Source organism: Simplicispira lacusdiani (genome assembly GCF_003604195.1).
In the GTDB taxonomy this organism is placed as follows: Bacteria; Pseudomonadota; Gammaproteobacteria; order Burkholderiales; family Burkholderiaceae_C; genus Simplicispira; species Simplicispira lacusdiani.
On sequence record NZ_QXGR01000003.1, the window covers coordinates 56,432 to 283,994 of the forward strand.

192 protein-coding genes, 2 tRNA genes and 4 pseudogenes (1 of these 198 only partly in view) are annotated in these 227,563 nt (G+C 67.3%); 101 read left to right on the forward strand and 97 right to left on the reverse strand.

From position 1 onward, the window contains the following. The 4 genes from D8S75_RS04835 to D8S75_RS04850 all read left to right on the forward strand — a co-directional run. A protein-coding gene (locus tag D8S75_RS04835; RefSeq protein ID WP_119964827.1) for a peptidase U32 family protein crosses the window boundary here: on the forward strand, window positions 1–1,325 show its 3' portion. Its footprint begins 667 nt before the window's first position; the window shows 1,325 of its 1,992 coding nt (coding positions 668–1,992); the start codon falls outside the window, past its left edge; the stop codon is at window positions 1,323–1,325. A gap of 164 nt (window positions 1,326–1,489) precedes the next feature. Next, entirely contained in the window at window positions 1,490–4,225 is a 2,736-nt protein-coding gene (locus D8S75_RS04840) for a cation-translocating P-type ATPase (RefSeq protein ID WP_119964828.1), read from the forward strand. A 110-nt stretch (window positions 4,226–4,335) separates the two neighbouring features. Next, on the forward strand, window positions 4,336–5,619 hold the full coding sequence (locus D8S75_RS04845) for an O-acetylhomoserine aminocarboxypropyltransferase/cysteine synthase family protein (RefSeq protein WP_119964829.1): 1,284 nt from the start codon (window positions 4,336–4,338) through the stop codon (window positions 5,617–5,619). Between the two features lie 220 nt (window positions 5,620–5,839). Beyond that, window positions 5,840–6,886, forward strand: coding sequence for a metal-dependent hydrolase (locus D8S75_RS04850; protein WP_119964830.1), 1,047 nt, complete (start codon window positions 5,840–5,842; stop codon window positions 6,884–6,886). Window positions 6,887–7,036: 150 nt separating this feature from the next. Here the strand turns inward: D8S75_RS04850 and D8S75_RS04855 are convergent, their stop codons facing one another. Beyond that, window positions 7,037–7,627: an OmpW/AlkL family protein gene (locus D8S75_RS04855; RefSeq protein ID WP_119964831.1), complete on the reverse strand. Its 591-nt coding sequence runs from the start codon at window positions 7,625–7,627 to the stop codon at window positions 7,037–7,039. Between the two features lie 266 nt (window positions 7,628–7,893). Here D8S75_RS04855 and D8S75_RS04860 point away from each other — a divergent pair, with 266 nt between their 5' ends. Together D8S75_RS04860 and D8S75_RS04865 are read left to right on the forward strand one after the other, a co-directional pair. Further along, the gene (locus tag D8S75_RS04860) at window positions 7,894–8,529 is read left to right on the forward strand and encodes a TetR/AcrR family transcriptional regulator (protein ID WP_119964832.1); all 636 of its coding nucleotides are present in this window, start codon (window positions 7,894–7,896) and stop codon (window positions 8,527–8,529) included. Window positions 8,530–8,535: 6 nt separating this feature from the next. Beyond that, window positions 8,536–9,645, forward strand: coding sequence for an alkene reductase (locus D8S75_RS04865; protein ID WP_119964833.1), 1,110 nt, complete (start codon window positions 8,536–8,538; stop codon window positions 9,643–9,645). Window positions 9,646–9,823: 178 nt separating this feature from the next. On the opposite strand, the gene D8S75_RS04870 is transcribed toward D8S75_RS04865, so the two are convergent. Together D8S75_RS04870 and purL are read right to left on the reverse strand one after the other, a co-directional pair. Further along, complete coding sequence (locus tag D8S75_RS04870) at window positions 9,824–10,801, reverse strand: DUF808 domain-containing protein (RefSeq protein ID WP_119964834.1); 978 nt, start codon at window positions 10,799–10,801, stop codon at window positions 9,824–9,826. 114 nt (window positions 10,802–10,915) lie between these two features. Then, complete coding sequence (purL, locus tag D8S75_RS04875) at window positions 10,916–14,944, reverse strand: phosphoribosylformylglycinamidine synthase (RefSeq protein ID WP_119964835.1); 4,029 nt, start codon at window positions 14,942–14,944, stop codon at window positions 10,916–10,918. 143 nt (window positions 14,945–15,087) lie between these two features. Here purL and map point away from each other — a divergent pair, with 143 nt between their 5' ends. From map to D8S75_RS04890, 3 genes and pseudogenes are all read left to right on the forward strand, one after another. After that, window positions 15,088–15,903 carry a type I methionyl aminopeptidase gene (map, locus tag D8S75_RS04880; RefSeq protein ID WP_119964836.1) on the forward strand — a complete coding sequence of 272 codons (816 nt, stop codon included), beginning with the start codon at window positions 15,088–15,090 and terminating at the stop codon, window positions 15,901–15,903. Between the two features lie 42 nt (window positions 15,904–15,945). Next, window positions 15,946–18,531, forward strand: a complete 2,586-nt coding sequence (locus D8S75_RS04885; RefSeq protein WP_119964837.1) for a [protein-PII] uridylyltransferase — start codon at window positions 15,946–15,948, stop codon at window positions 18,529–18,531. A gap of 134 nt (window positions 18,532–18,665) precedes the next feature. Then, window positions 18,666–19,220 (forward strand): annotated as a pseudogene (locus D8S75_RS04890) (dihydrofolate reductase family protein); the annotation flags it as partial. 6 nt (window positions 19,221–19,226) lie between these two features. Here the strand turns inward: D8S75_RS04890 and D8S75_RS17920 are convergent. The 8 genes and pseudogenes from D8S75_RS17920 to D8S75_RS04925 all read right to left on the reverse strand — a co-directional run. Beyond that, window positions 19,227–19,277, reverse strand: a pseudogene (locus D8S75_RS17920) (hypothetical protein); the annotation flags it as partial. 24 nt (window positions 19,278–19,301) lie between these two features. Then, window positions 19,302–20,786, reverse strand: a complete 1,485-nt coding sequence (rng, locus tag D8S75_RS04895) for a ribonuclease G (protein ID WP_119964839.1) — start codon at window positions 20,784–20,786, stop codon at window positions 19,302–19,304. 13 nt (window positions 20,787–20,799) lie between these two features. After that, entirely contained in the window at window positions 20,800–21,414 is a 615-nt protein-coding gene (locus D8S75_RS04900; protein WP_119964840.1) for a Maf family protein, read from the reverse strand. A gap of 89 nt (window positions 21,415–21,503) precedes the next feature. After that, window positions 21,504–21,971 carry a 23S rRNA (pseudouridine(1915)-N(3))-methyltransferase RlmH gene (gene rlmH / locus D8S75_RS04905; protein WP_007858784.1) on the reverse strand — a complete coding sequence of 156 codons (468 nt, stop codon included), beginning with the start codon at window positions 21,969–21,971 and terminating at the stop codon, window positions 21,504–21,506. A 25-nt stretch (window positions 21,972–21,996) separates the two neighbouring features. Continuing rightward, a complete protein-coding gene (rsfS, locus tag D8S75_RS04910; protein WP_119964841.1) occupies window positions 21,997–22,734 on the reverse strand; it encodes a ribosome silencing factor in 738 nt (245 codons plus the stop codon). Window positions 22,735–22,908: 174 nt separating this feature from the next. Then, window positions 22,909–23,850, reverse strand: a complete 942-nt coding sequence (hemF, locus tag D8S75_RS04915; protein WP_119964842.1) for an oxygen-dependent coproporphyrinogen oxidase — start codon at window positions 23,848–23,850, stop codon at window positions 22,909–22,911. Next, window positions 23,847–25,130, reverse strand: a complete 1,284-nt coding sequence (purD, locus tag D8S75_RS04920) for a phosphoribosylamine--glycine ligase (protein ID WP_119964843.1) — start codon at window positions 25,128–25,130, stop codon at window positions 23,847–23,849. The genes hemF and purD overlap by 4 nt, the downstream gene beginning before the upstream one ends. Window positions 25,131–25,142: 12 nt before the next feature. After that, complete coding sequence (locus D8S75_RS04925) at window positions 25,143–25,862, reverse strand: YebC/PmpR family DNA-binding transcriptional regulator (protein ID WP_119964844.1); 720 nt, start codon at window positions 25,860–25,862, stop codon at window positions 25,143–25,145. Window positions 25,863–25,941: 79 nt separating this feature from the next. On the opposite strand from D8S75_RS04925, the gene D8S75_RS04930 reads away from it, so the two are divergent. The 5 genes from D8S75_RS04930 to D8S75_RS04950 all read left to right on the forward strand — a co-directional run bounded on the left by D8S75_RS04930 (window position 25,942) and on the right by D8S75_RS04950 (window position 31,809). After that, a complete protein-coding gene (locus D8S75_RS04930; protein WP_119964845.1) occupies window positions 25,942–27,471 on the forward strand; it encodes a helicase HerA-like domain-containing protein in 1,530 nt (509 codons plus the stop codon). 7 nt (window positions 27,472–27,478) lie between these two features. Next, window positions 27,479–28,309 carry a UCP032817 domain-containing protein gene (locus tag D8S75_RS04935; protein ID WP_119964846.1) on the forward strand — a complete coding sequence of 277 codons (831 nt, stop codon included), beginning with the start codon at window positions 27,479–27,481 and terminating at the stop codon, window positions 28,307–28,309. 139 nt (window positions 28,310–28,448) lie between these two features. Beyond that, the gene (locus D8S75_RS04940) at window positions 28,449–29,429 is read left to right on the forward strand and encodes a threo-3-hydroxy-L-aspartate ammonia-lyase (protein ID WP_119964847.1); all 981 of its coding nucleotides are present in this window, start codon (window positions 28,449–28,451) and stop codon (window positions 29,427–29,429) included. A 42-nt stretch (window positions 29,430–29,471) separates the two neighbouring features. Then, a complete protein-coding gene (upp, locus tag D8S75_RS04945) occupies window positions 29,472–30,101 on the forward strand; it encodes a uracil phosphoribosyltransferase (protein ID WP_119964848.1) in 630 nt (209 codons plus the stop codon). Window positions 30,102–30,168: 67 nt separating this feature from the next. After that, window positions 30,169–31,809 (forward strand): cytochrome D1 domain-containing protein, encoded by a 1,641-nt coding sequence (locus D8S75_RS04950; RefSeq protein ID WP_119964849.1) that lies wholly within the window; start codon window positions 30,169–30,171, stop codon window positions 31,807–31,809. A gap of 53 nt (window positions 31,810–31,862) precedes the next feature. Here D8S75_RS04950 and D8S75_RS04955 read toward each other — a convergent pair whose 3' ends face one another. The 3 genes and pseudogenes from D8S75_RS04955 to D8S75_RS04960 all read right to left on the reverse strand — a co-directional run. Beyond that, window positions 31,863–32,678, reverse strand: a complete 816-nt coding sequence (locus tag D8S75_RS04955) for a crotonase/enoyl-CoA hydratase family protein (protein WP_119965100.1) — start codon at window positions 32,676–32,678, stop codon at window positions 31,863–31,865. 79 nt (window positions 32,679–32,757) lie between these two features. After that, a complete protein-coding gene (locus D8S75_RS17700) occupies window positions 32,758–33,168 on the reverse strand; it encodes a nuclear transport factor 2 family protein (protein ID WP_269813993.1) in 411 nt (136 codons plus the stop codon). Window positions 33,169–33,225: 57 nt separating this feature from the next. Then, window positions 33,226–35,244: pseudogene (locus D8S75_RS04960) on the reverse strand (oxidoreductase); the annotation flags it as partial. A gap of 131 nt (window positions 35,245–35,375) precedes the next feature. Between D8S75_RS04960 and D8S75_RS04965 the strand changes: the two are divergent. Then, a complete protein-coding gene (locus D8S75_RS04965) occupies window positions 35,376–35,930 on the forward strand; it encodes a PadR family transcriptional regulator (protein ID WP_119964851.1) in 555 nt (184 codons plus the stop codon). A 77-nt stretch (window positions 35,931–36,007) separates the two neighbouring features. Here D8S75_RS04965 and D8S75_RS04970 read toward each other — a convergent pair whose 3' ends face one another. The 6 genes from D8S75_RS04970 to D8S75_RS17705 form a co-directional block, all read right to left on the reverse strand. After that, on the reverse strand, window positions 36,008–37,729 hold the full coding sequence (locus tag D8S75_RS04970) for a nitrite reductase (protein ID WP_119964852.1): 1,722 nt from the start codon (window positions 37,727–37,729) through the stop codon (window positions 36,008–36,010). A gap of 257 nt (window positions 37,730–37,986) precedes the next feature. Continuing rightward, window positions 37,987–38,343: a cupredoxin domain-containing protein gene (locus D8S75_RS04975; RefSeq protein WP_198673149.1), complete on the reverse strand. Its 357-nt coding sequence runs from the start codon at window positions 38,341–38,343 to the stop codon at window positions 37,987–37,989. 24 nt (window positions 38,344–38,367) lie between these two features. Beyond that, window positions 38,368–39,195 carry an ethylbenzene dehydrogenase-related protein gene (locus tag D8S75_RS04980; RefSeq protein WP_119964853.1) on the reverse strand — a complete coding sequence of 276 codons (828 nt, stop codon included), beginning with the start codon at window positions 39,193–39,195 and terminating at the stop codon, window positions 38,368–38,370. A gap of 66 nt (window positions 39,196–39,261) precedes the next feature. Next, on the reverse strand, window positions 39,262–39,855 hold the full coding sequence (locus tag D8S75_RS04985; RefSeq protein ID WP_119964854.1) for a NapC/NirT family cytochrome c: 594 nt from the start codon (window positions 39,853–39,855) through the stop codon (window positions 39,262–39,264). Window positions 39,856–39,949: 94 nt separating this feature from the next. Continuing rightward, the gene (locus D8S75_RS04990; RefSeq protein ID WP_119964855.1) at window positions 39,950–41,638 is read right to left on the reverse strand and encodes a cytochrome D1 domain-containing protein; all 1,689 of its coding nucleotides are present in this window, start codon (window positions 41,636–41,638) and stop codon (window positions 39,950–39,952) included. Window positions 41,639–41,818: 180 nt separating this feature from the next. Further along, entirely contained in the window at window positions 41,819–42,013 is a 195-nt protein-coding gene (locus D8S75_RS17705; RefSeq protein WP_232828938.1) for a hypothetical protein, read from the reverse strand. Here D8S75_RS17705 and ccmA point away from each other — a divergent pair. The 10 genes from ccmA (at window position 41,966) to D8S75_RS05040 (ending at window position 50,762) form a co-directional block, all read left to right on the forward strand. After that, window positions 41,966–42,538 (forward strand): cytochrome c biogenesis heme-transporting ATPase CcmA, encoded by a 573-nt coding sequence (ccmA, locus tag D8S75_RS04995; RefSeq protein WP_232828934.1) that lies wholly within the window; start codon window positions 41,966–41,968, stop codon window positions 42,536–42,538. The genes D8S75_RS17705 and ccmA overlap by 48 nt on opposite strands. Then, window positions 42,535–43,236 (forward strand): heme exporter protein CcmB, encoded by a 702-nt coding sequence (gene ccmB / locus D8S75_RS05000; RefSeq protein WP_119964857.1) that lies wholly within the window; start codon window positions 42,535–42,537, stop codon window positions 43,234–43,236. Before ccmA ends, ccmB begins: the two co-directional genes overlap by 4 nt. Beyond that, entirely contained in the window at window positions 43,233–43,973 is a 741-nt protein-coding gene (locus tag D8S75_RS05005; RefSeq protein ID WP_119964858.1) for a heme ABC transporter permease, read from the forward strand. Before ccmB ends, D8S75_RS05005 begins: the two co-directional genes overlap by 4 nt. Before the next feature lie 19 nt (window positions 43,974–43,992). Continuing rightward, window positions 43,993–44,139, forward strand: coding sequence for a heme exporter protein CcmD (ccmD, locus tag D8S75_RS05010; protein WP_232828910.1), 147 nt, complete (start codon window positions 43,993–43,995; stop codon window positions 44,137–44,139). Continuing rightward, entirely contained in the window at window positions 44,136–44,573 is a 438-nt protein-coding gene (gene ccmE, locus D8S75_RS05015; RefSeq protein ID WP_119964860.1) for a cytochrome c maturation protein CcmE, read from the forward strand. The genes ccmD and ccmE overlap by 4 nt, the downstream gene beginning before the upstream one ends. A gap of 2 nt (window positions 44,574–44,575) precedes the next feature. Beyond that, window positions 44,576–46,543, forward strand: coding sequence for a heme lyase CcmF/NrfE family subunit (locus D8S75_RS05020; protein ID WP_119964861.1), 1,968 nt, complete (start codon window positions 44,576–44,578; stop codon window positions 46,541–46,543). Next, on the forward strand, window positions 46,540–47,064 hold the full coding sequence (locus tag D8S75_RS05025) for a DsbE family thiol:disulfide interchange protein (protein ID WP_119964862.1): 525 nt from the start codon (window positions 46,540–46,542) through the stop codon (window positions 47,062–47,064). The genes D8S75_RS05020 and D8S75_RS05025 overlap by 4 nt, the downstream gene beginning before the upstream one ends. After that, window positions 47,061–47,528, forward strand: a complete 468-nt coding sequence (locus tag D8S75_RS05030; RefSeq protein WP_119964863.1) for a cytochrome c-type biogenesis protein — start codon at window positions 47,061–47,063, stop codon at window positions 47,526–47,528. Before D8S75_RS05025 ends, D8S75_RS05030 begins: the two co-directional genes overlap by 4 nt. Continuing rightward, window positions 47,525–48,388 carry a c-type cytochrome biogenesis protein CcmI gene (gene ccmI, locus D8S75_RS05035; RefSeq protein ID WP_119964864.1) on the forward strand — a complete coding sequence of 288 codons (864 nt, stop codon included), beginning with the start codon at window positions 47,525–47,527 and terminating at the stop codon, window positions 48,386–48,388. Before D8S75_RS05030 ends, ccmI begins: the two co-directional genes overlap by 4 nt. Window positions 48,389–48,476: 88 nt before the next feature. Then, window positions 48,477–50,762 carry a TonB-dependent hemoglobin/transferrin/lactoferrin family receptor gene (locus D8S75_RS05040; RefSeq protein ID WP_119964865.1) on the forward strand — a complete coding sequence of 762 codons (2,286 nt, stop codon included), beginning with the start codon at window positions 48,477–48,479 and terminating at the stop codon, window positions 50,760–50,762. Window positions 50,763–50,850: 88 nt separating this feature from the next. Here the strand turns inward: D8S75_RS05040 and D8S75_RS05045 are convergent, their stop codons facing one another. Further along, window positions 50,851–51,246: a VOC family protein gene (locus D8S75_RS05045; protein ID WP_119964866.1), complete on the reverse strand. Its 396-nt coding sequence runs from the start codon at window positions 51,244–51,246 to the stop codon at window positions 50,851–50,853. Between the two features lie 143 nt (window positions 51,247–51,389). Between D8S75_RS05045 and D8S75_RS05050 the strand changes: the two genes are divergently transcribed. Continuing rightward, complete coding sequence (locus D8S75_RS05050) at window positions 51,390–52,667, forward strand: amidohydrolase family protein (RefSeq protein WP_119965103.1); 1,278 nt, start codon at window positions 51,390–51,392, stop codon at window positions 52,665–52,667. A gap of 13 nt (window positions 52,668–52,680) precedes the next feature. On the opposite strand, the gene D8S75_RS05055 is transcribed toward D8S75_RS05050, so the two are convergent. Further along, entirely contained in the window at window positions 52,681–53,811 is a 1,131-nt protein-coding gene (locus tag D8S75_RS05055; RefSeq protein ID WP_119964867.1) for a GGDEF domain-containing protein, read from the reverse strand. Window positions 53,812–53,967: 156 nt separating this feature from the next. Further along, window positions 53,968–54,681, reverse strand: a complete 714-nt coding sequence (locus D8S75_RS05060) for a YebC/PmpR family DNA-binding transcriptional regulator (RefSeq protein ID WP_119964868.1) — start codon at window positions 54,679–54,681, stop codon at window positions 53,968–53,970. 174 nt (window positions 54,682–54,855) lie between these two features. Between D8S75_RS05060 and D8S75_RS05065 the strand changes: the two genes are divergently transcribed. Next, on the forward strand, window positions 54,856–56,085 hold the full coding sequence (locus D8S75_RS05065) for a spore maturation protein (protein WP_119964869.1): 1,230 nt from the start codon (window positions 54,856–54,858) through the stop codon (window positions 56,083–56,085). A gap of 64 nt (window positions 56,086–56,149) precedes the next feature. Here the strand turns inward: D8S75_RS05065 and D8S75_RS05070 are convergent, their stop codons facing one another. From D8S75_RS05070 to dnaE, 5 genes are all read right to left on the reverse strand, one after another. Next, window positions 56,150–57,478 carry a protein kinase domain-containing protein gene (locus tag D8S75_RS05070; RefSeq protein ID WP_119964870.1) on the reverse strand — a complete coding sequence of 443 codons (1,329 nt, stop codon included), beginning with the start codon at window positions 57,476–57,478 and terminating at the stop codon, window positions 56,150–56,152. Window positions 57,479–57,499: 21 nt separating this feature from the next. After that, window positions 57,500–58,942, reverse strand: coding sequence for an exodeoxyribonuclease I (gene sbcB, locus D8S75_RS05075; RefSeq protein ID WP_119964871.1), 1,443 nt, complete (start codon window positions 58,940–58,942; stop codon window positions 57,500–57,502). Between the two features lie 233 nt (window positions 58,943–59,175). Next, window positions 59,176–61,527: an ATP-dependent Clp protease ATP-binding subunit ClpA gene (clpA, locus tag D8S75_RS05080; RefSeq protein WP_119964872.1), complete on the reverse strand. Its 2,352-nt coding sequence runs from the start codon at window positions 61,525–61,527 to the stop codon at window positions 59,176–59,178. Between the two features lie 63 nt (window positions 61,528–61,590). After that, on the reverse strand, window positions 61,591–61,959 hold the full coding sequence (gene clpS, locus D8S75_RS05085; protein WP_119964873.1) for an ATP-dependent Clp protease adapter ClpS: 369 nt from the start codon (window positions 61,957–61,959) through the stop codon (window positions 61,591–61,593). Between the two features lie 81 nt (window positions 61,960–62,040). After that, the gene (gene dnaE / locus D8S75_RS05090; RefSeq protein ID WP_119964874.1) at window positions 62,041–65,577 is read right to left on the reverse strand and encodes a DNA polymerase III subunit alpha; all 3,537 of its coding nucleotides are present in this window, start codon (window positions 65,575–65,577) and stop codon (window positions 62,041–62,043) included. Window positions 65,578–65,712: 135 nt separating this feature from the next. Here dnaE and D8S75_RS05095 point away from each other — a divergent pair, with 135 nt between their 5' ends. Continuing rightward, entirely contained in the window at window positions 65,713–66,513 is an 801-nt protein-coding gene (locus D8S75_RS05095; protein ID WP_119964875.1) for an outer membrane protein assembly factor BamD, read from the forward strand. On the opposite strand, the gene yoaA is transcribed toward D8S75_RS05095, so the two are convergent. Continuing rightward, on the reverse strand, window positions 66,476–68,557 hold the full coding sequence (yoaA, locus tag D8S75_RS05100; protein ID WP_232828912.1) for a DNA repair helicase YoaA: 2,082 nt from the start codon (window positions 68,555–68,557) through the stop codon (window positions 66,476–66,478). The two genes, D8S75_RS05095 and yoaA, sit on opposite strands and share 38 nt — an antisense overlap. A 117-nt stretch (window positions 68,558–68,674) precedes the next feature. Here yoaA and D8S75_RS05105 point away from each other — a divergent pair, with 117 nt between their 5' ends. Beyond that, window positions 68,675–69,499, forward strand: coding sequence for a PP2C family protein-serine/threonine phosphatase (locus D8S75_RS05105; protein ID WP_119965105.1), 825 nt, complete (start codon window positions 68,675–68,677; stop codon window positions 69,497–69,499). Between the two features lie 134 nt (window positions 69,500–69,633). On the opposite strand, the gene D8S75_RS05110 is transcribed toward D8S75_RS05105, so the two are convergent. The 5 genes from D8S75_RS05110 to D8S75_RS05130 form a co-directional block, all read right to left on the reverse strand. Beyond that, window positions 69,634–70,263, reverse strand: a complete 630-nt coding sequence (locus D8S75_RS05110) for a hypothetical protein (RefSeq protein ID WP_119964877.1) — start codon at window positions 70,261–70,263, stop codon at window positions 69,634–69,636. Next, window positions 70,260–71,357, reverse strand: coding sequence for a cell division protein ZapE (zapE, locus tag D8S75_RS05115; protein ID WP_119964878.1), 1,098 nt, complete (start codon window positions 71,355–71,357; stop codon window positions 70,260–70,262). The genes D8S75_RS05110 and zapE overlap by 4 nt, the downstream gene beginning before the upstream one ends. Before the next feature lie 79 nt (window positions 71,358–71,436). After that, on the reverse strand, window positions 71,437–72,864 hold the full coding sequence (gene lpdA, locus D8S75_RS05120; RefSeq protein ID WP_119964879.1) for a dihydrolipoyl dehydrogenase: 1,428 nt from the start codon (window positions 72,862–72,864) through the stop codon (window positions 71,437–71,439). Window positions 72,865–72,954: 90 nt separating this feature from the next. Further along, window positions 72,955–74,220, reverse strand: coding sequence for a 2-oxoglutarate dehydrogenase complex dihydrolipoyllysine-residue succinyltransferase (odhB, locus tag D8S75_RS05125; RefSeq protein ID WP_119964880.1), 1,266 nt, complete (start codon window positions 74,218–74,220; stop codon window positions 72,955–72,957). Window positions 74,221–74,271: 51 nt separating this feature from the next. Then, complete coding sequence (locus D8S75_RS05130; protein ID WP_119964881.1) at window positions 74,272–77,148, reverse strand: 2-oxoglutarate dehydrogenase E1 component; 2,877 nt, start codon at window positions 77,146–77,148, stop codon at window positions 74,272–74,274. Window positions 77,149–77,407: 259 nt separating this feature from the next. Between D8S75_RS05130 and D8S75_RS05135 the strand changes: the two genes are divergently transcribed. Further along, window positions 77,408–78,457 (forward strand): AI-2E family transporter, encoded by a 1,050-nt coding sequence (locus D8S75_RS05135; RefSeq protein ID WP_119964882.1) that lies wholly within the window; start codon window positions 77,408–77,410, stop codon window positions 78,455–78,457. A gap of 5 nt (window positions 78,458–78,462) precedes the next feature. Here D8S75_RS05135 and D8S75_RS05140 read toward each other — a convergent pair whose 3' ends face one another. Beyond that, a complete protein-coding gene (locus tag D8S75_RS05140) occupies window positions 78,463–80,427 on the reverse strand; it encodes a sigma-54-dependent Fis family transcriptional regulator (RefSeq protein ID WP_119965107.1) in 1,965 nt (654 codons plus the stop codon). A gap of 332 nt (window positions 80,428–80,759) precedes the next feature. Here D8S75_RS05140 and adh point away from each other — a divergent pair, with 332 nt between their 5' ends. After that, entirely contained in the window at window positions 80,760–82,280 is a 1,521-nt protein-coding gene (gene adh, locus D8S75_RS05145) for an aldehyde dehydrogenase (RefSeq protein ID WP_119964883.1), read from the forward strand. Between the two features lie 78 nt (window positions 82,281–82,358). Further along, a complete protein-coding gene (locus D8S75_RS05150; protein WP_119964884.1) occupies window positions 82,359–82,736 on the forward strand; it encodes a DUF779 domain-containing protein in 378 nt (125 codons plus the stop codon). On the opposite strand, the gene def is transcribed toward D8S75_RS05150, so the two are convergent. Beyond that, window positions 82,724–83,263: a peptide deformylase gene (gene def, locus D8S75_RS05155; RefSeq protein ID WP_119964885.1), complete on the reverse strand. Its 540-nt coding sequence runs from the start codon at window positions 83,261–83,263 to the stop codon at window positions 82,724–82,726. The genes D8S75_RS05150 and def overlap by 13 nt on opposite strands. Window positions 83,264–83,443: 180 nt before the next feature. Between def and D8S75_RS05160 the strand changes: the two genes are divergently transcribed. The 6 genes from D8S75_RS05160 (at window position 83,444) to D8S75_RS05185 (ending at window position 86,636) form a co-directional block, all read left to right on the forward strand. Beyond that, entirely contained in the window at window positions 83,444–83,887 is a 444-nt protein-coding gene (locus tag D8S75_RS05160; RefSeq protein ID WP_119964886.1) for a YbaN family protein, read from the forward strand. Window positions 83,888–83,943: 56 nt separating this feature from the next. Then, a tRNA-Asn gene (locus tag D8S75_RS05165) sits at window positions 83,944–84,019 on the forward strand. Between the two features lie 58 nt (window positions 84,020–84,077). Then, a tRNA-Asn gene (locus D8S75_RS05170) sits at window positions 84,078–84,153 on the forward strand. Window positions 84,154–84,258: 105 nt separating this feature from the next. Continuing rightward, window positions 84,259–85,014: a leucyl/phenylalanyl-tRNA--protein transferase gene (gene aat, locus D8S75_RS05175; RefSeq protein ID WP_119965109.1), complete on the forward strand. Its 756-nt coding sequence runs from the start codon at window positions 84,259–84,261 to the stop codon at window positions 85,012–85,014. Further along, window positions 85,011–85,784 (forward strand): arginyltransferase, encoded by a 774-nt coding sequence (locus tag D8S75_RS05180; RefSeq protein WP_119964887.1) that lies wholly within the window; start codon window positions 85,011–85,013, stop codon window positions 85,782–85,784. The genes aat and D8S75_RS05180 overlap by 4 nt, the downstream gene beginning before the upstream one ends. A 30-nt stretch (window positions 85,785–85,814) precedes the next feature. Continuing rightward, window positions 85,815–86,636: an IclR family transcriptional regulator gene (locus D8S75_RS05185; protein WP_119964888.1), complete on the forward strand. Its 822-nt coding sequence runs from the start codon at window positions 85,815–85,817 to the stop codon at window positions 86,634–86,636. Between the two features lie 132 nt (window positions 86,637–86,768). Here the strand turns inward: D8S75_RS05185 and pbpG are convergent, their stop codons facing one another. The 6 genes from pbpG to D8S75_RS05215 form a co-directional block, all read right to left on the reverse strand. Next, window positions 86,769–87,824, reverse strand: a complete 1,056-nt coding sequence (gene pbpG, locus D8S75_RS05190) for a D-alanyl-D-alanine endopeptidase (RefSeq protein WP_370807409.1) — start codon at window positions 87,822–87,824, stop codon at window positions 86,769–86,771. A 131-nt stretch (window positions 87,825–87,955) separates the two neighbouring features. Then, on the reverse strand, window positions 87,956–89,494 hold the full coding sequence (locus D8S75_RS05195) for a 2-isopropylmalate synthase (RefSeq protein WP_119964890.1): 1,539 nt from the start codon (window positions 89,492–89,494) through the stop codon (window positions 87,956–87,958). A 219-nt stretch (window positions 89,495–89,713) separates the two neighbouring features. Then, on the reverse strand, window positions 89,714–90,547 hold the full coding sequence (gene pssA / locus D8S75_RS05200; protein ID WP_119964891.1) for a CDP-diacylglycerol--serine O-phosphatidyltransferase: 834 nt from the start codon (window positions 90,545–90,547) through the stop codon (window positions 89,714–89,716). A 173-nt stretch (window positions 90,548–90,720) separates the two neighbouring features. After that, window positions 90,721–91,737: a ketol-acid reductoisomerase gene (gene ilvC / locus D8S75_RS05205; RefSeq protein ID WP_005796248.1), complete on the reverse strand. Its 1,017-nt coding sequence runs from the start codon at window positions 91,735–91,737 to the stop codon at window positions 90,721–90,723. A 159-nt stretch (window positions 91,738–91,896) separates the two neighbouring features. Then, window positions 91,897–92,388: an acetolactate synthase small subunit gene (gene ilvN / locus D8S75_RS05210; RefSeq protein ID WP_119964892.1), complete on the reverse strand. Its 492-nt coding sequence runs from the start codon at window positions 92,386–92,388 to the stop codon at window positions 91,897–91,899. Between the two features lie 139 nt (window positions 92,389–92,527). Beyond that, window positions 92,528–94,303 (reverse strand): acetolactate synthase 3 catalytic subunit, encoded by a 1,776-nt coding sequence (locus D8S75_RS05215; protein ID WP_119964893.1) that lies wholly within the window; start codon window positions 94,301–94,303, stop codon window positions 92,528–92,530. Between the two features lie 91 nt (window positions 94,304–94,394). On the opposite strand from D8S75_RS05215, the gene D8S75_RS17855 reads away from it, so the two are divergent. From D8S75_RS17855 to D8S75_RS05245, 7 genes are all read left to right on the forward strand, one after another. After that, entirely contained in the window at window positions 94,395–94,517 is a 123-nt protein-coding gene (locus D8S75_RS17855; RefSeq protein WP_269813992.1) for a hypothetical protein, read from the forward strand. 65 nt (window positions 94,518–94,582) lie between these two features. Next, window positions 94,583–95,149 carry an RNA polymerase sigma factor gene (locus D8S75_RS05220; protein ID WP_119964894.1) on the forward strand — a complete coding sequence of 189 codons (567 nt, stop codon included), beginning with the start codon at window positions 94,583–94,585 and terminating at the stop codon, window positions 95,147–95,149. After that, complete coding sequence (locus tag D8S75_RS05225) at window positions 95,146–95,589, forward strand: DUF3619 family protein (RefSeq protein ID WP_119964895.1); 444 nt, start codon at window positions 95,146–95,148, stop codon at window positions 95,587–95,589. Before D8S75_RS05220 ends, D8S75_RS05225 begins: the two co-directional genes overlap by 4 nt. A 17-nt stretch (window positions 95,590–95,606) precedes the next feature. Beyond that, on the forward strand, window positions 95,607–96,476 hold the full coding sequence (locus tag D8S75_RS05230; protein WP_119964896.1) for a DUF3106 domain-containing protein: 870 nt from the start codon (window positions 95,607–95,609) through the stop codon (window positions 96,474–96,476). Between the two features lie 26 nt (window positions 96,477–96,502). Further along, the gene (locus D8S75_RS05235; RefSeq protein WP_119964897.1) at window positions 96,503–97,024 is read left to right on the forward strand and encodes an RDD family protein; all 522 of its coding nucleotides are present in this window, start codon (window positions 96,503–96,505) and stop codon (window positions 97,022–97,024) included. A 42-nt stretch (window positions 97,025–97,066) separates the two neighbouring features. Continuing rightward, window positions 97,067–97,465, forward strand: coding sequence for a diacylglycerol kinase (locus D8S75_RS05240; protein WP_119964898.1), 399 nt, complete (start codon window positions 97,067–97,069; stop codon window positions 97,463–97,465). After that, on the forward strand, window positions 97,458–98,051 hold the full coding sequence (locus tag D8S75_RS05245) for a TIGR00730 family Rossman fold protein (RefSeq protein WP_119964899.1): 594 nt from the start codon (window positions 97,458–97,460) through the stop codon (window positions 98,049–98,051). The genes D8S75_RS05240 and D8S75_RS05245 overlap by 8 nt, the downstream gene beginning before the upstream one ends. Before the next feature lie 33 nt (window positions 98,052–98,084). On the opposite strand, the gene D8S75_RS05250 is transcribed toward D8S75_RS05245, so the two are convergent. Together D8S75_RS05250 and D8S75_RS05255 are read right to left on the reverse strand one after the other, a co-directional pair. Further along, window positions 98,085–98,423 carry a P-II family nitrogen regulator gene (locus D8S75_RS05250; RefSeq protein ID WP_119964900.1) on the reverse strand — a complete coding sequence of 113 codons (339 nt, stop codon included), beginning with the start codon at window positions 98,421–98,423 and terminating at the stop codon, window positions 98,085–98,087. Window positions 98,424–98,472: 49 nt separating this feature from the next. Continuing rightward, the gene (locus D8S75_RS05255; protein ID WP_119964901.1) at window positions 98,473–100,131 is read right to left on the reverse strand and encodes an NAD+ synthase; all 1,659 of its coding nucleotides are present in this window, start codon (window positions 100,129–100,131) and stop codon (window positions 98,473–98,475) included. Window positions 100,132–100,199: 68 nt separating this feature from the next. On the opposite strand from D8S75_RS05255, the gene D8S75_RS05260 reads away from it, so the two are divergent. Beyond that, window positions 100,200–101,408 (forward strand): GNAT family N-acetyltransferase, encoded by a 1,209-nt coding sequence (locus D8S75_RS05260; protein WP_119964902.1) that lies wholly within the window; start codon window positions 100,200–100,202, stop codon window positions 101,406–101,408. 10 nt (window positions 101,409–101,418) lie between these two features. On the opposite strand, the gene D8S75_RS05265 is transcribed toward D8S75_RS05260, so the two are convergent. Together D8S75_RS05265 and D8S75_RS05270 are read right to left on the reverse strand one after the other, a co-directional pair. Then, entirely contained in the window at window positions 101,419–103,155 is a 1,737-nt protein-coding gene (locus D8S75_RS05265; protein WP_119964903.1) for a methyl-accepting chemotaxis protein, read from the reverse strand. A gap of 256 nt (window positions 103,156–103,411) precedes the next feature. After that, a complete protein-coding gene (locus tag D8S75_RS05270) occupies window positions 103,412–105,985 on the reverse strand; it encodes a bifunctional diguanylate cyclase/phosphodiesterase (RefSeq protein ID WP_119964904.1) in 2,574 nt (857 codons plus the stop codon). A 270-nt stretch (window positions 105,986–106,255) separates the two neighbouring features. On the opposite strand from D8S75_RS05270, the gene sufB reads away from it, so the two are divergent. From sufB to sufT, 6 genes are all read left to right on the forward strand, one after another. Further along, window positions 106,256–107,710 carry a Fe-S cluster assembly protein SufB gene (sufB, locus tag D8S75_RS05275; protein ID WP_119964905.1) on the forward strand — a complete coding sequence of 485 codons (1,455 nt, stop codon included), beginning with the start codon at window positions 106,256–106,258 and terminating at the stop codon, window positions 107,708–107,710. An 84-nt stretch (window positions 107,711–107,794) separates the two neighbouring features. Continuing rightward, window positions 107,795–108,565, forward strand: a complete 771-nt coding sequence (gene sufC / locus D8S75_RS05280) for a Fe-S cluster assembly ATPase SufC (RefSeq protein ID WP_119964906.1) — start codon at window positions 107,795–107,797, stop codon at window positions 108,563–108,565. A gap of 2 nt (window positions 108,566–108,567) precedes the next feature. Further along, window positions 108,568–109,815: a SufD family Fe-S cluster assembly protein gene (locus D8S75_RS05285; protein ID WP_119964907.1), complete on the forward strand. Its 1,248-nt coding sequence runs from the start codon at window positions 108,568–108,570 to the stop codon at window positions 109,813–109,815. Window position 109,816: 1 nt separating this feature from the next. Next, the gene (locus D8S75_RS05290; RefSeq protein ID WP_232828936.1) at window positions 109,817–111,061 is read left to right on the forward strand and encodes an aminotransferase class V-fold PLP-dependent enzyme; all 1,245 of its coding nucleotides are present in this window, start codon (window positions 109,817–109,819) and stop codon (window positions 111,059–111,061) included. 169 nt (window positions 111,062–111,230) lie between these two features. Next, a complete protein-coding gene (gene sufU / locus D8S75_RS05300) occupies window positions 111,231–111,704 on the forward strand; it encodes a Fe-S cluster assembly sulfur transfer protein SufU (protein ID WP_119964909.1) in 474 nt (157 codons plus the stop codon). Beyond that, complete coding sequence (gene sufT, locus D8S75_RS05305; RefSeq protein WP_119964910.1) at window positions 111,704–112,252, forward strand: putative Fe-S cluster assembly protein SufT; 549 nt, start codon at window positions 111,704–111,706, stop codon at window positions 112,250–112,252. Before sufU ends, sufT begins: the two co-directional genes overlap by 1 nt. A gap of 259 nt (window positions 112,253–112,511) precedes the next feature. Here sufT and D8S75_RS05315 read toward each other — a convergent pair whose 3' ends face one another. The 3 genes from D8S75_RS05315 to D8S75_RS05325 all read right to left on the reverse strand — a co-directional run bounded on the left by D8S75_RS05315 (window position 112,512) and on the right by D8S75_RS05325 (window position 115,946). After that, on the reverse strand, window positions 112,512–112,811 hold the full coding sequence (locus D8S75_RS05315; RefSeq protein ID WP_119964912.1) for a DUF2249 domain-containing protein: 300 nt from the start codon (window positions 112,809–112,811) through the stop codon (window positions 112,512–112,514). A 60-nt stretch (window positions 112,812–112,871) separates the two neighbouring features. Continuing rightward, complete coding sequence (locus D8S75_RS05320) at window positions 112,872–114,083, reverse strand: NnrS family protein (RefSeq protein ID WP_119965111.1); 1,212 nt, start codon at window positions 114,081–114,083, stop codon at window positions 112,872–112,874. A gap of 117 nt (window positions 114,084–114,200) precedes the next feature. Further along, window positions 114,201–115,946, reverse strand: coding sequence for a methyl-accepting chemotaxis protein (locus D8S75_RS05325; protein ID WP_119964913.1), 1,746 nt, complete (start codon window positions 115,944–115,946; stop codon window positions 114,201–114,203). Between the two features lie 165 nt (window positions 115,947–116,111). Here D8S75_RS05325 and D8S75_RS05330 point away from each other — a divergent pair, with 165 nt between their 5' ends. Next, entirely contained in the window at window positions 116,112–117,086 is a 975-nt protein-coding gene (locus tag D8S75_RS05330; RefSeq protein ID WP_119964914.1) for an alpha/beta fold hydrolase, read from the forward strand. Window positions 117,087–117,176: 90 nt separating this feature from the next. Here D8S75_RS05330 and ppa read toward each other — a convergent pair whose 3' ends face one another. Further along, window positions 117,177–117,713 (reverse strand): inorganic diphosphatase, encoded by a 537-nt coding sequence (gene ppa / locus D8S75_RS05335; RefSeq protein WP_119964915.1) that lies wholly within the window; start codon window positions 117,711–117,713, stop codon window positions 117,177–117,179. 222 nt (window positions 117,714–117,935) lie between these two features. On the opposite strand from ppa, the gene D8S75_RS05340 reads away from it, so the two are divergent. Together D8S75_RS05340 and D8S75_RS05345 are read left to right on the forward strand one after the other, a co-directional pair. Beyond that, window positions 117,936–120,014: a sodium-translocating pyrophosphatase gene (locus D8S75_RS05340; protein WP_119964916.1), complete on the forward strand. Its 2,079-nt coding sequence runs from the start codon at window positions 117,936–117,938 to the stop codon at window positions 120,012–120,014. Between the two features lie 180 nt (window positions 120,015–120,194). Then, entirely contained in the window at window positions 120,195–122,528 is a 2,334-nt protein-coding gene (locus D8S75_RS05345) for a DUF1631 family protein (protein WP_119964917.1), read from the forward strand. On the opposite strand, the gene D8S75_RS05350 is transcribed toward D8S75_RS05345, so the two are convergent. Next, window positions 122,518–122,889: a hypothetical protein gene (locus D8S75_RS05350; RefSeq protein ID WP_119964918.1), complete on the reverse strand. Its 372-nt coding sequence runs from the start codon at window positions 122,887–122,889 to the stop codon at window positions 122,518–122,520. The two genes, D8S75_RS05345 and D8S75_RS05350, sit on opposite strands and share 11 nt — an antisense overlap. Before the next feature lie 73 nt (window positions 122,890–122,962). Then, window positions 122,963–127,078, reverse strand: coding sequence for an ATP-dependent RNA helicase HrpA (hrpA, locus tag D8S75_RS05355; protein ID WP_119964919.1), 4,116 nt, complete (start codon window positions 127,076–127,078; stop codon window positions 122,963–122,965). Between the two features lie 89 nt (window positions 127,079–127,167). Between hrpA and D8S75_RS05360 the strand changes: the two genes are divergently transcribed. From D8S75_RS05360 to argA, 4 genes are all read left to right on the forward strand, one after another. Next, complete coding sequence (locus D8S75_RS05360) at window positions 127,168–127,857, forward strand: response regulator (RefSeq protein ID WP_119964920.1); 690 nt, start codon at window positions 127,168–127,170, stop codon at window positions 127,855–127,857. After that, complete coding sequence (locus D8S75_RS05365) at window positions 127,854–129,209, forward strand: sensor histidine kinase (protein WP_119964921.1); 1,356 nt, start codon at window positions 127,854–127,856, stop codon at window positions 129,207–129,209. The genes D8S75_RS05360 and D8S75_RS05365 overlap by 4 nt, the downstream gene beginning before the upstream one ends. Before the next feature lie 62 nt (window positions 129,210–129,271). Next, window positions 129,272–130,930 carry a phosphoethanolamine transferase gene (locus D8S75_RS05370; RefSeq protein WP_232828914.1) on the forward strand — a complete coding sequence of 553 codons (1,659 nt, stop codon included), beginning with the start codon at window positions 129,272–129,274 and terminating at the stop codon, window positions 130,928–130,930. A gap of 72 nt (window positions 130,931–131,002) precedes the next feature. Next, window positions 131,003–132,349: an amino-acid N-acetyltransferase gene (gene argA / locus D8S75_RS05375; protein ID WP_119964922.1), complete on the forward strand. Its 1,347-nt coding sequence runs from the start codon at window positions 131,003–131,005 to the stop codon at window positions 132,347–132,349. Here the strand turns inward: argA and blaACA are convergent. Continuing rightward, on the reverse strand, window positions 132,336–133,250 hold the full coding sequence (gene blaACA / locus D8S75_RS05380; RefSeq protein WP_119964923.1) for an ACA family class A beta-lactamase: 915 nt from the start codon (window positions 133,248–133,250) through the stop codon (window positions 132,336–132,338). The two genes, argA and blaACA, sit on opposite strands and share 14 nt — an antisense overlap. Window positions 133,251–133,356: 106 nt before the next feature. Between blaACA and D8S75_RS05385 the strand changes: the two genes are divergently transcribed. The 4 genes from D8S75_RS05385 to D8S75_RS05400 all read left to right on the forward strand — a co-directional run bounded on the left by D8S75_RS05385 (window position 133,357) and on the right by D8S75_RS05400 (window position 138,662). Next, window positions 133,357–134,250 (forward strand): LysR family transcriptional regulator, encoded by an 894-nt coding sequence (locus D8S75_RS05385; RefSeq protein ID WP_119964924.1) that lies wholly within the window; start codon window positions 133,357–133,359, stop codon window positions 134,248–134,250. Window positions 134,251–134,327: 77 nt separating this feature from the next. Beyond that, window positions 134,328–134,687, forward strand: coding sequence for a DUF2946 family protein (locus D8S75_RS05390; protein WP_119964925.1), 360 nt, complete (start codon window positions 134,328–134,330; stop codon window positions 134,685–134,687). 149 nt (window positions 134,688–134,836) lie between these two features. Then, window positions 134,837–137,065, forward strand: coding sequence for a TonB-dependent receptor (locus tag D8S75_RS05395; protein WP_119964926.1), 2,229 nt, complete (start codon window positions 134,837–134,839; stop codon window positions 137,063–137,065). Window positions 137,066–137,081: 16 nt separating this feature from the next. Then, window positions 137,082–138,662, forward strand: a complete 1,581-nt coding sequence (locus D8S75_RS05400; protein ID WP_119964927.1) for a PepSY domain-containing protein — start codon at window positions 137,082–137,084, stop codon at window positions 138,660–138,662. A 3-nt stretch (window positions 138,663–138,665) separates the two neighbouring features. Here the strand turns inward: D8S75_RS05400 and D8S75_RS05405 are convergent, their stop codons facing one another. The 8 genes and pseudogenes from D8S75_RS05405 to D8S75_RS05440 all read right to left on the reverse strand — a co-directional run bounded on the left by D8S75_RS05405 (window position 138,666) and on the right by D8S75_RS05440 (window position 146,302). Beyond that, window positions 138,666–140,288, reverse strand: a complete 1,623-nt coding sequence (locus D8S75_RS05405; RefSeq protein WP_119964928.1) for an HD domain-containing phosphohydrolase — start codon at window positions 140,286–140,288, stop codon at window positions 138,666–138,668. An 82-nt stretch (window positions 140,289–140,370) separates the two neighbouring features. Then, window positions 140,371–141,015: an NAD(P)H-binding protein gene (locus D8S75_RS05410; protein ID WP_370807369.1), complete on the reverse strand. Its 645-nt coding sequence runs from the start codon at window positions 141,013–141,015 to the stop codon at window positions 140,371–140,373. A gap of 17 nt (window positions 141,016–141,032) precedes the next feature. Then, the gene (locus tag D8S75_RS05415) at window positions 141,033–141,539 is read right to left on the reverse strand and encodes a disulfide bond formation protein B (RefSeq protein ID WP_119964929.1); all 507 of its coding nucleotides are present in this window, start codon (window positions 141,537–141,539) and stop codon (window positions 141,033–141,035) included. A 48-nt stretch (window positions 141,540–141,587) separates the two neighbouring features. Then, window positions 141,588–142,712 carry a sulfate/molybdate ABC transporter ATP-binding protein gene (locus tag D8S75_RS05420; protein WP_119964930.1) on the reverse strand — a complete coding sequence of 375 codons (1,125 nt, stop codon included), beginning with the start codon at window positions 142,710–142,712 and terminating at the stop codon, window positions 141,588–141,590. Window positions 142,713–142,726: 14 nt separating this feature from the next. After that, window positions 142,727–143,629 carry a sulfate ABC transporter permease subunit CysW gene (gene cysW / locus D8S75_RS05425; RefSeq protein ID WP_119964931.1) on the reverse strand — a complete coding sequence of 301 codons (903 nt, stop codon included), beginning with the start codon at window positions 143,627–143,629 and terminating at the stop codon, window positions 142,727–142,729. Then, a complete protein-coding gene (cysT, locus tag D8S75_RS05430) occupies window positions 143,626–144,510 on the reverse strand; it encodes a sulfate ABC transporter permease subunit CysT (RefSeq protein ID WP_119964932.1) in 885 nt (294 codons plus the stop codon). The genes cysW and cysT overlap by 4 nt, the downstream gene beginning before the upstream one ends. A gap of 3 nt (window positions 144,511–144,513) precedes the next feature. Next, window positions 144,514–145,512, reverse strand: a complete 999-nt coding sequence (locus D8S75_RS05435) for a sulfate ABC transporter substrate-binding protein (protein WP_119964933.1) — start codon at window positions 145,510–145,512, stop codon at window positions 144,514–144,516. Window positions 145,513–145,727: 215 nt separating this feature from the next. Beyond that, window positions 145,728–146,302, reverse strand: a pseudogene (locus tag D8S75_RS05440) (RBBP9/YdeN family alpha/beta hydrolase). A 294-nt stretch (window positions 146,303–146,596) separates the two neighbouring features. On the opposite strand from D8S75_RS05440, the gene D8S75_RS05445 reads away from it, so the two are divergent. Then, window positions 146,597–148,192, forward strand: a complete 1,596-nt coding sequence (locus tag D8S75_RS05445) for a methyl-accepting chemotaxis protein (RefSeq protein WP_119964934.1) — start codon at window positions 146,597–146,599, stop codon at window positions 148,190–148,192. Window positions 148,193–148,213: 21 nt separating this feature from the next. Here D8S75_RS05445 and D8S75_RS05450 read toward each other — a convergent pair whose 3' ends face one another. Both D8S75_RS05450 and D8S75_RS05455 read right to left on the reverse strand, forming a co-directional pair. After that, window positions 148,214–149,080 (reverse strand): HDOD domain-containing protein, encoded by an 867-nt coding sequence (locus D8S75_RS05450; RefSeq protein ID WP_232828916.1) that lies wholly within the window; start codon window positions 149,078–149,080, stop codon window positions 148,214–148,216. A 122-nt stretch (window positions 149,081–149,202) separates the two neighbouring features. Continuing rightward, entirely contained in the window at window positions 149,203–150,135 is a 933-nt protein-coding gene (locus tag D8S75_RS05455; protein ID WP_119964936.1) for a LysR family transcriptional regulator, read from the reverse strand. 132 nt (window positions 150,136–150,267) lie between these two features. On the opposite strand from D8S75_RS05455, the gene D8S75_RS05460 reads away from it, so the two are divergent. Further along, the gene (locus tag D8S75_RS05460) at window positions 150,268–150,903 is read left to right on the forward strand and encodes an FMN-dependent NADH-azoreductase (protein ID WP_119964937.1); all 636 of its coding nucleotides are present in this window, start codon (window positions 150,268–150,270) and stop codon (window positions 150,901–150,903) included. Window positions 150,904–150,934: 31 nt separating this feature from the next. On the opposite strand, the gene D8S75_RS05465 is transcribed toward D8S75_RS05460, so the two are convergent. Both D8S75_RS05465 and D8S75_RS05470 read right to left on the reverse strand, forming a co-directional pair. Then, entirely contained in the window at window positions 150,935–151,579 is a 645-nt protein-coding gene (locus tag D8S75_RS05465) for a lipoyl protein ligase domain-containing protein (protein ID WP_232828918.1), read from the reverse strand. 207 nt (window positions 151,580–151,786) lie between these two features. Then, the gene (locus D8S75_RS05470; RefSeq protein WP_119964939.1) at window positions 151,787–152,584 is read right to left on the reverse strand and encodes a MetQ/NlpA family ABC transporter substrate-binding protein; all 798 of its coding nucleotides are present in this window, start codon (window positions 152,582–152,584) and stop codon (window positions 151,787–151,789) included. Between the two features lie 948 nt (window positions 152,585–153,532). Between D8S75_RS05470 and D8S75_RS05475 the strand changes: the two genes are divergently transcribed. From D8S75_RS05475 to D8S75_RS05495, 5 genes are all read left to right on the forward strand, one after another. Continuing rightward, the gene (locus D8S75_RS05475; RefSeq protein ID WP_157982591.1) at window positions 153,533–153,793 is read left to right on the forward strand and encodes a chaperone NapD; all 261 of its coding nucleotides are present in this window, start codon (window positions 153,533–153,535) and stop codon (window positions 153,791–153,793) included. Next, window positions 153,784–156,309, forward strand: coding sequence for a nitrate reductase catalytic subunit NapA (napA, locus tag D8S75_RS05480; RefSeq protein WP_119964941.1), 2,526 nt, complete (start codon window positions 153,784–153,786; stop codon window positions 156,307–156,309). Before D8S75_RS05475 ends, napA begins: the two co-directional genes overlap by 10 nt. Window positions 156,310–156,370: 61 nt before the next feature. Next, on the forward strand, window positions 156,371–157,219 hold the full coding sequence (napG, locus tag D8S75_RS05485; RefSeq protein ID WP_119964942.1) for a ferredoxin-type protein NapG: 849 nt from the start codon (window positions 156,371–156,373) through the stop codon (window positions 157,217–157,219). Beyond that, on the forward strand, window positions 157,216–158,115 hold the full coding sequence (gene napH / locus D8S75_RS05490; RefSeq protein WP_119964943.1) for a quinol dehydrogenase ferredoxin subunit NapH: 900 nt from the start codon (window positions 157,216–157,218) through the stop codon (window positions 158,113–158,115). The genes napG and napH overlap by 4 nt, the downstream gene beginning before the upstream one ends. A 34-nt stretch (window positions 158,116–158,149) precedes the next feature. Further along, window positions 158,150–158,599: a nitrate reductase cytochrome c-type subunit gene (locus D8S75_RS05495; RefSeq protein WP_157982592.1), complete on the forward strand. Its 450-nt coding sequence runs from the start codon at window positions 158,150–158,152 to the stop codon at window positions 158,597–158,599. Window positions 158,600–158,760: 161 nt separating this feature from the next. Here the strand turns inward: D8S75_RS05495 and D8S75_RS05500 are convergent, their stop codons facing one another. Then, a complete protein-coding gene (locus D8S75_RS05500; protein WP_119964945.1) occupies window positions 158,761–159,426 on the reverse strand; it encodes a methionine ABC transporter permease in 666 nt (221 codons plus the stop codon). 3 nt (window positions 159,427–159,429) lie between these two features. Then, on the reverse strand, window positions 159,430–160,491 hold the full coding sequence (locus D8S75_RS05505; RefSeq protein WP_119964946.1) for a methionine ABC transporter ATP-binding protein: 1,062 nt from the start codon (window positions 160,489–160,491) through the stop codon (window positions 159,430–159,432). Between the two features lie 239 nt (window positions 160,492–160,730). On the opposite strand from D8S75_RS05505, the gene D8S75_RS05510 reads away from it, so the two are divergent. Next, the gene (locus D8S75_RS05510) at window positions 160,731–161,267 is read left to right on the forward strand and encodes an HNH endonuclease (RefSeq protein WP_119964947.1); all 537 of its coding nucleotides are present in this window, start codon (window positions 160,731–160,733) and stop codon (window positions 161,265–161,267) included. Between the two features lie 88 nt (window positions 161,268–161,355). Here D8S75_RS05510 and D8S75_RS05515 read toward each other — a convergent pair whose 3' ends face one another. Further along, window positions 161,356–162,705, reverse strand: coding sequence for an MFS transporter (locus D8S75_RS05515; RefSeq protein ID WP_119964948.1), 1,350 nt, complete (start codon window positions 162,703–162,705; stop codon window positions 161,356–161,358). Window positions 162,706–163,030: 325 nt separating this feature from the next. Between D8S75_RS05515 and D8S75_RS05520 the strand changes: the two genes are divergently transcribed. Then, window positions 163,031–163,384: a PepSY domain-containing protein gene (locus D8S75_RS05520; RefSeq protein ID WP_119964949.1), complete on the forward strand. Its 354-nt coding sequence runs from the start codon at window positions 163,031–163,033 to the stop codon at window positions 163,382–163,384. A 13-nt stretch (window positions 163,385–163,397) separates the two neighbouring features. On the opposite strand, the gene D8S75_RS05525 is transcribed toward D8S75_RS05520, so the two are convergent. The 8 genes from D8S75_RS05525 to D8S75_RS05555 all read right to left on the reverse strand — a co-directional run bounded on the left by D8S75_RS05525 (window position 163,398) and on the right by D8S75_RS05555 (window position 169,864). Next, complete coding sequence (locus D8S75_RS05525; protein WP_119964950.1) at window positions 163,398–164,771, reverse strand: LLM class flavin-dependent oxidoreductase; 1,374 nt, start codon at window positions 164,769–164,771, stop codon at window positions 163,398–163,400. A gap of 34 nt (window positions 164,772–164,805) precedes the next feature. After that, a complete protein-coding gene (locus D8S75_RS05530) occupies window positions 164,806–165,021 on the reverse strand; it encodes a TOBE domain-containing protein (RefSeq protein ID WP_015013774.1) in 216 nt (71 codons plus the stop codon). Window positions 165,022–165,070: 49 nt separating this feature from the next. Continuing rightward, window positions 165,071–165,883, reverse strand: coding sequence for an ATP-binding cassette domain-containing protein (locus tag D8S75_RS05535; protein WP_119964951.1), 813 nt, complete (start codon window positions 165,881–165,883; stop codon window positions 165,071–165,073). A 187-nt stretch (window positions 165,884–166,070) separates the two neighbouring features. Continuing rightward, on the reverse strand, window positions 166,071–166,916 hold the full coding sequence (gene ssuC / locus D8S75_RS05540; protein ID WP_119964952.1) for an aliphatic sulfonate ABC transporter permease SsuC: 846 nt from the start codon (window positions 166,914–166,916) through the stop codon (window positions 166,071–166,073). Between the two features lie 25 nt (window positions 166,917–166,941). Continuing rightward, the gene (locus D8S75_RS17590; protein WP_197905026.1) at window positions 166,942–167,082 is read right to left on the reverse strand and encodes a hypothetical protein; all 141 of its coding nucleotides are present in this window, start codon (window positions 167,080–167,082) and stop codon (window positions 166,942–166,944) included. Window positions 167,083–167,103: 21 nt separating this feature from the next. Continuing rightward, window positions 167,104–168,069: a sulfonate ABC transporter substrate-binding protein gene (locus tag D8S75_RS05545; RefSeq protein ID WP_119964953.1), complete on the reverse strand. Its 966-nt coding sequence runs from the start codon at window positions 168,067–168,069 to the stop codon at window positions 167,104–167,106. Window positions 168,070–168,189: 120 nt separating this feature from the next. Further along, on the reverse strand, window positions 168,190–168,780 hold the full coding sequence (ssuE, locus tag D8S75_RS05550; RefSeq protein WP_119964954.1) for an NADPH-dependent FMN reductase: 591 nt from the start codon (window positions 168,778–168,780) through the stop codon (window positions 168,190–168,192). 70 nt (window positions 168,781–168,850) lie between these two features. Next, a complete protein-coding gene (locus D8S75_RS05555; RefSeq protein ID WP_119964955.1) occupies window positions 168,851–169,864 on the reverse strand; it encodes a sulfate ABC transporter substrate-binding protein in 1,014 nt (337 codons plus the stop codon). 115 nt (window positions 169,865–169,979) lie between these two features. Between D8S75_RS05555 and D8S75_RS05560 the strand changes: the two genes are divergently transcribed. The 12 genes from D8S75_RS05560 to D8S75_RS05615 all read left to right on the forward strand — a co-directional run bounded on the left by D8S75_RS05560 (window position 169,980) and on the right by D8S75_RS05615 (window position 185,010). Beyond that, the gene (locus D8S75_RS05560; RefSeq protein ID WP_119964956.1) at window positions 169,980–170,252 is read left to right on the forward strand and encodes an oxidative damage protection protein; all 273 of its coding nucleotides are present in this window, start codon (window positions 169,980–169,982) and stop codon (window positions 170,250–170,252) included. A 69-nt stretch (window positions 170,253–170,321) separates the two neighbouring features. Further along, complete coding sequence (gene mnmC, locus D8S75_RS05565; protein WP_119965116.1) at window positions 170,322–172,208, forward strand: bifunctional tRNA (5-methylaminomethyl-2-thiouridine)(34)-methyltransferase MnmC2/FAD-dependent 5-carboxymethylaminomethyl-2-thiouridine(34) oxidoreductase MnmC1; 1,887 nt, start codon at window positions 170,322–170,324, stop codon at window positions 172,206–172,208. Between the two features lie 230 nt (window positions 172,209–172,438). Further along, window positions 172,439–173,242 carry a sulfite exporter TauE/SafE family protein gene (locus D8S75_RS05570; RefSeq protein ID WP_119964957.1) on the forward strand — a complete coding sequence of 268 codons (804 nt, stop codon included), beginning with the start codon at window positions 172,439–172,441 and terminating at the stop codon, window positions 173,240–173,242. 26 nt (window positions 173,243–173,268) lie between these two features. Then, a complete protein-coding gene (locus D8S75_RS05575) occupies window positions 173,269–175,107 on the forward strand; it encodes a nitrite/sulfite reductase (protein WP_119964958.1) in 1,839 nt (612 codons plus the stop codon). Window positions 175,108–175,125: 18 nt separating this feature from the next. Next, window positions 175,126–175,506: a DUF934 domain-containing protein gene (locus D8S75_RS05580; protein ID WP_119964959.1), complete on the forward strand. Its 381-nt coding sequence runs from the start codon at window positions 175,126–175,128 to the stop codon at window positions 175,504–175,506. After that, window positions 175,503–176,357 carry a phosphoadenylyl-sulfate reductase gene (locus D8S75_RS05585; RefSeq protein WP_119964960.1) on the forward strand — a complete coding sequence of 285 codons (855 nt, stop codon included), beginning with the start codon at window positions 175,503–175,505 and terminating at the stop codon, window positions 176,355–176,357. Before D8S75_RS05580 ends, D8S75_RS05585 begins: the two co-directional genes overlap by 4 nt. Window positions 176,358–176,468: 111 nt before the next feature. Beyond that, entirely contained in the window at window positions 176,469–177,401 is a 933-nt protein-coding gene (gene cysD / locus D8S75_RS05590; RefSeq protein ID WP_119964961.1) for a sulfate adenylyltransferase subunit CysD, read from the forward strand. After that, window positions 177,401–178,762 carry a sulfate adenylyltransferase subunit 1 gene (locus tag D8S75_RS05595; protein ID WP_119964962.1) on the forward strand — a complete coding sequence of 454 codons (1,362 nt, stop codon included), beginning with the start codon at window positions 177,401–177,403 and terminating at the stop codon, window positions 178,760–178,762. The genes cysD and D8S75_RS05595 overlap by 1 nt, the downstream gene beginning before the upstream one ends. A 114-nt stretch (window positions 178,763–178,876) precedes the next feature. Continuing rightward, the gene (gene fdxA / locus D8S75_RS05600) at window positions 178,877–179,206 is read left to right on the forward strand and encodes a ferredoxin FdxA (protein WP_119964963.1); all 330 of its coding nucleotides are present in this window, start codon (window positions 178,877–178,879) and stop codon (window positions 179,204–179,206) included. 160 nt (window positions 179,207–179,366) lie between these two features. Further along, the gene (locus tag D8S75_RS05605; RefSeq protein ID WP_119964964.1) at window positions 179,367–180,407 is read left to right on the forward strand and encodes an NAD(P)/FAD-dependent oxidoreductase; all 1,041 of its coding nucleotides are present in this window, start codon (window positions 179,367–179,369) and stop codon (window positions 180,405–180,407) included. Window positions 180,408–180,547: 140 nt separating this feature from the next. After that, window positions 180,548–183,391 carry a bifunctional diguanylate cyclase/phosphodiesterase gene (locus D8S75_RS05610; RefSeq protein ID WP_119964965.1) on the forward strand — a complete coding sequence of 948 codons (2,844 nt, stop codon included), beginning with the start codon at window positions 180,548–180,550 and terminating at the stop codon, window positions 183,389–183,391. A 344-nt stretch (window positions 183,392–183,735) separates the two neighbouring features. After that, the gene (locus tag D8S75_RS05615; RefSeq protein WP_119964966.1) at window positions 183,736–185,010 is read left to right on the forward strand and encodes a purine-cytosine permease family protein; all 1,275 of its coding nucleotides are present in this window, start codon (window positions 183,736–183,738) and stop codon (window positions 185,008–185,010) included. A 66-nt stretch (window positions 185,011–185,076) separates the two neighbouring features. Here D8S75_RS05615 and thiD read toward each other — a convergent pair whose 3' ends face one another. Continuing rightward, window positions 185,077–185,925, reverse strand: coding sequence for a bifunctional hydroxymethylpyrimidine kinase/phosphomethylpyrimidine kinase (gene thiD, locus D8S75_RS05620; protein ID WP_119964967.1), 849 nt, complete (start codon window positions 185,923–185,925; stop codon window positions 185,077–185,079). Between the two features lie 282 nt (window positions 185,926–186,207). Between thiD and D8S75_RS05625 the strand changes: the two genes are divergently transcribed. The 4 genes from D8S75_RS05625 to D8S75_RS05640 are packed head-to-tail and all read left to right on the forward strand — an operon-like array spanning window position 186,208 to window position 189,223. Next, entirely contained in the window at window positions 186,208–187,287 is a 1,080-nt protein-coding gene (locus tag D8S75_RS05625; RefSeq protein WP_119964968.1) for an FAD-dependent oxidoreductase, read from the forward strand. 15 nt (window positions 187,288–187,302) lie between these two features. Beyond that, complete coding sequence (thiS, locus tag D8S75_RS05630; RefSeq protein ID WP_119964969.1) at window positions 187,303–187,500, forward strand: sulfur carrier protein ThiS; 198 nt, start codon at window positions 187,303–187,305, stop codon at window positions 187,498–187,500. Between the two features lie 11 nt (window positions 187,501–187,511). Continuing rightward, window positions 187,512–188,312: a thiazole synthase gene (locus tag D8S75_RS05635; RefSeq protein ID WP_370807376.1), complete on the forward strand. Its 801-nt coding sequence runs from the start codon at window positions 187,512–187,514 to the stop codon at window positions 188,310–188,312. A gap of 5 nt (window positions 188,313–188,317) precedes the next feature. After that, window positions 188,318–189,223 (forward strand): thiamine phosphate synthase, encoded by a 906-nt coding sequence (locus D8S75_RS05640; RefSeq protein WP_119965118.1) that lies wholly within the window; start codon window positions 188,318–188,320, stop codon window positions 189,221–189,223. 78 nt (window positions 189,224–189,301) lie between these two features. Here D8S75_RS05640 and D8S75_RS05645 read toward each other — a convergent pair whose 3' ends face one another. Further along, on the reverse strand, window positions 189,302–191,497 hold the full coding sequence (locus D8S75_RS05645; RefSeq protein WP_157982593.1) for a type IV pilus assembly protein FimV: 2,196 nt from the start codon (window positions 191,495–191,497) through the stop codon (window positions 189,302–189,304). Between the two features lie 82 nt (window positions 191,498–191,579). Between D8S75_RS05645 and D8S75_RS05650 the strand changes: the two genes are divergently transcribed. The 5 genes from D8S75_RS05650 (at window position 191,580) to D8S75_RS05670 (ending at window position 197,223) form a co-directional block, all read left to right on the forward strand. Next, window positions 191,580–193,100 carry a 3-hydroxyacyl-CoA dehydrogenase gene (locus D8S75_RS05650; RefSeq protein ID WP_119964972.1) on the forward strand — a complete coding sequence of 507 codons (1,521 nt, stop codon included), beginning with the start codon at window positions 191,580–191,582 and terminating at the stop codon, window positions 193,098–193,100. Window positions 193,101–193,128: 28 nt separating this feature from the next. Beyond that, window positions 193,129–193,908 (forward strand): oxepin-CoA hydrolase, alternative type, encoded by a 780-nt coding sequence (locus D8S75_RS05655; RefSeq protein WP_119964973.1) that lies wholly within the window; start codon window positions 193,129–193,131, stop codon window positions 193,906–193,908. A gap of 220 nt (window positions 193,909–194,128) precedes the next feature. Next, window positions 194,129–194,848, forward strand: coding sequence for a Crp/Fnr family transcriptional regulator (locus tag D8S75_RS05660; RefSeq protein ID WP_119964974.1), 720 nt, complete (start codon window positions 194,129–194,131; stop codon window positions 194,846–194,848). Between the two features lie 11 nt (window positions 194,849–194,859). Continuing rightward, entirely contained in the window at window positions 194,860–195,942 is a 1,083-nt protein-coding gene (locus D8S75_RS05665) for a phosphotransferase (RefSeq protein ID WP_119964975.1), read from the forward strand. Between the two features lie 30 nt (window positions 195,943–195,972). Further along, window positions 195,973–197,223 carry an acyl-CoA dehydrogenase family protein gene (locus D8S75_RS05670; RefSeq protein WP_119964976.1) on the forward strand — a complete coding sequence of 417 codons (1,251 nt, stop codon included), beginning with the start codon at window positions 195,973–195,975 and terminating at the stop codon, window positions 197,221–197,223. An 18-nt stretch (window positions 197,224–197,241) separates the two neighbouring features. Here the strand turns inward: D8S75_RS05670 and D8S75_RS05675 are convergent, their stop codons facing one another. The 3 genes from D8S75_RS05675 to D8S75_RS05685 form a co-directional block, all read right to left on the reverse strand. Beyond that, on the reverse strand, window positions 197,242–197,955 hold the full coding sequence (locus tag D8S75_RS05675) for a hypothetical protein (protein WP_119964977.1): 714 nt from the start codon (window positions 197,953–197,955) through the stop codon (window positions 197,242–197,244). Between the two features lie 56 nt (window positions 197,956–198,011). Then, window positions 198,012–198,938 carry an FHA domain-containing protein gene (locus tag D8S75_RS05680; RefSeq protein WP_198673151.1) on the reverse strand — a complete coding sequence of 309 codons (927 nt, stop codon included), beginning with the start codon at window positions 198,936–198,938 and terminating at the stop codon, window positions 198,012–198,014. Window positions 198,939–199,017: 79 nt separating this feature from the next. Further along, the gene (locus D8S75_RS05685; protein WP_119964978.1) at window positions 199,018–200,370 is read right to left on the reverse strand and encodes a TIGR03862 family flavoprotein; all 1,353 of its coding nucleotides are present in this window, start codon (window positions 200,368–200,370) and stop codon (window positions 199,018–199,020) included. A 192-nt stretch (window positions 200,371–200,562) separates the two neighbouring features. Between D8S75_RS05685 and trxA the strand changes: the two genes are divergently transcribed. From trxA to D8S75_RS05710, 5 genes are all read left to right on the forward strand, one after another. Then, window positions 200,563–200,895: a thioredoxin TrxA gene (trxA, locus tag D8S75_RS05690; protein ID WP_119964979.1), complete on the forward strand. Its 333-nt coding sequence runs from the start codon at window positions 200,563–200,565 to the stop codon at window positions 200,893–200,895. 266 nt (window positions 200,896–201,161) lie between these two features. After that, window positions 201,162–202,424: a transcription termination factor Rho gene (rho, locus tag D8S75_RS05695; protein WP_119964980.1), complete on the forward strand. Its 1,263-nt coding sequence runs from the start codon at window positions 201,162–201,164 to the stop codon at window positions 202,422–202,424. A gap of 99 nt (window positions 202,425–202,523) precedes the next feature. Continuing rightward, entirely contained in the window at window positions 202,524–202,781 is a 258-nt protein-coding gene (locus D8S75_RS05700) for a type B 50S ribosomal protein L31 (protein WP_119964981.1), read from the forward strand. A 94-nt stretch (window positions 202,782–202,875) separates the two neighbouring features. After that, complete coding sequence (locus tag D8S75_RS05705; RefSeq protein ID WP_119964982.1) at window positions 202,876–204,594, forward strand: hypothetical protein; 1,719 nt, start codon at window positions 202,876–202,878, stop codon at window positions 204,592–204,594. Between the two features lie 12 nt (window positions 204,595–204,606). Continuing rightward, the gene (locus D8S75_RS05710) at window positions 204,607–205,953 is read left to right on the forward strand and encodes an MATE family efflux transporter (RefSeq protein ID WP_119964983.1); all 1,347 of its coding nucleotides are present in this window, start codon (window positions 204,607–204,609) and stop codon (window positions 205,951–205,953) included. On the opposite strand, the gene phoR is transcribed toward D8S75_RS05710, so the two are convergent. From phoR to D8S75_RS05750, 8 genes are all read right to left on the reverse strand, one after another. Then, window positions 205,928–207,295 carry a phosphate regulon sensor histidine kinase PhoR gene (gene phoR / locus D8S75_RS05715; protein WP_119964984.1) on the reverse strand — a complete coding sequence of 456 codons (1,368 nt, stop codon included), beginning with the start codon at window positions 207,293–207,295 and terminating at the stop codon, window positions 205,928–205,930. The two genes, D8S75_RS05710 and phoR, sit on opposite strands and share 26 nt — an antisense overlap. A 21-nt stretch (window positions 207,296–207,316) precedes the next feature. Next, window positions 207,317–208,024 carry a phosphate regulon transcriptional regulator PhoB gene (gene phoB / locus D8S75_RS05720; protein ID WP_119964985.1) on the reverse strand — a complete coding sequence of 236 codons (708 nt, stop codon included), beginning with the start codon at window positions 208,022–208,024 and terminating at the stop codon, window positions 207,317–207,319. A gap of 15 nt (window positions 208,025–208,039) precedes the next feature. Next, window positions 208,040–208,741 (reverse strand): phosphate signaling complex protein PhoU, encoded by a 702-nt coding sequence (phoU, locus tag D8S75_RS05725; RefSeq protein WP_119964986.1) that lies wholly within the window; start codon window positions 208,739–208,741, stop codon window positions 208,040–208,042. Between the two features lie 10 nt (window positions 208,742–208,751). Then, window positions 208,752–209,546 (reverse strand): phosphate ABC transporter ATP-binding protein PstB, encoded by a 795-nt coding sequence (gene pstB / locus D8S75_RS05730; protein ID WP_119964987.1) that lies wholly within the window; start codon window positions 209,544–209,546, stop codon window positions 208,752–208,754. Window positions 209,547–209,575: 29 nt separating this feature from the next. Then, on the reverse strand, window positions 209,576–210,505 hold the full coding sequence (gene pstA, locus D8S75_RS05735; RefSeq protein ID WP_119964988.1) for a phosphate ABC transporter permease PstA: 930 nt from the start codon (window positions 210,503–210,505) through the stop codon (window positions 209,576–209,578). Next, window positions 210,505–211,440, reverse strand: a complete 936-nt coding sequence (gene pstC, locus D8S75_RS05740) for a phosphate ABC transporter permease subunit PstC (RefSeq protein ID WP_119964989.1) — start codon at window positions 211,438–211,440, stop codon at window positions 210,505–210,507. The genes pstA and pstC overlap by 1 nt, the downstream gene beginning before the upstream one ends. Window positions 211,441–211,559: 119 nt before the next feature. Beyond that, complete coding sequence (locus D8S75_RS05745; protein WP_119964990.1) at window positions 211,560–212,552, reverse strand: PstS family phosphate ABC transporter substrate-binding protein; 993 nt, start codon at window positions 212,550–212,552, stop codon at window positions 211,560–211,562. Window positions 212,553–212,620: 68 nt separating this feature from the next. Further along, entirely contained in the window at window positions 212,621–212,932 is a 312-nt protein-coding gene (locus tag D8S75_RS05750) for a hypothetical protein (RefSeq protein ID WP_157982594.1), read from the reverse strand. Between the two features lie 213 nt (window positions 212,933–213,145). On the opposite strand from D8S75_RS05750, the gene D8S75_RS05755 reads away from it, so the two are divergent. Together D8S75_RS05755 and D8S75_RS05760 are read left to right on the forward strand one after the other, a co-directional pair. Next, on the forward strand, window positions 213,146–214,624 hold the full coding sequence (locus D8S75_RS05755) for a Ppx/GppA phosphatase family protein (RefSeq protein WP_119964992.1): 1,479 nt from the start codon (window positions 213,146–213,148) through the stop codon (window positions 214,622–214,624). A 54-nt stretch (window positions 214,625–214,678) separates the two neighbouring features. After that, a complete protein-coding gene (locus tag D8S75_RS05760; protein WP_198673152.1) occupies window positions 214,679–215,092 on the forward strand; it encodes a hypothetical protein in 414 nt (137 codons plus the stop codon). Window positions 215,093–215,128: 36 nt separating this feature from the next. Here D8S75_RS05760 and D8S75_RS05765 read toward each other — a convergent pair whose 3' ends face one another. From D8S75_RS05765 to D8S75_RS05775, 3 genes are all read right to left on the reverse strand, one after another. Beyond that, window positions 215,129–215,590 (reverse strand): SixA phosphatase family protein, encoded by a 462-nt coding sequence (locus tag D8S75_RS05765; protein WP_119964993.1) that lies wholly within the window; start codon window positions 215,588–215,590, stop codon window positions 215,129–215,131. Window positions 215,591–215,604: 14 nt separating this feature from the next. Next, window positions 215,605–217,665, reverse strand: a complete 2,061-nt coding sequence (gene ppk1, locus D8S75_RS05770) for a polyphosphate kinase 1 (protein WP_232828922.1) — start codon at window positions 217,663–217,665, stop codon at window positions 215,605–215,607. Window positions 217,666–217,920: 255 nt separating this feature from the next. Further along, window positions 217,921–218,757, reverse strand: a complete 837-nt coding sequence (locus D8S75_RS05775; RefSeq protein ID WP_119964995.1) for a GNAT family N-acetyltransferase — start codon at window positions 218,755–218,757, stop codon at window positions 217,921–217,923. A gap of 294 nt (window positions 218,758–219,051) precedes the next feature. Here D8S75_RS05775 and D8S75_RS05780 point away from each other — a divergent pair, with 294 nt between their 5' ends. Next, the gene (locus D8S75_RS05780; protein ID WP_119964996.1) at window positions 219,052–221,349 is read left to right on the forward strand and encodes a sensor domain-containing protein; all 2,298 of its coding nucleotides are present in this window, start codon (window positions 219,052–219,054) and stop codon (window positions 221,347–221,349) included. 12 nt (window positions 221,350–221,361) lie between these two features. Here the strand turns inward: D8S75_RS05780 and D8S75_RS05785 are convergent, their stop codons facing one another. The 5 genes from D8S75_RS05785 to D8S75_RS05805 all read right to left on the reverse strand — a co-directional run bounded on the left by D8S75_RS05785 (window position 221,362) and on the right by D8S75_RS05805 (window position 227,549). After that, complete coding sequence (locus D8S75_RS05785) at window positions 221,362–222,396, reverse strand: amino acid ABC transporter substrate-binding protein (protein ID WP_119964997.1); 1,035 nt, start codon at window positions 222,394–222,396, stop codon at window positions 221,362–221,364. A gap of 130 nt (window positions 222,397–222,526) precedes the next feature. Next, complete coding sequence (glmM, locus tag D8S75_RS05790; RefSeq protein ID WP_119964998.1) at window positions 222,527–223,861, reverse strand: phosphoglucosamine mutase; 1,335 nt, start codon at window positions 223,859–223,861, stop codon at window positions 222,527–222,529. Then, window positions 223,858–224,730: a dihydropteroate synthase gene (gene folP, locus D8S75_RS05795; RefSeq protein WP_119964999.1), complete on the reverse strand. Its 873-nt coding sequence runs from the start codon at window positions 224,728–224,730 to the stop codon at window positions 223,858–223,860. The genes glmM and folP overlap by 4 nt, the downstream gene beginning before the upstream one ends. Window positions 224,731–224,805: 75 nt before the next feature. Further along, a complete protein-coding gene (ftsH, locus tag D8S75_RS05800; RefSeq protein ID WP_119965000.1) occupies window positions 224,806–226,725 on the reverse strand; it encodes an ATP-dependent zinc metalloprotease FtsH in 1,920 nt (639 codons plus the stop codon). 161 nt (window positions 226,726–226,886) lie between these two features. Further along, a complete protein-coding gene (locus tag D8S75_RS05805) occupies window positions 226,887–227,549 on the reverse strand; it encodes an RlmE family RNA methyltransferase (protein WP_119965001.1) in 663 nt (220 codons plus the stop codon). Window positions 227,550–227,563: the final 14 nt, after the last annotated feature.

Below are 227,563 nucleotides of genomic sequence, written 5' to 3' on the forward strand. Positions count from 1 at the left end.
AGGACAACAACCAGAGCGACAACCTGCGCGCACTGATCGACGCCGGCGTGCGCAGCTTCAAGATCGAGGGCCGCTACAAGGACATGGGCTACGTGAAGAACATCACCGCCCACTACCGCAAGCTGCTCGACGAAATCCTGGACGAGCGCGAGGCCTCGGGCGACCCGCTGGCGCGCGCGTCCAGCGGCCACACCACCTTCACCTTCACGCCCGACCCGCTGCAGAACTTCAACCGCGAGTTCACCGACTACTTCGTCAACGGCCGCAAGGAGGACATCGGCGCCTTTGACACGCCCAAGAACCCGGGCCAGGCCATCGGCTGGGTGACCAAGCTCGGGCCCAATTTCGTCGAGCTGGAAGTGAGCGACCCGGCCACCGTGCTGCACAACGGCGACGGCCTGTGCTACTACGACCTGCAGAAAGAGCTGGTGGGCCTGCAGATCAACCGCGCCGAACCCGTGTCGCCGCGCGGCGGCCGGCAATGGCGCGTGTTCCCCAAAGACCCGATGGAGGGCTTCAAGGACCTGCGCAAGGGCACCGAGGTCAACCGCAACCGCGACATGGACTGGGTGCGCACGCTGGAGAAGAAGTCCAGCGACCGGCGCATAGCCCTGTGGGCGCAGTTTGCCGAAACGGCCAACGGCTTCGCCCTCACGCTGACCGACGAGGACGGCTTCACCGGCACGGCCCAGGCCGCCCTGCCCCACGAGGCGGCGCAGGACGCCACCAAGGCAGAGGCCAGCCTGCGCGAGCAGCTCGGGCGCTTTGGCGCCAGCATCTTTGCCGTGCACGACATCACGCTGCAACTCTCGCGGCCCTGGTTCGTGCCCGCCTCCAGCCTCAACGCGCTGCGCCGCGACGCCCTCGCCGCGCTGGAGACCGCACGCGCTGCCGGTTTCGAGCGCCTGCCGCGCGCCACGCCCGTCGAGCCGCCCGTGCCCTACCCCGAGGACACGCTCTCCTACCTCGCCAACGTGTTCAACCACAAGGCGCGCGACTTCTACGCCCGCCACGGCGTGAAGGTGATCGACGCTGCCTACGAGAGCCACGAGGAGGAAGGCGAGGTCAGCCTGATGATCACCAAGCACTGCGTGCGCTACTCCATGAGCCTGTGCCCCAAGCAGGCCAAGGGCGTCACGGGCGTGCAGGGCACGATCCGGGCCGAGCCGCTGCAGCTCATCAACGGCAAGGAAAAACTCACGCTGCGCTTCGACTGCAAGCCCTGCGAGATGCACGTGGTGGGCAAGATCAAGCGCCAGGTGCTGAACCAGGCCCAGGAACAGCCGCTGACCTTCTACCGCGCCCGGCCCCCGGCAGCGCACTGATTTCCGTTTTTCAAGCAAAAAACGCATCAAGAGCGCACCCAAATTACGCCAATAGCTATTGAATAGATAGCACAAAAACACCTTCATCCTGGCCCGACGGCATGGCGCCGGGCCGTACACTGGGGCAGTCACACTCCGCAACAACTGTTGGCAGACTGCTCCGCATGGCGACCGAAACACCTCCGACCACCGCCGTCCTCGATGCCCACCTGCGCGACGCGCAGGAGCTGGCGCAGGCCCATGGCGTCGATCCCGGCACCGGCCTGCATGCCGACGAAGCCACGCGCCGCGCCGCCCGGCACGGTGCCAACGAGCTACAGGACCATGCCCGCAGGGGCCCGCTGGCGCTGTTGGCCGAACAGTTCAAGGACTTCATGGTGCTGGTGCTGCTGGGCGCTGCCGTGGTCTCCGGCCTGGTCGGCGACCTGACGGACACGCTGGTCATCCTCGTCATCGTGGTGCTCAACGCGCTCATCGGCTTCACCCAGGCCTGGCGGGCCGACCAGGCCCTGGCCGCGCTGCGCCAGCTCGCTGCGGCGCACGCCACCGTGCTGCGCGGCGGCGAGGTGCAGGTGGTGCCCGCCGGCACGCTGGTGCCCGGCGACATCGTGCTGCTGGAGGCCGGCAACCAGATCCCGGCCGACCTGCGCCTGATCGAGATCGCCCAACTGCAGGTGGATGAATCGGCGCTCACGGGTGAATCGGTCACCGTCGCCAAGCAGACCGGCACCCTGGCCGCGCAGGACGCCAGCGCCCTGGGCGACCGCGTGAACATGGCCTTCAAGGGCACCACGGCCACCCACGGCCGCGCGCGCGGCCTGGTGGTGGCCATCGGCATGCACACCGAACTGGGCAAAGTGGCCCGCCTGCTGGGCGGCGAGGACCGCAGCACGCCGCTGCAGCGGCGCCTGGCGGCCTTCGGCAAGCGGCTGGCGCTGGCAGTGCTGGGCATCTGCGCCGTCGTCTTCGTGGTGGGCGTGCTGCGCGGCGAGAGCCCGCTGCTCATGGCGCTGACCGCCATCAGCCTGGCCGTGGCCGCCATCCCCGAGGCCATGCCCGCCGTGGTCACGGTGCTGCTGGCCCTGGGCGCGCGCCGCATGGTGGCCGTCAACGCGCTGGTGCGCCGCCTGCCCTCGGTGGAAACGCTGGGCTCGGTCACCACCATCTGCTCCGACAAGACCGGCACGCTCACGCAGAACCGCATGCACGCCGAGCTGCTGCTGGCGCGCGGCGTGCGCTGGACGCCCGGCGACGCCTTGCCCGGCGCCGTGCACCGCGAGGCGCTGCGCGCCGCCGCGCTGTGCAACGACGCCACGCGCCACTCCCATGCCGATGGCGACGACATGGAGGCAACCGCCACCCCCACCACCCTCGCCGACTGGCAGGGCGACCCCACCGAAACCGCCCTGGCGCTGGCGGCCCGCGCCGGCGGCCTGGACAAGGCGGCGCTCGACGCAGAGAACCCGCGCGTGCAAGAGCAGCCGTTCGACTCCGACCGCAAGCGCATGACCACCTTCCACCGCGTCGCGGGCGGCTTCGTGGCCTACACCAAGGGCGCGCCCGAATCGGTGCTGCCGCGCTGCACCGCGCAGTGGACCCCGGAGGGCCGCGCCCCGCTCGACAACGCCGCCTTGCTGGCCCAGGCCGGCCAGCTCGCCGCGCAGGGCCTGCGCGTGCTGGCCCTGGCGCGGCGCGGCCATGCCCGCCTGCCCGACACCAATGCCCTGGACGCGGTGGAGAGCGAACTCGAACTGCTGGGCCTGATCGCCCTCATCGACCCGCCCCGCCCCGAGGCCCAGGCCGCCGTGCGCGACTGCATCAGCGCCGGGGTCTCCCCGGTGATGATCACCGGCGACCACCCGGCCACGGCGCGCGCCATCGCGCACCGCCTGGGCATCGTGGACACATCGGACGCCCCCGTGCTCACCGGCGCCGACCTGGCCCGGCTCGACGCGGCCTCGCTGCAGCAGCGGGTGGAGCAGGTGCGGATCTACGCGCGCGTCGATCCGGCGCAGAAGATCCGCATCGTCGAGTCGCTGCAGGCGCGCGGCCACTTCGTGGCCATGACGGGCGACGGCGTGAACGACGCCCCCGCGCTCAAACGCGCCGACATCGGCGTGGCCATGGGCCGGGGCGGCACCGACGTGGCGCGCGAGGCCAGCAGCCTGGTGCTGCTGGACGACAACTTCGCCACCATCGTCGCGGCGGTGAAGGAAGGGCGCCGCATCTACGACAACATCCGCAAGTTCGTGCGCTACACCATGACCAGCAACTCGGGCGAGATCTGGACCATCTTCCTCGCGCCCCTGCTGCTGCTGCCGATTCCGCTGCTGCCCATCCACATCCTGTGGGTCAACCTCGTCACCGACGGCCTGCCCGGCCTGGCGCTGGCGGCCGAACCGGCCGAGCGCGGCATCATGCGGCGCCCGCCGCGCGCGCCCACCGAAAGCATGTTCGCGGGCGGCATGTGGCAGCACATCCTGGGCATCGGCCTGCTCATCGGCGGGCTGTGCCTGGCGGTGCAGGCCTGGGCCCTGTCCACCGGCAACGCGCACTGGCAGACCATGGTGTTCACCGTGCTCACCCTGGCCCAGATGGCGCATGTGCTGGCCATCCGTTCCGAGAGCGAACCGCTCTGGCGCCTGGGCCTGGGCAGCAACCGGCCGCTGCTGGGCGCCGTGCTGCTGACCTTCCTGCTGCAGATGGCCACCATCTACGTGCCCGCGCTCAACCCCATCTTCAAGACCGAGCCGCTGGGCCTGGCCGACCTGGCCGTCTGCCTGGGGGCCGCGCTGATGGTGTACGTGGCGGTCGAGCTGGAGAAGGCCTGGCGCCGCCAGCGCCTGCCCGCGGCCGCCGCCATGGACGAGCCGGCACCGCCCGCGCGGCATGGCGCATAAACACATGACAAACGATTAGAAACCGCCACGCACCGCACCGGGCACAATGCGTGCGGGCCCGCGCCGTGCGGGCTCCTGGCGCACATCAATCGAGAGAGGGACATCCATCCATGCAATTCGAAACCCTGGCCGTCCATGGCGGCTACACGCCCGAACCCACCACGCACGCGGTCGCCGTGCCGCTGTACCAGACGGTGGCCTATTCGTTCGACAGCGCCCAGCACGGCGCCGACCTGTTCGACCTGAAGGTGCCGGGCAACATCTACACGCGCATCATGAACCCGACCACCGACGTGCTGGAAAAGCGCGTCGCGGCCCTGGAGGGCGGCATCGGCGCGCTGGCCATGGCCTCGGGCATGGCGGCCATCACGGCGGCCATCCAGACCATCGCCGAAACCGGTGACAACATCATCTCGGCCAGCACGCTGTACGGCGGCACCTACAACCTGTTCGCCCACACCTTCCCGCAGCAGGGCATCGAAGTGCGCTTTGCCGACCCGGCCGACCCGGCCAGCTTTGCCAAGCTGATCGACGCGCGCACTAAGGCCGTGTACTGCGAGTCCATCGGCAACCCGCTGGGCAACGTGACCGACATCGCCGCGCTGGCCAAGGTGGCGCACGACCATGGCGTGCCGCTGATCGTGGACAACACCGTGCCCAGCCCCTACCTGTGCCGACCCATCGAACACGGCGCCGACATCGTGGTGCACGCGCTCACCAAGTACATGAACGGCCACGGCAACAGCATCGGCGGCATCATCGTGGACAGCGGCAAGTTCCCCTGGGCCCAACACAAGGAACGCTTCAAGCGTCTGAACGAGCCCGACGTGAGCTACCACGGCGTGGTCTACACCGAGGCCCTGGGCCCGGCGGCCTACATCGCCCGCGCGCGCGTCGTGCCGCTGCGCAACATGGGCGCAGCGCTCTCGCCGTTCAACGCCTGGCTCACGCTGCAGGGCATCGAGACCCTGCCGCTGCGCATGGACCGCATCTGCGACAACACCCTGGCGCTGGCCCAGTACCTGCAGGCCCACCCCAAGGTGGAATGGGTGCGCTATGCCGGCCTGCCCGGTCATGCCGACCACGCCGTGGTGCAACGCCAGATGGGTGGCCGTGCCTCGGGCATCCTGAGTTTCGGCCTCAAGAGCAGCGACGCCGACCCGCGCGCCGCAGGGGCGCGCTTCCTCGACGCGCTGCAACTGTTCACGCGCCTGGTGAACATCGGCGATGCCAAGTCGCTGGCCACGCACCCGGCATCGACCACGCACCGCCAGCTCAACCCCGCCGAGCTGGCCAAGGCCGGCGTGAGCGAGAACATGGTGCGCCTGTCGGTGGGCATCGAGCACCTGAAGGACCTGCAAGCCGACCTGGCCCAGGCGCTGGACAAGGTCTGAGCCTTGCCCTGCCACCCGGGCCTGCGCAGGCCCGGGTGATTTTGGGTATCTTTGGCCTCTAGCGCCCATCCATAAAGCGCTATTAGCTATTATTTTGATAGCTTTTTCGTTGATACACCCCGGCGCTGGGGCGTATCCATAAGCCCCAGGCCGTTCAAGGTTGGGGCAGCGCTGCAAGAATGCGGCGCACCACCCGCGCCCATTCTCCTGCCGACACCCCATGGACTCCATCAGCCAGGCTGCCCTGGGCAGCGCCGTCGTTCTTGCCACCCTGGGGCGGCGCACGGCCGCCTGGAAGGCCGCGCTGTGGGGCGCGGCGGCGGGAACGCTGCCGGACCTGGACGCCTTCATCGACCATGGCGAACCATTGCTCAACATGGTGCGCCACCGGGCCGAGAGCCATTCCCTCTTTTTCCTGGCGCTGGCCAGCGCGCCGCTGGGCTGGCTGGTGGCCCGCCTGCAGGGCGAGCGGCAACTGTGGCACCGCTGGTGGCTGGCGCTGGCCCTGGCGCTGCTCACGCACCCCTTGCTGGATGTGCTGACCATCTACGGCACGCAGTTGCTGCAACCGTTCACGGACCACCCCTACGGCGTGGGCAGCATGTTCATCATCGACCCGCTCTACACCCTGCCCCTGCTGGTGGGTGTGGTGGCGGCGCTGCGCCACCCGCAGGGCCTGCGCTGGAACCAGGCCGGGTTGGTGCTGAGCACGGCCTACCTGGGCTGGAGCCTGCTGGCGCAGCAGCATGTGCGCGGCGTGTTCGAAGAGGCCCTGCGCGCCCAGGGGCTGCCCGCCAGCCAGGTGCTGGTCACGCCCGCCCCTTTTTCCACCGTGCTGTGGCGCGCCGTGGCCATGGGGCCAGAGCACTACCACGAGGCCTATTACTCGCTGCTCGACGGCGGCGCCCCAGTGCAATGGACGCAGCACCCCCGTGGCAGCGCCCTGCGCGCCGCCCACGCGGCCCACCCGCATGTGCAGCGGCTGGAACGCTTCAGCCATGGCTTCATGCGTGTGCAGGCCAGCCCTGAGGGGCGGCTGCAGATCACCGATCTGCGCATGGGGCTGGAGCCCTGCTACAGCTTCCACTTCGATGTGGGGTCGGCCATCCCCGCCGAGGGCGCGGCAGCGGTGGCAGGCGATCTGCCCACGCAGCAATGGCAGCGCCCCGACCTGCGCACGGGCCTGGCCTGGTGGTGGCAGCGCCTTTCTGATCCGTCTGCGGGGCCCCTGTCGCGCGTGCCCGGCGTGTCGTCCTGCGGGCGCTGAGCACGGCAAGGCAGTGCCTGCCCCACCGAAGCCGTGGCGCGTACCTTTCCCCTTTTCACCCCCCTCAAAAAAAAAAGACCGGCGCACGCGGCGCCGGCCATCAAGTACCTTGGAGAGGATGAAAAACGCTGCGGAGCGCAGCGCGGGCGCTCAGAAGCGCCAGCCCAGGCCCACGCCCACGAGCACGGGGTCGGCCTTGAAGGTGCCGAGCTTGGCACCGCCGGCGCTCACGTCGGTCTTGATGAAGACCTTTTTGACGTCGAAGTTCAGGTACAGGTTCTTCTGCAGCGGAATGTCCACGCCGATCTGCAGCGCGGCGCCGAAGCTGTTGCGGTCGATGTCCACGCCGGCGGGCAGCTTCACGCTGGAGAAGCGCGTGTAGTTCAGGCCCGCGCCCACGTAGGGCTTGATGCCGGACGTGTTGAAGTGGTACTGCACCAGCAGCGTGGGCGGCAGGTGCTTGAGCGAGCCGATGGCCGCGCCGCCGGCGCTCAGCGTGTGCTTCTGCGGCACGGTGAGGATCAGCTCGGCCGCGACGTTGGGGGTGAAGAAGTACGACACATCCACTTCGGGGATGGTCTTGTTGTTGATCGTCAGACCCAAGGGGGTGCTGTCCTTGTTGGCGCTGTCCAGGTGCACGGCGCGGGCACGGACCATCCAGGGACCTTCCGACTGCTGCGCCAGCGCAGCACCAGAAGTCAGAGCACAGAGAACGGCCACAGCCAGCAAGTTCTTTTTCATGGTGATTTCAATCCGGTTTTTCACGGGGACGACCCCCGTGAAAACCATTAGGCCTACTTTGAGTATGGTTTTTCTTGCTTTGCATCAACCGCCAGAAATAACCCTACTCAAAACAGTTGATTAACATCAACCACACTTATTTTATGGGTATTTTCAGGAGCAGCCAGGGCCGTACAGCCCTGTGTTCAAGCCCTCTTTTCCGTCCTGCTTGAATGTCTTTCTTTTGTCGTCTTGAAATTTAAGACGACTGGTCATATTATTTAGCCATGCCTCGCACCGCCGACAAAACCGACATCCCCCACCGCCTGACCCAGGCCGGCCGCGACCTGTTCTCGCGCCAGGGCTACAACGCCACGGGAATCCAGCAGATCACCGACCACGCGGGCGTGCCCAAGGGCTCGTTCTACAACCACTTCGAGAGCAAGGAAGTGTTTGCCGTGGCGATCATCGAGCAGTACGCCGAGCACCTGCAGCACTCCTGGGAGGCCATGATGGCCGCCGCGCCCGCGCAGCCCATGGCCGCCATCCGCTACGTCTTCGATCAGATGATTGCGTACCACGAGCGCAAGGAACTGCAGGCCGGCTGCCTGGTGGGCAACTTTGCCGCCGAGATGGCCCTGGCCAGCGACGCCTGCCGCCAGGGCCTGCTGCAGGCGCAACTGGCCTGGCGCGAGCGCCTGGCCGGCATGATCGAACGCGCCCAGGCCGCCGGCGAGGTCCGCGCCGACCTGCCCGCCCCCGTGCTCTCGGCCCTGGCCTGGGACACCTGGGAAGGCGCCCTGCTGCGCATGAAGCTCGAAAAAACCACCGCACCGCTGCAAACCAGCATGGCCCTGGTGCTCAACCACCTTTTCCAACCCGCCGACCGTTCGGCAGGCCTCACAGCCACCACCAAGGAGTAAGCCCCCATGGGTACGCAAAACGAAGCCTTCATCACCGACATCCTCTTCCAGCCGATCAAGCTGGGCAAGATCGAGCTCGCCAACCGCATGGCCATGGCCCCGCTCACGCGCAGCCGCGCCAACGACGCGCTGGAGCCCACCGACATGGTGGTCGAGTACTACCGCCAGCGCGCTGGCGTGGGCCTGATCATTGCCGAGGCCACGCAGATCTCCGACACCGCCCAGGGCTACACCAACACCCCCGGCATTTACACGCCCGGGCAGATCGCCGCCTGGAAGCAGGTGACCGACGCCGTGCACGCCAAGGGCGGCAAGATCTTCGTGCAGCTCTGGCACACCGGCCGCATGTCGCACAACGCCTTCCAGCCGAACCAGCAGGCGCCCGTGGCACCCTCGGCCATCGCCCCCAAGGCCAAGACCTACATCGTGGGCCAAGGCTATGTGGACTGCGCCGTGCCGCGCGCGCTGGAAACGGCCGAGATCGCGGGTGTGGTGAACGACTTCCGCCAGGCTGCCGCCAACGCGATTGCAGCGGGTTTTGACGGCGTGGAAATCCACGGCGCCCACGGCTACCTGATCGACGCTTTCCTGCGCGACGGCTCCAACCACCGCACCGACGCCTACGGCGGCAGCATCGAGAACCGTGCCCGCTTCCTGCTCGAAGTGATGGCCGCCGTGACGCAAGAGATCGGCGCCGACCGCGTGGGCATCCGCCTCTCGCCGGTTTCGCCCGTGAACGACTCGTCGGAAAGCAACCCGCAGCCGCTGTTCGAGCACGTGGTGCGCGAGCTGGAGAAGCTCCACCCGGTCTACATCCACGTCGTCGAAGGCCACACCGGCGGCCCGCGCGACAACGCACCGTTTGACTACGAGGCCCTGCGCCGCCTGTATTCGGGCGTGTGGATGGTCAACAACGGCTACACCAAGGAAATGGCCATCGAGGCCCTGAGCAGCGGCCGCGCCGACATGGTGTCGTTTGGCCGCCCGATGATCAGCACGCCCGACCTGCCGCGCCGCTTCCGCGACAACCTGCCGCTGAACGAGCCCTTCGCCGACGCACCCGTGTACGGTGGCACCGGCCCGCACGGCTATACGGACTACCCCGCCCTGCCTTGATGGGACAACCCCCTGTGGCGCTACGCGCCTTCCCCCTTCTCTCGGCTATCGCCGGGAAGGGGGACGCCGCCAGCGCGGCGGGGCGGCCCTTGCGCGGCGGCCGCTGGCATGGGCCACGCCAGTTTCAAGCGGCGAGGTACTCGCCAGATCCCCAGGACAAACGCAAAACCCTGTACCTCTAGCGCTTGCGCAGCTTCTGCACCACGGTGACGGCGGCCAGCACCAGCGCGCCGGCCACGATGCCCGCCACGCCGTTGAGCACGTTGGTGGTCAGTGCCTGCCACAGGCCGCCCAGGGCACCCTGGCCCACGGCGGCGCCCGCGCCTTCGATGGCGTGGTGCAGCGGCGCGATGCCGTGCACCAGAATGCCGCCACCCACCAGGAACATGGCGGCGGTACCGGCCACCGAGAGGAACTTCATCAGCCACGGCGCTGCCGCCAGCAGCCCCCGGCCCAGCGCCTGCGCGGCGCTGCTGCTCTTCTGGCTGAGCCACAGACCCAGGTCGTCGAGCTTGACGATGCCGCCCACCAGGCCATAGACCCCCACCGTCATCAGGATGGCAATGCCGACCAGCACCGCCACCTGCTGCAGAAACGGCGCGGACGCCACCGTGCCCAGCGCGATGACGATGATTTCCGCCGACAGGATGAAGTCGGTGCGCACGGCGCCCTTGATCTTGTCCTTCTCGAACGCCACCAGGTCCACCGCCGGGTTGGCGTTGGCCTGCGCGTGGCTGGCGTGCTCGGCCTCGTCCTCGGCGTCGCTGTGCAGGAACTTGTGCGCCAGCTTTTCCACGCCCTCGAAGCACAGGAAAGCGCCGCCCAGCATCAGCAAGGGCGTGATGAGCACCGGCAAGAAGGCACTGATGGCCAGCGCCGCCGGCACCAGAATGGCCTTGTTCACCATGGAGCCCTTGGCCACGGCCCAGACGACGGGCAGTTCGCGGTCCGCGCTCACCCCCGTGACCTGCTGGGCATTGAGCGCCAGGTCGTCGCCCAGCACCCCAGCCGTCTTCTGCGTGGCCACCTTGGTCATGGCCGCCACATCATCGGCCACGGCGGCGCTCTTCTTGGCGGCCACCTTGGTCATCACGGCCACGTCATCGAGGATGGTGGCGATGTCGTCAAGCAAGGCGAGCAAACTGGCTCCGGCCATGGGCGGTACTCCGGGAATGGTGAAAGCGCAGATTATGAATAAAAAAAGCTTCCAGCGCTTGTGCATCAAGCGCCGGAAGCTATGGTTTTTGTAGTGAAGCGTGACTAAATCGAATCAACCCACCCACTTGCGCGCATTGCGCCACAGGCGCATCCAGGGGCTGAAAGCCGCCTGGCCGCCAGCGGCGGCGTGGTCCATCCAGCTCATCTGGATGTTGCGGAACACGCGCTCGGGGTGCGGCATCATGGCCGTGAAGCGGCCGTCTGCCGTGGTCACCGCTGTCAGGCCGCCAGGGCTGCCGTTGGGGTTGAACGGGTACTGCTCGGTGGCTGCGCCACCGTTGTCCACGAAGCGCATGGCGGCGATGGCCTTGTCGGCGTTGCCCCGGTACTTGAAGTTGGCGTAGCCCTCGCCGTGCGCCACGGCGATGGGCAGGCGGCTGCCCGCCATGCCTTGCAGGAACAGGCTGGGCGATTCGAGCACTTCCACCAGCGACAGGCGGGCCTCGAAACGCTCGCTCTGGTTGGTGGTGAAGCGCGGCCAGTCCTGCGCGCCGGGGATGATGTCGGCCAATTCGGCGAACATCTGGCAGCCGTTGCACACGCCCAGGCCGAAGGTGTCCTGGCGGGCGAAGAAGCCCTGGAACTGCTCGGCCAGCACGCGGTTGAAGGTGATGGAGCGCGCCCAGCCGATGCCCGCGCCCAGCGTGTCGCCGTAGCTGAAGCCGCCGCAGGCCACGATGCCCTTGAAGTCCTCCAGGCGCGCCCGGCCGCTCTGCAGATCGGTCATGTGCACGTCGTGCGCCTCGAAGCCCGCCTCGGTGAAGGCGTAGGCCATTTCCACGTGCGAGTTCACGCCCTGCTCGCGCAGCACGGCCACCTTGGGTTTGGAAAGGTTCAGATACGGCGCGGCCACGTCCTGGGCCGGGTCGAACGTCAGGTGCACATGCAGACCAGGGTCGGCCGGCGCGCCGGCGGCGGCGTGCTCGGCATCCGCGCAGGCGGGGTTGTCGCGGCGCTGGCAGATCTGCCAGCTCACGCTGTCCCAGACCTGGTGCAGATCTTCCAGCTTGGCGCTGAACACGCTCTTGGCATCGCGCCAGACCTGCAGCTCGCCTTTGCCCGCGGCGATGGTGCTGGACAGCGGCCGCGTCTTGCCGACGAAGTGGCTGCAGATGGACAGGCCGTGCTCGCGCAGCGTCTGCATCACCTCGTTGCGCTCGCTCGTGCGCACCTGCAGCACCACGCCCAGTTCCTCGTTGAACAAGGCCTTGAGCGTGAGTTCCTCGCGGCGCGCGCTGATCTGGCCAGCCCAGTTCTTGGCGTCGCCCGCGTCCATGCGGCTGTCGGTGATGCCGTCGCCCTCGGTGACCAGCATGTCCACGTTCAGCGCCACGCCCACATGGCCGGCGAAGGCCATCTCGGCCACAGTGGCGAGCAGGCCGCCGTCGCTGCGGTCGTGGTAGGCCAGGATGCGGCCCTGCGCGCGCAGCGCGTTCACGGCGTTCACCAGGTTCACCAGGTCCTTGGCGTCGTCGAGGTCGGGCACGGTGTCACCGGCCTGGTCGAGCACCTGGCCCAGAATGCTGCCGCCCATGCGGCACTGGCCCTTGCCCAGATCCACCAGCACCAGCGTGGTGTCTTCTTCGGTGGCGTCGAGCTGGGGCGTGAGCGTGCCGCGCACGTCCTGCAGCGTGGCGAAGCTGCTCACGATCAGGCTCACGGGCGAGACCACCTTCTTCTGCGCGTCGCCCTCGTTCCACTGCGTGCGCATGGACAGCGAATCCTTGCCCACGGGGATGCTGACGCCCAGTTGCGGGCACAGCTCCAAGCCCACGGCCTTGACGGTTTCGTAGAGCGCGGCGTCCTCGCCGCTCTCGCCGCAAGCGGCCATCCAGTTGGCGCTAAGCTTGACGCGCGGCAGCTCGATGGGCGCGGCCAGCAGGTTGGTGATGGCTTCGGCCACCGCCATGCGGCCCGAGGCCGGGGCGTTGATGGCGGCCAGCGGCGTGCGCTCGCCCATGGCCATGGCTTCGCCGGCAAAACCGGCGTAGTCGGCCAGCGTGACGGCGCAGTCGGCCACGGGCACCTGCCAGGGGCCGACCATCTGGTCGCGGTGCGTGAGGCCGCCCACGGTGCGGTCGCCGATGGTGATGAGGAAGCGCTTGGAGGCCACGGTGGGGTGGCTCAGCACGTCGATCACGGCCTTCTGCAGCGGCACGCCGGTCAGGTCGATGGGCGTGAACTGGCGCTGCACGGTGGTCACGTCGCGGTGCATCTTGGGCGGCTTGCCCAGCAGCACGGACATGGGCATGTCCACGGGCAGCTTCTGATCGGCGGCCTGCGCGGCGGTGTCTTCCAGCACGAGCTGGCGCGCCTCGGTGGCGGTGCCGATCACGGCGAAGGGGCAGCGCTCGCGCTCGCAGAAGGCGCGGAACAGCTCCAGCGACTCGGGCGCGATGGCCAGCACGTAGCGCTCCTGGCTCTCGTTGCTCCAGATTTCCTTGGGTGCCATGCCCGATTCTTCGAGCTGCACGGCGCGCAGGTCGAAGCGCGCGCCCCGGCCCGCGTCGTTCGTCAGCTCGGGGAAGGCGTTGGACAGGCCGCCCGCGCCCACGTCGTGGATGGCCAGGATGGGGTTGGCCTCGCCCTGCGCCCAGCAGTGGTTGATGACCTCCTGCGCACGGCGCTCGATCTCGGGGTTGCCGCGCTGCACGGAGTCGAAGTCCAGCTCGGCCGCGTTCTGGCCCGTGGCCATGGAGCTGGCCGCGCTGCCGCCCATGCCGATGCGCATGCCCGGGCCGCCCAGCTGCACCAGCAGCGAGCCGGCGGGGAATTCGATCTTCTGCGTGAGCCGGGCGTCGATGCTGCCCAGGCCGCCCGCGATCATGATGGGCTTGTGGTAGCCGCGCGCCACGCCGGCCACGGTCTGCTCGTACTCGCGGAAGTAGCCCGCCAGGTTGGGACGGCCGAACTCGTTGTTGAACGCGGCGCCGCCCAGCGGCCCCTCGGTCATGATCTGCAGCGGGCTGGCGATGTGGCCCGGCTTGCCGCCGGGCTGGTCGGACGCGCCGCCCCAGAGCTTGGACACCGTGAAGCCGGTCAGGCCCGCCTTGGGCTCGGAACCACGCCCGGTGGCGCCTTCGTCGCGGATCTCGCCGCCCGCGCCGGTGGAGGCGCCGGGGAAGGGCGAAATCGCCGTGGGGTGGTTGTGCGTCTCCACCTTCATCAGCACATGCTGGAGAACGCTCTCTTTTTCATAGCTTGTAGCGCTTGCCCCTTGAGCGCTAGAGGCCATTTTGGCTACAAAGCGCTCAACAGTATGGCCTTCCATCACCGAGGCGTTGTCGGAGTACGCCACCACCGTGTGCTGGGGCGCCAACTGGTGCGTGTTGCGGATCATGCCGAACAGCGACTTCTCTTGCGCCACGCCGTCGATGGTGAACTGGGCGTTGAAGATCTTGTGGCGGCAGTGCTCGCTGTTGGCCTGCGCGAACATCATCAGCTCCACGTCGGTGGGGTTGCGCTTGAGCCCCTGGAAGGCGTTGACCAGGTAGTCGATCTCGTCGTCGGCCAGCGCCAGGCCCCACTGGGTGTTGGCGGCCTCCAGCGCGGCGCGGCCGCCCGCCAGCACGTCCACATGCTCCATGGGCTGGGGCGGCAGCTCGGAGAACAGCGCCTGCGCGTCGGCCAAGTCGAACAGCACGGACTCGGTCATGCGGTCGTGCAAGAGCGCGGCCACCTGGGCCAGTTGCTCGGCGCTCAGCGTGGGCTTACCCAGCAGGCTGGAGGCCATCTGGATGCGGTATTCGGTGGCGCGCTCGACGCGGCGCAGCGGCAGCCCGCAGTTGTGCGCGATGTCGGTGGCCTTGGAGGCCCAGGGCGACACCGTGCCCAGGCGCGGCGTGACGATGATGGCCGCGCCATCCAGCGGGCCCTGGTACGGGTCGCCATAGGTCAGCAGCGCGGTCAGGCGCTCCTGCTGCTCGGGCGTGGGGGCCGCGTCGGTGGCCACCAGGTGCACGAAGCGCGCCGCGATGGCGGCGATCTTCGGATGGATTGCTTCGAGTGCGGGCTGGAGTTGCTGGGCGCGAAAGGGGCTGAGGGCGTTGCCGCCCGCAATCGTGGTCAGGTGCAAGGTCACGTTGACGGCCTGGGTAGGTGGTAAGGGAGAGAATGGCCGGGCGGCGGCCCGCGCGATCGAAGCCCGGCATTTTACCGGGCGCGGGCCGCGCCGCGCAGACGGTGGCCAGCAGGAACCCGGGGCCGATGGGATAATTCCACCCCATGAGCATCACTATCAAAGACGCTGCGGACATTGAAGGCATGCGCCTGGCGTGCCGCCTGGCCTCGGAAGTCCTGGACTACATCGCGCCCCATATCCAGCCGGGCATCACCACGGCGGAAATCGACCGCCTCGGCGCCGAATGCATGGCCCAACAGGGCACCATCTCGGCCACCATCGGCTACCAGCCTCCGGGCTACCCGGCCTACCCTGCCTCGCTGTGCACCTCGGTCAACCATGTGGTGTGCCACGGCATCCCGAACGACAAGCCGCTGAAGAAGGGCGACATCGTGAACGTGGATGTCACCGTCATCACCAAGGACGGCTGGTACGGCGACAACAGCCGCATGTACCTGATCGGCGAATGCTCGATCGCCGCCAAGCGCCTGTGCGCCATCACCTTCGAGGCCATGTGGCACGGCATCCTGCAGGTCAAGCCCGGCGCGCGCCTGGGTGACATCGGCCACGCCATCCAGAAGTTCGCCGAAGGACATGGTTTCTCGATCGTGCGCGAGTTCTGCGGCCACGGCATCGGCAAGAACTTCCATGAAGAACCCCAGGTGCTGCACTACGGCCGCCCCGGCACGCTCGAAGAGCTCAAGCCCGGCATGGTGTTCACCATCGAGCCCATGATCAACGCCGGCCGGCGCGAGATCAAGGAATTCGGCAACGACGGCTGGACCATCGTCACCAAGGACCGCAGCCTCTCGGCGCAGTGGGAGCACACCGTACTCGTCACGCCCACGGGCTACGAGGTGATGACGCTCTCGGCGGGCTCGCCCGCGCTGCCCTCCTTCGTCACGGCCACCGCGACCTGAACCCGCATCGGTCGTGCACGTTTCTTGCATGGGACTGTGGCCATGACCGAACTCCACGCCCTGCGCGACGCCTACCGCCTCCAAAAGAAAAACCTGCTGACCGCGCTGCTGGCCCAGGGCAACTCCTCGCGCGGCATCCATGTGCTGCTGCGCAAGCTCTCGCGCCTGGCCGACGGCCTGCTGTGCGCGCTGTGGCGGCGCGCGGCCCTACCCCCGGGGCTGGCGCTGGCCGCCGTGGGCGGCTACGGCCGCGAGCAGCTCTTTCCCTGCTCCGACATCGACGTGCTGGTGCTGCTGCCCGGCGATCTGCCAGAGCCCGAGGCCGTGCGCGCCCAGATCGAGGGCTTCATCCGCAGTTGCTGGGACGCGGGGCTGGAAATCGGCTCCAGCGTGCGCACCGTGGAGGAATGCCTGGCCGAGGCCGCTGGCGACGTGACGGTGCAGACCTCGCTGCTCGAAGCGCGCCATGTGTACGGCGATGCCGCGCTGTTCACCCGCTTCGAGCACCAATTTGGTGCAAACCTCGACCCCCACGCCTTCCTCACGGCCAAGACGCTGGAGATGCGCCAGCGCCACACCAAGTACGAGAACACCCCCTACGCGCTCGAACCCAACTGCAAGGAATCCCCCGGCGGCCTGCGCGACCTGCACCTCATCCTGTGGGTGGCGCGCGCCGCCGGCCTGGGCCGCAGCTGGCAGGAACTGGCCGCCAGCGGCCTGGCCACCAGCTACGAGGTGCGCCAGATCCAGCGCAACGAGGCCCTGCTGTTCATGGTGCGCGCGCGCCTGCACGCCCTGGCCGGGCGGCGCGAGGACCGGCTGGTGTTCGACCTGCAGACCGCCGTGGCCGAATCGCTGGGCCACCGCTCGCAGGCGCCCGACGGCACGCGACTGCCCATGCGCGCCAGCGAGGCGCTAATGCGCCGCTACTACTGGGCGGCCAAGGCCGTGTCGCAGCTCTGCCAAATCCTGCTGCTCAACATCGAGGAGCGCCTGAACCCGTCCACGCAGGCGCCCCAGCCCATCAACGAGCGTTTTCTGGACAAGGGCGGCATGATCGAGGTGGCCAGCGACGACCTGTACCAGCGCGACCCGCACGCCATCCTCGAAACCTTCCTGCTCTACCAAAGCTCCACCGGGTTGCAGAACCTCTCGGCGCGCACGCTGCGCGCGCTCTACAACGCGCGCGGCGTGATGGACGCCGCCTTCCGGCGCGACCCGGTGAACCGCGCCACCTTCATGCGCATCCTGCAGCAGCCCTCGGGCATCACGCACGCCATGCGGCTGATGAACCAGACCTCGGTGCTCGGGCGCTACCTCTGGCCGTTCCGCCGCATCGTCGGGCAGATGCAGCACGACCTGTTCCACGCCTACACCGTGGACCAGCACATCCTCATGGTGCTGCGCAACGCGCGGCGCTTCTTCATCGCCGAGCACGCGCACGAGTACCCGTTCTGCTCGCAGCTCGCGGGCGGCTGGGACAAGCCCTGGGTGCTGTTCGTGGCCGCGCTGTTCCACGACATCGGCAAGGGGCGCGGCGGCGACCACTCGCAGATCGGCGCCATGGAAGTGCGCCGCTTCTGCCGCCAGCACGGCGTGGCGCGCGAAGACGCCCGGCTCATCGAGTTCCTGGTGCGCGAGCACCTCACCATGAGCAACGTGGCACAGAAGCAGGACCTGTCCGACCCCGACGTCATCACCGCCTTCGCCCAGCGCGTGGGCAACGAGCGCTACCTCACCGCGCTGTACCTGCTCACCGTGGCCGACATCCGGGGCACCAGCCCCAAGGTGTGGAATGCCTGGAAGGGCAAGCTGCTCGAAGACCTGTACCGCGCCACGCTGCGCGTGCTGGGTGGGCGCGCGCCCGACGCCGAGGCCATGATCGAGGCGCGCAAGCGCGAGGCCCTGGTGCTGCTGGCCCTGAGCGCCCTGCCCTTCGAGGCGCACAAGAAGCTGTGGGACACGCTGGACGTGAGCTATTTCATGCGCCACGAGGCCGCAGACATCGCCTGGCACACGCGCCACCTCTCGCGCCACGTGGGCACGCAGCAGCCCGTGGTGCGCGCGCGCCAGTCGCTCGCGGGCGAAGGGCTGCAGGTGCTGGTGTACGCGCCCGACCAGCGCGACCTGTTCGCGCGCATCTGCGGCTACTTCGACCGCGCGGGCTTCTCCATCCTCGACGCGCGGGTGCACACCGCCACCAACGGCTACGCGCTCGACACCTTCCAGGTCGTCAGTGCCTCGCTGCAGGGGCACTACCGCGAACTCACGCACATGGTGGAGAACGACCTCACCCAGGCCATCGTGCAGAACGGCCCCCTGCCCGAACCCGGGCGCAAGCGCGTGTCACGCCGCGTCAAGAGCTTTCCCATCACCCCCCGCGTCACGTTGCGCCCCGACGAAAAGGCGCAGCGCTGGCTGCTGGGCATCTCAGCCAGCGACCGCGCCGGCCTGCTCTACCTCGTGGCCCGCGTACTGGCGCGGCACAACCTGAGCGTGCAACTGGCCAAGGTCAGCACCCTGGGCGAGCGCGTGGAAGACACTTTCCTGGTGCAAGGCCCGGAACTGCAGAACAACCTGCGGCAGATCGAGATCGAGACGGAGCTGCTGCACGCGCTGTCGGCGTGAGGGTTTGGGGCGGCACGGGCGCCTGGCGCCGCGCTGGCGTCGCCCGGGGCGCCAGGGCGTCCGGTATCGTCCAGCTTGCCCGTAGGGTCTGCGCAATGGATTACGCTAGATGGCACCACTCTCCCCGCCATCGTATGAAAACGCAGTTCTATACCGCCACCAGCCTCGATGGCTTCCTCGCGACGGAAGATGACTCCATCGATTGGCTGTTTCCGCTCGGCGACATCAACGACACTGGTTATCCGTCCTTCATCGCCGAGGTCGGAGCCCTGGCGATGGGCTCCTCCACCTACGAGTGGATGCTGCGCCACGCACACACGGTCGCGGCGGAAACCGGTTCCAGTTGGCCGTACAGCCAACCCACCTGGGTCTTTTCCAGCAGAACCCTGCCCTCAGTCGCTGGCGCCACTCTGCACTTCGCGCGCGGCAGCGTTCAGCTTGCGCATGCCGCCATGCGTGCGGCCGCCGGAGACAAGAACATTTGGGTGGTCGGCGGAGGAGATCTCGCCGGCCAGTTCTACGACGCAGGGCTCCTGGATGAGATCATCGTTCAGGTAGGGTCCGTCACGCTGGGGAAAGGCAAGCCTTTGTTCCCGCGCCGTCTGACCAGCCCGCCGCTGCAACTGGCCTCGGTCAGGCAAATGGGAACAGGATTCGCCGAGCTGCGCTACCGCGTTCCAAAGAGTCCCGCATCCAGAACACCGAACGTTTCCATCGGCGATGCCTGACCCCGGGCACGCATTCATGGGCGGGCAAGAAGCTCCGGCACCTCACAGCAGCACGATGTCGTACTGCTCCTGCCCCATCGCCGCCTCGGACTGCAGCGAGATGGGCTTGCGGATGAAGTCCGACAGCCCGGCCAGGTGCGGGCTTTCCTCGTCCAGCAGCAGTTCCACCACCTGGGGCGCGGCCACCACGCGGAATTCGCGCGGGTTGAACTGGCGGGCCTCGCGCAGGATCTCGCGCAGGATGTCGTAGGCCACGCTGCGCGCGGTGCGCACAGCGCCCCGGCCCTGGCAAGCCGCGCAGGGCTCGCACAGCATGTGGGCCAGCGATTCGCGCGTGCGCTTGCGCGTCATCTCCACCAGGCCCAGCTGCGAGAACCCGCCGGCCATGGTCTTGACGCGGTCGCGCGCGAGTTGTTTGCGGAATTCGGTCAGCACGGCGTCCTGGTGGGCTTCGCGCGCCATGTCGATGAAGTCCACGATGATGATGCCGCCCAGGTTGCGCAGACGCAGCTGGCGCGCGATGGCGCCGGCCGCCTCCAGGTTGGTCTTGAAGATGGTGTCGTCGAAATTGCGCGCGCCGACGTAACCGCCGGTGTTCACGTCGATGGTGGTGAGCGCCTCGGTCTGGTCGATGATGAGGTAGCCGCCGGACTTCAGATCGACGCGCCGGCCCAGCGCGCGGGCGATTTCCTCGTCGATGGAATACAGGTCGAAGATGGGGCGCTCGCCCTTGTAATGCTGCAGCTTGGCGGCCGCCTGGGGCATGAACTCCTGGCCGAAGGCGCGCAGGCGGTGGAACTGCTCGGTGGAGTCGATGCGGATGGCCTGGGTGTGCTCGCCCACCAGGTCGCGCAGCACGCGCTGCAGCAGGTCCAGGTCCTGGTGCAGCAACGAGGTGGGCGGCAGGCGCAGCGACGCCTCCTTGGTGCGCGCCCAGGTCTTGCGCAGGTAGGCGATGTCCTCGGCCAGCTCGGCGTCGCTCGCGTCCTCGCCATTGGTGCGCAGGATGAAGCCGCCACCGCCGCCCGAGGCCTTGTCGCCCACCAGGGCCTGCAGGCGGGCGCGCAGCGCGTCGCGCTCGGCCACCGGGATCTTCTGCGAGACGCCCACATGGTCATCCTGCGGCAGGAACACCAGCAGCCGCCCGGCGATGCTGATCTGCGTGGACAGGCGCGCGCCCTTGCTGCCAATGGGGTCCTTGATGACCTGCACCATGAGCGACTGGCCCTCGAACACCTGTTTCTCGATGGGCAGCTGCGGCTCCTTGCGCGCGAACATCGGGGCCTCGCCGCCCTCCTGGCGCTGCCACACGTCGGCCACGTGCAGGAAGGCCGCGCGCTCCAGCCCGATGTCGATGAAAGCCGACTGCATGCCCGGCAGCACGCGCGAGACCTTGCCAAGGTAGACATTCCCCACCAGGCCGCGTTCGAGCGTGCGCTCGATGTGCAGCTCCTGCACCGCGCCGTTCTCCACCACGGCGACACGGGTTTCCTGGGGCGACCAGTTGATGAGAATGTCTTGTTGCATGGTGGCGGGGGGGTCAGAGGCGCAGGCCTGCGGCGCGCAGCAGTTGCGTGGTTTCGTACAGGGGGAGTCCCATGATGCCCGAATAACTGCCGCTCAGGTGCGGAATGAAGGCCCCCGCATGCCCCTGGATGCCATAGGCACCGGCCTTGCCCAGGGGTTCGCCAGTGTCCACATAGGCGTCAATCTGCCCGGGCGTGAGTTCGGCGAAGGTGACGTGCGAGACCGACAGCGCGGTCAGCCGGTGCCCGCCGGCCTGCACCGCCACGGCGGTGAGCACGCGGTGCGTGCGGCCCGACAGCTCGGCCAGCATGCGCCGGGCATCCTGGGCATCGTCCGGCTTGCCGTAGATGGCGGCGCCCATGGTGACGGTGGTGTCCGAGCACAGAATGGGCGCGTCGGGCAGGCCCCGGCGGGCGTGGCGCTGCACCGCCGCGTCGAGCTTGAGGGCCGTGACACGCTCGACGTAGTCGGCCGGGGGCTCGCCCGGCAGAACAGCCTCGATGGCCTCGGCATCTTCCGGCACATCGCCCGCCACGTTGGGCAGCAGCAGTTCATGGCGCACGCCCAACTGGCTGAGCAACTGGCTGCGCCGGGGGCTTTGCGAGGCAAGGTAGATGAAGTCGGGCATGGAATATATGGATGAAAAACGGGTCCAGGGCTTATCCACAAAGCGCCATTAGCTATGTATTCAATAGCATCTGGCGCACGACCATGGCGCTATTCGCGGTGGTAAGGATGGCCGGCGTTCACCGACCAGGCGCGGTAGAGCTGCTCGATCAGCAGCACGCGCACCATGGCGTGCGGCAGGGTCAGGTCGGACAGGCGGATGCGCTCGTGCGCCGCCTGGCGGAAGGCCGGGTCCAGGCCATCGGGGCCGCCGATGACCAGGGCCACGTCGTCGCCGCCCAGCTGCCAGCCCTTGAGACGCTCGGCCAGGGCCTTGGTGGTGAGGTTGGTGCCGCGCTCGTCCAGCGCCACCACGCGCGTGCCGCGCGGAATGGCCGCCTCGATGCGCTCGCGCTCGGCGGCGTAGAGGGTTTCCAGCGTCTTGGAGCCGCGCGGCTCGGTCTTGACGGCCTTGAGCTCCACCTTGAGTTCGGGCGGAAAGCGCTTGGCGTAATCGTCATAGGCGGTTTGCGCCCAGTCGGGCACCCGCTGGCCCACCGCCACGATGAGCAGCTTCATGGGATGCCTGTGCTGCTATGCGGGGTCAGGCCTTGCCGCTTCGGCCGGCTGCCTTCTTGGCGGCGGGCTTGGCGGTGGACTTGGCCGCCACGGGGGCCTTGCCGGCGGCCTTCTTCGCGGCCGGCTTCTTGGCCGTGGGCTTGACCACCACGGTCTTGACTGCCTTCTTGGCGGCCGGTGCCTTGGTGGCGGGGGCCTTGGCAGCGGCGGTCTTGGCGGGAGCCTTCTTCATGGGCGCCTTCTTGGCGGCGGCCTTGGCCGGTGCCTTGGCGGCCACGGGTTCGGCGGCCTTGGGCTTGCCCGGCTTGCGCGCGGGCACCTCGGGCGCGGCGGCGGCCTTCTTCTTCGCGGGAGCCTTCTTGGCCGGAGCGGCGGGCTTGGCGGCGCCAAGCTTCAGGCGCACGGGGGTGTCGCCCCACAGCTCTTCCAGACGGTAGTACTGGCGGATGGTGGGCTGCATGATGTGGGCCACGGCGGAGCCGCAGTCCACGATGATCCACTCGCCGTTGTCCTCGCCCTCGATGCGCGGCTTGGCGAACCCGGCGTCCTTCACCTTGTCGCGCACGCTGGCGGCCAGGGCCTTGGTCTGGCGGTTGGACGTGCCCGATGCCACGATGACCCGCTCGAACAGCGGCGACAGATGCTCGGTGTTGAAGACCTGGATGTCTTGCGCCTTGACATCCTCCAGGCCATCGACAATGGCGCGCTGGAGCTTGGTGACGTCTTTCTTCGCGGCGGTTTCCGAGGTTTTGGTGGTGGTCATCAGGTGGAGATTCAAAGGTGGTGGTGGTCAATATAGCGTGCAACGCCGCGCGTCACCAGCGGCAATGCACCCAGGGTGTTGCGCCTGCGCGCCGCAGGGCATTTGAAGCATTTTTAGGCCCTAGGGCAGGCAGAGCAAGCGCCTCAAGCTATTGAAATTATAGTGGGCCGGCTTTCAGAGCCAGTCGCGCCGCACCAGGAAGCGCCGGGTCAGCTCGGCCTCGGGCGTGCCTTCGGCGGCCTCGCGGCGGTAGGCCCAGGCCGCCAGCGGCGGCATGGACAGCAGGATGGACTCGGTGCGCCCGCCCGACTGCAGGCCGAAGTGGGTGCCCCGGTCCCAGACCAGGTTGAACTCGACATAGCGGCCGCGCCGGTAGAGCTGGAAGTCGCGCTCGCGCTCGCCGTAGGCCGTGCCCTCGCGGCGCTCCACGATGGGCAGATAGGCGTTCAGGAAGGCGTCGCCCACGGCCTGGGTCATGGCCAGGCTCTGCCCGAAACCCAGTTCGGAGAAGTCGTCGAAGAACACGCCGCCCACGCCGCGCTGCTCGTTGCGGTGCTTGAGGTAGAAGTATTCATCGCACCATTGCTTGAAGCGCGGGTACTTGTCGTCGCCGAAGGGCGCCAGCGCATCGCGGCAGGTGCGGTGGAAATGCACCACGTCTTCCTCGAAGCCGTAGTAGGGCGTGAGGTCCATGCCACCGCCGAACCAGCACACGGGCGCCTTGCCGGGCTGGCCCGCCGCGATCATGCGCACGTTCATGTGCACCGTGGGCACATAGGGGTTGCGCGGGTGGAACACGAGCGAGACGCCCATGGCCTCGAACGGCGCGCCCGCCAGCTCGGGGCGATGCTGCGTGGCCGAGGCTGGCAGCTTGGCGCCGCGCACGTGCGAGAAGCCGCAGCCCGCGCGCTCGAACACGCGGCCCCCCTCGATGATGCGGGTGATGCCGTCGCCCTGCAGCGGCTCGCCGGGCTCCTTGCGCCAGGGGTCGGTCACGGCGCGCGCGCCGTCCTCGCCCTCCAGGTCTTCCAGCGCGGCGATGATGCGCGCCTGCAGGCCCGTCAGGTAGCCGCGCACCTGGGCCACCTGGCTTTCGCTGTGCAGAGGCCCGTTCATGTGCTCTTGATCGCGCGGTGGCCGATGTCGTGGCGGTACTGGGCGCCGTCGAAGTGGATGCCGCGCGCCACGTCGTAGGCGCGTTGCTGGGCCTGGCGCACGCTGTCGGCCAGCGCCGTCACGCACAGCACGCGGCCGCCGCTGGTGCGGGGCACGCCGTCCACCAGCTCGGTGCCGGCATGGAACACCATGGCGTCATCCTGGTCCTGCGGCAGGCCGGTGATGGCGTCGCCCTTGCGCGGCGCCTCGGGGTAGCCATGCGCTGCCATCACCACGCCCAGCGCGGTGCGGCGGTCCCATTCCAGCTCGACCTGGTCGAGCTTGCCATCGACGGCTGCGCCGAGCAGGTCGCACAGGTCGCTCTTGAGACGCATCATGATGGGCTGGGTCTCGGGGTCGCCCATGCGGCAGTTGAACTCCAGCGTCTTGGGGTGGCCCTGGGCGTCGATCATGAGGCCGGCGTACAGGAAGCCGGTGTAGGGGATGCCGTCCTTTTCCATGCCACGGATGGTGGGCAGGATGATCTCGCGCATGGCGCGGGCGTGCACGTCGGCCGTGACTATCGGAGCAGGCGAATAGGCGCCCATGCCGCCGGTGTTGGGGCCCTGGTCGCCGTCCTTGAGGCGCTTGTGGTCCTGGCTGGTGGCCAGTGCGGCGACGTTCTTGCCGTCGCACAGCACGATGAAGCTGGCCTCCTCGCCCGCGAGGAATTCCTCGATGACGACGCGCGCGCCGCCTTCGTTGTGCGTCACGCCGTACTTGTTGTCCACCAGCATGAAGTCCACGGCGTCGTGGGCCTCCTGCAGCGTCATGGCCACCACCACGCCCTTGCCCGCCGCCAGGCCGTCGGCCTTGATGACGATGGGCGCGCCCAGGCGGTCCACGAAGGCGTGGGCCAGGGCCGGGTCGGTGAAGGTGTCGTAGTCGGCCGTGGGAATGCCGTGGCGGCGCATGAAGGCCTTGCTGAAGGCCTTGGAGCTTTCCAGCTGCGCGGCGGCCTTGGTGGGGCCGAAGATGCGCAGGCCGTGGGCGCGGAATTCATCGACCACGCCGGCGGCCAGCGGCGCCTCGGGGCCGACGACCGTCAGGCCGATCTTTTCCTTCTGCGCCCACTCGCGCAGCGCGCGCACGTCGGTGATGGCGATGTTGTCGAGCTGGCTGGAGAGCGCCGTGCCGCCGTTGCCCGGCGCCACGAAGACGCGCGTGACCTTGGGCGACTGGCTGAGCTTCCAGGCGATGGCGTGTTCGCGGCCACCGCCGCCGATGACGAGTACTTTCATGGGGGGCTTTATTTACAGTGCGGCGTTGTGGAAGACATCCTGCACATCGTCCAGGTCTTCCAGGATATCCAGGAGCTTTTGCATGCGGGCGGCGTCGTCGCCGGCCAGCTCGATGGTGACGTCGGGGCGCATGGTCACGTCGGCCGCGTCGGGCGTGAGGCCGGCGGCCACCAGGGCGTTCTTCACGGCCTCGAACTCGGCGGGCGCGGTCAGCACCTCGATGGCGCCGTCCTCGTCGGTGACCACGTCGTCGGCGCCGGCTTCGAGCGCCACTTCCATGACCTTGTCCTCGTTCGTGCCGGGGGCGAAGATGATCTGGCCCACGTTCTTGAACTGGAAGGCCACCGAGCCTTCGGTGCCCATGTTGCCGCCGTGCTTGCTGAAGGCGTGGCGCACCTCGGCCACGGTGCGCACGCGGTTGTCGGTCATGGTGTCGACGATGATGGCGGCGCCACCGATGCCGTAGCCCTCGTAGCGGATTTCCTCGTAGTTCACGCCTTCGGCGTTGCCGGTGGCCTTGTCGATGTTGTATTTGACACGGTCGGCCGGCATGTTGGCGGCCTTGGCCTTCTCGATGGCCAGGCGCAGGCGGGGGTTGGCCGAGGGGTCGCCACCGCCGGTGCGCGCAGCGACGGTGATTTCACGGATGATGCGGGTCCAGATCTTCCCGCGCTTCTCGTCCTGGCGCCCCTTGCGGTGCTGAATGTTCGCCCATTTGCTGTGTCCGGCCACGGGAAATCCTTTGTATTGATTTAATCTACTGGGAGCGATTTTACTTTTGCCCGCGCCCATACCCCCGAGGAAACCCGAAATGGCCGAACCCCTGCTGATTGCCAAGCACGCCTCCACCGAATGCCACCTGCTGCCCGGGTTGGCCAACCGCCACGGCCTGATCACCGGCGCCACGGGCACGGGCAAGACCGTGACGCTGCAAACCCTGGCCGAGAGTTTCTCGCGCATCGGCGTGCCGGTGTTCATGGCCGACGTGAAGGGCGACCTCACCGGCGCCAGCCAGCCGGGACGCATTGGCGAGAAGATGGCGGCCGTGCTCCAGGAACGCGGCCTCCCGCTGCCCGCGCCGCAGGCCTGCCCGACCACCCTCTGGGACGTGTTCGGCGCGCAGGGCCATCCGGTGCGCGCCACCGTGACCGACATGGGCCCGCTGCTGCTGGGCCGCATGCTCAACCTCAACGAGACGCAGCTGGGCGTGCTCAACCTGGTGTTCAAGATCGCCGACGACAGCGGCCTGCTGCTGCTGGACCTCAAGGACCTGCGCGCCATGCTGCAGTACGTGGGCGACAACGCCAAGGAGTTCACCACCGAGTACGGCAACATCAGCGCCGCCAGCGTGGGCGCCATCCAGCGCGGGCTGCTGCAGATCGAGCAGCAGGGCGGCGACCAGTTCTTCGGCGAGCCCATGCTCGACATCCAGGACTTCATGCAGACCGACACCAACGGCCATGGCGTGGTGAACATCCTGGCGGCCGACAAGCTCATGAACTCGCCGCGCCTGTACGCCACCTTCCTGCTGTGGATGCTGTCCGAGCTGTTCGAGCAGCTGCCCGAGATCGGCGACCCCGAGAAGCCCAAGCTGGTGTTCTTCTTCGACGAGGCCCACCTGCTGTTCAACGAGGCGCCCAAGGTGCTGGTCGAGCGCATCGAACTCGTGGTGCGCCTGGTGCGCTCCAAGGGCGTGGGCGTCTATTTCGTCACGCAGAACCCGCTGGACATCCCCGACAGCGTGCTCGCCCAGCTCGGCAACCGCGTGCAGCACGCGCTGCGCGCCTTCACCCCGCGCGACCAGAAGGCCGTGAAGGCCACGGCCACCACCATGCGCCAGAACCCGGGGCTGGACATCGAGACCGCCATCACCGAACTGGCCGTGGGCGAGGCGCTGGTGAGCTTCCTCGACGCCAAGGGCCGCCCCGGCGTGACCGAGCGCGTTTACGTGCTGCCGCCGGGCAGCCAGATCGGCCCCGTCACGCCGCAGCAGCGCCAGGCGCTGATGGCGGGCTCGCTCGTGGCGGGCGTTTACGAGAAAGTGGTGGACCGCGAATCGGCCTACGAAAAGCTCAAGGGCCGCGCGGAGCAGATGACCGCCCAGGCCCAGGACGGCGCGGCCGGCGGCAAGGCGGCCCCGGGCGCCCCGGCCGACGAGGGTGGCGGCCTGCTGGGCGGCCTCAACGATGTGCTGTTCGGCTCCACCGGCCCGCGCGGCGGCCGACGCGACGGGCTGGCACAGACTATGGCCAAGTCGGCCGTGCGCACCATGGGCACCACGCTGGGCCGCGAGATCCTGCGCGGCGTGCTGGGCAGCGTGTTCGGCGGCCGCAGGCGGTGAAGCCGGCATGACAGGCTTTGAATACTTGCTCCTGAAACTGTCCGCGCGGATCAGTCTCACCGCCATCGCCCTGGCACTCTGGGGGCTAGCGCTCTTGGGGGCCTTGGCCGGATGGTGGGACGCGCAGTGGCGCTGGATCGTCTATCTGATATTCACGCTGCTGGCGCTGTGGGCACTGAAGCGCTGGACGCACGCCGTGCGGGAGCGTTTTGTCCGCGAATCTGCGTTTCCACAAATCCTCAAGCGGCGCCTGCGCGACACCTATCCAAACCTCTCGCCCAAAGATTGCGAATTGGTGGAACGAGGACTGCGCCAGTTCTTCGTGGCTTGCCTGCGCAGCCATGGCAACTTTGTTGCCGTTCCATCCAAGGCGGTAGACACGCTCTGGCACACCTTCACCCAGATGGGCACCGCCTACGAAGACTGGTGCCGTGACGCGCTGGGATTCGTGCCCGAGTATGCGCCCGCCATGGCACTGGGAAAAAAGGCGCACAACAACGATGGCTTGCGCCGCACTTGGTACTGGTCCTGCAAGGACGAGTCGATCCGGCCGCGAACCCCAAGTCGGCTGCCGCTATTGTTCGCGCTCGATGCCAAGCTCGCCATTCCCGACGGCTTCCACTACCTTCCAGGCACGGCCGCCGATGGGCGCAAGCCCCGGCCGGGCAGCAATACCACGCAGCATCTAGGCACCAGTTTCTGCGACCTTGGCTACAGCGGCAACGCCGAGGACTTTGGCGGCTGCGAAAGCCATCCCGACAAAAGCAGACACAGCGATGGTGATGGGAACGACGATGGCGAATCCGATGGCGGTGGGGACATGGGTAACGGCGACTGAGCTGTGATTGCATCAAATTTCATAGCTGCTGGGGCACGCCCCATCTGCCCTTCAGGGTGATTTTTTTGCCAAATGCCCCCCTGCGGCCTAAGATGGGGCAAGAACCTGGCGCCTTCGCCAGGCGTCAGAGGATGCCGACATGACCACCCTGCTCTCCCAGCTCCAGCCCACCGCGCAAGACGTCATCAATGCAGCCCACCATCTCAAGGGGCTGGTGCATCGCACGCCCGTGCTGCGGTCGAGCACCGCCGACGAGATGCTCGGGGCCCAGCTGTTCTTCAAGTGCGAGAACCTGCAGCGCACCGGTGCCTTCAAGTTCCGGGGTGCCTTCAACGCGCTTTCGCAGTTCGACGACGAACAGCGCGAGCGCGGCGTCATCACGTTCTCCGCCGGCAACCATGCGCAAGCCATCGCGCTGGCCGCGCGGCTGCTGGACATGCCGGCGCTCATCCTCATGCCCGAGGACGCGCCCGCCTCCAAGATGGCCGCCACGCGCCAGTACGGCGCCCAGGTGGCCACCTACAACCCCGTCACCGAAGACCGCGAGACCATCTGCCAGCGTCTGGCGCTGGAGCGCGGCATGACGCTGGTGCCGCCGTCCGAGCACATCCACGTCATCGCCGGTCAGGGCACGGCCGCGCTGGAGCTGCTGGAGGAAGTGCCCCGGCTGGACTACCTGTTCGTGGGCGTGGGCGGTGGCGGCCAGCTCGCCGGCAGCCTGCTGGCGGCCAAGGCAGTGGCGCCGCTGTGCCGTGTCTACGGTGTCGAACCCGAAGCGGGCAATGACGGCCAGCAGTCGCTGCGCGCCGGGCACATCGTGCGCATTCCATACCCGCGCAGCACCATCGCCGATGGCGCCCAGGCACAGGCCTTGGGCCCCCTCGCCTTCGACATCATCCAGCGCGAGGCCGAGGGCATCGTCACCGCCAGCGACCCGCAGCTCGTGCAGGCCATGCGCTTCTTCGCGGAACGCATGAAGATCGTCGTGGAGCCCACGGGTGCGCTGGCCTTCGCCGGCGCGCAGCACGCGGGAGTGGACATCCGCGGCGCGCGCGTGGGCATCATCATCAGCGGCGGCAACGTGGACTTGCCGCGCTACGCCCGATTTCTGGCAGACTGAGTGCTTGTTTACCGACTCTTACACGAAGCAGTGAATTCCGCCATGAGCAATGTCCACGTCATCGACCACCCGCTGGTGCAGCACAAGCTGACCCTGATGCGCAAGAAAGACGCCAGCACCAACAGTTTCCGCCGCCTGCTGGGCGAGCTGAGCACCCTGATGGCCTACGAGGTCACGCGCGACATGCCGCTGCAGGACGTGCAGATCGAAACCCCGCTCGAAACCATGACCGGCAAGGTCATCGACGGCAAGAAGCTCGTGCTTGTGTCCATCCTGCGCGCCGGCAACGGCTTTCTCGACGGCATGCTCAACGTGGTGCCCGGCGCACGCGTGGGCCACATCGGCCTGTACCGCGATCCGGCCACGCTGCAGCCCGTGGAGTACTACTTCAAGATGCCGTCCGAGATGGACGAGCGCGACATCATCGTGGTGGACCCCATGCTGGCCACCGGCAACTCGGCCGCTGCCTGCGTGGACCGCCTGAAAAAGCTCAACCCCCGCTCGATCAAGTTCGTCTGCCTGCTGGCGGCGCCAGAAGGCGTGGCCACGCTGCAGAAGGCCCATCCCGACGTGCCGATCTACACCGCCGCCATCGACCGCGAACTGAACGACCACGGCTACATCCTGCCCGGCCTGGGCGACGCGGGCGACCGCATCTTCGGCACCAAGTAGGCGCCACGCCCCTGCCTGCGGGCACGCAGCGCGTGCCCGCAGGGCCGCAACACGCACGGTCCCCCCCATGAACACCCTGAACCGCCCCCCCCTCGCCCCCCAGGCCGGACACGCGCTGCCCCGCGCATTGGCATGGCTGGGCGCCACCGCGCTGCTGCTGGCCACCAGCCTGCCCGCGCGCGCGCAAGACGCCGCCGCCCTGTTCCAGCAGCACTGCGCCGCCTGCCACGGCGCCAGCCGGCTGGGCCAGTCGGCCCCGGCACTGCTGCCCGAAAGCCTCGCACGCCTGCGCAAGGCCGAGGCCCTGAAGGTGATCCGCGAGGGCCGCGCAGCCACACAAATGCCGGCCTTTGGCGGCCAGCTCACCGACGCGCAGATCGCGGCGCTGGCGGAGCATATCTACACCCCGGTGGTGCCGGCGCCCACCATGACGGAAGCCGACATCAAGGCGTCCCGCATCGTCCAGCACGCGCCGGGCAGCCTGCCCGCCACGCCCGCGCCCATCTTCCAGGGCGTGGACATGATGAACCTCTTCTTGGTGGTGGAAACCGGCGACAACCATGTCACCGTGCTCGACGGCGACAAGCTCGAACCCATCCACCGCTTTCCCTCGCGCTTCGCGCTGCACGGCGGCCCGAAGTTCACGCCCGACGGACGCTACGTGTTCTTCGCCTCGCGCGACGGCTGGATCACCAAGTTCGACATCTGGAACCTGAAGGTGGTGGCCGAGGTGCGCGCCGGCATCAACACGCGCAACCTGGCTGTCTCGGGCGACGGCAAGTACGTGGCCGTGGCCAACTACCTGCCGCACACGCTGGTGCTGCTCGACGCCGAGCTGAACCTGCTCAAGGTACACCAGGTGCTCAACAAGGACCGCAACCGCACCTCGCGCGTCTCGGCCGTGTACGACGCGGCGCCGCGCCAAAGCTTCATCGCGGCGCTCAAGGACGTGCCCGAAGTCTGGGAAATCAGCTACAACCCCAAGGCCGACGACGTGCCGATCGGCGTGATCCACGACTTCCTCTACAAGGAAGGCGCCTTCATTCCGGGCTTCCTGAACCCGCGCCGCACCTACCTGTCGGAGCCCATCGACGACTTCTTCTTCACCCAGAGCTACGACGAGCTCATGGGTGCCAGCCGCGAGGCCGGCAAGGGCCAGGTGATCCACCTCGACGTGCGCAAGAAGATCGCCAACCTGCAGCTCCCGGGCATGCCCCACCTGGGCTCGGGCATCACCTGGAAGTACCGCCCCCAGCCCGGCGCGCCCGAGCGCACCGTGATGGCCACGCCCAGCCTGCACGAGAGCCAGGTGACGGTGATCGACCTGGAAACCTGGAAGACGGTCAAGACCATCCCCACGCTGGGCCCGGGCTTCTTCATGCGCAGCCACGAGAACACCCCCTACGCCTGGACTGACTCGATGATGTCGCCCAAGGCCAAGGACACGCTGCAGGTGATCGACAAGCGCACCCTGGAGCGCGTGGCCGACATCCGCACCGACCCGGGCAAGACCCTGGCGCACGTGGAGTTCACGCGTGACGGCAAGTACGTGCTGGCCAGCCTGTGGGAGCGCAAGGCCGACGGCGGCGCCATCGTCGTCTTCGATGCCGCCACCTTCAAGGAGGTCAAGCGCATTCCCATGGACAAGCCGGTGGGCAAATACAACCTGCACAACAAGATCACGCGCTCCGAAGGCACGAGCCACTGAAGCCCCCTCCCCCGCCACAAGGACCGCCACAACGGCCCTTGGGCGGTGGGCGCTCAGTCCTTGAAGCTTGGCGCCTTCTTGGCCATGTTGGACATCATGGCCTCGGTCAGGTCCTGGCTCATGAGCATGGCGGCGTTCCAGGTGGCGATGTAGTTCAGGCTGTCGGCCACCGAATGGTCGCGGGCGTAGGTGATCATCTCCTTGGTGCCGCGGATGGACAGCGGCGACTTGGCGGCGATGGTGGCGGCGATCTCGTGCACACCGGCGTAGAGTGCCTCGCGGCTCTCGAACACGCGGTTCACCAGGCCGATCTCCTTGGCCTCCTGTGCGTCGAACCGGCGGCCGGTGTAGGCCAGCTCGCGCACGATGCCCTCGCCCACCAGCTTGGGCAAGCGCTGCAGCGTGCCCACGTCGGCGGTCATGCCGATGTCGATCTCCTTGATGGTGAAGTAGGCGTCGCTGCTGGCGTAGCGCATGTCGGCGCAGGTGACGAGGTCGATGCCGCCGCCGATGCAGCCGCCGTGGATGGCCGCGAGCACGGGTTTGCGGCAGCGCTCCAGGCTGGTCAGGGTGTCCTGCAGGTCGAGGATGACGCGGCGCAGCGCCTCGCGTGTGCGGCCGTCGCAGTCGTTCTGGATCTGCGGGCCCAGGCCCATCATCATCTGCAGGTCGATGCCGGCGGTGAACAGCTTGCCCTCGCCCTGCAGCACGGCCACGCGGGCCTCGGGCGTGGTGTCCACCCACTGGAAGGCCTGGCGGATTTCCTGCCACATGGTGGCGCTCATGGCGTTGGCCTTGTCCGGGCGGTTCAGGCGCACGGTGGCGATATGGTTCTCCAGCGAAACAGACAGGGTTTCAAACTGCATCATGGGCTCCATTTTTCAAGTGTTTTTGGCCTCTAGCGCTTACGCAGAAAGCGCCAATAGCTATTAATTTAGCAGCAAACAATCAAACCTTCGCGCCCTTCATGGCTGCCAGGTAAGGTGCCAGGCGCTTGCCCATCTCGTCGCCCAGGGCCTGCAGGCCGCTCATGGGGCGCACCATGACCTCGAAATCGACGATCTTGCCCTCGTCGTCGAAGCGCACCATGTCGATGCCCTTGAGCTCCTTGCCATTGACTTTGGCCGAGAACTCCAGCACCACGCTGCGGCCGTCGGCGTCGGCGAACTGGCGGTGGTAGGTGAAGTCCTCGAACACCTTGACCACCGTGCCCAGGATGAGCTGCACCGCCTGCGCGCTCGGGTACGGCGTGTGCGCCATGGGCGAGCGGAAGACGGCCTTGGGGTGGAGGATGGAGGGCAGCTCGGCCAGGTTGGCCTCGGCGACCATGGCGTGCCACTTCTCCAGGCTTTCGACCACGGCGGGGGCGAGGCGCGCGGCCGGGGCGGTTGCGGCCTCCTTGCGGGCCGTGGTGTCCAGGCTCAGGGCCAGTTCCGTGCCCTGCTTGATGGCGCGCTTGGCGTCCAGCTCGGCGGCCTTGTCGGCCCCGCCGATCAGGTGCACGCTGCAGCCAGCGGCCAACAGTTCGGCCTGCAGCGCGCGCTGCGGCTCCTGGCCGGCGCAGAGGATGACGTTGTCCACGGGAAGCACCATGTCCTTGCCGTCCACGGTGATGTGCAGGCCCGCATCGTCCACCTTGCGGTAGTTCACGCCGGGGATCATCTCCACGTCGCGGTTCTTCAGCGAGGTGCGGTGGATCCAGCCCGTGGTCTTGCCCAGGCCATCGCCCACCTTGCTGGTCTTGCGTTGCAGCAGGTACACCTTGCGCGGGATGGTGCCGATGCGCGGTGCCTGCACGCCGCCACGCGCGCCACCCGTGGTGTCCACGCCCCATTCGGCGAAGAACTTGGCCGCGTCCAGGCTGGGGCTGGTGCCTTCGTGCAGCAGGTATTCGGACACATCGAAGCCGATGCCGCCCGCGCCCACAACGGCCACGGTCTTGCCCACGGGCTTCTTGTCGCGCAGCACGTCGAGGTAGCTCAGCACCTTGGGATGGTGCACGCCCTCGATCTCGGGCGTGCGCGGCACGATGCCGGTGGCCAGCACGACGTGCTTGTAACCCTCGCCGATCAGGTCCTGCGCGCTCACCTTGCGGCCCAGTTGCAGCTTCACGCCGGTCAGTTCGATCTGCTTGCCGAAGTAACGCAGCGTCTCGTGGAACTCTTCCTTGCCCGGCACCTGCTTGGCGACGTTGAACTGGCCGCCGATTTCCTGGGCGGCGTCGATCAGCGTGACGTCGAAGCCGCGCTGGGCGGCCGTGGTGGCGAAGGCCAGGCCCGCCGGGCCGGCGCCCACCACGGCGACGCGTTCCTTCGCTGCGGCGGGCTTGTGGATGAGGATGGTCTCGTGGCAGGCGCGCGGGTTGACCAGGCAGGAGGTGATCTTGCCGCCGAAGGTGTGGTCCAGGCAGGCCTGGTTGCAGCCGATGCAGGTGTTGATCTGGTCGGACAGGCCGGCGGCGGCCTTGTTCACGAAATCGGGGTCGGCCAGGAAGGGGCGCGCCATGCTCACCATGTCGGCGCAGCCCTCGGCCAGCACCTGTTCGGCCACCTCGGGGGTGTTGATGCGGTTGGTGGCCACCAGCGGAATGCCCACCTTGCCCTTGAGCTGTTTCGTCACCCAGGCGTAGGCGGCGCGCGGCACCTTGGTGGCGATGGTGGGAATGCGTGCCTCGTGCCAGCCGATGCCGGTGTTGAGGATAGTGACGCCCGCCTTCTCCAGCGCCTGCGCCAGTTCGATCACCTCCTCGGTGGTGGAGCCGCCTTCCACCAGATCGAGCATGGACAGGCGGAAGATGATGATGAAGTTTGCCCCCACCCGTTCGCGCGTGCGGCGCACGATCTCCAGCGGGAAACGGATGCGGTTGGCATACGAGCCGCCCCACTCGTCGTCGCGGTGGTTGGTGTGCGCGGCGATGAATTCGTTGATGAGGTAGCCCTCCGAACCCATGATCTCCACGCCATCGTAGCCGGCGCTCTGCGCCAGGGCGGCGGCGTTGGCGTAGTCCTCCACGGTCTGCGCCACTTCCTCGCTGGTCAGCGCGTGCGGGCGGAACGGGCTGATGGGCGCCTTGATGGCGCTTGGCGCCACCAGTTCGGGGTGGTAGGCATAGCGGCCGAAGTGCAGGATCTGCATGCAGATCTTGCCGCCGGCCTCGTGCACGGCCTGGGTGACGACCTTGTGCTTGTCGGCCTCCGCCTGCGTGGTCATGGCAGCGCCGCCGGGCATGGGACGCGCGCGGTCGTTGGGGGCGATGCCGCCCGTCACGATCAGGCCCACGCCACCCCGGGCGCGCTCGGCGTAGAACGCGGCCATGCGCGCGAAGCCGTCCTTGGCCTCCTCCAGACCCACGTGCATGGAGCCCATGAGCACGCGGTTCTTGAGGGTGGTAAAGCCCAGGTCCAGGGGCGCGAGCATGTGGGGAAAGGCGGTCATGGCGGTTCCTTGAAAAAGGTTGGCTAGAGGAAAAATGGTGCACTATGCAACCAGTTGCACAAAAGTGTACGGTCGTTCACTTTGTTATGCAACTGGTTGCATAACAAAAATCCCCGGATAGACTGCACCGTATGTCCTTGCCACACGCCGTCCTCACCTCTCTGCTGGAAAAATCCACTTCGGGCTACGATCTGGCGCGGCGTTTTGACAAGTCCATCGGCTATTTCTGGCATGCCACGCACCAGCAGATCTACCGTGAGCTCGCGCGCATGGAGGCCGCGGGCTGGATCGCATCGAGCACACCCCCGGACGCCGGCAAAACACGCAAGCGAGAGTACCGTGTGCTGCCCGCCGGGCGCGCGGAACTGGCGCGCTGGGCCAGCGAGCCCTCTCCACCGATGGATCTGCGCGATGATTTCATGGTCAAGCTGCGCGCGGATGCGGCGCTGGGCGAGGTCGATCTGCGCAGCGAATTGGTGCGCCGGATCGCTTTGCACCGCGAAAAACTGGCGCAGTACCAAGCCATCGAGCAGCGCGACTTTCTGCAGGGCGGGCCGCTACCGCGCGAGTTGCAGATCCAGCACATGATCCTCAAGAAAGGGATCCTGTACGAGCAGGCTTCCATCGACTGGACCCAGGAAATGCTGGGCGTTCTGGAGGCTCTGCCCGCTACCACTGCCCCATAAAAAAAACCACCCAGTCCGCAAGGATGGGTGGTGTAAAAACGGGTGCCCGGCCCCGCCGGTCCGGGCACCTGGAACGATCAGTACACGTCGTGCTGCGTGTTGTTGACGTTGAACTTGCCCGTGGGCGTGATCAGGCGCGGATCCTTGATGACGGTCTTGAGCTTGAGCGTCTTGTCATCCACCACGACGATCGCCGAAGCCTTGTCCTTGGCAGACCAGACGGAGAACCACACCTCGTCACCCGCCTTGTTGTACTCGGGCTGAACGACACGCTTGCCGCCACCGTCGTCCGGCAGACCGGCCCACTGGGCGATGGGCAAAACCTTGTAGCCCGCGTCGAGATCGTTGATGTCATACACCGCGATCGACTGCGACAGCGCCGCATCCGGGTTCAGCGTGGTGTCCACATACAGGTGCTTGGATTTTGGATGGCTCTTGAGGAACAGCGAGCCGCCTCCCTGCCCCTTGAGTGTCTGCACCACCTTGAAGGCGTACTGCTTGTGCTTGACCGGATCGGTTCCGATGAGCGAAACCGTCTCATCGCCCAGGTGCCCCGTCGACCACACTGGGCCGTACTTGGGATGCTTGAAGTTGGCGCCGCGACCGGGATGCGGAATCTTGCCCACATCCACCACCGCCGCCACGGTGTCGGTCTTGGAATCAATCACGCCGATCTTGTTGCTCTGGTTGGCCGCCACCATGAAGTAGCGCTTGGAGGAGTCCCAGCCACCATCATGAAGGTAGCGCGCCACGCCCACTTCAGTGACCTTGAGCGACTTCATGTTGGAGTAATCGACCATCAAGGATTTGCCAGTCTCCTTGACGTTCACGATGAACTCGGGCTTGTGCAGCGACGCCACGATGGACGCCACGCGCGGCTCGGGGTGGTACTCCTGGGCATCCACGGTCATCCCACGTGTGGCCACGATCTTGAGCGGCTCCAGCGTGTCGCCATTCATGATGACGAACTGGGGCGGCCAGTAGGCGCCGGCGATGGCCAGCTTGTCCTCGTAGCCCTTGAACTTGGAGGTTTCCACCGAACGTGCTTCCAGGCCAATGCGGATCTCGGCCACGTTGGTGGGTGTTTCCATCCACAAGTCGACCATGTTGACGCGGCCATCGCGCCCGATCACGAACAGGTAGCGCCCAGAAGCCGACACGCGGGAAATATGCACCGCGTAGCCGGTCTTGATGATGTTGATGATCTGCTTGCTGTCGCCGTCGATCAGCGCCACTTCGCCGGTATCGCGCAGCGTGGTCGAGAAGATGTTGCTGATGTTGTAGCTGTTCATCTTCTTCTTGGGACGGTCCGCCGGCGGCACCATGACCTTCCAGGTCCCCTTCATGTCCGCCAGTCCCCACTCGGGTGGCTGCGGCGGCTCATGCTGGATGTAGCGCGCCATAAGGTCCACCTGCGCCTCGGTCAGCTCGCCCGAGGTCTGCCAATTGGGCATGCCGGCCGGAGATCCGTAGGCGATGAAAACCTTGAGGTAATCCGTGCCCTTGGGCACGGTCAGGTCCGGTGTCAGGGGTTTGCCGGTGGCTCCCTTGCGCAGCACGCCATGGCAGCCGGCGCAGCGCTCGAAATAGATCTTGCGCGCGGCATCGAATTCCGCCTGCGTCATGGACGGCGCCTTGGGATTGGTGCTCTGCACCATGGGTTCGGCCGTGAGAGGAGACGTACCTGCCTGGTAGTTCTTTTCTGCCGGTGTCACGCCCTTCTGCTCTTGCGCGGAAGCAGCGAGCGCAAGCGTCGTCAGCAGAACCGCCGAGACGCTTTTCAGTTGCAAGTTTTTCATCGAGTGCTCCAAGTATTACTTCGTTGTTTGATTGGCACCGTTTTCACGTACCAATGCCTCACGAGCCAACTAGCCCCCGCCGCGAGGCAGGCCTACTATAGGTCGAGCAAAAGCGTCCGGGATGATATGAATCAACCCAGCAAACAACTCAAGTAATTTCGAAGCAAAAACCCTATCAGAGAGACTGACAGAGAAACATCGCTGCTAAGGAGTGGCGCGGGATGTAGGGCGCAACTACTGAAAAAATGGCGCAAGCTTTAGGGCGCCACCACGACCACCACACCCTTCATTTCAGGGTGCGGGCCACAGGAGTAGGGATACTGTCCAGGAGCATCAAAGCGGCGCTGCCAGCTTTCCTGGGGAAAGAACCGCTCGGATTCCCCCCCTTGCTCCGGAGAAAACAGCACCGAATGGCTGGTGCGCTTCTCCTGGTTGGTCCAACGGACCGTATCCCCGACGCGGACACGAACTTCCGCAGGCTCGAAACGGTAATTCTGGATGGCCACTTCAACGGTCTGCTGCGCAGACACAGGCAGGGAAGTGGCCGCCACGGAAAAAGCGAGTGCCGCGCATGGCAGCACCCGCCATCCTGCTTTCATGACCGAGAACAGCATGTTCTCATGCCATTGGCAAGGAATTTACTGCTTGAGCGCCTTCACGTCGCCATCCGCGCCCACGCCCAGCGTGTAGCCCAGAGAGACATGGTGGAAGCGGCCGGAAGCATGGTCGCCGTGGATGGCGATACCGAACGGCACGGTCTTGCCTTCGCCAGGGTTCTTGCTGGTGAAGGTGACGGTGTAGGTATCGCCAGCCTTGGAACCTTCGGCTTGAGCGCCCAGGGTGCCGCCGTCCATCTTGCGGTCGGCGGTCACGGAGCCGTTGGCCACCTTGGCGCCCTTGGCGCTCTTCCACTGCATCAGCTGGTACGAACCCGCCTTGACATACTTGGTCTTCTTGTCATCGGCGCCGGGCATGGTGCGTGCGTCGTTGTGGCAGGAAGCCCAGCAGCCCGCTTGGTTCGCCAGTTGCACCTGTGCATCCGGGAACATCACGGTGGCCTTGACCTCGTTGTCCTTGTCGCCCTGGTCGGCGCCGCCGGCGGGAGCCTTGAAGGTCAGGCGGATGTAGAGGTTGCTGGCGTCGTAGGCGGCTTGCACTGCGACGGGGTAGTTCATGGTCTTGGGAGCACCCTTGGGCTCCATGTCCTTGCCGGCCAGACGCTTGAAGTCGAAGTTCAGAGCGCCCTTCTCTTCATGGCAGCCAATGCAGGTCTCGCCCTTCTTGAGGCCGGCCGTACCGCTGTGGTCCGACTTCTTGCCGACCCACTCCATGGGCGAAACGCCAGGATGGAAGACATGGATATCGCGCTTGGGAACCTTGGCCCAGTCGGGCGCGGCGAAAGCGGCCTGCGATCCCACAGCCAGCAGCGAACCCAAAAGCATCATGGAAAGGGTGGATTTTTTCATCGATAACTCCTAGTAGGTGTTCTTCTACCGGCGGCCAGCCCAACCGGGCCTGGCCACCATACAAGCTTACAGATCTTCGTCTGCGTCTTCCTTCATGCCTTTGGGCTTGGTATGCGCAATGCCCTTGTGGCAATCGATACAGGTCTGCTTCTCTTCCTGCGCGATCTTGTGCATCTTGGCGCCACGCGCCTTCTGCTTCTCGACATCCATGCCCTCGAAGCTATGGCAATTACGGCATTCACGCGAATCGGCGGCCTTCATCCGCGCCCACTCCCGTTCCGCCAGGGTCAGGCGCTTGGCCTCGAATTTTTCCTTGGTGTCGATGGTGCCGGTCAGCTTGCCCCACACCTCGCGGCTGGCCTGGATCTTGCGGATCATCTTGTGCGTCCAGTCCTTGGGCACATGACAGTCCGAGCAAACAGCGCGGACACCCGTGCGGTTGCTGTAGTGGATCGTCTTCTTGTATTCCTGGTACACGTTGTCGTGCATTTCATGGCACGAAATACAGAAGTCCATCGTGTTGGTCGCTTCCATACCGGTGTTGAAACCACCCCAGAACAGAATGCCAGAGATAAAGCCCGTCACCAACAGACCAAGCAGCGAATACTTCGCGCTCGGCTTTTTCAGCGTGGCCCACAAGGTTGCAAGTTTTCCAGCCATCAAATCTCTCCCCACTTCGTTTTCGCATCAGAGACGCGTGGATCGAGGGGCTTGCGCCCCTCGATCCTTCTTGCCTCAGTTCAAGGCTGTTCTATCAGTAAATGTCGTGCTGCGTGTTGTACACGTTGAACTTGCCGGTGGGGGTGATCATCTTCGGATCGGTGATCACCTTCTTCACCTTCAGCGTTGCATCGTCATACACCACGATGGCGGACTGGTCGGTCTTGCCGCCCCACAGGGAGATCCAGACTTCCTTGCCGTCAGCCGAGTACTCGGGGTGCACGGCGCGCTTCACGGCCTTGGTTTCCGGCAGACCGGAGTCCTTGGCAACGTTCAGGATCGCCTTGGGCTTGGACAGATCAGCCATGTCCCACACGGCCACGGATTCAGCCAGGTCCTTGTCGGGGTTCTGAGGAGCGTCAGCCCAGAAGTGCTTGGACTTCGGATGGGTCTTCACGAACAGGTTGCCCGGCACGTGCTTCATTTCCTGAACAACCTTCCAGTTGTACTGCTTGAACTGCTTGTGCTTCGGATCTTCCGAGGGCGTGGAAATCAGCGTCACGACATCGGCGCCCAGGTGGCCGGTAGCCCAGACGGGACCGAACTTGGGGTGGACGAAGTTCGCGCCACGGCCGGGGTGGGGGATCTTGGCCGTATCGACCAGGGCCGCCAGCTTGCCGGTCTTGGTGTCCACAGCGGCGATCTTGTTCGAGGCGTTGGCCGCGACCAGGAAGTAGCGCTTGGAAGCATCCCAGCCGCCGTCGTGCAGGAACTTGGCGGAAGCGATGGTGGTGGTCTTCAGGTTTTCGATGTCCGAATAATCCACCAGCAGGATCTGGCCGGTTTCCTTGATGTTGACGACCCACTCAGGCTTGATGAACGAAGCCACGATGGAAGCCACGCGGGGTTCGGGATGGTATTCGCCGTCCACGGTCATGCCACGGGTGCCCACCACCTTGCGGGGCTTGAGCGTGTCGCCGTCCATGATGACGTACTGCGGGGGCCAGTAGGAACCGGCGATCGCGTACTTGTCTTCGAAGCCCTTGAACTTGGAGGTATCCACCGAGCGCGCATCGAAACCGATCTTCAGCTCAGCCACCACGGAGGGCTTTTCCATCCACAGGTCGATCAGGGACAGACGGCCGTCGCGGCCGATCACGTACACATAGCGGCCCGAAGCGGACAGACGCGAGATGTGCACGGCGTAGCCGGTCTTGACGATGCTGACGATTTCCTTGGTGTCGCCGTCGATCAGGGCCACTTCGCCCGTGTCGCGCAGGGTCACAGAGAACACGTTCTTCAGGTTCAGCTTGTTCATCTGCTTGGTCGGACGCTTGTCGACCGGCACCATGAGCTTCCAGGAATCCATCGTGTCCTTGAAGCTGTACTCCGGCGGCACATCAGGCGTGTTCTGGATGTACTTTGCCATGAGCGTCAGCTCTTCCTTGGTCAGGATGTCGTCAAAGTTCACCATACCGCCATCGGTACCGTAACCAATGATCTTTTCCAGACGCGACTGACCCAGGGCCAGCGTACCGCCTTCGGTCTTCTTGCCGTCCTTGTCGGTCTTGGTCCAGTGCGGCTCAAGGTTCTTACCGGTGGCACCCTTGCGCAAGACACCGTGGCAGCCAGCGCAACGCTCGAAGTAGATCTTCTTGGCTGTTTCCTTCTCGGCGGCCGTCATGGCGGGCGCCTCAGGCTTGTTGTCTTGAGCCATTGCAGGAACTGCAAGGCCCGTCAGCATCACCACTGCAGCAATGCTCGAAAGGCGGGGAAATGTCATCGTTCTTACTCCATAGGTACCTTGCAGCCAATTCCGCCCTGGGGCGGCAATCAAAACCCGGTGACGGCTACACAAGTCGATCCGAGTAAATCCATTATGTCCGTGCAGTCTCTCAAACACTTGACCTATGTTAAAGGAGCATCCTAAATACATCTAAGGGCAACAGAATGTACGCACAATTCAGGCATTGCTTGTGGTGGCGTGCGCGCGCATGAATCGTGCGCGCGCCTGCCTTAAGATGCAAGCTTGTGACCTGGATACAACAAATTGAAATCTGAGCCGGTTCTTACCTTTGACAATCTCGGTTGCAGCAAAGGCGGTCGCCAACTGTTCCAGGGCATCCATTGCGTTTTGCAATCCGGATGCTGGCTTCATGTGGTGGGTGCCAATGGCATAGGAAAAACCAGCATGCTGCGCATGCTGTGCGGCCTCGCACCCATCGAGTCGGGCGACATCCAGTGGAACGGCCAATCCATCCGCAAGCACCGCGCGGCTTTCGAGCAGGACCTGTGCTACCTCGGCCACCTCAACGGCCTGCAGGAATCCATGACGGTGAATGAAAACCTGGCTTTCGCTGCGGCGCTGCGCGGCCTCCGGCCGGACCCGGCACGGGTGCCCGCCATCCTGGCCCGCTTTGGCGTCCCGGGGCGCGGCGAGCACCTGGTGCGCCATCTATCGCAAGGCCAGAAACGCCGCGTGGCCCTGTCGCGGCTGGCGCTGAGCCCCGCCCGGCTCTGGGTACTCGATGAACCCTTCGTGGCCATGGACGACACAGGCATTCGCATGCTGACCGATCTGATCGCCGAGCATCTGGCCACCGGCGGCCTGGCCGTGCTGACCAGCCACCAGCCCGTGGAGATCGGCGACGTGCCAGTCCAGATCCTGGAGCTGCGCGCATGAAGCCCCTCTCTTCCGCCAAGCCCCTGGGGCTGGCCTCGGTCCTGTTCGCCGTGCTGCGGCGCGAAGTCGCGCTGGCGCTGCGCCAAAAGGGCGAGGTGCTGACACCGCTGGTGTTTTTCATCGTCGTCGCCAGCCTGTTCCCGCTCGGGGTCGGCCCCGAGTCGGCCCTGCTGCTGCGCATGGCGCCCGGCGTGTTGTGGGTCAGCGCGCTGCTCGCGGCCATGCTGTCGCTGCAGCGTATGTTCGCCAGTGACTATGCCGATGGCTCGCTGGAGCAGATGCTGCTGTCGCCTACCCCCCTGACCCTGCTGGTGGCCGCCAAGGCGCTGTCGCATTTCGTGCTGTCCGGCCTGCCGCTGGTGCTGGTGGCGCCGGTGCTCGGGCTGCAGTTCGGGCTGGATGGCCGCGCACTCGGCATCCTCATGCTGTCGCTGCTGCTGGGCACGCCCACGCTGAGCCTGATCGGCAGTATTGGAGCATCGCTCACCTTGGGCGTGCGCGGCGCTGGGGTACTGCTCTCGTTGTTAATATTGCCGCTCTACATCCCCGTGCTGATCTTTGGCGCAGGCGCCGTGGAAGCGGATGCCTCCGGCCTGGGCGCCAGCGGTCACCTCTCGCTGCTCGCGGCCTTGCTGGTGCTGTCATTGTTCTTCGCCCCCCTCGCCACCACGGCCGCCTTGAAAATTTCCCTGGAATGAAAACACACGGCATTCAATGGTTCAAATACGCCTCCCCCCAGAATTTCTATTTTCTGGCGGGAAGGATGTGGCCCTGGTTCGCAGCCCTGGCAACCGTGCTGATGGTGGCGGGCCTGTGGATCTCCTTCTTCGTGGCGCCGGTCGATGCCCAGCAGGGCCAGGGCTACCGCATCATCTTCGTGCATGTGCCGACGTCCCAGATGTCGATGTTCATCTACATCGTCATGGCCGGCTGGGCCGCCATCGGCCTGGCCTTCAACACCCGCCTTTCGGGCATGATGGCGTCGGCCCTGGCGCCCACGGGCGCGCTGTTCGCATTCCTTTCACTGGTCACCGGGTCGCTCTGGGGCAAGCCGATGTGGGGCACCTGGTGGGTGTGGGACGCGCGGCTGACGTCCGAGCTGATCCTGCTGTTTCTGTATCTGGGCTTCCTGGCGCTGCAGTCGAGCATCGACGACCCCCGCCGCGCCGACAAGGCCTGCGCCGTGCTGGCCCTGGTCGGCGTGGTCAACGTGCCCATCATCTATTTCTCGGTCATCTGGTGGAACACCCTGCACCAGGGCGCGTCCGTGTCGATGACACGTGCGCCCTCCATGGCGGCTCCCATGCTCTGGGGCATGCTGATCATGGTGGTGGCTTTCTGGATGTACACCATCGCCGCCGCCCTGGCACGGGTGCGCAACATCATTCTCGACCGGGAACGTCATACCGAGTGGGTCAAAAATGCAGTGGAATAGCGTTTCGGAATTCTTCGCCATGGGCGGCTACGCCCTCTATGTCTGGGGAAGCTTCGGGGCCACGGCCCTGGTGATGGTGGTGGAGTCGCTGCTGATCCGCAGCCGGCGCAAGGAAATCCAACGAAACCTTCGCGCCGAACTTGAATCGAACGAAGCTCAATCATGAAACCACGTCACAAACGCGCCGCCATCATCGCCGGTGGCCTCGCCGCCTTGTCCCTGGCTGCCTTCCTGGTGCTCAATGCCTTTGAAAGCAACCTCGTCTTCTTCTTCAGCCCCAGCCAAGTCGCCGCTGGCGAGGCCCCCAAGAACCGTACCTTCCGCGTGGGTGGCATGGTCAAGGAGGGCTCGATCGAGCGCAAGGACCTCACGGTCAGCTTCATCGTCACCGACACCGCCCAGGACATGAAGGTCACCTACACCGGCATCCTTCCCGACCTGTTCCGCGAAGGCAAGGGCGTGGTGGCCCAGGGGAAGCTGGCCGATGACGGCCTGTTCACCGCCACCGAGGTGCTGGCCAAGCACGACGAAAACTACATGCCCCCCGAGGCGCAGCACGCGGTCGACCAGGCGCAAAAGACCATTGAAACGCTGAAATAACCATGATTCCCGAACTAGGCCATTTCGCGCTGATCCTGACCCTGCCCGTGGCGCTGGTGCTCGGCCTCCTGGGCGTTGCCGGCGGCCAGACCGGCCGCGCCGACTGGATGGCCCTGGTGCGGCCCGGCACGCAGGCACTCTGGGTGCTGACCGCCATCGCCTTTGGCAGCCTCACCTATGCCTTCTACGCGAACGACTTTTCTGTCGTCTACGTGGTGCAGCACTCGAACACCTCCCTGCCCACGATGTACCGCATCGCCGGCGTCTGGGGCGGGCACGAAGGCTCCCTGCTGCTCTGGCACTTCATGCTGGTCTCCTGGATGCTGGTCGTCTCGATCTTCTCGCGCCAGCTGCCCGATGCCATGCTGTCGCGCGTGCTGGGCATCCTGGGCCTGGTCGCGGTGGGCTTTCTGCTGTTCATGCTGCTGACCTCCAACCCGTTCCTGCGCCTGATCGATGCGCCCGCCGACGGGCGCGACCTCAACCCGCTGCTGCAGGACCCGGGCCTGGTCTTCCACCCGCCCATGCTGTACATGGGCTACGTGGGCCTGGCCGTGCCCTTTGCCTTCGCCATCGCCGCCCTGCTCAATGGCCGGCTCGACGCCGCCTGGGCCCGCTGGTCGCGACCCTGGGCCACGGCGGCCTGGGTGTTCCTGACGCTGGGCATCGCCCTGGGTTCCTGGTGGGCCTATTACGAACTCGGCTGGGGCGGCTGGTGGTTCTGGGACCCGGTGGAAAACGCCTCCTTCCTGCCCTGGCTGGTGAGCGCGGCATTGATCCACTCGCTGGCCGTGACGGAAAAGCGCGGCCTGTTCCGGCACTGGACCATCGTGCTGGCCATCACCGCCTTCTCGCTCAGCCTGCTGGGCACCTTCCTCGTGCGCTCGGGCGTGCTCACCTCGGTGCACGCCTTCGCCACCGACCCCCGGCGCGGAGTGTTCATCCTGATCTTCCTGTCGGTCGTGGTGGGCGGCTCGCTCACGCTGTTCGCCCTGCGCGCCGGCAAGGTCCGCTCGGGTGGCGCCTTTGCCCTGTTCTCGCGCGAAACCTTCCTGCTGGTCAACAACGTGCTGCTGACCACGGCAGCCGCCACGGTGCTGCTGGGCACGCTGTACCCGCTCATCGTCGATGCCCTCAAGCTGGGCAAGCTGTCCGTGGGGCCACCGTACTTCAACGCCGTTTTCGTGCCCATCATGGTGCCGGTGCTGCTGTTCATGGTGATCGGCACCTACGCGCGCTGGAAGAGCGAGAGCGCGGTTGAAATGGCGCGCAAGCTCGGCCCCAGCGCCGTGGCATCCGTGCTGCTGGGCTGCGCCCTGCCGCTCTTGGCGGGCCCATGGTCCGCGCTGTCCGCCATGGGCCTGAGCCTGGCGCTGTGGATCGTGCTGACCTCGCTGCAACAGATCTACCGCCAGATCCGGGACACCGTACAGTGGCGCTCCACCCCCTGGTCGTTCTGGGGCATGCACATCGCGCACATCGGCATCGCCGTCTGCGTGGTGGGCGTCACCATGGTCAAGGGCTACGAAACCGAGAAGGATGTGCGCATGCGCGTGGGCGACACCGTCTCCGTGGGGGGCTACACCTTCAAGCTTACCGGCATCCGTGAAGCCAAGGGCCCCAACTACCGCGCCGACGTGGGCGATGTCGAACTGAGCCGCGACGGCAAGGTGCTGCGCATGCTGCACCCCGAGAAGCGCGCCTATTTCTCCACCACCATGCCCATGACCGAGGCGGCCATCGACACCGGCCTGACCCGCGACGTCTACGTGTCCCTGGGCGAGCAGCTCGAAGGCGGCGACAACCCGGCCTGGGCCATGCGCGTGTACCACAAGCCCTTCGTGAGCTGGATCTGGGGCGGCGGCCTGCTGATGGCCCTGGGCGGCACCCTGGCGGCGCTGGACCGGCGCTACCGCAAGAAGCGCGCGACGGCAGCGTCCACCATCGAGATCAAGGGCGCGGTGGCATGAAGAAGGCGCTGATCCCCCTGGGCCTGTTTCTGGTCCTGCTGGTGTTCCTGGCCATCGGCCTGACGCGCGACCCCCGTGTCGTGCCGTCACCCCTGATCGGCAAGGATGCCCCCATGTTCGTGGCTCCGGTGCTGCACACCCCCGAGAAGCAGTTCGCCGCACAGGACATGCGCGGCAAGGTCTGGCTGCTCAACGTCTGGGCCTCCTGGTGCACCGCCTGCCTGGATGAGCACCCGGTGCTGGTGGCGTTCGCCAAGAACAAGAACATCCCCCTCGTCGGCCTGAACTACAAGGACCAGCCCGCCAACGGCATCAAGTGGCTAGGCCGCCATGGCGACCCCTACGACTTCTCGGTGATCGACCAGGACGGCCGCATCGGCATCGACTTCGGCGTGTACGGCGTGCCCGAAACCTTCCTGATCGACAAGGAAGGCAAGATCCGCCACAAGCAGATCGGCCCCGTCACCGAAGAGGCCCTGCTCAAGACCATCCTGCCGCTGGCGCGGGAGCTGCAAAAATGAAATTCTGGCTCACCCTCCTGCTGGCGTTGCAGTGCCTGCTGCCCGCCCAGGCCAATGAGGCCGCTCCGCTGGCCGAGGACCCCGTGGTGGAAAAGCGCATGGTCGCCATTTCCGAGGAACTGCGCTGCCTGGTCTGCCAGAACGAATCGCTGGCGGGCTCGCGGGCCGACCTGGCACTGGACCTCAAGCGCGAGATTCGCGGGCTCATCAAGGCCGGCAAGAGCGACACAGAGATCATGGACTTCATGGTCAGCCGCTATGGCGATTTCGTGCGCTACCGCCCCCCCGTCAACCCCGTGACCTGGTTGCTCTGGTTCGGCCCGTTCGTGCTGCTGGTCGGCGCCGTCTTCGTGCTGGTGCGCATGGTGCGCGGCAGCCAGCGCGCCAGCGCGCCACCCGCGCTCGATGACGCGCAGCGCGCCAAGGCGCAATCCCTTCTGCAAGATCCGGACAAGCTTCCATGAGCCTTTTCATTGCCCTCGCCGCGTTCATGACGCTGGCGGCCATCGCCTGGATCGTATTGCCGCTGCTGCGCCCCGCCGCCAGCAACGGCGTGTCAAGCCAGCGCCTGAACGCCGCCATCTACCGCGACCAGCTTGAAGCCCTGGACCGCGACCTCGCCAGCGGCGCCATCAGCCCGGCCGACCACGAAGCCACGCGCGACGAACTGCAGTTGCGCCTGCTCGACGACACGGCGGAAGACCCACAGGCGGCCACCACGCCAGCGGCCTCCGGTTTCTGGGGCTCCCGCCGCATGGCGGGCCTGGTCGCGCTGCTGCTGCCCACGGTCGCGGCCGGCATGTACTACGGGCTGGGCGACCCTGCCGCGCTGAACCCTGCGGCGGCGCGCACCGCCAACGAACAGCAGGTCATCCAGATGGTCGAATCGCTGGCCGCCAAGCTCAAGGCCAACCCCGACAACCCCAAGGGCTGGGCCATGCTGGCGCGCTCGTACAAGGTGATGGGCCGCGTCGATGAAGCCGAGCAGGCCTACGCCAAGGCGGGCGCCGCGCTCGACGGCAACCCCGACCTGCTGGTCGACTACGCCGAACTGCTGGCGGTGCGGGCCCAGAATCGCATGGAAGGGCGTCCGGTGGAGCTGGTCCGCAAGGCGCTGTCCATCGACCCCGACCATCCCAGCGCGCTGATGATGTCCGGCGTGGCCGCCTACCAGCTCAATGATTTCGATGGCGCCGTGCGCGAATGGGAAAAACTGCTCAGCGTGCTCGAACCCGGTTCGGAAGACGCCAAGATGACCCAGGAAAACCTGGACGAGGCACGCGTCCGCAGCCAAGAAGCGCGCAAATCCGGCGCCAAGCCCTGAAATCCGCCAGCACCGCCACTGCGCGGCACCACGCCCATCGCGGGCGGGGGTGCCTCCTGGCCCTGTCCACCGTGCAAGCCCCCACGACATGACCATCCACCTCCCCTCCGCACCCCACCGCCCCGCCACCGCGCGCCTGCACACGCTGGCGGTGCTCGCCTCGCTGGCCTGCCTGGGCGGCACCGCCCAAGCCCAGGGCACGGCCGCCACGCTGGGCGAAGTGGTGGTGAGCGGCTCGCGCCACGAGCAGGCTGCGGACGACCTGCCGCTGTCCTACGACGTGATCGACGCCAGCACCCTGAGCGACCAGCAAAGCCGCACCCTGCGCGAGGCGCTGCAGGATCTGCCCAACGCCTCGGTCAAGCGCTCGCCAGCCCGCTTCACCGTGGGCGGCACCACCGCCAGCGCGGGGCGTGACGGCAACGTGGGCATCAACATCCGGGGCCTGGGCGGCAACCGGGTGCTGCTGATGGTCGATGGCGTGCGCATGCCGCGCAGCTATGCCTTCCGCACCACCACCTTCGACCGCGAGTACCTCTCGCTCGAACTGCTCAAGCGCATCGAGGTCGTGCGCGGCCCGGCGTCGGCGCTGTACGGCTCCGACGGCATGGCGGGCCTGGTCAACTTCATCACGCACGAGCCGGCCGACTTCCTCGCCAGCAAGGACGGCGGCCCGTCCAAGACCCTGGGTGGCCGCATCGCCGCCGGCTGGAGCGGCGACGACAACGGCCACACGCTCGCCGGCACCGTAGCCGGCCAGGCCAGCGACACCGTGCAATGGATGCTGACCGCCACCACGCGCGGCGCCCACGCGCTGGACAACATGGGCAGCAACGACGAGCCCAACACCAACCGCACCCGCCCCAACCCCCAGGACGACCGCGACAACGCCGTGCTGGGCAAGATCGTGCTGCGCCCCCATGCCGGGCAGCGCCATGTGTTCACGCTGGAGCATGTGCAGAAGAAGTCCGACGTGGACCTGCTCTCCAGCCGCTCCCCCCTGCCCCTGCGCGGCACGCCCGCACAGATCGCGGGCGCCATCGTGGACGAATACTCCTCGCGCTCCATGGAGCGCGACCGCCTGACCTGGGATGCCCGCTTCGACCTCGGCGCGCCCTGGGCCGACCACGCGCAGACCGTGATCGCCGTGCAGCGCGCCGCCTCGCGCCAGGTGGGCACCAGCGTGCGCAACACCCTGCCCCTGCGCGTGCGCGACAACTCCTATGGCGAGCGCACCTGGCAGGCCGGCCTGCAGGCCGACAAGACCCTGCGCGGCGGCGGCTGGGCGCACAAGATCACCTACGGCCTGGACCATGTGCGCAGCGACATCACCAACCTCTACACCGGCCTGGCGCCGCTGCCGCCCGAGGTGTTCCCGCTCAAGCGCTTCCCCGACACGCGCGAGACCACCAGCGCGCTCTACGTGCAGGACGAATCGGTGCATGGCGACTGGAGCCTGACCCCTGGCCTGCGCTTCGACCATTTTTCGCTCGACGTCACCAGCCAGGCAGGCTTCTATCCACCCGCCAAGCAGCCCGGGCAATCGCTCTCGGGCTCGGCGCTCTCGCCCAAGATCGGCGTGCTGTACCGCGCCACGCCACGGTGGAGCGTGTTTGGCCAGTACGCGGAAGGTTTCCGCGCGCCCGACGCGGGCCAGGTCAACGGCTACTACGAGAACATGGCCGAGCAGGTCGTCATCATCCCCAACCCCGACCTCAAGCCCGAGAAAAGCCGGGGCTTCGAGGTGGGCGTGCGTGGCCGCCTGGAACGCCTGAGCCTCGACGTGGCGGCCTTCAGCAGCCACTATTCCAACCTCATCATGGACACCGTGCTCATCCGGGGCACGGGCACGGCGGCCGACCCGCGCGTCTTCCAGACCATCAACACCGAGCGCGCGCGCATCAGCGGTTTCGAGGTCAAGGGCCAGTACGACTGGGGCCGCGTGGCAGGCGGGCGACTGGCCACCCCGTTCTCGTATGGCAAGGCGCGCGGCGTGAACCGCGCCACCGGCATGCCCATCAACTCGGTGGACCCCGCCCAGCTGGCGCTGGGCCTGAAGTACGACACCGCCGCCTGGGGCCTGCGCCTGGACCTGCGCCACCACGCCGCCAAGACCGCCCAGGACATCGACAGCGCCTCGTCGGTCAAGCCGCCCAACACGCAGTTCACCATCCCCTCGGCCACCACGCTCGACGTGTCGATGCAGTGGCGCCTGCGCAAGGACCTGCGCCTGAACCTCGCGGTGCACAACATCACCAACCGCAAATACTGGCTCTGGCCGGATGTCTATGGCCTGGCGGCATCGTCCCCCACCAACGACGCCTACACGCAGCCGGGGCGCAGTGCCCATGTGTCGCTGGTGATGGACTTCTGACCCACCTCGAAGTTATTGGCAAAAATACCATTTGAGGCTTACAAATAAAGCGCTGAATGCTATTGAAATTGCAGCATTTCAGTGCCTCTCACCCCTGGGGTGGAAGCGTGACCGGCGTGCACAGCTCCACCAATACGTCGTTGATATCGGCCACATAGGCCACCGTCTGGCCCCAGGGCATTGGCTCGGGCGCCTGCACCAGCCGCGCCCCGGCCGCCACGGCACGCTGCACGGCGGCGGATACGTCATGGGTGGTGAAAGCGATCTCGAAGCACGGCGCGCTGGCCGAGGCGCGCTGCGGCTGCTTGCCCAGCTCGGTCATCAGGCGCAACGACGAGAACGCGAGCGCCGTGCCTCCCGTATCGAGCTCTCCATAGTCGCCCGATGCATGGAGGAACCGCCGCTGCAGACCGAAGGCGGACTCGTAGAACGCCACTGTCGCGGGCACATCCGCAACGTAGAGAATGGTGTAGCCAAACTGCATGCGACAACCCCCAGGGTGCAAATCCTCGCAGCATAGTGGCATGGAGTCGCCCTGCGCCAAATCCGCTGGCGTTGATCTGCGGGCTGGCGCACCCGGGCGCTGGCGTTTATTCTCCGCATTCTTTCACCTCCGCGCTGCCCGCCATGCTTGACCTGCTTGTCCGCAACGCCACGCTGCCCGATGGCCGCGCCCAGATGTCCATTGCCGTGCAGGACGGCCGCATCGCCGAAGTCGCGCAAGGCCTTGAGGCCCCGGCCCATGACACGCTCGATGCCCAGGGACTGCTGGTCAGCCCGCCGTTCGTCGATGCACATTTCCACCTGGACTCGGCCCTGAGCTACGGCCAACCGCGCGTGAACGAGAGCGGCACCCTGCTCGAAGGGATTGCGCTGTGGGGCGAGCTCAAGCCCCACCTCACGGTAGACGCCATCGTCGAGCGCGCCCTGCGCTATTGCGACTGGGCCGTCGCACGCGGCCTGCTGGCCATCCGCTCGCATGTGGATACCAGCCATGCCAGCCTGCCGACCGTGCACGCCTTGCTGGAGGTGAAGCAACGCGTAGCGCCCTACCTCGACCTGCAACTGGTCGCCTTTCCCCAGGACGGCCTGCTGCGCACACCCGACGGCCTGTGCAACCTCAAGCGCGCGCTCGACCTGGGCGTGGACGTGGTGGGCGGCATACCGCACTTCGAGCGCACCATGGCCATGGGCGCCGAAAGCATCCGCATCCTCTGCGAACTGGCCGCTGCCCAAGGCAAGCGCGTGGACATGCACTGCGATGAGAGCGACGACCCGCTCTCGCGCCATGTCGAGACCCTGGCCTACGAAACCCAGCGTGTAGGTCTGCAGGGTCGCGTCACGGGCTCGCATCTCACCTCCATGCACAGCATGGACAACTACTACGTGAGCAAGCTCATCCCGCTGATGGCCGAGGCGCAGTTGGGCGTGGTAGCCAACCCGCTCATCAACATCACCCTGCAGGGCCGCCACGACAGCTACCCCAAACGCCGCGGCATGACGCGCGTGCCCGAACTGCTGGCCGCGGGTCTGACCGTGGCTTTCGGCCAGGACTGCGTGATGGACCCCTGGTATGGACTGGGCAGTGGCGACATGCTGGAAGTGGCACACATGGGCCTGCATGTGGGCCAGATGACCAGCCAGACCGCCATGCGCCAGTGTTTCGAGGCCGTCACCACCCAGCCAGCGCGGCTGCTGGGGCTCGACGGCTACGGACTGGCGGCCGGCTGCCACGCCGATTTCGTGTGGCTGCAGGCCCGCCACCCCGCCGAGGCCATCCGCCTGCGCGCCACACGCCTGGCCGTCTTCCGGCGCGGCAGGAGGATCGCCAGCACCCCGGCAGCGACCGCCCGGCTGGAGCTGGCGCACCGGCCCGGCAGCGTGGACTGTCTCGGCCCTGCCTGACGGCGGCGGCCTATTAGCCGCCCGGAACGGGCTCTGGCTGCCACTCCTCGACCCGGTTGCGCCCGCGCTGCTTGGCCTGGTACATGGCCGCATCCGCGCGGTGCAACACCCCTTCGGGGGTTTCGCCGGCAGCGCACAGGGTCACTCCGACGCTCACTGTGAGCGCGATCGGCCCATGCTCGGTCATCGCGGGGTGCTGCCCCACCAGAGAACACAGGCGCTCGGCCACGGCCCTGGCCCCCTCGCGGGTGGCAAGGGGCAAGGCGATTGCGAACTCCTCGCCACCAAGCCTGCCCATGAGATCCTCCCTGCGCAGGCAACTGGCGGCCAGGCCCACGAAGTGGCGTAGCACCTCATCCCCGCACTGGTGGCCCCAGGTGTCGTTGATCTTCTTGAAATGGTCCAGATCGATCACCAGCACGGGCAGTTCGGCCCGGCGGCGCCGCGCCTGGCTGATAGCCTTGTCCAGCAACGTCAGAAAGGCGCGCCGGTTGAAGACGCTGGTCAGCGGGTCCATCTCCGCCAGCCGCCGCAAGGCGCTGTGGGTGAACTCGTTGGCCAGCATCAGAATGCCAAACGCGATCAGCACCAGCGCCATGATCGCCTCCAGGATGACGAACTGCGACAGGGCCGGGACCATGTCGGCATCCTGCACGAGCGACATCTGCAGCTTGAACAGCAGGGTCCGCAACAGCACAAAAGCGCCATGTGCGCCCATGACGATCGCCGTCAGGTAGCGGGCTGGGTAGGCCTGCATGCCCCCATGCGCAAGGGTGGCGGCCGACAACCCGTAGAACACGCCAGGCCCAAGGCTCGCGGCCAGAAAGCGCATGCCCGGATGGGGCTGCACCAGCGTGAAATACAGCGCCATGCCAACCAGTACCGCGATGAACACCGCCGCCCGTCCATGGCGGGGCGGCGGCCGACCCATGTAGGCATGGCAACCCATCAGGCAGAGGTAGCCCGTCAATGACACCGCGCATTGGGTCAGCACGACGGACAGGGCCGGCGGCAGTCGCGTCCATTGCAGGAAGCTGATGCTGAACAGCAGGCCGAACAGGTACGACAGCGTCCACAGCCGCAGGCCAGGGATCTGCCGGTTGAAGTACCACACTGCAAACAGCACTGCGGTGACCATGGCCATGAGGATGGCCGTGATAGTCAGGAGGGTTGGACTGTGCACTGTGCAGAAACTCTACCGTGGCGCGGTGACCCATGCAGCGGGTTCAGAATATCCCATGCATCCAGCGCCTCCACGAGGCGCGGGGGGCCGGCTGACGCGGGGTGGACCCAGGCTCCCTCAGCCCGCCAGAGCGACGTACACATTCTGCACATCGTCGTTGGCATCAATGGCGGCGAGGAAGGTCTCCACCTCCTCCAACTGCTCTGCGCTAAGGCTCGCGGGGTCCACAGGGTTCTTCGGCCGGTAGCCCAGCTTGGCCGACAGCACCGTGAAGCCCTGGCCAGGCAAGGCACGGCTTACCAGGTCGAGGTCCGTCGGGTCGGTGATGAACAGGGTCGCGCCCTCCTCGTCGGCCGGTTCGAAGTCCTGCGCGCCGGCTTCGATGGCAGCCACCTCGGGGTCGGCACCCGTCGTGGCGGGCTCGGCCTCGATCAGTCCCACGTGGTCGAAATCCCACGCCACCGAACCCGAAGTGCCCAGTTGCCCCTTGCGGAACAGCACGCGCATCTCGGGCGCGGTGCGGTTCACGTTGTCCGTCAGGCATTCGACCATCACCGCCACGCGGTGCGGCGCAAAACCTTCGTAGATCACATGCTCGTAGTGCACCGCCTCGGTGCCCGTGCCCGAGCCCTTCTTGATGGCGCGCTCCAGCGTGTCTTTGGGCATGGAGGCCTTGCGAGCCTGTTCCACCACCAGGCGCAGGCGAGCATTCGTCGCCGGATCGGCACCACCGCGTGCCGCGACCAGAATTTCCTTCACCAGCTTGCCAAACAGCTTGCCCTTGGCGTCGGCTACCTGTGCCTTGCCCTTGGCTTTCCACTGTGCGCCCATGTTGCATGTTCCTTGTTGTCGTGGCGCGCCAGCGCGGCGGGTCACATCGGTTGCAGGCCAAGCGCAAGCGCGCGACCCGGGAGGTATGGTTATACACCCGCCGGAATGTGCTGAAAGCGGCATAAACGCAGGTAACCTTGACGCCTTCCAGACTCTCCCTGCTGCGCCCTTCTGATGCTCAACACCTTGTGGCTGGGTTTTTTTCTCACCGCCGCTGTCGCTGCACTGACCCAATGGCTCGGTGGCGGCAACCCCCAGATCTTCGCCGCCATGGTCGAGGCCCTGTTCGCCATGGCCAAGCTCTCGGTCGAGGTCATGGTGCTGCTGTTCGGCACGCTCACGCTGTGGCTGGGCTTCCTGCGCATCGCCGAGAAGGCCGGCATCGTGGACGCGCTGGCGCGCTGGCTGGCGCCGCTGTTCGCGCGGCTCATGCCGGGCGTGCCGCGCGGCCACCCGGCCCTGGGCCTGATGACGCTGAACTTCGCCGCCAACGCGCTGGGGCTGGACAACGCGGCCACGCCCATGGGCCTGAAGGCCATGCACGCGCTGCAGACGCTCAACCCCCGGCCCGACACCGCCACCAACGCGCAGATCCTGTTCCTGGTGCTCAACGCCTCCTCGCTCACGCTGCTGCCGGTCACCATCTTCATGTACCGCATGCAGCAGGGCGCGCCGGACCCCACGCTGGTGTTCCTGCCCATCCTGCTGGCGACCTCGGCCTCCACGCTGGTGGGGCTGCTGGGCGTGGCGTTGGTGCAGCGCCTGCCGCTATGGAGCCCGGTGGTGCTGGCCTACCTGCTGCCGGTGGCGCTGCTGCTCGGTGCCTTCATGGCCCTGCTCGCCTCGCTGAGCGGCGCGGCGCTGGCGCAGCTGTCGTCATTGCTGGGCAACCTCACCCTGTTCGCGCTGGTGCTGCTGTTTGTCTGCCTGGGCGCCTGGCGCAAGGTGCCGGTGTACGAGGCCTTCATCGAAGGCGCCAAGGAGGGCTTCGACGTGGCCAAGGGCCTGCTGCCCTACCTGGTGGCCATGCTGTGCGCCGTGGGCGTGTTCCGCGCCTCGGGCGCGCTGGGCTACGCGCTCGACGCCATCCGCTGGTGCGTGGAGGTGCTGGGCATGGATGCGCGCTTTGTCGATGCACTGCCCACGGCCCTGGTCAAGCCCTTCTCAGGCAACGCCGCGCGCGCCATGCTGATCGAGACCATGCAGACCCAGGGCGTGGACAGCTTCGCCGCGCTGGCCGCCGCCACCATCCAGGGCAGCACCGAAACCACGTTCTACGTGCTGGCGGTGTACTTCGGCGCCGTGGGCATCCAACGCGCCCGCCATGCCGTGGCCTGCGCGCTGCTGGCCGAGCTGGCGGGCGTGGTCGCGGCCATCGTGGTGTGCTACCGGTTCTTTGGTTGAATATTGGCAAAAACGGCCTTTAGCGCCCGCCCATCAAGCGCCAGAAGCTATCAAAGCAGGAGCATCACACGCGCGGTTCGGCCGGCGGCGCTGCCACCAGCTCCCATTCGGCCAGCTGCTCGTTGGTGGCGATGAGCCGACCCACCAGCAGCTTGATGAAGGCCTTGTCGAAGCGCGACTGCAGGTCTTCCGAGGCCTCGCGCAGCGCGGGGTTGCGAATCTTGAGCACCAGAACGTCGGTCTCGGCCACGGCGGTGGCGGTGCGCAGCTTGCTGTCGGGGCGCAGGTAGGTCATCTCGCCCAGCGTCACGCCCGGCCCGAGGGTGCTGAGGTTCCAGCCCTGGCGGCTCACGGCCACCTGCCCTTCGATCAGGATGCAGAACGAGTCGCCCGGCGTGTTCTCGCGCATCAGCACCGTGCCGCGCTCCAGGCGGCGCCATTTGCCCAGGCGCATCAGCTCCCACAACACCACGTCGTGGAAGTCGGCGAAGAACGGCAGCGCGCGCAGGCACGCGAAGCGCTCGGTCTCGGTGTCCTGCGAGCGCTGGCGCGGCAGGCTCTGGCCCAGCGCCAGCAGAGCGTCGCTCCAGTCCGTCCAGGTGGGGTAGCGCTGCGCGGCCGGCTTGGCCAGGGCGCGCAGCAGCCAGCGGTCCAGCGCCTCGGGCAGGGCCGGGCGCAGCAGGCTGGGCGGCGCGGGCTCGTCGTGGCCGATGCGGTAGAGCGTGGCGAAGTCGGTGTCGCCGTCGAACGGACGGCGGCCGGTGAGCAGCTCGTAGACCACCACGGCGAGCGAGAACATGTCGCTGTGGTGCGTGAGCGCCTCCTCGCGCACCTGCTCGGGCGACATGTACGAGGGCGAGCCCACCAGGCCCGCGAGCTGCGTGGCCTCGCTGCGCACCGAGAGCGCGGCGCCGAAGTCGAGCAGCTTGATCTCGCCGTCGTCCGTGAGCAGGATGTTGGCGGGCTTGATGTCGCGGTGCACCAGGCCCTGGCGCTGGGCGTGCTCCAGCGCGTGGCCGCACTTGAAGGCGATGTCGAGCACCTGGGCCACGGGCAGCAGCGCATCGGCCTTGGCGAAGTCCGACAGCGGGCGGCCCTGCACGTATTCGAGCACCAGGTAGGGCGGCGTGGCCTCTTCGTCGGCGTCGAGCAGGCGCACGATGTGCGGGTGGCGCAGGCGGCCCGCCAGCGCTGCCTCGTTGCGCAGCAGGCGGCGGTAGTGCTGGGCCTGCGCGGGGTCCGCCAGCAGGTGCGGGTGCATCTGCTTGATGGCCACGCGCCGGCCCCGGAAGCCGTCCAGCCCCAGAAACACCACGCCGCTGGCGCCCCGCCCGATCTCGCGCTCGATGCGGTATTTGCCGATGCTGGCGGGGAGTGCGGACGGCTCGGACATGGCGGTGCCTGCGGGGTCGGTTCAGTGCTCAGGCGCGATGGTTTCGGCCCAATCGTACAGCGCCCCAAGAATGGTTTCCGCGCGTTCGTCGGCGGTTTCCGAAAGCTGGTCGATCTCGGTGAAGAGCTGGTCCACGGTGCGCGCGCCCCCGGCCCCGTCGAACAGGCAGGCGCGGCGGTGTGCTTCCCAGCGCTCGGCCTCCTCGGGCGTGAGCGTGGCCGGGAAATTGCGCGCGCGGTAGCGCCAGAACAGCTCGGCCAGGCGCGGGTCGTCGAACGCGGCGCGGCTGCGGGCGAGCTGCTCGCCGGTCATGGCGCGCAGGTCGTTGAGGCGGCGGCGGTCGTTGTTGCCGACGAAGCCGCCATAGAGGTCCTGCTCCACGTCGGGCGCGGGCTCGGGCGGGCGGGCAAACACGGCGGGCCAGATGGCGCTCATGTCGGGCAGAGCGCGCGCCACCTCGGCGTGTGCCGCCGCCTGTGCCAGGTCGATGCCCCAGCGCTGCGCCAGCGCCGGCGTGAGCGTGTTCACATTGCCCACCACCATGGGCGACTTGTTCAGGTGCACCGTCTTGATGGGCAGGCGCGTGACGCCCTCGGGCAGGTCGGCCGAACGGGTGAACATGCGCAGGCGCAGCGTGTCGGTGTCCAGCAGGGCCAGTTCGCGCGGGTCGTGTGCCAGGTCCCAGGCGATGATCTCGTTCTTGTTCGTGGGATGGCTGGCCAGCGGCCACATCACGGCCAGGCAGCCGCGCTCGGCCGGGAACATGCCCGAGACATGTAGAAAGGGCCGCGCCGTCTGCGCGGTGGCGGGCAGGCGCAGCTCGGCGGCCACGCGGTCCTTCTTGTGCAGGCTGAAGGCGAAGTCGAACAGCCGGGGGTTGTGCTGGCGCAGCAGCCGCGCCAACGCAATGGTGGCGCGCACGTCCGACAGCGCATCGTGCGCGGCCTCGTGCTGAAGACCGTTGGCCTGGGTCAGGTGCTCCAGCTTGAAGCTCTGCGAGCCGTCTTCCTTGGTCGGCCACACGATCCCGTCGGGCCGCAGCGCATAGGCCAGGCGCACCACGTCGAGCAGGTCCCAGCGGCCGCACTGGTTCTGCCATTCGCGCGCATAGGGGTCGATGAGGTTGCGCCAGAACATGAAGCGCGTGATCTCGTCGTCGAAGCGGATGGTGTTGTAGCCCACGCCCACGGTGCCGGGCTGGGCCATCTCGGCCTCGATGCGCGCGGCAAATTCGCGCTCGGGCACGCCGCGCTCCCAGGCCACCTGGGGCGTGATGCCGGTGATGAGGCAGGACTGTGGATCGGGCAGGTAATCGTTGGACGGCTGGCAGTACAGCATGACCGGCTCGCCGATCTCGTTCAGCGCGGCATCGGTGCGGATGGCGGCGAACTGCGCCGGCCGGTCGCGCCGGGTGTTGGCGCCGAAGGTTTCGTAGTCGTGCCAGAGGAAGGTGTGGGAGGACATGCGGGGCGCGGGGACGCTCGGAATGGATATTGAGTGAATGTAACCGTTGCAAGGGCATGGGCCAATGAAAATATGGTGATATTGGCCTGTAGCGCTTTATCAATGGACGTTAGCAGCTCCTAAATAAATAGCAAACCTAGACAGCATGCAAGGGGCTGACAACGGCCTGCAAAAAGAAAAAGCCCGCAGGGCTTGCGCTCTGCGGGCCGTGGCCACGGGGGAGAAACCCGCGCTCAATCCGCCGTTGCCTCCTCCGGCTCCGCCGGCTCGGACTTCGTCGCCTTGTCTTTCTTGGGCAGTGGCTGGATGTCGAGTTGGACGTCGGCGGTTTCCACGCCCTTCTCGTCGGTCTTGACCTCCATGTCCACCGTCAGACGGCCGCCGTCCTGCAGACGGCCGAACAGCAGCTCGTCGGCCAGGGCGCGGCGGATGGTGTCCTGGATCAGGCGCTGCATGGGGCGGGCGCCCATGAGGGGGTCGAAGCCCTTCTTGGCCAGGTACTTGCGCAGCTTGTCGGTGAAGGTGACTTCCACCTTCTTCTCGGCCAGCTGTGTTTCGAGCTGCAGCAGGAACTTGTCGACCACGCGCAGGATGATCTGCTCGTCCAGCGCCTTGAAGCTCACGATGGCATCCAGCCGGTTGCGGAATTCGGGCGTGAACAGGCGCTTGATGTCGCCCATTTCGTCGCCCGCCTGGCGCGGGTTGGTGAAGCCGATGGTGGCCTTGTTCATGGTCTCGGCGCCCGCGTTCGTCGTCATGATGATGATGACGTTGCGGAAGTCGGCCTTGCGCCCGTTGTTGTCGGTCAGCGTGCCGTGGTCCATGACCTGCAGAAGCACGTTGAAGATGTCCGGGTGGGCCTTCTCGATCTCGTCGAGCAGCAGCACGGCGTGCGGCTTCTTGGTGATCGCCTCGGTCAGCAGGCCGCCCTGGTCGAAGCCCACGTAGCCGGGGGGCGCGCCGATGAGGCGGCTCACGGCGTGGCGCTCCATGTACTCCGACATGTCGAAGCGGATCAGCTCGATGCCCAGGATGTAGGCGAGCTGCTTGGCGGCCTCGGTCTTGCCCACGCCCGTGGGGCCGCTGAACAGGAAGGAGCCGATGGGCTTGTCGCCCTTGCCCAGGCCCGAGCGCGCCATCTTCACGGACGAGGCGAGCACTTCCAGCGCCTTGTCCTGGCCGAAGACCACGCTCTTGAGGTCGCGCTCCAGCGTCTGCAGCTTGCCGCGGTCGTCGTTGCTCACGTTCGCGGGCGGGATGCGGGCGATCTTGGCAACGATTTCCTCGATTTCAGCCTTGCCGATGGTCTTCTTGCGCTTGCTGGCCACCAGGATGCGCTGCGCTGCGCCGGCCTCGTCGATCACGTCGATGGCCTTGTCGGGCAGGTGCCGGTCGTTGATGTACTTGGCGCTCAGCTCGGCGGCGGCCTGCAAGGCGGCAGCGGCGTACTTCACGCTGTGGTGCTCTTCGAAGCGGCTCTTGAGGCCCTTGAGGATGTCGATGGTTTCGGCCACGGTGGGCTCGACCACGTCCACCTTCTGGAAGCGCCGCGACAGGGCCGCGTCCTTCTCGAAGATGCCACGGTATTCCGTGAAGGTGGTGGCGCCGATGCACTTGAGCGAGCCCGAACTGAGCGCGGGCTTGAGCAGGTTGGACGCGTCCAGCGTGCCGCCCGAGGCCGCGCCCGCACCGATGAGGGTGTGGATCTCGTCGATGAACAGGATGGCGTGCGGCTTGTCCTTCAGGCTCTTGAGCACGCCCTTGAGGCGCTGCTCGAAATCACCCCGGTACTTGGTGCCTGCCAGCAGCGCGCCCATGTCGAGCGAGTACACGGTGGCCTCGGCCAGGATCTCGGGCACGTCGTTCTGGGTGATGCGCCAGGCCAGGCCCTCGGCGATGGCCGTTTTGCCCACGCCGGCCTCGCCCACCAGCAGCGGGTTGTTCTTGCGGCGGCGGCACAGGATCTGGATGGTGCGTTCCACCTCGTAGTGGCGGCCGATCAGCGGGTCGATCTTGCCGTCCTTGGCGAGCTGGTTCAGGTTCTGCGTGAACTGCTCCAACGGCGAGGCCTTCTCGTTTTTCTCGCCAGAGGGGCCTTCCTCGCTCTCGGACGGGTGGTCCGAACCCTTGGCGGGCTCGGGCGGCTCGCCCTTCTTGATGCCGTGTGCGATGTAGTTGACCACGTCCAGGCGCGTCACGCCCTGCTGGTGCAGGTAGTAGACGGCGTGCGAATCCTTCTCGCCGAAGATGGCGACGAGCACGTTGGCGCCGGTCACTTCTTTCTTGCCGTTGCCGGTGGACTGCACGTGCATGATGGCGCGCTGGATCACGCGCTGGAACCCCAGCGTGGGCTGGGTGTCCACCTCATCGGTGCCAGCCACCTGGGGGGTGTTGTCCTTGATGAAGTTGGCGAGAGATCCTCGCAGATCCTCGATATTGGCCGAACAAGCGCGCAGCACCTCGGCTGCGCTGGGGTTATCGAGCAGGGCGAGCAGCAGGTGCTCCACGGTGATGAACTCGTGGCGCTGCTGGCGGGCCTCGACGAAGGCCATGTGCAAGCTGACTTCCAGTTCCTGGGCAATCATGTGAACTCCTTTGTGCTTGCAGGTAAGGGATGACTAGGGATGTAGATCGGGTCGGACCGGCGTTTATTCAACCGGCTCGCAAATGCATTGCAACGGATGCCCGGCCTGGTGCGCCGCATCGAGCACCTGGTCCACCTTGGTGGCGGCGATGTCGCGCGAATACACGCCGCAGACGCCTTTGCCGTCGAGGTGGATCTTGAGCATGATCTGGGTGGCCGTTTCGCGGTCCTTGCTGAAGAATTCCTGCAGCACGACGATGACGAACTCCATGGGGGTGTAGTCGTCGTTGAGCATCAGCACCTGGTACATCTGCGGCGGCTGGGTCTTTTGCGGCAGCCTTTCGAGCACGACCGAACCGCCGTCGTCCGGCGCGGGCCTCTGCACGGCAGGCGCGGGGGGGGATGAAGGGGGTTTCGTTGCCATGAATTTCATTCTAGCGACCCGCGGATACGGTTGCATTACCTTGGAAATTGACCACTGGCGGGGTGTTTTCAAGCCCCTGCCGCCGGTCTCTCAGTCGTAAACAATCGTGGCATCGCCACCGGCCGCCTGGGCGCGCCAGGCGGCCAGCGAAGCATCGCTGGGATAGGTGCGGTGGGCGTCGCCCAGTTGCAGCTCCGCCATGGCGCCCTCCTGCCCTTCTGCGCAGCGCACGCCCAGGCGCACGCGCAGGCCGTGCTGCAGCTCGCCGTGCTCGGTGGATTCACGCCGCGGCAGGAATTCGCGCAGCAGCCGCGCCACCTCGGGCGGCGTGTCGCCCACCGCCACGCGCAGGTATTTGCCGAAACGGCAGCGCGCGGTGGGCAGGTCCATCACCTGCTGCACGATGAAGCGCGCCTCGAAACCGTTGCGCCCGGGCTGCAGGCGGCCGCTGACGATGACCAGCTCGTCGTCCTTGAGCAGGTCGCGGAACTGCTGGATGACCGCATCGCTGGCCGAAGCCTCGACCCGCGCCGAGGTGTCGTCGAGCACGAAGATGCCCTGCCGGCCGCGCATGCCGTTGACCACGCGAAAGTCGCTCATGATGCCGGCGATGGTCTGCGTCTCGCGCGTGTCCACGAGATCGGCCACGCGCGTGCGCACGAACCGGCCCACCTCGCGGGCCGATTCGTCGAACAGGTGGCCCGAGAGGTAGAAGCCCAGCGCCGTTTTCTCGTGCGTGAGGCGCTCGCGCACGCCCCAGGGCGGCACCTCCACCAGGTCGGGCTCCTGCGTGCTGGAACCGTGGGCGTCGTCGCCCATCATGTCGAACAGGCCGCCCTGGTTGGCGTTGGCCAACTGGGCCGCGGCGAAGTCGAAAGCCCGGTCCAGCGACGCCGAGAGCGCCGCGCGGTGCAGGTTGAGCGCATCGAAGGCGCCGGCCTTGATGAGCGCGTCCACCGTGCGCTTGTTGATCTTGCTGCGGTCCACGCGCACGCAGAAGTCGAACAGGCTGGTGAACGGCCCGCTGGTGGAGCCCCGGTGCCCTTCGCCCCGGCCTTCGCGCGCGGCGACGATGGCCTCGATGGCCTGCTGGCCCGTGCCCTTGACGGCGCCCAAACCGTAGCGGATGACCTTGTCCGTGACCGGCTCGAAGCGGTAGCGACCCCGGTTGATGTCGGGCGCCTCGAAGTCCATGCCGAAGTTCTTCTTCGCGTCCTCGTACAACACCTTGAGCTTGTCGGTGTCGTCCATTTCGACGGTCATGTTGGCGCAGAAGAACTCGGCCGTGTAGTGCACCTTGAGCCAGCCCGTGTGGTAGGCCAGCAGCGAGTAAGCGGCGGCATGCGACTTGTTGAAGCCGTAGCCCGCGAACTTCTCCATCAGGTCGAACACCTCGTCGGCCTTCTCCTGGCTGATGCCCTTCTCGGCGGCACCCTTGCGGAAGATGGCGCGGTGCTCGGCCATCTCCTCGGCCTTCTTCTTGCCCATGGCACGGCGCAGCATGTCGGCACCGCCCAGGCTGTAACCGCCCAGCACCTGGGCGGTCTGCATCACCTGCTCCTGGTAGACCATGATGCCGTAGGTCTCGGCCAGCACGGGTTCCACCAGCGGGTGCGGGTACTCCACCACCTCCTTGCCGTGCTTGCGGTTCACAAAGCTCGGGATCAGGTCCATCGGGCCCGGGCGGTACAGCGCGTTCAGGGCGATCAGGTCCTCCAGGCGGCTGGGCTTGGCCTCCTTGAGCATACCCTGCATGCCGCGCGATTCGAACTGGAACACCGCCTCGGTCTTGCCCTCGGAGAACAGCCGGTAGGTAGGCGCGTCGTCCAGCGCGACCTTCTCGAACGCGAAGTCCTCCTGGCCCTTGTGCCGCTGGACGATGAACTCCTTGGCGATCTCCAGGATGGTGAGCGTCGCCAGCCCCAGGAAGTCGAACTTCACCAGGCCGATGGCCTCCACGTCGTCCTTGTCGTACTGGCTCACGGCCGACTCGCTGCCCGGCTGCTGGTAGAGCGGACAGAAGTCAGTGAGCTTGCCCGGAGCGATCAGCACGCCGCCGGCGTGCATGCCGATGTTGCGCGTCATGCCTTCGAGCTTCTGCGCCATCTCGATGACGGTGCGCACGTCCTCTTCCTTGCGCACGCGCTCGTAAAGCTGAGGCTCAAGCTCCAGCGCGTAGTTGTTCTTGTCGCCCTCCTTCTTGGGCTCGGGCGGGTACTGCAGCGTGTACGACATGCCGGGCTTGGCAGGCACCAGCTTGGAGATGCCATCGCAGAAGGTATAGCTCAGGTCCATCACCCGGCCCACGTCGCGGATGGCGGCCTTAGCTGCCATGGTGCCGAAGGTGGCGATCTGGCTCACGGCGTCCTTGCCGTACTTGTCCTTCACATAGTCGATCACGCGGTCGCGGTTGGCCTGGCAGAAGTCGATGTCGAAGTCGGGCATGGACACCCGCTCGGGGTTCAGGAAGCGCTCGAACAGCAGGTTGTACTGCAGCGGATCGAGGTCGGTGATCTTGAGCGCGTAGGCCACGAGCGAGCCGGCGCCCGAGCCCCGGCCCGGACCCACGGGGCAGCCATTGTTCTTGGCCCACTGAATGAAGTCGCCCACGATCAGGAAGTAGCCCGGAAAACCCATCTTGAGGATGGTGCCCAGCTCGAACTCCAGGCGCTCGACGTAGCGCGGGCGCTGGGCGTCGCGCTCGGCGGGGCTGGGGTACAGGTGCAGCAGGCGCTCTTCCAGGCCTTCGTGCGATGCATGGCGGAAATACTCCTCCATGGTCATGCCGCCAGGAATGGGGAAATTGGGCAGTTGCGGCTTGCCCAGCACCAGCGACAAATTGCAGCGCCGGGCTATCTCGGCGGTGTTGGCGATGGCCGAGGGCACATCGGCGAACAGTGCCTCCATCTGCGCGGCCGTCTTGAAATACTGCTCGCGCGTGAAACGGCGCACGCGCCGGGGGTTGCCCAGGATCTCGCCCTCGGCGATGCACACGCGCGCTTCATGCGCCTCGTAGTCGTCCTCGGTGGCGAACTGCACGGGGTGCGTGGCCACCACGGGCAGGCTCAGCCGGGCCGCCAGCTGCACGGCGGCCACGACATGGGCCTCGTCGTCGGCTCGGCCGGCGCGCTGGAGCTCTAGGTAGAAGCGGTGCGGAAACAGGCCCGCCAGGCGCAGCGCCAGGTCGGCCGCGCCGGCATCGTCGCCGCGTGCCAGCGCCTGGCCCACGGGGCCGGCTTGAGCACCCGACAGCACGATCAGCCCCTCGCCCAGTTCCTGCAGCCACGCCCAGGTGCAGACAGCCTGCGCCTTGACCACGTTGCGCGTCCAGGCACGCGCCAGCAGCTCCGACAGGTTGAGGTAGCCCTGCATGCCCTGCACCAGCAGGACCATGCGCGATGGCGCGGCACCGCCCTCGCCTTCGAGCAGGATTTCGGCGCCGAGCACGGGCTTGATGCCTTTGCCGCGCGCCGCCTTGTAGAACTTGATGGCGCCAAACAGGTTGTTGAAATCGGTGATGGCCAGCGCGGGCTGGCGGTCGGTGGCGGCCGAGCCAACCGCCTCATCGATGCGGTTGGTGCCGTCGACGACGGAAAATTCGGTGTGCAGGCGCAGGTGGACAAACATGCCTGCATTGTAGAAAGCCCGTCCCGCGCTGCCAGGCAGGCGCCGGTACAATGGCCTGCTCCTGTTTCGCCTGCCGCCCAGCGGCAGCGGCCTCCCGAGACATCCATGCCTTTAATTGCCAGAAAGCTGCCCGACATGCTGCGTGCACCCCATGCGTTCCTCCCCGTCCTGCTGGCGGCCAGCCTGCTCACGGCGGGCTGCTCCAGCACCCCGGAAGACAAAACCGCGGGCTGGACGACCGACCGCATCTACGCCGAGGCGCGCGACGAACTCAATGGCGGCGGCTACGACAAGGCCGTGCCGCTGCTTGAAAAGCTCGAAGGCCGCGCCGCCGGCACGCCGCTGGCCCAGCAGGCGCAGCTCGACAAGGCCTACGCACAGTACAAGGGTGGCGAAAAGGCCCAGGCCATCGCCACGCTCGACCGCTTCATGAAGCTGCATCCGGCCAGCCCGGCGCTGGATTACGCGCTGTACCTCAAGGGGCTGGTGAACTTCAACGACAGTCTGGGCATGTTCTCGTGGCTGTCTCAGCAGGATCTGTCCGAGCGCGACCAGAAAGCCGCCAAGGATTCCTTCGAATCATTCCGCGAACTCAGCACACGCTTCCCGGACTCCCGCTACGCCCAGGACGCGCGCCTGCGCATGACCTACATCGTCAACTCGCTGGCCCAGTACGAGGTGCATGTGGCGCGCTACTACTTCCTGCGCGGCGCCTACGTGGCCGCGATCAGCCGCGCCCAGGTCGCCCTGTCGGACTACCAGGCCGTGCCCGCCCAGGAAGAGGCGCTCTACATCCTGATCCAGTCCTACGACGCGCTGGGCCTGACCCAGCTGCGCGACGACGCCCGCCGGGTGATGGAAGCCTCCTACCCGCAGAGCAACTTCATGAGCCACGGCATCAAGGGCAAGAGCGATCCGTGGTGGAAGTTCTGGTGAGCGCGGCGAGCACCTCGCTGAAGTCCTCTTCCGATTCCAGGCGCCGCATGGGCGGCAGCGCCGCCAACAGACGCTTGCCATAGCCCATGGTGAGCAGGCGCGTGTCGCCCACCACCAGCACCCCCCGATCCGATTCGTGCCGAATCAGCCGGCCGGCGCCCTGCTTGAGCGCCACGGCCGCCTCGGGCAGCGCATGATCCTTGAACGGACTGCGCCCCGCCTGCTTCAACCGCTCGGAGCGCGCCTGGACCAGCGGATCGCCTGGCGGAGGGAACGGCAACTTGTCGATCACGACCATCTGCAGCGCATCTCCGGGCACGTCGAAGCCCTCCCAGAACGTCGCTGACGCCACCAGGATGCAACCCGGCCGGCCCGCGCCTTCCGCGGCACGGAAACGCTCCATCAGCCGGCGTTTGGCACCCTGCCCCTGCACCAGCACCTCGATGCGCTGCGCACCGGAAAACCGCTGTTGCAAGGCCTCGCCGATCAGCCGCAGGGCCTTGAGCGTGGTCGTCAGCACCAGGGTTCGCCCACCCAGGCGCTCGGCCGCATCGCCCACCCAGCGCGCCAGCAGCGGGCAGTGCGCGGGGTCCGACGGGGACGGCAGGCCGCGCGGCACATACAGCGCCGCCTGCGTGGCATAATCGAACGGACTTTGCACCCGCAGCACCTGCGCATCCTCCAGCCCGCAAGGCTCGGTGAACCAGCGCAGCCGGTCGTCACTGCCCAGGGTGGCCGACGTGAAGATCCAGGCCCGCCCCGTGGCGTCCTGCCACCCAGACGGCGCGCCCTCGGGTTCCGCTGGAGCCAAGGGTGCCGGCAAGCGTGCGCGCATGGCCTCGGCGATGTCGAGCGGCGCCTCGACCAGCCGCAGCTGCAGGCCGGCATCGGCCCAGCGCACCGCGCCCTCGGCACAGGGGCCGGCAAAGTGCTGCACCGCGGCGCCCAGGGCCGCGCCACGCTCCCGCAGGCGCAGGAAATCCGGCGCCATGTCCTGCACCACGTCCAGCGACTGCAGGCACAGCCCACATGCCTGCTGAACCTGGTCCAGCGCGGCGTGCCAGGCGTGGGCTGCCAGCCCCTCTGGTACGCCGTCCGTCCAGGCCAGTCGCGCCCCGGGGGCGGCATGGCTCGCCAGCAGGCGCAGGTCGCGCGCCGCGCGCTCCAGCTTCGCGCACAGGCCCTGCCAGTCGGCCATGCCACGCGCGCGCTGCATGCCGGCCGCCAGCAGGTCGCGCGCGAAATCAAGCAACTGGCCGGTGCCCAGCTGCGTGCCCAGGAACAGCACCCCGGTTTCGTTGAGCTGGTGCGCCTCGTCGAAGACCACCACGCGCACCGTGGGCAACAGCTCGGCCATGCCCGACTCGCGCACCGCCTGGTCGGCGAAGAACAAGTGGTGGTTGACCACCACCACATCGGCCGCCAGTGCCTCGCGCCGCGCCTGGTTCACATGGCACTGGCGAAAACGCGAGCAGGCGGAACCGAGGCAGTTCTCGCGCGTGGAAGTCACCAGCGGGAGGACGGCGGAGCGTTCATCGAGGCCCGGCAGCTCCGCCAGGTCCCCTGTGCGCGTGGCCTGCGCCCACAGCTCCATGCGCGCCAGCTCCGCCGCCACGCTGCCGTCATGCGCCATGCCTTCCTGGCGTGCCTGCTCCAGCCGGTGCAGGCACAGATAGCTGCCCCGCCCCTTGAGCAGGGCCATGCGCACCGGCACGCCCAGCGCCTGCGCGAGCCGTGGCAGATCGCGCGCGAAGAGCTGGTCCTGCAGGGCCTTGGTGGCGGTCGACAGCAGCACGCGTTCGCCGCTGAGCAAGGCTGGCACCAGGTAGGAGAAAGTCTTGCCCACGCCTGTGCCGGCCTCGGCCACCAGCACACCGCCCACCTCGATGGTGCGCGCCACCGCGAGCGCCATCTCGGTTTGGCCCGCGCGGGGCCGGAAATCCGCCTCAGTCCGCGCCAGCGCGCCATCGGCGGAGAACGCCTGCGCCACCGCCTGCGCCAGCGGCGTACAACTTGTTTCAAGGGTGGAGGGTGAAAAATCCAAGACGAGCGGGCCCCATGGGCTGGCAGCATGGTAAAAATGCCACACAGCATTTGATAATACGTCTTCCTGCAGGGCATCCGACCCACGGCTGGCCCTGCCTCCACCACAATCCACGGAATGTCCCAAGCGATCCGCCTCACAGCCTCCACCGGCATCCACAAGGGTGACCGGGAATACCAGCAGGACCAGGTGGCCCTGCTGTCGCATCCGCGTTACAACGGCTGCGTGCTGGGCGTGCTGGCCGACGGCATGGGTGGGCGCAGCGGCGGGCGCAAGGCTTCCGACCAGGTCATGATGACCGCGAAGCAGCTGTTCGAGCGCTATTCACCCGACACCGACGACGCGGAAGCCATGCTCAAAAACATGGTGCAGGAGGCGCACATTGTCATCCGCCTGACAGCGATCACCTCGGAGCAGGAGCCGCACAGCACCATCGCCGCCTTCCTCATCAACCCACGCGGCGATTGCCACTGGGCGCATGCCGGCGACTCGCGCATCTACCACTTCCAGAACGGCCGCATGATGCACCGCACCAGCGACCATTCCTATGTGCAGGCACTGGTGGACCGGGGCGAGATCACCGAGGCCGAGGCCAACGTCCACCCGCACTCCAACATCCTGGTGGGGTGCCTCGGCACCGAGAGCGATCCCCCCATCACCATGCACATGATCCATCAGCTCAACCCGGGCGACGTGCTGCTGGCCTGCAGCGATGGCGTGTGGCACTACTTCTCGCCCACGGAACTGGGCTCGGTGGTGGAGTCGCTGACCCCACGCGAGGCCACGGAGTTCCTGATCGAGAAGGCCCGCATGCGCGCGCGCGGAGGCGGCGACAACCTCTCGCTGGTGATCGTGAAGATCGAAGCCCTGATCGAGGAAAAGAAGGTCGCGCCCCTGGCGCCGCTGTTCACTCCGCCCCCCGCCGCCGGCTCACGGACCTGATCCCCGCCACGGACTGGCCGCGCGATGCGGCGTCTGCTTTGCTGCGTGGGATGATGGCGGCCCGGGCAAGGCGGGCAGCGTCGTGCGTGGCGGGTTGCCGCCATGCGCGCCCCGTGAAAAGATCGTGAACCGTTCTAAGGCAAGGGCGCCGAGGGCTTGTGGCCGCGGGCCTTGTCCTGCTCCTGCTGCTGCTGCACGCGGGCCTTGCGCTCGCTGGCGGCCTGCTGCTTTTCCAGCTGCTGCTGGCGGTTGCGCTGGGCCTGCTGGTCCAGGGCCTGGCGCTGCTTCTCGTGGTGCGCGCGCGCGGCGGCTTCCCGCTCGCCCTGCTTGCTGGCACGCGACCTGGGGCCCTGCGGGTCCGGCTCCTTGGGCAACCGAGGGGGAGCCATCCGGGGCTCCGGGGCGGCGTGCTCGGCCTGGCGCTGGGCAACGCCCTGCAATCGCCGCGCGGCGCGCTCGCGGCGCTCGGCATCGTCCAGCACCGACTCGCGCTGGCGCAAAACAGCCCGCTGCGCTCGCGCATCGCGGCGCGCATCGCGCAGGCAATCTTCGACGGCAAAGCGCTGGTAGCAAGCGGTTTCGGCCTGCCGCAAGCGGCCCGCAATGGCGCCCTCTTCCTGGCGGATGCGCTCGCGCTCGGCGGTCCGTTCGGCCTCCATCGGAGGCTGGCCAGGCGCGCGCGCCGTCTCTTGCGCGTGGACCGCGGCCGACTGCAGCAGCACGAACAGGCAGGCGGCCCCGCAGGCACCCGAAAGAGTCTTCATGTCAGCCCCGTGTCCACGACGCGGCGCTCCAGCGCCAGGAATTCCTTGGACTGCATCTCGTTGAGCCGCGAGACCGTGCGCGGGAATTCGTGGGCCAGCGGGCCATCGGTGTAGAGCTGCTCGGGCGGCACGGCGGCCGACAGGATCAGCTTGACGCGGCGGTCGTACAGCACGTCCACCAGCCAGGTGAAGCGCCGGGCGGGTGAGGCCAGGCTCACGGGCATGTAGGGCACGTCAGAGAGCAGCACGGTATGGAACTGCGTGGCGATCTCCAGGTAGTCGTTCTGCGAGCGCGGGCCGCCGCACAGGGTCTTGAAATCGAACCAGACCACGCCACCGGCCTTGCGCCGCGCCTGGATCTCGCGCGCCTCGATGTGCAGCACCGGGTCTTCATCGTGCACCTCGGCCAGCTGGTCGAAGGCCGCGTTCATCGCGGCATCAGCCTCGGGGCCCAGGGGGGTGTGGTAGAGCTTGACTTGTTCCAGCGTGCGGCGACGGTAGTCGGTGCCGTTGTCCACGTTGATGACTTCGAGCTTCTGCTTGAGCAGTTCGATGGCCGGCAGGATGCGGTCGCGGTGCAGGCCGTTGGGGTACAGGCCATCGGGCTCGAAGTTGGACGTGGTGACGAAGCCCACGCCGTTGTCGAACAGCGCCGCCAGCAGACGGTGCAGGATCATGGCGTCGGTGATGTCCGCCACGTGGAATTCATCGAAGCAGATGAGCTTGTAACGCTTGGCGATGCGCTGGCCCAGCACGTCGAGCGGGTTCTGCGTGCCCTGCAGGGCCGCCAGCTCGCGGTGCACCTCGCGCATGAACTCATGGAAATGCAGGCGCACCTTGCGCTTGAGCGGCACGGCGTTGAAGAAGCAGTCCATGAGGAAGCTCTTGCCGCGCCCCACACCGCCGTACATGTACACGCCCCGGGGAATATCGGGGCGGTTGATGAACTTCTTGAGCGCGTTCGAGCGCTGCGTCTTGTAGGCCGCCCAGTCCTGCGCGCAGCGGTCAAGCGCATCGACCGCGCGCAGTTGCGCGGGATCGCTCTGGAACCCCTTGGCGGCCAGTTCGGCCTGGTAAGCCTGTTTGACGTTCACTTCGGTATGCTTTTATGCTGCAAAAACAATAGCTGCCAGCGCCCTATGAATGGGCGCTGGCAGCCGATTCTGCCTCAAATCAGAAGTTGAGCGTGCGCTTGTCGACGGCCAGTGCCGCTTCCTTGGTCGCTTCGCTCAGGCTCGGGTGGGCGTGGCAGATGCGCGCGATGTCCTCGGCACTGGCCTTGAACTCCATGGCCACCACGGCCTCGGCGATCAGCTCGCTGGCCATGGGGCCCACGATATGCACGCCCAGGATCTCGTCCGTCGCCGCATCGGCCAGGAACTTGACCATGCCGGTCGTGTCGCCCAGCGCGCGCGCGCGGCCGTTGGCCAGGAAGGGGAAGCTACCGGCCTTGTACTTCACGCCGTCCGCCTTGAGCTGCTGCTCGGTGCGGCCGACCCACGCGATCTCGGGGCTGGTGTAGATCACCCAGGGGATGGTGTTGAAGTTCACATGCCCGTGCTGGCCCGCGATGCGCTCGGCCACGGCCACGCCCTCTTCCTCGGCCTTGTGCGCCAGCATGGGGCCGCGCACCACGTCGCCCACGGCCCAGACGCCGGGCAGGTTGGTCTTGCAGTCACCATCCACCACGATGGCGCCGCGCTCGTCGAGCTGCAGGCCCACTCCTTCAGCGTTCAGGCCGATGGTGTTGGGCACGCGGCCGATCGACACGATGAGCTTGTCCACGTCCAGCGCCTGGGCCTCGCCCTTGGCGTTGGTATAGGCGACGCTCACGCCCTTCTTGCCGGTCTTGATGTCGCCGATCTTCACGCCCAGCTCGATCTTCAGGCCCTGCTTGTCGAAGGCCTTCTTGGCTTCCTTGGCGATCTGCTCATCGACCGCGCCCAGGAACGTGGGCAGGCCTTCGAGCACGGTCACGTCGGCGCCCAGGCGGCGCCAGACCGAACCCATCTCCAGGCCGATCACGCCCGAGCCGATCACGCCCAGCTTCTTCGGCACGGCGCCGATGCGCAGCGCACCGTCATTCGACAGGATGTTCTCCTCGTCGAACGCCACGCCGGGAAGCGCGCGGGCGTTGGAGCCCGTGGCGACGATGACCTGCTTGCCCACCAGGGTCTCTTCCGTCACGCCGGCCACCTTGATCTCGTAGCCGCTCTCGACCGCCTTGACGAAGGAGCCGCGGCCGTGGAAGAAGCTGACTTTGTTCTTCTTGAACAGGTACAGGATGCCGTCGTTGTTCTGCTTCACCACGGCGTCCTTGCGGCCGACCATCTTGGCCACGTCCATCGTCACCTTGCCGGTGCTGATGCCGTGCTCGGCAAAGTGCTTGTTGGCGTGCTCGAAATGCTCGGACGACTGCAGCAGCGCCTTGGAGGGGATGCAACCCACGTTGGTACAGGTGCCGCCGGGGGCCGGGCCGCCCTTGTCGTTCTTCCACTCGTCGATGCAGGCCACGTTGAAGCCCAGCTGCGCGGCGCGGATGGCGCCGATGTAGCCGCCAGGGCCGCCGCCGATGACGATGACGTCGAATTGTTTGCTCATGATTACTCGCTCAATCGTTTGGAGAAAAACCCACCGGCGGGCCTGAAAGTAGACGGGCCGCGCGGGTGGGTCAATGGGGTTCTGGCAGGATCAGATGTCGAACAGCAGGCGCGACGGATCTTCCAGCGCATCCTTCATGGCGACCAGGCCCAGCACGGCTTCGCGGCCGTCGATGATGCGGTGGTCGTAGGACATGGCCAGGTAGTTCATCGGACGAACCACGACCTGGCCGTTCTCCACCACGGCACGGTCCTTGGTGGCATGCACGCCCAGGATGGCCGACTGCGGCGGGTTGATGATGGGGGTGGACATCATCGAGCCGAAGGTGCCGCCGTTGGAGATGGAGAAGGTGCCGCCGGTCATTTCTTCAATGCCCAGCTTGCCTTCGGCCGCCTTCTTGCCGAACTCGGCGATCTTCTTCTCGATGTCGGCGAAGCTCATCTGGTCGGCGTTGCGCAGGATGGGCACCACCAGGCCACGGGGCGAACCCACAGCGATACCGATGTCGAAGTAGCCGTGGTAGACGATGTCGTTGCCATCAACCGATGCGTTGAGCACGGGGAACTTCTTCAGGGCGTGCACTGCGGCCTTGACGAAGAAGCTCATGAAGCCGATCTTCACGCCGTGTTCCTTGGTGAACGCGTCCTGGAACTTCTTGCGCATTTCCATCACGGGCGCCATGTTCACTTCGTTGAACGTGGTCAGGATGGCGTTGGACGACTGCGACTGCAGCAGACGCTCGGCCACGCGGGCGCGCAGGCGGCTCATGGGCACGCGCTGCTCGGGGCGGTCGCCCAGGTCCGGCTTGGCCACGGGGGCTGCCACTTGGGGCAGCACCTTGGTGGGCACGCCGGTAGGGATCACGGCGGCGGTGGATTGCACGCCACCGGCCACGGCGGCGAGCACATCGCCCTTGGTCACGCGGCCGTCCTTGCCCGTGCCCGCCACGGCGCCCACGGACAGGTTGTTGTCGGCCAGCAGCTTGGCGGCGGCCGGCATGGCCACATTGCCCTTGGCGCCACCCGTTGCAGCAGCGGCAGCGGCGACGGGCGCGGGAGCCGCAGCAGCCGGTGCGGCAGCAGCAGCAGCGGGAGCAGCGCTGGCGCCGGCCTTGCCTTCGGTGTCGATCTTGGCGATGAGCTGGTCGGACACCACGGTGCCGCCATCACCCACCACGATCTCGGCCAGCACGCCAGACGAGGGCGCGGGCACTTCGAGCACAACCTTGTCGGTCTCGATCTCGATCAGGATTTCATCGGCGGTGACGGCCTCACCGGCCTTCTTCTTCCAGGTCAGCATGGTGGCTTCGGCCACGGACTCGGACAACTGGGGGACTTTGACTTCTACGATAGCCATTTTGAATTCTTTCCAGAAAGGTGTTTTGTACTGAGTGAGGGGTTTCCGGCCTTACTTGGTCAGGACAAAACCCTTGAGCTTGGCGAACGCGGCATCGACCAGGGCCTTCTGCTGCTCCTGGTGCAGGTGCGCGTAACCCACGGCGGGCGATGCGGAGGCGGCGCGGCCGGCGTAGCCCAGCTTCTGACCATCGAGCATGTTCTCGTGGATGTTGTGCTGGATGAAGAACCAGGCACCCTGGTTCTGCGGCTCGTCCTGGCACCACACGATGTCCGTGGCGTTGGGGTACTTCTTGAGCTCGGTGGCGAAGGCCTTGTGCGGGAAGGGGTAGAGCTGCTCGATGCGGACGATGGCCACGTCGGAGGCTTCCTTCTCGGTGCGCTTCTTCACCAGGTCGTAGTACACCTTGCCCGAGCAGGCGATCACGCGCTTGACCTTGTCGGCCTTCTTGTTGATCGCTTCGTCCTGCTCCGGAATCACGGTCTGGAACGCGCCCTTGGTGAATTCGGACAGCGGAGAGGTCGCGTCCTTGTTCCGCAGCAGCGACTTGGGGGTCATGATGACCAGGGGCTTGCGCAGGTTGCGCACCATCTGGCGGCGCAGCACATGGAAAATCTGGCTGGCCGTGGTGGGCTGCACGATCTGCATGTTGGTGTCGGCCGCCAGCTGCATGAAGCGTTCCAGGCGGGCCGAGCTGTGCTCGGGGCCCTGGCCTTCGTAGCCGTGTGGCAGCATCAGCGTGATGCCGTTCACACGGCCCCACTTCACCTCGCCCGAGGCGATGAACTGGTCGATCACCACCTGCGCGCCGTTGGCGAAGTCGCCGAACTGTGCTTCCCAGATCACCAGGGTGTTGGGATCGTTGGAGGCATAGCCGTATTCATAGCCCAGCACGGCCTCTTCCGACAGGATGGAGTCGATCACGACGAACGGTGCCTGGTTCTCGGCCACGTTCTGCAGCGGCACGTAGGTGCCGGTGTCCCATTTCTCACGCTTCTGGTCGTGGATCACGGCATGGCGGTGGGTGAAGGTGCCACGGCCGCAGTCCTCGCCCGACAGGCGCACGGGGTAACCGCTGGCCACCAGCGAGGCAAAGGCCATGTGCTCGCCCATGCCCCAGTCCACGGGAATATCGCCCCGGCCCATCGCGGCGCGGTCGTCGTAGACCTTCTTCACGAGCTGGTGCGGCGTGACGCTTTCGGGAATGACGGTCAGCTTCTCGGCCAGGCGCTTCCATTCGGTCAGGGGGATCGCGGTGTCGCCAGCATCGGTCCACTTCTTGCCCAGGAAGGGCGACCAATCCACGGCGTACTTGCTCTTGAAGTTGGTCAGCACGGGGTTGACCGTGTGCTTGCCGGCATCCATGGCGGCGCGATAGGCTTTCACCATGTCGTCGCCCAGCGTTTCACCCAGGCCCTGGGTGGCCAGCCGGTCGGCGTAGAGCTTGCGCGTGCCGGGGTGGGCCGCGATCTTCTTGTACATCAGCGGCTGGGTCAGCGCCGGGGTGTCCTGCTCGTTGTGGCCCAGCTTGCGGAAGCAGGTGATGTCCACCACCACGTCCTGGCGGAATTCCATGCGGAATTCCAGCGCCAGCTGGGTGGCCAGCACCACGGCCTCCGGATCATCGCCGTTGACGTGCAGCACCGGGGACTCGACCATCTTGACGATGTCGGTACAGAAGGTGCTGGAGCGCATGTCGCGCGGGTCGGAGGTGGTGAAACCGATCTGGTTGTTGATGATCAGGTGCACCGTGCCGCCGGTGGTGTAGCCACGGGTCTGGGCAAGGCACAGGGTTTCCTGGTTCACGCCCTGCCCGCCGAAGGCCGCATCGCCGTGCACCAGCACGGGCAGCACCTGGTCGCCCTCGGCGTCGCCACGGCGGTCCATGCGGGCGCGCACCGAGCCTTCGACCACGGGGTTGACGATTTCCAGGTGCGAGGGATTGAATGCCAGGGACAGGTGAACCGGGCCACCGGGGGTGGCCACGTCGGAGCTGAAGCCCTGGTGGTACTTCACGTCGCCAGCGGGCAGGTCTTCGGGAGCGGTGTGGTCGAACTCGGCAAACAGGTCCGCAGGCATCTTGCCCAGGGTGTTGACCAGCACGTTCAGGCGGCCACGGTGGGCCATGCCAATCACGATTTCCTGTACGCCACGCGCGCCAGCCTGCTGGATCAGCTCGTCCATCGCGGCGATGAAGCTCTCACCGCCTTCCAGCGAGAAGCGCTTCTGGCCCACGTACTTGGTGTGCAGGAATCGCTCCAGGCCTTCTGCCGCCGTCAGGCGGTCGAGGATATGCTTCTTCTTGTCCGCGTTGAACTGGGGCTTGCTGCGGATGGACTCCAGCTTTTGCTGCCACCAACGCTTCTGCGCCTGGTCGGAGGTGTACATGTACTCCGTGCCCAGGGTGCCGCAGTAGGTTTCGCGCAGCGCATTGATCAGCTCGCGCAGCGGCATCTTGTCCTTGCCGAAGAAGGTGTTGCTCGTGTCGAACACCGTTTCCTGGTCGGCATCGGTGAAGCCGTAGAACGACGGCTCCAGCTCGGGAATCGGGGGGCGCTCTGCGCGCTTGAGGGGATCGAGATCTGCCCAGCGCTGGCCGACGTTGCGGTAGGCGGCGATCAGCTGCTGCACGGCCGTGCGCTTGCGGCCCATTTCGGCGTCGGCGCTGGCGACCACCACCTTGGTGCCACCGGCCTTGGCACGCTCGGCGAAGGCATTGACCACCGGGAGGTGCGGAACATCCTTGGCATTGGAACCATCCACGGCGGGGACGTGCTGCAGCGCGTCGAAATACTCGCGCCAGGTATCGGGCACGCTGCCGGGGTTGGCCAGGTAGTTTTCGTACATCTCTTCGACATAGGGCGCATTGCCGCCGAAGAGGTAGGTGTTGCCTTGGTAGGCTTGATAGACGGACGTGGTCTCGCTCATATTCCGCTGACCTCCGCTTTCCTCTGGAAAGCATTTGGTGGTTTGAAAACCTTCCGCGACACGGCTGAACCGATTGGCGGATGCGACTGTGGCTGGGGAAGGGCCTGGTACGGGCGCCATTGTGCCATCGATTGCCACAACACAGCGCACCGATACAAATTTGCCGTCGCGCAACGGCCAACAGCCCACCCGATGAGAGGCATCTGGCATGGCGCGGCCGTCGCGTACATTCTGGGCATCGTCCAGCCCCAGCACTCCCATGCCCTCTTCCACTTTGCAGCAACGCACCTTCCTGCTTCTGCTGGTTGCCGTCTCCGTGGCGTTTGCCGCCATCCTGTGGCCGTTCTACGAGGCCGTCTTCTGGGGAATGGCCCTGGCCATTCTTTTCAAGCCCCTGCACCGCCAACTGCTGCTGCGGATGCCCGGCAAACCGAACCTGGCAGCGTTGTCCACCCTGCTGCTGTGCCTGGTCGTCGTGATCCTGCCCATGACGCTGATCGCCGCCTCGCTGGCCCAGGAAGCCACCCACATCTATGACCGCCTGCGTTCGGGCCAGATCGATTTCGGCGCATATTTCCAGCAAGTCATCGCCGTGCTACCCGCCTGGGCCGTCAGCCTGCTGGACCGCATGGAACTCACCAGCGTCGCCGCCCTGCAGCACAAACTCTCGACAGTCGCGGTGCAGGCCAGCCAGATCATCGCCACCCGGGCACTGAACATCGGCCAGAACACGCTCCAGTTCCTGGTCAGCTTCGGCGTCATGCTGTACCTGCTGTTCTTCCTGCTGCGTGATGGTTCCACCCTGGCCGCGCGCATCCGCCACGCCATACCGCTGGACGAGGAGCACAAGCGCAACCTGTCCGCCAAGTTCGCCACCGTGATCCGCGCCACGCTGAAAGGCAACCTGATGGTGGCCGCCACGCAGGGGCTGTTGGGCGGGCTCATCTTCTGGGCCCTGGGCATCCAGGGCCCCGTGCTCTGGGGCGTGCTGATGGCCTTCCTGTCCTTGCTGCCGGCCGTGGGTGCCGGTCTTATCTGGGGGCCGGTGGCCGTTTACTTCCTGGCCACGGGCGCCGTGTGGCAGGCGGTCGTGCTCACGGCCTTCGGCGTGGGCGTGATCGGGCTAGTGGACAATATCCTGCGCCCCATCCTCGTCGGCAAGGACACCAAGATGCCCGACTACGTCGTGCTGATCTCCACTCTCGGCGGCATGGCGCTATTTGGCCTGAACGGCTTCATGATCGGCCCGGTGATCGCCGCGCTGTTCATGGCGGTGTGGGATCTGTTCGCACCGCACGAGAAGGCCTGAGCCCTTCAACCGCTCCGCATGTCGCGCAGCTTGCGGTAGAGCGTGTTGCGGCTGATGCCCAGGCTGCGCGCGGCTTCCGAAAGATTGCCAGCGCAGGCGCTCACCGTCCGGGCAATGGTCTGGCGCGACAGTGCGCGCAGGTCGCTGGCGGCATCCGCAGGGCCGGGTTCCACTCCCCCTGCGGCCGACGCATCTTCTGATCGCAGCGCCTGCGCCAGATCGTCCGGCAGGTGGTGCCAGTCAATCACGGATTCATCATCATCCAGCAGCGCGCAGGCGGTCCGCAACGCATTGGCCAGTTGGCGCACATTGCCCGGCCAGCGATACCTGCGCAGGCAATCCAGCAGCGCGGGAGCGATGGCGAGAGCCCGTTCGTGCACGAGCCCGTGCAATTGGCGGGCCACTAGATGGTCAAAATCCGAGCGCTCACGCAACGCGGGCAATTGCAACGTCAAACCGTTGAGGCGGTAATACAGATCTTCGCGGAAACGCCCCGCCTGCATTTCCTGCGGCAGCTGCCGGTGCGTGGCACACACCAGGGCGAAATCCACCGGCACCGGCTTGCCGCCCCCCAGGGGCACGACCTCGCGATCCTGCAAGACACGCAGCAGGCGGGCCTGCAACAGCAACGGCATGTCACCGATCTCGTCGAGAAACAACGTGCCGCCATGGGCCTCGCGGATACGCCCCTGTGCGCCCTCGCGGCGTGCGCCGGTGAAGGCGCCCCCCTGGTAGCCGAACAGCTCGGCCTCGATCAGGTTCTCGGGCAAGGCCGCGCAGTTGACTGCCACGAATGCCTGCTCGCTGCGCGGTCCGCTGTCGTGCACGGCCCGCGCGAACACCTCCTTGCCCACGCCGGACTCACCCTGGAGCAACAGGGGGATTGGCTTGCCCATGACTTTGCGCGCCCGCGCAATGGCGGCCTGCAACACCGTGTCACCCGTGTCCAGCACCGCCAACGCGTCGGCACGAGCCGCCACCATCGGCGCCTGCGGCACCGAACGATGCAGGACATGGGACGAGCGTCCCATTTCCACCCGCAGCCACACCGCCTGGCCCGATGCCGTGTGGACCACCCGGGGAATGAACGCCGAGCGCTGGCACCAGTCCAGCAACTGGTCGAGCGGCTCGACCAGCACCGCTTCGAGATATGCCTGCTGCAGGTCGCTCCAGGTCAGTCCCAGCAGGTCCAGGGCCGTGGCACTGGCCCCCACCAGCAGACCGTCCTCGCGCACGGCCAGCAGACCCTCTGTCACAGTGCCCAGGCCCTCGGGCTGTGCATGCAGCCGCAGCCGCACGCCACCCCAATGGCGCAGGTCATGCCGCGTCTCGAAGAGCCGATGCTCAATCATCCGCGCCGCGGACCGCACCAGTCCCAGGGTGTGACGGTGGTAACCCCGGTAGTCACCTGATACGTCGAGCGCACCCAGCAGACGGCCATCGGGCGCATGGATGGGCGCGGCCGCGCAGGTCAGGAAACCGTTGCGTTCCAGGAAATGCTCGTCGGCGTGAACCACGAGCGCCCGGTCGTCCGTCAGCGCCGTGCCGATGGCGTTGGTACCACGGTACTGCTCATGCCAGGTGGCACCCGGCCGCAGCGCCACGCGCTCGGCCCGACTGACGAAATGCGGATCGCCGGAGGCGTGCAGCAGCATGCCGTCCGCCCCGGCCAGCACGACCATGCTGTCGGTTTCGCGGGTCTGGTCGAGCAGGAATTCCATCACCGGCCGCGCGTGGGCCACCAGTTCACGCTGTACCTCCAGCGCCCGCGCCAGCTGCGCCCCCGAAGCATGGGGCGCGCCGGGCATGCGGCCATAAGGCTGCAGGCCCGCGCTCCAGCAGCGCATCCAGGACTGCGTAAGTTCCGGAAGGATCAGATCGGGCGGCAGATTGCCGCTGCTCACCAACTGGCGCCGAGCCTGGCGCAGCAGGCTGGGCACCGGGCGCTCCTGGAGGATGGAAGGGGGCATGGCCGTTGTCTCCTGATGGTTCAGAGCGCGGGATGGGTGCGCCATCTCCGGCAGCGCCACGGCGGCATGTGGCGATTGGCACATTGTGCGCCAGCGGCACGGACCATTTCAGCCGAAAAACCCGCTTCGCTGTCCCGTTTTGGCACAACCTGTATCGGCGGCTGGCACAACGATACAGCCCGAATCCACCCATGCGGCCGGTTCCTGGGGCATTTCCCGCTCAAGCCAGGGACGGCTAGCCTGGCATGCATCGTGCAGATGCACCGACCGAAGCCCGCGTTCACCTGAGCGCGGATTCATGATCGAAATACACCACTCACAGGAGACAAGACATGCTGTACGCCCCCCCCGGTTCCCCCAACGCCAAAGTCGCCTACAAGCCGCGCTACGACAACTTCATTGGCGGCAAGTTCGTTGCGCCGGTCAAGGGCGGGTATTTCGACGTGCTCACGCCCATCACGGGCAAGCCCTATACGCAGGCAGCACGGTCCACGGCCGAAGACATCGAACTGGCCCTGGACGCCGCCCATGCGGCCTCGGCCAAATGGGCGCGCACACCGGCGGCCGACCGCGCCAACATCCTGCTCAAGATCGCCGACCGCATCGAGCAGAACCTGGAAATGCTCGCCTACGCCGAGACAGTGGACAACGGCAAGGCCATCCGCGAGACGCTGAATGCCGACATTCCGCTCACCGTGGACCACTTCCGCTACTTCGCCGGCTGCCTGCGCTCGCAGGAAGGCAGCCTGAGCGAGATCGACGGCGACACCATCGCCTACCACTTCCATGAACCGCTGGGCGTGGTCGGGCAGATCATTCCCTGGAACTTCCCCATCCTGATGGCCGCCTGGAAGCTAGCCCCCGCCCTGGCGGCCGGCAACTGCGTGGTGCTCAAGCCTGCGGAATCGACACCCGTGTCCATCCTGGTGCTGATCGAGCTGATCGCTGACCTGCTGCCGCCCGGCGTGGTCAACATCGTCAACGGCTACGGCCGCGAGGCCGGCATGCCCCTGGCGTCGAGCCGCCGCATCGCCAAGATCGCCTTCACCGGCTCCACGGCCACCGGCAAGGTCATCGCCCAGGCCGCCGCCAACAACCTGATCCCGGCGACGCTGGAACTGGGCGGAAAGTCGCCCAACATCTTCTTCGCCGACGTGGCCAATGCCGACGATGATTTCTTCGACAAGGCCATCGAGGGTCTGGTGCTGTTCGCCTTCAATCAGGGCGAGGTCTGCACCTGCCCATCACGCGCGCTGATCCAGGAATCGGTCTATGACAAGTTCATGGAGCGTGCACTGGCGCGGGTCCGTGCCATCAAGCACGGCAGCCCGCTCGACACCGAAAGCATGATGGGCGCGCAGGCCTCCCTCGAACAAATGAAGAAGATCGAGACCTACCTGGCCCTGGGCAAGGAAGAAGGCGCCCAGGTGCTCGTGGGTGGCGATCGCGCCCACCTGCCCGGCGACCTGGCGGGCGGCTACTACATCCAGCCGACTTTGTTCAAAGGCCACAACAAGATGCGCATCTTCCAAGAGGAGATCTTCGGCCCGGTGCTGGCCGTGACCACCTTCAAGGACGAGGCCGAGGCCCTGGCCATCGCCAATGACACACTCTACGGCCTGGGTGCAGGAGTCTGGTCACGCGACGGCAGCACCGCCTACCGCATGGGCCGCGCCATCCAGGCCGGCCGCGTCTGGACCAACTGCTACCACGCCTACCCCGCCCACGCGGCCTTCGGCGGCTACAAGGAATCGGGCATTGGTCGCGAGACCCACAAGGTCATGCTCGACCACTACCAGCAGACCAAGAACCTGCTGGTGAGCTACAGCCCCAAGGCATTGGGCTTCTTCTGAGCGAGCGGATATCCTGAGCGATGAAGGGCGGCCCACCGTGCCGCCCTTCTTTCCCCTACCGCACACAGGAGAGGCACCATGGTCGAACGCGTCGTGGCCACGCCTGATGCACTGGAACTGATCGATCGTCTCAAGGCCCAACACGGCGCCGCACTGATGTTCTACCAATCGCATGGTTGCTGCGACGGCAGTTCGCCAATGTGCTACTTGGTGGGGGAATTAACCCCGAGCCGCCATGACCTCCAGATCGGTCAGATCGGTGGCTGCCCGTTTTATATCAGTGCAGCGCAATACGAGTACTGGCAGAACAGCCAACTCATCATCGGCGTCACCCCAGGCAGCGGTGGCACATTCTCGCTGGAAGGACCGGAGGGTGTCTGCTTCACCACCGGATCGCGGCTATTCACCGATGGCGAGCGAGAGGCATTGGACCCAGTAGGCCCTCAGTCGTCCTGATCCGGGTCCATGCCGGGAAAAAGCACCTCGGTGAACCCGAACTGCGTGAAATCGCGCATGCGCATCGGATAAAGGATACCGGCCAAGTGGTCACATTCATGCTGCACGACACGGGCATGAAAACCCTCCGCCACCCGATCGACTGGGCGCCCTTGCAGATCGAAACCGGTATAGCGGATACGCCGCCAGCGTGGCACCCGTCCGCGCAAGCCAGGGACAGAAAGGCAGCCCTCCCAATCCAGATCCTCCTCGACCCCGATGGGAGTGATCACAGGATTGATCAGCACCGTCGCGGGCACCAGCGGACGATCCGGGTAGCGCGGATTGTGCTCGTTCGAGCCAAAAACCACCACCTGCAGGTCCACGCCAATCTGCGGAGCCGCCAGCCCCGCACCCTTGGCCGCACGCATGGTGTCGTACATGTCTGCCACGAGTTGGCGCAACGCATCGGTATCGAACTCCGTGACGGGGCGCACAGCGCGCCACAGGCGCGGATCGCCCATTTTCAAGATGGTGTGTATGGCCATGGTTTCAGCAAGGGAGCAGTCAAGCCGGACAAGCGGCAATAGGGAACGACTCTGCCCATTCATATGGAGAGGCAGTCGAGTGCGCCAGCATAACGGCACTGCAAGAAGGTTTATTTTCTTCCCGCGCAATACCCCCATGCATGCAAAATGCGGCCACACCCGAGCCAGAAACCCCACACCATGGACCCCACTGCCGGCCAGCCGGCCTCCCAGGCAGCCGCCCCACGACCTGCGCCGCCCCCGGTGCATCGCCCTTTGCCGCTCCTTTTGCGCTGGGCTCTGCAGGCCTTTGCCGTCCTGTGCCTGGCGCTAGGTGTCGTGGGGGTTTTCGTGCCCGGCCTCCCGACCACGGTGTTCATCCTGCTTGCAGCCTGGGCGGCAGCGCGCTGCTCGCCACGCTTGCACGAGTGGCTGTGGTACCACCCACTATTCGGCATCATGCTGCGCGACTGGGCCAATGGCGGCCGTGTCGGCCGGCGCTCCAAATGGAATGCCACCATCATGATGGCCGTGTGCGCCGTCATTCTGTATTTCACGGCCCCAAAACTCTGGATGGCAGCCATGGCCTGCACCTTCATGTCCTGCGTGCTGGTTTGGCTATGGCTGCGCCCGGAGCCCGACTGATCCAGCCCACCAACTTTGGCTTTGCTGCCTTTTTGTGTATATAATGCAAGGCTTGTTCCTCGATAGCTCAGTCGGTAGAGCGCCGGACTGTTAATCCGTAGGTCCCTGGTTCGAGCCCAGGTCGAGGAGCCAGAATTCATATTTATTCCCTGCGCGCCATATGCGCGGGTTTTGACCATTTACCGATCATTCCTCGATAGCTCAGTCGGTAGAGCGCCGGACTGTTAATCCGTAGGTCCCTGGTTCGAGCCCAGGTCGAGGAGCCAAGAAGCGCAAGCCCCGCACACCTCTGTGCGGGGCTTTTTTTCTGGCTATTGCGAATGCTGCGCATAGCTCACAATGGCTGCTGCTTCCCTCCCTTGACCTTTTTCATGCCCCCTCATCTGCCCTGGCTGGAAGCTGATGATCCGTTTCCCCCGCCTCTGCGCGCCTGGGGACCGGAAACCCCCGCCCCCGGCCTGCTGGCGGCTGGCAGCCAACTGGATGTTGCACATCTGCAGGAGGCCTACCGCCGGGGCATCTTTCCATGGTTCAGCACGGGGCAGCCCATCCTATGGTGGTCCCCTGATCCGCGCATGGTGCTCGAACCCCGCCGGTTCCGCCTGCACCGGTCGCTGCGCAAGACGCTGCTGAAATTTCGTGCCAGCCCGGGCTGCGAAATTCGCGTGGACCACGACTTTCACGCCGTGATCTCGGCCTGCGCCGGCAAGGAGCGCAAAGGCCAGAATGGCACATGGATCGTCGCGGAAATGGTGGCGGCCTACGGCGCGCTGCATGCGGCCGGCCATGCGCACAGCATAGAAACCTGGATTGACGGCCAACTTGCCGGTGGGCTCTACTGCATCGGACTCGGGCACGCGGTCTTTGGTGAATCCATGTTCGCCCATGTTCCGGACGCCTCCAAGATCGCGCTGGCGGCGCTGGTCTGCCTGTGCAAAAACCAAGGAGTCCAGCTCATTGACTGCCAGCAGAACACCACCCATCTGGCCTCGCTCGGGGCGCATGAAATCAGCCGTGCCGACTTTCTACGCCATGTGACCGATGCAACCTCCGAGGCTCCGCTGCACTGGGCATTCAACCCCGTATACTGGAATGAGCTACTGCCTCCTCAAGTCTCTTCGGCATGACGCAGCTCAACGACCTACCGTTACAGACACTGCAGTTTTACGCCACGGCCCCCTATCCGTGCAGCTACCTGCCAAGCAGACAGGCTCGTTCGCAGGTGGCCACGCCCAGCCATCTGGTACGCAGCGACACATACTCCCAGCTCGTGTCCCAGGGTTTCCGCCGCAGCGGCATGTTCACCTACCGCCCATATTGCGACGGTTGCCGCGCCTGCACCGCACTGAGGGTTCTTGCGTCTGAATTCACCCCGGACCGCAGCCAGCGCCGCACCCTGAAACGCCACGCCAACCTCCAGGCCCGCGTGCTGCGCCCCAGCTTCGTGCCAGAACACTATCAGTTGTACCTGCGCTACCAGAACGGCCGACATGCCGGCGGCGGCATGGACCACGACAGCGTGGACCAGTACACGCAGTTCCTGTTGCAAAGCCGCGTGAACTCACGCTTGGTGGAATTCCGCGAAGCCGATGCCAACGGAGCCCCGGGCGCCTTGCGCATGGTGTCCATCCTTGATGTGCTCGACGATGGCCTGTCTGCCGTCTACACCTTCTACGAACCCGATCCCCGCTGCAGCTATGGCACCTACAACATCCTGTGGCAGATCCAGCAGGCCCGCGAACTGGGCCTGCCCCATGTCTACCTGGGGTATTGGATCGAGACCAGCCCCAAAATGAGCTACAAAGCCCGCTTCTTTCCCCACGAAGTACTGGTGGACGAGCACTGGAACAAGGTCTGTGCCCCTGTTGGTGTGCAGACTCATGATTTCACCAGATAAAATGCAGTCACCACTGCAAGCCTGTTGCCCATGAAAAAAACCGATCAGGATCTTCCCGCAAAACCCAGCGTCCAGGTGATTGAACGCATGTTCGCGCTGATCGATGTCCTCGCCTCGCGTGAAGAAGCGATCTCGCTGAAGGAGATCAGCGAACGGACGGGGCTGCATCCCTCGACGACGCACCGTATCCTGAACGATTTGACCATCGGCCGCTTCGTGGACCGCCCCGAATCCGGTAGCTACCGCCTGGGCATGCGCCTGCTGGAGCTCGGCAATCTGGTCAAGGCCCGCCTGAGCGTGCGTGACGCAGCACTGAACCCCATGCGGGAATTGCACAAACTGATCCAGCAACCCGTGAACCTGAGCATGCGCCAGGGCGATGAGATCATTTACGTCGAACGCGCCTACAGCGAGCGCTCGGGCATGCAGGTGGTGCGCGCCATCGGCGGCCGCGCGCCCTTGCACCTGACATCGACAGGCAAGCTCTTCCTGGCTGCCGACGACGCCCAGCGCGTTCGTGCCTATGCCATGCGCACCGGGCTGGCAGGACACACACGCAACAGCATCACGCAGCTTCCCGTTCTGGAACGCGAACTTTCCAAGGTCCGGCAATCGGGCGTGGCGCGCGACAACGAGGAACTGGAGCTTGGTGTGCGGTGCATGGCGGCCGGCGTCTACGATGATCAGGCCCGGCTGGTGGCTGGACTGTCGATCTCGGCTCCAGGAGACCGTCTGGATGAAGGCTGGCTGTCCAAACTGCAGGCCGCTGCGCACGAGATCTCCGCTGCCCTGGGCTATAAAGCTCCCCCTGAAGGGACACCGCGTGGCGCGCTGTCCCTGCCCGTGCGCTGACTACGGCCTACTCCACATTTTTACCCGGTAGCGCCACGCCATGATCGCGTGGTTTCAGCCCCCCTCTTTCGCGCCACGGCGGAAAGAACCACACCCCACCAGAAGCGCGCAGCCGAGACCGGGCCCGTGGATTCAGCCCTTGCCTGCGACCGCTCCGGGCATCGATTCAACCCAGTGGCGTACACGCACCGCATCCCCGATGCGGCTGAGCTTGCCGGCGGAATCCAGGAACACCATGATGAGCTTGCGGCCAGCAATCTGCGTCTGCATCACTAGGCAACGGCCCGCCTCAGAGATGTAGCCTGTTTTTTGCAACCCAATATCCCAGCTCGGGTTCTTCACAAGCTGATTGGTATTGTTGTACTGCAGGGTCCTGTGGCCCACGGCCACCTCATAACCAGGCGAGGTCGAGAACTCGCGCAGCACGGGATCGCTGTGCGCCACATTGACCAGCACCGCCAGATCACGGGCACTTGACTGGTTCTGGCTGGACAATCCCGTGGGCTCCACATAGCGGGTATCCGCCATGCCCAACTGCTTGGCCTTGGCATTCATCAGCGCCACGAATGTCTTCAGACCACCTGGATAAGTCCGCCCCAGGGCATTGGCCGCACGGTTCTCGCTGGACATGAGTGCCAGGTGCAGCATCTCGCGCCGGCTCAGCGTGGTGCCGATCGCCAACCGAGAGCGGCTGCCCTTTTCCGTATCGATGTCTTCTTCCGTGATGGTGACGGTCTCGTCCATGGACAGACCCGATTCGCTGATGATCAGACCGGTCATGAGCTTGGTCAGCGATGCGATCGGCAGCACCGCGTGGTCGTTCTTGCTCAGCAGCACTTCATTCGTGTCCTGGTCAACCACCAGGGCTACGCTGGACTTGAGATCCAGGGGGTCGTTTTGGAGGTGCAATCCCGCCAGTTCACCAAACGAGGCCTTGGCGGCGCCAGAACGCACGGGCGCGCGGGCCGACACGGCAATGGTCCTCGAAGGCTTGGCACGCACCACGGCCTTGCGGGACGCGCTTACAGGCTTTGCGACGGCACGTTTGGCCACGACCTGCTGCTTCTTATCCTGGGACTGTTTTCGGGGCGCCGCATGGGCCGCCTGCGAAACGATGGCAAAGCCAGCGAAAGCGATGACACAAGTTTGAATGAACAAGCGCAGTGCAGTCATGGAACGGTAAGGGATCAAGGTGCGTCTCCAGGCGGCAACAATTGTGTCACAGTGTAGGCTCATAAAAAAAATCGCGCAAGATCAAGACCTTGCGCGATGTTTCAAACAAAGTAGGCGAGATTATCGGACATCCCGCCGCAACATGCTCAACCCTGCGCCGCGACCCGGTCCGCCTTGCTCTGGAGCTTGTTGAGCGCACTGAGGTATGCCTTGGCGGATGCCACCACGATATCGGGATCGGCGCCCACCCCGTTGACGACCCGGCCGCTGTTCTGCAGGCGCACCGTCACCTCGCCCTGGCTTTCGGTCGAGCCGCTGATGGCGTTCACCGAGTACAGCACCATCTCGGCACCGCTCTTCACATGCGACTCGATCGCCTTGAGCGAGGCGTCCACCGGGCCATTGCCGTCAGACTCGCCCCGCACTTCCTTGCCGTTGGCCGTGAAGACCACGCTGGCATGCGGGCGCTCGCCCGTTTCGCTGTGTTGCGCGAGGGAGACAAAGTGGTATTGGTCGCTTTCGCCATGCACGCTCTCGTCACTCACCAACGCAAGGATGTCCTCATCGAAGATTTCGCTCTTGCGATCGGCCAGCTCCTTGAAGCGCGCGAACGCCGCGTTGGTGTCGGCTTCGCTCTCCAGGCTCACGCCGAGGTCCTGCAAGCGCTGCTTGAAGGCATTGCGACCGCTGAGCTTGCCCAGAACGATCTTGTTGGCGCTCCAGCCCACATCCTCGGCGCGCATGATCTCGTAGGTGTCGCGCGCCTTGAGCACGCCGTCCTGGTGGATGCCGCTGGCGTGGGCGAAGGCATTCGCTCCCACCACGGCCTTGTTCGGCTGCACCACGAAGCCCGTGGTCTGGCTCACCATGCGGCTGGCCGCCACGATGTGCTGGGTGTCGATGCCCACGTCCAGGCCGAAATAGTCGCGCCGCGTCTTGACGGCCATGACAACCTCTTCGAGCGAGCAGTTGCCGGCACGCTCGCCCAGGCCGTTGATGGTGCATTCCACCTGGCGCGCACCGCCGATCTTCACGCCGGCGAGCGAGTTGGCCACGGCCATGCCGAGGTCGTTGTGGCAATGCACGGACCAGATGGCCTTGTCACTGTTGGGAATGCGCTCGCGCAGGGTCTTGATGAAGTTGCCGTACAGCTCGGGCACTGCGTAGCCCACGGTGTCGGGCACGTTGATGGTGGTGGCGCCCTCGTCGATCACGGCTTCGAGCACGCGGCAGAGGAAATCGACCTCGCTGCGGTAGCCGTCCTCGGGGCTGAATTCAATGTCGCCCACCAGATTGCGCGCGAAACGCACCGACTGCTTGGCCTGCTCCAGCACCTGCTCGGGCGTCATGCGCAGCTTCTTCTCCATGTGGAGAGGGCTGGTGGCGATGAAGGTGTGGATGCGCGCGCGGTTGGCGCCCTTGAGGGCCTCGGCGGCGCGGGCGATATCGCGGTCGTTGGCGCGCGAAAGCGAGCAGATGGTGGAATCCTTGATCGTGTTGGCGATCAGCTGGACGGCCTCGAAATCGCCGTTGGAACTGGCGGCGAAACCGGCCTCGATCACGTCCACCTTCAGGCGCTCCAACTGACGGGCGATGCGCAGCTTCTCGTCGCGCGTCATCGAGGCACCCGGCGATTGCTCGCCATCGCGCAAGGTGGTGTCGAAAATGATCAATTTGTCAGCCATGTGGTTTCTCCTGGTTCCTGGTGGTGGGGGTGGCCCGCAACGGCAATCCTGGCGCCCAAAACAAAAGGCCCGTTGCGAGTGCAGACGGGCCTGTGTGGAAAAAGTGTGCGCGCGCGCTTTACTGTCTCCGCCCGTGGGAGGATAGCAGTAGGGCCAGTGCAAACGATTTCATGCGGTGCAATGTAGCACAAATTCCGGGGCGGTGCGGCCAAGGCCTGCTCACTTGTGCAAACCGCGTTCGTCGGGCTCGTCGGTGGAGGTGCTGATGACACTGGTGTGCTGCCCGCGCGACTTGCGCCAGGCATAGACGGCATAGCCGCTGAGCCCATACATCACGAACACGCCAAACAGCACGATGGGCGGGTGGATGTTGATGACGGCGATGCCCAGCGCGATCAGCACGATGACCGCGAACGGCACGCTCTTCTTCATCTGCACGTCCTTGAAGCTGTAGAAGGGCACGTTGGTCACCATGGTCAGGCCCGCGTAGAGCGTGAAGCCGAACATGGTCCAGGTCACCTGGGTCCAGGTCAGCCAGTGGTCCTGGCCGCGTTGCACGCCCAGCTCGGTCATGAGCCAGATGAAGCCCGCCACCAGGGCCGCCGCCGCCGGCGAAGGCAGGCCCTGGAAGTAGCGCTTGTCCACCACGCCGGTGTTCACATTGAAGCGCGCCAGGCGCAGCGCAGCGCAGGCGCAATAGACGAAGGCGGCGATCCAGCCCCAGCGGCCCAGGCCGCTGAGCGCCCAGACATAGGCGATGAGCGCGGGCGCGGCGCCGAAGGACACCATGTCCGAGAGCGAATCCATCTGCTCGCCGAACGCGCTCTGCGTGTTGGTCATGCGGGCCACGCGGCCATCCAGGCTGTCGAGCACCATGGCGCAGAACACGCCGATGGCCGCCATGTCGAAGCGCCCGTTCATGGCCATGACGATGGCGTAGAAGCCGCCGAACAATGCCGCCAACGTGAACAGATTGGGCAGGATGTAAATGCCCTTGCGCCGCTTGCGCACCACCACGCCTTCTTCGGCGGCCGATTCTTCGCCGTCATGCATTAAATTAGTCTCCAGCGCATATCCATCATGCGCAAGTAGCTATGAAAACAATAGCAGGCATATCCTGCCGGAGCATGGCAGTGTAGCCGCGCCCGACACCTCTCCCGGGAGCCGGCGTCCAGAAAAGACAAAAGCCACCGAAGTGGCCTTTGCAGGAACCGGGCCTCCGGGGCTCAGTTGCGGGTCTGGTCGACCAGCTTGTTCTTGGCGATCCAGGGCATCATGGCGCGCAGCTGGGCACCCACCACTTCGATGCTGTGGTCGGCGGTGTTGCGGCGGCGGGCCGTCATCGAGGGGTAGTTCAGGCGGCCTTCCTGGATGAACATCTTGGCGTAGTCGCCGTTCTGGATGCGCTTGAGGGCATTGCGCATGGCGGCGCGCGACTGCTCGTTGATGACTTCGGGGCCGGTCACGTACTCGCCGAACTCGGCGTTGTTCGAGATCGAGTAGTTCATGTTGGCGATGCCGCCTTCGTAGATCAGGTCCACGATGAGCTTGAGCTCGTGCAGGCACTCGAAGTAGGCCATCTCGGGGGCGTAGCCGGCTTCGACCAGGGTTTCGTAGCCCATCTTGATCAGCTCGACGGCGCCACCGCACAGCACGGCCTGCTCACCGAACAGATCGGTCTCGGTCTCTTCCTTGAAGTTGGTCTCGATGATGCCGGCCTTGCCGCCACCATTGGCCATGGCGTAGCTCAGGGCCAGGTCACGGGCCTTGCCGGACTTGTCCTGGTGCACGGCCACGAGGTGGGGCACGCCGCCACCTTGCGTATAGGTGTTGCGCACGGTGTGGCCAGGGGCCTTGGGGGCCACCATCCACACATCCAGGTCGGCGCGGGGCACGACCTGGTTGTAGTGCACGTTGAAGCCGTGGGCGAACGCCAGCGAAGCGCCTTGCTTGATGTTGGGCGCCACGTTGTTGGTGTACACCTCGGCGATCTGCTCGTCGGGCAGCAGGATCATGACCACGTCGGCGGCCTTCACGGCGTCGTTGACTTCCATGACCGTCAGGCCGGCCTTGCCGACCTTGTCCCACGAGGCGCCGCCCTTGCGCAGGCCGACCACGACCTTGACGCCGCTGTCGTTCAGGTTCTGAGCATGGGCGTGGCCTTGCGAGCCGTAGCCGATGATGGCCACGGTCTTGCCCTTGATCAGGCTCAGGTCACAGTCTTTGTCGTAGAAAACTTTCATGGTCGCTCCGGTTGAAATTCGTATGGGGTTGGAAACTGGAAAACAGGGATTGTCTTACATAGGATGGGGATTCGGCCGGATGGCTAGGCGGGGAGCCGCAGACAGTGCTGTGGCACGGCAAAACTCCCCAACCACGCCAGCCGGTCGAAGGCCGATCCGTCACACGCGCAGGATGCGCTCGCCTCGGCCGATGCCGCTGGCGCCCGTGCGCACGGTTTCGAGGATGGCCGTGCGGTCGATGGCCTGCAGGAAGGCTTCGTTCTTGGACTGGTCGCCGGTCAGCTCGATGGTGTAGCTCTTCTCGGTGACGTCGATGATGCGGCCGCGGAAGATGTCGGCCATGCGCTTCATCTCCTCGCGCTCCTTGCCCACGGCGCGCACCTTCACCATCATGAGCTCGCGCTCGGTGTAGGAGCCTTCGGTGAGGTCGACCACCTTCACGACTTCGATGAGGCGGTTCAGGTGCTTGGTGATCTGCTCGATCACGTCGTCCGAGCCCGTGGTCTGGATGGTCATGCGCGAAAGCGATGCATCCTCGGTGGGCGCCACGGTGAGCGACTCGATGTTGTAGCCACGGGCCGAGAACAGGCCCACCACGCGGGAAAGGGCACCGGCCTCGTTTTCCAGCAAAACGGCAATGATGTGTTTCATGGGATCAGATTCCTCTTCTCGCTGCCCTCCCCCGCGCACGGTAATGCGCGGGCTTGGCAGGCAATAGATTCGTCAATAAAAAGCTATCGTATTGATAGCTACCAGCGCTTTCTGTACAAGCGCTGGAGGCCAATTTCGCTTAAAGGTCTTCCGACCCCAGCAGCATTTCCGTCAGGCCCTTGCCGGCCTGCACCATCGGGAACACGTTTTCGGTGGGGTCGGTGCGGAAGTCCAGGAACACGGTGCGGTCCTTGAGCTTGCGCGCCTCGCGCAGCGCGGGCTCCACGTCCTTGGCGTGCTCGATCAGCAAGCCGACATGGCCATAGGCCTCGGCCAGCTTGACGAAGTTGGGCAGCGCATCCATGTAGCTGTGGCTGTAGCGGCCGGAGTATTCGATCTCCTGCCACTGGCGCACCATGCCGAGGTAGCGGTTGTTCAGCGCGCAGATCTTGATCGGCGTGTTGTACTGCAGGCAGGTGGACAGCTCCTGGATGTTCATCTGCACCGAGCCTTCGCCGGTGATGCAGAACACCTCGCTCTTGGGCTTGGCCAGCTTGATGCCCATGGCGTAGGGAATGCCCACGCCCATGGTGCCCAGGCCGCCGGAGTTGATCCAGCGGCGCGGCTCGTCAAAGCGGTAGTACTGCGCGGCCCACATCTGGTGCTGGCCCACGTCGGACGTCACGTAGGTGTCGGCATCCTTGGTCATGTTCCACAGCGTCTCGACCACGTACTGCGGCTTGATGACGTCGGGGCTGCCCATGTCGTACTTGAGGCATTGGCGCTCGCGCCAGCCCTCGATGGTGTCCCACCAGGCGGCCAGGGCGCCGGCGTCGGGGCGCTGGCTGGTCTCGCGGATCATCGCGATCAGCTCGGTCAGCACGTCCTTGACGTCGCCGACGATCGGGATGTCGACCTTCACGCGCTTCGAGATGCTCGACGGGTCGATGTCGACATGGATGATCTTGCGGTCGTTCTGCGCGAAATGCTTGGGGTTGCCGATCACGCGGTCGTCGAAGCGCGCGCCCACGGCCAGCAGCACGTCGCAGTTCTGCATGGCGTTGTTGGCCTCGACCGTGCCGTGCATGCCTGGCATGCCCAGGAACTTGCGATCGGACGCGGGGTAGGCGCCCAGGCCCATCAACGTGTTGGTGACCGGGAAGCCCAGCATGTCCACCAGGGTGCGCAGCTCTTGCGTGGCGTTGCCCAGCAGCACGCCGCCGCCGGTGTAGATGTAGGGGCGCTTGGCCGACAGCAGCAGGTTCAGGGCCTTGCGGATCTGACCGCCATGGCCCTTGCGCACCGGGTTGTAGGAGCGCATTTCGACGCTCTGCGGGTAGCCGTCGTAGGGCACCTTCTTGAAGGACACATCCTTGGGAATGTCCACCACGACCGGGCCGGGACGGCCGGTGCGCGCGATGTGGAAGGCCTTCTTCAGCGTCACGGCCAGGTCGCGGGCATCCTTGACCAGGAAGTTGTGCTTGACGATGGGGCGCGTGATGCCCACGGTGTCGCACTCCTGGAAGGCATCGAGGCCGATGGCCGCCGTCGGCACCTGCCCCGTGATGATGACCATGGGAATGCTGTCCATGTACGCCGTGGCGATGCCGGTGATGGCATTGGTGACGCCAGGCCCCGAGGTGACCAGCGCCACGCCGACATCGCCCGTGGCCCGGGCGTAACCGTCGGCGGCGTGCACGGCGGCCTGTTCGTGGCGCACCAGCACATGCTGGATGGTGTCCTGCTTGTACAGGGCATCGTAGATGTAGAGAACCGCGCCACCAGGGTAGCCCCAGATGTATTGCACGCCTTCGGCCTGGAGGGCCTTGACGAGGATCTCCGAGCCCATGAGCTCTTGCGAGGAGGAATTGTGCGCGGCGGCTGCCGAAGCGATTTCGGCCTTGGTGATTTCCATGATGAACCTTTGTGAATTTCTCTGACGAAAAACCTTGGGTGCTTCTTGCATGGGCTCTTGTGAAGCCAGCTCGAAACTTGAGGCCAGGGACATGGACGCGAAGATCGCCGCGCCGGACCGTGACCCGTTTGCTTTTATGTATGCAGGCGACCATTATCGCACCGCAACAAAGAAAAAGCGCGGCCCATGGAAAAAAACCGCGCCAGTGCCATAATCGGCCGCTGTTTTCGCGACCCGGTGCAGCGCAAGCCGGGCTGCCCTCCTCCTGCCCGTCACCTCTTGGCCACCGAAAAAGAACTCTCGGACTTCCTCAAAAGCGTGGAGAAACGCGCCTTCAAGCGCTCCCTCTACCACGTGCGCAATGAGGAATCGGCCCTGGATATCGTGCAGGAAAGCATGATGCGGCTGGCCGAGCACTATGGTGATAAGCCCGCGAACGAGTTGCCCATGCTGTTCCAGCGTATCCTGTCCAACTGCACGCTGGACTGGTTCCGGCGCCAGAAGACGCACAACGCCCTGTTCTCGCACATGAGCGACTTCGAGGGCGGCGGCGAAGACAGCGATTTCGACCTGCTCGAAGCCTGGAGCGGCCCTGACGGCGGCGAACAGGCCCAGAGCGCGGAGGACACGGTCCGGCGTGGCCAGACATTGCGCGACATCGAGTTTGAAATCCAGGAACTGCCCCCGCGTCAACGGGAAGCGTTCCTGATGCGTTACTGGGAAGAGATGGATGTGGCGGAAACGGCGGCCGCGATGGGCTGCTCGGAGGGCAGTGTCAAAACCCACTGCTTTCGCGCCATTCAGACCCTCAGCAAGGCGCTGAAGGCCAAAGGAATCAACCTATGAACACTTCGCCCCCCTACACCGCCGAGCAGGCCACCGACCGGTTCGCCCAGCGCGTCGCGGCACGCCTGTCGGATGGCGCCAGCGACCTGCCCTACGACATCTCCGAGCGCCTGCGCGCCGCGCGCATGCAAGCCCTGGCCCGCCGCAAGAAACCGGTCGCCATCGTTCGCCACGCGCCGGTGCTGGTGCATGCGGGCCACAGCGCGGCCCTGGGCGGCGGCAACGGCGGCATGCGCTGGTGGCAATCGCTGCTGTCGGCCGTTCCCATCATGGCGCTGCTGGCCGGACTGGTCGTGGTCAACCTCGACCTGGACGAAGCCGGCGCCCTGGAGGTGGCCGAAGTGGATGCCGCGCTGCTGGCCGATGACCTGCCACCAGCCGCCTACTCCGACCCCGGGTTCGTCCAGTTCCTGAAATCCGGCGGCGCGCAAGACCATTGACCCTGGCACCAGCCTGCATGCACGCACCCGGCACCGCGCCCACCATTCCACGCGCTCACCGCTCCACGCCAGCCATCGTGCTGGCGTTGGCGTTGCTGGGCGCACTGACCATGGGCAGTTATCTGGTGGTCCAGCAGGTGCGCATGGCGCCGGGCACGGTCATGGTGGCGGCCGACACCCCACCCCAACCCATGGCCGGCACAAAGGATGTCCGACCGAACGGAAATGCACCCACCTTCCAGCGCGAAGGACCGGGCTGGGAAACCCTCAACACACCGCAAAAGCTCGCCCTCTACCCCCTGGCCGAGCGCTGGGCCTTGCTCAGCGGGCTGCAGAAGCGTCGCTGGCTGGCGCTGGCCCAGACCTTCCCGAACCTGCCCCCCGAGGAGCAGGCCCGGATGCACGACCGCATGACGGAGTGGGCCAGCCTGAGTGCCCAGCAGCGCAACCAGGCGCGGCTCAACTTCGCCGTCACCAACCGCCTCGCCCCGGACGACAAGCGCAGCCAATGGGATGCCTACCAGGCCCTCAGCGACGAGGACAAGCGCAAGCTCGCCGCCCGGGCCGGCGCCGTCAAGCCGCAAGGCGCGGCCACGGCGCTCAAGCCCGTTCCGCAACGCAAGCTAGCCAAGGTGCCGGCCGCCCTGAATGCCCCGGGCAATCCGGCCAACCCTCCCAAGGTGCCGCCCCCCGCCACCCATGCCCCCGCTCCCCGGATCGCGGCGCCGGGCACGGCGCCAGAAAGCCGGACAGAAGCTCCGGATACCACGGGCATGCCGGCATCGCCCATGACGGCTGTTCCACCGGCCGCCGCCGCGTCCGCACCGGCACTGCCGGCCTCCACGGCGCCATCGGACGCCCTGCCGGCCAACCCCTACCTGAACTGACCCCCGAGATGCCCGCGCCCTCTACCATGACCCCACCTCTGGCGGCTTCCCCGGCTCCGGCCTCGATGCAGGCACCGAAGCTGGCGCGCCGCATGGCCTGCTGGCTCTATGAGGGCATGCTGATGTTCGGCGTGGTCTTCATCGCTGGCTACCTGTTCGGCACCCTGAGCCAAACGCGCAACGCCCTGGACAACCGCAACGCCCTGCAGGCCTTCCTGTTCGTCGTCTTTGGCATCTATTTCACCTGGTTCTGGGCCAAGGGCCAGACCCTGGCCATGAAAACCTGGCACATCCGCGTGGTGGACGCGGCCGGACGCCCCCTGACGCAGGCGCGCGCGCTGGGCCGCTACGTGCTGAGCTGGCTGTGGTTCCTGCCGCCGCTGGTGGCCGTGGCGCCGTTCTCGCTGCCCGGTGGCGAAGTGGCCGTGATCGTGTTCGGTTGGGTCGCCGTCTGGGCGCTGGCCAGCCGGCTGCATCCGCAGCAGCAGTTCTGGCATGACGCGCTGGCCGGCACGCGGCTGGTGCATTCCGAACCCCTTGGCGGTTGAGCGGGGCCGCCCCCGGCTGGCAGGCTGCACGACAATACCCGCATGTCTTCCCCCACCCCCTTCGCCAACCCCCAGAAAGCCCGCAGTGGCCTGCAACGCCTGTGGCACGCCACGGGCTACTCGCTGCAGGGCCTGCGCACGGCCTGGGGCGAAACCGCCTTCCGCCAGGAAGCCATCGCCGCGCTGGTGCTGCTGCCCGCCGCGTTCTGGCTGGGCCGCGGCTGGGTGGAAACCGCCCTGCTGGCCGGCACCGTGGTGCTGCTCATGGTGGTGGAACTGCTCAACACGGGGATCGAGGCGGCCATCGACCGCATCGGCCCCGAATGGCATGAACTCTCCAAGCGCGCCAAGGACATGGGCAGCGCCGCCGTGCTGCTGAGCCTGCTGCTGTGCGCGGGCGTCTGGGGCGCGGCCCTCTACCAAAGGTTTTTGCATGGCTGAACCCGCTTTTTCCCTCTGCGTCTACTGCGGCTCGCGCCCTGGCGAGAATCCGCTGTTCGCCGATGCTGCGCGCGCCGTGGGCGCCTGGATCGGCCAGCACGGCGGTCAGCTGGTCTACGGCGGCGGCAGCGGCGGCCTCATGGGCACCGTGGCGCGGGCCACGGCCGAGGCGGGCGGGCGCGTGGTGGGGGTGATTCCGCAGTCGCTGGTGGACCGCGAGTTCGCCAACCATGATTGCGACGAGCTGCACATCGTGCAGACCATGCACGAGCGCAAGGCCCTGATGGCCGAGCGCAGCGGCGCCTTCCTGGCGCTGCCCGGCGGCATCGGCACGTTCGAGGAACTGTTTGAGGTCTGGACCTGGCGCCAGCTGGGCTACCACGGCAAGCCCATCGGCCTGCTCAACGTGGCGGGCTACTACGACGGCCTGCTGGCCTTCCTGCGCGGCAGCGTGGCCCAGGGCTTCATGGGGCCGTGGCAGATGGACCTGGTGGATGCCAGCGACGACGCCGCCGCGCTGCTCGGCCGCCTGGCGCAGGCGGCGCAAGGCGCGGCGCCCGGGCCAGCGCTGCGCACGGTGATCTGACGCCCTGCGGTACGACGCGCAGGGCCAGAAGCCTCAGACGGCCGATTCGTCCAGGTCGCCGGTACGGATGCGCACCACGCGCTCGACCGCCGTGACGAAGATCTTGCCGTCGCCGATCTTGCCCGTGCGGGCCACGTTGACGATGGCGTCGACGCAGCGGTCCAGGTCTTCCGACTTGACCACCACCTCGACCTTCACCTTGGGCAGGAAGTCCACCACGTACTCGGCGCCACGGTAGAGCTCGGTGTGCCCCTTCTGGCGGCCGAAGCCCTTGACCTCGGTGACCGTGAGGCCGGTGACGCCGCACTCGGCCAGGGCCTCGCGGACCTCTTCGAGCTTGAAGGGCTTGATGACGGCGGTGATCATTTTCATGGTGGGGTACTCCTTGATGCTGCGAATGGGGGGGGGGCCGCCGCTGGATTCAGGCGCGGAAATGGCTGGTGATGGGATAGCGCCAGTCCTTGCCAAAACTGCGGCGCGTGACGCGGATGCCCACGGGCGCCTGGCGGCGCTTGTATTCATTGACCTTGATGAGCCGCGTCACGCGCTCGACGTCGGCGCGCTCGAAGCCGGCGGCGATGATGCCCTCGATCGGCTCATCGTTCTCCATGTAGCGCGCCACGATGGCGTCCAGCACCTCGTAGGGCGGCAGGCTGTCCTGGTCCTTCTGGTCGGGGCGCAGCTCGGCGCTGGGAGGGCGCGTGATGATGCGCTCGGGAATGGGGTTGGCACCCGTGCCGTAGGGATCGTTGGCGTTGCGCCAGCGCGCCAGCGCGAACACCGTGGTCTTGGCCACGTCCTTGATGGGCGCGAAGCCGCCCGCCATGTCGCCGTAAAGCGTGCAGTAGCCCGTGGCCAGCTCGCTCTTGTTGCCGGTGGTCAGCACCACGGCACCGAACTTGTTCGACAGCGCCATCAGCAGTGTGCCCCGGATGCGCGCCTGCAGGTTCTCCTCGGTGGTGTCCTCGGCGCGGCCGGTGAAATGCGGCGCCAGCGCGGCCTTGAAGGCCTCAAACTGCGGCGCGATAGCGATCTCGTCGTACTGCACGCCCAGGCGCTCGGCCATGTCGCGCGCATCGATCCAGCTGATGTCGGCCGTGTAGGGCGAGGGCATCATCACCGTGCGCACCTTGGCGGCGCCCAGGGCATCGACCGCGATGGCCAGCACCAGCGCCGAATCGATGCCGCCCGACAGGCCCAGCAGCACGCCAGGAAAACCGTTCTTGCCCACATAGTCGCGAACACCCAGCACCAGCGCGTCCCACAGGTCGGCTTCCAGGCTGCGCTCGGGCGCCACATCAGCTATCATTTTAATAGCGCCCGGCGCTTTATCCACCTGCGTGAAAACCAGCTTTTCTTCAAAACCAGGGGCCCGTCCCGCCACGTTGCCCTGGGCATCGAGCGCGAACGAACGGCCCTCGAACACCACCTCATCCTGACCGCCGACAAGGTGGGCATAGACCAGCGGCAGGCCGGTTTCGCGCACCCGGTCGCGCATGGTTTGCTCGCGCTCGGCGCTCTTGCCCATGTGGAAGGGCGAGGCGTTGATCACGGCCAGCAGCTCGGCACCCGCCTGGGCGCTGTCGCGCGCGGGCCCCGCATGCCAGGCGTCCTCGCAGATCAGCAGGCCCACGCGCACACCCTGCACCTCGAACACACAGGGCTCCTGGCCCGGCACGAAGTAGCGGCGCTCGTCGAACACCTGGTAGTTGGGCAGTTCGCGCTTGGCGTAGGTACGCTCGATGCGGCCGTCGCGCAGCACGCTGGCGGCGTTCAGGCAGGGGGCGAACGCCGGCGCATCCGGCGCGGCGCGCTGGGGATGGCCCAGCACGATCACGAGGTCTTTCAGCCCCGCCGTCTCGCGGGCCACCGCCTTCACGGCATCATCGCAGGCGGAGAGAAAAGCCGGGCGCAGGAACAGGTCCTCGGCCGCATAGCCGCACAGGGCCAGCTCGGGAGTCAACAGCAGTCCGGCACCGGCGGCATGGGCCTGGCGCGCCGCATCGACGATCCTGCGCACATTTCCGGGCAGGTCGCCCACCACAAAATCAAGCTGCGCTGTGCAAATGGAAAGCGTCATGGAATGGAAACCGGCCGCCGTGGCCGCAGAAAAAACCGCCGGGCCGGCGCTGGGCCGGGGAGAGGTACATGGCTGAAAACACCATTATCACCCGCGTATCGACCTCCTTGCAGGAGGTCGACGCGGCGGCCTGGAACGGCCTGCTCGCCCGGCAAGCCCACCCCACGCCCTTCATGCGCCACGAATACCTAGCGGCCCTGGAGGCCAGCGGCAGCGCTACCCCCGACACGGGCTGGACGGCACGGTTCATCACGCTGTGGGACGGTGCCACGCTGGTGGCGGCCTGTCCGCTGTACCTCAAAAGCCATTCCTACGGCGAATACGTGTTCGACTGGGCCTGGGCCAACGCCCATGCCGAGCACGGCCTGCCCTACTACCCCAAGGCCCTGGTGGCGGTGCCTTTCACGCCGGTGCCGGGCACGCGCCTGATGGCGCGGGATGCGCAGGCCCGGGGCGCCCTGGTGCGGGCGCTGCGCCAGTGGTGCGAGGAGGCCGGTGTCTCCTCGCTGCACCTGCTGTTTGCCGTCGACGAAGATCTCGATGCCTGCGCGCAGGCTGGCCTGATGCAGCGCCAGACCGTGCAGTTCCACTGGAAGAACGCCGCGCCCGGCAGCGACTCGGGCTACCGTGGCTTCGACGGCTTCCTGGAGCACCTGAACCAGGAGAAGCGCAAGAAAATTCGCCAGGAGCGCCGCCGCGTGGCCGAGGCCGGTGTCACGTTCCGCTGGCTGCGGGGCACGGACATCGGCCCCGGCGAATGGGATTTCTTCTACCGCTGCTACGCCCACACCTACTGGGAGCATGGCAATCCGCCCTACCTCACGCGTGATTTCTTCACGCGCATGGCGGCGCACATGCCCGAGGCCTGGGTGCTGTTCATCGCCGAGCGCGAGGGCCGCCCGATTGCTAGCAGTTTGATAGCTATTGACGCTTATCCATCGGGCGATAGAGGCACAAAAGATACAGAATCCGTGGCCTACGGGCGCTACTGGGGCGCGCTGGAGCGCGTGGACTGCCTGCATTTCGAGGCCTGCTACTACCAGCCGCTGCAGTGGTGCATCGAGCACGGCGTGCGGCGCTTCGAGGGCGGCGCCCAGGGCGAGCACAAGATGGCCCGCGCCCTGTTGCCCGTGCCCACGCGCAGCGCGCACTGGCTGGCCCATCCGGCCTTCGCCGACGCCGTGGACCGCTACCTGCAGCGCGAGACGCAAGGGATGGCGCAGTACCTGGAGCACCTGCGGGCGCACAGCCCGCTGCGCCGCCCCGCAGGGCCCTGAGCCCCCCCGCTCAGAAGCTTTCCCAATCGTCCTTGCCGGCCGTGGCCGCTTGCGCCCGCGCCGGGGCCGGTTCCGCTGGCGCGCCAGCGGCCCGGGCCGGGCGCCCCGGCAAGGCGGCATGGGCGCGCGCTGCCGTGTGCGGCTTGCCCGGCGCGGCCTGCCGCCGCGCGGGCTTGTGGCCACCACCGCCGGCGGGCGCACTCGATTGCTGTTGCGACAGCTTGAAGACCGACACCGCGCCCACCAGCTCCTTGGCCTGGTGGCTCAGGCTGCCCGCCGCGGCGGCCATTTCCTCCACCAGCGCGGCGTTCTGTTGCGTGACCTGGTCCATCTGCGTGATGGCCTCGCCCACCTGCGAAACGCCCGTGCTCTGTTCGCTGCTGGCCGCGCTGATCTCGCCCATGATGTCGGTCACGCGGCGGATTGCCGTCACAACCTCGGTCATGGTCACGCCGGCCTTGTCCACCAGCGCGCTGCCCTGCTCCACGCGCTCCACGCTGTCGGTGATGAGCTGCTTGATCTCCTTGGCCGCCTCGGCGCTGCGCCCGGCCAGGCTGCGCACCTCGCTGGCCACCACGGCGAAGCCCCGGCCCTGTTCGCCCGCGCGCGCCGCCTCCACCGCCGCATTGAGCGCCAGAATGTTGGTCTGGAACGCGATGCCGTCGATCACGCTGATGATGTCGGCGATCTTGCTGCTGCTGTCGTTGATGCCCTTCATGGTGTCCACCACCTCGGCCACCACCGCGCCGCCCTGGCCCGCCACCTCGGACGCGCTCAGGGCCAACTGGTTGGCCTGGCGCGCGTTGTCGGCGTTCTGCTTGACCGTGGCATTGAGTTCCTCCATCGACGCCGCCGTCTCCTCCAGGGCGCTGGCTTGCTCCTCCGTGCGGCTGGACAGGTCGTGGTTGGCCGAGGCGATCTGCGCGCTGGCCGACGCCACGCCCTCGGCGTTGCTGCGCACGCCCGACACCACATGCGCCAGGTTGTCGCGCATGGACGCCAGGCCGCCCAGCAACTGGGTGATCTCGTCGCGCCCCTTCGCCTCGATAGGCACCGTGAGGTCACCCTGCGCCACGGCGCCGGAGATCTGCACCGCATTGCCCAGGTCGCGCGCGATCTGGCGGATCATGGCGCCGCCCATCAGCACCGCGATCAGCACGCCCACCACCACCGCGCCCACCGCCAGGGCCCGGATGGTCTGGTAGGTGGCCAGGCCCCGGTCGTATTCGGCGCGCGCCATGTCCAGTTGCACCTGCAGGAGCTTGCCCAGCACGTCCTGCAAGGGGTCGATGGCCGGGTACATCTCCTTGGCGGCATAGGCGGTCAGCGCGCCCATGTCCCCGGCGCCGAGCATGGACTCCAGGGTGCCGATGGCCGCATCGGCCTTGGCCTGCAGCTGCTTGAACCGCTCCGCCAGCTGCTTTTCCTCGGGCACCAGTTCCGTGGCCAGATAGGCGGACCAGTTGGTCTGGATCTCCTTGCGCGCGGCCGCCAGCAGCTGCGTGCCCTGCTGGAAGGTCAAGGCGCCGTCGCGCACCTTGTGCGCCGTGTCCACCACGTTGACGGCATACATGTCGGACACGGTCTTGATCTGCTTGAGCGGCACGACCCGGTCTTCGTACACGGATTTCATGCCCGCATTCGACTGCCCCATGCCGAAGATGCCCGCACCGCCCACCAGCAGCACCAGGCAGCACAAGATCGCCAACAAGACCGTCAGTCGCGTGGAAATTTTGAAGCGGTTCATCTTTCTCTCCTAAAAGCACATCGGAGTGGAATGACGGCTTCCAGGGCATCTTCCGGCTGCCCTGAGCCGTCTCCCTGCAGAGAATCACGGATGAAAACACCCCAGCCTGCCCACGGCGGTTCTGGCGCCGGGGGAAATGCGCCGGGGCCTGGGTGGGGCCTCTTTCAACGGCGTTGTGGCTTGGATCGGGTGAGCGGCTTCAGGATACCAGTGTTTACATTTTTTTGCACTCTGTCCGGTGTGGCCCGGCGGGCGCTCAGCCCCGGGGCAGGCCCTGCTCCAGTGCGGCCAGGAACTGCGGCGCCGGCACCGGGCGGCCAAAGAAATAGCCTTGCACCTCGACGCAACCCTGGGCCTGTAGGAAGGCGAGCTGCCCCACCGTCTCCACCCCCTCGGCGATGGTCTGCATGCCCAGGCTGCCGGCCATGGAGATGATGGCGCTGACGATGGCCCGGTCGTCCGGATCGTCGGCGATGTCGCGCACGAAGGACTGGTCGATCTTGAGCTTGTAGACCTTGAATTTCTTGAGGTGGCTGAGCGACGAGTAACCCGTGCCGAAATCGTCGATCGACAGCAGCACGCCGCACTGGTGCAGCCGGTCCATCATGGCGATGGCGGCGGCCGGGTCCGTCATGGCCACGCCCTCGGTCAGTTCCAGCTCCAGGCAATGCGCGGGCAGCTGCGCCTCGGCCAGGATGCTGTCGATCAGCTGCGGGAAGTCGGCCTGCCGGAACTGCACCAGCGACAGGTTCACGGCCATGGTCAGCACATGGCCCGAGCGCATCCACTCCTTGAGTTGCTGCGTAGCGGTGCGCAGCACCCATTCGCCGATGGGCAGGATCATGCCGCTGCTTTCAGCCACTGGAATGAATTCCGCCGGAGAGACCTGCCCCAGGTCGGGATGGTTCCAGCGCAGCAGGGCTTCGGCCCCGATGATGGTGCCGGTGGCCACCGACACCTGGGGCTGGTAGTGCAGCTGCAGCTGGTTGCGCTCCAGCGCCCGCCGCAGGGCGTTCTCCAGCAGCAGGGCACGCTCGGAACGCGCCTGCATTTCGGCCGTGAAGAAGCGGAACTGGTTGCGCCCGCACTGCTTGGCGTAGTACATGGCCGCATCGGCGCAGCGCGACAGGGTGTCGAAATCGGCGCCATCGTTCGGGAACATCGCGATGCCGATGCTGGGCGTGACGATCAGTTCGTGCGATTCGATCTCGAAGGGCTCCGCGGCGGCCTGCAGCAGCTTCTCCGCCACGTGGGCCGCGCCCAGCGCATCGGTGTCGGGCAGCACCAGCACGAATTCATCGCCGCTGAGCCGCGACACCGTGTCCTGCTCGCGCACCAGCATCGTCAAGCGCCGCGCCAGCGCGCTCAGCAGCTCATCGCCCACGCGGTGCCCGAGTGAATCGTTGACGTTCTTGAAGTGGTCCAGGTCCAGGAACATCAGCGCCACCATGTTGCCATTGCGCTGCGCGCCGCTCAGCGCGTACTGGCAGCGGTCCGCCAGCAGGCTGCGGTTGGGCAGGCCGGTCAGGACGTCGAAGTGCGCGAGCTGGCGCACCTTCTCCTCGGACTCCTTGTTCTTGGTGATGTCGCGCGAAAGCACCACGAAGCGCGGCGCCTCGCCATAGCCGACCGCCTTGCGGGCCACGGAGAGCTCGAACCAGCGCGGCCCGATCTCCAGCGGCAGGCAGATCTGCACCCCGGTGGACCAGGTCTTTTCGTTCGCCTCCTTCAGCGCATCAAGCACCTTGCCGGCCTGCTCCGGCGGCATGACCTCCTGCACCGTGCGGCCCAGCAGCTCGTTGCTGGGCCGTGCAAGCAGTTCCTCGCGCGGCGAATGCGTGCTGTAGTAGCGGCCATCGAGCCCCACCTCGAAGAGCAGGTCGGGAATGGCATTGACCGTGGCCTCCAGGTGCTGCTGCGTGGCCCGGATCTCGGCGGTGCGCTCGGCCACCAGCGCTTCGAGCTGGACATCGTGCAGGCGCATGGCATAGAGCAGCCAGGCCAGGTAGGCCAACAGGGCGCTGAACAGGGCTCCCAGCACCGCCTCGACTATCAGCCCCGTGCGGTTGACCCAGCCGCCCACCGGTGCCACGCTGAGGGTCCACACCCCGTTGGGCAGCTCCAGGGTGCGCGACACCGGCGCGTCCAGCGCCTTCTCGCCCCAGGCCGCGATGCTCTGGCGCGCGCCCGTTTCGGGCAGGATGCGCCACAGTTCGTAGGCGTAGCCGCGCTCGCGCAGCAACGGCAGGCGCGCGGCGTCGAGGGCCTCGGGAAACCGCAGCGTGGCGTAGCTGAACCCCCAGAACGCGCGATGGCCCTGCATGTCGGTCAAGAAGATCGGCAAGCGGCCCACCACCCCCATGCCGCCCTGCGCCAACTGCAGCGGCCCCGCCAGCGTGAGGTGGCCGGTATCGCGCGCCAGGCGCGCTTCCTTGTTCTGCGCCACGTCCTTGAGCTGGTCGAAACCGATGCTCCTTTCGTTGCCCGCGCGCGGCACCACGCAGCAAATCACGCCGCCGGGTGAAAGGCCCAGCGCGGCGATGCCCGGATAGAACGGCAGCATCTCAGTGGCCACGCCGTCGAAGTCCTGCACCTGGCCATTGCCCTGGCGCACCAGGGCGGCAATCGCGTAGGTGGCCGACAAGGCCCGCTCGATGCCGCGCTGCAGCGACTGCGCGTGGTCGGCCGCCAGGTCGGCCGCCAAGGCACGGGTCCGGTGGCTTTCCTGTTCCGCCGAATGGCGCAGCCACGCGATGACCAGCAGCAAGCCGCACGCAAACACCAGCAGCGATAGCAGCCACTGGCGCTGGCGAGGTGTGAGGGTAGGCATCGGTCGTAAGGATGTGCTACTGGCGAATTGATTGTCCACCATCGGATCGGCAAGCATGCACAGGCATCCACAGAAACCGGCAAAACGCCTGGCCCGCGTCGCGCCTGTGCCGCAGATCCCGCCGCACAGCGGCGGATGCCCATGGCAATGGCGCGGGCACAGGCTTGAAAGCTTGCAGCCTTGTTTAAAGATTCATACGATATGAATATTAAAACATCCCCACCGAGGCCCCACCCATGACCCCCGCACCCCACCGCCCGGAGCACCGCCATGTCCAGCATTGAGCAGGCCGCCCCCCTGGCCCAGGCGCTGCAACAGCCCTACCGGCACGGCTTCGTCACCGACATCGAGTCCGATTCCCTGCCCCCGGGGCTGGACGAAGGCACGATCCGCGCCATTTCGCGGCGCAAGCGCGAGCCCGAGTTCCTGCTGCGCTGGCGCCTGGCCGCCTTCGAGCGCTGGCTGACCATGGCGCCGCCCGACTGGGCGCACCTGCGCATGGAGCCAGTGGACTTCCAGGCCCTGTCGTATTTCTCGGCGCCCAAGTCGCTCAAGGACGGCCCCAAGAGCCTCGACGAGGTGGACCCCAAGCTGCTGGAAACCTACGAAAAGCTCAACGTGCCCCTGCACGAACGCGCCCGCCTGGCCGGCGTGGCGGTGGACGCGGTGTTCGACTCGGTGTCCGTGGGCACCACCTTCCGCGAGCAGCTCGCCGAGGTGGGCGTCATCTTCTGCTCGTTCTCGCACGCCGTGGAGCACCACCCGGAACTGATCGAGCGCTACCTGGGCAGCGTGGTGCCGGTGGGCGACAACTTCTACGCCGCGCTCAATTCGGCGGTGTTCTCCGACGGCTCCTTCGTCTACATCCCCCAGGGCGTGAAATGCCCGATGGAGCTGTCGTCGTACTTCCGCATCAACGCGCGCAACACCGGGCAGTTCGAGCGCACGCTCATCATTGCCGAGGAAGGCAGTTCGGTCAGCTACCTCGAAGGCTGCACAGCGCCGCAGCGCGACGAGCACCAGCTGCACGCCGCCGTGGTGGAGCTGGTGGCGCACGACGACGCCTTCATCAAATACTCCACCGTGCAGAACTGGTACCCCGGCGACGAGCAGGGGCGCGGTGGCATCTACAACTTCGTCACCAAGCGCGGCCTGGCCGCCGGCAAGCGCTCGCGCATCGCCTGGACGCAGATCGAGACCGGCTCGGCCATCACCTGGAAGTACCCCAGCGTGGTGCTGCGCGGCGACGGGTCCAACGGCGAGTTCCATTCCATCGCCGTGTCCAATCACTTCCAGCAGGCGGACACCGGCACCAAGATGATCCACCTGGGCCAGAACACCACCAGCCGCATCGTCTCCAAGGGCATCAGCGCGGGCCATGCGCACAACAGCTACCGCGGCCTGGTGCGCGTTAACGGCGGAGCGGCAGGCGCGCGCAACCACACGCAGTGCGATTCGCTGCTCATCGGCCCGGATTGCGGCGCGCACACCTTCCCCTACATCGACACCGCGCGCGGCGACGCCGTGGTCGAGCACGAGGCCACCACCACGCGCATCTCGGAAGAGCGGCTGTTCTATTGCCAGCAGCGCGGCATCGACCCGCAGGAGGCCACGGCGCTGATCGTCGGCGGCTTCTGCCAGGCCGTGCTCGAAGAGCTGCCCATGGAATTTGCGCTGGAGGCCAAGGCCCTGCTGGCCGTCTCGCTCGAAGGCGCGGTGGGCTGACAACGCCTGTTTACAAGCAAAAAACGGCTCCAGCCCTTATCCATAAAGCGTCACCAGCTATCAAATTTGAAAGAAGGACACCCCATGACAACCCCCTCCCCCCTGCTGCAAGTGCGCGACCTGCGCGTGAACGTGGGCGAGCGCACCGTGCTGCACTCGGTCTCGCTCGACGTGGCACCCGGCGCCCTGGTAGTGCTGATGGGTGCCAACGGCAGCGGCAAAAGCACGCTGGGCCTGACGCTCGCCGGCCACCCGAGCTACCGCGCCGCCGCCGGCCAGGCGCTGTTCGGCGGCCAGGACCTGCTGGCCATGAGCGCGCATGAACGCGCGCGCGCCGGTCTGTTCGTCTCGTTCCAGGCGCCGCCCGACATCCCCGGCGTGAAGAACAACCTGTTCATCCGCAGCGCCCTCAACGCCGTGCGCGAAGCGCGCGGCGAGGAGCCACTCGACGCCTTCGACTTCCTGGCCAGCGCACGCGAGGCCGCCAAGCAGCTCGGCCTGCCCGAGGCCATGCTCGGCCGCCCGGTCAACGAGGGCTTCTCGGGCGGCGAGCGCAAGCGCAACGAACTGCTGCAATTGGCCCTGCTGCGGCCGCGCCTGGCCGTGCTCGATGAAATCGACTCGGGCATGGACGTGGACGGCGTGCGTGCCGTGGTGCAACTGGTGCAGAGCCTGCGCGCGCAGGGCACGGCCTTCGTGGTCGTCTCGCACTACCTGCACCTGATCGAATCGCTGGAGCCCGATGCCGTGCTGCGGCTGGACCAGGGCTGCATCGCCGAAACAGGTGGCCTGGAACTGGCGCGCGGCATCGCCCGCACCGGTTTCGCGCGCGCCGCCGACCCCGTGGAGGCCTGAACATGGACACCGCCCGCGCCGACGCCCTGGCCGCCCACGAACGCCTGCGCACGCACGGCTGGATCGCAGCACGCGCCGAAACCTTCCGCCACCTGCCGCCGCCGGCGGCCGACACCTGGCTCCAGGGTCCGGCCGACGGCGCCACGCCCGGCTGCGACGCGCCACCGCTGGCCGGCGCCGGCTGGACGCTGCACCCGGTGGGCCACGCCCCGCAAGGCAGCGTGCAGGCGCGCTGGCTCGACGCGCTGGACCCGGCGCAGCGCGCCGAGCTATTTGCTGGCCTGCCGCAACCCGGCGACGGCGACGCCGCCCCCTTCGCCTGGGCCCACCGCGCGCTGTGCCGCCAGGGCCTGCGCCTGCGCGTGCAGGCCACGCCCGGCAAGGCCGGGCCGGACCAGGGCACCGTATGGCTGCAACTGCGCCACCAGCCCCGCGCGCAGGCCGAGGCCCCGCTGCTGGTGCTCGACATCGACCCCGGCGTGCACTGCGTGCTGATCGAAACGCACGAGCGCGAAACCGCGCAGTGCGGCCAGGCCGTGGCGCAAAACCTGCACACCCACATCCACCTCGGCGCGGGCGCCACGCTGCGGCACCTGCGCATCGCCGCGCCGGGCGCCGGTGACCAGATAGCGCACCATGTTCACGCCCGGATCGACACCCACGCCCACTATGAGCAGGCCCTGGTGGCCACCGAAGGTGCCTACCACCTACAGCGCACCCTGCTCGACCTGCAGGGCCACCACGCCACCGCCCACGCGTCCGGCCTGCTGCTGGCCGCCGGCCAGGCGTTGGAGCAGCAGGTGCACACTGCGCACCACGCGGCCCACACCACCAGCCAGGTGGAGACCCTGGCCCTGGCCAGCGGCGCCGCGCGCGTGGTGGCCAACGCCCACACCCGCATCGCCCCGGGCGCCGACGAAGCCGCCGTGCGCCAGCGCCTCACCGGCATCCCGCTCGCCGGCCGGCCCCGGCTGGTGATGCGCCCGCACCTTGAAATCCAGCACGACCAGGTGCAGGCCGCGCACGGCGCCACCTGGGGCGCGCTGCCCGAGGACGCCCTGTTCTACGCCCGCCAGCGCGGGCTGGACGACGCCAGCGCGCGCGCCCTGGTCGTCGAGGGCATGGCCCACGCGCTGCTGGAGCGCTGCATAGACCACCCCGAGCTGCTGGCCACCTGGCTCAGCGACGGCTGGCTGACCCAAGCCATCGCGCGCCACCTGGCCACGGCACAGGAGACCCACCATGAGTGAGATGCATGCCCTGATAGACCTCGGGACCGGCCTGCGCGCGCAGTTCCCGGTGTTGGAGCAGCGCGTGCATGGCCAGCCGCTGGCCTACCTCGACAACGCGGCCACCACGCACATGCCGGTGGCCGTGCTCGACGCCCTGCGCGCCTTCGAGACGCAGGACCGCGCCAACATCCACCGGGGCGTGCACACGCTGAGCCAGCGCGCCACCGACGCCTTCGAGCGCGCGCGCAGCGACCTCAAGCGCTTCGTCGGCGCGGGGGCAGACCATGAACTGGTCTTCACCTCGGGCACCACCGAGGCGCTCAACCTCGTGGCGCATGGCCTGTGGGCCGATGGCCCCGCATCCGCCTGGCTGCGCGCGGGCGACGAGATCATCGTCAGCGGCCTGGAGCACCACGCCAACCTCATCCCCTGGCAGCAGGCAGCGCGCCGCAGCGGCGCCACGCTGCACATCCTGCGCCCGGACGCGCAGGGGCGCCTGCACACCGCCGACCTGGAGCGCCTGCTGACGCCGCGCACGCGCGTGCTGGCCCTCACCGCCGGCGCCAACGCCACCGGCGAGCGCCCGCCCTATGAAACCCTGCTGGCCCTGGCGGCCCGCGCTGGCGCGCTCACCGTGCTCGACGCCGCGCAGGCCGTGGGCCACGCCATGCCCGGCATCGCCACGCTGGACTGCGACTTCATGGCCTTCTCGGGCCACAAGATGTACGGCCCCATGGGCACCGGCGCCCTGGTGGGTCGCCGCACCGCGCTGGAGCGCCTGGCGCCGCTGCGCCTGGGCGGCGACATGGTGGAGTGGGTCAGTTACGAGGGCGCCGGCTTTGCCGGCCTGCCGGCCCGGCTCGAAGGCGGCACGCCCAACGTGGCCGGCGCCGTGGGCCTGGCGGCGGCAGCGGCGTTCATCGAGCGCACCGGCCGCGCCACCCTCGACGCGCATGTGCACGCCCTGCGCGCGCACGCCGCCACGGGGCTGGCCGCCATCGACGGCGTCACCGTGCTGGCGCCGCAGGCCCACCAGTCGGCGCTGGTGTCCTTCGTGGCCGAGGGCGTGCACCCGCACGACATCGGCACCCTGCTTGACGGCCAGGGCATCGCCGTGCGCACCGGCCACCACTGCGCCCAGCCGCTGCTCGACCACCTGGGCCTGGGGCCCACCACGCGCGCCTCGTTCGCCGGCTACAACACCCACGAAGAAGTGGAGCGCCTGCTCGCGGGCGTGGCACGTTCCCTGGAGATATTGAAGTGAAACACCCCCCTGTGTCGCTTCGCGCCTTCCCCCCGCTCTCGCCTCGCTGCGCGATGCGGGCAGGGGGACGCCACCGGTGCGGCGGGGCGGCCCTTGCACGGTGGCCACTGGCTTGGGCCGCACCAGTTTCATGCATCGTGGGTGAGCCACAGCGCCATGGAGAACCGAAATGAATACACCGGAAAACGACCTGTACCAGGAGGTGGTGCTGGAGCACAAGCGCGCGCCGCGCAACTTCGGCCACCTCGACCACCCCACGCACCAGGCGCGGGGCACCAACCCGCAGTGCGGCGACAACATCGCCGTGGAGCTGGCCGTCGACCAGGGCCGCGTGGCGGACATCCGCTTCAGCGGCCAGGGCTGCGCCATCTGCATGGCCTCGGCCTCGATGATGGGCGAGGCCGTCAAGGGCCGCGACGTGGAGTGGGCGCGGCAACTGCAGCAGCATTTCCGCGCCGTGCTCACCGGCGAGACCGAGCCCGAAGCCGCGCCCCTGGGCAAGCTGGTGAGCCTGGCCGGCGTGCGCCGCTACCCCAGCCGCATCAAGTGCGCGCTGCTGGGCTGGCACGCGCTCATGCACGCGCTGGCACAAGAGGCGCACAGCGACGCTGGCGCGGCCGTCACCCTGGAGGAAACGCCATGATGAAACGCCACCGCGAAGACGTGCTGGTGCGCCGCCCGGTGCGCGTGGAGTGCATCCCCGACGGCTCGCCCATGGACCTGGAGGCTGGCAGCCTGGCGCAGATCACCCAGGCGCTGGGCTCCTCTTTCACCCTGCTCGTGCAAGGCCAGCTCGTGCGCCTGCGCGGCGCCGACGCCGACGCCATCGGCAAGCAGCCGCCCGCCGCGCTGGCGCTGCCGGAGAAAGTGGAGATCGAGGACCTGAACGACTTGATCCGGCAGGCGCTGAGCACCTGCTACGACCCGGAGATTCCGGTCAACATCGTGGAGCTGGGCCTCATCTACCGCTGCGAACTCGAAGCGCTCGAAGACAGCGAGAAGGTGCGCGTGGTCATCGACATGACGCTGACCTCCGTGGGCTGCGGCATGGGCGAGGCGATCGCCGACGAGGTGTGCGACAAGGTGCTGGCCCTGCCCCGCGTGGGCGAGATCACGGTGAACATGGTGTTCGATCCGCCGTGGAACCGCTCCATGATGTCCGAGGCAGCCATGCTGTCGCTCGGGCTGTAGACCCCAAAAACGCCACAGCCCGCTTTCGCGGGCTGTGGCGCACCAGGAGATTGGATCGGCCGTGGCCGGTAAGTATCAGTGAGCCATTGCGTTTGCTCCACCTACGGCGCATGAAGCGAACGCGGTCCAGGCCAGCGGCCCCCGCGCAAGGGCCGCCCCGCCGCGCTGGGGGCGTCCCCCTGCCCGCATCGCGCAGCGAGGCGAGAGCGGGGGGAAGGCGCGAAGCGCCTCAGGGGGCTCAGGGGGATGTCGTCGCACTTCAGCCGCAGCAGGCGCCGCCGGAGCAGCAGGAGTCTTCGGCCTCGGCAGCGGACACCTTGGCTTCGAGCTTGCTGATCAGCACGCGCCATTGGTCCGGACCGGACTGCAGGTAGGCCCATTGGAACTGGCCGGGCGCACGCGATTCGAGCTGGTGGCGCAGGGGCACGGGGTCATGGTCGTTGACGATCTGCAGCGCCTCGCCTGCGCGCAGGGCGTCCAGGCGGCCAAAGATCTGCACATGGCGCTCGCGCGGCTCGATGGTGCGCACGTCGATCACGGGGGATTGGGTGGGAAGCATGGAATCAGCCTTTCTGGGCGGTGGTCATGAAGAGAAAGCAGGAGAGAGGCAGGGCGCAGCTCAGCCGTCCTTGCCGTCGAGCCGGGTCTGGGTCAGCCAGGGGGTGTAAACGAACAGGTACACGGCGAACGCGATGGCCCAGGCCGTGGCGGCAAGCGCCAGGGCCGGCGCGTACCACTGCGGCACCACGGCAGGCACCAGCACGCGCAGCACGGCAGCGCCCATCACCAGCGCATAGGCCAGCACCTCGGCCCGGCCCACCTGCAACTGGCGCCCCGTGTGGCCGCGCGCCGTGCGCGTGACCATGCCGATGATGAGCCCGCCCGTGGTGCCCACGGCGAAGGCGTGCACCGCCACGGAAACGGTCACCACGCCCACCTGCGCCAGCGCCAGGAGGGCAAAGCCCACGGGCACCCAGGCGTAGGAGGCGTGCAGGATCCAGAGGATGGGGCGCTTGAACGTGACCCGCGGGTGCCACTTCCAGAGGCGCACGGCGTGCATGCCGGCGGCGATCACGCAGGCCACCAGCGTGACCCAGCCCGCCGGTGCGAACACCCACAGCGCCAGCGCCACGCCGGTGCTGGCCAGCGTGACCAGCTCGAACTTGCGCGGGATGTTGATCACCAGGCCGGGCGTGACATTCTTGGTGAACATGGGCACGACGCGGCCGGCCATCACGCACTCGATCATCACGATCAGGCCCAGGCCGGCATACAGCGCCTGCACGGGCTGCAGACCGATGGCGCCCATGGCCGCCAGGTGGAAGCACAGGTTGGCCAGCGACAGCAGGACGAGGATGGAAATCAAGGGGATATTGCGCTTGTTGCCCGCCTTGATGAGCAAACGCAGCAGGATGACGGCCACCGTGGGCAGCAGCACCAGATCGAGCGCGGCGTACACCGGATAGGGCGCCGCCACGGCGGCCACCCGCGCCGCCAGCCAGAGCAGCGCCAGCGTGCCGAGCAGCGGCCCGCGCGGCGTGGCCAGCCCGGTCCAGGCCTTCACGGCCGTAAGCAGGAAGCCGATGATGACGCCGGCGGCAAAGCCGAACAGCATTTCATGGGCATGCCACAGCAGGGGGGATACCGTGAGATGCAGCGGAACCAACCCCAGGAACGCCGCGATCCAGAGCGGCACCGACAGGCAGGCCAGCAATGCCGTACCCAGGTAGAAGGGGCGAAAGCCCAGCCGCAGCAGGGGCCAGCCCTCCAACGCCACGGGTTGCTGCGCCGCGTTGCCCGTGGGCAGGATGGGAGGTAAGGGGTGTGTCATGGGATCGTGGCGCCAGGCCGGGTTCAAGGGCCTGAATGGCATGCAATAAGATTCATTTTACATGAATCTTATTGCAACACGACTTTCACCTGCAACCGCTGGGGACAAGCACTCCCGTCAGAAGCTTTCCCAGTCGTCCTGACCTCCGGCGGACGCCGCCGGGGCGGCGGGCGCGGGCTTCGCGGCAGGAGCAGCAAGCCCGGGCGCGGACTTCTTGCGCGCGACCACGGGGGCCGGGGCAGGAGCCGAACGCTTGACGGCGGGGCGCGGTGCTGCGGCCACGGGGCGGGCAGCGGCCGGCTGCTCACCCTGGGCCAACCGGAACACGGCCACGGCATCGACGAGTTCGCGCGCCTGGCTGTTGAGGCTGCCGGCGGCCGCGGCCATCTGCTCGACCAGCGCGGCATTCTGCTGAGTGGCCTGGTCCATCTGCGTCACGGCATCACCCACCTGCGACACGCCGGTGCTCTGTTCGCTGCTGGCCGCGCTGATCTCGCCCATGATGTCGGTCACGCGCCGGATCGCCGTCACCACCTCGGTCATGGTCACACCGGCCTTGTCCACCAGCGCGCTGCCCTGCTCCACGCGTTCCACGCTGTCCGTGATGAGTGCCTTGATCTCCTTGGCCGCCTCGGCGCTGCGCCCGGCCAGGCTGCGCACCTCGCTGGCCACCACGGCGAAGCCCCGGCCCTGTTCGCCCGCGCGGGCCGCTTCCACCGCCGCATTGAGCGCCAGGATGTTGGTCTGGAACGCGATGCCGTCGATCACGCTGATGATGTCGGCGATCTTCTTGGAACTGTCGTTGATGCCGCGCATGGTGCTAACCACCTCGGCCACCACTTCGCCCCCCTGCTGCGCCACGCTGGAGGCGTTGACCGCCAGCTGGTTGGCCTGGCGCGCGTTGTCGGCGTTCTGGCGCACGGTGGAACCCAATTGCTCCATGGACGCCGCCGTCTCTTCCAGCGCGCTGGCCTGCTGCTCCGTGCGCGCCGACAGATCGTGGTTGCCCTGCGCGATCTCGGCGCTGGCCGTGGCCACGCTCTCCGAGCCCTGGCGTACGCGCGTGACGATGCTCACCACGCTGTCGCGCATGGCCTGGATGCCATGGAGCACGCTGTGCTCATGGGTCGCACGCGGAATCTCGACCGCCAGATCACCCTGGGCGATGCGGTGCGTGATGCCGTTGAGCAACTCGGGGTCGGCGCCAAGCTGCCGCAGGATGCTGCGGGCCAGCACCAGGCTGATGACCACCAGCACCCCGGCCAGCACCAGCGTGATGAGGCCCAGCTGAACCAAACGGCTCACGAAGACAGACTGCACCGTGTCCACATACACGCCCGAACCGATCACCCAGCCCCAGGGCGCGAAGCCCTTGACATAGGACACCTTTTCCACGGGCTTTTCGCTACCCGGCTTGGGCCACATGTAGGACACAAAGCCGGCGCCATCCTTCTGCACCGTTTTCACGAATTCCATGAACAGCAGCAGGCCCGTGGGGTCCTTGTTGCCGCTGAGATCCTGGCCCTGCAGGTCCGGACGAATGGGGTGCATCACCATGCGCGGCTGCATGTCGTTGATCCAGAAATACTCTGCCCCGCTGTAACGCAGGGGCCGGATCGCCTCCATGGCCTGCTTCTTGGCCTCGTCCTCGGTGATGACGCCCTTGCTGGCCTGGTCATGGTAGTAGACCACCAGTCCATGGGCGGCCTCCACGGTCTGGCGCACGCTGATCTGCCGCTCCTGCATGATCAGCGCCCGCTCGGACAGCATGAACAAGGTGATGAGAACCATCATCCCCAGCACCGCGCAAACCACCAGGGTGCCAAGGCGCCTGGAGACGCTTAAACGGTTGAGTGCCAGCATGATGTGTTTCCTTTCGTTTTCAAATCTTTACCGTCCACCACGGCGCCCATGAGGCACCGGGCGCAATCCCCTGTCCGCGAACCACAAGGCTTCAACACAAGAAAGGCAGGCAACGCCGTCACGTTCGTGACATCTTGTTGTAAACATACCCCATTTCCCTATGCCATGCGAGCCCCGCTCCGCGAAACATCTCCAGGCTTTCCCGAAGGCCGGCACATTTGGAGAGTTACCCCCATTTCTGCGCCAGCGGCCCATGGAAGAATGCAGCATTGTCTCGACTCCCGCCGCCACGGCGGAAGTCCCGATTCGATTGCACTGCGAGTCCCGATGCCCCCGTTCGCCAAAAAAGCCCCCGAACTCCATGAACTCCCCCCGCCCGGCCTGCACCTGCTCGCGATGGAGTTCCGCGCCCCCTGGGAACTGGGCGCGGTACTGCCCGCTTGGCCCCTGCTGCAGCGCGCGCCGCTGGGCGACGGCCATTCGGTCATCGTCTTCCCGGGCCTGACCGCTGGCGACCCGACCACCCTGCCGCTGCGCCGCTACCTCGAATCGCGCAATTACCAGACCCACGGCTGGGGCCAGGGGCTGAACCTGGGCCCGCGCCATGGCGTGCTGGAAGCCGCCAAGCAGCAGCTGGTGGAAACCAGCCAGAAGAGCGGCGCCCGCGTCAGCCTTGTGGGCTGGAGCCTGGGCGGCGTCTATGCCCGCGAGCTGGCCAAGGAAATGCCCGACCTGGTGCGCTGCGTGATCACGCTGGGCACGCCGTTCGCTGGCCCGCACACCTCCACCAACGCCTGGCGCATCTACCAGTTCGCCAGCGGGCGCGAGGTGCACCGCGAGGCCGAGCACTACAACCTGCCTGAAGCGCCACCCGTGCCCACCAGCAGCATCTATTCGCGCACCGATGGCGTGGTGGCCTGGCGCGGCAGCATCCAGGCGCCCGCGCCGCACAACCCGCACACCGAGAACATCGAGGTCGTCGCCAGCCATTTCGGCATCGGCCTGCACCCGGGCGCCTGGTGGGTCGTGGCAGATCGCCTAAGCCAACCCCAGGGCCCCGGCGTGGTGTGGCAGCCCTTCAAGCGCCCCACCCTGCCCGGCCTGAATCTGATCTACCCCGACCCACAACGGGGCCGCTGAACTGCACAAGAAAATGCCCGCGAAGAATGCGGGCACGGCGTGCAAGCACAGGCGCGGGCGGCGCTGCACGCCTTGCGCAGCGCCCATGCATCAACCTTGGGATTTCTGGTACTCGGCCAGACCGTCCATGATTTCCTTGTGGGCGGCCTCGATGCCTTCCCAGCCCAGCACCTTGACCCACTTGCCTTCTTCCAGGTCCTTGTAGTGCTCGAAGAAATGGCTGATGGCCTTCAGGCGCATCGGGTTCACGTCCGCCACGGTCTTCCAGGGCTCGTACATCTTGAGGATCTTGGTGGTGGGCACGGCCAGCACCTTGCCGTCGATGCCGGCCTCGTCTTCCATCTTCAGGATGCCCAGGGCACGGCAGGGCACCACCACGCCGGGGTGCAGCGGGTACGGGGTGATGACCAGCACATCCACCGGGTCGCCGTCGCCCGACAGGGTGCGGGGCACGTAGCCGTAGTTGCACGGGTAGTACATGGCCGTGGTCAGGAAACGGTCCACGAAAACGGCGCCCGACTCCTTGTCCACTTCGTACTTGATGGGATCGGATTCAGCCGGAATCTCGATGACCACGTTGAAGGTTTCGGGAAGGTTCTTGCCGGGGGTGACGCTGTTAAGAGACATGTTGTCGTTCGCGATGTTGATGATTGTTAAGAGTTCACGTCGGGATTAACCCTCATTTTAAGGCCCCCCCCCTTTCTCGACGCTTGCATGTCATTTTTTCGGGGTAAATTGCCTTGGTTGGCCAATCGTCTCCAGGCTTGGAGCACGAGGAAGCAACGCAGCGGGGACATGACCGGTGCGTTGTGTCCCCTAACGTGCGATTCAACACCCTGGAGAAAAAGAATGGCTGGAAACACAGCGCTGACTTCCCCTCTCATACTGGCCCTGGTCTGCGGGCTGATTGCAGTGGCCTACGGCTTCTGGGCCCGTGGCTGGATTCTCTCGAAGGACGCGGGCAACGCCCGCATGCAGGAAATCGCGGCCGCCATCCAGGCGGGCGCGGCCGCCTACCTGGCGCGCCAATACAAGACCATCGGCATCGTTGGCGTGGTGCTGGCCATCCTCATCGGTCTCTTCCTCGACGGCAAGACCGCCATCGGCTTCGTCATCGGCGCGGTGCTTTCGGGCGCCTGCGGCTTCATCGGCATGAACGTCTCGGTGCGCGCCAACGTGCGCACCGCGCAGGCCGCCACGCAAGGCATCGGCCCCGCGCTGGACGTGGCCTTCCGCGGTGGCGCCATCACCGGCATGCTGGTGGTGGGCCTGGGCCTGCTGGGCGTGACCGGCTTCTACTGGTTCCTGGTGGGCAGCAACCCGGCGGCGGACAAGACCCTGGCCGGCCTGCTCAACCCGCTGATCGGCTTTGCCTTCGGCTCCTCGCTGATCTCCATCTTCGCGCGCCTGGGGGGCGGCATCTTCACCAAGGGCGCCGACGTGGGCGCCGACCTGGTGGGCAAGGTGGAGGCCGGCATCCCCGAGGATGACCCGCGCAACCCCGCCGTGATCGCCGACAACGTGGGCGACAACGTGGGCGACTGCGCCGGCATGGCCGCCGACCTGTTCGAGACCTACGCCGTGACGCTGATCGCCACCATGGTGCTGGGCGCCCTGCTGGTGGCCGCCGCGCCGCTCAACGCGGTGCTCTACCCGCTCGCGCTGGGCGCCGTGTCCATCGTGGCGTCCATCATCGGCTGCTTCTTCGTCAAGGCCTCGCCGGGCATGAAGAACGTGATGCCCGCGCTCTACAAGGGCCTGGCCATCGCCGGCGTGCTCTCGCTCATCGCCTTCTACTTCGTCACCACCTGGATCATCCCCGACAACGCCTTGGGCGGCAGCGGCGCGCAGATGAAGCTGTTCGGCGCCTGCACCACCGGCCTGGTGCTGACGGCCGCGCTGGTCTGGATCACCGAGTTCTACACCGGCACCCAGTACTCACCCGTGCGCCACATCGCCCAGGCCTCCACCACGGGCCACGGCACCAACATCATCGCGGGCCTGGGCGTATCCATGCGCTCCACGGCCTGGCCGGTGATCTTTGTCTGCATCGCCATCCTGGTGGCCTACCAGCTCGCAGGCCTGTACGGCATCGCCGTCGCCGCCATGTCCATGCTGAGCATGGCCGGTATCGTGGTGGCGCTGGATGCCTACGGCCCCATCACCGACAACGCCGGCGGCATCGCCGAAATGAGCGAACTGCCCAGCAGCGTGCGCGACATCACCGACCCGCTGGACGCCGTGGGCAACACCACCAAGGCGGTGACCAAGGGCTACGCCATCGGTTCTGCCGGCCTCGCCGCACTGGTGCTGTTCGCCGACTACACGCACAAGCTGGAGAGCTATGGCCGCGCGGTCAGCTTCGACCTGAGCGACCCCATGGTGATCATCGGCCTGTTCATTGGCGGCCTGATCCCCTACCTGTTCGGTGCCATGGCCATGGAAGCCGTGGGCCGCGCTGCCGGCAGCGTGGTGGTGGAAGTGCGCCGCCAGTTCAGCGAGATCAAGGGCATCATGGAAGGCACGGCCAAGCCCGAGTACGGCAAGGCCGTGGACATGCTGACCACCGCCGCCATCAAGGAAATGGTCATCCCCAGCCTGCTGCCCGTGGTGGTGCCGATCGTGGTCGGCCTGCTGCTCGGCCCCAAGGCGCTCGGCGGTCTGCTCATGGGCACCATCGTGACCGGCCTGTTCGTCGCCATCAGCATGTGCACCGGCGGCGGCGCCTGGGACAACGCCAAGAAGTACATCGAGGACGGCAACCACGGCGGCAAGGGCTCCGAGGCACACAAGGCCGCCGTGACCGGCGACACCGTGGGCGACCCCTACAAGGACACCGCTGGCCCGGCCGTGAACCCGCTGATCAAAATCATCAACATCGTGGCGCTGCTCATCGTGCCGCTGGTGGTGAAGTTCCATGGCGGCTGACACCTTCGCAGGCCCCCTGGCCCGCGCTTGAAGAACGAGGGGGCCGAGCGCCCCCTCGCTGCCTTGGAACCGTTCACGATCTTTGCATGGAGTGCGCAAGGCAGCATCCATCCGGGCGCGTTCCACGGCGATACTCGCACACGATGAAAGACATTGGTATTTCTTCAAAAGAGAACTGACTTGAAACACGTCGCACCGTCTGCCCCCGCCCCCGCAGGACCCGACGCCGATATCTACCAGCGCCTCCTGCACAGCGTGCTGGAGGATGCTCGGCATCTCATGGAGCGCGTCACCGAGGCCACGCGCCAATCCCTGCAATCGCGCGAAGACCTGGCGCGCACCCCGGGCGAGCGCCATGCGCTGCTCGACGCGCGCCAGCAACTCGCCAAGCTCGCCCCCGTGATGAGCGACCGCTACCCCGGCACGCTGCGCAAGGCGCTCGATCAGGGCAACGCGGAAAGCCAGAAAGCCACGCGCTCCCTGTTCACCGTCCATTTCGACGACCTCGAACTGATGGACGAGACACAGATCAGTGAAAGCGTCGAACGCGCCCGCGCCGGGCAGATCGTGGCATCGGCCGTGGAGGCTCCCCTGGCCGATCTCGATGCGCTCGTGTGCGCGGCCCGGGGGCTGCCCACCGTCCGCCCGGAACACAACCCCCTGCGCCCCGAAGCCTTCCTGCAGGCGCTGCAGGGCGTGGTGTCGCAGATGCAGGCCACCGACCAGGTGCGGCGCGACTGGATGGCGCACATGGCCCAGGCCCTGGGCGGCGAACTGCGCAAGCTCTACCTCGCGCTGATCGGCCAGTTGCAGCAAAGCGGCATCCGGCCCGTGGGCTATGCCGTGCGCCAGGCCGGCGGCGAATATGTCTACCTCGGACCGACCTCCACCGGCGCCGCCCCGGGCTTCGGCCCGGAAACGGCGCCCGCGCGGCTGGAAACACCAGAAACGCCGCCCTTGCAGGCCGGCCACGCCGACTCGCTGCTGACGCTCGACCGCCTGCGCCGCCTGCTGCTGGGCGAGCTCACCGAAACGCCCGTGCCCGCACCCACCTCGCTGGAGGCCTTCGCCGAACGGTTCTCGCGCGAATTCGAAGCCCATGCGCACGAGCCCCTTCCCACGGACTTCGCCATCACCGTCCCTGCCGCCTTCGAGGCCCTGCAGGAAATGAACCAGGTGGGCCACATGATGGAGCGCCTGGGCAGCCAGCGCGGCCAGGCCAGCGGCGGCACGGCCGCATCCGCCGCGGCGCACAAGGGCGCCACGGGCCTGGGCCAGGCCCTGAGCATGGAAGTGGTGGCCCTGATGGTGGACAACATGGCGCGCGACAGCCGGCTGCTCTGGCCCGTCCAGCAGTTCATCCGGGCCCTGGAGCCCGCCCTGCTGCAATTGGCCCTGGCCGACCCCCGCTTCTTCAGCGACAAGGAACACCCCGCCCGCCGCCTGCTGCAGGAGATCACGGACCGCAGCCTGGCATTCGACAGCCTCGAAGCCCCCGGCTTCGAGAGCTTCATGCACCCCCTGATCGAGATCGCCAGCCCGCTGGCCACGGCCGACATCGACAGCCAGGAGCCTTTCGAGCACATCCTGCAGCAGTTGCAGACCACCTGGGCCGAGCGCGAGCAGGCCCGCAAGCGCGAGCGGCTGCGCGCCATCGAGGCCCTGCAACACGCCGAGCAGCGCCACCTGCTGGCGGCCAAGATCTCGCGCGACATCTGGCTGCTGCCCCAGATCGGCCAGGTGCCGCAGGAAATCTCCAAGTTCTTGCTGGGCCCCTGGGCCCAGGTGATGGCCCAGGCGCGCCTGACCGACCACGGCGGCGGCACCGACCCTGGGCGCTACCGCGAACTGGTCGATGCCCTGATCTGGAGCGCGCAACCCGAACTGACCCGCCTGAACGTGGGCCGGCTCGCGCGCCTGCTGCCCAAGCTGCTGAGCAAGCTGCGCGAGGGACTGGCATCGATCGACTACCCCGCCGCCAAGACCGACACGTTTTTCGACCGGCTCATGCAATTGCACCAGCAGGCCTTCAAGCCCGCGCCGGCCGCGCAAGCCGCCAAGCCCGCGCAGCCCAGGCCGCGGCCCGCGCCGCACGCCGACGAAGAACCCTGGGTCGCGCCCTCCGAGGCCAAGGAGTCGGGCTACATCGACTCGACCGTGGCCCCGGAATCCCAGGGCGAGACGCCAGAAGCGATACCCACCGGAACCAGCGCCTCGGCCAACGGCCCCTGCCCCAGCGCGCCCGTGCAGGGCAACCTGGCCGTCGGCACCTGGGTGGACCTGCTGGTGGCGGGCAAATGGGAGCGCACCCAGCTTTCATGGATCGGCCCGCATGGCACGCTCTTCCTCTTCACCAGCGCCTCTGGACGCTCCCAGTCCATGACACTGCGGTTGCTGGAGCGGCTCATCGAACAGGGCTCCATGCGCGTTCTGACGCAGCAAACGGTGGTGGATGGCGCCCTGGACGCCGTGGCCCAGGCCGCCATGCGCAACAGCGTGGATATCAGGCTGTGAATGTCGGAATATCGGCGAGCACGCAATGCTGCCCGGTCCGGCGGCAGCGGTCCTGCTCGCGCCAATAGTCGCCATGCCCCAGGCACCCCGTCTGGCAGATCACCAGATCGGCGGCCACGGCGCTGGCGTTGCCTTCGCCGATCAGCCGGGCCACCAGGCGCGCGTGGTCCTCGCGCGCCAGGGCCAGCGCCGTGTCGCGCACGATCACGGCCGCCCGCAGGCGCACGGCCTGGGCCTGCAGGCGCTCGATCTCGGCACGCTGCTGGGCCATCACCCGGCTGCAGCGCTCCTGCACGGCGCCATACGCGCGGCACAAAGCGAGGTGCTCGTCGAAAGGGGCGTCAATGGGCTCGGTCTGCATGGATTCACGGAAGGAATGCAGACAGTATAAATGAGAATTAATCTCATTAATAGCCCGTGATCGGCATGCTGGCTCAGCTATTGATCTGCGCCCAGAGCTTGTCCAAGCGTTTGACGCTCACCGGCTGCGGCGTGCGCAGCTCCTGGGCGAAGAAGCTCACGCGCAGTTCCTCCAGCAGCCAGCGCAGCTCCTGCATGCGCGCGTCCACCTGGCCCTTGCGCTCGGCCACCAGGCGCCAGTAGCGCTGCTCCTGCGGGCGCAGCTCGGCCAGGCGGGCGGCGTCGCGCGCCGGGTCGGCGCGGACTTTGTCCAGCCGCAGCACGATGGCCTTGAGGTAGCGCGCAAAGTGCGCCAGCTGCGGCCAGGGCGCGGCCGCCAGGAACTGCTTGGGCATGAGGCGCTGCAGTTGCTGCTGCGCATCCTGCGTGGCCTCGGGCGCGCCCTTGGTGTCCTTGATCTTGCGCACCGCCGTGGCGTATTCCTGCAGGATGGTGAGTGCCAGGCGCGCCACCTCGTTGGCGATCAGCGTGAGGCGAGCGCGCCCTTCCTGCACGCGGCGCTCGAAGTCCTGCGCGTTGGTGGGCAGCGGGTCGAGCAGGAAGGCGCGGTCCAGCGCCACGTCGAGGATCTGCGCGCGCAGTTCTTCCTGCGTGCCCAGCGGCATGTAGGCCACGGCCATCTTCTGCAGGTCGGGGATGTTCTTTTCGAGGTACTTGAGCGCGTCCTTGATCTGCAGCGCGCACAGGCGGCGCAGGCCGGAGCGGTGCTTGACGGCCGCCACCTCGGGTTCGTCGAACACCTCGATGGTGACCGCATCGCCCGCGTCGATGAGCGCCGGAAAGCCGATCAGCGTCTGCCCGCCCTTGCCGATCTCCATCAGCTCCGGGAGTTCGCCAAAGGTCCAGGCGGTGTAGCGTTGCTCGGCCTGCGCGGCGGGTGCAGTCTTCGCTCTCTTTTCAGGAGCTGCTTGCGCTCTATCTGCGGCATTTTCAGATGGTTTTTTATCTGAATCCGGCTTGGATGAAGCGCCAGGCGCTATCTTTAATGAAGCAAGCGCCTGGAAGGCCCCGCGCGCCTTGGCGCCCAGTTCGGCCTTGAGCGCGCCCAGGTTGCGCCCCTGGCCCAGCTGGCGGCCGTGCTCGTCCACCACGCGGAAGTTCATGAACAGGTGCGGCGGCACCATGTCGAGCTTGAAGTCGGCGCGCTTGACGTCGAGCGAGGTTTCGTCGCGCACCTGCTTGAGCAGTGCGTCCACCAGCCCCGTGTGGCCCACGCGGTCGGGCGTGCCCAGCAAGGCGGCCAGGCGCGTGGCGCTGTCGGGCAGCGGCACGAAGCGGCTGCGCGGGCGCTGCGGCAGGCTCTTGAGCAGGGCCTGGATCTTGTCCTTGAGCATGCCGGGCACGAGCCACTCGCAGCGCTCCTCCTGCACCTGGTTGAGCACGAACAGCGGGATGGTGACGGTGATGCCGTCGCGCGGGTCGCCGGGCTCGTGTAAATAGCTCGCGGCGCAGTCCACGCCGCCCAGGCGCACCATCTTGGGAAAGGCGCTGGTGGTGATGCCTGCCGCCTCGTGGCGCATGAGTTCGTCGCGCGTGAGCTTGAGCAGGTCGGGCCGGGCCTTGCTCTCCGCGCGGTACCAGTGCTCGAAGCTGCGGCCGTTGCACACGTCCTGCGGCACCTGCTGGTCGTAGAAGGCGAAGATCAGCTCCTCGTCCACCAACACGTCCTGGCGGCGCGACTTGTGTTCCAGCTCCTGCACCTTGGCGATGAGCTTGTCGTTGGCGGCCAGGAAAGGCAGGCGCTTGTCCCAGTCCTGCGGCGCCTCGCCGCCCACCAGCGCCTCGCGGATGAACAGCTCGCGCGCGGCATGCGGGTCCACCTTCTCGTAGCCCACGCGGCGCCCGCTGTACACCACCAGGCCGTACAGCGTGGCGCGCTCGAACGCCACCACCTCGGCGGCCTTCTTCTCCCAGTGCGGGTCGAGCACCTGTTTCTTCAGCAGGTGCGCGCCCACCTCTTCAAGCCATTGCGGCTCGATGGCGGCGATGCCCCGGCCGAACAGGCGCGTGGTTTCCACCAGTTCGGCGCAGACGATCCAGCGCCCCGGCTTCTTGCGCAGGTGCGCGCCGGGATGGCGGTGGAACTTGATGCCGCGCGCGCCCAGGTAAACGTCCTCTTCCTCGGGCTTGAAGCCGATGTTGCCCAACAGGCCCGAGAGCATGGACAGGTGCAGCGCCTCGTAGCTGGCGGGCTGGTTGTTGAGCGCCCAGTGGTGCTCCGTCACCACGGTGAGCAGTTGGCTGTGCACGTCGCGCCACTCGCGCACGCGGCGCACGTTGATGAAGTTCTGGCGCAAGAGCTGCTCGTACTGGCGGTTGCTGAGCTTGTGCGTGGGGGCGGCCGCCGCAGGCACGGGCTGCGCCGGCGCGGCCGCCTTGCGCTGCGCCACCGGCAGCACGGCCTGCGAGGGGCCGCGCGCGCGCGCCTGGGCCTGCTGCACACGCGCCGAGGGCAGCTGCGGCACACCGCCGCGCGCGTCCTGCAGCCACTGCCAGAGCTTGAGGTAGCCGCTGAATTCGCTCTTGTCGTCGTCGAACTTGGCGTGCTGCTGGTCGGCCTGCTGCTGCGCCTCCATGGGGCGGTCGCGCACGTCCTGCAGGCTCAGGGCGCTGGCGATCACCAGCACCTCGCTGAGCGCGCCACGCGCACGGGCTTCGAGGATCATCCGGCCCACGCGCGGGTCGAGCGGCAGCTTGGAAAGCTCGCGCCCCATGGGCGTGAGCTCGTTCTTGTCGTCCACCGCGCCCAGTTCGTTGAGCAGTTGGTAGCCGTCGGCAATGGCGCGGCCCGAGGGCGCGTCGATGAACGGAAAGTCTTCCACCACGCCCAGGTGCAGCGACTTCATGCGCAGGATCACCCCCGCCAGCGAGCTGCGCAGAATCTCGGGGTCGGTGAAGCGCGGGCGGCCCGTGAAGTCCTTTTCGTCGTAGAGCCGGATGCAGATGCCGTTGGCCACGCGCCCGCAGCGCCCGGCGCGCTGGTTGGCCGCCGCCTGGCTGATGGGCTCGACCAGCAACTGCTCCACCTTGCTCCGCAAACTGTAGCGCTTGACGCGCGCCGTGCCTGCGTCAATCACGTACCGGATGCCTGGAACGGTGAGCGAGGTCTCGGCCACGTTGGTGGCCAGCACGATGCGCCGGCCGGTGTGGCCGTCGAAGATGCGGTCCTGCTCGGCCTGCGACAGGCGCGCGAACAGCGGCAGCACCTCGGCGTTGCGCGTGACCGGCTGGTGCGCCAGGTGCTTGCGCAGGTGGTCGGCGACCTCGCGGATTTCGCGCTCGCCGGGCAGGAAGACGAGGATGTCACCGCCCGCATTGCCTTGCCAGAGTTCGTCCACGCCGTCGGCGATGGCCTCGTTCAGGCCGTAGTCGCGGCTTTCCTCGAACGGCCGCCAGCGCTGCTCCACCGGGAAGGTGCGGCCCGACACCTGAATCACCGGCGCCGGAATCAGTTCGCCCCCACGCTCCCCCACTGCGTGTGGGTCGCTGCCCCCCGAGGGGGCCGCGCCCGGCTTGGGGCGGCCCGGCGCCGGGCGGGCGCTTGCAAAATGCTTGGCGAAGCGGTCGGCGTCGATGGTGGCGGAGGTGACGACGATCTTCAGGTCCGGCCGGCGCGGCAGCAACTGGCGCAGATAGCCGAGCAGGAAGTCGATGTTCAGGCTGCGCTCGTGCGCCTCGTCGATGATGAGGGTGTCATAGGCGCTCAGCAGCGGGTCGGTCTGCGTCTCGGCCAGCAAAATGCCGTCGGTCATGAGCTTGACCGAGGCATCGCGCGAAAGCCGGTCCTGGAAGCGCACCTTGTAGCCCACCACCTCGCCCAGCGGCGTTTTCAGCTCCTCGGCGATGCGCTTGGCCACGCTGCTGGCGGCGATGCGGCGCGGCTGGGTGTGGCCGATGAGCCGGCCCTTCTGCCCCTCCGGCGCATTGCACTTGCCACGCCCCAGGGCCAGCGCAATCTTGGGCAACTGCGTGGTCTTGCCCGAGCCGGTTTCACCGCAGACGATGATGACCTGGTGCTGGCGCAGCGCCTCCATGATCTCGTCGCGCCGCCCCGACACGGGCAGGGACTCGGGAAACTCCAGGGTGAAGGCGCGGGAAGGCTCGGACGGACGCGGATCGGAAAAAGACATAGGCCCGCATTATCGGCAGCGCCGCCCGTCCCGGCGGGCAGGACGCACAATAGCGGGCGAACAAGCATTCCCTGGCAAAAGCAAAGCACATGCGCATTCTGGTGGTCGAGGACGACGAGGGCATCGCGGGCGGGCTGGCGGCCACGCTCCGGGGCGCGGGCTACGCCGTGGACATCAGCCCCACCCTGTCGGCCGCCTGGACGGCCCTGCATGTCGAGGCCTTCGACATGGTGCTGCTCGACCTGGGCCTGCCCGATGGCGACGGCATCGACTGGCTGCGCCGCCTGCGCCAGGAAGGGCTGCACCTGCCCGTGCTCATCCTGACCGCGCGCGACGCCCTGCCCGACCGCATCGCCGGGTTGGACGAAGGCGCCGACGACTACCTCGTCAAGCCCTTCGACCCCGGCGAACTGCTCGCGCGCATGCGCGTGGCGCTGCGCCGCAGCGAGGGGCGCGCCTCACCCGTGCTGCGCCATGGTGACCTGGAGGTGGACCCGGCCGCCCACACCGTGCGCCGCGCGGGCGCGCTGGTGCCGCTGCGCGCCAAGGAATTCGCGCTGCTGCTGGCCCTGCTGCGCGCCAGCGGCCAGGTTCTGACGCGCCAGCGGCTCGAAGAGGCGCTGTACGGTTTCGACGACGCGCTGGAGAGCAACGCCCTGGAGGTGCACATCCACCACCTGCGCCGCAAGCTCGGCAACGAACTGCTCCAGACGGTGCGCGGCGTGGGTTACTACGTGCCCCGCGCCGATGCGAAACCGCTCCCTGCGGGCCCGGCATGAGCACGGCCCGTCCGCCCGCCCCCACACCCCGGCGCCCGCTGTGGCGCCACCTATGGGCCTGGACGCTGGGCACGCTGGCGGCCATCTGGCTCATCCTGGCCGCCGTCGCCTACTACACCGGCCTGCACGAGGCCGACGAAATCACCGACGGCCAGCTCGAATCGACCGCCCAGCTGCTGTTGCGCCCGGACGCCCCGATCGGCCCGGGCCGCGCACCCGCCCGCCCCGTGGACGACGGGCAGGCCACTGCCGTCTATGCCCCCGCATTGCGCATCGTGGTCTGGGAGCATGGCCGCGTGCTGTGGGACACGCACGGCATCGCGGCGGTGCTGCCCGACCCCTTGCCCGCGGGCCGCCGCACGCTCACCCTCGGCGCCGCGCATCCGGGCCACACCTGGCGCGCCTTCGTGGCCGACGCCCCCGCCAGCGCCCAGGCGCCGCGCCGCGTGGCCGTGCTGATCGACATGGGCTGGCGCCAGGCCCTGGGCCGCGACATCGCGGAGCACATCGTGCGCCCGGCCCTGATCCTGCTGCCGCTCGTGGCCTTGCTGCTGGCCTGGGCCATCCGCCGGGGCATCGCGCCGCTGGAACACCTGTCGGACCAGATCGCCGCGCTCGACCTCGACGCCGGAAAGACCTTGCCAGCGCAGCAACCCTTCGAGGAACTCTCCGCCACGGCCCATGCCATCAACGCGCTGGTGCAGCGCCTGCAGTCGCAACTGGAGCGCGAACGCCGCTTCACCTCGGACGTGGCGCACGAGCTGCGCACCCCGCTGACCGCCATGCTGCTGCAGTCGCGCCTGGCCCGCGAAACCCGCCAGGACGCGGACCGGGATGCGGCCCTGGCCCTGGTCGAGCACGACGCCCTGCGCGCCGGCCGCATCCTGGGCCAGCTGCTGGACCTGGCCCGCGCCCAGAGCCTGGACGGCCAGGCCTCGGAGCCGGTGGACCTGTGCCACCTGGCGCGCCAGGTGGTGGCCGCGCACGCGCCCATGGCCTACGAGCTGGGGCAGGAGCTGGCCCTGGAGGCCCCGCCGGGCCCGGTGGTGGTGCAAGGCCACACCACCATGCTGGAACTGGCCCTGCGCAACCTGGTCGACAACGCCCTGCGCCACACGCCCGGCGGCACGCTGGTCGAGGTGCATGTCGGCCATGCCGCCGACGGCGGCGGCTACCTCTCGGTCCGCGACAACGGCGCGCGCGACGGCGCCCGGCCCAGCGCCAGCCCCGGCCTGGGCGTGGGCCTCACGCTGGTGCAGCGCATCGCCGACGCGCACGGGGCCGTGCTGGAGCAGGTCCAGGGCACGCCCGCCGAACCGCACCGGGTCACCCTCGCCTGGCCGCCGGATTAATGTTGAGATAAGCCTGGAGTCCAAGAATCGCCGCACCCAAGTGCACCCCGGTTCCCGACTCCATGCCCCTGACTGCCCCCCTCCGCGCTCCCTGGCACCCCACGGCCCTGCTGCTGGTGCTTGCCCTGTGGCTGGCCACCCTCGGCAACTTTCCGCTCTGGACCGCCCTGTGGAGGCTGCCCGAGATGCACGGCCCCCAGGCCGTCGCCACGCTGGGTCTCCTGGTCCTGGTGGTGCTGGCCGCCACGCTGCTGCTGCTGAGCCTGCTGGTCTGGCCCCGCTGGCTGAAGCCGGCCGGCCTCCTGCTGCTGACCATCACGGCATCGAGCAGCTACTTCATGGCCAGCTACGGCATCGTGATCGATCCGACCATGGCGACCAATGTGGTGCAGACCGACATGGGCGAGGCGCTGGACCTGCTGTCCTGGCCGCTGCTCGTCACCCTCACGCTGGGCGCCGCGCTGCCCGGCATCTGGTGGTGGCGCCAGCCGGTGCGCGCGGTGGGCGCGGTGCGGCTGGCCGGGCAGCAACTGGGCGCCGGCCTGCTGGGCCTGCTGGTCGCCGTGGCGCTGCTGTGGACCTCGTTCCAGGACGTGGCCTCGCTCATGCGCAACCACAAGCAGCTGCGCTACATGGTCAACCCGTTCAACACGGTGTATGCCGTGGGCCGCGTCGCGGTGGGCCGCACCACGCAGGCCCAGAAGCCGCTACGCCCCCTGGGCGAGGACGCGCGCGGCCCCGCCGCCACGGGCACGGACCCCGATGGCGCACCCCTCATCGTGCTGGTGGTCGGCGAGACGGCCCGCGCCGCCAATTTCGGGCTGGGCGGCTACGGGCGCGACACCACGCCCCGGCTCCAGGCGCTGCAAGGCCAGGGCGATCTGGTGTATTTCTCGAACGTGAGCTCCTGCGGCACCAACACCCAGACCTCGGTGCCCTGCATGTTCTCGCACCTGGGCCGGGACGGCTATGCGGACGCCTCCGAACGGCACGAGAACCTGCTCGACGTGCTTCAGCGCGCGGGCCTGGCCGTGCTGTGGCTGGACAACCAGTCCGGCTGCAAGGGCGTGTGCGAGCGCGTGCCGAACGTGGACACCCGCGCCCTGGACTTTCCCGACGTCTGCCCCGACGGCCAGTGCCTCGACGAGGCGATGCTGCGCCAGCTGCCCCAGGAACTGTCCAAGCTTCCCGCCGAACGCCGCGCCCGGGGCACGGTGGTGGTGATGCACCAGATGGGCAGCCACGGCCCGGCCTACTACAAGCGCTCGCCGCAGGCGCTCAAGCGGTTCCTGCCCGAATGCACCAGCCACGCGCTGCAGGAATGCCCGGTGGAGCACATCCAGAACGCCTACGACAACTCGCTGCGCTACACCGACCACTTCCTGGCCGAGACCGTGCAGTGGCTGCAGGCGCAGAAGCGCCCCACGGCCCTGCTCTACCTCTCCGACCACGGCGAATCCCTGGGCGAGAAGGGGCTGTACCTGCACGGCATGCCCTACCGCATGGCGCCCAAGGAGCAGACCCAGGTGCCCATGCTGGCCTGGATCTCCAAGCCCCTGCAGCAAGACCGGCACTGGGACATGGCCTGCCTGCGGGCCAAGGCCGGCCAGCCCTGGTCGCACGACAACCTGTTCCACACCCTGCTGGACGTTGCCAGCATCCACACCCAGGTACATGTCCCCGCGCTGGACATCCTGTCGGACTGCGCCCGCCCGGCCTGAGCAATATCGGTGAAAATCGCGCACCGGCCGCCCGCCGGTGCCCTTCCCTCTTTGCCAGCCCGCCACCACCGCATGTCCACCGTCTTCAACTTCACCTTCGTGCCCTGGTTCCGCTCGGTGGCGCCCTACATCCACAAGTTCCGCCACCAGACCTTCGTGGTGGGGCTCACGGGCGAGGCCATCGCGGCCGGCAAGCTGCACAACATCGCGCAGGACCTGGCCATGATCAAGGCCATGGGCGTGAAGATCGTGCTGGTGCACGGCTTTCGCCCGCAGGTGAACGAGCAACTGCAGGCCAAGGGACACCAGGCGAAGTACTCGCACGGCATCCGCATCACCGATTCGGTGGCGCTCGACTGTGCCCAGGAGGCCGCCGGCCAGCTGCGCTACGAGATCGAGGCCGCTTTCAGCCAGGGCCTGCCCAACACGCCCATGGCCGACTCCACCGTGCGCGTGATCTCGGGCAACTTCATCACGGCGCGGCCGGTGGGCATCGTCGACGGCGTGGACTTCGAGCACTCGGGCCTGGTGCGCAAGGTGGACGTGGCGGGCATCCAGCGCGCGCTGGACATGGACGCGCTGGTGCTGCTCTCGCCGTTCGGCTTCTCGCCCACGGGCGAGGCCTTCAACCTCAGCATGGAAGAGGTGGCCACCTCGGTGGCCATCGCGCTCAAGGCCGACAAGCTCCTGTTCCTCTCCGAGGTGCCCGGCATCCGCACCGACCCCGAGGCCCCCGAGGGCGACGACAACCCCATCGACACCGAGCTGCCCCTGGCCCAGGCCCGGCAGCTGCTGGCGCGCGTGCCGGCCAGCCAGCGCCCCACCGACACGGCCTTCTACCTGCAGCACTGCGTGAAGGCCTGCCAGGGCGGCGTGGAGCGCAGCCACATCATCCCGTTCGCTGTCGATGGCGCGCTGCTGCTCGAAATCTATGTGCACGACGGCATCGGCACCATGATCGTGGACGAGAAGCTGGAGGAACTGCGCGAGGCCACGGCCGACGACGTGGGCGGCATCCTGCAGCTGATCGAGCCGTTCGAGAAGGACGGCACCCTGGTCAAGCGGGACCGCACCGAGATCGAGCGCGACATCGCCAACTACACCATCATCGAGCACGACGGCGTGATCTTCGGCTGCGCCGCGCTCTACCCCTACCCCGAGGCGCGCACGGCCGAAATGGCGGCCGTCACGGTGTCACCCCAAAGCCAGGGCACGGGCGACGGCGAGAAGCTGCTCAAGCGCATCGAACAGCGCGCGCGCAACCTGGGGCTCGAATCGATCTTCGTGCTCACCACGCGCACCATGCACTGGTTCATCAAGCGCGGCTTCGTGGTGGTCGACCCCGTGTGGCTACCCGAGGCGCGCAAGCGCAAGTACAACTGGGACCGGCGCAGCCAGGTGCTCGTCAAGAAGCTTTGAGCCCGTCCCGCGCCGCTACCACCGCCCGCGCCACGTCGGCGATGGCCGCGTCGCGCTGCCCGGGCGCGGCGGTGGAGCGCGTGAGGTAGCAGACCACCAGCACCGGCGCGGCGCCGCCAGGCGGCCAGAGCACGCCGATGTCGTTGGCCGTGCCGCTCTCGCTAGCGGTCCCCGTCTTGTCACCCACCCGCCAACCGGGCACGCCGGCGCGCAGGCGCTTGTCGCCCGTGCTCGTCTCCACCAGCCAGCGCTGCAGCCAGGTACGCGACGCGGGCGTGAGCGCATCGCCCAGCACCAGCTTGCGCATGGTCTGCAGCATGGCCTGGGGCGTGGTGGTGTCGCGCGGATCGCCCACGGCCGCCTCGTTGAGCGTGGGCTCGTTGCGGTCCAACCGCGTCACGCCGTCGCCCAGCGAGCGCACGAAGGCCGTGAAAGCGGCCGGCCCGCCATGGCGCGCCAACAGCAGGTTCGCTGCGGTGTTGTCACTCAGGCTCACGGTGGCCGCGCACAGCTCGCCCACGGTGAGGCCACCGCCCTCGTCCGCACGGCTGGCGGTGGCGGGCGAATAGGCCACCAGAGCTTCTCGGCCGTAGAACACGCGCGCGTCGAGCCGCTCGCGCCCCTGGTCCACCAGCGCCAGCATCCAGCCGGCGAGCGCCAGCTTGAAGGTGCTGGCCATGGCGAAGCGCTCATCCTGCCGCCAGCCCAGCGCCAGTCCCGTGCCCGTATCCAGCATGGCCACGCCCAGGCGGCCCTGCACCGTGCGCTCGATGCCGGCCAGTGTCTCGGCCCATTGGCGGGCGGTGGCGTCCCTGCTCGCGGCATGGCCGGCACCGGCACACCCCCAAAGCGGTAGGGCCGCAGCGGCAATCAAGCCCAAGGAAAACTGTCGTCTTCGCATATGGAATTTGCGATGAGTGAGAAGAAGCCTAGAACGATAGAGGGACTTCAACCAAAGCACTATCGACAATAATTGCCACCAGACCCCAGAAAAACTGAACCCTCCCATGCACCTCCCGCTCAACGCCCTGCGCGCGTTCGAGGCCTCGGCGCGCCACCTGAACCTCACGCGGGCGGCCGAGGAGCTGCACGTGACCCAGACCGCCGTGAGCCAGCACATCCGCAAGCTGGAAGACCGTCTGGGCAAGCCCCTGTTCCGGCGTCTGCCGCGCGGCCTGGCGCTCACCGACGAAGGCCAGGCGCTGCTGCCAGTGGTGGCGGAGGCGTTCGCCAGCGTGGCGCGCGCGCTCGACACCCTGGGCGACACGCGCCCGCGCGAGGTGCTCACCGTGGGCGCCGTGGGCACTTTCGCCGTGGGCTGGCTGCTGCCTCGGCTGCGCGACTTCCAGCAGGCTTGCCCGTTCGTGGATCTGCGCCTGCTCACGCACAACAACCGGGTGGACATGGCGGGCGAAGGGCTGGACTACGCCATCCGTTTCGGCGACGGCGCCTGGCACGGCACGCAGGCCGAACGCATCATGGAGGCGCCGCTGTCCGCCATGTGCGCGCCCGCCCTGGCCCACGGTCTGCGCACGGCAGCCGACCTGGCGCGCCAGCCGCTGCTGCGCAGCTACCGCGCCGATGAATGGGCGGCCTGGTTCGAGGCAGCGGGCGTGCCCTGCCCCGTGGTGCGCGGCACGGTCTTTGACTCTTCCCTCACGCTGGCCGAGGCCGCCGCCCAGGGCGCGGGCGTGGCGTTGCTGCCGGTGCGCATGTTCACGCGCGAACTGCGCCAGGGCCGGCTGGTGCAGCCGTTCACGCAGGAACTACACCGGGGCGCATACTGGCTCACGCGGCTGCAGTCCCGCACCCTGACCGATGCCATGGTGGCCTTCCGTGACTGGCTGATCGTCCACGCCCATGCAGGCAGCCCCACCACAAAAAACGAGCAGCAACAATAGCGCTCGCGCGTACCCCGCCCGACATACCCGCGAAACAAATGGCTACCGCCAGGCAACGGGCAGGCATAATCGAAAACATGAACATGCCACGAACCTTTTCCGCGTTGCGCCTGTGGGTGCTCGCATGGTTCATGGCATCGCTCGGCGTGGCGATCGCCGCGCCCATCGTGCACCCGCAGCCCATCCAGCTCATCTGTTCCAGCACCGGCACCGTCATGCTGCTCATGCAGACCGACGACGGCACCGTGGAGAAGGTAGGCGCCTCGGGCATGGACTGCCCCCTGTGCTCCCCAGCGGGCGCGCCACCGGCCGCCGCCTCTGGCACGCTGCCCCCTCCCCGGCCCCTGGCCCACGCGCTGCAGCCCATCGAGGCCGCGCGCATCGCAGCCGCCACCGCCGCGCCACTGCCGGCGCGCGGGCCTCCCTCGCTCTCCTGACCCTGCCCGTTCCGCCCTCGCGCCACACACCGTGGCCGTGGGCCCGTGTGTCCGCGCTCGCGCGCGCCCGCTCGACGTCACCCCTTGCACAAGAAGGGCGGGCTGACAGAGCGGACGCGACCCTGCGCCATCCGTCAGAGAGAGTTTTCATGATCCGTTCCACCGCACCCGCCCGCGTGGCCGCCACGCGCGCCCACGCCCCTTCGTTCACCCTTTCTCCCTTGTGCGCCAGCCTGCTGGCGGGCCTGGCCCTCGCGCCCCTGGGGGCCGCCGCACAAAGCAAAACCGCCGAAGCCCCTACCCTGCAAGCCGTGGAGGTGGTGGATTCCGTGCCCACCCCCAATGGCCGCATCAACCTCGACACCCCGGTCGAAACCGGCAGCCGCCTGGGGCTGACGCCCCGCGAAACGCCCGCCTCGGTCACCGTGGTGGACCGTTCCACCATCGAGGCCCGCGGCGCCCAGGACACGCAGGAAATCCTGCGCGCCATCCCGGGCGTGACCGCGCACAACGCGCCCGGCAGCATCGGCGTGAGCTACCGGGGCTTTGGCAGTGGCTCCATCGGCCAGATGTTCAACGGCATCAGCGTGCAGTATTCGATCGCCGCGCGCCCCGTGGACAGCTGGATCTACGACCGGGTCGAGGCCATTGGCGGCCCGTCGAGCTTTCTGTTCGGCTCGGGCGCCGTGGGGGGCTCGATCAACTACATCACCAAGACGGCCGAGCGGCACGACTTCACCGAAGGCCAACTGCGCTTGGGCCAGAACAACCTCAAGGAGGTCTCGCTGGGCCTGAACCGGCGCATTGCCGGCAGCGACAACGCGGCCGGCCCGCAGCATTTCGCGCGCATCGACCTGAACCACCGCGATGCCGGCAACTGGGTGGAAGGCATGCACACGCGCTCCACGCAACTGGCCACCTCGCTGCTGTCCGACCTGGGCGGCGGCCTCACCCACACGTTGGCCTACGAGTACCAGAACGAGCATGTCGACCGCCCCTACTGGGGCACGCCGTTGCTCAACCCGATGGCGGGCGAGCTGCGCATCGATCCGCGCACGCGCTTCGCCAACTACAACAGCGCCGATGGCCTGTACGCCCAGCGCGTGCAGTGGCTGCGCTCGGTCACGCAGTGGCGCGCCTCGGACGCCCTGGAGCTGCGCAACACGTTCTATGCCTACGACGCGCTGCGCGACTACCGCAACGTCGAGACCTACCGCTTCAACACCGCCAACACCCAGGTGATCCGCTCTGGCGCCTACCTTCAACGCCATGACCACGAGGTGGTGGGCGACCGCGTCGAGGGCACCTACAAGAGCAGCATCGCCGGCCGCAAGAGCGACTGGGCCTTCGGCCTGGACGTGAGCGTGAACCGGCAGACACGCTTCCCCAACAGCGGCTCGGGCACGGTGAGCACGGTCGACCCCTACCGCTTCGGCACGGAGAATTTCTTCGACATCCCCGGCATGGTTCCGGGCTTCAAGCCCGACCGCGACAACAAGGTCACCACCACGGCTCTGTACCTGGAAAACCGCACCGCCGTCGCGCCCCGGTTCAACCTCGTCACCGCCCTGCGGCACGAACGCATCGACCTGGACCTGACCAATCGCCGCACCGTCACGGCCGCCATGCCCGCCACCTACAGCCGTGGCTACAGCCCGACCACGGGCCGCATCGGCGTGGTCTGGGACATCGCTCCAGGCGCCAACCTCTACGCACAGTATTCCACCGCTGCCGATCCCCCATCCGGCATCCTGTCCACGGCCTCGTTCGCCGACGTGATGAACAACAGCGAGTTGACCACCGGCCGCCAGGCCGAGGTGGGCAGCAAAATCGACTTCTGGGGCGGCAAGGGCACGGCCACCCTGGCGCTCTACCAGATCACGCGGCGCAACATCGCCACGCAGGACCCGAACAACCCTGGCGTGACCCTCTTGGTGGGCGAGCAGTCGGCCCAGGGCGCCGAACTGTCGGTGGGGCTGCGCCCGTCACCGCGCTGGCAAGTGCAGGCCAACCTGACGCATGTGGACGCCCGCTACGAGAGTTTCATGCAGGGCGGCGTGTCGCTCGCCGGCAAGGTGCCTACCAATACCCCGGCCACGGTGGCCAACCTCTGGGTGGGTTACGCCATCACGCCCCAGCTCCAGGCCAGCGCCGGCGTGCGCCACGTGGGCAAGGTGTACGCCAATGCGGCCAACACGCAGTGGCAGGCGGCGTACACGCTGCTCGACCTGGGCCTGGCCTGGAAGATCAACAAGACGAGCACGCTCACCGGGCGCATCCGCAACGCCACCGACCGCGTCTATGCCGCCAACCTGAGCAGCCAGGCCTACCTGGGCGCGCCGCGCACGGCCGACGTGACGCTGCACGTCGCCTTCTGAGGCACCGGAGACCATCATGGTGCATGCCAAACGCTGGCTGTTCCTGGTCCACCGCTGGCTGGGCGTGCTGCTGTGCGCCTTCTTCGCCATGTGGTTCATCTCGGGCGTGGTGATGCTGTACGTGGGCTACCCCAAGCTCACGGCGGCAGAGCGGCTGGAACACCTGCCGGCCCTGCGCACCGCCCCGGTGGCGCTGGAGCCCGCGCAGGCGCTGGCGCTGGCGGTGGCCGGGCTGCAAGGGCCACTGCAGGACCTGCGCCTGGCCGTGGCCAGCGCGGGGCGCGCCGTCTACCTGGCCACGCCTGCGCACGAGGCGCCTGCCGGGCGCCCCAAGAACGCCCGGGCACATCGCCCCGCCACCGTGGTCGTCGATGCCAACACCGGCGCGCAGCTGTCGGGCGTGGACGCGACCCATGCCCTGGCGAGCGCCGCGGCCTATGCGGGGCCAGGGATCGCAGTGGTCCATGAGGGTCCGGTGGACGAGGACGCCTTCACCCATTCGCGCGCGCTCGACGCCCACCGCCCGCTGCACCGCGTGCGGCTGGACGATGCCCAGGGCACGCTGCTCTACATCTCCGGCAAGACGGGCGAGGTGGTGCGCGACGCCACGCGCACCGAGCGCGGCTGGAACTACGCGGGCGCCTGGATCCACTGGCTCTATCCGTTCCGGGGCAACGTGTTCAACACCTACTGGGCCGACATCGTCAACGGGCTGTCCATCCTCGGCATCGCCATGACGATCCTGGGCACCGTGGTCGGCGTCATGCGCTGGCGCTTTTCCGGCACCTACCGCAATGGCACGCGCTCACCCTATCCCGGCGCCATGATGCGCTGGCACCACATCGCGGGCCTGCTGTTCGCGGCCATCACCTTCACCTGGATCTTCAGCGGCCTGATGTCGATGAACCCCTGGCGCATCTTCGACAGCGGCGCCGCACCGCTGCAGGCCGACGCCATGCACGGCGGGCCGCTCCTCCTGCCAGGGCAACCGGCCAGCGTACAGGCGCTGCTCGCTGCGTCCCCGGCCGGCGTGCGCGAACTGCGCTGGACACGCACCGCGGGCCACACGCTGGTGCAGGCCCTGGCCCCGGGCGAGCGCACCGTGCTGCTCGATGCGGCCACGGCCCGCGCCCATGCCTGGCAACCCGGCGAACTGGAAGCCGCCGTGGCCCGGCTGCTGCCCGCCCCGGTGGAACGCATCGACACGCTGCAGGCCTACGACACCTACTACTACGCCCGCGAGGCCCACACCATGGGCGGCGGCGCCGAAAAGCCCCTGCCCGTGCTGCGCGTGGTCTTTGCCGATGCGCAGGCCAGCTGGGTGCATCTGGACCCGCACACCGGCACGGTGCTGGGCCGCCTCGACGGCCACCGCCGCGTGTCCCGCTGGCTGTTCGGCATGCTGCACAGCTGGGACTGGCTGCCCCTGCTGGAGCGGCGCCCGCTGTGGGACATCGTGTTGGTCGTGCTCAGCCTGGGCGGCGTGGCCATGAGCCTGACGGGCATCGTGATCGGCTGGCGGCGCGTGACACTCAAGCTGCGCGCCATGCGCGCGCCACGCGCCCTGGCCCGCGCAGCGCCCGCCGACGGCGCCTGAGGCTCAATGCGTGGCCCCGGCGGGCGTGTCGATCTGCTCGGGGTCCAGGAACTGCTCGGCGTAGCGCTGGTACACCCGCTCGCGCACGAACACGTCGAACAGGTCGGGGTCGATGTGGCCGCCGTGCACCATCTTCTGCATGATGGCCAGCGCCTGCGACAGCTTCATGCCGCTCTTGTAGGGCCGGTCCACGGCGGTGAGCGCCTCGAAGATGTCGGCGATGCCCATCATGCGCGCCTGCACCGACATCTGCGCGCGCGTGAGGCCGCGCGGGTAACCCTTGCCGTCCATGCGCTCGTGGTGGCCACCCGCATACTCCGGCACGTTGCGCAGGTGGCGCGGCCAGGGCAGCGTCTCCAGCATCTTGATGGTGGCGACGATGTGGTAGTTGATGGTGTCGCGCTCGGCCTGCGTCAGCGTGCCGGCGCGGATGGTGAGGTTCTCCATCTCCTCGGCCGTGAGAAAGGCCGTGTGCACGCCGTCCACGTTGCGCCAGTGGCGCTGCGTGCCGATCACCCGCACGCGCAGCTGGTCAGCCTCCTGCATGGCCTCCGAGCCCTGGTTGCAGCGGCGCAGGAAGGCGCGGTCGGACTCAATGGCCTGGATCTCCCGCTGCAGGCCGGACAGGGCGATGCCCTCGGCCTCGGCGTCCACCATGGGCCGCAGGGCCAGCTGCGCGCGCAGCGCGGCCAGCTCGGCGTCGCGCTTGAGCACCTCGAAGCGCGTGTCGACCAGGCCGATGCGGTCGTAGATGGTCTGCAGCTTGGTGGCCTTGTCCACCACATGCACGGGCGTGGTGATCTTGCCGCAGTCGTGCAGCAGGCCGGCCATCTGCAGTTCGTAGCGGTCGCGCTCGGTCATGTGGAAGTCCGCCAGCGGACCGGTGGTGGTGGCGTCGGCCGCCTCGGCCAGCATCATGGTCAGGGCCGGCACACGCTCGCAATGCCCGCCGGTGTAGGGTGATTTTTCGTCGATGGCAATGTTGATGAGCTTGACGAACGACTCGAACAGCCGTTCGAGCTGGGTGATGAGCAGCCGGTTGCTCAGGGCGATGGCCGCCTGCGAGGCCAGCGATTCGGTCAGGTTCTCGTCCTCCTCGGAGAACGGCACCACCTGCGCGCTCTCCGGGTCCAGCGCATTGAGCAGCTGCAGCACGCCGATCAGCTCGCCGTCGTGGTTCTTCATGGGCACGGTCAGGAAGGACTGCGAGCGATAACCCGTGCGCTGGTCGAAGGCGCGCGTGCCCGAGAAGTCGAACCCCTCCTCGGCATACACGTCGGCGATGTTCACCGTGCGGTCGTGGATGGCCGCGTGCGCCGCCACCAGCGCGTCGTTGGGCGTGCCGTCGGCGCGGCGCAGCGGCAGGTCGGGCAGGTCGATGCGCTGCCCGGTGGTGCCGCCCAGACGGATGCCCAGCGAATCGGTGCGCATGATCTCGAAGCGCAGGGCCGTCTGGTCGTCCGTCACGCGGTAGAGCGTGCCGCCATCGGCGCCCGTGAGGGTCTTGGCCGCTTCGAGGATGTTCTCCAGCAGGCGCTCGATGTCGCGCTCGCGCGAAAGCGCTGCGCCAATGCCGTTGAGCTGCTCCAGACGGCGGAACAGGTGTTGTACGGTGGTCTTGAGCATGGCGGGCCTTTTCCGCCGGCCACCCGCGGGCCGGCCAGACAGCCATGTTATCCAAAGCGCCCACGGTATGGGGCGCGGCGCGCTACAAATGCTCCGATTCGATGGTGCGCTCGCCCGGCGCCCCCTGCAGGGCCGCCTCCAGCAGCGCCCGCGCGATGCGCGCCGCCGCCACGGGCCGGTAGCGCCGGGGAATCAGCGGGCCGAGCGCGCGCGACACCCACAAGCCGGCCACCTCGCCCGGGCGCGAGGACTCGCGCTCGGCGGCGATCAGCGAGGGGCGCACGATGGCCAGCGAGGGGTAGCCCAGCGCGCGCACGCCCTCTTCGGCCTCGGCCTTGGTGCGCAGGTAGAAATTGCCCTGGGCGCTAGCCCCCAGCGAGGAATTGAGCGCCATGCGCGTGGCGCCCGCCTGGCGCGCCAGCCGCGCGGTGCCGATGACAAGGTCGCGGTCCACGGCGGCGAAGGCCGCCCGCGAGCCCGCCACCTTGATGGTGGTGCCCAGCGCGCAGACCACGGCATCGGCCCGCCACCAGGGCGCTGCAGCGTCGAGCTGCGTGAAATCGATGACGGGATTGAGCAGCCGCGCATGTGGCGCCAGCGCGCGGCGCGTGGGGGCGGTGACCTGGGCCACGCGCGGGTCGGCCAAGGCCAGGGCCAGCACCTCGCGGCCCACCGCGCCGGTAGCACCGAGCAGCAGCAGGCGCAGGGGCTGGGCGGTGGCCGTCATGGGCGAAGAGCGCCCGTTCAGGAGCGGCGCATCCCGCGCGCCAGCAGCCACAGCATGGCCAGGCTAAAGACGACGAACCAGACGAAGGACCAGTTGGCGATGGAGCCGCCGAGGAAGGTCCAGTCGATGGCAGCGCAGTCGCCCGAGCCCCGGAAAATCATGGGGATGGCGCGGCCGATGGGGTAGCTTTCGATCATGCCGTAGAAGTCGCGCCCGCACATGGCGAACTCGGGCGGATACCACTGCAGCCAGCTCTGGCGCGCGGCGGTGAAGGCGCCAAAACCGCCGGCCAGCACGGCCAGCGCGGCGAACGACATCCACCAACCTTTTTTGCCGCTAAGGCTTGCCAATCCAGCGAAGACAGCTACCAAAATAAGAGCATAGCGCTGCACGATGCACATCGGGCAGGGCTCCAGGCCCACGGCGTGCTGCAAGTACAGACCAAAAGCCAGCATGGCCACGCAGGCCGCGCTGATGAGCGCCAGCACCCGGCGGGGCGCGTTATCGAACCAGTTCAAAATCATTCGTCACCTTGTGGGCCGCCGGTGCCGCGCGCACCCGGCGGGGGCGCGTCAGATGCCGGAGGCGTGGTCCAGAAAAACCCGGGCTCGGCGCGGCGTCACCACCAGCGTGTCCCCCTCGGAAAAACCCATGTCCCGGAATTGCTGCGCAGGGATCTGCGCCTCGATCAGGGCTTCCGGGTTCGCATTGTCCGCTGGTTTGTGGCCGTCCACGGGAATAAGTTCCAGCCGGGCGATCGGGCCCACGACGATGGCCCGGCTCAGCTGCGCAACGATGCCGCGCGGCCGGCCCTCGGCGTCCACGCCCGCGCCGGGCACGTAGCGTTCCACGTCCAGGTCGTGCGGGCGCACATAGGCGAAGGCCTTGGCGTTCTGTGCCTCGTGGTGCTCGGGCGAATCAAGCTCCATGCCCTCCAGGTGCACCAGGCCCTCGTGCGCGCGGCCATGGAACAGGTTCACGTCGCCCAGGAAGCCATACACGAACGGGCTGGCCGGATGGTCCCAGACCTGCTGCGGCGTGCCGCTCTGCTCGATCTTGCCCTGGTTGATGACCACCACGCGGTCGGCCACCTCCAGCGCCTCTTCCTGGTCGTGCGTCACGAAGATGCTGGTCACATGCAGCTCGTCGTGCAGGCGGCGCAGCCAGCGGCGCAGTTCCTTGCGCACCTTGGCATCGAGCGCGCCGAAGGGCTCGTCGAGCAGCAGCACCTTGGGCTCCACGGCCAGCGCGCGCGCCAGGGCGATGCGCTGGCGCTGCCCGCCCGAGAGCTGCGAAGGGTAGCGCTCGGCCAGCCAGTCGAGCTGCACCAGCTTGAGCAGGTCCATCACCTTCTGGCGGATCTGCGCCTCGCTGGGGCGCTCGCCACGGGGCTTCACGCGCAGGCCGAAGGCCACGTTCTCGAACACCGTCATGTGGCGGAACAGCGCGTAGTGCTGGAACACGAAGCCCACGTTGCGCTCGCGCACATGCACGTCGGTCGTGTCCTCGCCACTGAAGTGGATGCTGCCCACGTCGGCCGTCTCCAGCCCGGCGATGATGCGCAGCAGCGTGGTCTTGCCGCAGCCCGAAGGGCCGAGCAGCGCGATGAGTTCGCCGGACTGGATGTCCAGGCTCACGTCGCGCAGCGCCTGGAAGTCACCGAACTGCTTGCTGACGTTGCGGATTTCAATGCTCATGTTCTTGTTCTCCTTCAGCGAGCGGCCGGCGCGGGCCGCTCGGGGGGCAATTCGGCAGCGGCCTTGAGGGCCTGCTCGTTACGGTGCTCGGCGACGGTCTTGATGACCAGAGTGACCAACGCCAACAAGGCCAGCAACGAGGCCGCCGCGAACGCCGCGACAGATTGGTACTCGTTGTAGAGAATTTCAACGTGCAGCGGGATGGTGTTGGTTTGCCCCCGGATGTGGCCCGAGACCACCGACACCGCGCCGAACTCGCCCATGGCGCGCGCGTTGCACAGGATCACGCCGTACAGCAGGCCCCACTTGATGTTGGGCAGCGTCACATGCCAGAAGGTCTGCCAGCCCGTGGCGCCCAGCACGATGGCGGCCTGCTCCTCGTCGTTGCCCTGGGCCTGCATCAGCGGGATCAATTCGCGCGCGATGAACGGGAAGGTCACGAACACCGTGGCCAGCACGATGCCCGGCACGGCAAAAATGATCTTGATGTCGTGCGCCTGCAGCCAGGGTCCAAACCAGCCCTGCGCGCCGAACATCAGCACGTAGACCAGGCCTGCCACCACCGGCGAGACCGAGAACGGCAGATCCACCAGCGTGGTCAGAAAGGCCTTGCCCCGGAACTCGTACTTGGCGATGCACCAGGCCGCCGCCACGCCGAACACCAGGTTCAGCGGCACGGCGATGAGCGCGGTGATCAGCGTGAGCTTGATGGCCGACCAGGCGTCGGGCTCGCGCAGGCCTTCAAGGTAGGCGCCCAGGCCCTTGCGCAGCGCCTCGGCGAACACAGCCGCCAGTGGCAGCACCAGGAACAGCAGCATGAAGGCCAGCGCCAGCGCGATCAGCGTCCAGCGCACCCAGGGCGCCTCGGTGGTGCCGGCACGGGCGCGGCGCACCGTGCGAGTATTGTTTCCACTCATGCCGGAGCCCCCGCGTGGCGCCGCTGCCAGGCTTGCAGCGCGTTGATGATGAGCAGCAGGATGAAGGAAATGACCAGCATCACCACGGCCACGGCGGTGGCACCGGCGTAGTCGTACTGCTCCAGCTTGCCGATGATGATGAGCGGCGTGATCTCGGACACCATGGGCATGTTGCCCGCGATGAAGATCACCGAACCGTATTCCCCCACGGCGCGCGCGAAGGCCATGGCGAAGCCGGTCATCAGCGCTGGCGTGATGGACGGCAGGATGACGAGCCGGAAGGTCTGCCAGCGCGTGGCGCCCAGACAGGTGGCGGCTTCTTCCAGTTCCTTCTCGGCATCTTCCAGCACGGGCTGCACGGTGCGCACCACGAACGGCAGGCCGATGAAGATCAGCGCGATGACGATGCCCGCGGGCTTGAACGCGAGCTGGATGCCCAACGGCTCCAGGATGCCGCCCACCCAGCCGTTGCCGGCCAGCAGCGCGGTGAGCGAAATACCCGCCACGGCCGTGGGCAGGGCGAACGGCAGATCGACCAGCGCGTCCACGATCTTCTTGCCGGGGAACTTGTAGCGCACCAGGACCCATGCGATCAGCAGGCCGAAGAACAGGTTCACCAGCGCCGCCAGGAACGAGGCGCCGAAGGTCAGCCGGTACGAGGCCACCACGCGCGGCGCGCTGACGGCCGTCCAGAACTGCTCCCAGGTCAGCGAGAAGGTCTTGAAGACCAGCGCCGACAGCGGGACCAGCACGATGATGCTCAGATAGAACAGCGTGTAGCCCAGCGACAGCCCGAAGCCGGGCAGCACGCGTTTGGGCGCACGCCGCCCGGCCTGCGCTGGGGCTGCCCCCAGCGCGGCCACAGAGGTGGCGGCGGTCATGGATTACTTGGCGCTGTAAATTTTGTCGAACTGACCGCCGTCGTTGAAGTGCACCTTCTGCGCTTCCGTCAGGCTGCCGAAGTACTTGGCCACGGTGAACTGCTTGAGCGGCTTGAAGGTGGCTTCGTGCTTCTTGAGCACCTTTTCCGAACGCGGACGGATGGCGTGCTTGGCGGCAATCTCCTGCGCCTCGTCGGAGTACAGGTAGTCGAGGTAGGCCTTGGCGAGCTGCGCCGTGCCCTTCTTGGCCACGGTGCGCTCGACCACGGCCACGGGGTTCTCTGCCACGATGCTGACCGACGGGTAGATCGCATCGACCTTGCCGGCGCCAAATTCGCGGTCGATGGACACCACCTCGGACTCGAAGGTGATGAGCACATCGCCCTGGTTGCGTTGCAGGAAGGTGGCCGTGGCGTCGCGCCCGCCCTTGGCGAGCACGGGCACGTTCTTGTAGAGCTTGGCCACGAACTCGGCGGCCTGCTGCTCGGTGCCGCCCTTCTCGCGCACCGCGCCCCAGGCGGCCAGGTAGGCATAGCGGCCATTGCCGCCGGTCTTGGGGTTGACCACGATCACCTGGATGCCGGGCTTGATGAGGTCTTCCCAGTCCTTGATGCCCTTGGGGTTGCCGTTGCGCACCAGGAACAGCATCGTCGAGGTGGTGGGCGAGGCGTCGTGCGGGAACTTCTTGGCCCAGTCCTTGGCCACCACGCCGCTGTCGGCGAGGAACTGTACGTCGGTGGTGGTGTTCATGGTTACCACGTCGGCGGCCAGGCCGTCGTTCACGGCTCGCGCCTGGGCGCTGGAGCCGGCGTGCGACTGGTCGATCTTCACGTCCTGGCCGGTGGTCTTCTTGTAGTGGGCAGCAAATGCGGCGTTGTAGTCCTTGTAGAACTCGCGCGCCACGTCGTAGGACACATTGAGCAGCTGGCTCTGCGCCGATGCCACGCCGCTGGCGGTCAGGGCCAGCGCGGCCAGGAGGGTCTTGATTTTCAGGGAGGTCATGGTTGCATCGCCCGGTGATTGCTATGGATGGAAGGCATTGTGCGAAGGCCTTCTTAAAACGCAAAAGAATATATTTTTGTTAATTAATCCGTTAAAAGCATATGAAAGAAAGGAACAAGGTGCACCGCCGCACCATGGTCCATGCTGCATTTTTCAAGCAAAATCGCCATCCAAGGCAATGCTAGCAAGCGCCAACAGCTATTCTTTTGATAGCATCAGCAGGAGATTTGCCTGGCCTCCCGCGAGGCTGGAGCCGCGCGGGCCACGTCGCCGGTGAGCGATTGCAGCAGCGCCAGGCCCAGCGGCCAGTCGCCATGACCCGATTCGATGTTGATGTGGCCCGCCTGCTGCAGGCGCACGAACTCGCTGCCCCAGGCCCGCGCGTAGGCACCCGCGAGGCGGATGGGGCAATACGGGTCGTTGCTGCTTGCCACCACGATGCTGCGGTACGGCAGCGCGGCATGGGGCACGGGGGCGAAGTCGCTCAGGATGGCCCGGCGCTCGGGATCGGCTGGAGCCACCAGCAAGGCACCCTGCACACGGGCAGCGGCCTCGGGCCCCATGTGTACCGTGGCGATGCAGCCCAGGCTGTGCGCCACGATGACCACCGGATGGGGCGCTGCCAGCACGGTCTTCTCCAGTTGCCCGACCCAGGCCGTGCGCGCGGGCGTGATCCAGTCGTCCTGCACCACGCGGCGTGCCTGCGGCATGCGCTCGGCCACAGGCTCTGCCAGTGGCCCGGACCAGAGTCCCGCCAGCCCGGAACGATGATGATGGAAGACGAGGACACGTAGCAAGACTCCAGCGGTTGGGGACGGCCCGCGTCCCGAGCCTGATGACAGCGGTCCGAACCTGCCCGGTGGTTGAGATGCCTCGGATTCTGCGAGCCACGCTTTAAAACCCAAACGAATAAATAGTTCTTACTTTATGCGCGCTAGCGGTGGTCGTCGCATGCCGCGTTCGTTTCGGGCTATCGGAGCCATAGCGAGAACACGCTTGCCGCAGGGTCGAACCGCCACCAGAATCGCGGCTCGCTTGTAATAAATTACAACATTTCTTACCTACTTCACCAAGGCAGAATCCGATGCACTCATGGAAGATCCGTCAGCGCCTGATGGCAGGTTTTGGCCTCGTCATCGCGATGTTGCTGGGCATGTCGGTGTACAGCGTGTACATCGCACGCGGCATTGATGCGGCACTCACGGCCAACGCCACCCAGAACGCGGTGATTCAGCGCGCCGCCATCAATTTCCGGGGCTCCGCCCACGACCGCTCGATTGCGGTACGGGATGCGGTGCTGGCCCCCGACGCGGCAGCGCGCCAGCGCGAGATCGAAGCGATCGACCGCCTGGCCGCCTTTTATGCCGCATCGGGCCAGCAAATGGACAAAGTGCTGCAAGGTGGCGGTTCGGTCCCTCCCGAGGTTGCGCCCATGGTGCAAGCCATCCAGGACATCGAAGCGCGCACCGTTGCCACCACGCGCAAGGTCGTGTCCCTGGTCCAGGCGGGTGACCGCGCAGCGGCCGAAGCCCTGCTTTGGAGCGATGCCAAGCCGCAGTACGAGCAATGGCTGGCCGCCATCAACAAGCTGATCGACTATGAAGAGGCCCGCATCATCAAGAACAGCACCGAGGCCAATCAGGAAGCGCACCAGTTCAGCGCGGTGATGCTGGCCATCACCGCCCTGGCCTTGCTGGTGGGGGTGGGCGCCACGGTCCAGGTGTCGCGCAGCATCAGTCGCGAGCTGGGGGCTGAGCCACGCGAGGTACGTTCCGTGGTGCAGGCCATGCAGCAGGGCGACCTGACGGTGTCCGTGCCGGTACGGCCCGGCGACAGCAGCAGCGTGATGGTGGCGGTGCGCGACATGCAGCAGCGCTTCCATGAGCTGGTGTCCGCCGTGCGCGACAACATCGGCGAACTTCACGCCACCAGCAACGCCATCGCCAGCGGCAACCAGCATCTGGGCCAGCGCACCGAACAGGCCGCCAGCAGCCTGGAGCAAACCGCCGCCAGTATGGAAGAGCTGACCGCCACCGTGCGCCAGAGCGCCGATTCCGCCCAGGCGGCCAACCAGTTGGCCACGCAGGCTGCTGGCACGGCCTCCCGGGGTGGCGAGGTGATGCAGCAGGTGGTGAGCACCATGGAGGACATCCACCACAGCAGCCAGAAAATCGCCGACATCATCAGCGTGATCGACGGCATTGCGTTCCAGACCAACATCCTGGCACTCAATGCCGCCGTCGAAGCTGCCCGTGCAGGCGAGCAAGGCCGAGGCTTTGCCGTGGTGGCCAGCGAGGTGCGCAGCCTGGCAGGACGCAGTGCCGAGGCGGCCAAGGAGATCAAGGCACTGATCCAGGCCAGCGTGGAAAAGGTGGACTCAGGCAGTCAGCTCGTGACGAACGCCGGCGCCACGATGGACGAGATCGTGCAAGGCGTGCAGCGCGTCACTTCCATCATCGGCGAGATCAGCACCGCCGCCATCCAGCAAAGCGACGGCATTTCGCAGGTCAATGTCGCGGTCTCCCAGCTCGACCAGATGACCCAGCAGAACGGCGCACTGGTTGAACAAAGCCACACGGCCGCCGACAACCTGCAGGCCCAGGCCCAGCGCTTGACCGCCCTGGTGGACATGTTCCAGGTGGGCGCAGCCCACCGGCTCGCCGCCCTGCCCGCGCGTTGATAGACCAGCGCCGCGAAGCGCTCAGAAGCGCACGGCCTCGAACGCCGGGTACAGCTCGTCCACCCAGTGGTTCAGTTCATCGTGCGAGACAGCGAGCGAGGCCATGCAGGCCTCGCCATGCTGGCGCCATTCGCGCGAAGGCTCCAGGCCCTCGTGGTGGTGCACCAGGTATTCGGCCAGCAGGCCCAGTGCCACGAGGTGGCGCACGGTGGGGCTGAATCGCGTGTCGTTCAGGCAACTGAAATCGTGGTGCAGCCAGATGGCCTGCGCCACATCGCCCGTCAGGTGCCAGGTGCGCGCCACGATGGCGCCCACGACGGCATGGTCGGTGCGGTGGTTGGCGTTCTCGGTCTGGGTGAAGGTGCGGTCCTGGCGCGCCAGGGCCTCGGTGACGGTGCTGGCATAGCCTCGCACGGCCTTCACCAGCACCGGCATGCCGACATGGCAGAACAGGCCGAAGCTGTAGCCCAGGCCGGGATCGAAGCTGTAGAGCTGGCGGCCGATGTGCTCGCAGGCGATGGCGCGGCGCTGCGAACTCTCCCAGAAATGCTCCAGCAACGGCGAGCGCACCTGCAGCGCATGGCGTGTGATGAAGGCCGAAAGCAGTTCCACCGCCGGGCGCAGCCCCAGCACGGTGAGCGCCATGCCCACGGTCTGCACCGGCTGGGTCAGCGCGTACAGCGGGCTGTTGGCCTGGCGGATCAGCGCCGCCGCCATGGCCACGTCGGACGCGGCGAGCTGGTCGATGGCCGCCGGGTCCAGCTCGGGGGCGGCCACGATGGCCTGCAGCCGCACCAGCGACTCGGGGCACGGTGGGATCACGATGGCGCGCACGGCGGGAAGCAGGCGGGCCTTCTGGATGTCTTGGTCGATCGGATGGGTGGTCACGGCGCGTCCCCGGCAATGCCATGGGCGCAACCGCCGCCGCGCCCGATTTGTTGCAATTGGTTGCATTGTGGCGGCAAAACCCAGGCACCGGACGGGTAACCCCACAAACTGGCGGCCCCTCTTCAGCCTGGTGACAGGGAGGCGCGCGTGGCCAGGCTGCTGCGCCCGGGCATGGCCTCGCCGAGGAAATCCAGGAAATGCCGCACCGCGGGCGACAGCCCCCGGCGCGAGGGGAACACGGCGTGCACGATGCCCGGGGTGGGCGCCCATTCGGGCAGCACGCGCACCAGGCGGCGCTCGCGGATCTCCTCGTGGCACATGTAGTCGGGCAGCCAGCAGATGCCGGTGCCCGCCAGCGCCGCGAACTTGAGCGTGAGCAGGTCGTCGGCCACGTAGCGCGGCGTGTGCTGCACCATCTGCTGCGCGCCGTTGGGGCCGATGAGGTGCCAGACGGCCTTGCCGTCGGGCGCCGACATGGCGATGGAGTCCATGCGCGCCAGGTCGGCCAGCGTGGCGGGCGTGCCCTGGCGGATCAACAGCTCGGGGCTGGCCACCAGCACCTGCCGCGCCACATCCAGGCGCTTGACGACCATGCTGCCGCTATCGTCCACCGAAGGCCGCACGCGCAGCGCCACGTCCAGGCCCTCGTCCACCAGGTTCACCGCGCGGTTGCTCACCTGCAGTTCCACCCGCACCAGCGGATGGCGCGCCAGGAAGCCCGGCATCATCTCGGCCAGCACCGTCTGCGCCAGCGTCACCGGGCAGCTCACACGGATGGTGCCGCGCGGCTCGGTCTGCACCTGGGCCACGGTGTCCTGCGCGGCCAGCGCCGACTCGCGCACCGCCTGGCAGTGGCGCAAATACGCCTCGCCCACGTCGGTCAGCGAGAGCTTGCGCGTGGTGCGCTGCAACAGCCGCACGCCCAGGTGCGCCTCCAGCTCCGACACGCGGCGCGACAGGCGCGACTTGGGGATGCCCAGGGCCCGGCCAGCGGCGGCGAACCCTCCCCGCTCCACCACCTCGGCGAAGTACAGCATGTCATTGAGGTCCTGCATGGCGGCTCCTTGGCGCTTGATTGTCCCATCCACAGAACAATCTATCGCATTTTTCCCAGCTTATCAAAAACTAGCGCCATCTCCACAATCTATCCATCGCCACACACCGTGGCCCCATCCCAGGAGATCACCATGCAACTGCTTCACATCGATTCCGCCATCACCGGTTCCAACTCGGTTTCCCGCCAGCTCACCGCCCAGGTGGTCGCAGCCTGGACCGCAGCCCACCCCGGCACGCAGGTGGATTACCTGGACCTCGTGGCCAACGCGCCGGCCCACTTCACCATGGACGCCATGGCACCGCGCACCGGCCAGACCGAAGGCTTGAGCGATGCGCAGCAGCGCGAGAACGCCGTGTCCGAGCAGCTCGTGAGCCAGTTCCTGGCCTCGGACGTGATCGTCATCGGCGCGCCGTTCTACAACTTCAGCATCCCCACGCAGCTCAAGGCCTGGATCGACCGCATCGCCCAGCCCGGCCGCACCTTCCGCTACACCGCCAACGGCCCCGAAGGCCTGGCCAAGGGCAAGACGGTGATCGTGGTGTCGAGCCGCGGCGGCGTGTATTCCACCAGCGAGGGCGGCCGCGCCATGGAGCACCAGGAGAGCTACCTGCAAACGGTGCTGGGCTTCTTCGGCGTGACCGACGTGCGCTTCGTGCGCGCCGAGGGCGTGGGCATGGGCGAGGCCGCCAAGGCCAGCGCCCTGAGCACGGCGCAGATCCACATCGGCCAGGCCGCGAACCAGGCCCAGGCGCAGCAAGCCGCCTGATGCCCGGGCCGGGCGCGCGCCCGGCCGCCGCTCATGCGGCCAGCGCGCGCTCCAGCGCCGCGTGCAGACGCCGCGCCAACAGCGCGGCTTCCGGCGGCTCGTCCGTCAGCGCGTCGCACGATACCGTGCGGCGCAGCATGCCGTCCACATCCTCGGGGTGGCCCAGGGCGCCACACAGCAGCGCCCAGTCGGGCCGTGCCACCAGCGTGCCGGCCACCAGCAGCACGCCGGTGCGCTGGCGCCGCTGCGCCAGGCCCACCAGCTTGCGTCCGGCGGCATCGACCACCTCCCACGGCGCCAGGCTGCCGTAACAGGCCCAGTCCACCACGGGGCCGAGCCGCGCGTTGGCCTCGGGCACCTCGGCCTCGGGCAGCGCCCGCGCGCTGACGCCCAGGCCGGCCAACACGTCCACATGCAATTGCCCCAGGTCGCGGTAGCTGTCGGGCAGGCGCCCTTTCACCCAGGGATGCGCCAGCGGCAGCACCACCGAAGCGCTCACCATCCACGGCCCGGTCAGCACCGCGCCGCCGCCCGAGGGCCGCAGCATGAGCTCCATGCCCGGCGGCAGCCGCGCGGCGGCCTCGGCCTGGCGAGCGCGCTGCGAGCAGCCCAGCACGATGGCGGGGTCGCGGTAGGTCCAGACGCGAAAGCGCGGGGCAGCGACGGGCTCGGCCATCTGGAGGCTGTTCCAGGCCTGCTCTTGCGGGGCGGTGTCGATGAGAATCTCCGAGTTTGGCAGGGCATACGCTCCCGGGGCTGGGGGCGCGGCGGAACTATCGGCCCGGTGCTCCCGAAAGTCAAATCGGCGCCCGCGGGCGCCGATGAATGCTATTGATTGGATAGCTACCAGCGCTCTACCGGCGGGCGCCAGACGCCATTTTTATTAGAACCCAGGCAGCACGGCGCCCTTGAACTGGGTCTCGATGAACTTGCGGATCTCTTCCGACTGGTAGGCCTTGACGAGCTTGCCCACCCAGGCCTGGCTCTTGTCGGCCTCGCGCACGGCGATCAGGTTGACATAGGGGCTCTTGGCGCTTTCCTGGGCGATGGCGTCGGTCTTGGGGTTCAGGCCGGCCGAGAGCGCGAAGTTGGTGTTGACGGCAGCGGCGTCCAGGTCGTCCAGCGAGCGCGCCAGCTGCGCCGCGTCCAGCTCCACGAACTTGAGCTTCTTGGGGTTGCCCACCACGTCCAGCGGCGTGGCCTTGAGGCCCGCGCCCTCCTTGAGCTTGATCAGGCCCTTGTCCTGCAGCACCAGCAGCACGCGGCCGCCATTGGTGGGGTCGTTGGGGATGCCGAACTTGGCGCCTTCCTTCAGGTCTTCGAGCTTCTTGACCTTCTTGGAATACAGGCCGATGGGGAAGTTGACGGTGTAACCCACGGGCACGATCTTGTAGCCCCGGTCCTTCACCTGCGCGTCGAGGTAGGGCTTGTGCTGGTAGGCATTGGCGTCCAGGTCGCCGGCGGCCAGCGCGGCATTGGGCTGCACATAGTCACTGAACTCCACCACCTGGATCTTCAGGCCGTCCTTCTCGGCAACCTTCTTCACCTGCTCGAAGATCTGGGCGTGCGGGCCGGCCGTCACGCCGATCTTGAGCGCCTTCTCCGACGCCAGAACGCCAGCGGAAAAGCCAGCGGCCAGGGCCAGCGCGAGGGTGGTTTGGAGCAGGGAGCGCTTGTTCATGGGCAATACCTTTCGTAAGAGATGGCTCGCATCCTAGAGTTTACACCATAAAACTCAAAATAATAAATATTTGTTTTTTAATTCAAATTAGAAATATAGACTACATGGCACGGCCCAAGTCCTGCCATCCTCGCCATGGCCGTCCATCGCCTGGCCCGTCGCATCGATATTCAGGACGCCGCTGAATAATCAATCGCCAGGCACGCAGAGGGCCTCAGATAATCGGCTCGCGGTTCCGTGGAACGAGGCAAAATCCCAAGAAAATCCATCGGACATACACGAGTTTACATAACGGGTTTTTCTGCCGCAAAAAAAGGTAGAATCGACCGGCGGCAGGCGCTCCGAATATGCGCCACAGACGGTGGAACGCCCTGGTTTTGATACAGATTCAGAGCTACACCAAGTCACGCGCCTTTGCTGTCGCCTATGCGACATGGCAAAAAACGCCATTGTGAACAGCCTCGCACGGGCCATGAAACCACCTCCGTGCACCCAACCCCGGCCCGCGCCAACCGCCCTTCCAGCCAGCGATCACGACGCCAAACCACCCACCGTCAGCAGCCCGAAAGCAGCGCCAGCACTCGGTATGCTGCAGCGCAACCCCAAAAACCGTGGCCACTTGCGGCAACGCAGCATGCGGCCAGGCCACCGTGTTCCCGCGCCGCGCCAAAGTTGCATGGCAAAACCACATTTGAAGCAGGTCATTGATCCCCGTCAAACATGCAAACGCGATTCAGGTTCACCATGCCCAGGCAATGAGTTACAAACAAAAATAAATATGTAAATCCCACGCGCCGGAATCTCCGACTATTTTTCTTGGTTTTTACCAAGCCAGGTTTTACCGGTCATGCATGCCGCATGCATGTGTCAGATATTGCTTGGCCACCATTTTGTCGGTGCAGAAGGCCATTATCAAAACCCTTGCGGGTTTCTATTGAAAGCAGTGTCTTGAATATCTCCAGCGCCATTGTTTATGCAAGACCGGGTTCCGACCAGGTTCTGCGCGAACAGCTCCCCCAAGTGCCGGGTGTCGAGGTCCACGCCGCCTCCGAGGACGGAAAGATCGTCGTCACCATCGAGGCGGAAAACGACCGCGCCGCCATCGACGTCTACGAGGCCCTAGGCCGGATGGACGACGTCCTGAACGTCGCCATGATCTTTCAGCAAACCGAATCCCACCCTGATCAGGAGTTAGTGAAATGCAAGTAACCCGTCGTGACCTTATCAAGGCCCATGCTGTCACCGCTGCTGCCACGGCCATTGGCATCAGCGTTCCCGGCGCGCAGGCGCTGGCACAAACCGCCGGTTCCGGCGACGACGTCCGCTGGGACAAGGGCGCCTGCCGCTTCTGCGGCACCGGCTGCGGCGTGCTCATCGGCGTCAAGGACGGCCGCGTGGTCGCCACCCAGGGCGACCCGGACGCCCCGGTGAACAAGGGCTTGAACTGCATCAAGGGTTACTTCCTGTCCAAGATCATGTACGGCAAGGACCGCCTCACGCAGCCGCTGCTGCGCATGAAGGACGGCAAGTTCGACAAGAACGGCGAGTTCGCCCACATCTCCTGGGACAAGGCCTTCGACATCATGGAGGAGAAGTGCAAGGCGGCGCTGAAGGCCGGCGGCCCGCGCAACATCGGCATGTTCGGTTCCGGTCAATGGACCATCTGGGAAGGCTATGCGGCCTCCAAGCTGTGGAAGGCCGGTTTCCGCTCCAACAACATCGACCCCAACGCGCGCCATTGCATGGCCTCGGCCGTGGCCGGCTTCATGCGCACCTTCGGCATCGACGAGCCCATGGGCTGCTATGACGACTGCGAGCACGCCGACGCCTTCGTGCTGTGGGGCTCGAACATGGCCGAGATGCACCCCATCCTGTGGTCGCGCGTGACCGACCGCCGCCTGACGGCCAAGCACGTCAAGCTGCATGTGCTGTCCACCTTCACGCACCGCTCGTGCGAGCTGGCCGACAGCGAACTGATCTTCAAGCCGCAGTCGGACCTGGCGATCCTCAACTACATCTGCAACTACATCATCCAGAGCGGCGCGGTGAACGAGGACTTCGTCAAGAAGCACGTGAACTTCCGCAAGGGCGTGACCGACATCGGCTACGGCCTGCGCCCCACCCATCCGCTGGAGCAGGCCGCCGGCAACAACGGCTACCCCGGCCCGGACGGCAAGCCCAAGGGCGCGCCCGATGCATCGACGTCCATCAGCTTCGAGGAATTCAAGCAGTTCGTCTCGGAATACACGCTGGACAAGGCACACGAGCTCTCCGGCGTGCCCAAGGACAAGCTCGAAGCGCTGGCCAAGACCTACGCCGACCCCAAGACCAAGGTCACGTCCTTCTGGACCATGGGCTTCAACCAGCACACGCGCGGCACCTGGGTCAACAACATGATCTACAACGTCCACCTGCTGGTGGGCAAGATCTCCGAGCCCGGCAACAGCCCGTTCTCGCTCACGGGCCAGCCCTCGGCCTGCGGCACGGCGCGCGAAGTGGGCACCTTCGCCCACCGCCTGCCCGCCGACATGGTGGTGACCAACCCCAAGCACCGCGAAATCTCCGAGAAGCTGTGGAAGCTGCCCGCCGGCACCATCCCCGACTGGGTGGGCCTGCACGCCGTGGCCCAGAGCCGCGCGCTCAAGGACGGCAAGCTCAACTTCTACTGGACCACGACCACCAACAACATGCAGGCCGGGCCGAACATCAACGGCGAAATCTGGCCCGGCTTCCGCAACCCGGCCAACTTCATCGTGGTGTCCGACTGCTATCCCACGGTGTCCGCCATGGCGGCCGACCTGATCCTGCCCTCGGCCATGTGGGTGGAGAAGGAAGGTGCCTTCGGCAACGCCGAGCGCCGCACGCAGTTCTGGCGCCAGCAGGTGCGCGCCCCGGGCCAGGCCAAGTCCGACCTGTGGCAGTACATCCAGTTCTCCAAGCGCTTCAAGGTCGAGGAAGTGTGGCCCGCCGAGCTGCTGGACAAGAACCCCGAGTACAAGGGCAAGACCCTGTACGACGTGCTGTACGCCAACGGCCAAGTGAACAAGTTCCCGCTCGCCGACCTGCAGAAGGGCTTCGACAACGACGAATCCAAGGAACTGGGCTTCTACCTGCAGAAAGGCCTGTTCGAGGAGTACGCCGAGTTCGGCCGCGGTCATGCGCACGACCTGGCGGCGTTCGACGTGTACCACAAGGCGCGCGGCCTGCGCTGGCCCGTGGTGGACAACAAGGAAACGCTGTGGCGCTTCCGCGAGGGCTACGACCCCTATGTGAAAAAGGGTGAAGTGGTCAAGTTCTACGGCAAGCCCGACGGCAAGGCCTGGATCTTCGCCCTGCCCTACGCACCCGCCGCCGAGGCACCCGACGCCGAGTACGACCTCTGGCTCTCCAGCGGCCGCGTGCTGGAGCACTGGCACACCGGCTCGATGACGCGCCGCGTGCCCGAGCTGTACCGCGCCATGCCCGACGCCTGGCTCTACATGCACCCCGAGGACGCCAAGAAGCGCGGCCTGCAGCGCGGCGACACCGTCAAGGTGATGACGCGCCGTGGCGAGGTCAGCACCAAGGTGGAAACCCGGGGCCGCAACAAGCCACCGCTGGGCCTGGTGTTCATGCCCTTCTTCGACGAGCACCGCCTGGTGAACAAGCTCACGCTGGACGCCACCTGCCCGATCTCGAAAGAGACCGACTTCAAGAAGTGCGCTTGCAAGGTGGTGAAGGCCTGACCCACCCCGGGCGCATGGAGACACGCGCCCGCGCCGCCCTAACCGCCCTTCCATTTCCGCCATGACCGCACCCACCCCCGTCAAAGACTCCGCGCGCCGGCAGTTCATCCTCGACACCACGAAGATGGCTTGCGGCATGGGGGTACTCGGCCTGGGGCTGGGGCTGGTCAACAAGCAGGCCAAGGCCTTGCCGGCGGGCGCCATCCGCCCACCGGGCGCGGGCAATGAGACGGACTTCCAGTCCGCCTGCATCCGCTGCGGCCTGTGCGTGCGCGATTGCCCCTACGACATCCTGCAGCTGGCCACGCCGGCCCAGCAGGTGGCCCTGGGAACGCCCTTCTTCGTGGCGCGCACCAAGCCCTGCGAGATGTGCGAGGACATCCCTTGCGTCAAGGCCTGCCCGACGGGCGCGCTGGACCATGGCCTCACCGACATCACCCAGGCCAAGATGGGCCTGGCGGTGCTGGTGGACCATGAAACCTGCCTGAACTTCCTCGGCCTGCGCTGCGACGTGTGCTACCGCGTCTGCCCGGTGATCGACAAGGCCATCACGCTCGAAGTGCAGCACAACGAGCGCACGGCCAAGCACACCATGTTCCTGCCCACGGTGCACTCCGACCACTGCACCGGCTGCGGCAAGTGCGAGGCGTCCTGCGTGCTGGAGGTGGCGGCCATCAAGGTCTACCCCATCGCGCAGGCCAAGGGTGAACTGGGCGCGCACTACCGCGTGGGCTGGGAGGAAAAGCGCAAGGCCGGCAAGTCGCTGGTGGAGGACAAGGGCCTGATCGACCTGCCCGACCGCATGCCCGAAGGCACGACCCTGCCCGGCCACTTCGATCCGGGCAGCAGCCAGGGGCTCCCCAGCCCCTTCGGCCCCGAGGGCAAACTCCCCGATGGAGCGCCGCGATGAAGCCCGCCGACAATGCCTTCGCCCGCGAGGCCATCGAGGCCAAGGGCTGGTGGGGCGCGCACCGCTGGCTGGTGCTGCGCCGCCTGGTGCAGCTGACCGTGCTCGCGCTGTTCCTCGTGGGGCCGTGGTTCGGCTGGTGGATCGTCAAGGGCAACCTCAACTACAGCCTGACGCTGGGCACGCTACCGCTGGCCGACCCGCTGGTGATGCTGCAGTCGCTGCTGACGCGCCATGTGCCCGAACGCAACGCCGTCATCGGCGTGTGCATCGTGCTGGCGTTCTACCTGCTGGTGGGCGGCCGCGTCTACTGCGCCTGGGTGTGCCCGGTGAACATCGTCACCGACACCGCCAGCGCGCTGCGCCGCAAGCTCGACATCCGCGGTGGCGGCGACATGCCGCGCCAGACGCGCTACTGGATCCTGGCCCTCATCCTCGTGCTGGCGGCCACCACCGGCGGCATCGTCTGGGAGCTGGTCAACCCGGTGTCGCTGCTGCCGCGCGGCCTGATCTTCGGCATGGGCGCGGGCTGGCTGGTCATTGGCGGCATCTTCTTGTTCGACCTGTTCGTCATGAAGCGCGGCTGGTGCGGCCACCTCTGCCCCGTGGGTGCCTTCTACAGCCTGCTGGGGCGCTGGAGCCTGGTGCGCGTGTCGGCCACCAAGCGCGAGGCCTGCAACAACTGCCTCGACTGCTTCGTGGCCTGCCCCGAGCAGCAGGTGATCCGCATGCCGCTCAAGGGCGCCAGCAAGGGCGTGGGCCCCATGATCCTGGACAGCAACTGCACCAACTGCGGCCGCTGCATCGATGTCTGTTCCAAAGACGTATTCACCTTCGTTCCGCGCTTCGCGCCGAACGAGGCCAACCCAACCGGCGCGGCCCCCCTGCCGCCGCAATGATTCCAAACACCTTTCAAACGTGGAGATCCCCATCATGAAGACGACCCTCAAAATCTCGCTGGCCGCCCTCCTTTCCGTGGCCGCATGCTGGAGCACCGCACAGACGGTGAGCGCCATGCGCAGCAGTGAAGTGTCGGCCGTGGACAAGGCCCCGGAAGTCCAGCCCTACCTGGGCAGCAAGCCCGGCGGCCATGCGCTGATCCAGCGCACCTTCAAGGAACAGCCCCCGCTCGTTCCGCACAAGGTCGAGGGCTTCGACGACATCACCAACGAGGACAACGTCTGCCTGGACTGCCACATCCACAAGGAAGTGCGCGGCCAGAAGATCCCGCAGGTCAAGGAAAGCCACCTCGTCAAGCCCGTTAACCCCGATGCTCCGGAGATCAACAAGGCGCGCTGGCAGTGCAACTCCTGCCACGTGCCGCAGATCGACGCCAAGCCCCTGGTGGAAAACATCTTCAAGGGCAACACCGCCGCGAAGTAAGCCACGCCCGGGCACCGCAGGCCCGGTTTTCTCCGAATGACCCCCGCTTTCCGCACCTCGGGCAGAGCCTCTGCCTGTGGGTGCGGTTTTTTTCTTTTCAAGGCATTTTTGGCCGTCAAAGCCCGATGGACATGCGCCAGTAGCTATTTAATTGATAGCAATCACCGGTGGCTCAAGCGCCGCACGGCCCAGTCGCCCAGGCTTTGCACGGCCTGCACGAAGAACACCAGCACCACCACCACGGCCAGCATGATGTCGGGCAGGAAACGCTGGTAGCCGTAGCGGATGCCCAGGTCGCCCAGGCCGCCGCCGCCGATGGCGCCGGCCATGGCCGAGTAGCCCGTGAGGCTCACGAAGGTGATGGTCAGCCCCGCCACGATGCCGGGCAGCGCCTCGGGCAGCAGCACCTTCCAGACGATCTGCGCCGTGCTCGCGCCCATGGCCTGCGCGGCCTCGATCAGGCCGTGGTCCACCTCGCGCAGCGCGGCCTCCACCAGCCGCGCCACGAACGGCGCCGCCGCCAGCGTGAGCGGCACCACGGCCGCCGCCGTGCCGATGGACGAGCCCGTGATCAGGCGCGTGAACGGGATGATGGCCACCAGCAGGATGATGAAGGGCGTGGAGCGCACCGCGTTCACCAGCCAGCCCACGGTCTTGTTCAGCGGCCCGTTCTCCAGCACGCCGCCCTGGTCCGTCAGGCGCAGGAACACACCCAGCGGCACGCCCAGCAACGCGCCCACCACGCCCGAGATGCCCACCATCACCAGGGTTTCCCACAGCGAGGTGGCGAACAGCTCCAGCATCATTTCGGAAAAATTCTCGAACATCGCTCAATCCTCCAGCGCCACGGCCACTTCTTGCACTTCCACGCCCTCGTCGCGCAAACGCGCGATCGCGCCGCGCAATTGCGCGGCCTCGCCGCTGGCGTACACCGCCAGCGAACCGAAGGTCTGGTCCTGGATCTCGTCCACCTGGCCGTGCAGGATGCTCATGTCCAGCCCGTAGCCCCGGATCAGCCGCGACAGGATGGGCTGGTAGGCGCTGTCCCCCGCGTAGGACAGGCGCAGCAATTGCCCTTCGGCCCCCTGCCCCGCGCCCCGCAACTGGGCCGCGAGCTTGCGCACATGGTCCAGCACGCTGGCGGGCAGTTCCTGCGGCAGGATCTCCTCGATGAGGCTGCGCGTGATGGGCTGCCGGGGGCGCGTGAACACGTCGAGCACGCGGCCCTGCTCCACGATGCGGCCCGCGTCGATCACGGCCACGCGGTCGGCGATCTGCTTGATGACCTGCATCTGGTGCGTGATGAGCACCACCGTCAGGCCCAGCTCGCGGTTCACCTGGCGCAGCAGGTCGAGGATGGAGCGCGTGGTCTCGGGGTCCAGCGCCGAGGTGGCCTCGTCCGACAGCAGCACCTGGGGCCGGCTGGCCAGCGCCCGCGCGATGCCCACGCGCTGCTTCTGCCCGCCGCTGATCTGCGCCGGATACCGGCCGGCAAGCTGCGCCAGGCCCACCAGTTCGAGCAGCGGGTTCACGCGCTGGGCGATCTCGCCACGCGGCATGCCCGCCAGCTCCAGCGGCAGCGCCACGTTGTCGAACACGGTGCGCGAGGACAGCAGGTTGAAATGCTGGAACACCATGCCGATGTCGCGCCGCGCGGCGCGCAGCTCGGCCTCGCCCAGCCGGGTGAGGTCGCGGCCGTTCACGATGACTTCGCCGCGCGTGGGCCGATTGAGCAGGTTGATGGTGCGCACCAGCGAGCTCTTGCCCGCGCCGCTGCGCCCAATGATGCCGAACACCTCGCCCGGCGTGATGTGCAGGTCGATGCCGCGCAGGGCCTCGACCGGGCCTTGCGGGCCCTGGTAGGTTTGGGTCAGTCCCCGGATTTCGATCATGGAAAGGAAAAGGCCGCCCCGCGATGTGTCGCGCGCTGCGGCCTGTATCAACAACGATGGCCTGATTCTACAGAAATAGCATGTAAAACCAAACTATCAAAAAATTAAGTAATAAGACAACGTAGTTATAAAGCGCCCGCAAGGAAGCCGCAGCGGCCCCACGATCGCGGGCCGCGCCCCGGGCAAGCCACTGGACAAGCGGTGGCTCCTAGAATGAAAGCCCCACAGGATCGCGCACCATGAGCACCAAACCACTGGACCGACTGCTGTTTGCGCAAGGCGGCGACTGCTTTTTCTGCCGCCAGCCGCTGCCGCGCGAGCAGGCCAGCATCGAGCACCTGGTCGCCACCACCCATGGCGGCAAGGACAACGACGAGAACCTCGTGGCCTGCTGCCAGGCGCTCAACACCCTGTTCGGCCGCATGTCGCTCAAGGAAAAGCTCGCCGTCATCCTGCGGCAGAAAGGCGCCTTCCAGTGCCCGGCCCGGCTGGCGCCCGCCACGGCCAGCGCCGCGCCGCCACCCGCGCCCCAACCCGCCGCCCCGGCCTGCGCTGCCACGCCCCTGCAGGCCGTGCTGGCCGGACTGCGGAAACGCGGCAACGCCCGCCCGCGCACGCTGGACGCGCTCGCCGCGCTGGTGGCGGACCTGCTGGAGCAGAACGGCTTTGCCGCGCGGGAAGCCAAGGACGTGCTGGCCCGGCTGCGCGGCCAGCACTACATCGAGGTGCAGGACCGCCGGATCACTGCCTATCTGCTGCCGCCCCGCCAGGGTTGAGGCAGCACCCCATCCGCCTCGAATGCTATCTATTTGATAGCTTACAGCGCTTTATCCATGGGCTGAAACGGCATTTTCATCACATATCTCAGGGCGCCGCATGGCGCAGCCGTCGCAGGCTGAACCCCGCCGCCACGCAAGCGAAAAGCGCCGCCAGCCCCAGCGCGATGACCGGGCCGCGCCCGTCGTGCGCGTTGACCACGCTGAAAATCATGGCCAGCAGCACCGCGCCCGTGGTCTGCCCGGTGAGCCGTGCCGTACCCAGCATGCCGCTGGCCCCGCCCGAGCGGTGCACCGGCGCCGAGGTCACGATGGTGTGGTTGTTGGGCGACTGGAACAGCCCGAAACCGATGCCGCACAGCGCCATGCGCCACACGATATCCATCCCCGTGGGCTGCGCGGGCAACAGCGCCAGCAGCGCCAGGCCCAGCGCGAACAGACCCAGGCCGATGCCGCCCAGCAAGCCGTCCGGGTAGCGGCCGATGAGACGCCCGGCCAGCGGCGCCGCCACCACCGTGCCCAACGGCCAGGCCGTGATGAGCAGGCCCGCCTCCACCGGCGAGCGGCCCAGCCCGTCGAGCAGGAAAAACGGCAGGCCCACATAGGCCAGCATCTGCGCGGCGAACGCGCCCACCGAGGTACACATCGACAGGCGGAATACCGGAATGCGCAGCAGGTCCACCGGGAACAGCGGCACCGGCAGCGCCCATTGGCGCCGCAGGTACACCACGCCCACGGCGATGCCAGCCGCCAGCAGCGCCAGCGCCGTGGCCAGCCCGGCGGGCGTGGGCGCCGAGCCCGCGCGCGTGCCCAGCATGTCGGCGCCGAGGAACACCAGGCCGAACATCAACACGTTCATCAGCACATCGGGCCACGACAGGCCCGCGCCCTGCGGCCGCGCCGTGGCGTTGTGCGGCAGCGCCACGTAGCCCATGCCCAGCACCAGCAGGCCCAGCGGCAGGTTGAGCGCGAACAGCCAGGGCCAGGGCCCCAGCGAGAGGATGAGCGCCGACACGCTGGGCCCGGCCACCGAGGCCGTGGCCACCACCACCGAATTGAGCGCCACGCCGCGCCCAAGCAGGTGGGCCGGGTAGATGCGCCGCACCAGCGCCGCGTTCACGCCCATGATGCCGGCCGAGCCCAGCCCCTGCACCGCGCGCCAGAAGGCCAGCGACGGCAGCGAGTCGGCCAGCACGCAGCCCAGCGACGCTCCGGTGAACAGCGCCAGCCCGCTGAGATACACCCGGCGATAACCCACCAGGTCCCCCAGCATGGCACAGGGCAGCAGCAGCCCCAGCGTGGCCACCTGGTAGGCGTTGACCACCCACACCGACTGCGCCGCGCTGGCCTGCAGGTCGCGCGCGATGCCGGGCAGCGCAAGGTTGACGATGGTGCTGTCGAGCACCGACATGGCGATGCCCATCACGATGACAAGCATGGCGCGCAGACGCGCGCGGGGAGGAAGACCGTCTTGCATGGAAAAGAAAGCGCATCCGGGCAGCGCGGCAAGGTCACGGCGCAATGGCGGAAGGCGAGCCGGGATTGTCGCGCGCCAGCCACCGCCGCGCAGCCGTTGGCGCGGAGCCCCCAGGCGGGGTATGCCAAGGGTTGACACGCAAGGCGTGCAGCGCGGCAATAGCCGTGGCTCTTGCGAGGATAAGCAACGCGGTGGACGGCCCGAGACCGCAGATGCACACGGTGTGGCGATTCGTGCAGGGCATCCTTAAGTCCTGGTTAATGCGCGGCTTCTAGAGTCGGCCGCCATGACGCACTCCCACCGCTCCCGTCGCCCGTCCATCGCCGCTTCGCTGGCCCTGCCTGCCCTGCTGGGGCTCCTGTGCACCTGCGCACCGGTTCACGCCAGCGCACCCACCGAGAAAGTGGTCTGCACCGACGCGCCGCGCTCACAGTGGATGAGCGAGGCCCGGGCGCGCGAGATCTTCGGCGCCTCGCGCTTCGTGGCCGTGAAATTCAAGGTCTCCAAGGGCAACTGCCACGAGTTCTATGCCGTGGACGCCCAGGGCGGCGTGGTCGAGGCCTACCTGCACCCGGTCACGGGCCAGGAAATCCGCGCCACGCGCATCCCGGCGCAGGAAAAAGCCCCACCGAAGCCCTGACCTGCGCGCGGTGTCACGCCGCGGTGGCCACCAGACGCTCGGCCTGCTGACGGCGCGCCTGCGCCGGGTGCGGCGGCCGGGGCAGGCCCAGGTGCTCGCGCAGGGTGCGGCCGGTGTACGCGGTGCGGAACAGGCCGCGCCGCTGCAGCTCGGGGATCACCAGCGCCACGAAGTCCTGCAGGTCATAGGGCAGCGTGGGCGCCATCACGTTGAAGCCGTCGGCCGCGCCGATGGTGAACCAGTGCTCCAGCTCGTCGGCGATGGACTGCGGCGTGCCCACCACCGTCCAGTGGCCGCGCGCCGTGGCCACGCGCTGGTAGAGCTGGCGCAGCGTGAGGTTCTCGCGCCGCGCCAGGCCCAGAAACAGCGCCTGGCGGCTCTGCCAGCCCTCGGTAGGCGGCAGGTCGGGCACGGGGCCGTCGAGTGGGTAGGCCGAGAAGTCGAAGCCGCCGACAAAGCTCGACAGCAGCCCCAGGCCCACCGAGGGCTCGATCAGCGACTGCAGGCGCTCGTACTTCTCCTGCGCCTCGGCCTGGGTGCGCCCCACCACGGGCGAAACACCGGGCAGGATCTTGAGCGCGTCCGGTGCGCGGCCGTGCGCCGGCAGGCGGCTCTTGAGGCTGCTGTAGAAGGCGCGCGCGTCCTCCACCGACTGGTGCGCGGTGAACACCAGTTCGGCGGTGGCGGCGGCCAGTTCCTGTCCGTCCTCGGAAGACCCCGCCTGCACCATCACCGGGTAGCCCTGCACCGGACGCTGGCTCTGCAGCGCGCCTTGCACCTGGTAATGCTTGCCCCGGTGGTCGAGCCGGTGCAGCTTGGCCGGGTCGAAGTAGCGGTCGCCCACCTTGTCGAACAGCGGCGCATCGTCCTCGAAGCTGTCCCACAGGCCCTTGACCACGTCCACGTACTCGCGCGCCTTCTCGTAGCGGCTGGCGTGGCTGATCTGCTGGTCCAGGCCGAAGATGCGCGCCTCGTGGTCCGAGCCCGAGGTGACCAGGTTCCAGCCCGCGCGGCCGCCGCTCAGGTGGTCCAGCGTGGCCACCTTGCGCGCCAGGTGGTAGGGCGGCAGGTAGGTGGTGGAGACCGTGCCCACCAGGCCGATGCGCTCGGTCACGCCGGCCAGCGCGGTCAGCAGTTCCAGCGGCTCGAACTGGTGCGGCGGCACGTTGCGCGCCAGCGCCTCGGCGGGCGCGCCGGGCAGGCCCATGGTGTCGGCGCTGAAGATGGCGTCGAACAGGCCCGCCTCGGCGATGCGCGCCAGGTTCTTGTAGTGCTGCGGGCGCAGCGCGGCGGCGGGGTCCACGTCCGGGTGGCGCCAGGCCGCGATGTGGTGGCCGACGCCGAACAGGAAGGCGCCGAGGTGGAGTTGACGGGGTGCGGTGCTCATGGGTGGGGCCTTTCGTCTGGACAGGGATGGGTGCCTACAGCTTGGCGATGGAGACTTCGGTGGACTTGACGAGCGCGACCACGTCGGAGCCCACGACGAGGCCCAGGTCGTCCACAGAGCGGGTGGTGATGACCGAGGTGACGATGCCCCACGGGGTCTCGACATCGACCTCGGAGACGACGTCGCCACGGATGATTTCGCGCACCTTGCCCTTGAACTGGTTGCGCACGTTGATGGCTTGGATGGACATGGTTTTCTCCTTGAAAAGTCCGTTGAAAAAGGTGTTGCAGAAGGGGCGGTCAGATCGCCCAGCGCAGCCCGTGGGCGGGCACGCCGGGCCAGGGGTCGATGGGTATCGCGGGCTCGGGGGCGGGCTTTTGCAGCACGCGGTCGAGGATGCGTTGCTCCAGCGCGGCAAAGGCGGCGTCGTGCACGCGCGGGCGCGGCAGGTCGATGCGCTGGTCCAGCGCGATGCGGCCGTCCTCGATCAGCACCACGCGGTCGGCCAGGGCCACGGCCTCCTGCACGTCGTGCGTGACCAGCAGCGCGGTGAAGCCATTGGCACGCCACAGGCTTTCGATGAGCCGGTGCATCTCGATGCGCGTGAGCGCGTCGAGCGCGCCCAGGGGCTCGTCGAGCAGCAGCAGGCGCGGCTGGTGCACCAGCGCCCGGGCCAGGGCCACGCGCTGGCGCTGGCCGCCCGACAGGCGCGCGGGCCATTCGCCCTGGCGCTCGCCCAGGCCCACCTGCTCCAGCACCGTGGCGGCCAAGGCATGCTGGCTGCGGGGCAGGCCCAGCGCCACGTTGTCCAGCACACGCTTCCAGGGCAGCAGGCGCGCCTCCTGGAACATGATGCGGGTGGCCTGCGACAGCCCCGTCAGCGGCGCGCCGTCCAGCCGGATCTCGCCGCTGCTGGCGGATTCAAGCCCCGCCACCAGGCGCAGCAGCGTGCTCTTGCCGCAGCCGCTGCGGCCCACGATGGCGACGAACTCGCCGGGCGCGATGTGCAGTTGCGTCTGGCGCAGCACCTCGCGCTGGCCGTAGCGCTTGCCCAGGCCGGAAATGTCCAGGCGCACGCCACCGAAAGGGGATTGTTGGTTTTCTGAAGTCAAAGGGGCCTCCCGCGCCCGTCTATCGGGCGCTAGTAGCTATAAAAAAGGGAGTTATCGAGACACAGCCCGAGCACTTGGCGCGGCCCCAGGCGCGGGACGCCGCGCAAGGGCCGCCCCGCAGCGCTGGCGTCGTCCCCCTTCCCGAAGCGCGCAGCGCGTAGAGAGAAGGGGGAAGCCGCGCAGCGGCTCAGGGGGTTGCATACCCTGGATGCCAGCGCAGCCACCAGCGTTCGAGCGCCTTGGCAAACCAGTCGGCCAGCTTGCCCAGCAGCGCGTAGAGCAGGATGCCCACGAGCACGATGTCGGTCTGCAGGAACTCGCGCGCGTTCATGGTCAAGTAGCCGATGCCGGCCTGCGCCGAGATGGTCTCGGCCACGATCAGGATCACCCACATCAGCCCGAGCGAGAAGCGCAGCCCCACCAGGATGGACGACAGCGCGCCGGGCAGGATGATCTGGCGGTAGAGCTGCCAGCGGTTCAGGCCATAGGTGCGCCCCATCTCGATCAACCCTGGGTCCACGCCGCGGATGCCGTGGAAGGTGTTGAGGTAGATCGGGAAGAACACCGACACGGCGATGAGGAACAGCTTGGCCGCCTCGTCGATGCCGAACCACAGGATCACCAGCGGAATCAGCGCCAGCGCCGGGATGTTGCGCACCATCTGGATGCTGGTGTCGAGCAGCGCCTCGGCCCAGCGCGCCGAGCCCGTGAGCAGGCCCAGCACCAGCCCCAGCCCGCCACCGATGGCCAGCCCGGTGAGCGCCCGACCGGCGCTGACCTGCACATGCGTCCACAGCTCGCCCGAGGCGGCGAGTACACCGGCGGCGCGCACCACGTCCAGCGGCGCGGGCAGCACGCGGCTGGACAGCCAGCCCCATTGCGCAGCAACTTGCCACAGGGTGACCAGCGCCACGGGCACAAGCCAGGGCAGGCACCGACGGGCCGCCCCCCAGGCATGGCGCCGGGCAGCGAGCCCCCAGGCGGGAGAAAGGATGGCGGAGGGTGGCGGTCCGGCAAGGGTCTTGGTGGTCATGCGGTTCTCCGGTGCGGTGGACGGGTCAGTACGAGATGGCGAAGCCGGCCCGGGGGGCGCGGCGCAGCACGCGGCGCTGCCGGGGGTGCAGGCCCCAGGCGTTGGCCGTGGTTTCCAGCAGGCGCTGCAGGCGCTCATGCAGGGGGAAGGACACAGGGGTGTTCATGGCGTGTGCTCCTTGGCGCGATCAACCCAGGTCCACCGGCGCGGCGTGCAGCAGGTTGAGCTTTTTCGGGATCAACTTGAGTTCGAAAAAGGTGTCGGCAATCTGCTGTTGCTCGGCCAGGATCTCGGGCGTGACCGGCCCCACGCCAAAGCGCGCGCGCCCCAGGTACAGATCGGTGATGGCCTTGTCCAGCCCCAGCACCGCCGACAGCTCCGTGGCCGCAGCCTCCTTGTTCTTCGAGGCCCAGGTGTCGATGCCGTTGAGCTCCTCGATGGCGATGCGCAGCACGTCGGTGCTCCGGGTGGCGAACTCGCGCGAGGTGAAGTAGTAGGCGCGGTTGTTCACCACGCCCGTGGCATCGACCAGCAGGCGCGCGTCCAGCGTCTTCTGGGCGGCGGCGAGGAAGGGGTCCCAGATGATCCAGGCATCCACGGCGCCCCGCTCGAAGGCGGCGCGCGCATCGGCCGGGGCCAGGAACACGGATTGCACGTCGCCGTACTTCAGGCCGTGCTTTTCCAGCAGCTTGACCAGGAAGTACTGCACGTTCGAGCCCTTGTTGTAGGCCACGCGCTTGCCCTTGAGGTCGGCCACGGAGCGGATGCTGGAACCCTGGGGCACGATCACCGCCTCCAGCGCCGGGCGCGGCACCGTGGCGCCCGCGTAGACCAGCGGCGCCCCGGCGGCCTGCGCAAAGATGGGCGGCGCCTCGCCCACGTCGCCGAAGTCGATGGAGCCGACGTTGAGCGCTTCGAGCTGCACCGGCCCGGCGGTGAACTCGGTCCAGGTGACCTTCACGCCCAGCGGCGCCAGGCGCTTTTCCAGCGTGCCGCGCCCCTTGAGGATGGACAGCCAGCCCTTCTGGTGGCCGATGCGCAGCACGCGGCCACCCTGCTGGGCCAGGACGCCGCTGCTGGCGCCCAGCGCGGTGGCGGCCAGACCGGTGGCAAGAATCTGGCGACGGGTGAACGATGGCTTGAAAGAGGTCATGAAAATACTCCGAGGGGTCGTTGCGCGGGCAAGGCTCCGCCCTTGCCGCGTGCGCGGGTTCAAAAAAATGGGGACAGGGGAAGGATTCAGGCCGGGCCGGTGCGCCCAGGCCTCAGGGCGTCACACGCTACATCGCACCTGCGAGAAGGGCACCGGCGCGAACCGGGTGGCCTGCGCGGGCGAGGGGCGCAGCGTCTCGGTCACGAGCAGGTTCACCGCGTCGTCCAGGCGGGTGGCGATGTCGCGCCCCACGGCGTAGGCGCCTTCCGGGGTCACCGTCACCTGGGCATCGGTGGCATAGATGCCCGGCAGGATGTGCTTGGCACCGAGCGACTGGAGCACGGGCCGCAGCGCATAGTCCAGCGCCAGCATGTGGTGCGGGCTGCCGCCCGTCGCCAGCGGCAGCACGGTCTTGCCCTGCAGCGCGGTCTGCGGCAGCAGGTCGAGAAAGACCTTGAGCACGCCGCTGTAGGCGGCCTTGTACACCGGCGTTGACACCACCAGCACCCGCGCCTGCGCCACCTGGGCCACGGCCTGGCTGATGCTGCGGTGGTGCGTGTCGGCCAGCAGCAGCGCCTGGGGCGAGAGGTCGCGGACATGGACGCGGTCCACGAGCGCGCCGCGTACCGTCAGGCGCTGGGCCACGGCGTCGAGCAAGGCGGCGGAGCGTGAGCGCTCCGAGGGGCTGCCGGCAATCAACAGGGCGGACATGGGCTTCCTTTGGTTCAACTTTGATAGCTGCCAGCGCTTGTGTGGCAAGCGCTAGAGGCCTGTTTGGCTCTTATTTCCGGCTGTAGATCTGATCGAAGCTGGCGCCGTCGGCAAAGTGCTCCTTGGCCGCCTTGGTCCAGCCGCCAAAGGCGTCGTCGATGGTGAACAGGTTGAGCTTGGGGAACTGCTTGGCGTACTTGGCCTTGGCCTTCTCCGACACCGCCGGACGGTAGAAATGCCGGCCCGCGATGTCCTGGCCTTCTTCGGTGTAGAGGTACTTCAGGTAGGCCTCGGCCACGGCGCGCGTGCCCTTCTTGTCCACGTTCTTGTCCACCACCGTGACGGCGGGCTCGGCCAGGATGGAGAGCGAGGGGTAGACCACATCGACCTTGCTGCCGAACTCCTTCTCCAGCAGATAGGCCTCGTTTTCCCAACTGATGAACACATCGCCCTGGTTGCGCTGGGCAAAGGTGATGGATGAACCGCGCGCGCCGGTATCGAGCACGGGCACATTGGCATACAGCTTGGCGACGAACTCCTTGGCCTTGGCGTCCCCGCCGTACTTGCGCTTGGCGAACTCCCAGGCGGCCAGGTAGTTCCAGCGCGCGCCGCCCGAGGTCTTGGGGTTGGGCGTGATCACGCTGATGCCCGGCTTGACGAGGTCGTCCCAGTCGCGGATGCCCTTCGGGTTGCCCTGGCGCACCACCAGCACGATGGTCGAGGTGTAGGGCGCGCTGTTGTGCGGCAGGCGCTTCTGCCAGTCCTTGGCGATCCAGCCGCCGTTGGCGTGCAGCGCGTCGGTGTCGCCGGCCAGGGCCAGGGTGGCCACGTCGGCCTCCAGCCCGTCGATGATGGAGCGTGCCTGCTTGCCCGAGCCGCCATGGCTCTGCTTGATGGTCACGTCCTGGCCGGCCTGGGCCTTCCAGTGCCGCGCGAAGGCCTGGTTGAACTCCACGTACAGCTCGCGCGTCGGGTCGTAGGAAACATTGAGCAGGGTCACGCCCTGGGCCCAAGCCGATGCGGCGCCCAGGGTCAAAGCGGCGGCGGCCAGGGGAAACTTGATAAAGTGACGGCGAAGGTTCATTTTGGTGGTTCCGAAGGTTTTGTTGTGCGGTGAATGGATTCTGAAAGTCACCCTTCAAAACTGGAACTACTGTGTTTTCAGTTTTTAATTACCCAAACATCTAAAAGGCACCCCCATGGCACGCATGGTTCAATGCATCAAGCTCGGCAAGGAAGCCGAAGGCCTTGATTTCCCCCCCTACCCCGGCGAGTTGGGCAAGCGCATCTGGCAGAGCGTGAGCAAGGAGGCCTGGGCCGGCTGGATCAAGCACCAGACCATGCTGGTGAACGAGAACCGCCTGAACCTGGCCGACGCGCGCGCCCGCCAGTATCTGGCGCGCCAGATGGAGCAGCACTTCTTCGGCGGCGGCGCCGACTCGGTGCAGGGCTACGTGCCTCCTACGAACTGAGCGCCGTTCTCCCGCTCCCGTGGCGCCCTCCGTGGCGCCTTTTTCATGGGCTTTTCCGCACCGCACACCATGGCCGAAAGCATTGACTGGCTCGACGACGGCACCCCCTACAGCCCCCGCTATGGCGACCGCTACCACGGCGAACAAGGCATCGCGCAGGCGCGCGACGTGTTCCTGCACGGCTGCGGCCTGCCCCAGGCCTGGGCCGGCGCGCCGCAGTGGCGCATCCTGGAGACCGGCTTCGGCTTCGGGCTGAACTTCCTCGCCACCTGGGCCGCCTGGCGTGCCGACCCCCATCGGTCCACGCTGCTGCATTTCATCTCGCTCGAAGCCTGGCCGGTGTCCGCCGACGACCTGCTGCGCGCCGCCCGGCGCCACCCCGAGCTGCTGCCGCTGGCGCAGGAACTGCATGCGCAGTACTGGGGCCTGCTGCCCGGCGTGCACCGCCTGTGGCTGGACGGCGGGCGCGTGCTGCTGACGCTGTGCATCGGCGACGCGCAGGCGCTGCTGCGCCAGCAGTCTTGGGAGGTCGATTCGGTCTACCTCGACGGCTTCAGCCCGCAGAACAACCCCGACATCTGGAGCCTGGACACCCTCAAGGCCATCGCGCGCTGCTGCCACCGGGGCACGCGCCTGGCCACCTGGACCATCGCCCGCGCGGTGCGCGACGCGCTCGCGCAGTGCGGTTTCACGGTCGAGAAGGTGCCGGGCCTGCCACCGAAGCGCGACAACCTGCAGGCCGTGTTCGACCCCGCCTGGGAGCCCCGCGCCCAGCCAGCCGAGGACGGCCCCCCGCCCTTCGCCGCGCCCGCGCGCTGCATCGTCATCGGCGCGGGCCTGGCCGGCGCCACCACGGCCGCCAGCCTGGCGCGGCGCGGCTGGCGCGTGCAGGTGCTCGATGCGGGCGACACGCCGGCCAGCGGCGCCTCGGGCCTGCCCGTGGGCCTGTTCGCGCCGCACCTCGCGGCGGATGACAACGTGTTCGCGCGCGTCTCGCGCGGCGGTGTGCGCGCCATGCTGCAGCAGTCGCAGGCGCTGCTGCGGGCGGGCGAGGACTGGAACCCCGCCGGCGTTCTGGAGCGCCGCCCCGCTGGCAAGACCGGCCTGCCGCCCGGCTGGCAGGACGGCCCCGGCGCCGACTGGAACCGGCCCGCCAGCCCCGAGACCCTGCGCGCCGCCGGCCTGCCCGAAGACACCACCGCCTGCTGGCATGTGCGCGCCGGCTGGGTGCGCCCGGGCCGCCTGGTGCGGCGCCTGCTGGAACAGCCCGGCATCGCGCTGCGCACCGGCAGCGCCGTGGCCGACCTGCGACGCACCGGCGACGGTGCCTGGCAGGCCCTCGATGCCACCGGCCAGGTGCTGGCCGAGGCCGAGGTGGTGGTGGTGGCCGCCGGCCCCGCCTGCAACCCCCTGATCGAGCGCGTGCGCGGCGCACGCCTGCCGCTGCAATCCGTGCGCGGCCAGCTGTCCTGGGGGCCCCAGCCCGCCGGGGTGCAAGGCCTGCCCCCCTTCCCGGTCAACGGCAACGGCGCCCTGGTGGCGCATGTGCCCGGCGCGGAAGGCCCGCTGTGGCACCTGGGCTCCACCTTCGACCGCGACGAAGAGCGCCTGCCCCTGCCGCCCGAGGAAGAAGCCGCCTCGCACACCACGAACTGGCAGCGCCTGCAGTCCCTGGTGCCCGCCGCCGTGCCCGCGCTGCGCCCCGCCTTCGAGGGCGGCGCCCCGCTGCACGCCTGGGCCAGCGTGCGCTGCACCTCGGCCGACCGGCTGCCCATCGTCGGTCCGGTGGACGCGCAGGCCCTGCCCGGCCTGTGGCTGTGCACCGCCATGGGCGCGCGCGGGCTCACCCGCGCCGTGCTGTGCGGCGAACTGCTGGCCGCGCGCCTGCAGGGCGAGCCGCTGCCGCTCGATGCCAAGCTGGCGCGCGCCATGGGCACGGAAAGGCTGCTGAAATAAGTGACCACCCCCTGTGCGGCTGCGCCGCTTCCCCTTTCTCACGCGCTATGCGCGGGAAGGGGGACGCCACCAGCGCGGCGGGGCGGCCCTTGCGTGGAGGCCGCTGGCCTGGGCCCCGCGACAGCAAAAGGCCAACAACCCGCGCCAATGCTCATGCATAAGCTTATTCGCATAAGGGAAGCACGAAACAATCGTTTGTTTTCATATGCGAGCCGCCTACATTGGCGCCCATGCATGATTTCGCGTTCATCTTTGCGGGCTTCGCTGTCGGCCTGATCGTCGGTCTCACGGGCGTGGGCGGCGGCTCGCTGATGACGCCCGTGCTCATCTTCTTCTTCGGCGTGAAACCCCACCTGGCCATCGGCACCGACCTGCTGTTCGCCGCCTTCACCAAGCTCGGCGGCACCGTGAGCATGGCGCGCCAGCGCCTCGTGCCGTGGCGCGTGGTCGCGCTGCTGTGCTCGGGCAGCATCCCGGCGGCGCTGGGCTCGCTGTGGCTGCTGCACCGCATGGGCCCGGCCAGCGACCGCGTGCAGCACCTCATGACCACCACCCTGGGCGCCGCCCTGCTGCTGACGGCCGCCGCCATGCTCTACAAGGTGCTGGCCTTCTCGCCCAAGCACCAGGCCATCGAGCTGGCCGCGCGCCAGGCCAATGCCGCCAACGCCGCCGAGCCGCGCCACTGGAGCCTGCCGGTGCTGCTGGGCGCGGTGATCGGCACGCTGGTCACTTTCACCTCGGTGGGCGCGGGCGCCATCGGCGTCACCGTGCTGCTGCTGGTGTTCCCGCACCTGCCGCTGCCGCGTATCATCGCCGCCGACATTGCCTACGCCGTGCCGCTGACGCTGGTGGCCGGCCTGGGCCACGCCTCGCTCGGCTCGGTCGACTGGCCGCTGCTGGCGCAACTGCTGGCCGGCTCGCTGCCCGGCATCTGGCTGGGTTCGCGCCTGGTCTCCCGCACGCCCGAGCGCGTCATCCGCTCGGCCCTCTCCGTGCTGCTCGCCTGGGCGGGCGCCAAACTGGTTTTGATTTAAGTCTCGGCAAAGAGATTCTCCCCACCATGTACCAATACACCGCCTTCGACCAACAGTTCATCCGGCTGCGCGCCCAGCAGTTCCGCGACCAGCTCGAACGCTGGCAGGCGGGCAAGCTCGCCGAGGATGAGTTCCGCCCGCTGCGCCTGCAAAACGGCTGGTACGTGCAGCGCTACGCGCCCATGCTGCGCGTGGCCGTGCCCTACGGCGAGCTGTCCAGCCAGCAGCTGCGCGTGCTGGCGCGCGTGGCGCGCGAATACGACCAGCCCGACGCCGCCCTGCTGGCCGAGGCCCAGGCCACGCAGGAAAAGCTGGGCGACATCCCGCTGCACGATGGCCGCCGCATCGGCACCCAGCTCAAGTACGGCTACGGCCACTTCACCACGCGCACCAACGTGCAATACAACTGGATTCCGTTGACCAAGGCCGCCGATGTGATGGACCTGCTGGCCAGCGTGAACCTGCACGGCATCCAGACCAGCGGCAACTGCATCCGCAACATCAACAGCGACGCGCTGGCCGGCATCGCCGCCGACGAGATCGCCGACCCGCGCCCGTTCTGCGAGATCCTGCGCCAGTGGAGCACGCTGCACCCCGAGTTCTCGTTCCTGCCGCGCAAGTTCAAGATCTCCATCGCCGGCGCGCGCGAGGACCGCGCCGCCCTGGGCTGGTACGACGTGGGCCTGCAGCTCGTGAAGAACGACGCGGGTGAACTCGGCTTCAAGGTGCGCGTGGGCGGCGGCATGGGCCGCACCCCCACCATCAGCCCGGTGCTGCGCGAGTTCCTGCCGTGGAACCAGCTCATGAACTACCTGGAGGCCGTGATCCGCGTCTACAACCGCTACGGCCGCCGCGACAATGCCTGGAAGGCGCGCATCAAGATCCTGGTGAAGGCCGAAGGCCAGGCCTACATCGACCAGGTGGACGAGGAGTTCCGCCAGATCGTCGAAGTGGAAGGCGGCCCGCACACCATCACCCAGGCCGAACTCGACCGCGTGACGGCCTCGTTCCAGGAGCCCCAAATCGACCTGGCCCCCTCCGACGCCGAAGCCGAAACCCTGGCCCTGCTGCGCGCCACCACCGAGAGCGATGCCGAATTCGGCCGCTGGCTGGCGCGCAACGTGCTGCCGCACCGCAACCCGCAGCTGCGCGCCGTGGTGCTGTCGTTCAAGCGCCTGGGCCATGCGCCCGGCGACGCCACGGCCGAGCAGATGGAGGCCGCCGCCGACCTGGCCGACCGCTTCTCCGCCGGCGAGCTGCGCGTGACGCACGAGCAGAACCTGCTGCTGCCCTGGGTGCGCCGCGACCAGCTGCCCGCGCTGTACAAGGCCGCGCGCGCGCTGGGCCTGGCCAAGCCCAACATCGGCCTGCTGACCGACATGATCGCCTGCCCCGGCGGCGACTTCTGCTCGCTGGCCAACGCCCGCTCGCTGCCCATCGCCGAAGCCATCACCGAGCGCTACCAGGACCTCGACGAGCTGTTCGACCTGGGCGAAATCGACCTGCACATCAGCGGCTGCATCAACAGCTGCGGCCACCACCACAGCGGCCACATCGGCATCCTGGGCGTGGACAAGGACGGCAAGGAGTGGTACCAGATCACGCTGGGCGGCGCCGACGGCTCCAACCTCTCGGGCCCGGCCTCGCCCGGCAAGATCATCGGCCCCTCGTTCAGCGCCGCCGAGGTGCCGGGCGTGATCGAGGCCCTGCTGACCACCTACCGCGCCCAGCGCCAGCAACTGCCCGACGCCTCGCAGGGCCCGAAGTACGAGCACTTCATCGACACGGTGCGCCGCGTGGGCATCGAACCGTTCAAGGCCGCCGCCAACGCCGTGCGCCTGCCCGCCGAGGCCCTCACGGCCTGAGCCCCCGAAGGAATCACTATGAAAATCATAGCTGCCAGCGCCCATCAGAAGGCCGCAGAAGGCCAAAACATCATTGAACTGCCGAACGACGCCGACCCCCTGGCGCTGGACCTCACGGGCGTCACGCGCATCGACCTGCACTTCCCCAAGTTCAGCGACGGCCGCGCCTTCAGCCAGGCGCGCCTGCTGCGCCAGCGCTGCAAGTTCACGGGCGAGATCCGCGCCACCGGCGACGTGCTGATCGACCAACTGGTGCAGATGGCCCGCTGCGGCTTCGACGTGGCCGTGCTGCGCGAGGGCGTGGACCTGGCCGACGCGCAGCGCCAGTTCGACCGCTTCAGCGCCTTCTACCAGGGCGACGCACTGCAGCCGCAGCCCCACTTCGCGAGGCCCGCATGACCGGCGCCACCTCCTCCTTGCTGGGCGGGCGCGGCGCGCCGGCCAAGGCCACCGAACTCAACGCCCGCGCCAGCAGCGACTTCGCCGCCAAGCTGGCCGAGACGCAGGCCCTGCTGCGCCAGGCCGCCGCGCTGGGCGAGGTAACGCAGGCCTCCAGCCTGGGCGCCGAGGACGTGGTCATCACCCACCTCATCAACGCGCTGGCGCTCGACATCCCCGTGTTCGTGCTGGAAACCGGCGCGCTGCACACCGAGACCCTGGCGCTGCTGGAGCGCACGCAGGCCCACTCGCGCGCGCCGGTGCAGGTATACCGCCCACAGCACGAGGCCGTGATCCACTTCATCCGCGACCACGGCCAGGACGCGATGTACCGCAGCATCGAGCTGCGCAAGGCCTGCTGCCACATCCGCAAGATGGAGCCGCTGGCGCGCGCGCTGGCCGGCAAGAAGGGCTGGATCACCGGCCTGCGCCGCGAGCAGTCCACCGCCCGCGCCGACGTGCCGCTACAGGACACCAGCGAAGTCGCCACCAAGGGGCTGACCAAGTTCAACCCGCTGGCCAACTGGACCTGGGGCGACGTGTGGCATTACATCGCCGAGAACGGCGTGGACTACAACCCGCTGCACGACCAGTTCTTCCCCAGCATCGGCTGCGCGCCCTGCACCCGCGCCGTGACGCTGGGCGAGGACTTCCGCTCCGGCAGATGGTGGTGGGAAAGCGAGGATGCGAAGGAATGCGGCTTGCACGTCAAGTCGCATTCCGGTGCGGCAGCACCGGCGGCGCAAGCCGCTGCATCCGAAGCTTCGGCGCAGGCTCATGCCGCCGCAGGCGGCGTGAAGGTCACGCAGTGACCGGCCGAAGCCACGACGAGGCGGCCAAGGAATGCGGCTTGCACGTCAAAAAATGATAGCTGCCAGCGCTTTACACATAAGCCTCAGAGCCGAATTTGACTGAGAAAAACCATGAATGCCCGCATTGATACCTCCACGCTGAGCCACCTCAGCAACCGCCACCTCGACGCGCTGGAAGAAGAAACCATCTTCATCCTGCGCGAAGTGGCCGCCGCCTTCGAGCGCCCCGCCCTGCTGTTCTCGGGCGGCAAGGATTCGCTGGTCATGCTCAAGTGCGCCGAAAAGGCCTTCGGCGTGGGCCGCATTCCCTACCCGCTGCTCATGATCGACACCGGCCACAACTTCCACGAAGTGACGGACTTCCGCGATTTCCGCGCGAAGGAGCTGGGCGCCGAGTTGATCGTGCGCAGCGTCGAGGATTCGATGGCGCGCGGCACCGTGCGCCTGGCGCACCCCGGCGAGAGCCGCAACGTGCACCAGTCGGTCACGCTGCTCGAAGCCATCGAGGAATTCCGCTTCGACGCCCTCATCGGCGGCGCCCGCCGCGACGAGGAAAAAGCCCGCGCCAAGGAACGCATCTTCAGCCACCGCGACAGCTTCGGCCAATGGCAGCCCAAGGCCCAGCGCCCCGAGCTGTGGACGCTGTTCAACACCCGCCTGCAGCCCGGCGAGCACTTCCGCGTGTTCCCCATCAGCAACTGGACCGAGCTGGACGTGTGGCAGTACATCGACCGCGAGCAGATTGCCCTGCCCTCGCTCTACTACGCGCACCCGCGCCAGGTCGTCGAACGCAAGGGCCTGCTCGTGCCCGTGACCGAACTCACCCCGCCCCGCGATGGCGAAGTGGTGGAAACGCGCCAGGTGCGCTTCCGCACCGTGGGCGACATCACCTGCACCTGCCCCGTGGAGAGCCCGGCCGCCACGGCCGCCGACATCGTGATCGAGACCCTGGCCGCCGACGTGAGCGAGCGCGGCGCCACGCGCATGGACGACAAGACCTCCGACGCCTCGATGGAAAAGCGCAAGAAAGACGGGTACTTCTGATGACTACGAATTTGATAGCTGATACCGCAGCAGCAGCGGGCGCCGCAGCCCAAAACGACCACATTTCCGCGCTGAAATTCATCACCTGCGGCAGCGTGGACGACGGCAAGAGCACGCTGATCGGCCGCCTGCTGGTGGACAGCAAGGCCGTGCTGCAGGACCACCTGGCCGGCGTCCAGCGCCAGGGCGAGACCGATTTGGCGCTGCTGACCGACGGCCTGAGTGCCGAGCGCGAACAGGGCATCACCATCGACGTGGCCTACCGCTACTTCGCCACCGAGGAACGCAAGTTCATCATCGGCGACGCGCCGGGCCACGAGCAGTACACCCGCAACATGGTCACCGCCGCAAGCAGCGCCGACGCCGCCGTGGTGCTGGTGGACGCCACCAAGCTCGACTGGCAGAACCCCGGCCTGCAACTGCTGCCGCAAACGCGCCGCCACAGCCTGCTGGTGCACCTGCTGCGCGTGCACTCGCTGGTGTTCGCCGTGAACAAGCTCGACGCCGTGCCAGACCCGCAGCTCGCCTGGCGCCACATCGCCGCCGCGCTGGCGCAGTTTGCCCAGGACGCCGGCATCTCCGTGCGCGCCACCGTGCCCGTCTCCGCCCTCAAGGGCTGGAACGTGGTCGATGCCCAGCCCGGCTGGTGCGGCTACGAAGGCCCGAGCCTGCTGCAAATCCTGGAACTGCTGCCCAACACCCCGGCCGACACCGGCCTGCCGCTGGCCTTCCCGGTGCAATGGGTGGAGAAGTTCTCGTCATCGTCCGACACCTCGCAGGGCCGCCGCGTGTTCTGGGGCCGCGTGGCCGCGGGCAGCGTGCAGCCGGGCACGCCCGTGCAGATCTTCCCCAGCGGCCAGCGTGCCAGCGTGGCCCAGGTGCTCGACCATGCGCGCCGCCCCGTGGGCGTGGACGCGGGCCAGAGCGCCGGCATCGTGCTCGACCGCGAGGTGGATGTCTCGCGCGGCGACTGGATCGTGGCCGCCCCCACCGAGGCGGCCCCGGCCGAGGACGACTTCGACACCCCCGCCGCCGTGCCCGCCTGGCCCGGCAGCCGCGAACTGCGCACCACCATCGCCTGGATGGACAACGAACCCCTGGTGGCGGGCCGCGTGTACTGGGCGCTGCACGGCCACCGCTGGGTCAAGGCCAAGGTCAAGCGCGTGGTGCACAAGCTCAACATCAACACCCTGGCCGAGGAAGACGCCCAACAACTCGACCCCAACGCCATCGGCCATGTGGAGCTGCTGCTGCAGGAACCCCTGCCCGCGGCGCCGTTCAGCCAGGCGCGCGTGCTCGGCTCGCTGATCCTGGTGGACACCGCGAGCCACGCCACGGCCGGCGCCGTGCTGGTGAATTGACACTGGCACATTGACCTTGGTCACGCTTTTCCACTGCACCGGCAGGGCCGCCGCCCTGCCGGCCCTTACCCGTCCTAAAATCACGGGTTTTCCCGATCCCCAAAAAACACTGCCATGACCCACGTCGTTTCTGAAAACTGCATCAAGTGCAAATACACCGATTGTGTGGACGTGTGTCCCGTCGACTGCTTCGTCGAAGGCCCGAACATGCTGGTCATCAACCCGGACGAATGCATCGACTGCGCCGTCTGCGTGCCTGAGTGCCCGGCCAACGCCATCTTCGCCGAGGAAGACCTGCCCCCCACCGAGCTGGCCTTCATCAAGATCAACGCCGATCTGACCAACGCCCCGGGCTGGAAGCCGATCACCAAGCGCAAGGCCGCCCTGCCCGACGCCGACGAGTGGAACGGCCAGCCCGGCAAGGTCAAGGACCTGCAGCGGTAATGCACAACCCCCTGTGGCGCTGCGCGCCTTCCCCCTTCTCTCGCAAAGCCGTGCTTTGCGGGAAGGGGGACGCCGCCGGTGCTGCGGGGCGGCCCTTGCACGGCGGCCCTGGCCTGGGCCTCGCCCGTTGCCTCGGCCGCTGGGCTCGTTGAGTTCTGGAATGCTCAGCACCGACGCCATCGTCATCGGCGCGGGGCCTGTCGGCCTTTTCCAGGTGTTCCAGCTCGGCCTGCACGGCCTGCGCGCCCACGTCATCGACGCCCTGCCCCACCCCGGCGGCCAGTGCGCCGAGCTGTACGGCGACAAACCCATCTACGACATCCCCGCCGTCCAGGCCTGCACCGGGAACGAACTGGTGCAACGCCTGTTGGCGCAAATCCAGCCCTTCTCTCCCACGCTGCACCTCGGCCAGCAGGTGGACACCGTGCAGACCCTGCCCGAGGGCGGCTTCCTCGTTGGCACCGCGCAGGGCACGCGGCTGCAGGCCCGCGCCGTGTTCATCGCCACCGGCGTGGGGGCCTTCGTGCCGCGCGCCCTCAAGCTCCCCGGCCTGGAGGCCCACGAGGGCGGCCAACTGCGCTACCGCCTGGACGAAGGCTCCAGCCTCGCTGGCCAGCGCGTGGTGGTGCACGGCGGCGACGAACCCGCCGTGGCCCAGGCCATCGCCTGCGCCACCGCCCCCGAGGCCCTGCGCCCCGCCCACACCACCCTGCAACACCGCCGCGACGTGTTCGACGCACCACCCGATGCGCTGGAACAACTGCAGGCCCTGCGCGCGGCGGGCAGCATCGAGGTCGCCATCGGCGTGGCCGGCGGCATCGTGGAAGAACAAGGCCGCCTCACCGCGCTGGAGCTGACCACGCCCGAAGGCACGCAGCTCCGCCTGCCGCTGGACCTGCTGCTCGTGCGCCTGGGCCTGGTGCCGCGCCTGGGCCCCATCACCGAATGGGGCCTGGCATTGGAGCGCAAGCAGATCGTGGTGGACGCCGCCACCTTCGCCACCAGCGTGCCCGGCATCCACGCCGTGGGCGACGCCATCACCTACCCCGGCAAACGCAAGCTCATCCTCAGCGGCTTCCACGAAGCCACGCTGGCCGCCTTTGGCGCGGCGGAATGGCTGGCAGGGCACAAGCTGCCGCTGGAGTACACGACCAGCAGCGCCCTGCTGCAACAGCGCCTGGGCGTGCAACCAACTCCCTGAAGGCTCCGGGGCGGGCCTGGGCCGCAGGAGCATCAAAAACCATAGCAATCAGTGCAGTCCAGATCTGCATTGATCCCGGTTTTTTTGCACCTTTCATGGCTGGTAAAATTTCCCATGAATAACAATTTGATACATTCGTGATGCACCTTTCCGCGAATGAAACCACGCTGCCACGGTTGCATCTGATCGGCACGCTGGGTCTGGTGCTGATCATCACGCTGGCCATGGCGGGCTTCGCCTCTTGGCAGAACGAACGGGAACAACGCAACTCGTTCGAGCGCATCGAGCAGGTCCTCACCCAGCAACAGAAGGAGCGCCTCACCGCCGAGATGAATTCGGCCGTGGGCTACCTGGATTTCGCGCGCTCGCGCACCGAGAGCGAGATGCGCCGCAGCCTGGTGGAGCAGGTGGATGCGGCCGTGCAGATCGCCCAGGCCATCCATGAGCGCGAGTCGCCCCACCGCACTCCGGCGCAGGTACAGAAGCTGATCGTCGAGGCCCTGCGCCCGGTGCGCTTCTTTGACGGGCGGGGCTACCTTTTCATCGACAGCATGCAGGGCCAGTTCGTGCTGCTGCCCACCGCGCCACGGTACGAAGGGCGCGCGGGCATCGACAACCAGGACGACACGGGTGCCTACATCATGCGCGGGCTCATCAATGCCGCGTATGTGCCGCAGGGCCAGGGGTTCTTTCGCTACCGCTGGTACCGCCCGGACGCCCCCCAGACCATGGCCGACAAGGTCGCCTATGTGCGCCACTTCGCGCCCCATGACTGGCTCATCGGCACGGGTGACTACCTGTACGAGTGGGAAAACCGGCAGCAACAGGAGGCGAAGCAGCGCCTGCGCGCGCTGCGCTTCGGCGCCACCGGGTCGGTGGGGGTGATCGACCGCGACGGCCGCTCCGTGCTCAGCCCGAGCAACGCCGCCCTTGAAGGACTGCTGCCCGCGCAGATGCCGCCACTGGAGCAGCGCGCCCTGGAAAAGCTCCGCGCGGTCGCGCAGACCGGGGGCGGTTTCGTCGAGTACGAGTGGCCCCGGCCGGGCGCGCGCCCCGGCGATCCACCGGGCCGCAAGACCGCCTTGATCACCACCTACGCTCCCTGGGGCTGGGTGCTGGTGACCACCATGTTCAACGACGAGCTGCATTCCACGCTGCGCACCGAAACCCAGGCCCACGAACAGGGCAGCACCCAGAAGCGCATGGAGCTGGCACTGATGCTGGCGGGCGCGCTGGCCCTGGGCCTGGCCGGTTCGTTCGGCTTCTCGCGCTGGTCGCGGCGCCTGTTCAGCGGCTACCACCGCGAGCTTCAGGCCGCGCAGGAAAAGCTGCGCATCGCGGCCATCGCCTTCGAGTCGCAGGAGGGCATCTTCGTCACCGACACGGCGGGGAAAATCCTCAACGTGAACCGCTCGTTCACGGCCATCACCGGCTTCAGCGCCGAGGAGGCCATCGGGCAGACCCCGTCGCTGATGCGCTCCGGGCGCCACGGCCCCGAGTTCTACGCCGCCATGCGCGCGGCCATCGCCAGCGCGGGCGCCTGGTCGGGCGAAATCTGGAACCGACGCAAGGACGGCTCCATCTTCCCGGAATGGCTGACGATCACCGCCGTCAAGACCGAGGCCGGCGAGGTCACGCACTTTGTGAGCACGCTCACCGACATCACCCAGCGCAAGGCGGCCGAGGAGGAGATCCGCCACCTGGCCTTCTACGATCCGCTCACCCGCCTGCCCAACCGCCGCCTGCTGCTCGACCGCTTGCAGCAGGCCCTGCTCACCTGCCAGCGCACGCACCACCAGGGCGCGCTGATGTTCATCGACCTGGACAACTTCAAGCTGGTCAACGACAGCCTGGGCCACGACCAGGGCGACCTGCTGCTGCAGGAGATGGGGCGGCGCCTGGTCACGACGGTGCGCGAAGGCGATACCGTGGCGCGCCTGGGCGGCGACGAATTCGTGGTGGTGCTCGAAGACCTGAGCCCACAGGCGCCCAAGGCGGCCCGGCAGGCCGAGGAGGTGGCCGAGAAAATGCTGCACACCCTGGCTGCCCCGGTGGCGCTGGCGGACCAGGAGGTCAAGACCTCCTGCAGCGTCGGCGTGGTGCTGTTCGCCAACGACGCCGTGCGGACCGAGGACCTGATGAAGCACGCCGACCTGGCCATGTACCAGGCCAAGGAATCGGGGCGCAACACGGTGCGCTTTTTCGACCCCGAGATGCACGACGCCGTGGTCAACCGCCTGGCCCTGGAGCAGGATCTGCGCACCGGCCTGCAGGAGGGCCAGTTGCTGCTGTACTACCAGGCACAGGTCGATGGCCACGGCCAGATCGTGGGGGCCGAAGCCCTGGTGCGCTGGCGGCACCCCCGGCGCGGCATGGTTTCGCCCGCCGAGTTCATTCCGCTGGCGGAAGACAGCGGGCTGATCCTGCCGCTGGGCCAGTGGGTGCTGCGCACGGCCTGCGAGCAGCTCGCGCGCTGGGCGCGGGAGCCTGGGCGCGAACAGCTCACGCTGGCGGTCAACGTCAGCGGCCGCCAGCTGCACCAGAAGAACTTCGTGGAGCAGGTGCTGCAGGCGCTGCAGCAGACCGGCGCGCCCGCGCACCGCCTCAAGCTGGAACTCACCGAAAGCCTGCTGCTGGACGACCCCGAGGACGCCATCACCAAGATGAGCGCCTTGAAAGCGCACGGCGTGGGCTTCTCGCTCGACGACTTCGGCACCGGCTACTCGTCGCTGGCCTATCTGCGCCAGTTGCCCCTGAGCCAGCTCAAGATCGACCAGAGCTTCGTGCACAACCTCGTCACCGACCCGCGCGCCACCGCCATCGTGCGCACCATCGTCACGCTGGCCGACAGCCTGGGGTTGAACGTGATCGCCGAGGGCGTGGAAACGCAGGAGCAGCGCGAGCACCTGGCCCGCAACGGCTGCCACACCTGCCAGGGCTACCTGTACGGCCGGCCCGGGCCGGTGGAGGAACTGCTGCGCTGAGCCCCCCGGCACCCCTGCGCGCCTGCACGGACGGGTTTGCTCTTTAATTGAGAGCATCTTGCGCTGTCTCCATGGGCTTCAGAGCCTGTTTTCCTGCAAAGCCCTGGAACCCTGCCCCGGCCCGGCAGGGACACCGGCAAACGCCTACAATCGCGCCGTGCCACCCGCTCCCGGGTGGCACGACCGCTAGGGGTGTCGCCAGGGTCCGGACCGGACCCGGCGGCTGAGAGAGTCCCTTCGAACCTGATTGAGATCATCCTCGCGCAGGGAAGCCCGTCCGCCATGCCACGCCAGCGCCGCGCGTGGCCGGAACCTTCCTTGTGCCGCACTGCCAAGGAGTCCGCATGAGCACCCCCACCCCGTCCGCCAACGAGGCGTTGACCCCCGTCGCCAGCGACCAGCGCGTCTTCCGCTGGCACGACCACGCCTCGCTGTGGTTCAGCCTGGGCGTGGGCCTGCTGGTGATGCAGGTAGGCGCCTACCTGATGCCCGCGCTGGGCACGCAGGAGGCCGTGCTCGCCATCGTGGCGGGTTCCATCCTCGGCGCGGGGCTGCTGGGCTGGGTGGCCAAGATCGGCTGCGACAGCGGCCTGGCCAGCGCGGGGCTGATGCACGCGGTGTATGGCCGCACGTTCGCGCGGCTGCCCATCGTGCTGAACATCGTGCAGCTCATCGGCTGGGGCACCTTCGAGCTGGTGGTGATGCGCGACGCCAGCGTGGCCATCGGCCGGCAGGCGGGCGGCATGGCGGCGGGCTACTGGCCCGTGCTCGCCACGCTGCTGTGGGGCGGCGTGGTGCTGCTCCTCATCAGCGGCTCCATGGTGCAGCTGGTGCGCCGCATCATCGCGCGCGTGGCGCTGCCGCTCGTGGTGCTGTCGCTGCTGTGGCTGTCGTGGCAGTTCCTCGGGCTGGCGCAGGCGCAAGGCCTGGAGCAGCTCTGGCAGCGCCGGGGTGAAGGCGGCATGGGCGTGATGCCCGCGCTGGACCTGGTGATCGCCATGCCGATCTCGTGGCTGCCGCTGGTGGCCGACTACGCACGCCACGGCCGCCATGGCGGCGCCGCGCTGCGCGGCGCGTGGACCGGCTACGCCGTGGCCAACATCTGGTGCTACGCGCTGGGCGTGCTGGTGGCGCTGACGCTGCCCAGCCAGGACCTGGTGACCGCGCTGCTGCTGGCGCAGGGCGGGCTCATCGCGCTGTCGCTGATCCTCATCGACGAGGTGGACAACGCCTATGGCGACGCCTATTCGGGCGCCGTCTCCAGCCACAGCCTGCTGCCGCGCTGGAGCGTGCGCCAGTGGGGCCTGGTGGTGGCCGTGGCCTGCACGCTGCTGGCCCTGGTGCTGCCCATGCACAGCCTGGAGCCCTTCCTGCTGCTGCTCAGCTCGGTGTTCGTGCCGCTGTTCGGCGTGATCCTGGGACGCCTGGCCTTCGGCGCCGACGCGGGCGCACTGCTGCAGCGGGCCGGCAAGGCGCATGCCGCGCCGATCGCCATCTGGCTGGCGGGCGTGGCGTTCTACCACCTGCTGCCCAAGGTGGCCCCGGCGCTGGGCTCGGCCCTGCCCACGCTGGCGCTGAGCTTCGCGCTGACCTGGGCGACGCGGCCGCGCGGCGCCTGAACGCTCCTTTTTCGATAGCTACTGGCGCTGGATGGAAAAGCGCCAGAGCCCGAAAACATTCAAAAACTACCGCACCACCTGCGCCACCGGCGCGTAGCCGTGGTTCAGCGGCCCGTGGCCGTGGCCGGTGCGCACGGCGGCGCCGGCCTGGATGGCGCCCAGGATGTAGGCCCGCGCGCGCGCCACGGCCTGGGCCAGCGGCAGACCCAGCGCCAGGTGCGCGGCGATGGCCGACGACAGCGTGCAGCCCGTGCCGTGGCCGTTGTGCGTGGCGATGCGCTCCGAGCGCAGGTGCGTGAGGGCGCCGCCGGCCTGGGCCAGCACGTCCACCACATCATCGCCCGGCAGGTGCCCGCCCTTGAGCAGCGCGGCGCGCGCGCCCAGCGCCAGCAGGCCGCGCGCGGCATCGTCCAGGGCCTCGGTGCCCTCGATGGGGTGGCCCAGCAGCAGCGCCGCCTCGTCGAGGTTGGGCGTGACCAGCTCGGCCAGCGGGAACAGCTCGCCCACCAGGGCCTGCACGGTTTCGCCGGTGGTGAGGCGGTCGCCGCTGGTGGCCACCATCACGGGGTCGAGCACCACATGCGGCAGGCGATGGCGGCGGATGGCGTCGGCCACCACATGCACCACCTCGGGCGCGTGCAGCATGCCGATCTTCACGGCATCGACGCCGATGTCCTCGACCACGGCGTCGATCTGCGCCTGCAGGATTTCCGGCGGCACGCCGTGGATGGCGCGCACGCCCAGCGTGTTCTGCGCGGTGATGGCGGTGATGGCCGTCATGCCGTAGCAACCCAGGGCGCTGAAGGTTTTGAGGTCGGCCTGGATGCCGGCGCCGCCGCCACTGTCGGACCCGGCGATGGAGAGCACGCGGGCGTAGCGTGGCGCCCGCGTGGAGGAAGAATTGGTTTGCGTCATGGCAAAAATTATGCGGGATGCGGCGGCGGCGGCCCAACGCGGATTCCCGGATCGCGCATGCGCCATGTCAAGGCCAGGGCCATCGGGATGTGCTGTAATCCGCCCAGGACGAAACAGGGGTGTCCCGCCACCGTGGCGCGGACTGAGAAACACCCTGGGGCAGCACCAGCGGCATCTTCGGGCGCCGCGCCCCGTTACCCGATCCAGGTCATGCTGGCGTGGGGAGTTTCCAGCGCAGGCACCTGCCCGTTTTGTCCCCTGTAGCTTCACAGACGGACGACGATGACCCTCCAAACCACCTCCTTCACCATTCTGGGCGCCGGTCTCATGGGCCGGCTGCTGGCCGTGGCGCTGGCCCGCCAGGGCCATGCCGTCAGCATCTACGACGATGGCGGCCCGCTGGCCGAGAATTCCGCCGCGCGCGTGGCTGGCGGCATGATCGCGCCGCTGGCCGAGTCGGCCATCACCGAGCACGGCGTGGTGCGCATGGGCCGCCACTCGCTCACGCGCTGGCCCGACCTGCTCGCGCAGTTGAACGCGCCGGTGTTCTTCCAGCAGGAAGGCACGCTCATCGTCTGGCACCGCCAGGACGCCCAGGAGGCCGCGCGCCTGCGTCTGCAGCTCGACAAGACCCGCAGCGTGGTGACCGAGCTGCCCGCCATGCAGGTGCTCGACAGCGCCAGCATGGCCCAGGTGGAGCCCGCGCTGGCGCAGCGTTTCGCGCAGGGCATGTACCTGCCCGGCGAAGGCCAGCTCGACAACCGCCAGCTCCTGGCCGCGCTGGCGCAGGAAATGGAGCGCCTGGGCGTGCAAGCGCACTGGAACAGCCCCAAGGACCCGGCCGATTTCCCCGCCGACCACGCCGGCTGGCTGCTCGACTGCCGGGGCCTGGGCGCGCGCAAGCAGTGGCCCGGCCTGCGTGGCGTGCGCGGCGAGGTGGCGCGCATCCACGCGCCCGACGTGACGCTGCAGCGCCCCACGCGTCTGGTGCACCCGCGCTACCCGATCTACATCGCGCCCAAGCAGGACCATGTGTTCATCATCGGCGCCACCGAGATCGAATCCGAGGACCTCTCGCCGCCCAGCGTGCGCTCCACGCTGGAGCTGCTGAGCGCGGCCTACGCCGTGCATCCCGGCTTCGCCGAGGCGCGCATCATCGAAGTGGCCTCGCAATGCCGCCCCACCCTGCCCGACAACCTGCCCGCCATCCGCCAGACGGCAGCGCGCCAGCTGGAGATCAACGGCATGTACCGCCATGGCTACATGGTGGCGCCGGCCCTGCTCGACGTGGTGCTCGAAGTGCTGGGCACCGGCGGCTCGGACCTGGCCAGCGGCTTCGACCTGTCGCTGCAGCTCCTGTAATTGCATGCCCGCCCCATGAACGTCTTCATCAACCTCCAGCCCCACGAACTACCCGAAGGCGCCACCGTGGCCGACGCGCTGGCGGCCATGCAGGCCCGGCCGCCCTACGCGGTGGCCGTGAACACCGTTTTCGTTCCCTCTTCCGAACACCCGCGCCACCCGCTGCAGGCGGGCGACCGGGTGGAAGTCATCTCCCCCGTCACCGGGGGTTAAAGGCCATGACCATGAACACCACCAACGACGACGCCCTGGTCCTCTACGGCCAGAAGTTCGCGAGCCGCCTGCTGCTGGGCACCGCGCGCTACCCCTCGCCCACCGTGCTCAAGGCCGCCGTGCAGCGCGCCAAGCCCGCCATGGTCACGGCCTCGCTGCGCCGCCAGGGCGCCAACCCCGCTGAAAACGGCCACGGCTTCTGGGAGCTGCTGCGCAGCCTCGACGTGCCGGTGCTGCCCAACACCGCCGGCTGCCACAGCGTGCAGGAAGCGATCACCACTGCGCAGATGGCGCGCGAGGTGTTCAACACGCCCTGGATCAAGCTGGAGGTGATCGGCGACGACTACACCCTGCAGCCCGACACGCTGGCCACCGTAACCGCCGCCGAACAGCTGGTGCGCGACGGCTTTCAGGTGCTGCCCTACTGCACCGAAGACCTGGTGGTGTGCCAGCGCCTCGTCGACGTGGGCTGCCAGGCCGTGATGCCCTGGGCCGCCCCCATCGGCACCGGCCGCGGCGCCATGAACCCCTACGCGCTGCAGGTGCTGCGCGAGCGCCTGAACGTGCCCCTGCTGGTGGACGCCGGTCTGGGCTTGCCCTCGCATGCCTGCCAGGTGATGGAGTGGGGCTTCGACGGCGTGCTGCTCAACACCGCCGTGGCCCTGGCGCAGGACCCCGTGGCCATGGCCGGCGCCTTCGCCGATGCCGTGCAGGCCGGCCGCGCCGCGCGCCATGCCGGCGCCATGCAGCCCCAGCAGGCCGCGCAGCCCAGCACGCCCGTGCTCGGCACGCCGTTCTGGCACCACGCCTGATGACCATGCAGGATACCGACGCCCTGGCGACCGAGATCCTGCGCCAGCACGGCGCCACTTTCGCCGGGTTCGAAGCGCAGCCCGTGCCGGCCAGCGATGCGACCGACCCGGTGTACCTTGCCGCGCTCCAGGCGTGCAGCGCACTGGGCTTTATTGCCCACGACGCACAGACCCTGGCCCGCGCCTGGCAGGCACAGACGGCGCGCACCGGGGGCTTTAACGCCAGCCACTGGCCCGACGATCCGCGCGACTTCGGCCTGCAGCCGCTGCCACGCGCACAGGCGTTTGCGCCGTGTCCGCAAGCACTGGGCCTGTACGCCGTGCTGCCCGACGCCGCCTGGGTCGGCCGCATGGCCCGGGCCGGCGTACCCACGGTGCAACTGCGCTTCAAGTCCGACGACACGGCCGCCATCGCACGCGAAGTGCGCGCCGCCGTCGAAGCGGTGCGCGGCACGGATGCGCTGCTGTTCATCAACGACCACTGGCGCGAGGCCATCGCCGCCGGGGCCTACGGCGCGCACCTGGGCCAGGAAGACCTGGATGCACTGAGCGCGGCCGAGCTGCAGGAGCTGCGCGCCAGCGGCCTGCGCCTGGGCGTGAGCACGCACGGCTACGCCGAGATGCTGCGCGCCGACGCCGTGGGCCCGAGCTACATCGCCCTCGGCGCGGTGTTCCCCACCACGCTCAAGCGCATGGCCACGGCCCCGCAAGGCGTGGCGCGGCTGGCCGCCTATGTGCGGCTGATGCGCGGCTACCCGCTGGTGGCGATTGGTGGTATTGCGCTGGAGCAGTTCCCCGAGATCCTGGCCACGGGCGTGGGATCGATCGCCGTGGTGCGCGCGCTGGTGAACGCCAACGACCCCGAGGCCGCCGCCACCACGCTGATGCGGGCCATGCGGTCTTCCACATAAACGGGGCGCAACGCCCATGAAAAAAGCGCTGAATGCTATGTTTTGAATAGCATCCAGCGCTTTTTGTTTTGATTCTCTTCAGCTGGGCTTGCGCTCGTCGGGATCGTGGCGCGCCTCGAAGCGGTCGCTGTTGGCGCCAAAGCCCACTGCCTGGCCCGGCTCCGGCCCCTTGGTCACGGGCATGGGCGGCAGGTCGCTCTGGGTGATCGGCGGCAAGGGCACCGGGTCGTCGGCGAACGGGGCGGACAGATCGAAATCGAGCGGAACACCCAGGCCAGCGGCCGGCGGCACGGTGGGGGGGGGCTGGGGCGCGGCGGCGGGCCGGGGCGCTGGCGCGGGGCCCTTGGGCAGTTCCAGCAGCCAGTCGGGGTCATAGTCGAGCAGGCTGTCGCCGCCATCGGGCAGGCCGCTGCTGGACAGCAGGTCCACGGCCGCTCCGGCGGATGGTCCCACCGGCGGCGGGGCGGCCGGCGCATCCTCCTCCACGACCAGCGGCGTGGTGCGCTGGCGCGGCGGTGGCGCGCCGCGCGCGGAGGGCGGCGTGGTGCGGGCAATCGCGTTGAGCAGCAGCAGATCGTCGTAGGCGGCAAGGTCGAAACGCTCCTCGACCGCGTCCGCGCCACGGAAAAGCAGGCTGCCGAGCAACGGCAGCACCGAATCATCGCTCCAGAGGGCCTCGACCTGGGCCAGGATGGACGGGTAGGCCAGCAGCGAGCGTCCAGGCTGGTTGAAGGCCGCGAACTGCGGCACCTGGGCATTGAAATGCTCGTGGAACTGGGCGCGCAACTGGTTGAAGTCCTCCACCCGACTCAGCGAGCGGTACAGGCGCAGCAGTTCGAGGTAGGCGGCTGGTGCCGTGGCCTTGTTGTTCGCGATGTACAGCTTGAGCACGCCAATGGCCTGTTCATGCTCGCCCACGGACACGAAGAATTCCGCTTGCTGCTGCAGGTCGAACAGCTCCTCGGGGTTGATCAACAGGGAGGGCTGCGGGGCCGCCTGCCGCGGGGGCGGCACGGGCTCTGCCTTCACAAGGGGCGCCACGGGCGCCGGGGCTTCCCTGGGAGCCGAGGGCTCGGGTGCCGGCTCCATGGCGGAAGGCACGACCGCCGGGGTGTGCAGGAAGTCGGGCGTGGAATCCTGGGGAGCGGAATGCAGCCAGTGGTCCTCCGGCTCGGGGCCGGGCGACGCTTGCTGCGCCACGGCGCCGGCCCACGCTTCCTGGGCCTGGAGCGAGACGGCGCGCAGGCGCGTCGCCATCCAGGCCGCCCAGGCCACCACGGTGACCAGCAAGGCCAGGAGCAGGTAGACGATGGTGCCCGAATAACGCTCGGACTTTTCCTTCTCCAGCCGCTCCAGCAGTTGCTGCGTGGCGGCGCGGTCCTTGTCGGCCTGGGCGCGCACCAGCGCCAGCTCGGTATTGAGTTCCGCCGTGCGTGCGCCTTCCTTCAGAAGGTCTTCGGGCAGCATGTTCAACGCCCGCCATGCGGCCTGCGCCTGCGCGCGCTGCTGGTCGGTGGTGGAGGCCGAGGGCAGCGAGAGTTCCGGCGTCATGCGCAGCGGCGTGCCGCTGGTATCGGGCCAGCCTTCGAGCGGCTCGATGACCAGGCGCGATGGCGGCGACTCGGGCGCGCGCGCGGCGTTGGCGCGCCGGCTGGCCTTGGATGTGGCGGCGGGCCGGGTGCGTGGCGTGGCGGCTGGGGCCGCCTCCGGGGCCTGGCTGGCGCGCGCGGTGCGCTGACGGGGCGCGGGGGCCGCATCGCTCGGCACGACCGGCACGGCCTGCGCCGGGCGCCGAACGCCGGGTGCGCTGGCGGGGGCCACCGGCGCGCTGGGCGCGGCCATGGCGCCCGTCACCGCCTCGGCCACGGGAATGGCGACGGGGCGCGAGGAAGCGGCAATGGTGTCGGGCAGCTCCGACAGGAAGGTGTAGGTGCGCGCGATCTTGCCCGAGCAGCCAACATGCAGGGTCACGGCAAGCATGGGCTCATCGGCCAGGAAGGTGGACTGCACGCGCACGGCGGCAGGACGCCCGGGCAGCGTGGGCAGTGGCGTCACGCGCACCCGCCCGCTGGACACCGGGGTGGTTCCGGACACCATGTCCGCCGTGACGCACGCATCCTCCAGCGCCTTGCCGGGTTCGAGGTGGACGTCGAAGGCCAGATCGATGGGTCGGCCCAGCACCACCACGCCCCGGGCATTGCCGAGCGAGAGGGCTCCGGCCCCGCAGGCCGCGGAGCCCAGGCAGATCGTGATCAGTGCGTTACGAAAATTCACATTCATTCTCGGTTCTGCGCTTGATTCTTGCACAAAACCTATCGATCGCGCCTATCAGCAAGGCTGGAGCCATAATCATGCTATGAAAAATCATTTTCCGCTCGTAGGGGTCGTCGGGGCCGGCGCCATGGGGCGCGGCATCGCGCAGATGATGGCCCAGGCCGGCAGCCGGGTGCTGCTGCACGATGCCCAGCCCGGCACGGCACAGGCCGCATGCCAGAGCATCGTGCAGCAGTGGCAGCACATGGTCGAGAAGAACCGCCTTGACGCGGAGCAAGCCACGGCCTGCGCCGCGCGGCTGCAGGCGGTGGACACGCTGGCGGCGCTGGCCGGCTGCGATCTGGTGGTGGAGGCCATCGTCGAGCGCCTGGACGCCAAGCAGGCGCTGCTGCGCGAGCTCGAAGCGCTGCTGCGGCCCGACGCGGTGCTGGCCACCAACACCTCGTCGCTGTCGGTTACCGCCATAGCCGCGGCGCTGCAGCGGCCACAGCGCTTCGCGGGCCTGCATTTCTTCAACCCGGTGCCGGTGATGAAGCTGGTGGAGGTGGTGCCAGGCCTGCGCACCGACCCCGCGCTGTGCACGGCGCTGGCCGAGCAGGTGCGCGCCCTGGGCCACACCCCGGTGCTGGCGCAGGACACACCGGGCTTCATCGTCAACCACGCGGGCCGGGGCTTCACCACCGAGGCGCTGCGCATCGTGGGCGAGGGCGTGGCCGATTTCGCCACCGTGGACCGCATCCTGCGCGACCAGGCGGGCTTCAAGATCGGCCCGTTCGAGCTCATGGACCTGACGGGGCTCGATGTCTCGCACCCGGTGATGGAGTCGGTCTACCACCAGTACCACGAAGAACCACGCTTTCGCCCCAGCGTCATCACCGCCCAGCGCCTGGCCGGCGGCCTGCTGGGCCGCAAGACGGGCGAGGGCTTCTACCGCTATGACGGCAACGTGGCCCAGGTTCCCGAAGAAGCGTCCGCGCCCGTGGTGGACAGCATTCCACCGGTGTGGGTCTCGCCCCGCGCGGCGCGGCGCCCCGAGATCTACCAGATGCTCAAGCACCTGGGCGCGGACATCGAGACCGGGGCCGCGCCATCGGCCGGCGCCATCATCCTGGTCGCGCCGCTGGGCTTCGACATCACGACGGTGGCCGTGGTCGAGCGCCTGGACCCGGCGCGCACCATCGGCATCGACATGCTGGTCGAGGAAAGCGCCACGCGCCGGCGCGTGCTGGCCACGAACCCGGTCACGCGCATCGACATCCGCGACGCCGCGCACGCCCTGATGGCGCGCGACGGCAAGGCCGTGAGCGTGGTGCGCGACAGCGGCGGCTTCGTCACGCAGCGCGTGGTGGCCACCATCGTGAACATCGCGGCGGACATCTGCCAGCAGCGCATCTGCACGCCGCGCGACCTGGAGGCCGCCGTGACCCTGGGCCTGGGCTACCCGCTCGGGCCCCTGGCCATGGGCGACCGCTGGGGCCCGACCAACATCCTGGAAGTGCTGTTCAACCTGCAGACCGTCTACGGCGACCCGCGCTACCGCCCCAGCCCATGGCTGCGCCGGCGCGGCGCCATCGGCCTGAGCCTGCAGCACGTGGAAGAATGACGGCTTCGCTCCAGCGCCTTTTGCCACCATGCCCGCAGAACTCCGCAGCACCAGCCACGGCCAGACCCTGGTCCTGACCTTCAGCAACCCCGGCCTGCGCAACGCGCTGGACCCCGCCATCTACGCCGCCGGCACCGAGGCGCTGAACGGCGCCGAGCGCGGCACCGAAGTACGCAGCGTGGTCATCACCGGCGCCGACGGCATGTTCAGCGCGGGCGGCAACCTGCAGCGCCTGCAGGCCAATCGCGCGCTGGGGGCGCAGGTGCAGGAAGAGAGCATCGACGCGCTGCACAACTGGATCGAGACCATACGCGCCTACCCCAAGCCGGTGATCGCCGCCGTGGAGGGCGCCGCGGCTGGCGCCGGCTTCGCGCTGGCACTGGCCTGCGACCTGGTGGTGGCCGCGCGCAACGCCCGGTTCGCCATGTCGTACAGCCGGGTCGGCCTCTCGCCCGACGGCGGCGCGAGCTGGAGCCTGGCTCACGCCCTGCCCCGCCCCCTGGCCGCCGAGCTGCTGATGTGCGGCGATGCGCTGGACGCCGAGCGCCTGCACGCGCTCGGCCTGGTCAACCGCCTGGCCGAACCCGGCGCCGCGCTGTCCGTTGCGCTGGAACTGGCGCAGACGCTGAATGACCGCGCCCCGAACGCGCTGGCCAGCATCAAGGAGCTGCTGGACGAGGCGCGCCACAACCCGCTGAGCGCCCACCTGGGCCTGGAACGCCAGCATTTCGTGCGCAACCTGCACCACGCCAACGCAGGCGAGGGCATTGCCGCATTCCTGGAAAAGCGCCCGCCGCGCTACCGCTGATCGCGGCAAAAAAATAGCTATCAAATAGATAGCTGCCAGCGCAATACCAGCAATCGCTACAAACCGTTTTCATATCAAATAATAAGGCACATGCCGAGGATGGCGTGTGCCTGCGCGCGGCAACGCCCTGCGCGACAGACACGCAGGTGACAACCCCCATGCCGGCGGCGGGTCCCTCACGCGACAATGGACGCGTACTCAGTCACCCAAAAGACAGACCATGGACGACCCGATTCTTACTATCGAAGAACGTGAAGCGATCAACTCCGGTCGCTGGTTTTCTTCCCTCTCACCCTCGCTCCGACACGACATACTGCGATGCGCCTACGTCAAACGCTTCAAGGATGGTGCCTTGATCACCGCCCGCGGCGAGCCGCCGGAGGAATGGATCGCCTGCGCCAAGGGCGCGGTGCGCGTGAGCTCGACCTCGATCTCGGGCAAGCAGATCACGCTGACTTATGTCGAGCCGGGCATCTGGTTCGGCGACGTGGCGATCTTCGACGGGGACCGGCGCACGCACGATGCCTATGCGCACGGCGACACCACCATCCTGTGCGTGGCCAAGGCCGACTTCAAGAAGATCCTGGCCACGCACGTGGAGCTGTACGAGGCCATGCTGCGCCTGCACGCGCGGCGCATCCGCCAGCTTTACGGCCTGGTGGAAGACCTCAACACCCTGCCGCTGCGCGCCCGGCTGGCCAAGCAGCTGCTGCACCTGGTGCGCAGCTATGGCATTCCCAGCCTGTCGCACGGCGACGAGATGCGCATCGGCCTGCAGCTGGCGCAGGAAGAACTGGCGCAGCTGCTGGGCGCCTCGCGCCAGCGCGTGAACCAGGAACTCAAGGCCCTGGAGCGCGAGGACATCATCCGCATCGAACCGGGTGGCCTGGTCGTGCGTGACCGCGAAGCCCTGATGCACGTCTCCGAAATCGACAACTGACCACCAACCCCATGAGCAATTTCGACCATTTCATCGGCACCCGTGCCGTCTCCGGGCAGCATGCCTTCGACACCGCGGCGCTCGGCGCCTGGCTGCAGCAGAACCTCGAAGGTTTCGAAGGCCCCCTGAGCGTCGAGATGTTCAAGGGCGGTCAGTCCAACCCCACCTACAAGCTCATCACGCCCGGCAAGAGCTATGTGATGCGCGCCAAGCCGGGCCCCGTGGCGAAGCTGCTGCCCTCGGCCCACGCCATCGAGCGCGAGTTCGCAGTGATGAGCGGCCTGGCGGGTACCGACGTGCCCGTGCCGCGCATGCATGCGCTGTGCGAGGACGAGTCCGTGATCGGCCGCGCGTTCTACGTGATGGAATTCATGCAGGGCCGCGTGCTCTGGGACCAGTCGCTGCCCGGCATGACACCGGCAGAGCGCGCGGCCATCTACAACGAGTCGAACCGCGTCATCTCCGCGCTGCACACGGTGAAGTTCGCCGAGCGCGGCCTGGCCAACTACGGCAAGCCCGGCAACTACTTCGAGCGCCAGATCGGCCGCTGGAGCAAGCAGTACGTGGCTTCCATCACCCAGCCCATCGAGGAGATGGACAAGCTCATGGCCTGGCTGCCCGCGAACATGCCCGCCAGCGCGCGCGACGAGAACCGCGTGTCCATCGTGCATGGCGACTACCGCCTGGACAACCTCATGTTCCACCCCACCGAGCCGCGCGTCATCGCCGTGCTCGACTGGGAGCTGTCCACGCTGGGCCACCCGCTGGCCGACTTCAGCTACCACTGCATGGCCTGGCACATCCAGCCGGGCCAGTTCCGCGGCATCGGCGGCCTGGACCTGCCAGCCCTGGGCATCCCGTCCGAGCAGGAGTACATCCGCCTGTACTGCGAACGCACCGGTCTGGCCACGCCCGAGGAGCTGGCCGCCGACTGGAACTTCTACCTGGCCTACAACCTGTTCCGCCTGGCCGCCATCCTGCAGGGCATTGCCAAGCGCGTCGAGACGGGCACCGCGTCGAGCGCCCAGGCCAAGGCCTCGGGCGAAGGCGCCCGCCCGTTGGCGCAACTGGCCTGGTCCTTTGCCCAACGCTGAGCCACACCACCCGTTTTTCTAGGAGAACCCATGGACTTTGACTACTCGCCCAAAACCAAGGAACTGCAGGCCAAGCTGCTCCAGTTCATGGACGACCACATCTACCCCGCCGAGGCCGAATACGCCGCCGAGCTGGCCGCCAACACGGCGGCGGGCAAGCGCTGGACGCCGCTGCAGACCATCGAGAACCTCAAGCCCAAGGCCCAGGCCGCCGGCCTGTGGAACCTGTTCCTGCCGGTGGACACGGCCCAGGCCTCGGGTTACCACGGCGCGGGCCTGACCAACCAGGAATACGCCCCCCTCGCCGAGATCATGGGCCGCGTGCTGTGGTCGAGCGAGGTATTCAACTGCTCCGCGCCCGACACCGGCAACATGGAGACCATCGCGCGCTACGGCTCCGAGCCCATTAAGGCCGCCTGGCTCAAGCCCCTGCTCGAAGGCAAGTTCCGCTCGGGCTTCGCCATGACCGAGCCCGACGTGGCATCGAGCGATGCCACCAACATCGCCACGCGCATCGAGCGCGACGGCGACGAGTACGTCATCAACGGCCGCAAGTGGTGGACCTCGGGCGCCATGGACCCGCGCTGCAAGGTGCTCATCACCATGGGCAAGACCGACCCCGAGGCACCCAAGCACTCGCAGCAAAGCATGATCGTCGTGCCCGCCGACACCCCCGGCGTGAAGATCGTGCGCGGCCTCAACGTGTTCGGCTACGACGACGCCCCGCACGGCCATGCCGAGGTGCTGTTCGAGAACGTGCGCGTGCCCGCCTCCAACATCCTGCTGGGCGAAGGCCGAGGCTTCGAGATCGCCCAGGGGCGCCTGGGCCCCGGACGCATCCACCACTGCATGCGCCTGATCGGCCTGGCCGAGCGCGCGCTCGAACTCATGTGCAAGCGCGCCATCTCGCGCGTGGCCTTCGGCAAGACGCTGGCCCAGCAGACCGTGACGCAGGAACGCATCGCCGAGGCGCGCTGCAAGATCGACATGGCGCGCCTGCTCACGCTCAAGGCCGCCTGGATGATGGACGTGGCCGGCAACAAGGTGGCCAAGACCGAGATCGCCATGATCAAGGTGGTGGCACCCAGCATGGCCTGCCAGGTGATCGACTGGGCCATCCAGGCGCACGGCGGCGGCGGCGTGAGCGACGACTTCCCGCTCGCCTTCACCTATGCCCAGGCGCGCACGCTGCGCTTCGCCGACGGCCCGGACGAAGTGCACCGCAACGCCATCGCCAAGTGGGAACTCGGCCGCTACGCGGCACCCAAGGCCGCCCACTGAACCCGGGACGCGCCCCGCTCAGCCGGGCGGGAGCGTGTCCGGCTGCGAATCGGGCGGCGGTGGCAGGTTCTGCGCCGCCATGGCGGCCGCCGTGGTGAACAGCGCCGCCGCGTACCGCAGGTCGGGCAGGTGGCAGGGGGTTGTCTGCATGCGCAGCGACACCTTGCCATCGGTCAGCAGCAGCAGCAGGGGCGCCAATGCGCGCTCCGCCTCTGCCCGCTCCATCAGCAGATGCGACACCACGGCCGCGTTCACCCAGCGCTGGGCATGATCGGCCCGGTCTCCCACCACGGCGTACAGACGCGAGAACGACGCGGGCAATTCCGGCCAGCGCAATTCCTCATAGATGGACAGCCAGCGCATTTCCTGCGGCAGGCTGTCGTCGACCGCCGTCTGCGTGGTCTCGGTGATGGCGCCGTACATGCGCGCCTCCAGTACCTCCTTGAGCGGCCGGCTGACCACCATGACGGCGATTTCAGGCGCGATCCGCATGTCCACCCGGGCACGCAGCTCCGTGTCCTGCACATAGTCGCGCGTGGGCGCGCCGCTCTCCATGCGCCAGGGCTGCCCGGCCACCTGGCCGCCGAGCTGGAACTGCGCCGGCTTGCCCTGGAAGGCGAAAGCCCAGCCCTGCCCTGCGGCCCACTGCGCGAGCTGGGTGGGCGTCGCCAGGCCCGCCTCATCGGCCTGGGCATGGCCCCGTGTGAACACATTGAGAAGTTTTTCGAGCATGGCGTCCTCCCTCAAGAGCGGGCGGCAGCATGCCAGGAACGCCATCGACCCCGGCGTCAGCCCAGGTGCATGCTGCTGCCCGTGACATGGAAATCAAGCATCGGCGCGCCGGCGCCAAACGGCATGCCGAGCGCGATCTGGCCCCGGCCATGCAGAAGGCAGGCATCGCGCCGCAGCGATACCGCCGTGTCGCTGCCCTCGAAGCGAATCCAGGTGCCGAAGCTGCTGAGGTCCGTGAGCGTGAACGTTCCGTTGTGCCAGTCGATGCGCGCATGCATGCGCGAGACCCGGGGATCGCTGATGCACAGTTCCGCAGCACTGGACCGCCCGATGTGCACGGGCGTATCGCCCGAGGCCACGGACAGGCTGTCCTCCTGCCAGGACAGTTCGATGGTTCCGAAAAAGACGTCCAGCGGCGCAATCGCGCTGGGCAAGGCCGCCTGCATGGTCATCGCATCCACGGCATCGTTGTCCCGCCATTCCGCCTGGTAGATCATCTGGGCCTCGGTCTTGCCCCGGATTTCAATCACGCCCAGCTTGCGGAAGCGGATGCCCGGCACCGCTCCGGCATCGACGGCCGTGACATCCGTGGTCCAGATCTCGCCCAGGCCTGCCCGCTCGCACAGGCGCGAGGCCACATTGACCGCATCGCCATAGGAGTCGCCGTCCACTTCCAGCACTTCGCCACTGGCCACGCCGACGCGCATCTCCATGCGCACTGCGACCGGCCAGCGCTGCAGATGGATCTGGTGGCTGCGCTGCAATTCACCGGCGGCGCCAACCGCCTGGCACGCCTGGGCAAAGATACCCAGCACGCCATCGCCCAGCTTCTTGACCACCCGTCCGCCATGAGCCTCGATCACTTCGCCGATCCATTGGGTCAGGCGCGTCACCGTTTCGGTGGCTCGCTCATTGCCCAACGCCTCGAACAGCAGCGTGCTGCCCGAGAGGTCCGCGAAAACCACCGTGGACACAGAACTCATGGGCAGAGGGCAATGTTGGTGGACATACGATCCAGTTTAGACCAAGTACACGGATCGCGCATCCCATCCATGACCAGGATCACGCCGCCGGGTCACTCCCCGCCATGACAGCACCAGCCCAGCGGGCCGCTCCCTGGCCCGCGCGGACGCCCGTGGCCATGCACGCCGTGAGCAGGTAGCCCCCGGTGGGCGCCTCCCAATCCAGCATTTCGCCCGCGCAGAACACACCTGGCCGGGCCTGCAACATCAGGTGCGTATCCAGCCCCTCGAATGCGACACCACCGGCCGTGCTGATGGCCTCGTCCAGCGGACGCGCCGCCACCACGGTGACGGGGACGGCCTTGATGGCCTGCGCCAGCGCCTGCGGGTCGTTCAGGCGATCCTTGCCGAGTTGCTCATGCAGCAGGCCCATCTTGATGCCATCGAGCCCCAGCCGGCCCTTGAGGTGGCTCGACAACGAGCGCGAACCGCGCGGATGTCGCACCTCGGCGAGCACGCGCTCGGGGGAGTGGTCGGGCAGCAGGTCCACGGTGAAGGTGGCGCTGCCGTGGGCCTCAATCTCGTCGCGCAGCAGGGCCGAGACGGCATACACCAGACTGCCTTCCACACCCGTGGCCGTGGCGACGAACTCGCCTCGGCGGCAGAAGGCGCGGCCATCACGGCCGTTGAATGCGATGGCCACCGACTTGAAGGGCTGGCCGGCGAAGCGCTCCGCGAAATGCCGCGTCCACCCCACCGGAGGTGCGGGCGGCCGCCCCATGATCTCCTGAAGGAATTCGCGCCGGGTTTCTCCAGCATCGGCCGCCGGCACGTCAAAGCCGCAATTGGCGGGACGCAGCGGCGCCAAGGGAGCGCCGCATTCGGCCAGGAGCGGCACCCAGGCGCCGTCCGACCCCAGCCGCGCCCAGCTGGCGCCCCCCAGCGCCAGCACCACGGTGGACGCGGCCACCACCACGGGTCCCGAGGGCGACTGAAAACGCAGCCCGCCCTGCCCGTCCCAGCCCAGCCAACGGTGGCGCATGTGAAAACGCACCCCCAGGGCCCGCAGGCGCTGGAGCCATGCCCTGAGCAAGGGGGCCGCCTTCATGTCGGACGGAAACACACGCCCTGACGTTCCGACGAATGTCTCGATCCCCAACTCCAGGGCCCAGGCACGCAATTCAGCGGCACCGAAGTCTTGCAGCAGTGGCTGCAGCCAGCGCTGGCGCGGGCCATAACGCTCGGCAAAGGCGCCAAATGGTTCGGAATGGGTGAGGTTGAGCCCTCCCTTGCCGGCCAGCAGGAACTTGCGTCCCACCGTGGGCATGGCATCGAACAGGTGCACGGCCACGCCCGCGCGGGCCAGCTGCTCGGCAGCCATCAACCCCGCGGGCCCGCCCCCCACCACGACGGCTTCGGCCTGGAGGGATGACGGAGAAATTGTCTGGTTCATTTTGGTGTTTTCATGGCCCTGTCAACACAGGGAAATACAGCGAAAAAGCGAGGGACGGGCACCCTCGGCGCCCATCGATTTTTGCTATGACAGCCATAGCGCCGCACAGCCTTGCAGCCGGCAGGGGCAGGGGCGTTTCTGTCACAATGAATGGACTTTATACGTACCAGCACCACACAGTAAGGAAAGCGCATGGCAAGCGAACTCATCAAACAACTTTCTGACGCCAGCTTCGAGGCCGACGTTCTGAAATCCAGCACGCCCGTGCTGGTGGACTACTGGGCCGAGTGGTGCGGTCCGTGCAAGATGATCGCCCCGATTCTCGACGAAGTGGCTGGCACCTACCAAGGCAAGCTCACGATCGCCAAGATGAACGTGGACGAGAACCGTGAAATTCCGGCACGCTTTGGCATCCGTGGCATCCCCACGCTCATGCTCTTCAAGGACGGCCAGCTCGCCGCCACCAAAGTGGGCGCCATGAGCAAGGCGCAGTTGATCGCTTTCGTCGACCAGCAACTGGCCTGAACCACGGCCTTCCCCACGACGCACCGGCATCCCTTACCGCGCCCCTGGCTCCGCTAGGCGGCGCCATCGGCCCAAGACCCCGGCCACGGCGCGTTCCACAGAGCTGAACTACAGCGTTTTTCCTGTCATAATTCCGCCTGATCTCTGGCCCGCATGCATTGGCGGCCCGTCCGGAGATCCCCAGGCACGCCAGGGCCGCTCGCAGCGGCCCGATCGGCTAAGCAGCTTCCCCCAGATTCATACCCGCTCCGCCCAGGAGTCACTCCATGCACCTCAACGAACTCAAGGCACTGCACGTGTCTGAAGTCCTCAAGCAGGCCGAAGAGCTTGATATCGAAAACACCGGCCGCATGCGCAAGCAGGAATTGATGTTCGCCATCATCAAGAAGCGCGCCAAGGCCGGTGAACAGGTGTTCGCCGATGGCGTGCTGGAAATCCTGCCCGATGGCTTCGGCTTCCTGCGCAGCCCCGACACCAGCTACACCGCCAGCACCGACGACATCTACATCAGCCCCAGCCAGGTGCGGCGCTTCAACCTGCACACCGGCGACATGATCGAAGGCGAAGTGCGCACGCCCAAGGACGGCGAACGCTACTTCGCGCTGACCAAGCTCGACAAGGTCAATGACGGCCCGCCGGAGCAGAACAAGCACAAGGTGATGTTCGAGAACCTCACGCCGCTGTTCCCCAAGGAACACATGCGGCTTGAGCGCGACATCAAGAGCGACGAGAACATCACCGGCCGCATCATCGACATCATCGCCCCCATCGGCCGCGGCCAGCGCGCGCTGATCGTCGCGCCCCCGAAGAGCGGCAAGACGGTGATGATGCAGCACATCGCCCACGCCATCACGGCCAACAACCCCGACGTGCACCTGATGGTGCTTCTGGTGGACGAACGCCCCGAGGAAGTGACGGAAATGCAGCGCACGGTGAAGGGCGAGATCATCGCCTCCACCTTCGACGAACCCGCCGCGCGCCATGTGCACGTGGCCGAGATGGTGATCGAGCGCGCCAAGCGCCTCGTCGAGCTGAAGAAGGACGTGGTGATCCTGCTCGATTCCATCACCCGCCTGGCGCGCGCCTACAACAACGTCGTGCCCTCGTCGGGCAAGGTGCTGTCGGGCGGCGTGGACTCCAACGCGCTGCAGCGCCCCAAGCGCTTCTTCGGCGCGGCGCGCAAGGTCGAGGAAGGCGGCTCGCTGACCATCATCGCCACGGCGCTGGTCGACACCGGCAGCCGCATGGACGAAGTGATCTTCGAAGAATTCAAGGGCACGGGCAACTGCGAAATCCACCTGAACCGCCGCCTCTACGAAAAGCGCGTGTTCCCCGCCATCGAACTCAACAAGAGCGGCACGCGCCGCGAAGAGCTGCTGCTGGCACCCGAGATCCTGCAGAAGACGCGCATCCTGCGCCAGTTCATGTACAACATGGACGAAATCGAGTCGATGGAACTCATGATCAAGAACATGAAGGCCACCAAGAGCAATGTCGAATTCTTCGACATGATGCGCCGTGGTGGCTGACGTCGCCATTCGTGCGATAATTTAGGGCTTTTCGCGAAAAGTGCTGCGGCAAATAGGTGCCGCAGTGGCTGCCGCAGTTGATACATACAAGGATTCGCCATGAAAGAAGGCATTCACCCCAACTACCGCGAAGTTTGCTTCCAGGACATGTCCAACGGCTTCAAGTTCGTCACGCGCTCGTGCGTGAACGCCAAGGAAATGATCAAGATGGAAGACGGCCGCGAACTGCCGCTGTTCAAGCTGGACACCACCAGCGAGTCGCACCCCTTCTACACCGGCACGCAAAAGTCGGTGGACAACATGGGCGGCCGCGTGGAGCGCTTCCGCAACCGCTTCGGCAAGACCGCTGCCAAGTAAGCCAGCGCTTTTCCGCCACAAAGGCAGCCCGGGCAACCGCGCTGCCTTTTTGTTTGCGTTTATTCTCGACGGCCAACCCCCTTCCTGCTACAGCGTGAACCAGCCCACCCCCGCCATCGTTCCCCAGAGCGCCGTGCGCCCTCTGCCCCGTTGGGCACTGTGGCTGCTGTGCATCGCCTACATCGTCCCAGGCTTCATCGGCCGCGACCCATGGCGCGGCGCCGACATGACGGCCTTCGGCTACATGCAAGAACTCGCGCAGGGACATACGGGCTGGCTCGCGCCGCTGCTCGGCGGCCTGCCCCCCGAAACTGACGGTCTGCTGCCCTATTGGCTGGGCGCCTGGGCCCTGCAAACCATCGCCCCCCTGCTTTCGCCAGAGATGGCGGTCCGGGCCCCCTTCATCGTGTTGCTGTGCCTGACGCTGCTGGCGGCCTGGTACGGCATCTATTACCTGGCGCGCAGCCCGGGCGCGCAGCCCGTGGCATTCGCCTTCGGCGGCGAGGCGCAACCGGCCGACTATGCCCGCGCCATGGCAGACGCCGGCCTGCTCGCCTTGCTGGCGAGCCTGGGGCTGGCCCAGCCCTCCCACGAAACCACCTCCTACCTGACCCAGCTGTTCTGCACCACGCTGGTGTTCTTCGGCCTGGCCGCTGCGCCACACCGCACGGCCCTGCCTCTCCTCGCTCTGTCGGCCGGACTGGCGGGGCTGGTGCTCAGCGGCGCACCGGCCCTGGCACTGCTGTATGGTCTGGGCGGCGGCGCCATGTGCCTAGCCGACACCACCAGTCCACCCGAGGAACGGCGGCGCAGCCACGCTTTTGCCTTGGCTCTCCTACTGATGGCAGTGGCCGCGACCGGCCTGGCCTGGCTGCTGGACCTTTGGCGCTGGCGCATGGACTGGCCCCAGGACAATGACAAGGAATGGAGCAGCCTGGCACGCCTGCTGCTCTGGTTCACCTGGCCCACCTGGCCGCTGGCTCTCTGGACCCTGTGGCGCTGGCGCCGGCAGATCCTGAACCGGCGGCTGCACCGCCACCTGCTCCTGCCCCTGTGGTTTGTGCTGGTATCGGTCGGCGCCACGCTTTTCACCCTGCCATCGGACCGCGCCCTGCTGCTGGGCCTGCCCGCGCTGGCAGCGCTGGCGGCCTTCGCGCTTCCCACGCTGCGGCGCAGCGTGGCCGCGCTGGTCGACTGGTTCACCCTGTTGTTCTTCTCCGTTTCCGCCATCGCCATCTGGGTGGTCTGGATCTCCCTGCAGACCGGCGTGCCCGCCAAGCCAGCAGCCAATGTGGCCAAGCTGGCCCCCGGCTTCATGCCCTCCTTTTCGGCCCTGGCCCTGGCCATCGCCGTCGCGGCCAGCGCGGCCTGGTGCGCCCTAGTCTGGTGGCGCGCTGGCCGGCACCGCACGGCCATCTGGAAGAGCCTGGTCCTCCCGGCCACGGGCGCGACACTGAGCTGGCTGCTGCTGATGACCCTCTGGCTCCCCATGCTCGACTATGCGCGCAGCGACGCGCCGCAGATGCAGGCGCTCGCCGCCAGCGCGGGCCGGCCCGCCTGCATGCACATGCATGGCCTGGACCGCAACCAGATCGCCGCGCTGCAGTACCACGGCCAGCTACGCCTGCTGCCTCTATCGGCCTCCAGCGCGGAGTGCCCCTGGCTCGTGGTGGCACCGGACGATCCCGACGACAAGAAGCCCCCCGAGCCTCCGCCAGACCTGACGTCCTGGACCCTGCACGCCCGCCAGGCCCGCCCCACCGACCGCAAGGACCTCCTGACGCTCTCGCTCTACCGCCGCGACGCGCCCTGAAACGCCACAGCCATGCAGGAGCGCTCCCTCATCGCGCGCCACGCAGCCACCGTGCTGGCGGGACAACTGGCCGTCATGGCCTACGGCGTGACCGACACCATCGTCGCCGGACGGCATGCCCAGGCTTCGCTGGCCGCGCTGTCCATCGGATCGGCCTTCTTCATCAGCGTCTACGTCGCGTTGATGGGCCTGCTGCAGGCGCTGCTGCCCGTCTGGGCCGAGCAGCGCGGCGCGCGGGAGCACGCGGGCATCGGCCGCTCCGTGCGCCAGGCGCTCTACCTCTGCGCGCTCACCAGCCTGCTGGGCATGGCGGCCCTGCTCTTTCCGGATGTCGTGCTCGAATGGACGGACATCCCGCCCGACCTGCACCCGCCCGTGCGCCACTACCTGGCCGTGCTCGCGCTGGCGCTGCCACCGGCCCTGCTGTTCCGGATGTACAGCACGCTGAACCAGGCCCTGGGGCACCCAAGGCTGGTGACCTGGCTGCAGGTGGCTTCACTGCTCGTCAAGATCCCTCTGTCGATCTGGTTCACCTTCGGTGGGGCAGGTCTGCCGGCGCTGGGCGTGGTGGGCTGCGCCTGGGCCACCCTGGTGGTGAACTATCTCCAGCTCGGCCTGGCCCTGTGGCTGCTGCGCACCCAGGACATCTACCAACCCCTGCGCCTGTGGCAGCCCCTGGAGCGCCCCGACGGCCGGCAGCTCGCGGCCTTCATGCGGTTGGGCGTTCCGGCCTCGCTGGCCATCGCAGTAGAGGTGACGTCATTCACGCTGATGGCCCTGTTCATCGCCCGCCAGGGCACCCTGGCGGCCGCCAGCCACCAGATCGCCTCGAATCTGGCCGCGGTCCTCTACATGGTGCCGCTGTCGCTGGCCATCGCCACCAGCGCCCGTGTGAGCTTCTGGCGCGGCGCGGGCAACGACCGGCATGCACGGCAAGCGGCATTGATAGGTTTTAGGCTTGCAGCGCTTGCCAGTATTGCGCTATCAGCTATGCTATTAATAGCAAAATACAGGGTGGCAGGCATCTACACGGCCCAGGCTGATGTCGTGCAGCTGACCGCCGGACTGCTGGCCTGGGTGGCCGTCTACCACCTGGCAGATGCCGTGCAGCTGCTGTGTATTTTCGTGCTGCGCTGCTATCGCATCACCCTGGCACCGCTGCTGATCTATGGCTGCATGCTCTGGGGCGTGGGGCTGGGCGGCGGCTACTGGCTGGCCTACCGGGGCCTGGGCCCGCTGCCGACGCTGCATTCGCCCACGCCCTTCTGGGCCACCAGCACGGCGGCCCTGGCCGTGACAGCAGCCGCCTTCGCCTGGATGCTGGCGCGCACCCTCAGGAGCCCGCAGGCCCAGAGTTGAGCGGTGCGCCGCTGGAGCAGCGCAGCCGACTGGCCGGCAGACGCACGCTGAAGGTCGATCCCTGGCCCAGCACGCTCACGATCTCCAGCGCAGCGCCATGGCGCTGCAGCACATGCTTGACGATGGCCAGGCCCAGCCCGGTGCCTCCGGTCTCGCGCGACCGGCTGCGATCGACACGGTAAAAACGCTCGGTCAGCCGAGGAATGTGTTCCGGGGCGATGCCCGGCCCGGTGTCGCGCACGGAAAACACCGCGCCGCCGTCATTCTGCGGTTGCCAGCGCACCTCGATGCGCCCGCCCGCCGGGGTGTAGCGCACGGCATTGCTGACCAGATTGGACAGCGCGCTCTGCAGCTCCGGCAGCGAGCCCGCGATGTCCAGCGCGACCTCCGGAGCCGACAGGTCCGGAAACTGCAGATCATGGGAGCGCTGCTGGCTCTGCGTGAGCAGGGCCGAAAGCGCGCGCCCCTCCTCCTCGCAGCGCTGCAGGAGCACCGGCACCGCTGTCCATTCCCCCATGCCAGGCAGGGGGCTGCCTTCGAGCCGCGAGAGCGTTAGCAGGTCCTGCACCACGCTCTGCATGCGCGAGGCCTGCTGCGCCATCATGCCCAAATAGCGCGAGCGCTCCTCGGCATTGAGCGGCAGCGTCTGCAGCGTTTCCACGAAGCCCATCAGCACCGTCAGCGGCGTGCGGATCTCGTGGGACACGTTGGCGACGAAATCACGCCGCATCGCCTCGGCCTGCTCCAACGCCGTGATGTCGCGCGACAGCAGCAGGCTGCGGCCATCGCCATACGGATGCAATTGCACCGAAATGCGCACAGGCCGCGAGGGCGTGCTGGAGCGCCCCTCGATCACGACATCGTGCGCATAGTCCTGTGCCGCGTAATAGGCGCTGAACTCCGGGTCGCGCACCAGGTTGCGGATGGACTGCATCGCGTCGCGCTGGGCATCGAACCCGAACTGGGTGGCCGCCATCTGGTTGCACCACTCGATGCGTCCTTCACGGTCCAACAGCACCACGCCATTGGGCGAGGCCTGCAAGGCCGCCAGGATTTCCTGCAGGCGATCCTGGCTTTCCTGCGCCCGATCCTCCTGCCTGCGCACCAGGCGCCGGGTGCGCTCGACCGCCTCGCCCCACATGCCGCGCATGGCGGGCGCATGCGCCATGTCGCCCAGGCGCAGCCAGCGCAGCATGCGCACGCCACGCAGCAGGTCCAGAAAGAACCAGATCCACGCGGCCACCGCCGCGCCCACGGCGGCGCCCCAGGCGCCGCCCTGCCACCAGCCCAGCCCGCCTCCGGCCAGTTGCCAGGCCAGGAAAAAGGAAAAACGCCAGAACATGCGCCGAGCCGCCGTGCCCGCTCAGGCGCGCAATGGCACCTGCGGTTGCGCCGTGAGCCGGTAGCCCGCGCCCCGCACCGTCTCGACCATGGCCCCGGCGTCGCCCAGCGCCTCGCGCAGGCGCTTGACATGCACGTCCACGGTACGCTCCTCGATGAACACATGGTCGCCCCAGACCTTGTCGAGCAGCTGCGAACGGCTGTGCACGCGTTCGGGGTGTTTCATGAAGTAGTGCAGCAGCTTGAACTCGGTCGGCCCCACCTTCAGGGGCTGGCCCTGGTAGGCAACGCGGTGCGTGGCGGCATCGAGCGCCAGGTCGCAGATGGTGACGCTGTCGCTGACCTGCTCGGGCGCGCGCCTGCGCAGCACGGCGCGGATGCGCGCCAGCAGCTCCTGGGTGGAAAACGGCTTGGTGATGTAGTCGTCGGCGCCGGCATCGAGGCCCGCGATCTTGTCGGGCTCGTCACCGCGCGCGGTGAGCATCAGGATGGGCACGGGCTTGGTGCGGCTGTCGGCGCGCCACTTGCGCGCCAGCTGCAGGCCGCTCTGACCCGGCAGCATCCAGTCGAGCAGGATCACGTCGGGCAGCACGGCATCGAGCTCGCGCTGGGCGCTGTCACCATCCTCGGCCCAGAACGGCTGGAAGCCGTTGTGGCGCAGGTTCACGGCGATCAGCTCGGCGATGGCCGGCTCATCCTCGACGATCAGGACACGGGGAAGTTTTCTCATGTCTTTGCACAGGCCCTACAAAACCGCCGACTCGATTTCGCCCACGGAGGTGTGCCGCACATCCATGCCCTTGACCAGGTAGATGATGAGTTCGGCGATGTTCTTGGAGTGGTCACCGATGCGCTCGATCGCCTTGGCCAGGAACAGCAGGTCCAGGCTCGGCGAAATGGTGCGTGGATCTTCCATCATGTAGGTGATGAGCTTGCGCACGAAACCGTCGAACTCCTTGTCGATCAGGTCATCCTCCTTGAGGATGGCCACGGCCATCTTCGTATCCAGGCGAGCGAAGGCATCCAGCGCCTTGCGCAGCTGACCCGAGGCGAGGTCCGCCGCCACGCGCAGGTCGTTGGACGGCAGCGAACGCGGCGCGCCGCCCTCGATGATGGAGCGCACCATGCGCGCCATGCGGCTGGCCTCGTCGCCCATGCGTTCCAGGTTGGCAGTGGCCTTGGAGAAGGCCAGCAGCAGGCGCAGATCGCGCGCCGTGGGCTGGCGGCGCGCGATGATGGTCGAGAGATCATGGTCGATCTCGACTTCCATGGCATTGACACGGTTCTCGATGGCCGCGACCTGATCGGCCGCTTCGATGCTGAACTGCGACAACGCGTAGACGGCCTGGCGGATCTGGGATTCGACCAGCCCGCCCATTTCCATCACGCGGGTGGAGACGCCGTTGAGTTCGCTATCGAACTGGGAGGAAAGATGCTTGTCTGACACGGGATGCTCCTCAGCCGAAACGGCCGGTAATGTAGTCCTCGGTTTCCTTGCGCTTGGGCTTGAAGAAGATCTCTTCCGTCTCCCCGAATTCCACGAGTTCGCCCAGGTACATGTAGGCGGTGTAATCGCTGCAGCGCGCCGCCTGCTGCATGTTATGGGTCACGATGAGGATCGTCACCTTGTTCTTGATCTCGGCGATCAACTCCTCGATGGCGCCCGTGGCGATGGGGTCCAGCGCCGAGGTTGGCTCGTCGAACAGAATGATCTCGGGGTCCGTGGCCAGGGAGCGCGCGATGCACAGGCGCTGCTGCTGCCCGCCCGAGAGATTCACCGCGACCTCGTCGAGCCGGTCCTTCACCTCGTTCCAGATGGCGGCGCCCTTGAGCGCGGATTCCACCTTGTCCTCGATATAGGTCTTGGACTTCTCGCCGCGCACGCGCAGGCCGTAGGCCACGTTCTCGAAGATCGATTTCGGAAACGGATTGGGCTTCTGGAACACCATGGACAGGCGCATGCGCACTTCGATCGGGTCCACGGAAGGGTGGAGCAGGTCGATCTCGTCCGGCAGCAAATCGATCGAACCGCCGTAGCGGTGTCCTGGATAGAGATCGTGCATGCGGTTGAAACAGCGCAGGAAAGTCGATTTACCGCAGCCGCTGGGGCCGATCAGAGCCGTCACCTTGTTCTCGTAGATCGGCATGCTGATGGACTTCAGCGCCTTGAAATCGCTGTAGTAGAAATCCAGGTTCCTGGACTGCGCCTTGATCTTTGGCGTCTTCAATGGAGCTTGTGCGGCGGGTGCCATGGTTATTCCAGTGTGGGTTCGTTCGTGGCTTACCACTTGAGGTTCTTGCGGAGGCGGTAGCGCAGCCAGATGGCCACGGCGTTCATGCTCAGCGTGAGCACGACCAGCACCAGGCTGGCGGCGGCGGCATTGGCGTGGAAGGCCGGATCGGGCCGCGAGGTCCAGTTGAAGATCTGGATCGGCATGACCGTGAACGGCGAGAACAGCCAGTCGAACATGCCGGCGGGAACCTCGCCCGTGAATGGCACCGGCGGCAGGAAGGCGATGAAGGTCAGCGCGCCGATGGTGATGATGGGCGCCGTCTCGCCAATGGCACGCGACAGGCCGATAATGATGCCCGTGAGGATGCCGGGCATGCCGTAAGGGATCAGGTGGTCGCTGCACACCTGCCATTTGGTGGCTCCGCAGGCATAGGCCCCTTCGCGCACCGTTTGCGGGATGGCACGCAAGGCCTCCCGGGTTGAAACGATGACGATGGGAAGGATCAGCAGCCCCAACGTGAGGCCCGCCGACAGGATGCTCTGCCCGAAACCGAAGGTGTAGACGAACAAGCCCAATGCCAGCAAGCCATACACGATCGACGGGACGCCCGCCAAGTTCGTGATGTTGATCTCGATGATGTCGGTGAACCAGTTCTTGCGCGCGTACTCCTCCAGGTAGATCGCGCTGGCCACACCCACCGGAATGGCGAACAGCGCCGTCACCAGCATGACCAGCAGCGATCCGACCCAGGCCGACAGGATGCCGGCCTGACCCGCGCGGCGGGAAGGGAAATTGGTGAAGAAATCGACCGTCAGGCGGGGCAGGCCGTCGATTGCCATTTCCACGAACAGTGCCACCAAGGTCAGGATGCCGACGGACATGGCCAGCAGGCCGACCAGGCCGAAAATGACGTCCCAGCGCTTGTGCGAACGGATGACCGCGCGCAGTTTCTCGGTTTTTTCAGTGTTGAGGGTCATCAGTAGGCCTCGCGGAATTTGCGGCGCAGCCAGTAGCCCAGCAGGTTGAACGACAGCGTCATGAGCATCAGCGTCAAGCCGGCGGCGAAGATGGTCTGGTAGCCGATGCTGGCATGGGGAAGATCACCCAGCGCCACCTGCACGATGAACGAGGTGACGGTCGCAGCGGGCTCCAGGGGGTTGAGCGTGAGGTTGGGCTGCATGCCGGCGGCCACCGCCAGGATCATGGTCTCGCCCACGGCGCGGGAGATGCCCAGGATGTAAGCCGACGCAATGCCCGAGAAGGCCGCCGGCACCACCACGCGGGTGGCCGTCTGGAAGCGCGTCGATCCCAAGGCATAGGCGCCTTCGCGCAGGCTCATCGGCACGGCGCGCATCGCGTCCTCGGACAGCGAGGACACATAGGGGATGATCATGACTCCCATCACGATGCCGGCCGACAGCACGTTGAAGGTAGGCAGGTCTGGGTAGACCTTCTGGATCAGCGGCGTGACCACCAGCAGCGCGAAAAAACCATAGATGATGGTGGGCACGCCGGACAGCAGCTCCAGCACCGGCTTGAGGATTTCGCGGGATTTGTGCCCCGCGAACTCGGACAGGTAGATGGCGATGATGGTGCCCAGCGGGATGGCGATCAGCAGCGCCACGGCCGAGCTGGAGACCGTTCCCGCCAGCAGCACGCCGATGCCGAAATGCGCATCGTCGAACAGCGGCGTCCACTGCGTGTCCGTCAGGAATTGCCACACCGGCACATGCGTGAAGAAAAGAAGCGATTCCTTCACCAGGATGTAGACGATCGCCAGCGTGGTGAACACCGAGACGCAGGCTGCCAGGAGCAAAACGCTCTCGACCAGCTTGTCCTTGCGCTTGCGGGCCGCCTTGGACCGGGCCAGCTGCGCGAGCCGGGCCTCTCCCGTGAGGGGTGGATTCGACATGATGCGATCCGGGGTAGTGGTGGACGCGGTCATTTTAGGAATGGAATGGCATCAGGGGTATTGGCCGCACCCGCACCAGGCCCGGAAGGCCCGGCGCAGGGCGCGCACCGGCCAGGCCGTTACAGGGAGGCTTCGCGCTTGAGCAGTTCACCGATGGTGATGCCCACTTCGTTCTTGCCACCGAACACGGTGCCCTTCTTGCCCTTGGCAAGGTGCTCCAGGGCGGTCTTGTATGCGTCGGCCGGCAGCGGCACGTACTTCACTTCCTTGGCCATCTGCGCGCCCTCCTTCATGAAGAACTCGACAAACTTCTTGACCTCGGGCTTGGCCAGGGACTTGGCGTTCACATAGATGAAGATGGGGCGGGCCAGGGGCTGGTAGGTCCCGTCGAGCACGGTCTTCTCGCTCGGCGAGACGGCGGGCTTGCCCTCTTTCTCGACGATCGGCAGCGCCTTGAGCTTGCCCATGTTCTCGGCGTAGTAGGCATAGCCGAAGTAGCCGATGGCATTCACATCGCCCGCCACGCCCTGCACCAGCACGTTGTCGTCTTCCGAGGCCGTGAAATCGCCCCGGCTGGACTTGGACTTGCCCACGATGGCTTCGGTGAAGTAATCGAAGGTGCCAGAGTCCGAACCCGCGCCAAACAGCTTGATGGGCTGATCGGGCCATGCCGGGTTGATCTGGTTCCAGCGGGTGACCTTGCCCTGTGCAGCGGGTTCCCACATCTTCTTCAGTTCAGCCACGGTGGCCTGCTTGAGCCAGGCGTTCTTCGGGTTGATCACCACGGTCAACGCATCGAAGGCCACCGGCAGTTCGTAGTACTCGACGCCCGCTGCCTTGCAGGCTTCCATTTCCGACTTGGAGATGGGACGCGATGCATTGGAGATGTCGGTCTCGGCGCGGCAGAACTTCTTGAATCCGCCGCCAGTGCCAGACACACCCACCGTGACCTTGGTGCCCTTGCTGGCCTTCTGGAACTCCTCGGCGACAGCTTCGGTCACCGGGTATACGGTGCTGGAACCATCCACTTTCACCACCTGGGCCAGGGCAGGCGCGCCCAGAAACGCCAGGGCGGAAGCCGCCAGCAGGGATTTGACATCGAGCTTTTTCATGTGAGTCCTCGGGATAGGAAAGGATTGACGCAACTTTATGTACCTTGTGTGACTGTTTCGTGACACAGTCATCGAACCGCCCGGCACTGGCGGGCGGCCGTCTTGCCGTTGTGCTGCAGTTCCATGGTGCCCTGCGTCAGCAGCTTCCAGCCCTCGCCTTCGTAGACACCCCCACCCTTGTGATCCAGTTCATAGCCGCCTTCGTGGCGGATGCGCACCGAGCTGCCATCGGCCGCCAGCCGGGCCTGGAGACGCTTGCCGCCCTCGCATTCGTAGGCGACAAACTTGCCGGCCTGCATGCCGACCGGAACAGCGGAGCCAGTGGCGCAGCCGGCAAGCAGCGCGGCACCCAGCAAAGAGACGGAGAGAGCGAATTTCATCGGCAGATCCTTCAACAAGAATGAAACAACACAGGCACTATTGCGCGCGGTCGTGACACTGCGATGACGGTTTCTTGATGACGGCGGATCAAGCCACGCACCCATCCGCTGCCGCTGGACATGACGGCATCATGAAACCGTCAAAAAAATGCTGCACACTTGCCGTTCGGCCCCTCCCTGCGCACCATCCCTGCGTTCCATCCCCCGTCACCCATGCAAAACGGCACCTTTCTCGCTGCAGTCGACCTTGGCTCGAACAGCTTCCGCCTGGAAATCGGCCGCTATGAGCACGGCCGCATTCAGCGCGTGGAATACCTCAAGGAAACCGTGCGCCAGGGCAATGGCCTCGACAAGGAGCACAACCTCAGCCTCGAAGCCATGCAACGCGGCTGGGATTGCCTGGCCCGCTTCGCCGAGCGGCTGGCGGGTTTTCCACGCGCCCAGGTCCGCGCCGTGGCCACCCAGACCCTGCGCGAAGCCCGCAACCGCGAGGTTTTCCTGCAGCACGGCAGCGAAGTGCTGGGTCACCCCATCGACGTGGTGTCGGGCCCCGAGGAAGCACGCTTGATCTACCAGGGCGTCTCGCGGTTGCTGCCCCAGTCGGACGAGCGGCGGCTGGTGGTCGACATCGGAGGGCGTTCCACCGAGCTGATCCTGGGCGAGCGCTTCACGGCGCGGGCCGTTGCCTCGTTCCGCGTGGGCAGCGTGGCCTGGTCCGGCCGCTATTTCCCGGAAGGCCAGTTCACCAGCGCGGCCTTCGCCGCCGCCGAAATCGCCGCCAAGGCCGTTTTGGACGAGGCCCTGGAAACCTACCGCCCCAGCGCCTGGGACGTGGCCTACGGCTCCTCGGGCACCGTGGGCGCGGTGGGCGATATCCTGGCTGCTGCCGGGCAGCCCGAGGGCACCATTACACGCGCCGGACTGGACTGGCTGCGCGAGCGCCTGCTGCGCGCTCAAAGCGCGGACAAAGTCCGGCTCGACGGCCTCAAGGAAGACCGCCGCCCCGTGATCGGCGGCGGACTCAGCGTGCTGCGCGCCGTGTTCGATCTGCTGGAAATCGACACCATGCATGTCGCCCAGGGCGCGCTGCGCCAAGGCGCCTTGTACGACCTGCTGGACCGCGAGCAACCCGAGACCGATCTGCGCACCTCCACCGTGCAAGGCCTGCTGCACAGCTTCGCGGTGGAGCGCATCCATGCCGAGCGCGTCGCCCGCACCGCCTGCCAGCTGTTCGAGCAAGCGGCGCCGGCCCACCCCGGAACCGCCCTGCGCAAGCTGGGCTGGGCGGCGCAACTGCACGAGATCGGCTGCCGCATCTCGCACAGCGATTACCACAGGCACGGCGCCTATATCCTCGACAACACCGATGTCGCCGGCTTCGCCCAGCACGAGCTGCACCGCCTGGGCTCCCTGGTGCTGGGGCACCGGGGCAAGGTGCGCAAGCTCGAAGCCGACCTCAACGACGCGACCTTCGCTCTGCAGCTCCTGTGCCTGCGCACTGCCGTGGCCCTGTGCCATGCACGCCGCGATCCCGATATGCACGGGCTGAAGCTGACGGTGACAGGCAGGCGCTTCTGCCTTGCCACGCGCTCCGGCTGGGCCGCGGCCTATCCGCAGTCGGCCCATCTGCTGCGCGAGGAAATGGCCGCATGGCTGCGCACGCCCTGGGAGCTGGAGGTGGTCCTGTCTTGATGCCGGAAATAAACGATATATACTGTTTATACCGTTTCACCAAGGGAATCCGTCATGGCCACATCGCAGAGCACTGCCGCAACGCCGCCCCAACCCGCATCCTCCCCGGCCCAGCCTGCCCGCAAGGCCGTGCGCAAACCGGTCACGCCACGCAAGACCGGCGCTGCGCCCAAGGCCATCGCCGAGCCCAAACCAGCCCCTGTCAAGGTCGCGGCTGCGGCCCCAGAAAAGGAGCACAAGGCCAAGAAGCCCAAGCTCGTGCGCGACAGCTTCACCATTCCCAAGGATGAATACGCCGCCATCGACACGCTCAAGCTGCGCACCGCCGCGCTGTCGCAACCGGCCAAGAAAAGTGAACTCCTGCGCGCTGGCCTCAAGGCCCTGGCGGGCATGTCGGACAGTGCGCTGCGAGCCGCGCTGAAGGCCGTTCCAGCCATCAAGACGGGCCGCCCGAAGTCCGACAAATGAGCAAGGCAGGGGCCGGTGCCCTCCGGCCCCATGGCATCAGAGAAAGTCGGGCGCCTGCACTGCGAGCAGAATGGTTTCGCTGTGGTCCATGCGCTGGCGCTGGCGCAGCCACCACACGGCGCCCTTGCGCACGGCGCATTCACCCGACCGCATGTCCAGCAACCGGGCCACGGTCTGGCCCAGCGCGGGCTGGTGCCCGACCACGAGCACGGCCCCGCGCGCACGGGGCCATTGCGCCAGTTCGAGCAGCTCCTGCGGCGAGCCGTCGGGCAGCAGTTCAGCGCGCAATTTGAACTTGCGGCCCAGCGCCTGCGCCGTCTGCTCCGCACGGCGTGCCGGGCTGGACAAGACCCGCAGACCATCGGGCAGTTGGCGATCGAGCCATACCGCCATCCTCGCGGCCTGCTTCTCGCCGCGCGCGGTCAGGGGGCGCTGCAGGTCGTCCATGCCTTCGCCACCCTCTTCCGCCTCGGCGTGACGCCACAGTATCAGGTCCATCGCGCGCTCCCGGCCTAACCCCGGCCGTTGCGCTCGCCCGCCACCGGCGGGCCGTAGCGCACCATGAGGGCGTTCTGCGCGCCATGGCCCCTGGCGTATCGCTCGGCACGCGCATACGAGCCTTCGGGCTGAAGCTCCCAGGCATCACGGTCATCGTGCAGGTAGGCCAGCAGACATTCGTCAATGATGCGCTGGCGCAAATGGGGATCGGTGACGGGCCAGCAGACTTCGACCCGGCGCATCATGTTGCGGTTCATCCAGTCGGCACTGGAAAGGTACAGCTCCTCCTCTGCGCCGCAGCGGAAATAGAACACGCGCGAATGCTCCAGGAAACGGCCGATGATGGAGCGCACACGGATGTTCTCGGTCAGTCCCGGGAGCTGCGCCGGCAGAATGCAAGCGCCGCGCACGATGAGATCGATGCGCGCGCCACGCTGCGCGGCCAGCACCAGCGCGCGTGCCAGTGCCTCGTCGGTCAAGGCGTTCATCTTGACCACGATGCGGCCGCCCTCGCCCCGCGCCGCGGCCTGGCCGACCTGCTCGATTTTTTCCAGCGTGCGCCGGTGCAAATGGAAGGGCGCCACCAACAGGCGCCGCATGCGCGGCAGGCGGTTCTGGCTGGCCAGATGGTTGAACACACTGTCCATGTCGGCCGTGGTGTCCTCGTCGGCCGTGAGGTAGCTCAGGTCCGTGTACAGGCGGGCCGTGCGCGGGTTGTAGTTGCCCGTGGACAGTTGCCCGTAGCGGCGTAGCTGCCGCCCCTCCTTGCGGGTAACCAGCAGCATCTTGGCGTGGGTTTTCAGGCCCACCACGCCGAACACCACCTGCGCGCCCACCGATTCGAGGGCCTCGGCCCAGTTGATATTGGCCTCCTCGTCGAAGCGCGCCTTGAGCTCGACGACCGCCATGACCTCCTTGCCACGCCGCACCGCCTCGCGCAGCAGCTCCATGAGTTCAGGATCGGAGCCCGTGCGGTAGATGGTCTGCTTGATGGCCACCACCTGCGGGTCGTTCACGGCCTCGCGCAGGAACGCCAGCACACCGTCGAAACTCTCGAACGGCTGGTGGATCAGCACGTCATGCTGACGCATCTGGGCCATGATGGACGTACCGGCCGGCATCTGGCGCGGCCAGGCCGGGCGCCAGGCCGGGAACAACAGCCGTGGGTCGGCCACCAGGTCCACCAGCTGCGCCAGCCGCACTAGGTTCACGGGACCATGTACGCGGTAGAGCGCTGCGGCAGGCAGATCGAACTGGCGCAAGAGGAAATCGGACAGGTACTGCGAACAGCCCGAGGACACCTCCAGCCGCACCGCCTGGCCAAAATTGCGCTGCTGCAGCCCTTGGCGCAGCACCATGCGCAGGTTGCGCACGTCCTCCTCATCCACGGCGAGATCCGAATGCCGCGTGACACGGAATTGCGAGAACTCCGTCACCTGGCGCCCTGGGAACAGGTCCGCCAAATGGGCGCGCACCACGCTGGACACGCTGACGAACTGCTTGCCCTTGGGCGCGACGCCGGCCGGTAGCCGCGTGAAGCGCGGCAGCACGCGCGGAATCCGGACAATGGCGATCTCGTTCTCGCGCCCGAACGCATCGGCCCCCTTGAGCCGCACGATGAAATTGAGCGACTTGTTGGCCACCTGCGGAAACGGGTGCGCCGGGTCCAACCCCACGGGCACCAGCAAGGGCTGCACCTCGCGCGTGAAATATTCGGCGACCCAGCGGCGCTGGGCGGCACTGCGCTCGCCGTGCGGGACGATGCGTATGCCCTCATCCATCAGCGCCGGGACCAGAATCTCGTTGTACAGCGCGTACTGGCGTTCCACCAGATCATGCGCCTTGGCCGACAAGGCGTCGAAGGAAGCCGCGCTGTAAGGCCCCTTGGTCTCACCATTGCGGGCAGCCGTGATGTGCGGCTCGGCGCGCACCTCGAAGAATTCGTCCAGATTGGACGACACGATGCTCAGATAGCGAAGCCGCTCCAGCAACGGCACATCCGAGCGCGCGGCCCAATCGAACACACGCTCGTTGAAAGCCAGGATGCTGTGGTCGCGATCCAGGAACCGCGCCATGGCGTGGGGCCGCGCAGGGCGCGCCGGGTGAACGGAAGACGCCGCGCCACCATCTCCCTGCGGCTCATGCGTGGTGTCATCCTCCATTGCGGATTCATGCGACAGGGTCACGTTTCTTTCATTGGAAAATGGTGACATGGGCACGTTCAGAAACGAATGGAACACCCGCGAAGTATTGGACGACCCGGTGACAGTTTCATGACAGTCATGATGACAGTCACACCCCCTCGCCTGTCAAGCATTTCCTGCAGAACCTCAGCTTCCCAGAAAATGCTTGCGGTAGCGCGCCGGTAGATCCGCCAGGCGCATCAGCATGGGCAGGTCAGCGGTGTTGAAGTCCGGATCCCACGCGGGCGCGCCCAGCACCCGCGCCCCCAATCGCAGGTAACCCTTGATGAGCGCGGGTGGCTCGATGTCCAGCGAGGCATCCAGGCGATCCACCGGCAGGGGCAGGCGCGGCAGCACCTGGTACTCGATGGGCGCCAGATGCGTTTCGCGCAGCTGCCGCCAGATGCTCGCTGCGGCGTCTCCGCAGACCATGCCGTTGTGCATCATGGGAATGCTGGCACAGCCCACCATGGTGTCGAGCCGGTTACGCACCATGAAGTCGGCCAGCGCGCCCCACAGCGCCAGGATCACGCCGCCATGGCGATGCTGCGCATGCACACAGCTGCGTCCCAACTCCACCATGCGCGAGCGCAGGCCGCGCAGGCGCGTGAGATCGAATTCCGTATCACTGTAGGTGCAACCGATGCGCCGCGCCTGCTCGGGCGTCAGCACGCGATAGGTACCGATCACCTCGCGCGTCCGGACATCGCGGACCAGCAAGTGTTCGCAGAAGTCGTCGAAGATGTCGGTGTCATGGCCTGCAATGGTGGCCTTGAGCCTGGCCCCCATCTCGGTGGCGAAGACCTCGTACCTCAGGCGCTGGGCTTCCCGGACCTCATCGAGGTGGCGCGCCCAAGCCACCTCCACGCCGCCACGCCCGGGCGCATCGACCACCGCCCCCACCGGGCCGCCCTGGCAATGAAGCGACCCCCGAGGCAGGGACACTGGCGACAGGGGCAGCGTGGGGCTGGGCAAATCATTCATCGAAGGACTCCTTTGTGTCAGGTCTGCCACAGTGGCGGCAGCGGTCGCCGCCCGGAACCACCCGCCCCGAAACGGCCACCTGCCAGCGCAGTGTGGTTCGCTCGCATGACACCGCCATGTCGGAACCATGGCGCCTACATGACACGCCCGTTCGCCGCTCCGGCCCGCGGCATCTCCCACCCATTCCAGGGGATAAGGTTTACCCGCACACGGGCAGCCCACCCCGGCTGATACAATTTCGCACACTTTCCGGCAAAGCCCGGCCCCCCACCTGGCCATGCCATCAGCGGCGAAATGTCTTTTCAGAACGACAGTACCGGATTGCCTCCATCCGCCCCCCTGACCGATACCTCCCTTGAGCGGACCTTGCGCGAGCAGCAGACGCTGCTGGACAACGCCGGGGCAGGCATTGCCTTCATCCGCCAGCGGCATGTGGTTCGTTGCAACCGGCGCTATGCCGAAATCTTCGGCTACGAATCCCCCGAGGCGCTGATCGGCCAGCAGAGCGAAAGCTTCCATCCCGACCCCACCGCCTTCCGCGAGCTGGGGCGCGCGGCCTATCCGGTGGTTTCTGCCGGGCAGACATTCCGTGTCGAGCGGATCATGCGCAGGCGCGACGGCACGATGTTCTGGGGCCGCCTGAGCGGCAGCCTGATCAACCCCAAGGACACATCGGAAGGCTCCATCTGGATCATCGACGACATCGACGAGCAGAAGAACGCCCAGGTACAGCTTGACGCCGCCATCTGCGAAAAGCAGATCCTCCTGGACAACGCCATGGTGGGCATCGTGTACCTGCGCGACCGGCAGTTGACGCGCTGCAACCGGCATTTCGAGCAAATGCTGGGCTACGAACCCGGCGAGTTGCTGGGCAGCCCTTCGCGGCGCTGGCTGCCAAGCGACGAAGCATGGGAGGACGTGGGCCGCCGCTGTTACGAGCCCCTCGCCAGGGGACTGGCTTTCGAGGGCGAGCTCTCGCTGTGCCGCAAGGACGGTACACCCGTGGTGTGCGTGGTGCGCAGCAAGGCCATCGATCCCTCGGACCTTGCCCTGGGGTCCATTTGGATCTGCATGGATATCACCGCGCGCAAGCAGGCGCAGTCGGAGCTGATCCGGGTCCATGCGGAGCTGGAATCCCTGGTGGCCGAGCGCACCCAGCAGTTGCGCGAAACCGTGGACACCTTGCACCGCGAGATCGACGACCGCAAACTCGACCAGGAACGCATTTACTGGCTGGCGCACTACGACCCGCTGACCGGGCTGCCCAACCGCACGCTGCTGGCCGAGCGCAGCACCCAGGCCATCGAGGTGGCCCGCCAGGAGCAGACGCCGATTTCCGTGATCTTCCTCGACCTGGACCACTTCAAGCATGTGAACGACTCGCTCGGACACCGCGTGGGCGACGCGCTGCTGGTCCAGATCGCCAAGCGGCTGCGCGCCGTGGTCCGCGAGAAAGACACGGTCTGCCGCCTGGGCGGCGACGAATTTATCCTCCTGCTTCCAGGCGCCAATGCACGGGGGGCCGCGCGGGTCGCGGGCAAGCTCCTGGAGGCCTCGCGCCAGCCCTACCAGATCGAGCACCATGAACTGACCATGGCGCCGTCGATGGGGATTGCCGTATACCCGGACGACGGGACCGACTTCGACTCCCTGAGCCAGTCCGCCGACGTGGCCATGTACCGCGCCAAGCTCGATGGCCGCAACACCTACCGCTTCTTCACACCGGAGATGCAAGCCCGCTCGGTGCGCTCCCTGCAGCTGGAAAACGCCCTGCGCCGCGCGCTCGAACGCCAACAGTTCAGCCTGCACTACCAGCCCCAGGTATGCATCGCCACGCAGCAGGTGCTGGGCGTCGAGGCGCTGCTGCGCTGGCAGCATCCCGAGCTGGGCATGGTTTCTCCCGCCGAGTTCATCCCCATCGCCGAGGATTGCGGCCAGATCCTGCCCATCGGCGAATGGGTGCTGCGCACGGCGCTGGCGCAGCTCAAGCACTGGCACATGCAGGGGCTGACGCTGCCCTCGATGTCGGTCAACCTCTCGGCCATCCAGTTCCGCCAGCCCAGCCTGCCCGAGCTGATCGCGCGCATCCTCGCCGAGACCGGCCTGTCGCCGGGATCGCTGGAGCTGGAGCTAACCGAGGGCGTGGCCATGGACGACCCGCGCATGGCGATCGCCACCATGGACCAGCTGCACAACCTGGGCGTGCAGCTCTCGATCGACGATTTCGGCACGGGTTATTCCTCGCTGAGCCAGCTCAAGCGCTTCCCGATCAGCAAGCTGAAGATCGACCAGTCCTTCGTGCGCGACCTCGGCGAGGACGCCAACGACCGCGCCATCGTCAGTGCCATCATCCGCATGGCGCAGGCCCTGGGCATGGAAACCATCGCCGAGGGCGTGGAAACACGCAGCCAGTTCGAGTTCCTACGCGACCAAGGCTGCACCCAGGCACAGGGCTTCTATTGCGGCCAACCGCAGCCTGCGGACCAGTTGCAGATCTACCTGCAGGCCTGCCGCAAGGCCGTGCAGAGCGGCGCGACCGCGAGCCCCCGCCAAAGCAGCCCACCGGACATCTTCACGGCCTTCCTGCGCTGACGGCGCCTGGCATCAGCGCATCGGATAGGCGTACATCAGTCCGCCTTGGCTCCACAGTCGGTTGGCGCCCCGCGTCAAGGCCAGTGGGGACCGGGCGCCCACGTTGCGCTCGAAGATCTCACCGTAATGGCCCGTGGCCTTAAGCGCACGGGCCATCCATTCCCGGTCCAGCCCGAGCATCTTGCCGGTGTCGTCGGTGGCTCCCAGGAGGCGCTGCACCGCAGGGTCCTGGCTGCCGCCTTTCATCGCATCCACCCCTGCCTGGGTGATCCCGTGTTCCTCGGCCTCGATCAGTCCATGGATGACCCATGTGACGATGGCGTGCCATTCATCGTCCCCCCGGCGCACCAGCGGCCCGAGCGGCTCCTTGGAGATCAGGTCGGGCAGGATGGCGTGGTCGGCGGGCTTGGCCGCCTGCCTGCTGCGGATGGAAGCCAGGCCCGAGGCGTCGGTGCTGTACGCGCTGCAACGGCCCGCGAAATACGCAGAAGTGGCCGCGTCTTCCTTCTCGAACAGCACAAGCTGGATATCCAGGCCGCGCGCCCTGGAAAAATCGTTCAGGTTGCGCTCCGAGGTGGTGCCCGACTGCACGCACACCTTCTGGTTCTTGAGCTGCCGCGCGCTGCGGATGCCGCTGCGCACCGGCACGATGAACCCCTGTCCGTCATAGTAGGTGACGGCCGTGATGCGCAGGCCCATCGAGGCGTCGCGCGCGAGCGTGAACGTGGTGTTGCGCGACAGCACATCGACCTCGCCCGATTGCAGCGCGGTGAAGCGCTGCTGCGCGGTCAGGGGCACGTATTTGACCTTGCCGGCATCACCCAGCACGGCGGCCGCGATGGCGCGGCAGACATCCACGTCCAGCCCCATCCACCGGCCACTCGCATCGGGCGCGGAAAAACCCGCCAGCCCGGTATGCACTCCACACACCACCTGCCCTCGCGCCCGGACGCCATCGAGTGTCTTGCCGGCATGCGCCGGCATGGAAAGCAGGCCAGCGGCCATCGCCAGCAAGGCGGCCGAAGCCTTGAGCCGGTTCCTCTTCATGCGACCATCTCCATCCATCTGTTCATGGCTTCCATGGCCGAGCATACCGGTTCCAGGCAATTTTTGCACAAGGGAAACTCCCCTCTGACGCCCAAGCGACAAGCGCCATCAGCTACATTTTCAGTAGCATTCAGCTATGCCGCGCCGCATCGGCCAAGCGCTCGGCTGCCGCGCTGGCCTGCGCCAGATCGCGCGCCTCGACCATCACACGCAACAGGGGTTCGGTGCCGCTGGCGCGGATGAGGACGCGCCCGGTCTGGCCCAGCCCCGCCTCGACGGCCTGTGTCTCCTGGGCCAGCCGGCCGTTGGTGCGCCAGTCCTGGCCTGGCTGCAGGCGCACGTTGAGTAGCACCTGCGGAAACAGGGCCACGCCTTCGAGCAACTGCGCCAGGCTCTGGCCATTGCGCACGCAGGCCTGCAGCACCTGCAGGGCGCTGACGAGGCCATCCCCCGTGGTGTGCTTGTCCAGTACCAGCAGGTGGCCCGAGCCCTCGCCTCCCAGGTTCCAGCGGTGGCGCGCCAGCTCTTCAAGCACATAGCGGTCACCCACCTTGGCGCGCAACAGCGGCACGCCGCGCTCCTTCAGCGCCAATTCGATGGCCATGTTGGTCATGAGCGTCCCCACCACGCCGGGCACATGCTCATCACGCCCCATGCGGTCGCGCACCATCAGGTACAGCAGTTCATCGCCGTTGTAGAGACGGCCCGAGGCATCGACCATCTGCAGGCGGTCGGCGTCGCCGTCGAGGGCGATACCGTAGTCGGCATGGTTGGCGCGCACCGCCCGCACCAGGGCATCAGGGTGCGTGGCGCCCACTTCATGGTTGATGTTCAGGCCATCGGGCGCACAGCCGATGGCAATGACCTCGGCCCCCAGTTCATGGAATACCTTGGGCGCGATGTGGTACGCGGCCCCGTGCGCGGCATCGACCACGATCCTCAGGCCCTTGAGCGTGAGGTCCTGGGGAAAGGTGCTCTTGCAGAACTCGATGTAGCGCCCCGCCGCATCGTCGAGCCGGCGCGTCTTGCCCAGTGCGGCCGAATCAACCCAGACCGGCGGCTCGTCCAGCGCAGCCTCCACGGCCAACTCCCAGGCATCGGGCAACTTGGTGCCCTGGGCGCTGAAGAACTTGATACCGTTGTCTGGAAACGCGTTGTGGCTGGCCGAGATCACCACGCCCAGGCTGGCGCGCTGCGCGCGCGTGAGATAGGCCACGCCCGGCGTGGGCAGCGGCCCAAGCAGCAGCACATCGACACCGGCGGAGTTGAACCCCGACTCCAGGGCGCTCTCCAGCATGTAGCCCGAGATACGCGTGTCCTTGCCGATCAGCACCAGGGGGCGCTCCTCGGTCTGGCGCAGCACGCGCCCCACGGCATGGGCCAGGCGCAGCACGAAGTCAGGGGTGATCGGGGCCTGGCCCACGGTGCCACGGATTCCGTCGGTGCCAAAGTACTTGCGTGTCATGCGGGGTTCTCCTCGTTGTTGTTGGTAGGGGCCGGGCTGCCGTCCTGCTGGTGCATGGCCCGCCAGACGCTGAGCGCCTGCGCCGTCTCGCGCACATCGTGCACGCGCACCACGCGCGCGCCGCGCTCCACGGCCAACAGAGCGGCCGCCACGCTGGGCAGCAGCCGCTCACTTACGTCCAGCCCTGTCACGGCGCCCAGCGAGGACTTGCGCGACCAGCCCGCCAGCAGCGGGTAGCCCGGCGCCAGCAGCTCCCGCTGGCGCGCCAGCAGGGCGAAGTTCTGTTCCACGGTTTTGCCGAAACCTATGCCGGCGTCCAGAACGATGCGGTTTTTTTCGACTCCCAAAGCGCGCAGATCCTGCGCCGCATGCTCCAGAAAAGTGAGCACCTGGGGCACACAGTCGCCGGCCATCGGCGCCACCTGCATGGTCTGCGGGTCGCGGTGCATGTGCATCAGGCACACGCCGCAGGACGGATGCGCGGCCACCACGGCGGCCGCGCCCGGCTGGCGCAGCGCCCAGATGTCATTGACGATGTCCGCCCCCAGCTCCAGCACCCGGTGCATGACCTCGGGTTTGTAGGTGTCCACCGAGACGGGTACGCCCAGACGCACCGCCTCGCGCACCACGGGCAGCACGCGCGCGAGCTCCTCGTCCAGTGGCACGGCCGGGCTGCCGGGGCGGGTCGATTCCCCGCCAATGTCGAGGATGTGGGCTCCGTCCGCGATAAGCCGCTCGCAGTGGCGCAGCGCGGCGGCCGTGGTGGCGTGGCGGCCGCCGTCGGAGAAGGAGTCCGGGGTCGCGTTGACGATGCCCATGATCCGGGGGCGGCCCAGGTCGATGGCGAATCGGGCGGTTTGCCAGATCATGTGCGGAAAAAGAAGGTGGGCTGAAAGGAAAAACGGGGCTGCAGGCCCCGTCATTCACATGGTGGCCACCCGGCCTCAGGCCGCGGTGGGCGTGGCGTCCGTGTTCACGGCCGGCGTGCCGCCGCCAGAACCATCGCCACCCGAGGAAGGCGTGCGCGGCGTCCAGTCCTTGGGCGGACGCGGCGGGCGACCCGCCATGATGTCGTCGAGCTGCTCGGCGTCGATGGTTTCCCATTCGAGCATGGCCTTGGCCATGGCGTGCATCTTGTCCTGGTGCTCCTCGATCAGACGACGCGCCAGGGCATACTGCTCGTCGATGATGCGGCGCACTTCGGCATCGACCTTCTGCATGGTCTCTTCGCTGATGCTGGTGGTCTTGGTCACCGAGCGGCCGAGGAACACCTCGCCTTCGTTCTCGGCATAGACCATGGGGCCCAGCGCCTCGGTCATGCCGTAGCGCATGACCATGTCGCGCGCGATGTGCGTGGCACGCTCGAAGTCGTTGCTCGCACCCGTGGTCATCTGGTGCATGAACACTTCCTCGGCGATGCGGCCGCCGAACAGCATGGCGATCTGGTTCAGCATGTACTCCTTGTCGTAGGAGTAGCGGTCCTTCTCGGGCAGGCTCATGGTCACGCCCAGCGCGCGGCCGCGCGGGATGATGGTGACCTTGTGCACCGGGTCGCACTTGGGCAGCAGCTTGCCGATGAGCGCGTGGCCGGCCTCGTGGTAGGCCGTGTTGCGGCGCTCTTCCTCGGGCATGACCATGCTCTTGCGCTCGGGGCCCATGATGATCTTGTCCTTGGCCTTCTCGAAGTCCTGCATCTCCACGGTGCGCGCGTTGCGGCGCGCGGCCATGAGGGCTGCCTCGTTGCAGAGGTTGGCCAGGTCGGCACCGCTCATGCCGGGCGTGCCGCGCGCGATGATCGCGGGGTTGACGTCCTGGCCCACGGGGATCTTGCGCATGTGCACGGCCAGGATCTGCTCGCGGCCGCGGATGTCGGGCAGCGTGACATAGACCTGGCGGTCGAAGCGGCCGGGGCGCAGCAGCGCGGCGTCCAGGATGTCGGGACGGTTGGTCGCGGCGACCACGATCACGCCCAGGTTGGTCTCGAAGCCATCCATCTCGACGAGCATCTGGTTCAGCGTCTGCTCGCGCTCGTCATTGCCGCCGCCCAGGCCCGCGCCACGCTGGCGGCCCACGGCGTCGATTTCATCGATGAAGATGATGCAGGGAGCGTTCTTCTTGGCGTTCTCGAACATGTCGCGCACGCGGGCCGCGCCCACGCCGACGAACATCTCCACGAAGTCGGAGCCCGAGATACTGAAGAACGGCACCTTGGCCTCGCCCGCGATGGACTTGGCCAGCAACGTCTTGCCGGTGCCCGGAGGGCCGACCAGCAGCAGGCCGCGCGGAATGCGGCCGCCGAGCTTCTGGAACTTCTGCGGGTCCTTCAGGAAGTCCACGACTTCCTTGACCTCTTCCTTGGCTTCGTCGCAACCGGCGACATCGGCGAAGGTGACGCTGTTGTTGTTCTCGTCGAGCATGCGCGCCTTCGATTTACCGAAGCTGAAGGCACCGCCCTTGCCACCGCCCTGCATCTGGCGCATGAAGTACACCCACACGCCAATGAGCAGCAGCATGGGGCCCCAGCTGACCAGCAGGGTCATGAGCAGCGAGCCTTCTTCGCGCGGCTTGACGTCGAACTTGACGTTGTTGTTGATCAGATCACCCACCAGGCCCCGGTCGAGGTAGGTGGCCGTGGTGCGGATGCGGCGGTCATCGTTGGTGATGGCCACGATCTCGGTGCCGCCCTGCCCTTCCTGGATGGTCGCGCTCTTGATACGGTTGCTGCGCACCTCTTCCAGGAATTCCGAATAGCCGATGTGGCCCGCAGCGCCGACCGCACGCGTGTCGAACTGCTTGAACACGGTGAACAACACCATGGCGATGACCAGCCATACGGCAATTTTTGAAAACCACTGATTGTTCAAGCGGAACTCCGGTGAGGGTGGCGAAAGACGGGGACGTTATGCCAAATGGGTCCGATTTTAGGCTTTTCAAGGCATGCGCGGGCGGCAATACCCCCTGGCACCCCTGGGAGGATCGCGGGTTTTTCCCGTTCTCCTGCCCTGGCGCAAAACCCCGGCCGCGGTCAGGCCTGCTTTTTCAGACCGATGCCGACCAGAAAGGTTTCGGACGACTTGTCGCGCGACGCCTTGGGCTTGACGGGCTTGACGGTCTTGAAGGTCTCGCGAAAGAGCTGCACCAGCTCGGCATAGCCGCCACCATGGAACAGCTTGACGACCAGCGCGCCCTCGGGCCGCAGGTGCGCGCAGGCGAAATCCACCGCCAGTTCCACCAGGAGGGTGATGCGCGTGGCGTCCGTCGAGGCAATGCCGGAGAGGTTGGGCGCCATGTCCGACACCACCACGTCGATCGGACGCCCCTGCAGCGCCTGCTCCAATTGTTCCAGCACCTCGGGCTCGCGAAAATCCCCCTGCAGGTAGGTCACACCCTCGATAGGTTCCATGGGCAGGATGTCCAGCCCGATGATGCTGCCGTTGAGCGCGCCCACGGCAGCCCCCGAGGGCGAGAGGCGGCGGCGCACGTACTGGCTCCAGGCCCCGGGCGCGCAGCCCAGGTCCACCACCGTGGCACCCGGGCGGATCAGGCCGAACTGCTCGTCGATCTCCTTGAGCTTGTAGGCCGCGCGCGCGCGGTAGCCGTCTTTCTGGGCCTGCTTGACATAGGGGTCATTCACATGGTCGTTCAGCCATGCCTTGTTGACCTTCTTGCTCTGGGTTTTGGTTTTCATGCTTCTTTCGTCCT

Excerpts from the sequence above, each read along its gene's own strand:
- D8S75_RS04840 (WP_119964828.1), top strand. The coding sequence starts at position 1,490 with ATGGCGACCGAAACACCTCCGACCACCGCCGTCCTCGATGCCCACCTG.
- D8S75_RS04845 (WP_119964829.1), top strand. The coding sequence starts at position 4,336 with ATGCAATTCGAAACCCTGGCCGTCCATGGCGGCTACACGCCCGAACCC.
- D8S75_RS04850 (WP_119964830.1), top strand. The coding sequence starts at position 5,840 with ATGGACTCCATCAGCCAGGCTGCCCTGGGCAGCGCCGTCGTTCTTGCC.
- D8S75_RS04855 (WP_119964831.1), bottom strand. The coding sequence starts at position 7,627 with ATGAAAAAGAACTTGCTGGCTGTGGCCGTTCTCTGTGCTCTGACTTCT.
- D8S75_RS04860 (WP_119964832.1), top strand. The coding sequence starts at position 7,894 with ATGCCTCGCACCGCCGACAAAACCGACATCCCCCACCGCCTGACCCAG.
- D8S75_RS04865 (WP_119964833.1), top strand. The coding sequence starts at position 8,536 with ATGGGTACGCAAAACGAAGCCTTCATCACCGACATCCTCTTCCAGCCG.
- D8S75_RS04870 (WP_119964834.1), bottom strand. The coding sequence starts at position 10,801 with ATGGCCGGAGCCAGTTTGCTCGCCTTGCTTGACGACATCGCCACCATC.
- map (WP_119964836.1), top strand. The coding sequence starts at position 15,088 with ATGAGCATCACTATCAAAGACGCTGCGGACATTGAAGGCATGCGCCTG.
- D8S75_RS04885 (WP_119964837.1), top strand. The coding sequence starts at position 15,946 with ATGACCGAACTCCACGCCCTGCGCGACGCCTACCGCCTCCAAAAGAAA.
- rng (WP_119964839.1), bottom strand. The coding sequence starts at position 20,786 with ATGCAACAAGACATTCTCATCAACTGGTCGCCCCAGGAAACCCGTGTC.
- D8S75_RS04900 (WP_119964840.1), bottom strand. The coding sequence starts at position 21,414 with ATGCCCGACTTCATCTACCTTGCCTCGCAAAGCCCCCGGCGCAGCCAG.
- rlmH (WP_007858784.1), bottom strand. The coding sequence starts at position 21,971 with ATGAAGCTGCTCATCGTGGCGGTGGGCCAGCGGGTGCCCGACTGGGCG.
- rsfS (WP_119964841.1), bottom strand. The coding sequence starts at position 22,734 with ATGACCACCACCAAAACCTCGGAAACCGCCGCGAAGAAAGACGTCACC.
- hemF (WP_119964842.1), bottom strand. The coding sequence starts at position 23,850 with ATGAACGGGCCTCTGCACAGCGAAAGCCAGGTGGCCCAGGTGCGCGGC.
- purD (WP_119964843.1), bottom strand. The coding sequence starts at position 25,130 with ATGAAAGTACTCGTCATCGGCGGCGGTGGCCGCGAACACGCCATCGCC.
- D8S75_RS04930 (WP_119964845.1), top strand. The coding sequence starts at position 25,942 with ATGGCCGAACCCCTGCTGATTGCCAAGCACGCCTCCACCGAATGCCAC.
- D8S75_RS04935 (WP_119964846.1), top strand. The coding sequence starts at position 27,479 with ATGACAGGCTTTGAATACTTGCTCCTGAAACTGTCCGCGCGGATCAGT.
- D8S75_RS04940 (WP_119964847.1), top strand. The coding sequence starts at position 28,449 with ATGACCACCCTGCTCTCCCAGCTCCAGCCCACCGCGCAAGACGTCATC.
- upp (WP_119964848.1), top strand. The coding sequence starts at position 29,472 with ATGAGCAATGTCCACGTCATCGACCACCCGCTGGTGCAGCACAAGCTG.
- D8S75_RS04950 (WP_119964849.1), top strand. The coding sequence starts at position 30,169 with ATGAACACCCTGAACCGCCCCCCCCTCGCCCCCCAGGCCGGACACGCG.
- D8S75_RS04955 (WP_119965100.1), bottom strand. The coding sequence starts at position 32,678 with ATGATGCAGTTTGAAACCCTGTCTGTTTCGCTGGAGAACCATATCGCC.
- D8S75_RS04965 (WP_119964851.1), top strand. The coding sequence starts at position 35,376 with ATGTCCTTGCCACACGCCGTCCTCACCTCTCTGCTGGAAAAATCCACT.
- D8S75_RS04970 (WP_119964852.1), bottom strand. The coding sequence starts at position 37,729 with ATGAAAAACTTGCAACTGAAAAGCGTCTCGGCGGTTCTGCTGACGACG.
- D8S75_RS04975 (WP_198673149.1), bottom strand. The coding sequence starts at position 38,343 with ATGCTGTTCTCGGTCATGAAAGCAGGATGGCGGGTGCTGCCATGCGCG.
- D8S75_RS04980 (WP_119964853.1), bottom strand. The coding sequence starts at position 39,195 with ATGAAAAAATCCACCCTTTCCATGATGCTTTTGGGTTCGCTGCTGGCT.
- D8S75_RS04985 (WP_119964854.1), bottom strand. The coding sequence starts at position 39,855 with ATGGCTGGAAAACTTGCAACCTTGTGGGCCACGCTGAAAAAGCCGAGC.
- D8S75_RS04990 (WP_119964855.1), bottom strand. The coding sequence starts at position 41,638 with ATGACATTTCCCCGCCTTTCGAGCATTGCTGCAGTGGTGATGCTGACG.
- D8S75_RS17705 (WP_232828938.1), bottom strand. The coding sequence starts at position 42,013 with ATGAAGCCAGCATCCGGATTGCAAAACGCAATGGATGCCCTGGAACAG.
- ccmB (WP_119964857.1), top strand. The coding sequence starts at position 42,535 with ATGAAGCCCCTCTCTTCCGCCAAGCCCCTGGGGCTGGCCTCGGTCCTG.
- D8S75_RS05005 (WP_119964858.1), top strand. The coding sequence starts at position 43,233 with ATGAAAACACACGGCATTCAATGGTTCAAATACGCCTCCCCCCAGAAT.
- ccmD (WP_232828910.1), top strand. The coding sequence starts at position 43,993 with ATGGGCGGCTACGCCCTCTATGTCTGGGGAAGCTTCGGGGCCACGGCC.
- ccmE (WP_119964860.1), top strand. The coding sequence starts at position 44,136 with ATGAAACCACGTCACAAACGCGCCGCCATCATCGCCGGTGGCCTCGCC.
- D8S75_RS05020 (WP_119964861.1), top strand. The coding sequence starts at position 44,576 with ATGATTCCCGAACTAGGCCATTTCGCGCTGATCCTGACCCTGCCCGTG.
- D8S75_RS05025 (WP_119964862.1), top strand. The coding sequence starts at position 46,540 with ATGAAGAAGGCGCTGATCCCCCTGGGCCTGTTTCTGGTCCTGCTGGTG.
- D8S75_RS05030 (WP_119964863.1), top strand. The coding sequence starts at position 47,061 with ATGAAATTCTGGCTCACCCTCCTGCTGGCGTTGCAGTGCCTGCTGCCC.
- ccmI (WP_119964864.1), top strand. The coding sequence starts at position 47,525 with ATGAGCCTTTTCATTGCCCTCGCCGCGTTCATGACGCTGGCGGCCATC.
- D8S75_RS05040 (WP_119964865.1), top strand. The coding sequence starts at position 48,477 with ATGACCATCCACCTCCCCTCCGCACCCCACCGCCCCGCCACCGCGCGC.
- D8S75_RS05045 (WP_119964866.1), bottom strand. The coding sequence starts at position 51,246 with ATGCAGTTTGGCTACACCATTCTCTACGTTGCGGATGTGCCCGCGACA.
- D8S75_RS05050 (WP_119965103.1), top strand. The coding sequence starts at position 51,390 with ATGCTTGACCTGCTTGTCCGCAACGCCACGCTGCCCGATGGCCGCGCC.
- D8S75_RS05055 (WP_119964867.1), bottom strand. The coding sequence starts at position 53,811 with ATGGCCATGGTCACCGCAGTGCTGTTTGCAGTGTGGTACTTCAACCGG.
- D8S75_RS05060 (WP_119964868.1), bottom strand. The coding sequence starts at position 54,681 with ATGGGCGCACAGTGGAAAGCCAAGGGCAAGGCACAGGTAGCCGACGCC.
- D8S75_RS05065 (WP_119964869.1), top strand. The coding sequence starts at position 54,856 with ATGCTCAACACCTTGTGGCTGGGTTTTTTTCTCACCGCCGCTGTCGCT.
- D8S75_RS05070 (WP_119964870.1), bottom strand. The coding sequence starts at position 57,478 with ATGTCCGAGCCGTCCGCACTCCCCGCCAGCATCGGCAAATACCGCATC.
- sbcB (WP_119964871.1), bottom strand. The coding sequence starts at position 58,942 with ATGTCCTCCCACACCTTCCTCTGGCACGACTACGAAACCTTCGGCGCC.
- clpA (WP_119964872.1), bottom strand. The coding sequence starts at position 61,527 with ATGATTGCCCAGGAACTGGAAGTCAGCTTGCACATGGCCTTCGTCGAG.
- clpS (WP_119964873.1), bottom strand. The coding sequence starts at position 61,959 with ATGAAATTCATGGCAACGAAACCCCCTTCATCCCCCCCCGCGCCTGCC.
- dnaE (WP_119964874.1), bottom strand. The coding sequence starts at position 65,577 with ATGTTTGTCCACCTGCGCCTGCACACCGAATTTTCCGTCGTCGACGGC.
- D8S75_RS05095 (WP_119964875.1), top strand. The coding sequence starts at position 65,713 with ATGCTGCGTGCACCCCATGCGTTCCTCCCCGTCCTGCTGGCGGCCAGC.
- D8S75_RS05105 (WP_119965105.1), top strand. The coding sequence starts at position 68,675 with ATGTCCCAAGCGATCCGCCTCACAGCCTCCACCGGCATCCACAAGGGT.
- D8S75_RS05110 (WP_119964877.1), bottom strand. The coding sequence starts at position 70,263 with ATGAAGACTCTTTCGGGTGCCTGCGGGGCCGCCTGCCTGTTCGTGCTG.
- lpdA (WP_119964879.1), bottom strand. The coding sequence starts at position 72,864 with ATGAGCAAACAATTCGACGTCATCGTCATCGGCGGCGGCCCTGGCGGC.
- odhB (WP_119964880.1), bottom strand. The coding sequence starts at position 74,220 with ATGGCTATCGTAGAAGTCAAAGTCCCCCAGTTGTCCGAGTCCGTGGCC.
- D8S75_RS05130 (WP_119964881.1), bottom strand. The coding sequence starts at position 77,148 with ATGAGCGAGACCACGTCCGTCTATCAAGCCTACCAAGGCAACACCTAC.
- D8S75_RS05135 (WP_119964882.1), top strand. The coding sequence starts at position 77,408 with ATGCCCTCTTCCACTTTGCAGCAACGCACCTTCCTGCTTCTGCTGGTT.
- D8S75_RS05140 (WP_119965107.1), bottom strand. The coding sequence starts at position 80,427 with ATGCCCCCTTCCATCCTCCAGGAGCGCCCGGTGCCCAGCCTGCTGCGC.
- adh (WP_119964883.1), top strand. The coding sequence starts at position 80,760 with ATGCTGTACGCCCCCCCCGGTTCCCCCAACGCCAAAGTCGCCTACAAG.
- D8S75_RS05150 (WP_119964884.1), top strand. The coding sequence starts at position 82,359 with ATGGTCGAACGCGTCGTGGCCACGCCTGATGCACTGGAACTGATCGAT.
- def (WP_119964885.1), bottom strand. The coding sequence starts at position 83,263 with ATGGCCATACACACCATCTTGAAAATGGGCGATCCGCGCCTGTGGCGC.
- D8S75_RS05160 (WP_119964886.1), top strand. The coding sequence starts at position 83,444 with ATGGACCCCACTGCCGGCCAGCCGGCCTCCCAGGCAGCCGCCCCACGA.
- aat (WP_119965109.1), top strand. The coding sequence starts at position 84,259 with ATGCCCCCTCATCTGCCCTGGCTGGAAGCTGATGATCCGTTTCCCCCG.
- D8S75_RS05180 (WP_119964887.1), top strand. The coding sequence starts at position 85,011 with ATGACGCAGCTCAACGACCTACCGTTACAGACACTGCAGTTTTACGCC.
- D8S75_RS05185 (WP_119964888.1), top strand. The coding sequence starts at position 85,815 with ATGAAAAAAACCGATCAGGATCTTCCCGCAAAACCCAGCGTCCAGGTG.
- D8S75_RS05195 (WP_119964890.1), bottom strand. The coding sequence starts at position 89,494 with ATGGCTGACAAATTGATCATTTTCGACACCACCTTGCGCGATGGCGAG.
- pssA (WP_119964891.1), bottom strand. The coding sequence starts at position 90,547 with ATGCATGACGGCGAAGAATCGGCCGCCGAAGAAGGCGTGGTGGTGCGC.
- ilvC (WP_005796248.1), bottom strand. The coding sequence starts at position 91,737 with ATGAAAGTTTTCTACGACAAAGACTGTGACCTGAGCCTGATCAAGGGC.
- ilvN (WP_119964892.1), bottom strand. The coding sequence starts at position 92,388 with ATGAAACACATCATTGCCGTTTTGCTGGAAAACGAGGCCGGTGCCCTT.
- D8S75_RS05215 (WP_119964893.1), bottom strand. The coding sequence starts at position 94,303 with ATGGAAATCACCAAGGCCGAAATCGCTTCGGCAGCCGCCGCGCACAAT.
- D8S75_RS17855 (WP_269813992.1), top strand. The coding sequence starts at position 94,395 with ATGGACGCGAAGATCGCCGCGCCGGACCGTGACCCGTTTGCTTTTATG.
- D8S75_RS05225 (WP_119964895.1), top strand. The coding sequence starts at position 95,146 with ATGAACACTTCGCCCCCCTACACCGCCGAGCAGGCCACCGACCGGTTC.
- D8S75_RS05230 (WP_119964896.1), top strand. The coding sequence starts at position 95,607 with ATGCACGCACCCGGCACCGCGCCCACCATTCCACGCGCTCACCGCTCC.
- D8S75_RS05235 (WP_119964897.1), top strand. The coding sequence starts at position 96,503 with ATGACCCCACCTCTGGCGGCTTCCCCGGCTCCGGCCTCGATGCAGGCA.
- D8S75_RS05240 (WP_119964898.1), top strand. The coding sequence starts at position 97,067 with ATGTCTTCCCCCACCCCCTTCGCCAACCCCCAGAAAGCCCGCAGTGGC.
- D8S75_RS05245 (WP_119964899.1), top strand. The coding sequence starts at position 97,458 with ATGGCTGAACCCGCTTTTTCCCTCTGCGTCTACTGCGGCTCGCGCCCT.
- D8S75_RS05250 (WP_119964900.1), bottom strand. The coding sequence starts at position 98,423 with ATGAAAATGATCACCGCCGTCATCAAGCCCTTCAAGCTCGAAGAGGTC.
- D8S75_RS05255 (WP_119964901.1), bottom strand. The coding sequence starts at position 100,131 with ATGACGCTTTCCATTTGCACAGCGCAGCTTGATTTTGTGGTGGGCGAC.
- D8S75_RS05260 (WP_119964902.1), top strand. The coding sequence starts at position 100,200 with ATGGCTGAAAACACCATTATCACCCGCGTATCGACCTCCTTGCAGGAG.
- D8S75_RS05265 (WP_119964903.1), bottom strand. The coding sequence starts at position 103,155 with ATGAACCGCTTCAAAATTTCCACGCGACTGACGGTCTTGTTGGCGATC.
- D8S75_RS05270 (WP_119964904.1), bottom strand. The coding sequence starts at position 105,985 with ATGCCTACCCTCACACCTCGCCAGCGCCAGTGGCTGCTATCGCTGCTG.
- sufB (WP_119964905.1), top strand. The coding sequence starts at position 106,256 with ATGTCCAGCATTGAGCAGGCCGCCCCCCTGGCCCAGGCGCTGCAACAG.
- sufC (WP_119964906.1), top strand. The coding sequence starts at position 107,795 with ATGACAACCCCCTCCCCCCTGCTGCAAGTGCGCGACCTGCGCGTGAAC.
- D8S75_RS05285 (WP_119964907.1), top strand. The coding sequence starts at position 108,568 with ATGGACACCGCCCGCGCCGACGCCCTGGCCGCCCACGAACGCCTGCGC.
- D8S75_RS05290 (WP_232828936.1), top strand. The coding sequence starts at position 109,817 with ATGCATGCCCTGATAGACCTCGGGACCGGCCTGCGCGCGCAGTTCCCG.
- sufU (WP_119964909.1), top strand. The coding sequence starts at position 111,231 with ATGAATACACCGGAAAACGACCTGTACCAGGAGGTGGTGCTGGAGCAC.
- sufT (WP_119964910.1), top strand. The coding sequence starts at position 111,704 with ATGAAACGCCACCGCGAAGACGTGCTGGTGCGCCGCCCGGTGCGCGTG.
- D8S75_RS05315 (WP_119964912.1), bottom strand. The coding sequence starts at position 112,811 with ATGCTTCCCACCCAATCCCCCGTGATCGACGTGCGCACCATCGAGCCG.
- D8S75_RS05320 (WP_119965111.1), bottom strand. The coding sequence starts at position 114,083 with ATGACACACCCCTTACCTCCCATCCTGCCCACGGGCAACGCGGCGCAG.
- D8S75_RS05325 (WP_119964913.1), bottom strand. The coding sequence starts at position 115,946 with ATGCTGGCACTCAACCGTTTAAGCGTCTCCAGGCGCCTTGGCACCCTG.
- D8S75_RS05330 (WP_119964914.1), top strand. The coding sequence starts at position 116,112 with ATGCGAGCCCCGCTCCGCGAAACATCTCCAGGCTTTCCCGAAGGCCGG.
- ppa (WP_119964915.1), bottom strand. The coding sequence starts at position 117,713 with ATGTCTCTTAACAGCGTCACCCCCGGCAAGAACCTTCCCGAAACCTTC.
- D8S75_RS05340 (WP_119964916.1), top strand. The coding sequence starts at position 117,936 with ATGGCTGGAAACACAGCGCTGACTTCCCCTCTCATACTGGCCCTGGTC.
- D8S75_RS05350 (WP_119964918.1), bottom strand. The coding sequence starts at position 122,889 with ATGCAGACCGAGCCCATTGACGCCCCTTTCGACGAGCACCTCGCTTTG.
- hrpA (WP_119964919.1), bottom strand. The coding sequence starts at position 127,078 with ATGTCTTTTTCCGATCCGCGTCCGTCCGAGCCTTCCCGCGCCTTCACC.
- D8S75_RS05360 (WP_119964920.1), top strand. The coding sequence starts at position 127,168 with ATGCGCATTCTGGTGGTCGAGGACGACGAGGGCATCGCGGGCGGGCTG.
- D8S75_RS05365 (WP_119964921.1), top strand. The coding sequence starts at position 127,854 with ATGAGCACGGCCCGTCCGCCCGCCCCCACACCCCGGCGCCCGCTGTGG.
- D8S75_RS05370 (WP_232828914.1), top strand. The coding sequence starts at position 129,272 with ATGCCCCTGACTGCCCCCCTCCGCGCTCCCTGGCACCCCACGGCCCTG.
- argA (WP_119964922.1), top strand. The coding sequence starts at position 131,003 with ATGTCCACCGTCTTCAACTTCACCTTCGTGCCCTGGTTCCGCTCGGTG.
- blaACA (WP_119964923.1), bottom strand. The coding sequence starts at position 133,250 with ATGCGAAGACGACAGTTTTCCTTGGGCTTGATTGCCGCTGCGGCCCTA.
- D8S75_RS05385 (WP_119964924.1), top strand. The coding sequence starts at position 133,357 with ATGCACCTCCCGCTCAACGCCCTGCGCGCGTTCGAGGCCTCGGCGCGC.
- D8S75_RS05390 (WP_119964925.1), top strand. The coding sequence starts at position 134,328 with ATGAACATGCCACGAACCTTTTCCGCGTTGCGCCTGTGGGTGCTCGCA.
- D8S75_RS05395 (WP_119964926.1), top strand. The coding sequence starts at position 134,837 with ATGATCCGTTCCACCGCACCCGCCCGCGTGGCCGCCACGCGCGCCCAC.
- D8S75_RS05400 (WP_119964927.1), top strand. The coding sequence starts at position 137,082 with ATGGTGCATGCCAAACGCTGGCTGTTCCTGGTCCACCGCTGGCTGGGC.
- D8S75_RS05405 (WP_119964928.1), bottom strand. The coding sequence starts at position 140,288 with ATGCTCAAGACCACCGTACAACACCTGTTCCGCCGTCTGGAGCAGCTC.
- D8S75_RS05410 (WP_370807369.1), bottom strand. The coding sequence starts at position 141,015 with ATGACGGCCACCGCCCAGCCCCTGCGCCTGCTGCTGCTCGGTGCTACC.
- D8S75_RS05415 (WP_119964929.1), bottom strand. The coding sequence starts at position 141,539 with ATGATTTTGAACTGGTTCGATAACGCGCCCCGCCGGGTGCTGGCGCTC.
- D8S75_RS05420 (WP_119964930.1), bottom strand. The coding sequence starts at position 142,712 with ATGAGCATTGAAATCCGCAACGTCAGCAAGCAGTTCGGTGACTTCCAG.
- cysW (WP_119964931.1), bottom strand. The coding sequence starts at position 143,629 with ATGAGTGGAAACAATACTCGCACGGTGCGCCGCGCCCGTGCCGGCACC.
- cysT (WP_119964932.1), bottom strand. The coding sequence starts at position 144,510 with ATGACCGCCGCCACCTCTGTGGCCGCGCTGGGGGCAGCCCCAGCGCAG.
- D8S75_RS05435 (WP_119964933.1), bottom strand. The coding sequence starts at position 145,512 with ATGACCTCCCTGAAAATCAAGACCCTCCTGGCCGCGCTGGCCCTGACC.
- D8S75_RS05445 (WP_119964934.1), top strand. The coding sequence starts at position 146,597 with ATGCACTCATGGAAGATCCGTCAGCGCCTGATGGCAGGTTTTGGCCTC.
- D8S75_RS05455 (WP_119964936.1), bottom strand. The coding sequence starts at position 150,135 with ATGCAGGACCTCAATGACATGCTGTACTTCGCCGAGGTGGTGGAGCGG.
- D8S75_RS05460 (WP_119964937.1), top strand. The coding sequence starts at position 150,268 with ATGCAACTGCTTCACATCGATTCCGCCATCACCGGTTCCAACTCGGTT.
- D8S75_RS05465 (WP_232828918.1), bottom strand. The coding sequence starts at position 151,579 with ATGGCCGAGCCCGTCGCTGCCCCGCGCTTTCGCGTCTGGACCTACCGC.
- D8S75_RS05470 (WP_119964939.1), bottom strand. The coding sequence starts at position 152,584 with ATGAACAAGCGCTCCCTGCTCCAAACCACCCTCGCGCTGGCCCTGGCC.
- napA (WP_119964941.1), top strand. The coding sequence starts at position 153,784 with ATGCAAGTAACCCGTCGTGACCTTATCAAGGCCCATGCTGTCACCGCT.
- napG (WP_119964942.1), top strand. The coding sequence starts at position 156,371 with ATGACCGCACCCACCCCCGTCAAAGACTCCGCGCGCCGGCAGTTCATC.
- napH (WP_119964943.1), top strand. The coding sequence starts at position 157,216 with ATGAAGCCCGCCGACAATGCCTTCGCCCGCGAGGCCATCGAGGCCAAG.
- D8S75_RS05495 (WP_157982592.1), top strand. The coding sequence starts at position 158,150 with ATGAAGACGACCCTCAAAATCTCGCTGGCCGCCCTCCTTTCCGTGGCC.
- D8S75_RS05500 (WP_119964945.1), bottom strand. The coding sequence starts at position 159,426 with ATGTTCGAGAATTTTTCCGAAATGATGCTGGAGCTGTTCGCCACCTCG.
- D8S75_RS05505 (WP_119964946.1), bottom strand. The coding sequence starts at position 160,491 with ATGATCGAAATCCGGGGACTGACCCAAACCTACCAGGGCCCGCAAGGC.
- D8S75_RS05510 (WP_119964947.1), top strand. The coding sequence starts at position 160,731 with ATGAGCACCAAACCACTGGACCGACTGCTGTTTGCGCAAGGCGGCGAC.
- D8S75_RS05515 (WP_119964948.1), bottom strand. The coding sequence starts at position 162,705 with ATGCTTGTCATCGTGATGGGCATCGCCATGTCGGTGCTCGACAGCACC.
- D8S75_RS05520 (WP_119964949.1), top strand. The coding sequence starts at position 163,031 with ATGACGCACTCCCACCGCTCCCGTCGCCCGTCCATCGCCGCTTCGCTG.
- D8S75_RS05525 (WP_119964950.1), bottom strand. The coding sequence starts at position 164,771 with ATGAGCACCGCACCCCGTCAACTCCACCTCGGCGCCTTCCTGTTCGGC.
- D8S75_RS05530 (WP_015013774.1), bottom strand. The coding sequence starts at position 165,021 with ATGTCCATCCAAGCCATCAACGTGCGCAACCAGTTCAAGGGCAAGGTG.
- ssuC (WP_119964952.1), bottom strand. The coding sequence starts at position 166,916 with ATGACCACCAAGACCCTTGCCGGACCGCCACCCTCCGCCATCCTTTCT.
- D8S75_RS17590 (WP_197905026.1), bottom strand. The coding sequence starts at position 167,082 with ATGAACACCCCTGTGTCCTTCCCCCTGCATGAGCGCCTGCAGCGCCTG.
- D8S75_RS05545 (WP_119964953.1), bottom strand. The coding sequence starts at position 168,069 with ATGACCTCTTTCAAGCCATCGTTCACCCGTCGCCAGATTCTTGCCACC.
- ssuE (WP_119964954.1), bottom strand. The coding sequence starts at position 168,780 with ATGTCCGCCCTGTTGATTGCCGGCAGCCCCTCGGAGCGCTCACGCTCC.
- D8S75_RS05555 (WP_119964955.1), bottom strand. The coding sequence starts at position 169,864 with ATGAACCTTCGCCGTCACTTTATCAAGTTTCCCCTGGCCGCCGCCGCT.
- D8S75_RS05560 (WP_119964956.1), top strand. The coding sequence starts at position 169,980 with ATGGCACGCATGGTTCAATGCATCAAGCTCGGCAAGGAAGCCGAAGGC.
- mnmC (WP_119965116.1), top strand. The coding sequence starts at position 170,322 with ATGGCCGAAAGCATTGACTGGCTCGACGACGGCACCCCCTACAGCCCC.
- D8S75_RS05570 (WP_119964957.1), top strand. The coding sequence starts at position 172,439 with ATGCATGATTTCGCGTTCATCTTTGCGGGCTTCGCTGTCGGCCTGATC.
- D8S75_RS05575 (WP_119964958.1), top strand. The coding sequence starts at position 173,269 with ATGTACCAATACACCGCCTTCGACCAACAGTTCATCCGGCTGCGCGCC.
- D8S75_RS05580 (WP_119964959.1), top strand. The coding sequence starts at position 175,126 with ATGAAAATCATAGCTGCCAGCGCCCATCAGAAGGCCGCAGAAGGCCAA.
- D8S75_RS05585 (WP_119964960.1), top strand. The coding sequence starts at position 175,503 with ATGACCGGCGCCACCTCCTCCTTGCTGGGCGGGCGCGGCGCGCCGGCC.
- cysD (WP_119964961.1), top strand. The coding sequence starts at position 176,469 with ATGAATGCCCGCATTGATACCTCCACGCTGAGCCACCTCAGCAACCGC.
- D8S75_RS05595 (WP_119964962.1), top strand. The coding sequence starts at position 177,401 with ATGACTACGAATTTGATAGCTGATACCGCAGCAGCAGCGGGCGCCGCA.
- fdxA (WP_119964963.1), top strand. The coding sequence starts at position 178,877 with ATGACCCACGTCGTTTCTGAAAACTGCATCAAGTGCAAATACACCGAT.
- D8S75_RS05605 (WP_119964964.1), top strand. The coding sequence starts at position 179,367 with ATGCTCAGCACCGACGCCATCGTCATCGGCGCGGGGCCTGTCGGCCTT.
- D8S75_RS05610 (WP_119964965.1), top strand. The coding sequence starts at position 180,548 with ATGCACCTTTCCGCGAATGAAACCACGCTGCCACGGTTGCATCTGATC.
- D8S75_RS05615 (WP_119964966.1), top strand. The coding sequence starts at position 183,736 with ATGAGCACCCCCACCCCGTCCGCCAACGAGGCGTTGACCCCCGTCGCC.
- thiD (WP_119964967.1), bottom strand. The coding sequence starts at position 185,925 with ATGACGCAAACCAATTCTTCCTCCACGCGGGCGCCACGCTACGCCCGC.
- D8S75_RS05625 (WP_119964968.1), top strand. The coding sequence starts at position 186,208 with ATGACCCTCCAAACCACCTCCTTCACCATTCTGGGCGCCGGTCTCATG.
- thiS (WP_119964969.1), top strand. The coding sequence starts at position 187,303 with ATGAACGTCTTCATCAACCTCCAGCCCCACGAACTACCCGAAGGCGCC.
- D8S75_RS05635 (WP_370807376.1), top strand. The coding sequence starts at position 187,512 with ATGAACACCACCAACGACGACGCCCTGGTCCTCTACGGCCAGAAGTTC.
- D8S75_RS05640 (WP_119965118.1), top strand. The coding sequence starts at position 188,318 with ATGCAGGATACCGACGCCCTGGCGACCGAGATCCTGCGCCAGCACGGC.
- D8S75_RS05650 (WP_119964972.1), top strand. The coding sequence starts at position 191,580 with ATGAAAAATCATTTTCCGCTCGTAGGGGTCGTCGGGGCCGGCGCCATG.
- D8S75_RS05655 (WP_119964973.1), top strand. The coding sequence starts at position 193,129 with ATGCCCGCAGAACTCCGCAGCACCAGCCACGGCCAGACCCTGGTCCTG.
- D8S75_RS05660 (WP_119964974.1), top strand. The coding sequence starts at position 194,129 with ATGGACGACCCGATTCTTACTATCGAAGAACGTGAAGCGATCAACTCC.
- D8S75_RS05665 (WP_119964975.1), top strand. The coding sequence starts at position 194,860 with ATGAGCAATTTCGACCATTTCATCGGCACCCGTGCCGTCTCCGGGCAG.
- D8S75_RS05670 (WP_119964976.1), top strand. The coding sequence starts at position 195,973 with ATGGACTTTGACTACTCGCCCAAAACCAAGGAACTGCAGGCCAAGCTG.
- D8S75_RS05675 (WP_119964977.1), bottom strand. The coding sequence starts at position 197,955 with ATGCTCGAAAAACTTCTCAATGTGTTCACACGGGGCCATGCCCAGGCC.
- D8S75_RS05680 (WP_198673151.1), bottom strand. The coding sequence starts at position 198,938 with ATGAGTTCTGTGTCCACGGTGGTTTTCGCGGACCTCTCGGGCAGCACG.
- D8S75_RS05685 (WP_119964978.1), bottom strand. The coding sequence starts at position 200,370 with ATGAACCAGACAATTTCTCCGTCATCCCTCCAGGCCGAAGCCGTCGTG.
- trxA (WP_119964979.1), top strand. The coding sequence starts at position 200,563 with ATGGCAAGCGAACTCATCAAACAACTTTCTGACGCCAGCTTCGAGGCC.
- rho (WP_119964980.1), top strand. The coding sequence starts at position 201,162 with ATGCACCTCAACGAACTCAAGGCACTGCACGTGTCTGAAGTCCTCAAG.
- D8S75_RS05700 (WP_119964981.1), top strand. The coding sequence starts at position 202,524 with ATGAAAGAAGGCATTCACCCCAACTACCGCGAAGTTTGCTTCCAGGAC.
- D8S75_RS05710 (WP_119964983.1), top strand. The coding sequence starts at position 204,607 with ATGCAGGAGCGCTCCCTCATCGCGCGCCACGCAGCCACCGTGCTGGCG.
- phoR (WP_119964984.1), bottom strand. The coding sequence starts at position 207,295 with ATGTTCTGGCGTTTTTCCTTTTTCCTGGCCTGGCAACTGGCCGGAGGC.
- phoB (WP_119964985.1), bottom strand. The coding sequence starts at position 208,024 with ATGAGAAAACTTCCCCGTGTCCTGATCGTCGAGGATGAGCCGGCCATC.
- pstB (WP_119964987.1), bottom strand. The coding sequence starts at position 209,546 with ATGGCACCCGCCGCACAAGCTCCATTGAAGACGCCAAAGATCAAGGCG.
- pstA (WP_119964988.1), bottom strand. The coding sequence starts at position 210,505 with ATGACCCTCAACACTGAAAAAACCGAGAAACTGCGCGCGGTCATCCGT.
- pstC (WP_119964989.1), bottom strand. The coding sequence starts at position 211,440 with ATGTCGAATCCACCCCTCACGGGAGAGGCCCGGCTCGCGCAGCTGGCC.
- D8S75_RS05745 (WP_119964990.1), bottom strand. The coding sequence starts at position 212,552 with ATGAAAAAGCTCGATGTCAAATCCCTGCTGGCGGCTTCCGCCCTGGCG.
- D8S75_RS05750 (WP_157982594.1), bottom strand. The coding sequence starts at position 212,932 with ATGAAATTCGCTCTCTCCGTCTCTTTGCTGGGTGCCGCGCTGCTTGCC.
- D8S75_RS05755 (WP_119964992.1), top strand. The coding sequence starts at position 213,146 with ATGCAAAACGGCACCTTTCTCGCTGCAGTCGACCTTGGCTCGAACAGC.
- D8S75_RS05760 (WP_198673152.1), top strand. The coding sequence starts at position 214,679 with ATGGCCACATCGCAGAGCACTGCCGCAACGCCGCCCCAACCCGCATCC.
- D8S75_RS05765 (WP_119964993.1), bottom strand. The coding sequence starts at position 215,590 with ATGGACCTGATACTGTGGCGTCACGCCGAGGCGGAAGAGGGTGGCGAA.
- ppk1 (WP_232828922.1), bottom strand. The coding sequence starts at position 217,665 with ATGGCGCGGTTCCTGGATCGCGACCACAGCATCCTGGCTTTCAACGAG.
- D8S75_RS05775 (WP_119964995.1), bottom strand. The coding sequence starts at position 218,757 with ATGAATGATTTGCCCAGCCCCACGCTGCCCCTGTCGCCAGTGTCCCTG.
- D8S75_RS05780 (WP_119964996.1), top strand. The coding sequence starts at position 219,052 with ATGTCTTTTCAGAACGACAGTACCGGATTGCCTCCATCCGCCCCCCTG.
- D8S75_RS05785 (WP_119964997.1), bottom strand. The coding sequence starts at position 222,396 with ATGAAGAGGAACCGGCTCAAGGCTTCGGCCGCCTTGCTGGCGATGGCC.
- glmM (WP_119964998.1), bottom strand. The coding sequence starts at position 223,861 with ATGACACGCAAGTACTTTGGCACCGACGGAATCCGTGGCACCGTGGGC.
- folP (WP_119964999.1), bottom strand. The coding sequence starts at position 224,730 with ATGATCTGGCAAACCGCCCGATTCGCCATCGACCTGGGCCGCCCCCGG.
- D8S75_RS05805 (WP_119965001.1), bottom strand. The coding sequence starts at position 227,549 with ATGAAAACCAAAACCCAGAGCAAGAAGGTCAACAAGGCATGGCTGAAC.